Origin of the sequence: Streptomyces sp. NPDC050287 (assembly GCF_044459385.1) — a bacterium.
Taxonomy (GTDB): domain Bacteria; phylum Actinomycetota; class Actinomycetes; order Streptomycetales; family Streptomycetaceae; genus Streptomyces.
This window is the reverse complement of record NZ_JBITIY010000007.1, coordinates 200572-429141: the sequence shown is the minus strand read 5'-3', so window position 1 is coordinate 429141 and position 228570 is coordinate 200572. Positions and strand designations below refer to the sequence as shown.

Here is a 228570-nt window from a genome sequence, read left to right as displayed (position 1 = left end):
CATGTTCCTGCACGTTCAGGACCCTGGGGGGTGGAGATTTGGCAACGAATCGCACTAAAGGGACACATCTCCATGCGATGACGGAGTTGTGTGAGGAAGGCAGTCGCCTTTACGCCACGGCTCTGCGCGTCGGGCGTATCCCCCGTGCCGATGCCGAAGCCGCTCCGTGCCTGATGGAGTTCGCCCTCCTCCATCCTGATCCGGACGACCCGGACCTGCTGCGTCCGGTCCCTCCGGCGGTGGCGCTGGCCCAGCGGCTCAACCCCCTGGAACGCGAGATCACCGAGCGCCGGCGCAGGTCGGTGGAGCTCGCCAGTGCCTTCGAACCCTTCATGGCCCTCAGCACGCAGGTATCGACGACCAGCGACTCCCTCACGGTTCTGGAAGGCGGCGAACGGATCAACGCGGCGCTCAACATGGCCACGGACCAGTGCCGGTCGGAAATGCTCACGGTCCAGCCGAGCGACCGCATGTCCGAGGCCAGTCTGCTGCGCGGACTCGAACGCGACCGACCGCTGATCGAACGCGGAGTGCGGATCCGCACGCTGTACCAGCACACGGCCCGCTACAGCCAGGAGAAGCTGGCGTACGCTTCCCACCTCGCCGACGGCAAGGCCGAGTACCGCACCATCGACGAGCTGATGGATCGCCTGATCATCTGCGACGAGACCGTCGCCTTCATCCCCACCCGGGACGACCAGCAGGTCGCCCTCGAACTCCGGCACCCGGGCCTCGTGCGTTACCTGATCAAGGTCTTCGAGTACCTGTGGGACCGCGCCGTCCCCCTGAGCACCGGCGCCCCGTACGAAACCGCCCCCGACGGCATCACGGAGATCCAGCACTCCATCGCCAAGCTCCTGGTCGAGGGTCATGTCGACGAGGCCATAGCCCGCCGCCTCGGCATGAACGTCCGCACCTGCCGCGCCCACATCGCCAAGCTCGCCTCGGCACTGGGCAGCGGCAGCCGCGCCCAGCTCGGCTATCTCATCGCCCAGTCCGGAATCCTGAGGCAGGATCACTGACGGCGAGGGGAAGGGCAGTCGTGGCCCCGGCCAGACATGTGGAACACGGTGCGGAAGAGCTGTGTCCCGAGGGAGCGGCACTGTATGAGCGCGCGCTGCGCGAAGGCCACGTGGACGTCGAGGACGCGACCGGAGCGCCCTGCCTGATCGACTTCGGGCTGCTGCACCCCTCGGTCGAGGACCTGAGCCGGCTGGAACCTGTGACCCCTGCCACCGCTCTCCATCGGCTTCTGCGCGCCTCGGAGGAGCGCATCGCGCAGGCACGTCGGCACGAGGAGCGCCTGGCCGAGACGTTCGAGCCGCTCATGCGCATCGCCGGCCGTTCCCCGGCGACGGCCGACACCCCGTCGCTCAGGGTGCTGAGCGGCACCGAGCGCATCAACGGCGCCATCACCGAGGCGATGACCGAGGCGCGGCGGGAGGTCCTGTGCGTCCAGCCGCACACCGGACTCAACCCGCAGCGGGGCACCCCACAACAGGCGGCGGCCCTGGAGCGCGACCAGGGGCTGCTGGACCGGGGCGGACGCATCCGCACGCTCTACCAGCACACCACCCGGCACATGCTTCCGATCCTCGCGTACTACGAGCGGTTGCACGGCGACGCCGAGGCCCGCAGCCTCGACGAGGTCACCGACCGTCTCATCGTCATCGACCACACGGTGGCCTTCATCCCGGCCAACGAGGACGGCACGCTCGCGCTCGAGATCCGCCAGCCCGCGGTCATCTCGTACTTCGCCACCACCTTCGACCGCCTCTGGCGCCTCGCGACCCCCATGTACCCCCGGGCGGCCGAGCAGCCCGCCCGGGGCGGCGTCACCCACCGCCAGCGCGCCATCGCCGCTCTCCTGATCGAGGGGCACACGGACGCCGTCATCGCGGAGCGCCTCGGAATGAACGTCCGCACCGCCCGCGAGCACATCGCCAAGCTCGCCGCCCTGCTCGGCAGCGAGAGCCGGGCGCAGCTCGGCTATCTCATCGGGCGGTCCGGGATCCTCGATCAGGAAGAGTGAGGCGGGGGCGGGGGATCTCCCCCGCGTCGCCCGGCCGCGCCGGCCCGTCCAGCCCGACCTGGGCGATCCGGACCCCCAGTTGGGTACGGCTCGCCGCGCCCAGGGTCTCCGACAGCCGCGCGATGTGGGCCCGGCAGGTGCGGACGCTTATCCCCAGCCGTTCCGCGATCACCGCGTCCTGGTGGCCCTCCGCCAGCAGGGCCGCGATGGACTGCTCCCGGTGGGAAATGCCCTCGATGCCGGTGTCGGGCAGCGGGGCGGTCAGCGGGATCGCCAGGCGCCACAGCCGTTCGAAGACCGTGACCAGGTAGTCGACCAGCGCCGGGTGGCGCAGTTCCAGGGCGAGGGTGCGGTCCGCGTTGGCCGGGATGAAGGCGACCGTGCGGTCGAACAGGATGAGCCGTTCGATCACCTCGTCCAGGGTGCGGGCCTGGACCGCGCCGCCCATGAGTTCGAGGTAGTTGATCAGGCCCTGGCCGTGCCGGGCCACGTGCGTGTACAGGTCGCGCATCCGTACGCCCCGGCCCCGCAGGGCCAGCGCCCGGTGCAGGCCCTCGGTCAGTTCGTGTTCGGGGCGGATGCCGCCGGGCTGCACGGTGAGGACCTCGGTGGTGCACGCCTCGGTCGCCTCGTCCATCGCGGCCTGGATGCGGGAGAGGCCGTCCAGGACCCGGATCGCGCTGCCCTCCGCGGCGGCGGCCTGGGGCGTCGGGCCGCCGAGACGGGTGTACCACTCGAAGGCGGCGACCGCCGAGCCCACCCGGCGCTGGCTCGCGCTCACCTCGTCGTACAGGCCGCGCAGCAGCCGGGTCATGACCTCCTGGGGGGCCGTCGGCACCAGCCAGTCCATGTCGTCGGGGTCGGGGTGCAGCAGGGCCAGTTCCAGCAGGCAGGGGACCGCCTCGGCGTCGCCGCGGGGCACGCGGCCGCGCCGTACGGCCCGGGAATACACGCGATCCCCGGCGTCGCACAGCCGGTCGGCACCGTGTGGGTGCTCCTCCGTCCCGTGCCCGGCCATCGCCTCGTTCCACCCCCGGTTCCAGCGTCTTCCGCAGCGCGACTAGCAGCGCAACTATGCGCGGACCGGACCGGCTCCGCAACACGGCTCCCCGCGCCAGGGGCACCGAGAAACGTCCATACGACCTGTTATCTCCAGGCCTCGGGCGAACCCGTCACCAGGCTTTCGCCGCACCTCTCGCAGAGCCTCGGGCAAGCCCGTCACCAGGCCTTCGCCGAACCTCTCGCAGAGCCTCGGGCGAGCCCTTTGCCCGACTTTCGCCGGGCCATCTCCGCACTCTTCGCTGGACTTCTCCGCACCCCCTCGCCGGGCCATCTCCGCACCCCTCGCCGAACTTCTCCGCACCCCTCGCCGGGCCCTTTGCCAGGCCCCCCACAACAAGCCGGTGGCTGTCTCCGGTGCCCCCGAACCTCCCCCGTAACCCGCCCCGCCCGCCTGCCGGGGCCGGACTCCGGCAACCTCCACGGCTCCCCCGCAAGCCGGGCCCGTCCTCCGCACCCGGACCCCGCCGTTCCGCGCGTGAGCTGGCGGAAATGCCCGAGTGATCGCCACGTTACGAAGCGCACTTAACGTCAGGCCATGGCGGACATATTTGACGCATACGCGTTGGCCGACGCGTGGGACGAGATGTTTGAGCGGCCGGGTGAGGTCAGGACCGCCTATGAGCCGGTACTGACGGCGCTGCAGCCGATCGAGCCGAGTGAACTGCGCTTCCGGGCGGACCAGATGACCCGGGCGTTCACCGACCGGGGCGTGACCTACGCCTTCGCGGGCGAGGAACGGCCCTGGCCGCTGGACCTCGTGCCGAGGATCCTGGACGCCCTCGAATGGGATCTCATACAACGGGGGGTCAGCCAGAGAGTCAGGGCCCTGGAGGCCTATCTCGCCGACGCCTACGGACCCGCCCGTGCCTTCGAGGACGGGGTCGTGCCCTGGCGGCTGCTGCTCAACTCGCCCCACTTCCACCGCGCGGCCCACGGCGTCGAGCCGCCGGGCGGCGTCCGCATCCATGTCGCCGGCATCGATCTCGTCCGGGACGAGGCCGGGGACTTCCGGGTCCTGGAGGACAACGTGCGGGTGCCCAGCGGGGTCTCGTACGTCATCGAGAACCGGCGGGCGATGACCCGGGTGTTCCCCTCGCTCTTCGCCGAGCAGCACGTCCTGCCGGTCGACGGCTACTGTCACCGGCTGCTCGCCGCCCTGCGTGCCGCCGCGCCGGACGGCGCCCAGGATCCGCGGGTGGTCGTGCTGACGCCGGGGCCGAGCAACGCGGCCTACTTCGAACACGCCCTGCTGGCCCGGCTGATGGGGGTGCAACTGGTCGAGGGGCACGACCTGGTCTGCCGGGGCAACCGGGTGTGGATGCGCACCACCCGGGGCGAGGTGCCCGTCCATGTCGTATACCGGCGCCTCGACGACGACTTCCTCGATCCGCTGCACTTCCGCCCGGACTCGGTGATCGGCTGCCCCGGCATCATGGGCGCCGCCCTCGCGGGCAACGTCACCCTCGCGAACGCGGTCGGCAACGGCATCGCGGACGACAAGCTGCTGTACACGTACGTCCCGGACCTGATCCGCTACTACCTCTCCGAGGAACCGATTCTCCCCAACGTGGAGTCGTTCCGACCGGACGAGCCAGGTCAGCTGGAGGCGGTCCTCGACCAGATCGACCAGCTGGTCATCAAGCCCGTCGACGGGGCCGGCGGCCAGGGCATCGTCATCGGCCCGAAGGCCGACCGCGAGACCCTCGAACGCACCCGTGCGGCCGTCATCGCCGACCCCCGCGGCTTCATCGCCCAGCGCCCGGTCGCCCTGTCCACCTCGCCCACTCTCGCGGGGGAACGCATGGCACCGCGCCACATCGACCTGCGTCCCTTCGCCGTCAACGACGGCAACGAGGTGTGGGTGCTGCCGGGCGGCCTGACCCGGGTCGCCCTCCAGGAAGGCAACTTGATCGTCAACTCCAGCCAGGGCGGCGGCTCCAAGGACACCTGGGTGCTCGCCGAGGGACCCGCGCAGCGGCCCGCTCCGGTCAAGGCCGGCGCGCTGCCCGCGGTGGCCCCGCGCCAGCTGGGACCCGACGGCGTCCCCGCCGTCGTACAGGAAGGGGCGCAGCAGCAATGAGCGACGTGATTCTCTCCCGGATAGCCGAGGCCCTGACCTGGACCGGCCGGTATGTCGAGCGGGCGGACGCCACCGGCCGCATCCTCGACGCCTACCTGCACCGCATGCTGGAGGACCCCTGGCGCGACGAGGACGTGGCCTGCCGGTCGCTGTACGCGATCCTCGGCGTCGACGCGGGCGACGAGCCCGTCGACATGCAGCAGGTGCTGGACCAGCTGGCCTTCGACGCCCTTTCGACCGGCGCGATCGACGGCGCGCTGAGCGCCGCCCGGCTGAACGCGCGCAGCGCCCGTGAGGCGGTGTCGTCGGAGATGTGGGAGTGCCTCAACTCCACCTGGCACGCCCTCGCCGACCAGCGTCTCGCGGCCCGCCGTACGGGCCCCTACGGCTACCTCGAACTCGTACGCCGCCGCGCCGCCCTCTTCTTCGGGCTCGCGGACTCCACCATGAGCCGGGACGACAGCTGGCGTTTCGTCGTCCTGGGCCGCAGCCTGGAGCGGGTGGACATGACCGTACGGCTGCTGTCGGTACGGGTGCTGGACGCCGCCCACGCCCCCGACTGGCCGACGCTGCTCAGCGCGTCCGGCGCCGACGAGGCGTACGCGCGGGTGTACGGCGGCTTCGGCGACACCCCGCGGGTGGCCGAGTTCCTGCTCCTCGACCGCTACTTCCCGCGCTCGGCCCTGCACGCGCTGACCACCGCCGAGGAGTGCCTGGCCGCCCTCGGCCGGCCCCGCCAGGACCCGGCGCGCCGCCCGATCGGCCGGATGCGCACCCGCCTGGAGTACCTCGACTCGCAGGCCCTGGAGGACCAGCTGCCGGACCTCCTGCGGGACCTGCAGCAGTCCTGCATGGCGTCCGCCGAGGGAGTGGCGGAGCGGTTCTTCCCCTACCGGGGGCCCGTCGAGTGGGCCCAGGAAGGAGCCTGAGATGGCTCGTCGCCTCCGCATCCGGCACGTCACCCACGTCTCCTACGCCCAGGCCGCGGTCTCCTCGCACAACGAGGTCCGCATGACCCCGCTGACGCTGCCCCGCCAGACCACCCTGGACTCCCGGGTCACCGTCAGCCCGACGGCCACCACCTGGTCGTACTGGGACTACTGGGGCACCCAGGTCACCGGCTTCGACCTGATGGACCCGCACGCCGACCTCACGATCACCGCCTCCAGCCTGGTCGAGACCCACACCCCGGACCCGCTCCCGCAGACACCCGACTGGCCGGAAATCGCCGCCCACACCGCACGCTCCCGCCTGCTGGAGTTCGCGGGTGACACGCCCCGTACGAAGCTCTCCGCCGAACTGGTGGAGCGGGCGAGGGACGCGTCGGCCGGCCTCGACCCGCACGAGACCGCCGCCGTCGTGTCGGCCCTGGTCGCCGACCGGGTCTCCTACCTCCCCGGCTCCACCGGCGTGACCACCTCCGCCGCCGAGGCGTGGGAGCAGGGTGCGGGCGTCTGCCAGGACATCGCCCATGTCACCCTCGCCCTGCTGCGGGGCCTGGGCCTGCCGACCCGCTATGTCTCCGGCTACCTCCACCCCGAGCGGGAGGCGGAGCTGCACCGGCCGGTCGCCGGGCAGAGCCACGCGTGGGTCGAGTACTGGGCGGGCGACTGGTGCGGCTACGACCCCACCAACCGCACCCGCGCCGACGACTCCCACGTGGTCGTCGGCCGGGGCCGCGACTACGACGACGTCACCCCGCACAAGGGCATCTACCGGGGCGTGGCGGGCGGCCTTCCGGAGGTGACGGTGGAGTTCACGCGGGTGGCGTGAAACGAGTCGCAGAGAGCTGAACAGGACCTCCGTTTGCCTAAAGCCTTTAGGAAGATGCACTATGGCTTCAGGTAAACAGGAGGACGTTCATGGTGCGCGCAGGACTGACCGCCGAGCGGCTGACGCGGGCGGGGGCCGAACTGGCCGACGAGGTCGGGTTCGAACAGGTCACCGTCTCGGAGCTGGCCCGGCGGTTCGACGTCAGGGTCGCGAGCCTGTACTCGCACGTCCGCAACTCCGAGGACCTGAAGACCCGGATCGCCCTGCTCGCCCTGGAGGAGCTCGCCGACCGGGGCGCCGCCGCGCTGGCCGGACGGGCCGGCAAGGACGCCCTGACCGCGCTGGCCGACGTCTACCGCGACTACGCCCGCGAACACCCCGGGCGCTACGCGGCGACCCGCTTCCCGCTCAGCCCGCAGGCGGCCGCCGACAGCGCCGGCCCCAGGCACGCCCACATGACCCGGGCGATCCTGCGCGGCTACGACCTGACCGAGCCGGACCAGACCCACGCGGTCCGGCTGCTCGGCAGCGTCTTCCACGGCTACGTCAGCCTGGAACTGGCGGGCGGTTTCAGCCACAGCGCCCCGGACAGCCAGGAGAGCTGGACGCGGATCCTGGACGCCCTCGACTCCCTGCTACGGAACTGGCCCACCCCATGACCTGGATCACCACTGCCCTCACCGCGGACCTGCTGCGCGGCGCCCTCGACGTCGAGCGCACCGAGCACGGTCTGCTCCCCCACCGGCTGCCCGCCTGGGCCCGCGCCCAGTACGCCGACCCACAGCTGGCCATGGCCGAGTCCCAGCCCTCCGGCGTACGGCTGGCCTTCCGCACCCGGGCCACCGCCGTCGAGCTGGACACCCGCCCCACCAAGCGGGTCTACGTAGGCGCCCCGCCCCGCCCGGACGGCGTGTACGAGCTGCTCGTCGACGGCCGCCCGGCCGGCCGGGGCAGCGTGACCGGCGGCGACACCCTCACCATCGACATGACCGCCGGAACCGCCGAGCACCGGTCCGGCCCGCCCGGCACCCTCCTCTTCACCGGCCTGCCCCAGACCGACAAGACCGTCGAGATCTGGCTGCCGCACAACGAGACCACCGAACTTCTCGCCCTGCGCACCGACGCCCCCGTCGGACCCGCCCCCGACCCGGGCCGCCCGGTCTGGCTGCACCACGGCAGCTCAATCAGCCACGGCTCGGACGCGGCGGGCCCCACCACCACCTGGCCGGCGCTCGCCGCGCACCTGGGCGGGGTCGAGCTGATCAACCTGGGACTGGGCGGCAGCGCCCTGCTCGACCCGTTCACCGCCCGGACCCTGCGGGACACCCCGGCCGACCTGATCAGCGTCAAGATCGGCATCAACCTGGTCAACGCCGACCTGATGCGGCTGCGCGCCTTCACCCCGGCCGTCCACGGCTTCCTCGACACCATCCGCGAGGGGCACCCCAGCACCCCGCTGCTGGTCGTCTCGCCGATCCTGTGCCCCATCCACGAGGACACCCCCGGCCCCAGCGCCCCGGACTTCAGCTCCCTGAGCACCGGACAGCTGCGGTTCCAGGCGATGGGCGACCCGGCGGAACGGGCGAGCGGCAAGCTCACCCTCGGCGTCATCCGGGACGAACTGGCCCGGATCGTCACCCAGCGATCGGCCGACGACCCGAACCTGCACCACCTCGACGGCCGCGAGCTCTACGGCGAACGGGACCACGCCGAGCTGCCGCTGCCCGACAACCTGCACCCGGACGCCGCCACCCACCGCCGCATCGGCGAACGCTTCGCCGAACTGGCCTTCACGAAGGGCGCCTTCGCCGACAGCGCCAGGACTGCCGGGACTGCCACGCCGGGCACGTAACCGGCCGGCCCGGTCGGCTACTTCAGCTTCGCCGCCGCGCAGTCGCTCTTGAACTCGCTGGTGCAGATGTCGGACACCTTGTAGATGCCGTCCTCGATCACCGTGCTCCTGATGTTGCTCTTCGTCAGGGCGACCACGGGGACCAGTTGCGCCGGGATTCCCTTGTCCGTGGGGCTGTCGACGCTCTCCGAGGCGAGGGCCTCGAACTGGATGTCCTTGCCCTGGACCTTCGCCACGGCCATCTCGGCGGCGGACTCGGCCTCCTGCGGGTACGACTTGTACACGCTCATGTACTGCTCGCCCGTGAGGATCCGCTGCACGGCGTCCAGTTCGGCGTCCTGACCGGTGACCGGCGGCAGCTTGGTGACACCGGCCTCCTTCAGGGCCTTGATGACACCGCCGGCCATGCCGTCGTTGGCGGAGTAGACGCCGACGATGTTGTGCGCGCCGATCGCCGCGATGGCCTGCTTCATGTTGGCCTCGGCGTTCGCGGGCTTCCAGTCGACGGTGTCGTACGACCGGGAGATGATGACCTTGCCCTGAAGCTCGGAGAGCGCGCCCGCCTTGAACTGCTTGGCGTTGGGGTCGGTGGACGAGCCGTTCATCATGACGATCTTCGAGGACGTGTCGACGTCCGACCCCAGGGCCTCCATGAGGGAGCGGCCCTGGACCTCGCCGACCAGTTCGTTGTCGAAGGAGACGTACGCGTCGATCGGGCCCTCGGCGAGGCGGTCGTAGGCGATGACGGGGATGCCCGCGTCCTTCGCCTTCTTCACATCGCCGGCTATGGCGTGCGCGTCGACGGCGTCCAGAATGATGACGTCGACCTGGTCGTCGACCATCTTCTGCAGCTGCTGGGCCTGCGTCTTCGCGTTCGCGTTCGCGTTGGCGTAATCGACCTTGCCCTGCTTGTCGGTGAGTTCGGCGACCTTGGCCTCGATGCTCGGGCGGTCGAACTTGTCGTAGCGGGTGTTCGCCTTCTCCGGCAGCAGCAGCCCCACCGTGATGTCGTTCCCCTTGGTCGGGCTCGCCTCGCTGCTGCTTCCGGTCACTCCCAACGCCCCGCATGCACTCAGGGACAGCGTGAGGGAACCTGCGGCGACTGCGATACCGCTACGACGTGTACGGGTGTTCACTGCGCGTGCCTTCCGAACGAGGGTGCGTATCGCGACCCAGGTGAGGGCAGCAAACGCTGCCTTCACCGAGCCGTCAAGGAGCTATCACTTATTGAGATAGCAAAGTTAAAGGTGTGGTTCCTGTGAAGATATGGGTCATCCGGGGTGGAAGACAACGTCGGCAGACGGAGAAGGACAGCAAAGGGGCCCGGAGGATTCTCCGGGCCCCTTCACACGCTCCAGCCACGCCCACGTGTCCGTGGTCACGCGGTCACGCGGTCACGCGGTCACGCTGCGGTCAGTCCGAGGACTGCTGCCGCTTCGGCCGCCACACCACCAGCGCGCTGGTCTGCTGGACCTCCTGGTACGGGACCAGGTCGCGGCGGTACGAGGCGTGCACCGCCGCCTCGCGCTGCTGCATCGCGGCCGCCGCGCCGTCCAGGGCCGCCTGCAGCTCCGCGACGCGGGACTGGAGGGCGGCGACCTGGTTCTCCAGCTCGATGATCCGCTTGATGCCGGCCAGGTTGACGCCCTCGTCCTGCGACAACTGCTGCACCTGGCGCAGCAGTTCGATGTCGCGGGCCGAGTAGCGGCGGCCCCGGCCGGCGGTGCGGTCCGGGGAGACGAGGCCGAGGCGGTCGTACTGGCGCAGGGTCTGCGGGTGCAGGCCGGACAGCTGGGCCGCCACCGAGATGACGTAAACCGGGGTTTCCTCGGTCAGTTCATACGGGTTGCGTCGACGACCGTCCACCTGACTCATGCTCCCTTCGCGGCCTGGAACAGCTCCGCCCGCGGGTCCTCACCCGCGGTCGCCTCGCGATACACCTCAAGCGCGTCACGAGCCTTCCCCGTAACGTCCTTCGGGACACTCACCTCGACGGTGACCAACAGGTCGCCGCGGGTGCCGTCCTTGCGGACCGCGCCCTTCCCGCGGGCGCGCATGGTGCGGCCGTTGGGCGTGCCCGGCGGCAGCTTCAGCGTCACCGGCGGTCCGCCCAGGGTGGGCACCCTGACCTCGCCGCCGAGGGCCGCCTCGGCGAACGTGACCGGGACGGTCACCGTGAGGTTGTCGCCCTTGCGGCCGAAGACCGGGTGGGCGTCGACATGCACGGTGACGTACAGATCGCCCGCGGGACCGCCGCGTTCACCGGGCGCGCCCTTGCCGCGCAGGCGGATGCGCTGGCTGTCCATGACCCCCGCGGGGATGCGGACCTGCATGGTCCGCGAGGACTTGGCGCGTCCGCTGCCGTGGCAGACCTCGCAGGGGTCCTCGGCGATCAGGCCGCGGCCCTTGCAGTCCGGGCAGGGATCGGTCAGCGAGAAACCTCCGCCGGAACCCCGCGCCACCTGGCCGGTGCCGACGCAGGTCGGGCAGACCCGCGGGTTGCCGTTCTTGTCGCCGGTGCCCGAACAGGCCTTGCACGGCTGCTGACTTGACATGCGCAGCGGGACCGTCGCGCCCTCGATCGCCTCGGTGAAGCTGAGGGTGACCTCGGACTCGATGTCCTGGCCGCGCCTGGGCTGCGTACGCGTGCCCGTGCCCGCGCCGCCCCGGTTGAACAGGCCCCCGAAGACGTCACCGAGTCCGCCGCCGAAGCCGCCGGCTCCCCCGCCGCCCTGGGCGCCGCCTCCGAAGAGGTCGCCCAGGTCGAAGTTGAAGGAACCGCCGGCGCCCGGGCCCGGCCCGGGACGGAAGCCGCCGCTTCCGAACAGGGCGCGTGCCTCGTCGTACTCCTTGCGCTTCTTGGGGTCACCGAGGATGTCGTTGGCCTCGGAGATCTCCTTGAAGCGCTCCTCCGCCTTGACGTTTCCCTTGTTGGCGTCCGGGTGGAACTCGCGGGCGAGCTTCCGGTACGCCTTCTTGATCTCGGCCTCGGTGGCGTCCTTGGGGACGCCGAGGACCTTGTAGTAGTCCTTCTCGATGAAGTCCTTGGTGCTCATCCCCGACGCCCCTCCTTCCTTATCGGCCTTCTCGGTTCAAGCTCAGCCCTCGTCCGGGCCACCGCTCTCCTTGTCGTCGCCCTCTGTGTTCGCGTCCGTCCCCTCGGTCCCGTCTGCCTTGACGGTCTGGGCCCCCGGCTGCGGTTCGGCCACGGCCACCCGCGCGGGGCGGATGGTGCGCTCGCCGATCCGGTACCCGGGCTGCAGAATCGCCACGCACGTCGTCTCGGTGACGTCCGGCGCGTAGCTGTGCATCAGCGCCTCGTGGATCGTCGGGTCGAAGGGCTCGCCCTCCTTGCCGAACTGCTGCAGACCCATCTTGGCCGCGGTGGTCTCCAGCGACTCCGCGACGGACTTGAAGCCGCCGACGAGTTCGCCGTGCTCCCGGGCGCGGCCGATGTCGTCGAGCACGGGCAGGAGTTCGGTCAGGAGGTTCGCGATGGCGATCTCCTTGACCGCGATCCGGTCACGCTCGACCCGGCGGCGGTAGTTCTGGAACTCGGCCTGGAGCCGCTGGAGGTCCGCGGTGCGCTCCTCGAGCGCCTTGCGGGCCTGGTCCAGCTGGGCCGTCAGACCGGCGGTCTGTGCTGCTGCGTCCCCGGCCGGGGCCGCCCCCTCCTCCGCGGAGGGGGAGGCGGCCTGCGGCTCGGCGTCGTCGGGGGTGGCGCCGGAGGGGACGTCGGGCTTCTCTTCGAAGCCCGGGGTCTCCTCCGTCACGCGGCACCGTCCTTGCGCTCGTCGTCCACGATCTCGGCGTCCACGACGTCGTCGTCGGCCTTGGTGTCACCGGCGGCGGCACCCTCCTCGGAGGCGCCGCCGGCGGCCTGCCCGGCGTCGGCGTACATGGCCTGGCCGAGCTTCTGCGAGACCGCGGCGACCTTCTCGGTGGCCGTACGGATCTCAGCTGTGTCCTCGCCCTTGAGCGCGTCCTTCAGCTCGGTGACCGCGGCCTCGACCTCGGTCTTGATCTCGCCGGGGACCTTGTCCTCGTTGTCCTTGAGGAACTTCTCCGTCTGGTAGACGAGCTGCTCGCCCTGGTTGCGGGTCTCGGCGGCCTCGCGGCGGCGGTGGTCCTCCTCCGCGTACTGCTCGGCCTCCTGGCGCATCCGGTCGACCTCGTCCTTCGGCAGCGAGGAGCCGCCGGTGACGGTCATCTTCTGCTCCTTGCCCGTGCCGAGGTCCTTCGCGGTCACGTGCATGATGCCGTTGGCGTCGATGTCGAAGGACACCTCGATCTGCGGGACGCCGCGGGGCGCCGGCGGCAGACCGGTCAGCTCGAACATGCCGAGCTTCTTGTTGTACGCCGCGATCTCGCGCTCACCCTGGTAGACCTGGATCTGCACCGACGGCTGGTTGTCCTCGGCCGTGGTGAAGATCTCCGAACGCTTCGTCGGGATCGTGGTGTTGCGCTCGATCAGCTTGGTCATGATGCCGCCCTTGGTCTCGATACCGAGGGACAGCGGGGTCACGTCGAGGAGCAGGACGTCCTTGACCTCACCCTTGAGGACACCGGCCTGGAGCGAGGCGCCGATGGCGACGACCTCGTCCGGGTTCACACCCTTGTTGGCCTCCTTGCCGCCCGTCAGTTCCTTGACGATCTCGGCGACGGCGGGCATACGGGTGGAGCCACCGACGAGGACGACGTGGTCGATCTCGTTGATGGAGATGCCGGCGTCCTTGATGACGTTGTGGAACGGCGTCTTGCAGCGCTCCAGCAGGTCCGCGGTCAGCTGCTGGAACTGGGCGCGGGTGAGCTTCTCGTCCAGGTGCAGCGGGCCCTCGGCGGACGCCGTGATGTAGGGCAGGTTGATCGAGGTCTCGGTGGAGCTGGACAGCTCGATCTTGGCCTTCTCGGCCGCCTCACGCAGACGCTGCAGCGCCATCTTGTCCTTGGCCAGGTCCACGCCGTGACCGGACTTGAACTGCTGCACCAGGTAGTCGACGACACGCTGGTCCCAGTCGTCGCCACCGAGGTGGTTGTCGCCGTTGGTGGCCTTCACCTCGACGACGCCGTCGCCGATCTCCAGCAGGGACACGTCGAAGGTGCCGCCACCGAGGTCGAAGACGAGGATCGTCTGGTCGTCCTTGTCCAGGCCGTACGCGAGCGCCGCCGCGGTCGGCTCGTTGACGATGCGCAGGACGTTGAGACCGGCGATCTCGCCGGCTTCCTTCGTCGCCTGGCGCTCGGAGTCGTTGAAGTACGCCGGGACGGTGATGACCGCGTCCGTGACCTTCTCGCCCAGGTACGACTCGGCGTCCCGCTTGAGCTTCTGCAGGATGAACGCCGAGATCTGCTGCGGGTTGAAGGGCTTCCCGTCGAGCTCGATCTTCCAGTCGGTGCCCATGTGACGCTTCACCGACCGGATGGTCCGGTCCACGTTGGTCACCGCCTGCCGCTTGGCGACCTCGCCGACGAGCACCTCGCCGTTCTTGGCAAAGGCGACGACGGACGGCGTGGTCCTGGCACCCTCGGCGTTGGTGATGACGGTGGGCTCGCCGCCCTCCAGAACGCTGACGACGGAGTTAGTCGTGCCCAGGTCGATGCCGACCGCACGTGCCATGGTGATCTTCCTCCAGCTGACTTGAGTGGAACGGACTCAAGTGTGCATGACGCCCAGCCTTCGGTCAACAGACCTGAGTCAAGCAGACTCAAGTCTTATCCATCTCTTATACGCAAGGCCGCTCCGACCTGCACCGTTACCGGGTCTCCGCAGAACCGGACCAGGCTTCCCACGAGGTCGTCGATCTCGTGGGCGCACTCGGACAGCACCGCGGAGGACCTTCCCCGGGGGTCCGCGACGTCGTCCTCCTCCGCCGGGACCGGGGCCGCGTGCCCCCGGCGGGCGGCGGCGGCCGCGACCACCGCGGCGAAGTCGCCGGCGCCGTCCGGCCGCCGCCCGTCCCCGTCGGCTTCCCCGCCGGCGAGCCGCACGAACTCCTTCAGGGTGAAGCAGCGCCGCATCGCCGACGGCGCGAGGCGTACGGCCGCCTCGCGGTGCTCGCCGGCGAGCCCGAGCACCAGCGCCGATCCCAGGACGAGTGGGGCGGTGAGCGGGCGCGAGACGAAGCCGGACCCGTCGCCGCCCAGCCGCTCCAGCACCGCCCGGGTGGAGTCCTCCATGCCCGGGCACGGCCAGGCCTGCGTACCGGCGCTCTCCGGCCGCAGGGCCGAGCCGCGCGGCAACCGGGCGGCCAGCAGCCGCTCGGCGAGCGCCGAACGGTGCACGTTGCCGGTGCAGACGAACAGGACCCGCATCACCCCTCGCCGGCCCCGCCTGCTCCACCGGTCCCCGCGGCCATGGCCTCCTCGTCACGGGGCGCCGACGTCCGGGGAGCGGGCAGCTCACCGTAGCTCTGGTAGCCGTACCGGCCGCCCTTGGAGACCGCAGCCATGCTGAAGACGGTACCGAGGACGCGCACGCCCACCCGCTCCAGCGATTCCGCGGCGGCGCGCACCTGGTCGCGCCTGGTCCTGGCGGCACGGACGACGAGCAGCGTGCCCTGGGCGAGCGAGGCGAGACCCAGGGTGTCCGCGACCGGCAGCAGCGGCGCGGTGTCGACGATCACCACCTCGTACAGGTCCGCCAGCTCCTTCAGCACCTCCTCCATGCGCGCCGAGGCGAGCAGCTCGGTGGGGTTCGGCGGTACCGCGCCGCTGGCCAGCACCGACAGTCCGCCCGCGACCTCCTGCGTCACGTCGGCGATCCGGGCCTGCCCGATGAGCACGGTGGTCAGGCCGGCGTCCCGGACCAGACCGAAGGCCGGGGCCACGCACGGCCGGCGCAGGTCCGCGTCCACCAGGCAGGTGGCCACGCCCGCCTCGGCCAGCGAGAGGGCGAGGTTGATCGCGGTGTTGGTCTTGCCCTCACCCGGCACCGAACTCGTCACCACGATGATCCGTGGCGGGTCGTCGACCTGCGAGAACTGCAGGTTGGTGCGCAGCTTGCGGAAGGCCTCGGCGCGCCGGGAGTGCCCGTCGGCGGCGACGAGCGGCTGCTTGGGGGCGTTCTTGTCGTACGGGATGGTGGCGAGCCCCGGCAGTGCGGTGAACTCGGTCAGCGTCTCGACCGTCTTGAGCGTGGTGTCGAGCGTCTCGCGCAACGCGACGACGCCGGCGCCGAGCAGCAGGCCGGCGAGCACACCCGCGCCCAGGTTCAGCAGCGGCCGGGGCGAGACCGGGCCGGCGGGGGCGACGGCTTCCTGCGTGACACGCAGGGAGACGGGGGAGGTCTCCGCGCCGGTCCGGCTCTTGCGCTTGGAGCCGGGCAGGTGCTTGGGCGTCTCCAGCCGCTCGACGACCGAACTGAACCGCTCCGCCACCGCGTTGGCGATCCGCGCGGCACGCCGGGGCTCGACATCCCGGACAGTGATGTCGATGAGCACGGTGTTGAGGGGCGCCTGGGCGGTGATCCGGGACGCCAACTCCTCCGGCGTGGTGCGCAGCCCCAGCTCCTTCACCACGGGCACGGTCACCTGCCGGGTCGTCACGATCTCGGCGTACGACTGCACCCGCGCCTGGGAGAAGCTCTGGCCCAGGCTCAGCTGGGCGGTGTCCTGCCCGCTGCGGGTGGCCACGAAGAGCTGGGTTCTGGCCTCGTAGACGGCGGTGCTCAAACTCGTCGCGGTGAGCGCCGTCCCGACCGCGAGAACCAGGCTGACGGCGACGGTCGGCCAGCGTCGCGCGAGAGCTTTCAGGAAGCCGTGGAGATCCAAGCTGCACCCCTCATCGAACCGAGGGAACCACCCGGATTGGGATGTTCTGTTCCCTGTGGACGCAGCCGACCATAGGGACTCGCACGCACCGAGCGGGGGAGCCACCCTCATGCGGGGCCGTCGTGAGGACAACCGCTAGCCCATCCGGGGACTTCTTGGCCGTGTCACGCCGAAGGCAGTCCTATATCCCACTTTTTCCGTGTATCCAGATCTCGACGACGGCCGATCGCCTGGCCTGAACCGAGTGGAGGAGAGTGAACATGACGAGATCGCCCGGATGGCGAGGCGCGCTGGCATCGGCTGCCGTGCTCGTCGCCGCGCCGCTGGCAGGGGCGCAGACAGCCCACGCGCAGTCCGGGGGGCCGTACCCCCCGCCGTACCCGCCACCGCCCCATTGCCTGACGCTCAGCGCCACCACCGTGCACGCCGGAGGCCGACTGGGCTTCCACGGCACGGGCTTCGCTCCGCGGCAGCGTGTCGAGGCGGAGCTGAGGTCGTTCGCCGTGGTGCTGGGCACCTTCACGGCGGACCGGTACGGAGAGGTCACCGACACGGTGACCATCCCCCGGCGCACCCAGCCGGGGTTCCACCACTTCGAACTGATCGCCCGGCATCCCCACCGGAAGTGCGCCGTCGACATCAAGGTGCTGCACACGAAGGACCGGGCACTCCTGGCCGACCCCGTCAACACCACGACCAACACCACGACGTACGACGACAAGCAGCCCGAGCGCGCGGGCCTCGCGAACACGGGCAGTGGAAAGGCTCTGGCACTGGGCGGGGCCGCGGCGGGGCTGATCGCCGCAGGCGGTGGCACGATGCTCGCCGTGCGCCGCCGCCGCAGTTCATGACGGACCGGGACACCGGTACGGCACCCAGGCGTCCCGGCTTCGGCCGGGGCGCCGTCCGTTTGCCGGGGACGGGCCGCCTCGACCGGGCGCCCGTCCTTCGCCGTGCGCTCGTGTACGCCCTGCCCGCCGTCGCGGCGCTCGCACTGGCCGGCGCCGCCTGGATCGCGGTCACCGGATGGCTCGCCCGCACCGAACTGCTCGCGGCCCAGCAGGACCTCGACGCGCTGCGGCGGACCGTGACCACCGCACCGGCACTCGGCACGGCCGAGGAACAGCAGCGTGCGGTGCGGTCCGCGGCGGCCCACGCCGCGCGGGCCCACGGCCTCACCACAGGCCCGGCCTGGTACTGCGCCGCCCGGCTGCCCTTCGTCGGCGGCCCGCTGCGGACCGTGCGGGGTGCCGCGTCCGCGGCGGACCGCCTGTCCGCCGGTGTCCTGGCCCCACTGGTGCGCGCCCTGCCGGCACCGGACGGCGGCGACGGGATGTCCGGGGCGCTGGAGTCCTTGCGGCAACACGCGCCGGACGTAGTCCGGGCGGCAGATGTCGCCACCCGTGTACAGGCCGATGTGCACGGGCTGCCCCGGTCCACCTGGCTGCCGGCGGCCGACCGGGCCCGGGCCGGCCTCGCGCGGCAGATCGACCGTCTCACCCCAGCGATGACCGACGCCTCCGTGGCGGCCCGCGTCCTGCCGTCCCTCCTGGGCGACCAGGGGAAACGCCGCTACTTCCTCGCGTTCCAGAACACCGCCGAGGCACGCGGCACCGGAGGTGTCGCCGGCGCCTTCGCGGTGCTGCGGACCGACCGGGGCCATGTGTCGTTCGAGCGGTTCGGCAACAACACCGAGATGGCTGCGGCCCGGGCGAACATCGATCTGGGCGCCGAGTTCGCGGACCGCTACGCGGCCAGCGCTCCCACCCGCGTGTGGGCCAACTCCAACCTCAGCCCCCACTTCCCCGACGCCGCCCGCATCTGGGCCGCGGCGTGGCGCGACCACACCGGCGAGCGCGTGGACGGAGCGATCGCCCTCGACCCGGCCACGCTGGCCCGTTTCCTGCGAGTCACCGGCCCCGCCCGCATGGCCGACGGCACCCAACTCACCGCCGACAACATCCTGGACCTCACCGAGCGGGCCAGCTACGCACGGTACGACGACGTCACCCGGCGCAAGGCCTTCTTCGTCGACGCGGCCCGCGCCGTCGCCGCACCCCTGCTCGCCGCGTACGCCGACACGCGTCGGCTGCCCGCCCTGTTCGCCGCCGTCCACGAGGCCCAGCGCGACGGCCGGCTGCGGCTGTGGAGCGCCCACCCGCGGGAACAGCGGCTCTTGGAGACACGCCCCTACGCGGGCACACTCCCGGACACCCCGGGGCCCTTCGCGGGACTGGTGGTCAACAACGCGGCGGGCTCGAAGTTGGACTACTACCTGGACCGGAGCCTGGTCTGGGAGGCGAACGGCTGCGCCGACGGCGGGCGCGCGGTCACCGTGACGGCGACCCTGACCAACCGAGCCCCTTCCGCCGGCCTGCCCGGCTACGTCACGCTGCGGGAGGACCACCCGCCCTACCGCACCCGGCCGGGCGACAACCGGCTGCTGGTGTCGTACTACGCCGGAGCCGGAGCCGGCCTCACCGGCGCCACCGTGGACGGCCGCACCGCGCTGCTGGCATCCGGCACCGAACGCGGCCACCCCGTGTACACGCTCGATCTGGAACTGCCCGCGGGCACCAGCCGCACGCTGGTGCTGCACCTGTGGGAACCGCACGCGGACGGCAGGCCGGTCCTGCTGCGCCAGCCCCTGGTGACGCCCTTGCGGGCCACGCTGAAGCCGGGCAGCGCCTGCGGCACCCGAACGAATGGCACCGCACAGGGGCCTATCGGGTGACAGTTCGCCCCGGCGCGGCGTCGCACCCGGCTCGGCTCACAACGCCGTACACACTCGACCAGACCCTTTAATCCCACTTGGAGGGCGCATGTGGCTGTTCGGGGAGACCCTTCCCCAGCTACCGGCGGCACGGCAGCCGTGGACACGGGTCGTCGACGAACAGCCACCGGCCGGACGCGGCACCGGAAAACCCTTCTGGTACGCGCCGGCCGCCGTCCTCGGTGACGCGGTCGGCGCCCTCGTGCCGGCGTACCTGGCCTTCACTCCGACCGACAGCGCGAAGGCCGTGACCGTCGCGGTGGTGGCGGCCGTGGCCTGGCTGCTCGTGCGCGCCGCGCGGGACCGTTACGCCGCAGGCCGTCTCGGTGAGGGCGCCGCTCTGCGCGCCGCGCTGCACGACTGGCTGGTCATGGTCGGCATGCTCGCGGTGGTCCGGGCGGCGACGGGCGAGAACTCCCCGTTCCTCCTCGCGCTCACCGCGCTGTTGCCCTCCGCGCCGACGAGCGCGCTCGTGCACACGCTGATCCGCCGGCATCTGATCGCCCGGCGTCGCGACGGCCGGGCCGTGCACCGGGCCCTGGTGATCGGGGAGGCGGACGCCGTCGACAACCTGGTCGGGCACCTCGCGCGGCGGACCGAGCACGAGTTCGTCGTCGTCGGCGTGTGTCCGATCGGCGAGCAGGACCCGCAGTCGCTGGCCCCCGTCGCGGCCCGCCTGGACAGCTGCGAACCCCCGCGCCTGACGGCCGACTCGACCGCGGTGCTGGAGGCGGCCCGGCGGCTGGGCGTGGACGCGGTCCTCGTCGTACCGGGACCGCACCTGAACGGAACGCGCCTGCGCCGGCTGTCCTGGGCCCTGCACGGCGAAGGCCGCCGGCTCGTGGTCGTACCGGGCCTGACCGAGGTGTCCCGGCGCCGGGTGGACGTCTTCTCGGTGGCCGGACTCACCATGCTGAACGTCACCCCGCCCCTGCGGCGGGGGCTCGCCGCCGCGGTGAAGTCGGTGACCGACCGGGTGGGCGCGGCGCTGCTCATCGCGCTGCTCGTCCCCGTGTTCGCGGCCGTCGCCCTGGTCGTACGCCTGGACTCCCCGGGACCCGTCGTGCACCGGCAGACCCGTGTCGGACGCCGCGGGGCGCCGTTCACCATGCTCAAGTTCCGCACCATGGTCGTCGACGCCGAACGGCTGCGGCAGCAGCTGGCCGGCACCAACGAGCAGGACGGCCGGATGTTCAAGATCCGCCGTGATCCCCGCATCACCCGCGCCGGCCGCCTGCTGCGCCGCTGCTCCCTGGACGAACTGCCCCAGCTGTTCAACGTGGTGCGCGGGGACATGTCCCTGGTCGGCCCACGTCCGCCGCTGCCCGACGAGGTCGCCCGCTACAACGAGGTCGAACTGCGCAGACTCGCCGTCAAGCCGGGCCTCACCGGCCTGTGGCAGGTCAGCGGGCGCTCGAACCTTTCATGGGACGAGACGATCGCCCTGGACCTCGGATACGTGGACAACTGGTCGCCGTCGGTGGACCTCGGAGTGCTGCTGCGGACGGTGCGGGCCGTCATCGCGGGCACCGGAGCGTACTGAACCGCCGGTCAGGGATACCGGAGCGATGAGTACAACTGGACCGACCGCGCGTACAGCGGCTTCAGGCGGTGGCGCATGCGATCGGAGGTGAGTCTCTCAACGAAGCCGCACGCGGCGTTCAGGACAGCGCGCTGAGGGGTGACCGGCCCGAGCGCCGACATCATCGCACCGGCCCGCTCACGGAATTCGTCCTCCGGCGCCGTCCAGAACCAGGAACCGGGGTCGACCGCGGCCCCGTACATACGCTGAAAGCCCAAGTCCTTCTCATGGGTGAGGTTCCACCAGGTCAGGTCCAGGATGGTGGCACGGTCGGTCAGATAGCGCCGCCAAGGCGTGGTCGGAATGACGCGAGTGTGACTGCTCATCTCCGACACCGGCACCCCACGCAGCGCGTAGTTCATGAACTGCTCGTCCGTGGAGAGCCCCAGCTTGCCGTGTCGATGCCGTTCCAGGCTCCATCGCCAGGCCCGCTCAAGGCGTTCCAGCAACACACCGCCGTGCTGCTCCGGAATTACATAGAAGGATCCGCTGTACGGCTGATGCCTGCCGCACCTCTCACCGAGCTCCACGTGGATCTCGTCGCACAGATCCCAATACCAGTCCCACTCCTTCGCTTGCGGGCGCATCAGTTCCGGTTCGAACTGAGCCCCGACCCGGTCGCCGACGGCGAGGAGCATGTCGTGCAGTGGACGTACGCAGAGGATGTCCGGTTCGATGAAGACTTGGGTCCCCCCTCGTCCGTGCAGTGCCTCCATCGCGTCCAGGTGATAGAGCGAACTGACCCACCCCTTGCCGAATCCCTCCGGCGGGCGGTGCGAGAACGGTGCCAGCACGATCTCCACGCCGATACGGGCCAGTTGCCCCGCGTACGGCTCCGGCAACGGCTCCGTCGTGACAAGGACCAGCTCCACCTCCGGATTCCAGCGGCGAACGGAACCATAGGCCGACGCCATACAGCGGAAATACGCCAGAGCCGGCTCCTCACCCAGCCGACCGCGACACTGGGTGCTCTCAGCACGCGCCATCCGGACGAAGGCCATCGCCACCGTCACACGGCCCGTCGCGGAAACCGTCATCCTGCCTCATCTCATCGAGCGTCCTGGGCATTGCCGAGTTACTTGACGCCGTCGCAGGTCCGACGGCCGAAGAATCCCCTGTGAGGCACGGTGCTCAGCAGCATCCGGGCCGCTGCGACGGCCCACCCGCAGGCGAAGGCCAGGTCCTCGATTCCCGCAGCGGCCCGTGCCGGGTCACGCAGTACCCCGCTCCCCACGATCCGCGCCACCCCACGCGGCACCCTCGCCATGCGCCGCGCGGTGAGTCGCGGTCCCCATCCGCCTCGCAGCGTTCGCTCTGTGGCTGCGGAAGCGGCACCGTGACGGCACCAGCGTGCTACCAGCCCGCGCAGCGTCAACCGGTCGGCATCCTGCATCTCCGACACGGCGGCCGCGCCGATCCAGACCATGCGGGCACCACACGCGGCCAACTTCGAGAAAAACACGGTGTCCTCGCCACCGCATCTGTCGAACGCCTCCTCGAAGGACAGACCGGTCTTGCGGACCATGGCCATGCGCAACAGTGTGTTGTTCGACGCGGCGACACCGATCAACGGCCCGTCGGGCTGGGTCCATTCCGGGCGCAGGGTCCTGCCTCCGGCGAGCCAGCGAGGAGCGTCCGCCGACACCACGGCGCGAACCGGCCCCCACACCACGTCGGCACGGTGGGTGTTCGCGCCCTCCAGCAAAGCTCGCAACCAACCGACCGCGGGAATCTCGTCGTCGTCGATGAAGATCAGGGCATCCTGGTCGGCAGCGGCGTTCAGCGCCGCGTTGCGCACCTGGGCGAAGCCACGACGCGGCACGCGGCGGTAACGGACTCCGTGCCGCGCCGCGCAGTTCCTTACGCCGGAGTGCCCGTCGGCAGAGTTGTCAAGAAGCAGCACCTCGGCCGTGAACCCCGAGGAACGCACTTCGGCGGTTTGACGTACCAGTTCCGTCAGCAACGGGCCCAGCGGCCGGCGTCCCAGAGTCGGCAGGGCGATCAGAATCCTGTGCATGCGACGTCTCCGAAACAAGTTCCGCGTACAGGGCGTTCATACGCCGCGACCAGCCCTGCTCGGTGAAGTGATCGGCGTACGACTGACGGCAGCGCTCCCGTAGGCCCGGGAAAGTGACGCTCCCCTCCCGCAGCACCGGCGCGAGGGGTTCCTGCCACGTCATCACCAGGCCGGTACCCAGTTCTTTCACCGACTCGGCGGCTGACGACCCCTCGAACGCGATGACAGGCAGGCCCGCCGCCAGGGACTCGATGTAGACGAGCGGTACCGCGCCCTCGAAGACGCGGCTGGAGAAGACGAGACCTCGCCAGGACGGCAGTCGTCGGCGCAGTTCGCTGCGGTCGAGGCTGCGAAGGAACCTGACCGACGGGGGTGCGGCGGCCCGGCACTCGGCCATCAGCTCACCGTCGCCCACGATGTCGAGGGGCTCTTCAGCCGGCCAGCGGCGCAGCAGTTCCAGGATGCCCTTCTCAGCCGTGAGCCGGGCCACCGCCAGCCAGCGACCGTTGTCACCGGGTGCCGCCTCGTCGACCGAGGGGTCACCGACGAAGTTCGGGACCAGCCTCAGGCATTCCGCGGGCACACCGGCACGCCGGTAGGTCCGCTCGGCCAGGGAGGACAGGACCACGAGCCGGTCCGCACGCGCCAGCAACGGATCCGAAGCCGCACCCCGTCGCCCCGCCCAGGCGAGCGGCAGCGTCGCGGTGCGCGAACTCCGGTAGCAGCCGTGCCGAAGACTCGCCCAGCGTTCGCCGTCGAGGCAGCGGGTGCAGACCTGCCCCTCGCGGTACAGGGTCGCCGCTGCGCACATCGGCCGGTAGTTGTGCATGGTCGCGACGAGAGGACCGTCCCACCCACGCAGCCAGACCCGCCCGAAGTTGGGAAAGAGGTTGTGTACGTGCACGATGTCCGGGTCGTAGGCCCTGAGCCCGGCCAGGGGATGACGGCCACGGCCGGTCGCCACCCGTGCGGCGGCCCGCGGTGCGTACAGCGGGGCCTGGACCAGTTCGTCAGTGTGGGCGGCGAACAACCGAACCTCGTGGCCGGCCCGGCGAAGCGCCCTCACCTGGTCAAGCACAGCCTCGTTCTCGCCACTGGGTTGCCCCGACGCGTAGAAGCTGTGAACGACGGCGACCTTCATGACAGACCGGACCCGTCCACCAGTCGCGGTGGCCTCAACGCGATACGGGCCAGGTAGGCCGGGTTGTTGCGGAGATAGCGTCGCCACAGCCGACGAGGCTCTTTCAGCAGGCGGTACGACCACTCGAGACCGTGACGCTGCATCCAGCCCGGCGCCTCCGGTTTGAGACCCGCGTGGAAGTCGAAGGCGGCACCCACTCCGATCAGCGCTGATGCCTTCAGCCTGGCTCGATGCTGGGCCATCCAGCGCTCCTGTTTCGGTGTGGACAGACCGACCCAGACGAGGTCCGCCTCACTGTCGTTGATCCGGCGCACGACGCTCTCTTCCTCCTCCGGCGTGAGCGGCCGGAACGGAGGGGAGTAGCAGCCCGCGATGTCGAGCCCGTCGATGCGGCGTGACAGTTGCCGGGCGAGCATCTCGGGGACACCTTCGGCACCGCCGTACAGATACGAGGACCAGCCGCGCTGCGCGGCCCGCTCGAGTACCGACACCATCAAGTCGGCTCCCCGGACCTGTCGCATCCATGGGGCGCCCGCCCTGTGCCCGGCCCAGACCATCGGCATACCGTCGGGCACGGTCAGTCCCGAAGCATTGTGGATACGGCGCAGAGCGGGGTCGCGCTGAGCCTCCATGACCCCGTGCACACCCGTGACACACACGTAGGCGCGCTCACCGGTGTCGATCCACCGCTCGATCTCTCGCACGGCGGAATCCCGATCGACCGCACTGATGCCCACGCCCAGCACATCGACTCTCTCCAACGAGCCTGGTTCTCGCGTCAGCACTGGTGAGCTCTGCCTTCCAGCTGCGCCTTGGCCTGGTCGTAGATCCAGCGGTAGGTGGCCTCCAGCCCGTCGAGCAACGAGTGCGTCGGCTCCCAGCCGAGTTCCTTGCGGATGCGGGTGTTGTCACTGTTGCGGCCGCGCACTCCCAGGGCGCCTGGAACGTGGCGATGCCTCAGCTTGACCCCGGCGATCTGCTGGACGATCGAGTAGAGCTGGTTGATGGAGACGAGCGCGCCCGAGCCGACATTGATCGGCTCGGCGTGTTCGCTGCGTGTCAGGCGCACGGTACCCTCGACGCAGTCGTCGATGTAGGTGAAGCTGCGGGTCTGTTCGCCGTCGCCCCAGATCTCGATTTCCTGGCTGCCGGAGAGAACAGCGAGAGCGACCTTTCGGCAAGCGGCCGCCGGCGCTTTCTCGCGTCCGCCCGTCCAGGTTCCGTACGGGCCGTACACGTTGTGGTACCGGGCTACTCGGGTCGCCAGTCCGTGATCCTCTCTGAAATGGCGCGCCATCCGCTCGCTGAAGAGCTTTTCCCAGCCGTAGCCGTCCTCGGGCATGGCCGGGTACGCGTCCTCCTCACGCAGAGGACTCACATCGGTTTCCGTCTGCTTGTCCGCGGCGTACACACATGCAGACGAGGAATAGAAGTAGCGCCCGACTCCCGCCGCACGGGCGGCGAGTAGCATGTGCGTGCTGGACAGCACCGAAAGCATGCAGGCCGTCTTGTTGTTCTCGATGAAGCCCATGCCCCCCATATCGGCTGCGAGATGATAGACCTCTTCCGCCCCGCCGTCCATCACTCGTTGACAGCAGTCGATGAGCGACAGGTCGCCGACGATGTTCTCGGCATCCGCGTGGAGCTGATACCACTCATGAAACGGCTTGCGATCGACTGCCCGAACTGCCTTTCCTTCGGCAAGTAGACGCTTCACAAGGTGCCCACCGATGAAACCTCCGGCCCCGGTTACCACGACCACGTTCTCAGCCACGACTTGTGTCTCCCTGCCGCTCGCCAACTGTCTCAGTCAGCGCATACATTCTCGCAACGGCTTTGCATTCGAGACACGTGGGCCACGGCTCGCCGTGATCTCACCCTCATGGATGAGTGCCGCAGGCCGCTGACGGGTTCGCCGGTGCCGCGCTCGAAGAAATCTGTCTCTGCCGAGCAGGACACCACTCGCCCAGAAGAAAGGCGCCGCCCCGAAGGGCGACTCCAGCACCACTCCCAGCAATGCCACGACGAGAAGAGAGACCACCAGAAGGACACAGACAGACGTCAGTTCATCCGCCTCACGGGATCGCAGGGACCGGGCCACCGCCCCGAGGATGCTGCCCAGCAGGATCGTGATCAACGAAAGCCCCACCAAGCCCAGGCGCGCGAAACAGGTCAACAAGTAGTTGTGCGGAGAGCGCACCCCGATCCCTCTCCCGAGGGGCAGATCGGCATCGGACAAGCGCAGGAAGTCCGTTCCGAAGCCGACTCCGACCAACGTCCGGCGGGGATCGTCGAGTGTGTAACCGAGCACTCTGCGCCACGAGATGAGGCGTGCCCTTGTGGTTCCCTCGGCGCTGAGGGCCACCTCCTGGGACGTCGTCACACCGCCCGTCGTCGCCACGAAGCGCTGACCCGCGGAACTGCTGGGGAGCAGGAGCAGCACCCCGAGGACGACGGCACAGCCCAACAGCACGCTGCGTACCGGCCTGCGAGCAGCCGCCATCGGTCTGAGCACGAAAGCCGCAATGACGCACGTGAAACACGCCAGGAGCCCGGCTCGGGAATGCATCGAAAAGACCAGGAAGAACGCCACCCCGGCCACCACCACGTTCAGTCTCACCTTTCCTGTCCGCACCCGCAGGATCGACATTCCGATGAGGACACTCAGCATCGCGGCGTCGAAATCGGGCCGCAGGTCGAAGACCCTTGTCTCGCCGTCGAGTTGGGGCATGGCCGGGAAGGCGTCCCCTGCCAGCAATACCGCGCCCACCCACGCCAGGTGGACGAGGAGAGCACCGTAGAGGATCCGGACCGCGCGCTTCCTGGTTGCTTCACCGTCCCGTTGGTACGCGCCCGAGGACAAATACGCGGCACAGCCGTAAATGAACGGAGCGGCGTCACGGGCTGCTGTCCTCATGTCTGCGTTCGTACAGAGCAACCGGAAGGAGGCGAGAAGGACGACCAGCGCCAGCAGAACTCCTGGGCCGTAGGTTCGATCCCTCGCCCTCCTCGTCAGTGCGGAGATGATCCCGTGCAGCACCGCGGCGGCCAACAGGAGATCGCCGATGTAAGCGGGCCCGACGGGCACATGCGAAATCCACCGACCTCCGGCCATGAGAGTACCGACGGCCAGACTTCCGGGGAGCCACCGGGTTGCCGACTCCGTTTGCCCTTGATTCATGGCGTACATTGTGCGTGCCGGGAGGACGCTGTCATCATCCAACGCCGAAGAGCGTGTCGAGATGGATCACCATATTGAAGGACCGGGTTCCGGGGTCTCCCAGGATCCCTGACTGAATCGGCAGACATTTCCCTCCGATGCGTCACACCGAATGATGTTCCACGTTGATAACGTCTTCCGCATGCCCTGCCTCAGGAGGTGAAGTGGTTGTCCGTCGCATGGCAGTCGGGGCGTTGGCGGGGAATTCTGACCAGTGGCCTGGCCACGTCGGCCGCGCAGGGTGTTTCTCTGGTCGCCGGTCTGATCAGTGTTCCCGTCATCGCCCACCACGTCGATACGGCGGAGTTCGGACTTTGGCTGAACCTGACGACCGCTTCCCTGGCCGTACGGGGTGCCTTGGATTTCGGTCTCGGCTCAGCGGTGATGACGTTGGCCTCGGAGGCGCGTGGCAGGGGGGACGCCGGGGCTCTGCGCCGGGTGGTTGCCACCTCGCTGGTGGCGCTGGCCGCCACGGCGGTGCTGGTGCTCGTGTGCGGGGGCGCCGTGGTCTTCGCCCTCGACTGGGACCAGCTGTTGGGGATGGGGGGCTCCATTCCGGCGGCACGCGTACGCGTTCTGATGTTCGCGGTAGCCGTCGGCGTGGCGGTGAGCCTGCCGCTCATGGTTGCCCGCCGCGTTTATCTCGCCTTCCAGCATGGACACGTGGTGGCGCTGTACGCCTCCATGGCGGCGGTGGTGCAGACGCTGGGGCTTTGGGGGATGGCAGCGTTCACGCACGGTATCGAATGGTTCCTCGCTGTCTACATCGTGACCTCCGTCCTCGCGGACCTGGCCCTGACCTTCTTGTTGTTGGCGCGTCCCACTCACCTCCCGCGTCCCCGGCTCGGGGATGCCGACCGGCGCGCCGCGGGACGTCTGGGCACCGAGGGACTGCAGTTGCTGCTGCTGGGCGGCATCGGGATCGTTGCGTTCCAGACGGACACCTTCATCGTCGGGCACTATCTGGGCGTTGCCCGTGTCCCGGAATACGCCCTGCCGTTCAAGGCGTTCGTTCTCGTCCACGCCTTGTTGTCGATGTTCCTCACCCCCTTGTGGGCTGCCTATCGGGAGGCGTGGGCGCGCGGTGATCAGGCGTGGCTGCGGGCGGCCTACGTCAGGTCGCTCGTGACGACGGCGGTTGCCTCGACCCTGATCTCCGGTGCGCTGGCCATAGCCCTCCCCACGCTGCTGCACATGTGGTTGGGCACCGAGGCCGTTACTCCGTCCGCCGGCTTCCTCACCGCTCTGGCCTGCCTCTCCGTCGTCATGTGCACGTCCAGTACGGTGACCGTCTTCCTCCGAGGGGTCGGGGTGGTACGCCCCCAGCTCTGGCTCGGAGCCGCCATGGCCGTACTGAACATCGCGGTGTCCATCGCCGCGGTCTCACGTTTCGGCCTCGCCGGACCACTCTGGGCGACGGTGATCACACAGACCCTCGTGGTCTTCGTCCCGTCCCTCGTGTACGCACACCGGTGCATGAGGCCGCAGACAGCGCAGAAACCCGCCACAGGGGTTCTTCCCGTGTGCGCGCCCACAGCGACCAATGGCCACGCGGGTTCCGGATGAACCGTCCGCTGGGAAGGGGTACCACCGTGCGCAAACAGCGCCAGATCATCTACCTGGGGTGGCAGGGTTTCGACAACTTCGGCGACGACCTGATGCACCGGACATGGCAGGCGGCCCTCGCGGATCCGCTCGTCGTCGCCGTTCCCGCCGGACGACGGGGCTTCATTGCGGCGGCCCCCCGGTTCGCGGCGCACTGGGCGCGGCGGCCCCGGACGGAGAACGTCCTGCTGCTGGGCGGCGGTACGACGATCGGCTTCGCGGACTGGGCCAGGCGCACCCGCCTCGCCATGGCGTGTTTCGGGTCCCAGGCCCTGGTGATCGCCGGGGCGGGTGCCGCGGCCTCACACGACCGGTTCGCCCTGAGCCTGCAGGCCGCCGATTGGGCGGCGTGGCGCGGCATGCGCGATGTCGCCCTCTTGGGTGTCCGGGGACCGATCACTCAGGAAGAGTGCGCGCGGCACTGGCGGAAGACCGACGTCATCGGTGACCCGGCCCTCTTGTATCCGGTCTACGCCCCGTGGAGGCCGGCCCCCGTGCCCCGCACCGCACTCGGGGTGTGCCTCGGAGCGTCTCCCACCAGCCGGTTCGACATTCCGACGGTCGCGCAGGCCGTCACCGCGTACCGGGCTCGGCACCCGGACCAGGCCGTCCGGGTGCTGCAACTCTGTGACAGCGACGCACCGGTGGCCCGCGCACTGGCTTCCCGGCTGGAGGCACCTGTCATCGCGTACGACGGAAACGTGCCGGCGACGATGCGTGCCATCGCCGAGTGCTCGCTGCTGGTCTCGGAGCGGTTGCATGGTGTGGTGGCCGCCGCGGCCTGCGGCGTGCCGCCCCTCCCGCTGGCCTATGCGACCAAGTGCGACGACTTCTGGTTGAGCACGACCGGGCACTTGCCGACTCTCCGGCCAGAAGCGACCGTCGACCAGATCCTCGAGGGGATGGAGAAAGCGACCGACCCCCTGCACGCCGAGGCGGTGTCGCGGGAAGTGTGCACGCTGCAAGAGAAATTCAAGAGTGCTGTGGACCTCTTGCGTCAGTGGCAGGAGCACCGCATCGACACACAGGAACTGGTGAGACGTCAGTGATTCCTCCTATTCCTCTCCTTCCCTCTCGACTCCGCAGCTACCTGTACAGTCACGTGCGGAATTCACCGGAATCCGTCTGCGCGCGGCATTCAACGACGCAGTGGCTGAGCGACGCGATGGTACGGACGTTGAGCAGGGACTTCCGCAACCGCCCGGTGTCCGCAACCGCCGAGTCCCGATTCGGTGCCGTTTTCAACGTCAACACCCATGACATGATCCAGCGGTATCTCTATCTCTTCGGAATCTGGGAGCCACATCTCACCCACTGGATTCAGGGAAGGCTACGGCCGGGGGACACCTTCGTCGACGTGGGCGCCAACATCGGCTACTTCTCCGTGCTTGCTTCCCGTAAGGTCGGGGACTCGGGGCGAGTGGTCGCCATTGAGGCGTCCACCGAGTTCCATATGAGGCTCATGGAGAATCTGCGCGCCAACGAGTGCCGCAATGTCCGCAGCGTGAACAGCGCCGTCTCCCACACCACGCAAAAGCTGACCTTCTATCTCGAGCAGGCCACGAATCTCGGGGCGACAAGCATCGTCCGCCCGGCGCGATCGCCCGAGTCGCACTTCGAGATGACCGCCGAGCCCCTGCCGGCGATTCTGACCGACGACGAACTGGGCGACGCGCGGATCATCAAAATCGACGTCGAAGGCGCCGAGGCCTCCGTGGTCGAGGGGCTCAGGCCGGTGCTCGGACGGCTCCGGCCCGATGCGGAACTGGTGATCGAGGTGTGCCCGGATCGGCTGCGTGAGCAGGGGCGGCACGTCGACGAGATCATCGACCCGCTGCTGCACCACGGTTTCCATCTCTACCGGCTCGCCAACGACTACGGGCCCCACACCTATCCACGGGCCGTGCGCAGCCCCGTAGTGCCGTTGCGCTGGCGTGCCCCGGTCACGGACAACAGCGACCTGGTCTTCTCACGCGTGGACGCCGAGAGGCTGACGTAGCTCTGCCGGCCCCGTCCCCTTCCGTGCCGTGCCCTGCCCTGCCCTGCCCTGTGCATGACTGTCCCCCAGGCGATCGGATCGCCTGGGGGCGTTTTGCGTGGCCGGGAGACGCGGCGGCTCATCGCGCGTACTGTCAGGCGCTCAGTCTGCGAAGCTTCCTGACGACCCGGTTGGTGAGATGACTGGGCCGGAGCTCGTTGAAGTGCCTGATGCGGTCCAGCGACAGGTCTTCATCGCGGATCACCTGGTAAAGCATCCGCTTGTCAATCCTGTCTCCTTCACCGCTGGGCGAACGCAGGAACTCCCCGACGAGCACCGTCCGCACTCCGCTCTGCTTCAACCAGTCCTCGAAGGCGCGCTGTTCCGAGAAGTCCTCCCCTACGAACTCGTCGAAGAGGAGAACGCTGCCCGTCCGGAGCAACGGTGTGAGCCAATTCAACGCACACAGCGTCGACCCGTAGAGATCGGCATCGAGATGCGCGAACGACACGCAACGTACTCTGCGTGCGAGCTCTTCGGTGAGCGAGTCCTCGAAGTAGCCCTTGACGATCTCGACTCCGGGAATCCTGGGCGGCTTGCAGGCGAAGTGGCCGACGCCGAGCCGCTCGTACTTGTCCGTCAATCCCTCGAACGAGTCACAGGCATAGACCCTCTTCCGCGGGACGAACGGATTGAGGATCCTCGGGGTGTACTGGTCGAGAACCCGCCGGATGGTGCGAGTCGAGTCCCCCTGGTACACGCCGAACTCGACCACGTCTCCGCGGACCGGAAGCGACAGACGTACAGCCAACTCGAGGACGAGGTCGCGGGACGGGAGGTTGCACTTGCGCCGCAACGGCGCCCACTCCGCCGTGGCCCCGGTTTCCGCCGCCGACATTACAGATGCGTTGCTCATGGCTCAGTCCTTGGCGTCGTGTCCGTAGTCGAGAAGGGAGGCAGGGCGGGTGTCCTGCCACCATGCGATCGGCTTGCGCTTCGCCCTGCGGTACGCGGCCCGGTTGTAGACGTTCTGCCACGCATGGGCCTTCACCCCCAGATTCTTCAGCCTCAGGAGTTCGTAGAGCTGTAGTCCACGACCGCTCGGCGCATACGTTCCGACAGCCATGCGTCGTACGAGTTCGACGTCGGCCTCTGCCTCGGCAACAGGCTCCAGCAGGTCGGAGTGTCCGGGTACCGGAACGTGACCGAACATGCCGTCGTAGGCCTCTTTGGTGAAAGCGACGTCCCAGATGAGGTGGTAACGGAAGTCCTGGCCATGATTCATCGCCGAATGGATGCATCCGTTGTTGAAGAAGAAGACGGATCCCGCCTCGAAGTGGTGGATGTCTCCGTCGAGAGCCATCTCAGCACGTCGGCTGGTGACCAGGGGAAGGTGGAAGCGGCCACGGATCTGGATCCGGCCGTCGCCGGTCGGGAACACTACATGCTCCTCGTGGAGCGACAGCCCAGATTTTGCCCCCAAGCCGTTCAGCCGCATGTTGTAGGCATATGGAAACGCCTCGATGAATCGCGCCAGGTTCGGAAACCCTTGGGCGTAGTGGAAACGCTTCCCCTCCCGGGTGAAGAAGTGATCACTCGAAAAGTCGTCAAATTTCCCGCTGCGATTGAGCAGGGAATATTGGACGGCATTTCCGAATGGGCGTGTCCAGTTGGTGATGTGACGCTCTTCGGCTACGCGGGACGGCAGGTGCTGCTCCACCAGACGCTGAGCGTCCTCGACCACGGAGGAGAAGAAATCGGGGTTCACCCGGAACAGCCGTCGGCACTTGAGCCCGCCGCGATGGAAGTTTGCGTCCAGAATGGGGGCCATATCGTCCGGCACACTGGTTCGGCGCCGCTCTCCGGCGCTCACGATCGACATTGACTGAACCTCCTCAAGGGTACGGAATCCCCTCAGCGAGCAACTCGGCAGGGCAGCTCAGCGACGCAACTCGGCGACGCAGCCGAATGTGGTCGGGGGTGCCAGGCGCTCTCCGAAAGCCTGCAAGAGGCCCGACTGTGTGGACCAGTAGCGATGCATGTTCGTCCTGTGGAACCTGTCCGCAAACAGCCTGCGCAGTGCCTCTTCGTCGACGCCCTGGCGCACGACGTGGTACTCGACCATGTCGGCTGCTTTCGATTCGTCGTAGATTCCGCGCCTACGGCGGATCCGAGTTGCGGCACCGCTCCGGAGCCCTCCTTGCCCGACTCTCCAGAGCAAGTAGGCGTTTCGGTCGATACTCATCGAGATCTTCGACCTCCGGGGATACCAGAGCGGATCCTGAAAGGTCAGAAATGCGCCGCCGGGTGCGATGCGGTCGACGAGGCGCTCGACGGTGCCCAGGTAGTCGGGAATGTGATGGAGAACAGAAATCGCCACGACGGCGTCGAGCGTGGAACCGTCGAAAACTGCTGTTCCTTCGTGATCCTCTGTCACGGTGACCTGTGGATTGTGGCGGAAGCGACGTCTGAGGGCATCGGCGCTGGGTGCGCTCATTTCTGTCACCTCGACCTCCGCGCCCGTTGCCACCAAGTGATCTGTGAAAGTTCCGTGACCCGCCCCCAGCTCCAGAACACGGCAACGCCCGTTCCGGTCAAGAATTTCCCCCAGCACCCGGTGAATTTCACCCACAACCCGTTGGCGAATACTGTAGTGCCGAATGTGGGGAGATCCTTTGGCGTAGTCGTGACCGATATCATGAGCCTTTTCTTGGAGTTCCCCCATGGTGGGCTTCGCCACAGCCGAATTCATGGTCTGAATGTATCGCTTTTTGTGGCCGCGCCTGCGACTCCGGCGGGCCGGCCCGGCAGATTCACGCGGACAGCCCACCGATCGGGCGCCCACCGATCGGCCGCCCGCCGATTCCCCCTGAACGCTTCACGCCTTCGATGTCGGCATTCCCCGACATGACGGGCAGCTACGGCTGGACGGGAGGCCAGCCTGCCGCCGGGCCACCCGGACGCCGGGTCGGCAAGCCGGCGGCGGTACGCCCGGTCGCCAGACCTGCGGCAGTACGCCGGGTGCCGGACAGCCGGGTGCCGGGCACCCCGCCCTGCCGCCCGACCACGTGCACGCCCGTCGGGCGCCGCAACCCGTACACCGGAACCCTGAGCAGCCCCAGCACGACCGCCAGCGTCACGCCGGCCACCCACAGCGTTCCCGTCCGTGTGCCCCAGCCGATGTGCACGAGCACGCCGACGGACACCGCGCAGGAGGCGGCGGTGGCGATCAGAACGGTCGCGCCCAGGGGGGTGAGGCCGAGTCGCCGCAGCCGGTGGGCGAGGTGGTCCGGGCCGCCCCGCAGGAGGGGCCGTCCCGCCAGCCGCCGTGACAGCAGTACGAGGAGTACGTCCGCCGCGGCGACCGCCGTCAGCGCGAACATCACCTCCGCGCTGGAGGCCAGCCCGTACCCGGTGCGGGTGAGCACGGCCACCGCGGCGAGCAGGAACCCGGTGAACAGGGAGCCGCAGGAACCCATCCCCACGCGTGCGGGAGGCCAGTTGTGCATCAGGAACCCGGTCAGCGCCGCGGCCAGCACGCTCAGCAGCACGGCCGGCCCGTCCATCAGCTCGGCCGCCGCCACCACGCCCACCCCGAAGGCGGTCACCACACCCACGGTCCCGGCCAGCGCGTCCGCGTGGTCGAGCGCGCGGAACCCCAGGGCGACGAAGACGATCCACCCCACGGCCAACATCCCCCCGCCCGGCCCGAGTTCGCCGTACGGCACCACACAGGCAGCCGCCACGGCCGTACCGCCGACGAGGAACCGCGCCTTGACCCGCCGCACGTCGGCGACCAGTCCGAGCGCGGCGACGGCGGCCCCGGCCACCAGCAGTTCCTGGATCCCGTCCCCGAGCGGCGCGGCCCCGGTCCACTCCCCGGTAGCCACGACCAGACAGGTGGCGAGAACGACGGCCACACCCCCGCACAGCGGCACGACCCGCTGCCGCCGCCGGTCGACCACCCCGAGGCGCCGGGCCGGAACCCGGAGCAGGGCGGCGAGCGCGGCGGCGAGGAGCAGGGCGGCGAGGGCGGCGAGGATCCCGTAGAGCACGGGTCCAAATTAAGCCGGATGTAATGATTTGCCGTGAATAACACGAGCGATTCGGCGCGCCGTCGCCGTACGGCCACTGAGGTCTGCCTCAGTAGCACAGATCACCGCACCTCTGACTACAGTGCGGCACAGGATGCGGGTAGTCTCAGAGGACCGCATAAGTTACCGCTTAGTAATCTCGGGGAACCCCTTCGGGGAGTGACCCCCGACGAAACCCCTCGCAGGCCCGAGGAGCCCCGAAATGCAACTCGCCGCGATCATCGTGTCGCTGGTTCTGACCGTGGTCGGCGTCGCGCTGCTCGCACGCGCGATCGGCCAGTTCGTCCGGCACTTCAAGCTCGGCCAGCCCCTGCCCGCCGGTGCCCGGACCGACAACCCCTACCAGCGCAGTGTGACGCTGGTGAAGGAGTTCCTCGGTCACACCCGGATGAACCGGTGGGGCATCGTGGGCATCGCCCACTGGTTCGTGGCGATCGGCTTCCTGACGCTGCCGCCGACCATCATCACCGCCTACGGCCAGCTCTTCCAGGCCGACTGGACACTCCCGGTGATCGGCGGCTTCCTGCCGTACGAGCTGTACATCGAGTTCATCGCCGCGATGACCACTCTCGGCATCGCCACGCTGATGGTCATCCGCCTGCTGAACCTCCCCTCGCGGCCGGGCCGCAAGTCGCGGTTCGCGGGCTCCAAGATGGGCCAGGCGTACTTCGTCGAGTACGTCATCCTCACCATCGGCCTGGCGATCTACGTGCTGCGCGGCCTCGAGGGCGCCCTGCACCACGTGGACCACTACGAGGCCGCGTACTTCGCCTCGTATCCCCTGGTCCTGGCCTTCAAGGGGCTGAGCCTGGGCGTGCTGCAGAACCTGGTCTACCTGGCCGCCATGGTCAAGCTGGGCACCACCATGATCTGGATGATCACGGTGTCCCTGAACACCAACATGGGTGTGGCCTGGCACCGCTTCCTGGCGTTCCCGAACATCTGGTTCAAGCGCGAGAGCGACGGCGGTACGGCGCTGGGTGCCCTGCAGCCGATGACGTCCGGCGGCAAGCCGATCGACTTCACCGACCCCGGCGACGACGACGTCTTCGGCGTCTCCCAGGTCGAGCAGTTCTCCTGGAAGGGCCTGCTGGACTTCTCCACCTGCACCGAGTGCGGTCGCTGCCAGTCCCAGTGCCCGGCCTGGAACACCGGCAAGCCGCTCTCCCCCAAGCTGCTGATCATGTCCCTGCGCGACCACGCGCACGCCAAGGCGCCGTACCTGCTGGCCGGCGGCGGCAAGACGATGGAGGGCGAGGAGAAAGCGTCCGAGGAGCAGCTCGCCGGTGTGCCCGCTTCCGCTCTCGCGGAGGCTGAGCGCCCGCTGATCGGCACCGCCGAGGAGAACGGCGTCATCGACCCGGACGTCCTGTGGTCCTGCACCACCTGCGGCGCCTGCGTCGAGCAGTGCCCGGTGGACATCGAGCACGTCGACCACATCGTCGACATGCGCCGCTACCAGGTGATGATCGAGTCCGCGTTCCCGTCCGAGGCGGGCACGATGCTCAAGAACCTGGAGAAGAAGGGCAACCCCTGGGGCCTGGCCAAGAAGCAGCGCCTGGAGTGGACGAAGGAAGTCGACTTCGAGATCCCGGTCGTCGGCCGCGACATCGAGGACCTGTCCGAGGTCGAGTACCTGTACTGGGTCGGCTGCGCCGGCGCCCTGGAGGACCGCGCCAAGAAGACCACCAAGGCGTTCGCGGAACTCCTGCACATCGCGGGCGTCAAGTTCGCGATCATGGGCGGCGACGAGAAGTGCACGGGTGACTCGGCCCGCCGCCTCGGCAACGAGCCCCTGTTCCAGGAGCTCGGCATGGAGAACGTGGCCGCGCTCAACATGGCCTTCGGCGAGGACGACGAGGACGAGTCGACCAAGAAGCCGAAGTCGGCGAAGAAGATCGTCGCCACCTGCCCGCACTGCCTCAACACGATCGGCAACGAGTACCCGCAGCTCGGCGGCGACTACGAGGTCATCCACCACACCCAGCTGCTCCAGCACCTCGTCGACGAGGGCAAGCTGGTCCCGGTGACCCCGGTCGAGGGCATCATCACCTACCACGACCCCTGCTACCTGGGCCGCCACAACAAGATCTACACACCCCCGCGCGAGATCATCGCGGGCGTCCCCGGACTGCGCAACGAGGAGATGCACCGCCACAAGGAACGCGGCTTCTGCTGCGGAGCCGGCGGCGCGCGCATGTGGATGGAAGAGCGGATCGGCAAGCGCATCAACAACGAGCGCGTCGACGAAGCCCTGTCCCTCAACCCCGACATCGTCTCCACCGCCTGCCCGTTCTGCCTGGTCATGCTCACCGACTCGGTCAACGGCAAGAAGAACGACGGCAAGGCCAAGGAGTCCATCCAGGTCGTCGACGTCGCCCAGCTGCTGCTGGAGTCCGTCAGGACGCCGGTGGACGACGAGCCCCCGGCGGGTGCGGCGGACGCGGAGAGTGAGCCGGAGCCGCAGCCGGTGAAGTAGTCCTGGCTACGGCTGCTACGACGCCGCCCTCATGTCCTGCTCGGGCATGGGGGCGGCGTCGTACCCGAACCGACGCCCCTCACGCCCGTCGCGATCCGGACCGAGGCGGGCCGAGGCGGGCCGAGGTGCGTCAGTCGCGCTGGACCGCCGCCAGCGGATGTGCCCCCTACGGCACCCCCCTGAGCCCTAACTGAGCGCAGCCCCTCCCTCCCCTTAGGGGATGTCACAGCTCGGCAGCAAAGCCGGGACCGATCCCCCAGGCCCGGCCCGTCATTCACGTGGACCAGGTACGTTCGAAGGCGTGGCTGGATTCAGGATCGGACGCGGCGGCCGGGACAACCGGACCCCCCAAGCGCGACCGCAACAAACCCCGTACGGACAGCAGGCGCCGCAGGGACAGTCGTACGGCTACCCGCCGGCGCCGCAGCCCCACCCGCAACAGCAGCCGTACGGCGGCAGCGGCGGCGGTGGCAGCCCGTGGCCGCAGACGAACGGCGGCCAGGGCGGTTACGGCGGACCCGGGGGTTACGGCGGCCAGGGTGAACCGGAGTACTTCGGCGACGACCCGGCGTACACCCCCCAGGGCGGCCCGGACCCGTACGCGGCCGACCGCCCGGGTCACACCCAGGCGTTCTCGATCGACGAGGACCCGTACAGCCAGGGCGGCACCTACCGCGCGGGCTCGGCCCCGGCCGGCCCGATCGGTCCCCGCCTGCACTGGAAGGACCTGCTGAGGGGCATCTTCCTCGCCCCCAACCAGACGTTCCTGCAGATGCGGGACTACACGATGTGGGGCCCGGCCCTCATCGTGACCTTCCTCTACGGCCTGCTCGCGGTCTTCGGCTTCGACGGCGCCCGCCAGGACGCGATCAACGCGACACTCTCGAACGCGGTCCCCATCGTCCTGGTCACGGCGGTCGCGATGGTGCTGTCCTCCTTCGTCCTGGGCGTGGTCACCCACACCCTGGCCCGCCAGCTCGGCGGCGACGGCGCCTGGCAGCCGACGGTCGGTCTCTCGATGCTGATCATGTCGCTCACGGACGCACCCCGCCTCGTCGTCGCGATGTTCCTCGGCGGCGACGCCCCCTTCGTGCAGATCCTCGGCTGGGCCACCTGGCTCGTGGCCGGCGCCCTCCTGACCCTGATGGTCTCCAAGTCCCACGATCTGCCGTGGCCGAAGGCGCTCGGCGCCTCGGCCATCCAGCTGATCGCCCTGCTCTCGATCGTGAAGCTGGGGACGTTCTAGGAACGCGGGCCGTACGCGAGATGCCGTAGGCATGCCGTACGACGACGGTGGGCTCCCGGTCACGACCGGGAGCCCACCGTCATCCATGCCTGCCGAGAACGCCCTCAGGCGTCCAGAACCTGCCCCAGTGTGTGGGTCGACGGCGGACGGGCTGGGAGCTGCGGTGAGGGGCGGGTGGGGCAAGACTTCGGCTGCACCGTTGAAATAACGATGCATGTAGTCTCGGTTGCAATCAGTCATCTCTTGGCTTGGGGGAAGTAGCAATGAAGAAGGGCCCGTTCGTCGCCATGGCCGGCGCTACCGCAGCGCTTGGGACTGCACTTGGTTCCCTCGCGCTCCAGCTTCGCGCAGACGGCTACGAGCAGTACGTCGAATCGGTAGCCACGTTCAGCGTCCTGATGTACGTCACCTCGGTGCTGACAGTGGTGACATGGGTCCGTGACGGTCGGCCGCACGCTGACTGAAGTACGTCGGCGAGTTTGTGGTATCCCTCTGCTCTGACATCAACGCCTGACACCAACAAGCGCGAACAGCGGCGATCAATGGCGAAGCCCGGCGTACGTAGAGGCGGGACATAGCGCGGGTTCAGCCTCGATGGTGGAGTTATCTGATCGACTGATAGGGATGAGGCCGCAGCTTCAAATCCTGCGGGAAACGAAGATCCCCGGTCCACACGGTCCGGGGATCTTTGCGGAGCAACAGGTCAGAGTGCTTCCTTCGACGGAATGATCGGTTCGCCCGACCTACGTACTGGAGGCAGGACACTCCACGGGAAGTTGATCCACTGGTCCGTGCGCTTCCACACGTACTCGCACTTCACCAGCGACTGCGACTTCTCGTAGATCACGGCGCTGCGGACCTCGGCGACGGTGTCGAGGCAGAAGTCGCGCACCAGCTTGAGTGTCTTGCCGGTGTCGGCGACGTCGTCGGTGATCAGGATCTTCTTCTCGGAGAAGTCGATGACGTTGGGCACCGGCGCGAGCATGACGGGCATCTCGAGGGTGGTTCCGACGCCCGTGTAGAACTCGACGTTGACGAGGTGGATGTTCTTGCAGTCGAGGGCGTAGGCGAGCCCGCCGGCGACGAACACCCCGCCTCGGGCGATGGTGAGCACGATGTCCGGCTCGTACCCGTCGTCGGCGATGGTCTGCGCGAGCTCGCGGACGGCGGTGCCGAACGCCTCGTAGCTCAGGTTCTCCCGTATGTCGCTCATATCTCCGCCGTCCGGCCCGTCAGACCTGGGTCCGATGGAAGTTGAGGAAGGACCGGGAGGCGGTGGGCCCCCGCTGCCCCTGGTACCGCGACCCGTACCGCTCGCTCCCGTACGGGAACTCGGCGGGCGAGCTCAGCCGGAACATGCACAGCTGGCCGATCTTCATGCCGGGCCAGAGCTTGATGGGAAGCGTGGCGAGGTTGGACAGCTCCAGGGTGACGTGCCCGGAGAAGCCGGGGTCGATGAACCCGGCGGTGGAGTGGGTGACGAGCCCGAGCCGCCCGAGGGAGCTCTTCCCTTCGAGCCGCGAGGCGAGATCGTCGGGGAGGGTGATGACCTCGTAGGTGGAGGCGAGGACGAACTCCCCGGGGTGGAGGATGAACGGCTCGTCCCCCTCCGGCTCCACGAGCCGCGTCAGATCGGCCTGCTCGACGGAGGGGTCGATGTGGGGGTACCGGTGGTTCTCGAACACCCGGAAGTACCGGTCAAGCCGCACATCGACGCTGGACGGCTGCACCATGGATTCGTCGTAGGGATCGATCCGTACCCGTCCGGCGTCGATCTCGGCCCGGATGTCCTTGTCTGAGAGAAGCACGTCCCGAGGATACGCAAGGCGCGCGGACCGACCACAATCGGACGGCCCGCGCGCCTGGACGCTCCTGCTGTCAGCGGTACCACCGCTTCGGTGCCACCGCTCCGTACCACTGCTTCAGTACCGGCACCTCAGCGCTCAGCGCTAGCACGTCAGTGCTAGCGCTTCTCCAGGGCGACCGGCACCACACTGCGGAGCCGGGCACACCGTGGACACCTGAGGAGCCGACCGGGGCCGAGCCGCTCGGCCTGCTGCATCGGGAACGTAGCGGTACTGAACACGTGCCCATCGGCACATCGGACGACGGTGCGCTCCATCAAGTCCCAGAGTCCCTTCCCCAAGAGGCGCGTCCGGCTACTGCTTGCCTGACGACAAAAGCCACATTACGGGATGGATGGAACGGTCTTCCAGGCGGCACCCCAGTCCGGCCCGGACCCTCTCCCACCCCTCCACCGTACGCCCCAACTCCCGGGCCCCGCAGCCTCATCCCATCCCTGAAACGCACTCAGGCCCCACGGCTTCAGCACCGGGGGCCTGGCATGAGGTAAAGTGACCGTGCGTTCCGACACCGGTCCCGACCGGCGTCTTACGCGGGTGTAGTTTAATGGTAGAACATCAGCTTCCCAAGCTGAGAGCGCGAGTTCGATTCTCGTCACCCGCTCCAGAGAGAAACCCCAGGTCAGCGGCCTGGGGTTTGCGTTTTTTGGCCCTGGCTTCCGGCGTTTTTCACCACAGGGGTGCGCTCGAAGATTGGGCACGCGGAGGGCACGAACGCTTGGTTGGAACCGTCCCAACCTCGACAACCCTGCGATCCTGCGTTCCCGGGCGCCGCACCGGAGTACGTACGCCCAGGTCAGCAGGCATCCGTCAGAGTCCGACAGTTCATGGCGACGTATCACCGGACCATGCCCCATCAGGCAAGACCATGTGACGACAAGCGCTAGGCGGACGCCGGCACGAAGACCGTCTGGGAGGTCGCCGACTGGAAGTTGTCGTCAGCGTCGAAGACGGCCCGGTAGTAGCCGGCACCGCTCTCGTCGAGGTCCGCGGCGAAATCGTTGCCGCTGCCGCCCCAGGAAGCCTCGACCGTGGTGAGCGTCGACCAGTTCACGCCGTCGGGCGAGGACTGGATGTGCACGTTGATCCGGGCGGGCGTCCATCCGTCGGGAAAGTCGATCAGCCCCTCGGCGTGGACCTGCCCCGTGTCGGAGCGGGCGGCCGTGAACGCCGTGAACTTCGACGCCCGGTGCACGTGGACGACGTCGCTCGTACCGGTACCGGCCTGGAGGAACGGGTCGTCCGAGGTGTCCAGGGCGAACTGGAAGTAGCCACCCTGCCACGGCGTGTAGTCCATCGTGAAGGTGCCGTCGTCAGCGGTGGTGAAGCGACCCACGAGGTCGGTCTGCGCGTCGTCGGGGCCGAACAGGACGCCCCCGGAGTGCCCGGCCAGCGGCACCCAGCCGTCCGCGGTCTTTTGTTCGACCTTGACGCTCACCGTGACCGGCTGACCGAAGTCGACGTCGGTCGAACTCACCGTGGACGTGAACCGGGTGGGAATCTGGTCGACACCGATCTGTACCGGCTCGGACTCCCCGTACAGAACCGTCGGCGTGCCACCGTCCATGGCGAACACGGCCTGGACGGGCGCGGCGGTGTCGAGCCGCACCGAGGCGGTGAAGTGACCCCGGGCGTCGGTGGTCACAGTGGTCTGCGTCCAGTAGTCGACATTGATCTCGACCTGGCGTGCCGCGAGGGGCTTCACCTGACGGGTCGGCCAACGCCCGTACAGCGTCCCCTCGACCTGCACGTCACGGTGTTCCCGGTCGATGGCGGTGCGGTCGACGGTGAGCGCGCCGAACTGCGCCACGACGTAGTAGGCGAAGTCCCCCGCGGACTGCTGCAGCACGTGGCCGCCGTCGGCGTCCGTCACCTCCACGTCGATGCGGTAGGAGCCGAACTCGGGCAGCTTCAACGGCTTCTTGGTGCGCCAGTTGCCGTCCTGAAGGGTGCCGGAGAAGAGTCGGAAGTCCTTCGTCCCGATCTCAGCGACTTCGGTCTGCGAGCCGTACGAGACCAGGTGCGCCGTGATGCTCTTGATGTCGGCCGCGGATCGGGCATTGATCTGCAGGATCCCGAGGTCGTCCGACACGCTCCCCGCGTAGGTGACCTCCGGCTGGTCCGCGGCGTGCGCGGCTGTCACGCCTCCCATGCCGAGTGCGGCAGCCGCGACGGCCACCGTGACCCATCTGCGTACTCTCCACAACAACACTGTCGATCCCCACCCCTGACGCGTTCGAGACGGCGGGAGCCCTCTCCGGACCGCCCGCCCGGCCGTCCGTCTTTATACCGACCGCTCATCACGGACGTACAGCGATTACGTGGGAACGGGCGCGGGGCCTCAGCGGAACCGGTGCGCCCGGGCGGTGAGGACGTGGCTCCTCCCTGCGGTCTGCCCGGCCCGGACGCGGGTGTCCGTCTGCGGGCTCAGCGGACGTCGACGTAGTCGCCCGAGGCGGTGGCGGGTGCGGTGGTGTCAGGACGAGGATCCGGGGCGCGTCTCGCGGCCGGTGATACCGGCTTGTCCATGGCGGCTTCGGCGATGCCGACCAGCGCGCGAGCTGGTCCGCGAAGCTCGGCGGGCGATGGCAACCGCGACCGAAGACGCTGAAGTCGATGTCAGTGAGGTCGACGGCGACGAGTTCGGAGGGGGCGAGGCCGTGGTGTACGCACACACTCGACGTCACACACTGACCCGCCGCCACCGCGGCCGTGGTGCCTGCGTGGCGCCCGTCTCCTACCTCCCGCACCCCGCCACTCACCCGAATCTCCGCCGTCCCACACCTTGTTGGGGCGAGTTCGCCTGCATAGCATTTCCCGGCACGACAGGTTTTGAATCGTTTCAAGTCGGTCATTGTCCGGGGACGACACAGCGAGCGAGGAGCGCGCATGAGCCAGATCTGGAACCGAAGACTCTTCCTCAAAAGCACGACGGCAGGCGCGGGCGCCGGGTTCACCGCGTTCTCGGCCGGGCCTGCGGCGGCCGCCGGCGCACCGGCGCAGGGCCCGAAGGACGGCCGCACCGGGGCACTGCGGATCGAGCGCACCACCGTCGAGTACGCCGAGCGGCTCCTCGGCACCGATGTCGAGCGCCCCCGTCTCAGTTGGGAGTTGTCCGCGTCGGGGCGCGGCGCCCGGCAGAGCGCGTACCAGGTCCAGGTGGCCCTCGCCCCGCGGGAGCTTACGGACGGCACCGGGACGGCGGCCAAGCTGGTCTGGGACTCGGGGAAGGTGGCGTCCGACCACAGCGTGGGTGTCCCCTACGACGGGCCCCCGCCGCGCCCCCGTACCCGCTACCACTGGCGGGTACGGGCCTGGGACGGCGCCGGGCGCCCCTCCCGCTGGAGCGAGGTCAACTGGTGGGAGACAACGTTGTCGGCCGCCGACTGGCAGGCCCGCTGGATCGGCGCCGACGCTCCCGCGCAGCCTCCCGCCCTCTCCGGTGCCTCGTGGATCTGGTCACCGGGCGCCACCTCCTCCGACGCCCCCGCGGGACCGCGCTGGTTCCGGGCAGCACTGCGTCTGCCGGTCGACGGCACGCGGGTGCGGCGAGCCACCGTGGTCGCCACCGCCGACGACGACTTCACGCTCCATCTGGACGGCCGGCAGGTGCTGCACGCGCCGGAGCAGCAGGACGGCTGGCGCACCGGCCACGCGGCCGACGTCACCGAAATCGTCGAGGAGGCCCGCGCCGCCGGCCGCCCGGTGGTGCTCGCCGCCCTCGCCACCAACCGCCCCGGCGCCTCGGTGAACCCCGGCGGCCTGCTGGCCCGGCTGGTCGTCGAGACGGAGGACGGCGGCCCGCATGAACTGGTCACCGGCCCCGGCTGGCGCGTCTGCGAGACCGAACCCCAAAACGGGTGGCAGCGTCCGGAGTTCGACGAAACGGACTGGGCCGAAGCCGCGGTACTCGCTCCGTACGGGCAGGGGCCCTGGGGCAGTGGGGTGAGCGTCGCCGTGCCGGAGCAGCCCGCTCCGCTGCTGCGCCGCGGCTTCACCGTGCGGGGGCGGATCACCCGGGCCCGTCTCTACATCAGTGGACTCGCTTACTACGAGGCCGAGATCAACGGCCGCAGGGTCGGCCGGCAGGTGCTCGACCCAGGCTTCACGGACTACGACGAGACCGTGCTCTACGCCGTCCACGACGTCACCGGGCTGCTCCGGCGGGGCGAGAACGCCATCGGTGTCACCCTCGGCCGCGGCTTCTTCGGCATGACCACCCCCAATGTCTGGAACTGGCACACCCCGCCGTGGCACGGCGAGCCCCGGCTGCTGGCCCAGCTGGAGATCGACTACCCGGACGGCTCCCGCACCACCGTCGCCTCGGACGGCGAGTGGCGGATCACCGACGGGCCGACCCTGTCCAACTCGCTCTACGCCGGGGAGACGTACGACGCCGGCCGGGCACCGCACGGCTGGACCCGGCCCGGCTTCGACGACAGCGGCTGGCGGACGGCGGGTGTGCAGCAGGCCCCCCGGGGCGCGCTCAGGGCGCAGCCGCACGACCCGATCGAGATCGCCGGGACGGTACGGCCGGCGGAGATCTCCGAGCTCCGCGCCGGGGTGTACGTGGTGGACATGGGCCGCACCATGGCGGGCTGGACCCGCCTGACCGTCCGCGGCGCCGAGACGGGCACGGTCGTCCGCCTCGTCCACGGTGAGAAGCTGAAGGCCGACGGAAGTGTGCAGGCCGAGACCGGCCATGTCCCGGGCCGCTTCCAGACCGACGAGTACATCTGCGCGGGCGGTGGCGAGGACGAGGTCTGGGAGCCGAAGTTCTCGTACAAGGGCTTCCGTTACGTGGAGATCCACGGCCTGCCCGCACGCCCGGTCCCGGAGCAGGTGCTGGGGCGGCTGGTGCACACACGCGTCGAGGAGGTCAGCTCCTTCGGCTGCTCGGAGCCGTTCTACGAGTGGCTGGACGGTTCCATGCGCCGCACGGTCCTCAACAACCTGCACGGTATACCGACCGACACTCCCATGTACGAGAAGAACGGCTGGACCGGTGACGCCCAGGTCGGCACGCCGGTGATGACGTACGCCTTCGGGGTGCACCGCTTCCTGTCCAAGTGGCTGGGTGATCTGGCGGACAGCCAGAACGACGCGGGGCAGCTGCCGGTGATCGTGCCGAGCGGCGGCTGGGGCTACCAGGAGCTGGCTCCCTCCCCCGAATGGACGACCGTCCACCCGTTCGTCGTCCGTGAGCTGTACCGGGTGTACGGGGACGAGCGCGTGGCCCGTGAGCACTGGGCGACGCTGACCCGGTACCTGGACTGGGAGCTGTCCCGGCTGCGGGACGGGCTGGCGGTCACCGCGCTCGGCGACTGGGTGGCGCCCGGCTACGAGATTCCCCCTGAGGACACCCGGCTGACCGCGACCGCGTACCTTTACCGGGCGCTGCTGCACACCGTCGAACTGGGCGAACTGCTGGGTGACGGCGCGGTCGTCAAGCGGTACCGGGAGGCGGCCGAGAACCTGAGGACCGCGTTCAACGAGGCGTTCCTGAGCGCCGAGGGCCACTACCGGACGGCGAAGGACCCCGGGTACCGGCAGACGTCCAACGCGGTTCCGCTCGCCTTCGGTCTGGTACCGGCCGGCGCCCGCGCCTCCGTACTGGACAGTCTGGTGGCGGACATCGAGGCGCGCGGCAACCATCTGAACACCGGCTGCCTGGGCACGAGCGTGCTGCTGAAGGTGCTGTGCGCCCACGGCCGCCCGGACGTGGCCCACGCCGTCGCGACCCAGCGCACCTATCCGAGCTGGGGGTACTGGCAGGCCAACGGCGCCGACACCATGTGGGAGATGTGGCCGCTGGACTCCCGCTCCCGCGACCACTACTTCCTGGGCACGGTCGCGCAGTGGCTGTACGAGAACGTGGCCGGGCTGCGCCCCGGGGACGCCGGCTACCGCACCTTCTCCGTGCGCCCCGACGCCCGTACGGGAGTGAACTGGGCCCGCACGTCGATCCGTACGGTGCGCGGCGAGGCCGCCGTGTCCTGGTCGCGGCTGGGCCGGGAGCTGCGGCTCTCGGTGCGGGTGCCGGTGGGTTCGACGGCCGAGGTGCATGTACCGGGAAGGTCGCGCGACCGGGTGACCGCGCCGGAGGGCGCGGAGTTCCTGCGCGGCGACCCCGAGTTCGTCGTCTTCCGTGTCGGGCACGGGGAGTGGGCTTTTACCGGCCCGGCGTGACCGAGCCGATGACACCCCAGGACGGTCCCACCTTCGAGTCATCGCGAGCGAGAGCCTCGGCGGCGCGTCACTGGGCGCGGCAGGTGAACGGGCGCGGCCCGACCGGGCGCAGGGCCGCGGACCACCGGCCACCGAGCCCGCACCTGCGCCCTGCGCGAAGTGCTGCAGCCGCCGGGCTCGTCACCGCCTGCTCCGTCACCGACTGGGGTCCTTCTCCAGCACGCATGACGCCGCCGACCGCACGCAAGGCATCGCCGCCATCACCGGCCAGGAGCTGCCGCGTCAGAGCGGGAGGTCGTCGGGGAGTAGCCGGAACGCCTTGTAGCGGCCCAACGGGCGCACGGCCCGGAGGACCTGCCACCCCGAGGCGATCTTCACAGTGTCCCGAACGCCCCCTTCCCATGCACAGGGCAAGGCAAGGCAAAGCAACTGTTAAGATCCGGCCACTTGCCTGGGGGGCGACTGAACGTCAGATGTGCCGCGTGTTCACAACCTGCGGCCCGACGGCGCAGGCACGAGTCTCTCCAAGCTTTCACCCACCGTCACTGGAGAGGTCCCGCATGGGCAGACGTGCGCTCGTACGAGGCGCCACCGCCGCCGCCGTTTCCTTCACTCTCGCCGTCGGCCTCGGTTCGCTGACAGCCGGCAGCGCGTACGGCGAACCGGTCACCGGAGAGGTGGTCGTGCCGGCCACCACGGCCCTGGTTCCCCGGACGGGTCTGCTGAGCGCGGGGCCCTCGGGGTTCCTCCGCTATGAGGAGGGGCGTGGCCAGCTGTGGACGACGTACGACGGCGTCGACACGGTCGTCGACGCGTCGGGCACGGACGCGTACGGCGTCACGAGTGCCGGCGCGGGCTCGGACGTCGTGGCCCATTACGACAGCTCGGCCAGGACCGTGACGCTGCGGAACATGACGTCCGGTCAGGTGGCCACGGTCGCGCTGCCGGACGGGCACGCGTACTTCAGCACGCTCGGGTCGACGGTCGTCACCACGGCGGGAACCGGCACCGACGCCGTGTGGCATCTGCTGGACGCCCAGGAAGACGGCTCCGTCACCGACCGCACGGTGGATGGCGTCCCCTCCGGCGTCTACCTGTTGGCCGCCGCGGGGCTGGGCGACGCGCGCGGGCAGGTGGTGCGCTACCGCAAGGGCGACGACGAGGTCACCGGGTGGCTCGATATCGAGCAGGGGCGCTTCACCGCCCTGCCGTACACCGTGCAGTCGTGGCACTACCTGGTCGCACTCAGCACCACCCACCTGGTGTGGTTCTACGACGGCACCCTGCACGTCGCCTCCCGCCAGGACCCGACCGCCGCCGTGCGGACCGTGTCGGTCGGCGACATCGCGCAGGTGCTGGGCATGGTCGGCGACACGGTCATCGTCTCCCGGTACGACTCCTCCCTGGGCCGCTACGACACCAGCCGTGCGGTCTCGCGGGTCGAGGCCGTCCCTCTCGACGGCTCCGCCCCGCGGACGCTGCTGGCCAGGACGTCGCGGGAGGCCGTGGCGACCCCGGACGGCGGGCTCCTGGTCGCGGGCGGCGCCGACACGGACCACTGGGGCGTCTCCCTCATCGAGGCCGCAGGGGGCGGCGGGGTCACCGTGCGCCGGGTCGCGGACGCGTACCCCCGGCAGGCCGCTCACACGGTCTCCCAACTGACCCTCGCCCAGGGGCGGTTGACTACCGTGGAGCTGGACCCCGTGGGTGACTGGTCGTATCTCCACACCCGTGAGACCGGCGTGGCGGACGCTCCCACGGCGGGGGCACGTACCCCCCGCGGCCGTATAGCGCTGGAGGACTACTCCGAGGGCCGCCCGCGCCTGTTCGACACCGGTGACGGCCGGACCGTCATCTCGGGCTACGGCACGAGCGCCGCCCAGCAGCCCCGGCTGCTCGGCTCCACCCAGTCGCTGCCCGGCACCCGCGTCGACAGCTCCCGCAGCTACCAGACCGTGACCGCCGCAAGCGGCCGTTTCGCCGCTCTGACGAGGCCGTACGACAGCACCGGCACGGCGGAGACCCGGGTCGTCGACCTCGACACCGGGCACACGGTGTACACGACGACGGAGACCGTGCGGGCGCTGTGGGGCACCACCGTGTGGCTGAGTTCCGGCAACGACAGCGTGGTCCCCGTCGATCTGCTGACCGGGCGACAGGGCGACCCGGTGTGGTTCGGACGCGGCTGCCTGCTGAGCGGCTTCCAGGCGGTCGGCCGGTGGCTGTTGTGGAACTGCGTACTCGACTCCGAGGGGCAGGGTGTCTACGACACCGTCACCAAGCGGAACCTGACGCTCGTGTCGGGTGACAGCTGGGAGCAGGCGCGGCTCGGCGACGGCTTCGTCGCGGCCGTCGAGGACGGGGAGCTCAAGGTGATCGACGTGCGCGGCGCGGCGCCCGTGTCGCACACCGCGGGGAAGTTCGAGGGCAATGCCTGGGACGTCGACCCGTACACCGGCGTGATCGCTCAGCTCCGCTCCGACAACTCCATCCGCCTGACCTCCAGCGATGTCCCCGTCTCCGCTCTCGTCCAACGTGACGCCACCGTCGCCGCCTCGGTCGACGTCAAGGGCGGCGCCGCGCAGTGGAGCCCGAAGTGGTGGCTGAACAAGCCCGCGGCCTCCTGGAAGCTCGTGATCGGCGACAAGGCCGGTACGGCCGTCCGCACCCTCTCGGGCGGTCTGGCGCGCGGTGTGGTGAGCCCGGCGTGGAACGGCAAGGACGGCTCCGGCCGGCTGGTACCCAACGGCGCCTACACCTGGACGCTGACGGTCACCCCCGCGGACGGGCAGGGCGCGGCGCTGGCGAAGAAGGGGACGGTGAAGGTCACCGGCGCGGCAGCGGCGTGGCGGGACTTCGTCGGGTCGGACGGCTTCGGCGAGTTGGTGACGCTGAGCAGCTCGGGCGGGCTGACGTACCAGTACGGGACGGGCCAGGGAACGTTCACCGGGAAGCGGACGGGCTCCGGGTGGCCGACGACGGTGAAGGTCGTACCCTTCGGTGACCTGAGCGGTGACCGGTGCGACGACGTGCTCGTACGGTCCGACAGCGGCACGTTGCGCGCCTACCGGCCCGCGTGCGCTGCGGCGGTGACTCCGTCGACCGCGTACACCTCGCTGGGCACGGGCTGGAACCAGTACAACCTGCTCACCTCACCGGGAGACGTCAGCGGTGACGGGCGGGCGGATCTGATCGCCCGTCAGGCATCGACCGGGGACATCTACCTCTACAAGGCGACGAGCGCGGGGAAGCTCTCGGCGAGGGTGAAGATCCGGTCCGGGTGGACGGGTTACAAGAAGATCCTGGGCGCCGGCGACCTCAACGGCGACGGTTACGGCGATCTGCTGGCGCAGGACAAGTCGAACGAGCTGTGGCGCTACGACGGCACGGCCACGGGCCAGTTGAAGAACCGAGTGAAGGTCTTCGACGACTGGGGCTCTTCGTACAACGTGATCGTGGGCGTCGGCGACATCACCGGTGACGGCAGGGCCGACATTGTCTCCCGTGACACGTCCGGCACCCTGTGGCGCAACAACGGCAACGGCAAGGGCTCCTTCGGCGGCCGTACGAAGATCGCCACCGGTTGGCAGGGTTACAAGAGCCTGTTCTGAGCGGGCCTTCGCCGCTCCCCGTCCGACCCGGACGGGGAGCGGCCTGACCGCCGCCTGGGTTACTGCTGGGGCATGCCCGGCGGTACGGCTGCCGGGAGCGGCGGCGGCACGGGTCAGCCTCTGATGCGCTGCCGGATCCAGACGCCGACGGGCTTGAGGACGCTGGTGCCGGCGAACCGGCCGCGCGCGCAGGCGCCCTTCTTGAAGACGCCGCCGACGGCGCCGTCACCGATGCTCCAGTTCACCCAGCTGATCTTCTTCCTGGCCATCAGGTCGAGATACCGCTGCGACATGACGAAGTCGTTGCCGGATCCGTCCCACGACTGTGTGCCCCATTCCGTGACGAAAACGGGGAGCTTGGAGGAGGCGCGGTCAAGGGTCTTCAGGAAACTCTCCCGGTGCGCCGCCGCGTAGAAGTGGTATGTGTACATGATGTTGGAGGCGCGTACCGGGTGGGCGACGACCTCCTTTTCGCTGGCGTACTCGGACGCACCGAGCGTGGACCAGCCGCGAGTGCCGACAAGGATCACGCTGTCGGGAACCTGGGCCCGGATCACGGGGATGACTTTCTCGGCATATCTCTTGATCGCCGACCAGTTCGCTTGAAATACCTCGTTGACGATCTCGTACATCACATTGGTCCGGTGCCGATTCCGTGCGGCGATCTCCTTGAAGAAGGCCATCGCATTGCGGAGGTCGTTGTTCGGGTCGCCCGGGTCGACCCAGTGCCAGTCGACGATCACATACATACCGCGGGCACTCGCCATGGCGATCAATCGGTTCGCCCGATCTGTGAACTTCTCTGGATTTCCCGCGTACCCGTCCTTGTTCGCATACGTCGCGATGCGCAGGACGCTCGCGCCCCAGTCCCCGGCGAGCGCGTCCAACATGCCGTGGACCAGGCATTCCGGAAACCATTGAGTGCCACTTGTGCTCATGCCCCGCAGTTGGACCGGCATCCCCGCCCCGTCGCACAGATGCGTGCCGCAGACGCGGAGGTTGCCGTGCTTCTCGGCCGGGGTCATCGGCCGCACCCCGGCCTCCGTCCTCTCGCTGACCCCGACCGGAATTCTGGCATCGGAAACGATCCCGGCGACCTGGTCCCCCGCCAAGTTCACAGCAAGGAGACTGAGCTCGACGGCCATGACAATGACCAGTCCGGCAGCCTTGGGCAGAAGAGAGCGAGGCAGAAGGAAGCGAAACACATTGCGTTATGCATGAAAACTTACGCAATGTCAAAGCGCTTCGCGGAGGTGACGAGGCGTTCACCCTCATGGAGGTGGCGCGGTACGTCCCCGCCTTGCCGGCATCGGCCAACCGCGGTGCCGGCCCCGCCGCCCGGCCGTCGTGTCAGCCGATCGGCGCCGGCATGGGCTGGATGTCGTAGTGGAGGCGGATCGCGTCCCCGGTGGCGGGGTCGGTCAGTTCCACGGTCCAGCCGTCGGCGAACTGGTCGACGCCGGGGGCCATGGGAATGGTGCCGGAGATCAGAACGGTGCCGGGCGCCAGCGCGCCGCGCGAGTGCAGGACGTCGATCCAGTAGGCGGGGCTGAGGAGTTCGGCGAGGGTGCCGTGCTGGATCTCCGTCGGCGTGCCGCCGTGGGTGACCCAGGCGCGCAGGGTGAGGTCGTCGATCCGGGACTCCACGTCGGCCAGGCGCCAGGCGCGGCGGGCGAGGACGTCGGGGCCGGCGTTCTTGCTCCAGGCCACGCCGTGCACCTCCAGGTCGCGGTCGGTGTGGTCGCAGGCGGCGGTCAGCAGCAGCTCCCCGCCGTCCGCCACGACGAGCGCCCACTCCGCCTCGCCGGAGGTGTGCCCGTGCTGCGCGTGGACCCGGTCGGTCTGCTGGGCGAGGTAGGGGGAGACGGGGTAGAGGGCGGGCGTCACGGACGGGCCCGGCACGCCCAGCTCGGCGAGCTCCGCGACGTGTGCGGCGACGTCCTCCTGGCTGCGTCCGGCGTACCCGGCGTTGAGGACCTGGACGACGTCGACCTCGCGCGTCGATCCGTCGGGCAGTTCGAAGGTCAGCACGGACATGAGGGCACTCCCAGAGATCGGGGGACGGAACCGCGGCAGCGGTGCGACCCCGGCACGTAGTGGTACGTCCCGGTACGCCCGTGTTTCGCCGCGGTGAAGTTCTCGCGCGGGGCTTGCGCATACGACCTGTATACAAGAAGTATGCCGGAAGGTCGATGTCACCGAGCAAGGATGGGAACCATGCCCGACACCCCGAACGACGACGCGAAGGCGTTCGATCGGCACTCCGGCGTCCGCCGGGCCTTCGTCGCGAGCCTGACCGGCACGGCCCTGGAGTGGTACGACTTCGCCGTCTACTCCGCCGCGGCCGCCCTGGTCTTCGGTGACCTGTTCTTCCCCTCACAGGACCCGCTCACCGGCACACTCCTGGCGTTCTCCACCTATGCGGTCGGCTATGTGTCGCGCCCACTGGGCGGGTTCGTCTTCGGCCGCCTCGGTGATGTGATCGGCCGCAAGAAAGTGCTGATCGCCACACTGGTCCTCATCGGCGTGGCCACGTTCCTGATCGGCGTCCTGCCCGCGTACTCGACGGCCGGCGTGGCCGCCCCGATCGCCCTGGTCGTGCTGCGCTTCGCGCAGGGCGTCGGCGTCGGCGGCGAGTGGGGCGGCGCCGTACTGCTGTCCAGCGAGTTCGGGGACCCGCGCCGCCGTGGCTTCTACGCGTCCGCCGCCCAGGTCGGCCCGCCCGCCGGCAATCTGCTGGCCAACGGAGTCCTGGCCGCCCTCGGCGCGTTGCTGACCGAGGCGCAGTTCGAGTCGTGGGGCTGGCGCGTGGCCTTCCTCCTCTCCGGCGTTCTCGTCGCGTTCGGGCTGTGGATCCGGGCCCAACTCGAGGAGACCCCGGTGTTCCGGGCGATGCAGGCCGAGCACTCCCGGCCGGAGGCGCCCGTCCGCGAGGTGCTCACCACACAGCCGCGCGCCCTGCTCGCCGCGATCCTGTGCCGCATCGGCCCCGACGTGCTGTACGCCTTGTTCACCGTCTTCGTCCTCACGTACGCCACCGAGGAACTCGGAATGTCACGCGGCTCCGCCCTCGCGGCCGTGCTCATCGGCTCCTCGATCCAGGTCTTCCTCATGCCGCTGGCCGGCGCCCTCTCCGACCGGATCAACCGCCGTCTGCTGTACGGCTGTGCCGCGGTGGCCGCCGGTGTGTGGCCCTTCGTGTTCTTCCCGTTGATCGGCGGCGGCACCTGGCTGCCGCTCGCCACGGGGGTAGTCGTGGGCCTGGTGATCCACTGTTGTCTGTACGGTCCGCAGGCCGCCTTCATCGCCGAGCAGTTCGCGCCCCGGCTGCGCTACACCGGCTCGTCCCTGGCCTACACCCTGGCCGGGATCTTCGGCGGCGCCGTCGCCCCGCTGCTGTTCACCAGCCTGCTGAGCGCCTACGGCACCTGGACGCCGCTGGCCGTGTACATCGCTCTCGCCTCGGCCGTCTCCCTTGTCGGCGTCCTCCTGGGGCGCGGCCCCGAAGCCGCCGTCGACGAGGACGCCGCCCTCGCCGCGCCGAAGGCGCCGCACACGATGGACGCCACCCCCTCACGCTGACCGGGACGTTCGACGTTCGAAGGAGGACCGCACCATGCGGATCGCCCTGAGCCAGTTCACCACCGGCCCCGACCCCGAGAAGAACCTCCGGCTCGTCGAGGAGTGGACCCGGCGCGCAGCGGACGCCGGAGCCCGCGTCGTCGTCTTCCCGGAGGCGTCGATGGCCTGCTTCGGCACCCCACTGGCACCGCTCGCCGAGCCCCTGGACGGACCCTGGGCCGACGGCGTACGGCGGATCGCCCACGCCACCGGCACGGTTGTCGTGGCCGGCATGTTCACCCCGGCCACCGGGGGCCGGGTGGCCAACACCCTGCTCGCGACCGGGCCCGGGGTCGAGGCGTCGTACGACAAGATCCATCTCTACGACGCCTTCGGCTACCTCGAGTCCGACACCGTCGCCGCGGGCTCCGGTACGACGGTCGTCGACGTGGACGGCGTACGGCTGGGCCTGGCCACCTGCTACGACGTCCGTTTCCCGGAGCTGTTCCGGGCGCACGCCGACGCCGGGGCCGCCGCCACGCTGCTCGCCGCCTCGTGGGGCGCCGGGCCCGGCAAGCGTGAGCAGTGGGAGCTGCTGGTGCGGGCCCGTGCGCTGGACGCCACCGTGTGGCTCGCCGCCGTCGGCCAGGCCGATCCCGGCACCGGGCCGGGTCCTGCCCCGACGGGGATCGGGCACAGTCGTGTCGTCGGACCCGACGGGACCGTCCGGCACGCGCTGGGCGCCGAGCCCGAGCTGCTGGTGGCCGACCTGGACGTCGACGAGGTTCCCGCGGTCCGGCGGCGGATCTCCGTGCTGGCCAACAGGCGCCCGGAGGTGTGGCGATGAGCAAGCCCGAGCTGGAGTTCCACTTCCCCGACGGGCCGTGGCGGGCCCCGGCCGGCGCCGGCCCGGGCGTCGAGGAGCGCGTCCTGGCCGACGACCCCGAGCGCGGATCCCGTACGGCGCTCGTCCGCTGGGCGCCGGGTACCGACACCTCCGCACAAGGCGTGACCCGCCACGACTTCTGGGAGGAGGTCTACCTCGTCGAGGGAGCGTTGCACGACCTGACGCTCGGCCGGACCTTCACCGCGGGCATGTACGCGTGCCGCCCGCCCGGGATGCCGCACGGCCCGTGGACCTCCCGGGACGGCGTCACCATGATGGTGATCACCTACCCCGAACCCGGTCAGCGGTGATCGACGGGGATCGGAGGAGGCACCGGCGGGGCGCCGTCAGAGTCGGCGGTAACACCCGACGGGGCGCTGCCCGCGCGCCGGCGGCGCGCCCTCGGCTCGGTTCGGGGGCACGGGCGCGGAGCCAGGACGGGCCGAGACGGGGGACAGGAGCGAGACGCGGGACCGGGACGGGAGCGAGACGCGGGGCATCCCCTAGCCGGCGAGCAGTACCTTGAGTGTCGACTCCAGATGGTGGTCGATGGCGGCACACGCGGCCCGCACGTCACCGGCGGCCAGGGCGTCCAGGATGGCCTCGTGTTCCTCCAGCACCGCTTCCTGACGTCCCTGCTGGTTGAAGAGAGCGACCACTCCGGCACGGACCTGGCGGCTGCGCAGGCCGTCGTAGTGCCGGTCGAGGAGGGCGTTGCCGACGGCGGACACCAGGGCCGAGTGGAAGCAGTGGTCCACGGCGATGAACTCCCGGGCCTGGTCGGCACCGGTGAGCTCGCGCTGCCGTTCCAGCAGGGACCGCAGCCCCGCCACCGGCGCTCCGCCCGCGGAGACGAGCTGCTGGGCGGCGTACCGCTCGACGATGCCCCGCAGCTCCATGAGCTCGCGGATCTCCCGTCCCGTCAGGGGCGACACCCGGGCGCCCCGCTTGGGCACCAGCTCGACCAGGTCCTCGGCCGCGAGCTGCAGCAGCGCTTCCCGGATGGGCGTGCGGGAGACGCCGATACGGTCCGCGAGCTCCTGCTCCGACAGGAAGGCCCCCTGCATACCGGGATCCGTCAGCACCGTGTCCTTGAGATACGCGTACGCCTTCTCCCTACCGGACGTCACGGCAACCCCCAGCTCTCGCATACAGCTTGTATACAAATGACGCTACCATGCGCCTTCCGCCGGGAGCCTTCAAGAAAGTCAAGAGACGCACCTGCTCACATGGCCCGCGGGCTCAGGCGAGGGCGGCGGCCAGCAGGGCGAAGGCGCCGATGATGACGGCGACGCGGACGTAGTGGAAGCGGTCCCAGCGGTTCATCTGCTCCTTCCAGTCCTCGGGCCGGTTCTCGGGGGTCCACGTCTTGTTCCGGTTGTTGATCGGAACGAGCAGCAGGAGCGACATGATCACGCTGAGGAGCAGCAGCGCGCCGGCGGTGACGACGAGGCCGGTGCCCTGATGGTGCCGTCCGGCGATGGCCCAGACCGCGACGAGGACGAGCGAGCCGATGTACCAGACCGGCATCACGGCGCCGAGCATCCGGCCCCCGTGGGCGCGGCCGAGTTGGTCACTGTCACCGGGGAGTGCGTTGAGGATCGGGTTGATGACGAAGGCGACGGAGAACTCCACTCCCACCATCAGACCGACGACCACAGTGGTGAAGACCTCGAGCGTGTCGAGCATGATGACCCCCTGGGATCTAGTGCTGCTAGCTGTTGAGGCAACGCTAGCACTGCTGCCGATCGATTGTCTAGCAGTGCTAGGATCGAACCATGTCGGTACAGGAACGCAAGCAGCGCGAACGGGCGGAGCGCGAGCGCCTCATCGTGGCGACGGCCCGCGAACTCGCCGAGCAGCACGGCTGGGACGCGGTCACCACGCGCCGGCTCGCCGAGCGCATCGAGTACAGCCAGCCCGTCCTCTACAGCCACTTCCGCGGCAAGCGCGAGATCATCGGCGCCGTCGCCCTCGATGGCGCCGCCGAGCTGGCCGCGGCGCTGCGGGCCGCGACCGCCACCGCGGACGGCCCACGCGCCCGGGTCACCGCCCTCGCCCGCGGCTACCTCGACTTCGCCGAGCGCAACCCGGCGGTCTACGACGCCCTGTTCCAGCTCGACGGCGGCCTGGCGTACGCGCAGGACGACACCCCGGAACCTCTCAAGGACGCCTTCGCCGCCCTGCTGGAGTGCCTCGGCGAGGTCGCCGGGGACGGCGTCCACCCGGGGATGTTCACCGAGGTGTTCTGGGCGTCCCTGCACGGGATCGCGACCCTGACCCGGGCGGGACGGCTGCCGCCGGAGTACACCGAGCAGAGGGTGGAGCTGCTGGTGGACCGGCTCGCCATGGTCTGACACACCGTCCGGGCGGGCGGGCGCGATCAGCGAGCGCCTCCCCGATGCCCCCTGGCCGGCCGACGATGGTCCGCGCGTCGCCCGCTCAGCTCCCCTTAATGCTCATGCGGCCCGCGGCACCCCGGTACGATTCGCTCGCCGCTCGCACAACAGTGCGTATCAGGGCGCTGCATGCCGGCATCAAAACGGGAGGGATCACTTGACCATGTCCTTAGGCGCGAGACCCCGCGCGGTCCTCGCTTCTCTGGGAACCCTCGGCCTGGCGCTGGCCGCCGCCGCGTCGCCCGCGAGCGCGGCCGGCGGAACGCCCACCACACCGACTCAGCTGTTCAACGGCTACGAGCACTGCTCGACCGACGCGGACCGGCCCTCGTACCGCTGGGCCGGTGACGGCCTCGTGGTCGAGGGGATCCCCGGGATCACCGACACCACCGGCAACTCCCTGGTGGGCGTGCGGTATCAGGCCTGGCCGGTCACCGACCCGACGCGGATCACGACGGTCACCCGCGACCGCGTCACCCCCGGCGTCGAGGCCCCCGCCACCCTGCCCGCCAGTGCGCTCGCCGACGGGCAGACCTACGCGTGGCAGGCGCAGACGGTGGTCGGGGACGCGGTCTCGGACTGGTCGGCCCCCTGCTATGTCACGGCCGACAACACCCGCCCGGCGAATGCGCCCACCATCACTTCGCCGAACTACCCGCCGGACGTGTGGAACGAGGGCGGCGTGCCGGTCGAGTTCACGCTGAGCGCGGGCGGTGTCGACGACGTCGAGGGATTCGAGTTCTCCTGGCAGTCGGACCTGCCGGTCATCGGCACGAGCATCGGTGACCACGGCGTTCCGCAGCCCGTCGACCCGTACTCCGACACGAGGTACTTCAAGCGCGCCGACGCGCTCGGCGGTTCGGCCACGCTCAGCCTGGTCCCACCGACCGGCTCCGGACCGATGAGGCTGTGGGTGCGCAGCCTGGACCGGGCCTACAACGGGTCGGCAATCACCAGCTACACCTTCCGCGTCAACTCCGCGGCGCCCACTGTCACCCCGGCCGTCCCGCAACCCGAGTTCGGTGAGCCGACCGAGTTCACGCTCCGTCCCGACCCCGGACTCCAGGCGAAGAGCCCGGTCGAGAGCTACTCGGTGCGGACCGTCGGCGGTCAGGACGACAGGACTTTCGAGGTCACGGCGGGGCCGGACGGCACGGCGACCGTGACACTCGCGCTGGACGGCATCTACGGCGAGAACCTCCAGGTGACCAGCAGCAGCGCGAACGGCTGGGTCAGCGACAAGGCCTGGTGGGGCATCAGCTACGACACCACTCCCACCGTCGCTTCGGACACCTACCCCGAGAACGGTTCGGGCGGCGACGTCGGCGTCCCGGGCACCTTCACGTTCACGCCGAAGGTGAAGGACGTCGTGAGCTACACGTACACCTTCAACAACGGCGACCCGGAGGTCACGGTCCCCGCGGACGCCGGCCACAGCGCGAGCATCGACTGGACCCCGGCCGCGGAGGGCTGGTACGACCTCACGGTCCACGCGACGACCCGCTCCGGCATCCGACTGGCACCCTACGTCTACTCCTTCACCGTGGACTGAGTCACCGGACCCACCCAGAACCGGCATGCCCGGGTCCCATCGAAGCCGCCGGTGGGCCCGGGCCGCATCAGTTCGCCGGCGTGAGGATCAGCGCCTGTCCGTCGGCTCACCGTGCGCCGGGGCCCCGCAGTGACACCCCATCGCCCTCAGACACCGGTGCCCTCGTTCGTCCACAGGCTCTCCACCGCCCGCGAAGGGCCGCCCACCGCACGCACCCGCTCCATGGCCACCCGGACGAAGGCCCGTAGCCTGGCCGTCTCATGGCCGGTGGGCCAGACGAAGGCGTAGTCGATGCCCGGGGCGTCCGTGAACGGCTTGAAGACCAGGCCGGGACGGCTGTAGTAGTGCGCACCGGCGGCCGCCACCGGAGTCACTCCCTTGCCCGCGAGGACCAGGGAGAGCGCGTCCTCCCAGTGCGTCATGGCCTGCCCGTGCGGGATGGGCCGCCCCGACGGCGTCTGCCGCGGGAAGTGGTGGTCCAGCCACTGCGTAGGCACACTCCCGGCGACCGTCAGCAGCGTCGCCTCCGCCAGGTCCTCCACGCTCACCGACTCACGCCGCGCGAACGGGTGCGCGGACGACATCAGCAGCACCCTCGGCTGCGACACCAGCACCGGACCCAGCGTCAGATCAGGTTCGGCCAGCGGTGGTTCGGTGACCTGGAGCTCGACGTCCCCCGCGCGCAGCGGACCGTAGGGGTCGGAGATCTGCACCTGCCGTACCTGCACGTCCACATCCGGGTAGCGACGCCCGAACACCTCGGCGATGCTGTGCAGCAGATGGCCCGTGAAGGCGCCGGAGAAACCGATCCGCAGGGAGCCGGTGATCCCCCGGCCGGCCGCCATGGCCCTGGCGACGGCCGCCTCGACTCCCCGCCACGCGGGCGCGAGATCGTCCCTGAGCTGTTCCCCGATGGGCGTCAGGGTCACCTGACGGCTGGTGCGGTCGAACAGCTTGGCACCGATACGGCGCTCCAGCCGGGCGACGGTCTGACTGACCCGGCTCTGCGAGACACCCACGCGCTCGGCACTCCGCCCGAAGTGCAGTTCTTCCGCGAGGGTCAGGAAGACCTCGATCTCCTGGCGTTCCATGACCGGTTCTCCCACACCCCCGTAGTCACACGCTCCCGTACTCCCGCGACCCCGTACTCCCGCGACCTCGAACGATGAGTCCAGCGAATCGATCGTTGCACAGATCGTCCTTGTTGCGCAGACCCCCCGATTCGAAGCTGGAGCGGCCGGCGAGAGCATCAGGAAGGACCGTCATGGCCGTCACCGAATCGTCTCCCCCGACCCACCCCACACACCAGGTCGCCGCACCACCCCAGCCCGCCGCCGGCGGCGTCTTCGGGGCACGCGAGTGGCTGGTGCTGATCACCCTGTGCTGCGCCACCTTCATGTGCGGCCTGGACTTCTCCATCGTCACCGTCGCCCTGCCCGACATCGGCACCGCCCTCGGCTTCTCGTCGGCCGGCACCCTGCAGTGGGTGGCCACCGCCAGCCTGCTTCCGTCGGCGAGCCTGCTGCCCCTGTTCGCCCGGATCGCCGACCTGATCGGCCGCAAGCGGCTGTTCACCCTCGGCGTCGCGGTCTTCACCCTGTTCTCGCTCGGCGCCGCCCTCGCGAACAGCCCCGGCGCGCTGATCGCCACCCGCATCGGCCAGGGCACCGCCGCCGCGATGATCGCCCCGTCCGCCATCGCCCTGATGACCGGCTACTTCCAGGAGGGCCCCAAGCGCGCCCGCGCCCTGGGCCTCAACGGCGCCGTCATGTCGCTGGGCTTCGTGCTCGGCGCGCTCGGCGGCGGTGTCATCACCAACGGCTTCAGCTGGCGCTGGACCATGGTCGCGCTGTGCGTGATGGGCGCACTGGCGCTGGCCGGCGCGCTGGCCCTGCCGGCGATCCACGAGTCCGGCGCCGCCCGCAGGATGGACATCCCGGGCGCGATACTGGCCACACTCGGCCTGTTCGGCCTGGTCTACGGCGTCTCCACCGGCGGTGACGAGGGCTGGACCCGTCCCGCGGCGCTCGGCCCGATCGTCGGTGGCCTGGTGCTGCTGGCCGCGTTCCTGCTGGTCGAGCGGCGCCACCCGGAGCCGCTGGTGCCGCTGTCCGTGCTGAACCGGCCGTCCGTGAAGTGGTCGGGGCTGTTCGGTGTCATCACCTTCGGCATGTGCGCCGGTACGACCGTGCTGCTGAGCCTGTACATGCAGGATGTGCTGGGCTTCACCGCGCTGCAGGCCGGTCTGAGCTACCTCGGCGAGGGCGCGGCCGCGACCCTCGGCGGCATGTACGTCGCGAAGCTGCTGGGCCGGTTCGGCGGGGTGAAGGTGCTGGCCGCGGGCCTGCTCATCCAGGGCGTCGGCACGGTCGCCATGTTCGCCCTCCCCCAGGACGTGAACCTGGCCGCCCTGCTCGTCACCTCCTCCGTCATGGGACTCGGCCACGTCTTCAGCGTCGTCTCGTTCATCACCGTGATGACCACGGGCGTCAGCGAGGAGGACCAGGGTGTCGTCGGCGGTCTGTCGCAGCTGCCGCAGTACGTGGCCGCGATCGGTGTCTCGGGGCTGAGCGCGATCGCCGCGGCCCGCACCAACGCCCTGTCGTCGGCCACGCCGTCCCGCGCCGACATCCTGGGCGGGCTGCACGCGGGCATGGTCACGGCCGGTGTCGTCGCCCTCGCCGGTGCCCTGCTCGCCGGAGCCGTGCTGCGCGAGCGGACCACGGCCTAGGTGTGCTGTCCCGTGTCCGGCCTGCGGATCCGCCCGCCGGAACCGTCCGCGCCCCCGGCGCGGCCGTCCGCCGCCGCTCGGCGGACGGTCGCGCCGTTCCCGTATCCGGGCCGCGCCGGGCGCCTTCGCCGCCTGCGAGGAGAGCTTCCGTGAACGACAGCCGACTGCGCAGGCCCTCCGCCGTGCGTACCCTGCGCGTGCTTCACCCACCTCCACCCCGACCACATCGGCTGGGCCTGCGTCGACCCTCCCCTCACACCGAAGCGGGGACGCGGGATTCGCCAGTCGCAGGCTTTCCGCGCAGCAGCCAACCGGTGACTCCACTCAGCAGCAGCCCTCCGGTGGCCGGCACAGCCCCTCCCGCCGGAACCATGAGCACACTGTGCCCGCCTGCGAGGACGGCGCCGCCGAGCCAGCTGCCGAGGGTGATCCCGACGCAGAAGGCCGAATTGTTGACGGTCAGCGCCATCGCGGCCGACGTGGGTCCCGCGGAGGCGACGAGCTGGGAGTTGAGCGCCGGGATGGTGGCGAAGTAGGGGGCGCCCAGAACGCAGAACAGGACCGTCACCGCCCAGGCGTTGCCGGCGAGCAGGACGAGCAGGAGCAGAGCCGCGGCGGCGGTGCCCAGGGTTCCGAGCACGGCGGTGAGCAGATCCGCTCAGGCCTGGTGCACGGGCCACACCGCCATGGCCAACTCGGCCACCCGCTGCAGTTCCGCCGTGCTCGCCCCGTCCCGTGCCTGCTGGGACATCCCTTGAACAGCGGCCGCGAAGTAGACGGCCAGGGCGCGTGGTTCGACACCTTCGGGGAGCGTCCCGGCCTTCCTGGCGTCGGTCAGTCGCTCCTCGAAGTCGCGGACGTTCGCCGCCCTCCGTTCCCGCAGGTCCCGCTCGACATCAGCCGTCTGCGCCGAGTAGTTCGTCGCGGCCGTGATGACCAGACAGCCGGCCGGATGGTCCGGATCGGTGTACGACGTCGCCGCCTCGCGCAGCATCCTGGCGAACCCCGCACGGACGTCGCTCTCCTCCTCCAGGGCCCTGCCCATGAAGGCGCCGAAGGTTCCGCCGTACGCTCTGGTCACGGGCGGCAGCCGCGGCATCGGGCGCGCGACCGCCGAACGGCTCGGCAGGGAAGGCGCCCTCGTAGCCGTGCACTACGGACGCAACGCCGCCGCCGCCGAACGCCGTGCCGCCCGCCGCGCGGATCGCGACCTTGCCGTCGCGGACCGTGTCATGCCGAGGCGGCGATTGTCGTGGCTGCAGCCGACCAAGCACGTGGCCGCGACCCTTTTCCCGGACGACGACACCCCCGGTCCCGCCGACACCGGGTGAGCCGCACCGAAGGCATCGGCGACGTCGGAGCGGGCGGTGCCGGCCGCGTTCGCCGGTCAGGGCCGGGAGGTCCCCCGGCTGCCGCGGGCGATGTCGGCGGCGGACGACTTCCGCTTCTCCTCCTCCTGTCAGATCCATCTGGACCGCTGGTCGCACGGCCGCGTCGCGCTGGTGGGCGACTCGGGACACTGCGCCGCGCCCACCAGCGTCATGGGCACCTCGCAGGCACTGATCGGCGCCCGGATACCGGCCCGGCAGCCGGCCGATGCGGAGGGCGAGCACGAGAGCGCGTTCGCCGCGTACGAGGCCGAACCGCGGCCGTACGTCGCGCAGAATCAGGCCCAGGGCCGAGAAGGCGCGGCAGCGTTCGGCGGCCCGGTCGGCTGACCCCGCCCGGGTCCGGGCAAGAGGGAGCAGCCGCTCCCGGACTCCATGAAGCAGCCCCAGGCCAGTGACCTGGGGCTGCTCTTCTTCTGATGGCCGCGGCCGGTGTCCGTCTGCATCGTCACCACCGGTAGGCCCCCTTTCCGTCCATCCATCCCGTCGCCACCTTGCCAATGGCCGCTCTCATCATGAGAGTTCACTTGCATGACGGGTCGCCACCCCCTAACCTCCTTCGTGAGAGCTGACTCTCACGAAGGAGATGGACGATGACCGAGGTTTCCGTGGTCGGCCCCGACGGCGGCGAGACGATCCGCCTGGGACCGGCACAGATCCGCATCCTCGAGGACGGCAGCACCACCGGGCACCGTCTCGGCATGGGCGAGATCACCCTCGCCCCGCACGCCGAAGGACCCCCGCAGCACCGTCACGCCCAGCACGACGAGGGCTTCTACGTGGTCTCCGGCACCGTGCACTTCACCGTCGGGGACAGGACCCACGTCGCGCCGGCCGGCACCCTCGCGATGATCCCGCCCGGTGCCCCGCACACCTTCGCCAACCTCGGCGACGAACCGGCGGTCATGCTCAACACGTTCACGCCCGACCTGTACGTGCAGTACTTCCGCGACCTGCGGGACATGATCGCCGGCGGCCAGGAGCTGACCCCGCAGGCGACCGTCCAGGTGATGGGCCGGTACGCCACCGTACCGGCGACCGACTACGCGTGACGGCCCGCGTCGACAACCCCCGCCGCCAGTAACCGACTTGGAGACTTCCATGACCAGCACCGTCCGCACCATCACCCTCAGCCTCGACTCCGGCGACATCGACCTGAGCTTCACCGTCGACGAGCGGGGAGACGGTCACCCCGTCCTGCTCCTGCACGGCGGCGGCGGTCCGCAGACCGTCACGGGGTTCGCCGGGCTCCTCGCCGAGCAGCGGCCGGCCCGGGTCATCACCCCCGTCCACCCCGGCTTCGGCGGCACCGCCCGGCCCGACTGGCTGACCGATGTGTCCACCCTCGCCCAGGTCTACGTACGACTGCTGGACGAACTCGGCCTGCGGGGCGTCACCGTCGTCGGCAACTCCATCGGCGGCTGGATCGCCGCCGAGATCGCCCTGCTCGGCAGTGACCGGATCAGCGGCGTCGTCCTCGTCGACGCCGCCGGCATCCAGGTTCCCGGCCACCCGGTCGCCGACCCCTTCACCCTGACGCCCGCCGAGCTGTCCGCTCTCTCCTTCCACGACGTCGAGAAGTTCCGCATCGACCCCAGCACGTTCTCCGACGAGCAGCGCGCCGTCGCGGCCGCCAACCGGGCCGCGCTGGAGGTCTACTCGGGCCCGCACGCCATGGCCGACCCCACTCTGCGCGAGCGCCTGGCCAAGGTGACGTCACCGGCCCTCGTCGTGTGGGGTGAGAGCGACCGGGTCGTCGACACCGAGTACGGACGTGCGTACGCCGCCGCCGTCCCCGGCGCCGGGTTCGAGGTCCTGCCCCGCACCGGTCACATGCCCCAGATCGAGTCTCCCGGTCAACTGCTCCCCGTGGTCTGGGACTTCGCTGTCACGCACACGTCCCGTCGGCCCACCGACTGAGCGCGGGAGCCCATATGCCCGATCCCGTACGGGGGCGGCGCGCTCCCGTCCTGGCCGTCTGCTGCCTGAGTGTGCTGATGGTCAGTCTCGACGTCACCATCCTCAACGTCGCGCTCCCCTCGATGCAGCGGTCCCTGAACTCGTCCGTCTCCGGCCTGCAGTGGACGCTCGACGCGTACACCATCGTCCTGGCCTCACTGCTGACCCTGGCCGGTGCCACCGCCGACCGCGTCGGACGGCGGCGCGTCTTCCAGCTCGGTCTCGTGCTGTTCACCGGTGGGTCGGCCCTGTGCAGTCTGGCGCCCACGACGGGATGGCTGGTCGTCTTCCGTGTGGTGCAGGCGATGGGCGGCAGCATGCTCACCCCCGTCGCCATGGCCATCCTCGCCAACACCTTCACCGCACCACGGGAGCGCGCCCGGGCCATCGGCGTCTGGGGCGGAGTGGTCGGCCTGAGCATGGCGGCCGGGCCGGTTCTGGGCGGGCTCCTGGTGGAGTCGGCCGGCTGGCGGTCGGTGTTCTGGCTGAACGTACCGATCGGGCTGGCCGCGCTGACGCTCGCCGCGCTGTTCGTCCCGGAGTCCCGCGCGCCGACGGCCCGACGCGCCGACCCCGTGGGCCAGTTGCTGGTGATCGTCCTGCTCGGCGCGCTGACGTACGCCATCATCGAGGCACCCGGCGAGGGCTGGACCGCGCCGCCGATCGTGGTCTGCCTGATCGTGGCGGCTTGCGCGCTGGCCGCCTTCGTACCGTACGAGAACCGGCGCGCCGAACCGCTGATCGAGCCGCGGCTCTTCCGCAGCGCGCCGTTCAGCGGGGCCACCGCCACAGCGGTCTTCGCCTTCGGCGCGCTCGGCGGCTTCCTGTTCGCCAACGCCCTCTACCTGCAACGGGAGGTGGGGCTGAGCGCCCTGGACACCGGGCTGCATCTGCTGCCGATGGCGGCGCTGTCCCTGGTGTGCCCGCCGCTGTCCGGGCGGATCGTGGGCAGCCGCGGTCCGCGGATTCCCCTGCTGCTCGCGGGGGCCGGCATCGCCGCCAGCGGTGTACTGGCCGTCGCCGTCACCCGCACCGCCCACCCCTCGGACCTCCTGCTGTACGTCACGTACGCGCTGTTCGGGCTCGGCTTCGGCTTCGTCAACGCGCCGATCACCTACACGGCGGTGTCCGGCATGCCGCGCGCCCAGGCCGGCGTCGCCGCCGCGGTGGCCGCGACCAGCCGTCAGGTCGGATCCTCCCTCGGCATCGCGGTGGTCGGCGCCGCGGTCGCCTCCGGCGCGCGGCCCACGGCCTGGTGGATCATCACGGGATGCGGGGCGGCCATCCTGGTACTGGGCACCGTCACCTCCGGCCGCTGGGCCGCCGCCACCGCGGAACGCGTCGCCGCCCAGCTCAACCCCGACCCGCCGCGCGCGACGGCGGACAGCACCGGGTGACCCGCCACCGGTCCCCTCGCCCAACCCCCGGGTCGGCGGCTGGTGTTCGGGTGTGTCCCGTCCACTTCGGGAGCGGTGTCCCCTCAAGAAGTTTCCGGCTCAAGGCAACCCTTTGCGTGGCCTGTGACCACAAGGAGTCGGATCCGGCCAGTCCGGCCGGATCCGGTTTTCCTCCGGTGAACGGCACGCAAGGAGCACACCTCCCCCATGAAGAACCCCCCGAACGGCGGGAGCCGCGGGCGTCACCGCCGTCGCTGGACCGCGACCGGTCTGCTGCTCGGCGTGCCCGCCATCGTCGTGCCGTACTTCCTGTTCACGCAGCAGGACTCGCAGGCCGCGACCGTCGACGGCAACGCCTACTACCGGCTGGTTTCCGTACGCAGCGGCAAGGTGATGGACGTCAACGCCTTCTCCACCGCGGACGGCACCCGCATCCAGCAGTGGACCGACCAGAACACCGCCAACCAGCAGTGGAAGCTGAGACCCACCGGGGACGGCTACTACGAGCTGGTGAACCGCAACAGCGGCAAGGTGCTGGGCATCGCGGGCGGTTCGGCCGCCCGGGCGGCCGCCGCCGAGCAGCAGACCGACAGCTCCTCCGCCTCCCAGGAGTGGCGGATCGACGACGTGAGCGGGTCCGACGCCGTCACCTTCACCTCGCGCAGGAGCGGCCAGGTCCTGGACGTCTCCGGAGGGTCCACCGCCGACGGCGCGGCAGTCATCCAGTATCCCGGCAGGGGCGGCACCAACCAGCAGTGGAAGCTGGTGAAAACGGCCGGGACCCAGGTGACCGGGACCGGCGGGACGCAGACCACGGCCGCGGCCGGACCGTATGTGTGGAACAACGCCCAGGTGGTGGGCGGCGGTTACGTCGACGGGCTGGTGTTCAACCCGAGCGAGAAGGGCCTGCTGTACGCGCGCACCGACATGGGCGGCGCCTACCGCTGGGACGTCGCGGCCGAGCAATGGGTCCCGCTGACCGACCGGTTCGGCGAGAAGGACTGGAATCTGCTGGGCATCGACTCGCTGGCCACCGACCCCGTCGACCCCGACCGGCTCTACATCGGGGCGGGCACCTACACCAACGACTGGGCGGGCAACGCCGAGTTGCTGCGCTCCACGGACCGGGGCCGCACCTTCAAGCGCACCGCTCTGCCGTTCAAGCTGGGCGGCAACGAGGACGGCCGTGGGGCGGGCGAACGGCTCGTGATCGACCCCGCGCACCACGACACCCTGCTGCTGGGCACCAGGAAGAACGGCCTGTGGCGCAGCACCGACTACGGCGTGACATGGAGCCAGGTCTCCTCGTTCCCGGTCAAGGACGGGGCGAGCAGCGGCGCGGGCATCTCCTTCGTGACGTACGGCCCGGCCGGAAGCAAGACGGTCTATGTCGGCGTCGCCGACAAGTCCCGCTCCCTCTACCGCTCCACCGACGGCGGAAGCACCTGGCAGGCCGTCTCCGGGCAGCCCACCGGCCAGATGCCGCAGCACGGCGTGCTCTCCGGTGACGGCTCGCTGTACCTGACGTACACCAACGCCCTCGGACCCAACGGCGTAACTGCGGGCTCGGTGTGGAAGTACACGCCGGCCGGCGGGGCGTGGAAGAACGTCTCGCCGTCCCAGGGCAGTTACGGGTTCTCCGGGCTGGCCGTCGACCCGCAGCACCCGTCGACGGTGATGGTCACGACCCTCGACCGCTGGTGGCCCCAGGACGAGCTGTACCGGAGCACCGACGGCGGCGCGAACTGGAAGGCACTGGCCGACAAGTCGGAGCGGGACGCCTCCGCCGCTCCTTACGTCGGTACCGGCATCGGGCACTGGATGACCGCCCTGGCCATCGACCCCTTCGCCTCCGGGCACGTGCTGTATGGCACCGGCAGCGGCATCTGGGGCAGCAAGGACGCGAACGCCTCCGACAGCGGCGGCACCAGTCACTGGACCGTGGCGGCCCGAGGGCTGGAGGAGACCGCGGTGCAGGACGCGGTCGCCCCGCCCGGCGGTGCCACCGTCATCTCCTCCATGGGTGACCTGGGCGGTTTCCGCTACAGCTCCTCCAGCTCCCTGACCAAGGTGCCCGCCGGGCGGCTGAAGAACCCGATGATGGTCACCAGCACCGACATCGATTTCGCCCAGTCCAACCCCTCGGCGATGGTCCGCGTCGGCCGTGGCGGCGCGCAGGACGGCGCCTTCTCCACCGACGGCGGCAGCAGCTGGAACGGCTTCAAGTCGGAGCCGGTGGGCAGCGCCGACAGCGGCCATGTCGCGCTCGCGGCGGACGGTTCCGCCATCGTCTGGACCGAGGACGGCCAGGCCCCGTACCGCTCGACCGACAAGGGGACGAGCTGGTCGCGGGTCGGCGGCCTGGGCACCGGCGCGGTTGTCGTCGCCGACCGCTCCTCGGCCAGGACCTTCTACTCACTGGCCGGCGGCACTCTTTACGCCGGCACCGACGGCGGCGCGACCTTCACCGCCCGCGCCACCGGCCTGCCCGCCGGCCGGCTCACGGCCGTCCCCGGCATCGCCGGGGACCTGTGGATCGCCGGCGGCGCCAAGGGGCTGCTGCACTCCACCGACGGCGGCCGCACCTTCACCACGCTCACCACGGTGAAGTCCGCCTCCGCCCTCGGCTTCGGCAAGGCCGCGCCGGGCGCCGCCTACCAGGCCCTGTACCTGATCGGCACCGTCAAGGACGTCACCGGCGTCTTCCGCTCCACCGACAAGGGCGCCACCTGGCTCCGCGTCAACGACGACGCCCACCAGTGGGGCAGCATCGGCGGCACCGGCGTCATCACCGGCGACCCCGACACCTATGGCCGCGTCTATGTCGGCACCAACGGACGCGGTCTCCAGTACGGCGACCCGTCCTGACCCGAACGCCCGAGCGGGGCCGCGGGCACAACGGCCTGCGGCCCCGCCATGGCGAGGGGCCGGCAGCAGTGAACAGCACCGCCCGTTCGTCACGAAGTCGCGGAGGGCAGTACGGCCAGCAGCGCCGAGGAGGGGGCGATGGCGCCGAAGACCCCGCCCTGCATGGTGACCATGTGGAGCGCGGCGGCGTAGTTGGCGGGATCCGTGGCGCCGGTGCAGTCGGTCAGCAGCAGACACTCGTAACCGCGGTCGTTGGCCTCGCGCATGGTGGTGTGCACGCACACATCGGTGGTGATCCCGGTGAGGATGATGTTGCTTATGCCGTGCGTGCGCAGCAGCAGGTCCAGGTCGGTGGCGTAGAAGGCGCCCTTTCCGGGCTTGTCGACGACGAGTTCGCCGTCCAGCGGCGCGACCTCGGGCACGATCTGCCATCCCGGTTCGCCGCGGACCAGGATGCGGCCGCACGGGCCCGCGGTACCGATGCCGGCGCCGATGCGCTGTGAGCGCCAGAGTTTGTTCGGCGGACAGTCGCTGAGGTCCGGCCGGTGACCTTCGCGGGTGTGGATGACGAGCATGCCCGCCGCCCGCGCCGCCGCGAGGACCTCGGCGGTGGGCTTCAGCCCGGACCGGGTCAGCTCCAGGTCGTAGCCCATGGCGTCGACGTAACCCCCGGGACCGCAGAAGTCGACCTGCCAGTCGATGCAGATCAGCGCGGTGTCGGCGGCGCGGAAGGTGCTGTCGTACGGCCATGCGTAGGGCTCGGCCGCGACCGGACCGAACTCAGCGGTGTCGGGAAGGGCGGTACCGCTCATGAGGTGAACTCCTTGTCATCCGTGCTGGAGGTGTCGCCGTGGGCCTGGCGAAGGGCGGTGACGACGTCGGCGGCACGTCCGACGCCACCGAAGATGCCGCCGGACATCAGCACCGACGAGATCGCGCCACGCGCCGTGCCCGGGTCCAGGGCGACGACCAGATCGGTCGCCAGCAGGCATTCGTAACCGCGGTCGTTCGCCGAGCGCAGCGTGCTGTGGACCGACGTCTCGAGCCACCAGCCGGCGAGCAGCAACTGGTCGCGGCCGTCGGCGCGCAGCCGGCTGTCGAGCGGAGTCCCGTGGAAGCCGTCCCACCCGAGCGGGCTGACGACCAGGTCCGGCGACCACGGGCTCACCGCCCTTGTGGTGCCGGCCGCGGCATCGGCCGGTTTTGACAGCCGCCGGGCCAGCGGAGGGCGGGTGCGGATCTCGGCCACCGTGACACCGAGCCCGCGCAGCGCGGCCGCGGACGCCTCGATCGCACCGGTCGCCCCCTCCAGCCCGGCCGGCCCGGCCGGCCCGGCCGACCCCACCGGGTCGCCGGAGTCAGGTGCCTCGCGGCGCCCTCCGGCCGGCCCCCCGGCCGGCCGGTCGGGGGCCGTGACGACGAGCAGGGCGAGACGCGAAGGCTCAAGGCGTCCGCACCACGGCCACGGATAGGGCCTTGTTCCCGCTACGTGCCGCGGGCTGTGGCTCATGACTTCGGCAGACTGCCGACGACACCCTTGACCAGACAGTCGATGCTGTTGATCTGGTCGTACGTCGGGACCTCCCCCTTCTTGAAGAGCAGGCTGCCGTCCTGGCACTGGACGGGGCCCTTGAACACGGAGGTGTCCGGCTGCTGGAGCGCCTGCTGCGCGGACTTGATCTTGCTCTGCAGGTCGGACGGCACCGAGGTACCGAACGAGGCCAGGGTCAGCGGATTGTTCTTCTGCGCGAAGGTGCCCACCCAGTTGGCGTTGTACTTGCCGCCCTTGAAGGTTCCGTCGAGCGCGCTCTTGGTGATCGCCTCGTACACCGGGGCCCAGTCCCAGGTGGAACCGGTGAGCCAGCCGTCCGGGTCGAGGGACTTGGCGTCGTAGTGGTACCCGACCACCTTCTTGCCGGCGGCCTTGGCGGCCTGGATCACGGTGGTCTGGCAGTCCTGGTGCTGTGTCAGTACGTCGACACCCTGCGAGATGAGGGCGCTGGCCGCTTCCTTCTGCTTGAGCGGGTCGCACCAATTCGACGTGTTGACCAGGTACGTCTTCGCCTTCGGGTTCACCTGCTGGGCACCGAGTTCGAAGGCGTCGATGTTGGCGATGGTCTGGCTGATCGGGAAGGCGTAGACGTAGCCGAGCTTGCCGGTCTTGGTGGTTCCGCCCGCCGCCATGCCGCCGAGGGAGACGGGTTCGAAGGCCTCGCCCCAGTAGGTGCCGAAGTTCGCGGGGAACGTCCCCTTCTCGAAGCCGCCCTGGTGCACGACCACGACGCCCGGGTGCGCCTTGGCGAACTTCTCGGCGTACGGGAAGTAGCCGTAGCTGGTGGCGAAGATGACCTTGGCGCCCTTGTCCACCATCGACTGCATGGCCTGGGTCACCGAGTTGCTCTCCGGGACGTTGTCGGCGGTGACCACCTGCACGTCCGGCAGGCTCTTGGCCAGCTTCTGACTGCCCGCGTACACGGCCTGGTTGTAGCCGTAGTCGCCGCGCGAGCCGACCATGACGAAGCCGACGACGGTCTTCTTGGAACCGCTGCTCACGGACGGGGCGGTGTTGGAGCAGGCGGTGGCGGACAGCAGGGCGGCGACGGCGACGGCCGTGAGGGCGGCCGGACGCGGGGTCAGTCTTCGTGCGGGCATGGGAGTCCTTTCCGGGGACGGGAAGCAGGTAGGGCGGATGACCGAGGTGTTCACCGGCCGGGTACGGCGTCGGCGCGGGGTCCGGGGGCCGTTCCGGGAAAAGGGCAACCATCCGAGAGCAAGATCGGATACAGATCCGGAAGCGCGGCTGGATGTGCGGGTGGATACGCGGATGGATACGCGGCTGGATATGTGGCTGTATATGCGGCTGGATCCAGTGCGAGGAACGTAGGGGGGCGTCATTGCTTCCAGGCGCTCACCCCGTTAACTGCCCGTTTCCGGACCTGCACAGGGGTGTGGTCGGGGACGGACGGCGGCCCGGCTACGCGGTGCGGTTGAGCGCCCGGGCAAGTTCCTCCGGTGCGTCGGCCCTGCCGCGTCGGGCGAAGGCGGCGAGCGCGAGGAGAGTGACCAGGTACGGGAGGGCGTCGAGCAGGTACTGGTTCACGCTCACCCCGTGGGCCTGCAGCACGGACGCGGCAGCGAGTACGACGCCGAAGAGGTACGCCCCGAACAGCACCCGCACCGGCCGCCAGGACGCGAAGAGCACGACCGCGACCGCCACGAAGCCGTAACCGCTCGTCATGTCGTCGAACCAGTTGCCGACGTAGGCGACGGACAGTTGCGCGCCACCGAGACCGCCCAGGGCACCGCCCACGACGACGGCCGCACTCTGCACGAGCCGGGGCCGTCCACCGGCCGCGGCCACGACCTCCGGCCGTTCTCCGGTCGCGCGCAGAACCAGCCCCGCCCGCGTGCGGTGGAACACCAGCCACGTCACCGCCGTGAGGACGTAGCCGACGTAGACGAGCGGACTGTGGTCGAACAGGACCGGCCCGATCCAGGGGATCGAGGAGAGGCCGGGTACGGCGGTCTTCTGCAGCGGGGTGACGGCCGCGCTGATGTAGTCGGTGCCGAACACGGAGGTCAGGCCGAGCGCGAGGAACCACAGCAGCAGTCCGCTGGCCAGCTGGTCGGCCCGGCGCCCGACCACGAGCCAGGCGTGCAGCGAGGCGGCGACACCGCCGAGGATCACTCCCGCCGCGACCCCGGCCCACGGACTTCCGGTGTGGAGTGCCACCGCGAAGGACCCGAGCGCACCGGCCAGCATGCAGCCCTCCATGCCCAGGTTGACGACGCCTGCCCGCTCGCCGACGAGTTCTCCGATGGCGGGCAGCAGGATCGCGGTCCCGCCCTCGATCCCGCCGATGAGTGTCTCTTCGATGCCGTTCACGGACCCTGCCTCCTGTACTTGGCGATGACGAGCGGCACCGCCACGACGAGCGCGAGCAGCACGTTGACGATGGCCCCGTCGAGTCCGTCGGTGATCTGCAGCCCGTTGCCGCTGAGGGCGATGGCGCTGAACAACGCCGCCGCGCCGACGGCCTTCACCGGGTGGCCGCGGCCCAGGAAACTCGCGAGGAAGGCGACGTACCCGAAGCCGAGGGTGATGTCCGGACGCAGCATCGTCTCCACGCCGGCCAGGTTGAGCGCACCGCCGAGTCCCGCGAAGGCTCCGCCGACCAGCATCGACGACAGCAGGAGACGATCGACGCGCAGCCCGCTGCGGCGGGCGGCCTCCTGGTTCCCGCCCACCGCACGCAGCCTGAACCCCCAGGCGGTGCGTTGCAGCAGGAACCAGGCGACGGCGACCGCCGCCACCGCGATGAGGACTCCGATGCCCAGCTGGCTGCCGGACATCCTCGGCAGCTCGGCGGCGTGGGGCAGGGGGCGGCTCTGCGGCTGGCCCGAGCCGTTCGGGTCCTTCCACGGCTGGTAGATCAGATACAGCATCAGGTCGGCGGCCACGAAGTTGAGCAGGAGCGTCGTGACGGCCTCGCTCGCGCCGAGCCGGGTCCGCAGGACGCCGGACAGGCCCGCCCACAGCGCTCCCGCCGCGGCCCCGGCCCCGCACATCGCCAGCCAGCTGACCGGTCCCGGCACCCGCGCCCCGATGGTGACGCCCACGCCGGTGGCCGCCACGGCACCGACGATCAGCTGGCCCTCACCGCCGACGTTGACCAGGCCCGCCCGCGCGGGGACGGCGACCGCGAGGGCGGCCAGCGCGATCGGCACCGCGCGCACCAGCGACTGTTCGAGCGTGCCGCGGTCGACGAGGGTGAGGAGGGTGGTCCGGTACACGCTGAGGGGGTCCGCTCCCTTCCCCGCGGCCACCAGGCCGAAGACCGCCACCGAGACGGCGTAACCCGCGAGGAGCAACAGTCCGTAGCGGGTGACCCGGAACCTGCGCGGCAGCGAGGGCGTGGCGGATCCCGTGGCGCTCACGCGGCCTCCTCCACGGACTCGTGGGCGTGGCCGGTCATCAGACGGCCCAGGTGCTGCCGGTCCGTGTCCGCCCCGGCGACGACGCCGGCCACCCGCCCGTGGGCCAGGACGGCGATCCGGTCGGAGAGATGCAGCAGTTCGTCGAGGTCCTCACTGATCAGGACGACGGCGGTGCCGGCGTCCCTGGCCCGCAACAGCAACCGTCGGGTGGTCTCGGTCGTGAGCACGTCGAGACCGCGGGTGGGATACGAGACGACCAGCAACCGGGCCGGGGAGCCCAGCGCCAGGGTGAGCATCACCCGCTGGACGTTGCCGCCGGAGAGCTGGTCGAGGCGCCGGGACGGGTCGGCGATGGAGAGCCCCACCTCGTCGTCCGCCGCACGCAGCCACCGCGCCGCGGAACGCGCGTCGAAGCCGCCTTTCGTTGTGGCGTGCGACCACAGTGCCGCGTGCTCCGCGATGGTCAGGCCGGGCACCACGAACTCCCGTGTCGCGTCGCCGACGACGGGGACCACACCGAGGGCGCGGCACTCCCCCGGGCTCAGACCATTGATCCGCCGCCCGTCGAGGAGGACTTCCCCGCCGTCGGGGGAGGAGGCGCCGGTGATCAGATCGGCCAGTTCACGCTGGCCGTTGCCGGCGACACCGGCCACGCCGAGGATCTCGCCGGCCAGGACCGTCAGGTCGGCGCCGCGCAGTCCGTGCCCGCCGCCGTCCGCGGCCAGCCGCGCCCCGCGCAGTTCGAGGACCGTCCCGCCGCGGGCGGTGTCGTCGTTGGCGTTGCGCGCGCTCTCCACGTTCTCGCCGACCATCGCGGTGACCAGGTCGGCGTCCCCGATCGAGGAGGCGTGAATGCCGTCGACGACCATTTTCCCCGCGCGGAGCACGGTGACACGGTCGGCGATGGCCCGTACCTCGCGCATCTTGTGGGAGATCAGCACGATGCCGACCCCTTCGGCACGCAGGGTGCGCAGGACCGTGAACAGGCCGTCGACCTCGGCCGGTGTGAGCACGCTCGTGGGCTCGTCCAGGATGAGGATGCGGGCGCCCGCCAGCAGGACCTTGATCAGTTCCACCCGCTGCCACTCACCGATGGAGAGGTCCGCGACCCGCGCGGCAGGGTCGACGGCCAGTCCGTAGCGCCCCGCCGCGTCGGCGATCCTCCGGCACACGTCCTTCCGCCGGAGGAACACCCCGCCGCCGACGTGCAGGGCGATGTTCTCCCAGACCGTGAGGGCCGGTACGAGGCGCAGGTCCTGGAAGACCATGCCGATGCCGAGATCCCTGGCGGCGGCGGACGAACCGACCTCGACGGGGGAGCCGTCCCGCAGGATCTGGCCGCTGTCCGGGCGCTGCACCCCGTAGAGGATCTTCATCAGGGTGCTCTTGCCGGCCCCGTTCTCGCCGAGCAGTGCGTGCACCTCACCCGGATTCACCGTCAGGTGCACCCGGTCGTTGGCGACGAGGGAACCGAACGTCTTGGTGACTGCCCGTACCTCGATGAGGGGTACGGCACGGGCGGTGCCGCTGTCGAGCGTCTTCGCGCCGGTGATCGGGGGTCCGGTCATCTGATGCCTCCGCGGTTGAGGGTCATCTGGGTGAGGGCGTAGGCCGCGCGTTCCTCGACGACGTCCAGGGATTCGCCGACGTGGCCGCTGAGGTTCAGCGCCGCGTCCTCGAGTCGTCCGGCGAGGACGGCTTCGACGACGTCGAGATGCTGGCTGATGGTCAATTCGATGCGCTCCTCGGTGAGGTAGTCGTACATCCGCACCGGACGGATCCGGGCGTTCACGGACTCAAGGGTCTGGGTGAGCATGTCGTTGCCGGCCGAACGCAGCAGCGTGATGTGGAAGTCCTCGTCCATGACCACGAAGTCGGCACTCGGCTCGGGACGGTCGTGCCACATCTCCCGCCACTCGTCCCGCAGGGGCTCCAGGAGGGCGGGGTCGTGGGTGACGGCGGGGGACTCCAGGGCCCGGGCGACGCCCCGCAGCTCCAGGGTGGTGCGCAGCTCGTACAGGTCGCGCAGACCCGCCAGGTCGGGTATCGCGGCGTAGTAGGCGCCGTCCATGCGACGGACCAGCCCGTCGGAGAGCAGGCGTCGCATCGCCTCGCGCACCGGAGTGCGGGACACGCCCAGCTCCGCGGCGATGCGGTCCTCGACGAGCCGTGTGTGCAGGGGGAACTCGCCCATCATCAGGCGCGACCGCAGTTCCCCGTACACCTCCGCCGGAGGCACCCGCCGCCGCTGCTCGTCCCGTCCGGGCTTGCCACCGGCTGGATCCACTGATGTATAACGTGCTGCATTCACACTGCGGAAAGTAGGAGTGTCGCGTTGCCGCACCAGCCTCCGCGGGTTACGCCGCCATTGCCGTCAGCTCACCCGGTCGTCCTCATCCACGGCGCGGCGACCACCGCGCGCGTCTGGGACGAGGTGGCCGGAGACCTCGCCGCCCTGCCCCTCGTCGCGCCGGACCGGGCGTCGACCGGCTCCCTCGACGCCGAGGTGGAGGCGCTCACCGGTCTGTGTGCCGGAGCGGTCGTGGCGGGGGTCAGCGGCGGCGCGACCCTGGGACTCGAGCTGGCCGCGCGAGGTGTCGCGTTCCGGGCCGCCGTCCTGCACGAGCCGGCCGTGGGCTCGCTGCTCCCCGGCCTCCTCGCCCCGGTGATCGACGCGTACGCCGCAGCGGGGGTCCCCGGCTTCGGCCGTGCCCTCTACGGGCCGCGCTGGTCGCCCGACGATGCCGGCCCCGACCAGGAAGCCGTCGGCCGCGACCTCGACATGTTCCGCCGCTTCGAGCCCAGGGCGCCCGCTCCCGGCGCGGGCCCCGTCCTGATCACCGTGGGCGAGCACTCGCCGCCCGCCCGCCACGAGGCCGCCCGCGCCCTGGCGCAGAACTTCGGCTACCCGGTGGAGATCGTCCCCGGAACTGGGCACGCCGCGCACCTCGAGGCCCCGCGGGCGTTCGCCGCGATCATCCGCAGACTCGCCCTCGACCCACAGCACCGGCCGAGCTGACGAGTCCACGGCATCTCGTAGCCGGACACGTCGGCAGCCGGTGGACGCCCTCGCCCACATGTCCGCACCCTCGCAGCCCCACGGGCCGTGCGCCGCTACCTGGCCAGTTGGTTGACGATCCCTGTGAACAAGGGCGGCACCGCCTCGCACGCCGGTACCAGGAGGGCTCGCGGGCGTTGCCGGGCGGTGCTGAGAATGAGGCTTCGCGTCAGCCATCGGCCCCCAGGTCACTTCCACGGCGGAGGTCCACGGACGGACGTACCAGTGGCGGCGGACACCGAAGCGGCGGGGGCCGGTCTGGTGCACGGGGATGCCGAGATGGCGCCGCAGGGGCGAGTGCAGGCCGTCGGCGGCGACGAGCCAGCGGGCGCGCAGCCCGCCTGCCATGACCGAGACGGCGTCCTGTTCCAGGGTGGTGACCCGGCGGTGCAGCAGTTCCGCGCCGGCCGCCTTGGCAGCCGTGGCCAGAACGTCGTGCAACTCGGTGCGGCGCACGCCCAGTCCGCTGCCCCGGGTGAACGGCGCGTGGGCGCGACGGCCGGCCAGGTCGAGGTAGTCGATGCCGGTCAGGACGGCCCCGTCGGGGTGGACACCGAGGGCGCGCAGCCGGTCCACGCCGACGGGCATGATGCCTTCGCCGCACGCCTTGTCCACCGCGCCGGTCCGCTGCTCGCACACCGTCACCGACAGCCCGGCCCGTGCCGCGTGCAGAGCCGAGGCGAGTCCGGCCGGACCGCCGCCCACGATCAGTACGTCCGTGTCGTACGACACTGGGGTGCTCCTCGTTCGAACGCGGTTGCCGGTTCCGTCGGACTCTGCGTCAAGCGGCCAGTTTCAGTGCCTTGTTCTCCACCCGCAGCCGCACGGTGAGCAGCGCCGCGTTGGCGGTGGTGAACAGCAGCGCGGTCACCCAGGTCGCCGACTTCGAGGGGCAGGACGGCGACCACGAACTCGACGTCGTGGCCGGGCAACCGCGCCCGGCGGCCAAGAGCACGGGGATCAACCGCGCTTTCGGCTTCGCCGGTCGGAACGCGGTCCTGCTGCTCACCGCGGGACAGCCCCACAAGATGCTCCGAGGGGACGAGAGCTGAGTGTCGACAGGTCAGACGACGTCATCCCGCGGCGGCTGGGGGCCGAACGCGCCCGGTCCACGGGTGAGGACGATCCGTACCGCCCTACCGCCGCAGGCGGCCGGCCCGCTGGGCAGCGGGCCGAGCGCCGACGTGGGTGCCGCGCCGGGAGCCGTAGGGCCCGCTGCGCGCACCGGTGGACGCCTGCCGAAACAGCGGAGACCGCGCAGGGAGCGGCACCCAGTCGGTGCCGCACTTCGACAAGCCGGGCGGAGTCGGTCCGGGCCGTCACCCGGGCCAGGGCACCCGCAGGCCGTCGGCGCGCGTCGTCGGGTTGGCGAGCGAGGCGGAACGCGAGGATCCCCCGTCCCGCCCGGCCGGCCGCACCCTACTTGTCGTTGGGGGTGATCTCCCAGGTGGTGTTGTCGCCGTGCTGCTGGGTCCAGAACAGCCGCCAGCCGCCGCAGAACAGCGTCGGTACCTTGGCACCGAGGATGCCGTCCGCGCCCGGGTCGCCGTCGGAGACGTGGATGCCGGTGATCTCGTTGTCACCGTCGTTCTGGATGCCGCCGTTCACCGAGGACAGCATGTTGTCCAGGGTCGCCGAGGGGTCGCGGCCCTCGCCCAGAAAGCGCACCGGCTGTGCGCCGAGCGAGTAGTCGGTATTCGTGGCGAAGACGTACCCGGAGTCCAGGGCGCCCCGCTGGGTGTGGACGGTGTCGCTGGCGTCCTCGACGAAGGCGACATGCGTGCGGTCGAGGAAGGTGACGTTGTCGATCCCGGTGTGCGCCTCGTCGCCGGTGTAGAAGACGCTGAGCTTGCCGTCGTCGGAGCGCGGGTCGCTCTGCGTGAGCTTGTACAGGGTGCCCCAGCCGCCGTAGCCGTCATTGGCCGTGCTGGTGGTGTTGGTGTCGCCGGTGGCGTCGAAGTAGAACTCGCGGAAGTCCGTACCGGGGCGGAACTGGCCGTTCTCCGGACGCTTGAACGGGGTCGCCTTGGCCGCCTTCGCCAGGGCGTTGGCGTCGAACGCCTTGCCACTGGTGTCGGACTTGGTGTCGTGGATCGTCACCCAGTGGGTGCTCAGGGCCGGACCGTAGTTGGTCAGGTCCTTCTCGTCGTCGGTGAACGCTCCGCCGGTGGGATGCGCGCTGTCGACGCCCTGGTACGCGACGGGCGAACCGCTGCGGCGGGAGACCACCTGCAGCGCCTGGAGCCTGCCGCCCTTGGTGAGGTCGTGCTTGTCGTAGGGGATCAGCCGGTAGACGAAGCTGTTGGGGACCTTCGTCTTGGTGGCGACCGTTGCTCCGCCGGTGTCCTCGATCATCCACAGGTTGCCGGCGGAGTCGTTCTGGATGCCCTCGTAGCCGGCCCGTCCGGTGACGGAGGAGATGTCCTGGACCTGCGAGTTGATGTCCGGGGTGGCCTGGAACACGGCGCCCTCGGCGCCCTCCTCGGAGGTGAACAGCAGCCGCTTGGCCCAGGGGTCCCAGGTGGAGCCGTCGATGGCGGGAAGGCCCGTGCCGTCGGCCTGCTTGGTGGCCAGCAGCGTCACCCGGTGCGCCTGGTCGGCGTCGAGGTTGACGCGGGTGATGTACCCGGCCTCGCCGCCCTCGTGGCCCTGGAAGAGGAAGTGCGTGCCGTACGGGTACGACGGGTCGGCGCCGTGCAGACCGTGCAGCTTCAGGTAGGTGTTCTTGTCGGGCTCGGTCTTGCTTGCCTCGATCTTCACGCCCGGAGCCTGCTTGATGCCGGGGTCGGGCAGCAGCGTGCCGTCGCCGAGGTATCCGTAGTACGGGACCTGGTCGGTCGGGTTGTCCAGCTTCAGGGAGCCCTGCGCGACGGGGTGCTCGGTGAGCCCGGGCGACAGGACGTTCGATGCGGTCACGCCGCGCGTGTCGGTGACAGCCGGCACCGACGACCAGGCGGCCACGCCGCCGCTGGCGTCGGCGGCACCGGGGGACAGTGCGAGGCCGACACCGATCACACTCGTCGCCACCGCTGTTGCGACAACGCTGCTGCGTCTCTTCTTGGCCATGTGCGATCACCTTCCAGATGAGCGAGAACACATAGTCAAGGCACAGCCGCCGACCCAGGGTGGCTGGATTGGTGTCAGTTCGATTGATGATCCGTGAACATTGCGCGGTGTTGCCCGATAAGGAAGGTCTGATCCCGGCCAACAGGAACGCTTCGACGGCGACTTCGTCGCCGAGGCGACCGTGACTCGACGGCACCCTCCTCGTTCGGCGCCTTCGTCGACGACCTCGCCGGCGCCCTCACCGACTCCCAGGCCTGACCGACGCGGACGGGTCGTCGACCGCTCTCAAGCCGCGTCACGCGCGTCCGGCCCCCGACCGGCAGGTGTGACGCGGCCCCCGGCGTGTCCCATGGACTCGCCGGGGGCCGTTCAGCGACGGTCCGGCCGTCAGCCGAAGAGGTTGTACTGCTGCCAGCCGGTGCCGATCGTCACCGGGGTGCCGAAGATGTCGGACGTGGCCTTGCCCGTACCCGGGTACAGGTAGAGCGTGCCGGCCGCGGTGCGGGCGACGAGGTCGGCCCTGCCGTCCCCGGTGATGTCGCCGACGGCGTCGAAGGCGTTGTACTGGCCCCACGTACGGACCTGGATCCGGGCGCCGAACGCCCCCGAACCGGACTTGCCGGTGCCCGGGTAGAGGTAGACGTAGGAGTTGCTGCTGCTGCGGGCGATCAGGTCGGCCTTGCCGTCCCCGGTGAAGTCGCCGTGGCCGAGCAGCACGTTGTACTGGTTCCAGCCGCTGCCGACCGCGGCCGGCGAGCCGAAGGAGCCGTTGCCCAGGCCCGGGTAGATGTAGAGGATCCCGCTCGCCGTCACCGACAGCAGGTCGGGCAGGGCGTCGCCGGTGACATCGCCGGGTGCGACGGTCTTCGTACGGGTGGACCAGTTGCCGAAGGCCAGGGTGGTGGCCCAGCTGTCGCTCGCCGGGATGTAGTGCCGCCAGTAGACGGCGCCGGTGGAGGCGCGGCGGATGATCTGGTCCTGGTAGCCGTCCCGGTTGAGGTCGGTCTGGAGGACGACGTTCTTGTCGCTGTAGGTGCCCCAGGAGATCCGCGTGGCGAAGGACGTGCCCTTGGAGTCGTACTCGAAGCCGGTGTTGTCGGACGCGCGGCGCGTGAACAGGTCGGCCCTGGCGTCACCGCTCAGGTTGGTGTCGTCGATACGCGGGTAGGTCGCGCCGACGAACGCGTTCACCTTCGTGAAGACGCTGTACGCGCCGGAGGCCACGCAGTCCTCGACGCCCCAGGAGACCACGCCGACGATCTTGCCGCCGACGATCAGCGGCCCGCCCGAATCGCCGTTGCAGGCGGTGACGGTGCCGCTGTCCGAGCCGGTGGCCGGGGTGCCCGCGCAGACCATGTGGCCCGCGACGAAGTCGGTCCCGTAGGTGCTGGAGCAGGTGGCGTCCGAGACCATGGGCAGGGTCGCGGTGCGCAGCGTCTGCGATATGTCGTCGCTGGTGGAGCTGGTGCGGCCCCAGCCGTACAGGGTGGCGTCGGTGCCCGCCGTGTAGGAGGCGGTGTCGTTCGACGTGGTGATGTTGATGGGCTTGGCGCTGACCGGGTTCGGCAGCGTCAGGACCGCGATGTCGTTGTCGATCGTGGTCGTGTTGAACGACGGGTGGTTCCACTGCCGCCATACGCCGGTGGCGGTGCCGCCGTGCCAGTCGACCGAGCCGTCGCTGTTGTCGGTGGGCAGTTGGGCGGTGCCGGTGACGATGACGCCGTTGGCGTACCAGTCGTAGCCCTTGACGCAGTGCGCGGCGGTGAGGATCTTCGTCGGCGACACGACCGAGCCACCGCAGAAGAAGCCGATGTCGTCCGTGGTGTCGGTGGTGCCCTTGTCGTCGTAGTACCAGAGCTGCGCCATCCACGGAGCCTTGGCGATCGTGGTCTCCGTGCCACCGATGATCTTCGGGTCGACGGTGGACGGGGAGGAGGCCGAGGACGTGGCGCTCGGCGTCGCGGTGGTCGCGGACCTCTTGGACCGCGTCTGCGAGGCCCGGTCGGTCCGCAGCGCGCCCTTCACACGGGCCGTCAGCTGGGCCTGTGAATGGACTGTCGCCCTCGCCGCCGAGGGAGCGGCGGCGGGAGCGGGGGAAGCGTGGGCGGACGCCACGGTGAGGGCGCCGGCGAGGGCGGCGGCAAGCGCCACGGCGGCAGGAACGACTCTCCGCGCCCGTCGCCTGCGTCTTACGCCCCCGTTGGCCCTGTGGGCAGAGAACACTCAGGTCTCCCGTAGGTGAGAAAGGGTTTTCTCGCACACGGACAGGGAGAGAGCCGCCGTCCGACGGCAGCTCGCGGATATCGCCCACTGGTCCGGGACCAACACGGTCCCGAAAGCCTGTTCCCCACCCGGCGGACGGCCGATCGTACGGCCGATCAGGAACTGACCCCGCGACCGGCCAGGAAACGCACGCGGAACGATCGCACAAGAATTCGCAAAGTCGCCGGAGTCGGCGAAGTCGCGCCGCGGTGGCCGCGATGACGAGGCCCACCGCCGGGGCGCTGCCGCGCTCCCCGGTTTCATTGAAACCGTTCAATGCCGCCGCACCCACCTCGCGTGGCGACCCCGGTCCGGAGCGATCCTCTGGTGGCCCTGTCAGGAAAACAGTTGCACGACGATTGACCCGGGCCTCACCCGGCTCTACGTTACCCACGCCTCTCGAATCTGAATCGATTCATCCATTTCCCTGCGAGTGAGGAGTCGTTAGTGATCAGCAGGAGGAACATTCTCGCGGGCGCAGTCGCCACGGTCGCGGCAACGACCGTGGACGGCGTACCGGCGATGGCCGCGCCGCCGTCCAGACAGGTTCCGGCACAGGGCAACGGGCCGCGCGTCACGGCGCCGACCGTGGAGTACGTCCAGCACCCCCTCGGGATCGATGCGCAACGCCCCCGGCTGAGCTGGCCGTTGGTCTCGGACAAGGCGGGTGTGCGCCAGAGCGCCTATCAGGTCCGCGTTGCCACCACCGCCTCGGGCCTGCGTCATCCGGACGTCTGGGACAGCGGGAAGGTCACGTCCGGCGAGTCCGTCCTCGTGCCCTACCGAGGCCCTTCACTCAAGCCGAGGACGCGCTACCACTGGTCGGTACGGGTGTGGGACGCCGACGGGCGGGTCTCCGGGTGGAGCGCGCCCTCGTGGTGGGAGACCGGCCTCATGGACGCCGGACAGTGGAGCGCCGACTGGATCTCCGCACCGGCGAGCCTCACGGACGCGCCGTCCTTCGAAGGGGGTTCCTGGATCTGGTTCCCCGAGGGCGATCCGACGAACAGCGTTCCGGCGGCCACCCGTTGGTTCCGCGGTGCCGCCGGACTGCCCGACGGAATCACGGCGGCGACGCTCGCCATCACCGCGGACAACGTGTACGCCGTCTCCGTCAACGGCGTCGAGGTGGCCCGCACCGACCTCGCCACGGACAACGACGGCTGGCGCCGCCCGGCCGTGATCGACGTACTGGACCAGGTACGGGGTGGTGACAACGTTATCGCCGTCTCCGTGACCAACGCGACCGAGGGCCCGGCCGGACTCATCGCCGCCCTCGTCGTGCGGACCGCCTCCGGTGAGCGGAAGGTGTTCACCGACGGCTCATGGAAGGCCACGAACCAGCAACCCCCCGCCGACTGGCGCGAGTCCGGCTTCGACGACGGGGGCTGGCCGGCGGCCAGGGTGGCTGCCGCGTGGGGTGGCGGACCGTGGGGAAGGGTCGTCCCGGTGTCGTACGCCGTCACCCAGCTCCGGCACGAGTTCCGGCTCCCGCGCAGGAAGGTGTCCCGCGCGCGCCTGTACGCCACGGCGCTCGGTCTGTACGAGGCCCACCTCAACGGCAACCGGGTGGGCCGCGACCAGCTCGCTCCCGGCTGGACGGACTACCGCACCCGCGTCCAGTACCAGACGTACGACGTCACCACGCTGCTGCGGCCCGGCGCCAACGCCATCGGGGCGTACCTGGCACCCGGCTGGTACGCGGGCAACGTGGGCATGTTCGGTCCCGGCCAGTACGGTCAACACCCGGCGCTTCTCGCGCAGTTGGAGGTGGAGTACACGGACGGGACCAGCGAGCGCATCGTCTCGGGCACCGACTGGCGGGCCGCCGCCGGGCCGATCGTCGCCGCCGACCTGCTGAACGGTGAGACGTACGACGCGCGCAAGGAGACCCCCGGCTGGACCTCACCCGGCTTCGACGACACTCGCTGGCTCGGCGTACGCGGCGAGGGCGGCGCCGGGGACTTCGGTCCCGGTCTGATCGTCGCGCAGGTGGACGGTCCGGTACGCGTGGAGCGGGAGCTGACACCGCAGAAGGTGACCCAGCCCAAGCCGGGCGTCCATGTGTTCGACCTGGGCCAGAACATGGTCGGCTCGGTGCGGCTGCGGGTGTCGGGCGACGCGGGAACGACCGTCCGGCTCCGGCACGCCGAGGTGCTCAACCCCGACGGCACCGTCTACACCGCCAACCTGCGGAGCGCGGCGGCGACCGACACGTACACCCTCAAGGGGCAGGGCGAGGAGGTCTACGAGCCGCGCTTCACCTTCCACGGGTTCCGCTACGTCGAGGTGACCGGATTCCCCGGCACCCCCTCGGCGAAGGCCGTCACCGGCCGCGTCATGCACACCTCCGCCCCCTTCACCCTCGACTTCGAGACCGACGTACCGATGCTCAACCAGCTGCACCACAACATCACGTGGGGGCAGCGCGGCAACTTCCTCTCCGTGCCGACGGACACGCCCGCGCGCGACGAGCGGCTCGGCTGGACGGGGGACATCAACGTCTTCGCGCCCACGGCCGCGTACACGATGGAGTCGGCGCGCTTCCTGTCCAAGTGGCTGGTCGACCTGCGGGACTCCCGGACCGCCGAGGGCTCCTTCACGGACGTGGCGCCGGTGGTCGGCACGCTCGGCGACGGCACCGCCGGCTGGGGCGACGCGGGTGTCACGGTCCCCTGGGCCCTCTACCGGGCATACGGCGACCGCCAGGTCCTGGAGGACGCCTGGCCGTCGGTCCAGGCCTGGCTGACGTACCTGGAGCGGAACAGCGACCGGCTGCTGCGCCCGGCGCAGGGATACGGCGACTGGCTGAACATCGACGACGAGACCCCCAAGGACGTCGTCGCCACCGCGTACTTCGCGCACAGCGCCGACCTCGCGGCCCGGATGGCCGGGGAACTCGGCAAGGACGCCGCTCCGTACCGCGATCTCTTCGCACGGGTACGAGCGGCCTTCCAGAACGCGTACCTCGCCTCCGACGGCCGTATCAAGGGCGATACGCAGACGGCCTACGTCCTGGCGCTGTCGATGAACCTGCTGCCGGACGCGTCGCGGAAGGCGGCGGCCGACCGGCTCGTCGCTCTCATCGAGGCCAGGGACTGGCACCTGTCGACCGGTTTCCTCGGCACTCCCCGGCTGCTGCCCGTCCTGACCGACACGGGCCACACCGACGTCGCCTACCGCCTGCTGCGGCAACGCTCGTTCCCCAGCTGGGGCTACCAGATCGACCGGGGCGCCACCACGATGTGGGAACGCTGGGACTCCATCCGGCCCGACGGGAGCTTCCAGGACACGGCCATGAACTCCTTCAACCACTATGCCTACGGCTCGGTGGGCGAATGGATGTACACGAACATCGCCGGCATCTCGGCGGGCGGCCCGGGCTACCGCGAGATCCTCATCCGCCCCCGTCCGGGCGGAGGCGTCACCACCGCCCGCGCCACGTTCACCTCGGTCTACGGCCCCGTCTCCACGCAATGGCGGCAGCAGGCCGGCCACTTCACGCTGACCTGCGTGGTGCCGCCCAACACGACCGCCGAGGTATGGGTCCCGGCATCCGCCCCGAAGGCGGTCACCCACTCCGGCGGGACGTTCCTGCGCCAGGAGGACGGCTGCGCGGTCTACCGGGTCGGCTCCGGCACACACGAGTTCACCGCCTGACGATCAGCCGGATTCGCCCCCGGACAGGGAACCTGCGGGTCCGACCGGCGGCGGACGTCGCCACGCGTTCTGGCCGGGCCGCCGATTCGGTGAACTGGCTGGTGCCGAGGAGTTCGTCGATGTGGCCGCCGAGCTAGTGCCGTGGCAGGCAACGTTCGCCCCGTCGCGACGCCCGGCACGCACTCTCGCCGCACCGGCCGAAAGCCCAAGTACGTCCAGTACGAGGGCTTCCGGCCGGCACGCCGAGAGCACGCACCGGACGCCGCTCCTTCACGGGCAAACGTTGCCTGCCACGGCACTAGGACCGGTGCTGTCCGGGGGGTTCGGCGGCTGCGCGGGCGTCGCCGCCGGCGCGGACGGCGCGCACCCGCCGCCTCGGCCCGTCAGCTGTACTCGGGCTGCCACATGGCGTCCTGGATCTGCTGGACAACGTCGTCGAGGCGGGCCCGGGCCACGCCCTCCTCGGCCGCGCGGCGGACGACGGCCGCCGCGACCACGGCCGACGAGGTGCGCAGGTTCTCCACCTCCGGCAGCAGGGCGGCGCCGGGCTCCGACAGGTCGGCGAGGCCGGCGACGGCTTCCGCCGCGGCCTGGAGCATGCCGTCGGTGATCCGCTCGGCGCCGGCCACCACGGCGCCCAGCCCGAGGCCGGGGTACAGGAGGGCGTTGTTGGCCTGGCCGATGACGTACGTGGTGCCGTCCAGCTCCACCGGAGCAACCGGGATGCCGACGGCGACCAGGGCCTTGCCGCCGGTCCACCGCAGGACGTCCGCCGGTATGGCCTCGATCTTCTCCGTGGGGTTGGACAGCGGCAGGACGACCGGCCGGTCCACGTCGCGGGCCATGGAACGCACCACGTCCTCGGTGAAGGCCCCGTGCTGGGTGGAGGTTCCCACCAGCACGGTCGGGTGCACGTGGTCCACCACGCTGTGCAGGTCCACCGGCCGGTCGTCGGGCCAGTCGTCGTCGGGCCGCGCGTACGGCTGCTGGTAGTCGCGCAGTTGCTCGGTGGACTGCCGCAGCAGGCCCTGGCGGTCCACGCACCAGATACGGCGGGTGGCCTCCTCGCGGCCCAGTCCGTCGCGGACCATGGCGTCGCGCAGCTGGTCGGCGATGCCCACGCCCGCCGTCCCGGCGCCGAAGACCACGACCCGCTGGTCGCGCATGGGTGTGCCGGTGACCCGTACCGCGTTCATGACGCAGGCCAGCGTGATCGCTCCGGTGCCCTGCATGTCGTCGTTGAAGGTGCGGATCTTCTCGCCGTACCGCTCAAGGATGCGGCGGCCGTTGCCGGGGCCGAAGTCCTCCCAGTGCAGCAGCGCGCGCGGGAACAGCTCGGTGACCGCCTCCACGAAGTCGGCGACGAACGCGTCGTACGCCTCGCCGCGCACCCTGTTGTGCCGGTTGCCGACGTACAGCGGGTCGTTGAGCAGCGCCTGGTTCCCGGTGCCGACGTCGAGCATCACCGCAACGGAGCGCCCCGGGTGGATGCCCGCGGCGGCGGTGTAGACGGCCAGCTTGCCGACCGAGATCTGCATGCCGCCGACGCCCCAGTCGCCGATGCCGAGGAGTTGCTCCGCGTCGGTCGCCACCACCAGGTCGACGTCGTCGGGGCCGAGGCCGAGCGCCTCGAAGGCGGGGCGGATGTCCTTTGGCCGGTCGACGGAGAGATAGACCCCGCGCGGTCGCCGGTATTCGTGGCTGTACCGCTTGATCGCCTCCCCCACGGTCGGGTCGTACACGATCGGCAGCAGCTCGGTGAGGTGGTCGGTGAGCAGCCGGAAGTAGAGCACCTCGTTGCGGTCGTGGAGCTGCTCCAGGTACACGTTCTTCGCCAGGTCGTCCGGCTGCGCCCGCAGTTGCTCCCAGGCGCGGCGGGCCTGGAGTTCCAGGGACAGCACCGCGGGCGGCAGCGTTCCGACCAGGCCGTGTCGCTCCCGCTCCTCCTGCGTGAAGGCGACGCCCTTGTTGCTCAGCGGGTCCGCGAGCAGCGCGCGCCCGCCCGGTTTCCCGCGGCCGGTGTGACTCTTCCCCCTCGCCTGGTGGTTTTCCTGCGCACGGTTTCGGGGCGGGGTCATCGGCTCTCCTCGCGTCGCGCCACTGCCGTAGGGGCTCGTTTCCTGCCGGGCGCGCCGGGTACCCCGGTCGGCACGACAAGCGCACCGGCGCCCGAAGCCTTTGCCGCTCTTTGGCGTGGCCCTTCGTTCGGGTACGACGGCACCACCGCCTCCCAGCCGGTGCGGCGATCCCCGCGATGAAAGAAAGAGAAAGAGGGGGATTTCCCCATGCACAAGCCCGCCCAGCAGCAACAGCCTCCGGGTTCCGAGACGGACCTGCGGCCCCGGGCCGACCACGGTGAGCACAGCTACCGCGGATCGGGCCGACTGGCCGGGAAGAAGGCCGTCATCACCGGTGGTGACAGCGGCATCGGCAAGGCCGTCGCGATCGCCTACGCCCGCGAGGGCGCCGATGTCCTCCTCTCGCACCTGGACGAGGAGGCGGACGACGCCCGCGACACGGCGCGCTGGGTGGAGGAGGCCGGCCGCGAGGCGGTTCTGGCGCCCGGTGACCTGAGTGATCCCGCCCACTGCCGGGAGGTGGTGGCGCGGGCCGTCGAGGCGTTCGGCCGCATCGACGTCCTGGTCAGCAACGCGGCGTTCCAGATGTTCCGCGCGTCGATCGAGGAGGTCCCGGACGAGGAGTGGGACCACACGCTGGCGACCAACCTCAGCGCCATGTTCCACCTCTGCAAGGCGGCGGTGCCGCACATGAAGCCGGGTGCGTCGGTCATCGCGTCCAGCTCGGTGAACTCCGACACGCCGCCGCCGGGCCTGCTGGCGTACAACGCGACGAAGGCGGGCCTGGCCAACATGGTCGGCTCGCTGTCCCAGTCGCTCGCCGAGCGGGGCATCCGGGTCAACAGCGTCGCCCCGGGGCCCATCTGGACGCCGCTGATCCCCGCCACGATGCCGCCCGAGCAGGTCGAGGACTTCGGCAGCCAGACCCCGCTGGGACGGGCCGGGCAGCCGGCCGAACTCGCCCCCGTGTACGTCATGCTCGCCTCGGACGAGGCCGCGTACGTCTCGGGTGCGCGCATCGCCGTCACCGGCGGTCAGCCGATCCTCTGACACCCCATCCCCTGACACCCCGCCAGAAAGCACGTCACCAGAAAGCACGTCAGCAGAACCAGGAGCGACCGTGGACTGGTATCCCCTGCGGCTGACCACCCCGGTCAAGCAGCACCTCTTCGGCGGCCGGGCGATCGCCGAACGGCTGGGCCGTACCGGTCTGCCCGACGGTCCGGTCGCCGAGACCTGGGAGGTCAGCGATGTGGACGGCGAGGGTGCGCGCGTCACGGACGGCTCGCTGGCCGGCCGGCCGCTGCGCCGGCTCGTCGAGGACCACCCCGACGAACTCGTGGGATGCGGCTGGCGCGGCCCTCACTTCCCGGTGCTGACCAAGTTCATCGACGGCACCGGCGCCCTCCCGGTCCATCTGCACGCCGACGACGAGACCGCACGCCGGCTGGAGGGCGAGCCCCACGGCAAGACCGAGGCGTGGCACATCCTCGACGCGGCCCCGGGAGCCACCGCCCTGGTGGGGGTGAAGGCCGGTGTGGACCGGGACACGCTGCACCGGGCCCTGCTCGCCCAGGACTTCGACGCGGTCATGCGCCGGCTTCCGGCACGGGCCGGGCAGACCGTCTACGTACCCGGCGGCACCCCGCACAGTTTCGGCCCCGGCACCCTGGTCTACGAGATCGAGCAGACCTCCGACATCCAGCAGCACGCCATGCGCCGGCGCATGGAGGACGGCTCGGAACTGGGCGACGAGGAGTGGCACACCAACCTCGGTCGGCTCCTCGACGAGTGGCGTCCCGGTCCACGCCCCGAGTTCCACTCCGGCCTGAGCGTCCAGGTCGACGACGGGGTGGAGCGGACTGTGCTGTGCGCCGGCCCGTACTTCGCCCTGGAGCGGTGGCGGGCGGGCAGCACGGCCCCGCTGGTGCACGACTTCTCCTCCGCACTGGTCGTCAGCAACGCCGGTGCGCCGGTCACCGTGGAGTCCGGGGGCCGGTTCGAGCGGCTCGGACGCGCCCGGAGCCTGCTGTTGCCGGCCGCGCTGGGCCGCGTACGGATCCAGGGGCCCGCCGACGTCCTCCTCGGCTACCTGCCCGACCTGGACCGGGACATCCGCACACCGCTGCTCGCGGCGGGGCACGGGGCCGCCGCCGTGGCCGCGCTCGGTGAGGGTCTCACCGGCCCACTCACGTAGAAGGAGATCCATGAGCACCGTCACCACCAGCGACGGCGTCACCATCCACTACGAGGACAAGGGCACCGGCCCACCCCTCGTCCTGCTCCACGGCTGGGGCTTCAGCGGCCGCTTCTTCACCCGCAACGTGGACGCCCTCGCCGAACACGCCCGCGTCATCACCGTCGATCTGCGCGGTCACGGCGACTCCGGCACCCCCCGCCACGGCTACCGGGTGTCGAGGCTTGCCAAAGACCTGTTCGACCTCCTCGAAGAACTCGACCTGCGTGAGGTCACCGTCCTGGGCTGGTCACTGGGCTGCCCGGTCATCTGGAGCTATCTGGAACTGTTCGGCGGCCATCGCCTGGCGCGCGCGATCTACGTCCAGCAGTCCCCCCGCCAGTACTACGCGGCGGACTGGAAGCACGCACACGCCACCTGCTACGACGAACCCTCCCTGGCCGCCCTGCAGACCCAGCTCACCTGCGACCCGCCGGCCTTCGACGAGGACCAGATCCGTACTGTCCTCGCCACCGAACCCACCGCCGCGGAGCGGGAGTTGCTGCTGGCGGAGATGGCCAAGTCGCCCCCGTACGCACGCAGCGCGCTGATGGCCGACCACACCCGCCACGACTGGCGCGACCTGCTGCCCACGATCCGGCTGCCCAGCCTGGTCCTGGTGGCACGTCAGGACAGCGTGTTCCCCTGGCAGGGCCCCGCATGGGTCGGCCAGGCGCTCCCGGATGCCCGGACCGTCTTCTTCGAGCACAGCGGCCACGCACTGTTCTTCGACGAGCCGGAGAAGTTCCACCGGTCGGTCACCGGCTTCCTGGCCGACGGGTCCGGCAACGTGCCGGCGCGTCCCGGGGGCCCGGAGGGCGAGGGGGCGGGTGGGTCGGTGGGGCGTCGGTCCGAGGCGGACGCCGGCGGGCGGGTACCGGGGATCGCTCCGTAGCCCACCTGTTCCCCCCCCGGCCGGGCCGGGCGTACCTCCGCTTCAGGTGCGCCCGGGTCGGCCAGGCTGTCGGCGAGGAACGCCGCGCGGTTGGGCACGGCGAAGCCGGCGCGGCGGATGCCGGTGTCGACGACGAAGAGCGGGACCACCCGTTCCGCGTCCCGCACAGCGGCCTGGAGGACCGGATTGTCGTACACCCGCAGGTCCGCGGTGAACAGGGCGATGGAGACGGAGAGGGGGACGGAGGCGGAGACGGAGGCACGCACGGTTCCCTGAGCCCCTCAGCGCGTCCGGGCCGGTTCGTCGACGCCCGCTTCGGCCGCGGCGGCGATGTTGCGGACCATGCCGCCGAAGACCGCGCCGTGGAAGGGGGCCACGCCCCGCCAGTAGGCGTGCCCGGCCAGGCCGTGCGGATGGAACAACGCCCGCTGCCGGTACACCGTGCGCCCCTGCGGATCCCGGTCGACGGCCATCTCCAGCCACGCCAGCCCCGGCAGCCGCATCTCCGCGCGCAGCCGGAGCAGCCGGCCCGGCTCGATCTCCTCCACCCGCCAGAAGTCCAGGCTGTCGCCGACGCGCAGCCGGTTCGCGTCCCGGCGGCCCCGGCGCAGGCCGACTCCGCCCACCAGGGTGTCCAGCCTGCCTCGCAGGGACCAGGCCAGCGGCGAGGAGTACCAGCCGTTCTCGCCGCCGATCGCCTCCACCACCCGCCACAGCGCCTGCGGCGACGCCGCGACCGTACGCTCGCGGTGATCCGTGTAGAGGCTCCCGCCCGCCCAGTCGGGGTCGGTCGGCAGCGGGTCGCTGGGGGCCCGGGGAGTCGAGGCCGAGGACCACCTGGTGGCCACGTCCGCGTCCTGCACGCGCCTCAGCGCCAGCCGGATCGCCCGGTCGAGGGTGACCGGTCCCTCCGGCGGGTCCGGCACGTACCGGACGATGTCCCGCTCCGCGCAGACCACCTCGTGCTTCAGCGACTCGACCAGCGGGCGCGCGAGAGCGCCCGGCACCGGGGTCACCAGACCGACCCAGAGGCTGGACAGCCGGGGGGTCAGCAGCGGAACGGGCACGATGACCCGCTTCGGCAGCCCGGCGACGACGGCGTACCGCCGCATCATCTCCTCGTAGGTGACGACATCCGGCCCGCCGATGTCGAAGGCCCGGTTCACGTCGTACGGCAACCGCGCGCACCCCACGAGGAAGCGGAGCACGTCGCGGACGGCGATCGGCTGGATACGGGTGCGCACCCAGCTCGGGGTCACCATCACGGGAAGCCGCTCGGTCAGATATCGCAGCATCTCGAACGAGGCCGAACCCGACCCGATGATCACGGCTGCCCGCAGGACGGCCGTCGGCACGCCCGAGGCCAGGAGGATCCGGCCCACTTCGGCACGGGACCGCAGATGGGGTGACAGCGCCTGCTCGGGCACTCCGGAAGGGCTCAGCCCGCCGAGATAGACGATCCGCCGGACCCCGGCGGCCCGCGCCGCCTCACCGAAGATCCTGGCCGCGCGCCGGTCGGTCTCCTCGAACCCGCGCCCGGTACCCAGCGAGTGCACCAGGTAGTACGCGACGTCCATTCCCTCCATCGCCGCGCGGACAGATTCCTCGTCCGTCGCGTCCCCGCGCACCACCTCCGCCTGCCCGGCCCACGGGTGGTCCCGCAGCTTGCCGGGCGAGCGGGCCAGGCAGCGCACCGGGTGGCCTGCGGCCAGCAGCTCGGGGACCAGTCGGCCGCCGAGGTAGCCGGTGGCGCCGGTTACCAGGCAGTGGAGTGGGCGGGTGTTGTCAGTCATGCCGGTCGAGTGCGCCTTGTTCGGCGACGGCCGGCGGACCGGGCTGCAGGAAACGCCATGGCTCTCGTGTCTTCCCGGGACGCGCCCCGCTGAGGGGCTCTTTCGCTCTCCCCCTCACCCCATGCTTCGGGCGGTGGGCGAGCACCGCAACCTCGGCGATCCCCAGGTGCCGTGAGCGGTCAGATGGCGGCTGATCGTGGCCCGCGACACGCGCAGGTGGTGGTACTGCCGCAGATGCCAGGCGATCGTCTCCGGCCCGGCGCTCAGGCCCTGTTCGGCCAAGTCCTTGCGGATGCGGACGATCAGCTCTGATCGTGCTCGCATCGATCGCGGTCGGTGAGCTCTTGGGACGCCGGGATCGCGGCTCGAACGCCACATGAGACCTATGTGAGTCCGGCCTTGTCACACGCGGACCGGAGTGCCGGGGTACAGATCTGGTCGATCGTGTACATGCCATCCTTGACGAGAGTGTCCTTGATGTCGCCGACGGTCACCGGGACTGGATCGAGCAGCACAGTCGGGATGTCCCTCGTGGAGGCGTTGTCGACCCTCGTATCGGCGAGGTCGTCGAGCTTCTCGCCGCGTGCCAGGGCGACGGCCATGGTGGCGGCGGCGTCGGCCTCCGGCTTGAACGGCTTGTAGACGGTCATGTACTGCTCGCCGCCGACGATACGCCGCACGCCCACGAGCTCGGCGTCCTGGCCGGTGATGGGCGGTAGTGGCGTGATGCCGGCGACCTTGAAGGCGGAGATCACACCGCCGGCGAGGTGATCGTTGGCGGCCAGCACGCCATCGATGTTCTCCCCTCCCAGGGCTGCGATGGCTGCGGACATGTTGGTGTGCGCGGTCCCCGCCCGCCAGTCCATGTTGTCGTACGACCGGGCGATCTTCGTGCTGCCCCGGAGGACGGACAGCGCGCCCCTTTTGAACCACCCTGCATTGGGATCGGTCGTGGGGCCGTTCATCATGACGATCTTCCTGTTCTGCGCACGGGCGCCCATGGCCCTCAGGAGCGCTTCGCCCTGAGCCCTGCCGACCTGCGCACCGTCGAAGGTGACGTAACCCGAAACCGGGCCTTCGGCGAGCCGGTCGTAGGCGACGACCGGGACGCCCTGCTCGTGCGCAGCCTCGACCGAGGAGCGCTCCGCCTTGGGGTCGACGGCCATGAGTATCAGTACATCGACCCCCTTGGTGAGCATGGAGTCGATCTGCTGCTGCTGGACCGTGACATCGTCCTCCGCGTCGGCGGACTGCACCCGGCAGTCCGGGCACAGCTCCTTCAGTTTCTTCTCGATCAAGGGCTTGTCGAACTGCCCGGTGCGAGAGGCCGCCCCAGCCGCCGGGAGCAGTACGCCGACAGTGACGCTGCCCCTCTCGGATCTGACGTCGCCGCCTCCACAGCCCCCCAGGGCCAATGCCAGCACCAAGCTCACGGCGATGGTCATGTTCCGCACACGGGTCTTCGCGTCGCTCTTCACGTCACAGACCTCTCCCGCCCACCACCGGGCTCGGCCGCAGAACGATCGGCTCGCGCGGTGGCACGACGATTGCGCTGCGCACCTTCTCGACTCCGCTGTCCGGCGCGGTCCCGACGACGCCGACATCGCCGCGATGAGAATGACGCCCCGGCAGCCGTTACCTCGCAGACCACGATCAGCGGCTCGCCGATGCATACGGTGGCCGACTGCTCACGCCCACCGCGAGCGGTCGGGCCGGGTGGAGGCGCAGGGGACTGCGGCTCCCACAGGCGATCACGCGATCTGGGTGTGATCCCGTTCGCCCTCGGCATTGACGACTGCTTCCTGGACATGTCCGGTGCTGCTCCATGACCCTGCGTTCAGCGGTCCGTCGCCCTTACCCGCGGCATGCGACGAGAGCGGCGAGCGAGTACCGCCAGGTTCGTACCGCATGCCTCTGGACTGCGTGACGGGCCTCCGCGCTCGCTAATGCCCATGCTCCACCCTCACCCGTAGCAGGGCGAGACAGACGGCTCACCTACCCCCTTTCGGACGAGCCGGTCGGCATGCACACCGTGTGGCTGATCGGTCAGGCAGGGGGCCGGCGAGCTGATGGTGTGCCTGCTCCTGCGAGTCCGAGCTGTGCGCAGGCCAGCAGGGCCACCTCCGTGTCCAGTCGGTTCGCGGTGAGTGGGTGGCCGAGGATTTCCTCGGCCTTGCGTACGCGGTAGTGGACGGTGTTCTTGTGGACGTGCATGCGTGCGGCGGCGTCGGTGAAGCTGCCTTGGGCGTCCAGGAACACCTGCACGGTCTCGCGCAGGCGGAGCGTGGCGTCGTCGTCGCGCATGAGGCCGCCGAGGACGCGTCCTGCCCACGCTCTGACGTCGGCGAGGTGATCGACGAGGAGGCCGGCGAGCGCGACCTGGGAGTGGAGGACCAGCGCGCGGTGCGAACCGGCCGCGGTGACGGCGACCGTGCGGGCCCGCTGCGCGTCGCGGAGGGTCTGCCGGAAGCCGAAGAGTCCGGGGGACGGGTCGTCGCCGACGGCGATCCGGAGTGCCGGGTGCTTGCCCAGTTCGTGTTCGAGCAGGGGGATGTCGAGGGTCGGTTCGACCGTGGATGAGATCCAGGCCCAGTGTGTTCGCTCGTCCGCCGAGACCGTCAGTGGGGCCTTGCCGGTGGCCGCGGACAACATGGCCGCGCCGGCCCGCAGTCGGGCCGCGTCCGGGTCGGGTGAACCGGGCTGAGTCCAGATGATCGCGGCGAGGTGCCAGCCGCGCAGGGACGTCGACAGCATCTTCTCGGCCGAGGCGAGGTCGAGCCCCTCGGTGTCGAGCACGGCGCGGACCTGGGCAGCGCGGGCCGCGTCGGAACGGGCGTCCCACCGGCTGCGTTCGTCCTCGTAGATGGCGATAAGGCCCTCGATGACCTGGTCGATGTATCTGTTCGTCAGTCGCGCGATCTGGCTGGTCGTGGCCAGGGCGGCGTCGGTGGGCAGGTCGAGACGGCCGAGGGTGGTCATGGTCCGCTGGACGAACATGTGCTCGCCGAGGCGGTAGGCGCGCAGCAGCGCCTCCAGGGACAGGCCGTGCTGGGCGAAGCGCCGGGCGTACTCCGCCGCGGCGGGTGGGACGGTGATGTCGTCGAGGGAGATGTTCAGCGACAGCATGTCGACGATCGCTGCCAGGTTCGACGCGGTGCTGGCGACCATCAGCCGTCGTACGGCGTCGTCGTGGCGGAACTCGGGGATGACGTCGACGAACATCGAGGTCATCTCGGCGGTGAGGTTCTCGAGATCGGCCTGGGTGCGCCTGGCGACGTCCCGCACGTTCACGTCGACGTTGACATGGGCAGCGCTCATGGCCGGACCGTACCGGAGACGTCCGCCTTCCGCTTTGTGACGGCGGCACAAACAGGTGGGTTCGAGCTGGGGCGCGAGCCCATGGCCGGACGCGTATCCCCTGCCTACCTTTCAGTTATTGCGTTGGTCTATTGCCTTCGTCACGGCGCGACTCAATGGTGAGGAAATCGTGCAGCACATCGCCGAATTGCCGGACGTCCGGGCCGGCCGGAATCCCACCGGACCCTGTGTCGCGGATGATCGCGAGCAGCTGGACAACGACGCTTTTCTGAAACGTGTCCGGTCTGCGGCCGGTGTTCTCCGCGTCCACGGAATCGGTGTCGGCGATGTGGTCGCGGTCGCCTTGGCGAACCGTCTGGAACTCGTCGTCATCATGTTCGCGGCATGGCGGCTGGGCGCCGCGGTCACGCCGGTGAATCCCGGGCTGACCGATGCCGAGGCCCGCCATCAGATCGAGGATTCCGGAGCCAAGGTGGTGATCACCGACGCCCGCGCCATGGGAACCCTGGACGTGGCCGCGTTCGCCGGCGCCGCTGCCCAGTCCCCGGACGTGGTCTCCCTCACCTCCGACGCCCTCGCCCTGATCATCTACACGAGCGGGACCACCGGCCGCCCGAAGGGCGTCATGCTCGACCACGCCAACATCGCCGCGATGTGCCGGATGATCGTCGACGGCATCGGTCTGGACGAGACCGATCACAGCCTGCTGGTTCTGCCGTTGTTCCACGTCAACGGGATCGTGGTGAGCGTGCTGTCGCCCCTGCTGGCCGGCGGGCGGGCGACGATCGCCGAGCGCTTCCGGGCGTCGGCGTTCTTCGCCTCGGTCGAGGCCGCGCGGCCGACGTACTTCTCGGCGGTACCGGCGATCTACGCCATGCTCGTCTCACTGCCGGACGACGTACGCCCGGACACCTCGTCGTTGCGCCGGGCGATCTGCGGGGCCGCGCCGATGCCCGCCGAGCTGATCGCCCGCTTCGAGAACCGGTTCGGGGTGCCGGTCGTCGAGGGCTACGGACTGTCCGAGGGCACCTGCGCGTCGACGCTGAACCCGCCCGCCGGGCCGCGGAAGCCGGGGACGGTCGGGCTCCCGCTGCCGGGGCAGACGGTCGCCGTGATGGACGCCGAGGGCCATCTCCTCGATGCCGGGTCGGTGGGCGAGGTGGTGGTACGTGGCCCGAATGTCATGCGCGGCTATCTCGGCCTGCCGGACGAGACGGCCAGGACCGTCGTCGACGGCTGGTTGCACACCGGCGACGTCGGGCGCTTCGACACGGACGGCTTCCTCGTTCTGGTCGACCGGATCAAGGACATGATCATCCGAGGCGGAGAGAACATCTACCCCAAGGAGATCGAGAACGTCCTGCACACCCACCCGGCGGTGCTGGAAGCGGCCGTGGTCGGCGCGCCCGAACCGGTACTCGGTGAGGTGCCGGTCGCGTACGTCACGCTGCTGCCGGGTACCGCCACCACGGCTGAGGAGCTCGTCGACCACTGCCGCGGCTCGCTCGCCCGCGTCAAGGTACCGGTGTCGGTCCAGGTCACCGAGTCGCTGCCGAAGAATCCGGTGGGGAAGATCGACAAACCCCGACTGCGCTCATTCACCGTGACCTCGTAAGGCAATCACCTCACATCACCCGGACGTTTTTATGTGCGTTTCCGGTTTGGATCGGCACGCCCGAAAAGCGGTACGAGAAAGGCGAGAACAATGGGGTTCACAACAGGCGACTTCCCGCCGGTCGACCAGGAAACATTCCTGGACAAGCCTCTTCAGGAACGCATGAGAACGTTGGCCCTGCACTGGGTGGAGTACGGTTTCGGCTCGCCGAAGATGATCCCGGCGACGTACGTGGTCAAGGTCCTCTTCCTGTACGTCCTCGCCGGTACGGCCCTGGTGACCTGGACCTCGGGCGCCGGACCGTTCTGGGACGTCGCCCACTGGTGGGACCAGCCGGGCGTCTACCAGAAGCTCGTCCTGTGGACGGTCTTCCTGGAGGCGCTGGGCGTGGCCGGCTCCTGGGGCCCGATCGCCGGCAAGTTCAAGCCGATGACCGGCGGCATACTGTTCTGGGCCCGGCCCGGCACCATCCGGCTGCGTCCCTGGAAGCGGGTGCCGTTCACCGACGGGGACCGCCGTACGGTGGCCGATGTCGTCCTCTACCTGGCCTTCCTGGCGTCCCTGCTGACAGCGGTCGCGGTGCCCACCGACGGACTGGTGCGCCCGGCCATGCTGATCGCGCCGATCGTGCTGTACGTCACTTGCGGCCTACGGGACAAGACGGTCTTCCTGGCCGCCCGAGGCGAGCAGTACCTGCCCGCGCTGGTTCTGTTCACCGTCCTGCCCCTCACCGACATGATCATCGCGGCGAAGCTGCTGATCTGCACGGTGTGGATCGGCGCAGGGGTGTCGAAGTTCGGGCTTCACTTCACCAACGTGGTGTCGCCGATGGTCTCCAACAGCCCCTGTGTCCCGTCGAAGCGGATCAAGCGGCTCCACTACCGCGACTTCCCCCACGACATCCGCCCGTCGAAGGTCGCCACCCTCATGGCGCACGCCGGTGGCACCACCGTGGAGATCATCACTCCGCTGGTGCTGCTCTTCTCCGCGAACCACTGGCTGACCGTCGCCGGCGTGGCGTTGATGGTCGTCTTCCACCTCTTCATCGTCTCGACGTTCCCGCTGGCGGTGCCGCTGGAGTGGAACATCCTGTTCGCGTACTTCTCGGTCTTCCTGTTCCTCGGCTTCCCGGCCCAGGACGGCTACGGCGTCGGCGACATGTCCTCGCCATGGCTGACCGCCGGGATCGCCGCCGCGCTTCTGCTCTTCCCCGTACTGGGCAATCTGCGCCCGGACCTGGTGTCGTTCCTGCCCTCGATGCGCCAGTACGCGGGCAACTGGGCCTCCGCGCTGTGGGTCTTCGCGCCGGGCGCGGAGCAGAAGCTGAACTCGCTGCCACACCGCCCGACCACCAACCAGGTCGACCAGCTCCAGGCGATGGGTTACCCGCCGGCGGTCGCCGAGATCACCATGCAGCAGACGATCGCCTGGCGGTCGATGCACAGCCAGGGCCGCGGCCTGTTCTCCGTCCTCATGAAGAACCTTCCCGACCTCGACCGACGGACCGTGCGCGAAGCCGAGTTCGCGTGCAACTCGCTGATCGGGTTCAACTTCGGCGACGGCCACCTGCACAACCTCGACCTCGTCAACGCCGTGCAGTCCCGGGTCGGGTTCGCCCCGGGCGAGTGGATCGTCGTATGGGTGGAGTCGCAGGCCATTCACCGCACGGTGCAGCACTACCAGGTGATCGACGCCGCGCTCGGGGTCATCGAGCGGGGTACGTGGAAGGTCGCAGACGCGGTCAAGGAGCAGCCGTGGCTGCCGAACGGCCCGATCCCGCTCGACGTGACCTGGACCCGCCGGCAGTCGTCGCCGGTGGTGGGGCAGGGCACGGTGGAAAGCTTGGCGACATGAGTACGGCAACCGTGGTCGGCGCCGGCCCCAACGGGCTGGCCGCCGCCGTCGCCCTGGCCCGGGAGGGCGTACAGGTCACCGTCCTCGAGGCGGCCGACGAGATCGGGGGCGGCACCCGCTCCGGTGAGGCGATCCTTCCCGGGCTGCTGCACGACCACTGCTCGGCCATCCACCCGATGGCCGTCGGCTCACCGTTCCTGCGCGAGCTGGGCCTGGAGCGGTACGGGTTGCGTTGGGCGCTGCCGGAGATCGACTGCGTACATCCCCTGGACAGCGGCACAGCAGGGGTGCTGCACCGCTCGGTCACCGAGACCGCGGTCGGTCTCGGCGGCGACGGCCGACGCTGGCGATGGCTGTTCGACGGCCCGTCGGCGGCATACGACACCATCGGCGCCGACATCCTCGGCCCGCTGCTCCGCATCCCACGGCACCCCGTCCGACTCGCCCGTTTCGGCGTCCCCGCGCTGGCGCCCGCGTCGCTGCTGGCGAAGGCGTTCGCGACCGAGGAGGCGCGGGCACTGTGGGGCGGGGTGGCGGCACACGCCTTCCACCCTCTCGACCGGCCACTGAGTGCCGCCATCGGACTCGGCATCCTCACCGCGGGGCACCGGCACGGCTGGGCCGTGGCCGTCGGCGGATCAGGCCGCATCACCGACGCCATGGCCGCGCTGCTGACCGACCTCGGCGGGAAGATCGAGACGGGGGTGCGGGTGCGGTCGGCCTCCGAACTGCCGCCCACGGACGTGACCCTCTGGGATGTGGCGCCCACCGCACTGGCCGACATCCTGGGTGACCGGCTGCCGCCCCGGGTCGCCCGTGCCTACCGGCGGTTCCGGTACGGCCCGGGGGCGTTCAAGGTCGACTTCGCGGTCGAGGGCGGCGTGCCCTGGACCGCCGAAGCGGCGCGGCGGGCCGGCACGGTGCACGTCGGCGGCGCGTACGCCGAGATCGCGGCCACGGAGCGGGACATCCACGCCGGACGAATGCCCGAACGGCCGTTCGTCCTGGTCGGCCAGCAGTATCTGGCCGATCCCCCGCGGTCGGCCGGCGACGTGCACCCGGTGTGGACCTACGCCCACGTACCGGCCGACTGGTCCGGCGACGCCACAGGAGCGATCACCGCCCAGATCGAGCGGTTCGCCCCGGGATTCCGGGACCGGATCGTCGGCACCGTGGTGCGGACCACCCCCGGATTCGCCGCGTACAACCCGAACTACGTCAGCGGCAACATCATGACCGGCGCCAAGGACGTCCCCCAGCTGCTGTTCGGCCCGCGGCCCACCCTGCACCCGTACGACACCGGTCTGCCCGGCCACTACCTGTGCTCCGCGGCCACTCCGCCCGGCCCCGGCGCACACGGAATGTGCGGAGCCCACGCCGCCGCACGAGCTCTGCGCCACCTCCAGGGCAGACCTGGGGCCCATGACGCCGAGGCGGAGAGCGGCACCGGGGGGTGAAGAGGCCGCAGCATGTACAGGCCGCCGTGCGGACAGGCGCAGCTCCGTACGGTTCTGACCTTGCACCTTTGCAGGCACCGCGTCGGCTGTCACGATCAGGCCGTGGCCGACCTTTCGAAGATCGCAAGTCGCTTGGACGCCTTCATGGACCTGACGGGCCCAGTGATCGGCGTCATGCTGCTGGCGGCAGGCATCGAGACGTACCGCACCGGTGGATCCATGGGCTGGCCCATCGCGGGAGCTGTCCTGCTTGTGATCAATCTCCGGGTGGCCTGGCGCCGCCTCGCCAAGCGCCGGAAACCGACCTCCAGCCGTAACGACGCCACGCAACCGCCGGCTTCTGACATCCGCGGCTGACACCAACGACGCCGGACGGGGGCGCACACCAGAACCGTTGCCCGGCCGTCGTATCAGTGGACGGCCGCGGCCGGAGCGGTCTCGGATCGAACTCCCAGGCCCCGGACCGATCATGGTCCGGGGCCTTCGACATTCCCCACGCCGTGTCGTGCGGCTACGGGAGCCTTCGTGTGCACCGGCCGTCAGTAGCGGTGGCCCGGCCAGTGCGGATCCGTCCAGCGGTCCTCACCGGTGAGTCCGAGCAGCCGTGGGAGGCCGACGGCTGCAAACTTCCTCGCCCGAGGACACCGGCGTCCGTATCGTCGTGCGCGGAAAGAGTGCGGGCGGCAGTGGGGGCGGGGGACCGTGAGCAGGAGGCGCTACGTCGCCCGGGGTGTTCCGGGTGGTTACAGGGTCTGGGACAACCGGGGGCGTCGATGGTGGGGGGATCTCTACGAGCTCTGTCCTGACGATCTTTTGACCGAGCTCAACGGGGAGGCCGACAGCGAGCGGATCACTTCGCTGCTGAAGCGGTACAGAGCGCAGAAGCGGTGAGCGGCGCCGCTGGCGGTCGCACGACAAGCGTCCCTCGTCCAGCGGGAACAGCGGGTCAGTGAGCCCGGTCAGTGGGCCCGGTCAGTGGGCCGGCGCAGGCGTCGTCTTCTTGCGGGCGCGGTACGCGGCTGCCTTGATCTTGTTGCCGCAGGACTCCATTCCGCACCACTGCCGGCGCATGCCCCGCGAACGGTCGATGTAGGTGCGGGTGCACTCCGGGTTGCCGCACTCCTTGAGCAGGGGCACGTCCGGCCCGCTCAGGAGCTCGATGGCGTGGCGCGCCACCATGGAAAGGGCTTCTTCCGGTGTCGCCTGCGTCCACCGCCCCGACGGGGTCAGCTGCGGCACCGCCGGCGCCTTGCGTGCCGCGTTGTTGACCACGGTCAGGGCCGCCCCGTCGTACTCCTCCCTCAGCCGGCCGGCGGTGACCAGCTGGTAAATGGCTTCCCGCACGGCCGTCGCCTCCTCGACGTCGGCCTGCCGGCCGGGGGAGACCGCGTCGACGATGCCGGACTCCACGTACCATGCGTTCAGCCTGTCCGGCGTCGCGAGCATCTCGAAGCGCACCGAACGGCGCGCTCGGAGTGTGGCGGCGAAGTCGAGTGCCGGGTCTCCGCATACGAAGGCATGGTCGAGGTTCATGTCACCATTCTGACGGGTGATGTTGCCGGTGGGCAAGATTCGTCATCCCGCTCCCTCTCCTTCAGAGGCCCAGGTCTGCGGCGAGGCAGGAGAAGGACGTCCACGCACGCTCTGGGTCGTAGGCGTACCGCGTCGGGTCGTTCGGAGTGGCCTTGTGTTCCTCGACCATGTCCTCGTAGCGGATGCGCTCGGGCAACGTGCCGAACCGCGCTTGGCGTGCGGACGCGGTGACGTCCGTGGTGTTCCTGTTTTCCATGGTCGTACTCCGTTCAGACTCGGGGAGCAATGCAGTCACCTGTCGAAAAGGTGACCGATGAGGCGTCGACGCGATCAGAATCCGTCCACGTCGATGACGGCCTGGGCGAAGGCGGTGGGTGCCTCCTGCGGGAGGTTGTGGCCGATCCCCTTCAGGGTGCGGTGCTCGTACTTGCCCGTGAACCTGTCCCGGTACGAGGTGCCGCCGCCCGGAGCCGTGAAGGGGTCGCGCTCCGGGTCGAGGGTGATGGTGGGCACCTCGATGAACGGGCGGTCGGCGAGCCGCTTCTCGAGTCCGTCGTAGCGGCGCTCGCCGTCGGCGAGGCTCAGCCGCCAGCGGTAGTTGTGGATGACGACGGCGCCGTAGTCGGGGTTGTCGAAGGCCGCCGCGGTGCGCTCGAAGGTGGCGTCGTCGAAGTCCCACGTCGGGGAGACGGTGTCCCAGACGAACCTGGTCAGGTCGTGGCGCCGGGTCTTGTCCTCCATGGCGAGCCGGCCCCGTTCGGTGGCGAAGTAGTACTGGTACCACCAGGTGTGCTCGGCCTGCGCGGCGATCGGATCGAGGTTGGCCTTGCGGTTGGTGATGAGGTAACCGCTCACCGACACCAGGGCCTTGCAGCGCTCGGGCCACAGGGCGGCGACGATGTCGGCGGTGCGTGAACCCCAGTCGAAGCCGGCCAGTACGGCCTTCTCGATCTTCAGCGCGTCCATCAGGGCGATGACGTCGAGGGCGATGGCCGACTGCTGGGCATTGCGGAACGTCCGGTCGGAGAGGAACCGTGTCGTGCCGTGGCCGCGCAGGTAGGGGACGATCACCCGGTAGCCCTCCTGGGCCAGCAGCGGGGCGACGTCGACGTAGCTGTGGATGTCGTACGGCCAGCCGTGCAGGCAGATGACCGCGGGACGGTGCGCGGGGCCGAGTTCGGCGTAACCGATGTCCAGCAGGCCGGCCCTGATCTGCTTCAGCCGCGGAAAGCCGGCGTGCACGCCGGGGGTGACCGTGGGGGCGTTCGGCGCCGCGGACGAGGTGGTCCGGGAGGCAGCGGATGCGCTCTCCAAATCCGTCCCGCCGCCCTGACGACCCTGCAGACCGGCCAGTGAAACGGCGGCCGTGCCCGTGCCCAGCCCCAGGACCTTTCCGAAGCCACGCCTGTTGATCATGTGAGTCCCCTCCATGTGATCACACGTGCCGACCTGTGTGATGACTGACTGTGGCACGCCCTGACGTCACCGGTCAAGCAGGTGACGTGCCCCCTTTTCCATCTGCTCGACTTTCGAACTAGGGCGGTAACTACGGGCATTACGGCATTCAGTCAGTCTTCCTGAAGCCTGCCTCATCACCCTCTCCACCAGTGATGAGCCCTCTCACCAGAAGCATGGTTTCCGGCGGACCGGACCTGTGCGTTCCCGTGTGCATCAGGGAAGCGGTGGTGCTCCCGGAAAAAAATCCGAGCCGATGACAACCTCCCGACCGCGTGCACCCGTTCCTTGGGCATGAAGTACTTCTCACCGCGCACCGCGCCGGTGCCGGGCGGGGGTGGCCGGTGATCCGGGCCTCGGTCGGACAGGACACCTCTGCCGCCGACGGCGGCGGCGTGAGCGGCATGGGCGGCGTCGGAGACATCGGAGGCGAAGTCAGCTTCGACTTCGACGACTTCGCGCGCAGTCGTCAGGCACATCTGCGCTGGACGGCCTGCGCCAGGACCGGATCCTTAACGAGGCATTCGAGAGCGCTGACCCCCTCAAGCTGATGCGGCTGTTCGGCATCACCGAGCAGACGGCCATGCGCTATGTCGGCGCCGCCCACCCCGAGCGCACCGCCAAGCTACCCAAGTGAAGCCCTCGGCCCCGCGCCGGTCGCACCCTCGGGGGAGGTGCCAAGAAGGCGGCCCCGCCGCCCCCTGCGCCAGCCGCCGAGCTCACCCGCAAGCAGTACGCCACCCCACGGCGAAGGCCGTCCCGCTGCAAGCGAGCGCAGGTTCAGCCCGCTCCTTCGACCGTCCCCGTCGAGGCATCGGCGCAGGACCGGATCGAGGCGGTGCCCGAGGTGGCGCAGCCCTCGGCCCAGCCGACTGCCGAGGCGCGGGGCGGCCCTGTGCCGGAGCCAGTCGCCAGCCATCAGGTTCGCCCGGACGTCGTGGCCACCGAGGTGGGGATGGAGTCCGCTGGGGCATGGACGAGCCGGAGCTGCAGCTGATCGCCGCGTCCTGGACCTCGCAGGCGACAGGCCGGAGACGTGGGCCCTGGACATAACTGGCGGCGAGCCCAACCTGCTGATCGCGTTGCTGGCCGCTCACGGCCAACGGAACGGGAGGTGGTCAGCCGACGGAACGTTATTCCGCCGTCGTGGCGCTCCGCGCGGCAGCGGTTTCTTCCGCTGCGACGGCCAGACCGACTCCAACGCGGCCTTGACCAGCACCACCATCCCTGACGCCCACCGCCGGGCCCACTCCAGGGCCCCGGCCCGACGGCTACCCGGACATCTCCGGCAAGGACTGCTGCTCCACGGAGCTGATGGCCACCGCATCGGCATCAGCAAGGACGAGTACTTCGTGGGCTCGTGGACGAGGGCATCGACATCGATGACCAGGCCCACACCGGCTACTGCCTGAAGCCCACGGACGAGATGTACGCCATCGACTCCGACGACCGAAATCACAGTTGGTCGATCGTCCAAGACGCCGGTTAGCATGGAACGAGCATTTCACTCTTGATGAAACGGTGGACCGAATGTCTCGCATGGCAGCGAAGGATCGACGGGAAGAACTCATCGCCGCGGCGTTCCGCGTCATGGTCCGCGACGGAGTCGTCAAGACCACGACACGCGCTGTCGTCAACGAGGCGAAGATGCCGCTGGGCGTTTTCCACTACTGCTTCAACTCACGTGAGGAGCTCCTCCAGGAAGTCATCACCCGCATCACGGACAGCGGCGTGGCCAAGGCCCGGAACGTGTTCGAGGGAGAGGGCGACCTCGGCGCACGCATCGCCGGGAGCCTCTACGCCTTCTGGGAGGGAGTTGAGCTCAGCCCGGGAGAGCATCAGGTGGGGTACGAACTCACTCACTACGCGTTGCGCCAGGAGGGCTTTGAGGATCTGGCCCGCCGGCAGTACGAGCATTACCTGGAAGTCCATGAGCAGCTCCTCGCTGAAGCCGCCGAGAGCGCGGGCATCAAGTGGACGGTGCCCCTTCCCGTTCTGGCCCGCTACCTCAACGCGGTGCTGGACGGTGTCACGCTGTGCTGGCTGGCCGACCGTAACAGCGAGAACACCCGCGAGGTGCTCCGCCTGACCGGCGAGCACCTCATGAGCCTCGCCGCCAAGGACGCGTGAGGTGAGTCGCCGGTGAGCGCACGCTCACCGGCACTGGCCGCCCCCTCGTCGCATGGCGGCCACACCAAAAAGTCGGGTGGGTGCGGCGGATACGGCCGCCGCACCCACCCGACTTGGCTTCCTAGGATCAGCGCGTCATGTCAGTCGAACAGGCCGGGCTGTTCCGCGGTGATCTGGTCCCACAGGGGGCGGAACTGGAACCAGCCCGGGAGGGGGCCGGAGATCTGGTCCCTCACCATCCGCGCCGTTTCCGCATCGATGAGCTTCGGTTCACCCGCGGCCATGGCCAGCAGCTGCGCCTGGCAGGAGCGTTCCATGGTGATGAAGTACCAGGCCGCCTCGGCGACGGAGGCCCCGACCGTGAGCAGCCCGTGGTTCTGCAGAACGACGGCCTTTCCCTTGCCCAGCGCCACACCGATCCGTCGGCCTTCCTCGGTGTCGTTCACCACTCCGCGGTAGTCGGAGTAGATGCCGTGGTCCTCGAAGAAGGCACAGGCGTCCTGGGTGATCGGCTCGAGCGGGACGCCGAGGCTGGAGAAGGCCTTGCCGTGCAGGGAGTGGGTGTGTGCGGCCGCGACCGCATCCGGCCTGGCCCGGTGCACCTCGGAGTGGATACAGAACGCGGCGTTGTTGACCGGGCGCTTGCCCTCCAGGAGCTTGCCGTCATGGTCGACGAGGATCAGGTCGGAGACGCGGATCTGGCTGAACGACATCCCGAAGGGGTTGACCCAGAAGGCCAAGGGGTTCTCCGGATCGCGGGCCGTGATGTGTCCGGCCACGCCCTCGGAGAAGCCGAAGCGGGCGAACAGGCGGAAGGCGGCCGCGAGTTCCTGCTTGCGGACCTGACGCTCCTCCTCCATGCTCAGGTTCTGCTGGGGCAGCGGCAGGGTGACGCCCTCGGGCATGGCGCCGACGGACATGTGCGGGGCGGCGGCTGTCGTGGTCATCGGGATCTGGCCTTTCGTGATCTGGTGGGCGATGGCGCGGTTACTTGCTCCGGCGGCGCAGGCGGTTGCCGTACATGAGGTCCACCAGGCGCAGGATGGACCGGTAGGCCGAGGGGTCGAACGGGATCATGTGAAGGTCGCGGCGGGTCGGGAAGCGGTTCACGCTGACGGCCTGGAGCCTGGTGTACTTGCGGATTCCTTCGGCGCCGTGCCGTACGCCGAGGCCCGACTCCTTCCAGCCGCCCATGGGCAGGCCGAAGGCCATGTAGTTGGTCTGGGCGTCGTTGATGGTGACGCAGCCTGCCTCGAGACGCTCCGCGAGGTGTCGGGCACGCTTCATGTTCGAGCTGATGATGGAGGCCTGCAGGCCGTAGGTGCTGTCGTTGACGAGCCGGACGGCCTCCTCGGCACTTACGACCTTCATCACGGGCAGCGTGGGTCCGAAGGTCTCCTCACGCATGCATTTCATGGTGTGGTCGACGTCGACGAGCAGCGTTGGTTCGAAGAACCGGCCCGGGCCGGAGGCGGCGTGGCCCCCCACGAGGACGCGCGCTCCTCGGCTCACGGCGTCCTTGACGTGGTCCTCGACGATCGACATCTGAGGCGGGAAGGTCATGGCGCCCACATCGGTGCTGCCCAGCCCTGCCGGCCTGCCGGAGGTGACCTCCTCGAACCGCTGGCGCAGCCTGGCGACGAACGCGTCGTACACCGGCTCCTCGACATAGACGCGCTCCACCGAGGTGCACATCTGCCCCCCGTTGCACAGAGCACCGTGCAGCGTGACGTTCACCGCCCGCTCCAGCGAGGCATCGGCCAGCACGATCAGAGCGTCCTTGCCGCCGAGTTCGAGTGAGCACGGGACGAGCCGCTCGCCCGCCCGCGCGGCGACGGCCCGGCCGGTCTTCGTGGACCCGGTGAACATCACGAAGTCGGCGGCGTCGACCAGGGCCTGGCCGGTGGCGCCGGCGCCGGTCACGACCTGGAAGACGTCCTTGGGCCAGCCGCACTCACGGGTCATCTTCTCCATGAGCAGCGCGGTCAGCGGCGTGTACTCGGAAGGTTTGAGGACGACCGCGTTGCCGGCGGCCAGGGCCGGGATGGCGTCACCGAAGGAGTTGATCAACGGGTTGTTCCAGGGGCCGATGACTCCGACGACACCGAGGGGGACCCGCCGGGTGTACATGCTGCGCCCGAGCACGAACGGCGAGAGCGAGCGGATCTTCGTGTCGGCGAGGTGGCGCCGTGCTCGCTTGGCCCAGTAGGCGAAGGCGCTGACGCAGTAGACGATCTCGACGATCGCGTCCTCTTCCGCCTTGCCGTTCTCCGCGACGATGGAGTCGATGATCTCCTGCCGGTGAGTCAGCAGCCACCGACGACCGCGTGTAAAGAATTCCGCACGGCTTCGGGCGCTCAGTTCAGCCCAGCCCGGCTGCGCCCGCCGGGCTCGTGCGACCGCTTGCGCCACCTCCTGCGCCGACGCGTCTGCGACGTGGCCGACCAATGCTCCGGTGGCCGGGTTGTCCACTGCGATGTGTGCGTCCGCCCGGGCGCCGTCGGGCGTGAGCGATCGAGTCTGAGCCACGGAAAAACTCCTGCCGGAACGTTGACTTCGGTTTGCCCAGAATGAGACGGTCACCCGTGCAAGTCAAGCGTCTTGTACAGATGACCAACTTGTTGTGCGGCAGAGACACCACGCCCAAGGCCCGTCACCAAGGAGCGGCTGGAATGAAACGGACGACATCAGTCGCGTTGAGCGGCTTCGGCGTTCCCGAGTCACTGCGCTGGCATCAGGGAGCCCTGTGGTTCTCCGACCTGGCACACGGCACGGTGCACCGCTGGGACGGCACGGGAGAGGCCGAGACGGTCCTCAAGGTTCCCGGCCGGGCCGGCGGACTCGGCTGGCTTCCGGACGGGCGCATGCTCGTCGCCTCCATGGACGGAGGCGTCGTGTACCGACTGGAAGCAGACGGCGAGCTCGTCGAGCACGCGGATCTGCGGCACCTTGTCGGCGGCCCGGTCAACGACATGCTCGTCGACCCGCACGGGCGTGCATACGTGGGCAACTTCGGCTTTGACTATCACGCGTTCGCCCGCGAGCACGCGAACGCCATGCTCTACGCGCCGCCCGGCCCGACGAAGGCGCCGATCGCGTGCCTGGCTGCGGACGGGACCCTGCTCGGGGTGACCGAGCCGGTGCTCTTCCCCAACGGATGCGTCCTGACGGCCGACGGCACCACCATGGTGGCGGCCGAAACCCTGGCCATGCGGCTCACCGCCTTCCCCGTGCTCCCCGACGGCACACTCGGGGAGCCGCGCCCCTGGGCCCCGCTGATCTCACCGTTCCTGTGGCATGCGGTGAACCATCCGGGGCTTCTCGGCCGGATCGCCCGAAGGATCTCGGCACTCTTGGACCACCCGGCCATCGCCAAGCGCTCCGCCTCACCGATCGCCCCCGACGGCATCGCCTGGCACAGCGACGGCGAGACGATGTGGATCGCGAACGCACTGCGCGGCGAATGTGTGCGCGTGGCCGAGGGCGGCCGCGTCCTCGACCGGGTCACGACGAGCCAGAACACCCTGAGCTGCCTGGTCGCAGGTCAAGACGGGCGCACCCTGTTCGCCGCGACCGTGCCGACCGACGATCCCGTCCGTGCCGCAGAGCTGAACGGTGGCCGCATCGAGATGCTCCGGCTGTGAATCCCCGAGTAACAACCGAGGACAATCTCGTATCGGACAGTTGACTTGGACATACGACCAGGAGACTCTGTTGGCCATGAGCGAAGTGTCTGAAAACAGCCGGGTCCTTCTCGTCACCGGCGCAGCCTCCGGCATCGGGGCCGCGATCGCGCAGCTGGCGGTCGCACGCGGTCACCGCGTGATGCTGTCCGATGTCAACGAGCAGGCCGTACGGGCCAGGGCGCTCAGTCTGGGCAGCCGGGCCGCCGGCTGTGTCCTGGACATCCGGAATCCGGCGGCTTGGATCAAGGCCTTCGAAGCAACGGAGGCCGCGTTCGGAGCCGTCGACGTGCTGGTCAACAACGCCGGCATCACCCACACCGGTCACGCAAGTGACCTCGGCCCCCAACAGCACCGCGACATCCTGGAGGTCAACCTGCTCGGCGCCATCACCGGCACCTGCACGGCGATCGAGCGGATGACCGTGCAGGGCCGCGGCCACATCATCACCGTCTGCAGCATGACGTCGTTCCTCCCGCTGCCCGGATACGCGACGTACTGCGGCTCGAAGCACGGGCTGCGGGCCTTCCATCACAGCGTGGCCCTGGAGGAACGCGACGGGCCACTGGACTTCACGATCATTCATCCTCCGTCCACGCGCACGGACATGCTTGAGCAGGAACTGGCCGACCCCGCTTGCGCCATCTCCTTCGCCGAGAAGTCCTACGCACCGGAGGAGATCGCCAAGACCGTCGTCGACGCGATCGTCTCCAAGCCGGTCGAGGTGGTGTTCCCTCCCCTGGGCGGACGTGTCCAGCGGATCGCCGGCGTCTTCCCCCGCCTGATGCGGTGGGTGATCCCGCTCGCCGAGGCCAAGGGAAGAAAGCAACGAGAGCGGATCATCGCCCCCACGGGCCGCCGCCGGTCCGATGCGGCGCGGCCTTCGGACCGCTCGACCGTCTGACGCGGTTCCCGGCCGCCGCTTACCGGGCCGGTCCACTGAACTACCGAGAAAGGGTGCGGATGTGAGCGCACATGTGGCGTCCTGGCCGGACGTGAAATCGGCCACCTCCGCCATGGCCGGTTTCAGCGAGGTCCGGATGGCCCAACTGGAGCGGGCCACCCAGCACTTGGATCCGCCGTTCGCCGTGGTGGACCTCGATGCCTTCGACGCCAACGCCGGCGATCTGGTGCACCGCGCGGGCGGCCGCGCCACGATCCGCCTGGCCAGCAAGTCGGTCCGCAGCCGCGACCTGATCCAGCGCGTCCTCCGGCGCCAGGGCTACCGGGGCATTCTCGCCTTTACCCTGCCCGAAGCCCTGTGGCTGGCCGAGGACCACGAGGACGTGGTCATCGGCTACCCGACCGCGGACCGCACCGCGTTGCAGCAGCTGGCCAAGGACGAGCGGGCGGCCTCACGCATCACCCTCATGATCGACTCCGTCGCCCAGCTGGACTTCACCGACGAGGCCGTCGGTGCCGCCCGCCCCCCTCTGCGGCTGTGCATCGATCTGGACGCCTCCCTGGAACTGGCCGGCGGGCGCATCCACCTGGGCCCCTACCGCTCTCCCGTGCACACCCCGCACCAGGCCGTCACGCTTGCCCGGGCGATCCAGAGCCGTCAGGGGTTCCACCTGGCCGGGGTCATGTCCTACGAAGGACAGATCGCCGGCATGGGTGACAACCAGCCCGGATCCCCTCTCAAGCGCGCTGCACTCCGTGCCATGCAGCGTCTGTCGGCACGTGAACTGGCCGACCGGCGCGCCGCCGTGATCGCCGCAGTCGAGACCGTCGCCCCGCTGGAGTTCGTCAACGGCGGCGGCACCGGCTCCGTGGAGCAGACCTCGGCCGAGCACGTCATCACCGAGATCGGCGCGGGTTCGGGCCTGTACGGACCGGGGTTGTTCGACTTCTACCGACGCTTCCGTCCCCGGCCCGCCGCCTACTTCGTCATGTCGGTCGTACGCCGTCCCACGGACAAGATCGCCACCGTACTCGGGGGCGGTTGGGTCGCCTCCGGCCCGCCCGGCCGCGACCGTCTGCCCACTCTCAGCTGGCCCCGGGGCCTGCGGATGAATCCGCTGGAAGGAGCGGGGGAAGTGCAGACACCGGTGCTCGGTCCGGCAGCTCACGGGCTGCGCCTCGGCGACCACGTGTGGTTCCGGCACGCCAAAGCCGGCGAACTGTGCGAGCGGGTGAACACCCTCCACCTGGTGTCCGGCAGCGAAATCGTCGGCCAGGCCCCCACGTACCGGGGTGAAGGGCACGCCTTCCTCTGACCCATCTCCTCTATCCGCGGCCCACCTTCTTCCGGAGGCCCGATGCTCCCCGACTTCAACTCACCCGCTCCTGCCCTTGCAAGCCCCCTCGGCCAGGCAACCGCCCAAGGACCGGCCGCGCCCGTCTCGCGCCGCTGGACCAGTCTGTACGGCCTGGTGTGGTTCGGCTTCTGGATGGCAAACCTCGTCCCCCTCCAGCTGCTGCTCCCCCAGCAGCTGGAAGCGATCGATCCGGCCTCTAAGGTCTACGACTTCGCCATCGTCAACGGTGTCTCCGGGCTGGTCGCACTCGTCGCCCTGCCCCTGTGCGGCGCCCTGTGCGACCGTTCCCGCAGCCGTTTCGGCCGGCGCAGACTCTGGCTCACGGCGGGCGCTGTCGCCTTCGCCGTCGGGCTGATCGTCACCGGCGCGCAGACCACCGTGACCGGTGTGGTCGTGGCGTGGGCGGCCAGCATGATCGGTCTCAGCGCAGCCACCGCCGGGCTCACCGCCATCATCGCCGACCGCGTTCCCGAAGACCAACGCGGCATGATCTCCAGCGCCATCTACGGTCCCCAGGCCCTCGGCGTGGTCGTCGGCATCGCCCTCGTGTCGGCTTTCGGACTCTCCCCCATGTCCGGGTTCGCCGTCATCGCGGTCCTGCTGATCGTCTGCCTGGTGCCGTTCCTGGCCGCCCATCGCGACATCGCCTTCAACGCCGAGGCACCGCTCAGCATCGGGGAACTGCTCGCATCGATGGGCAGCTCGCTCAGGAACCGGGAATTCGCCTGGGCCTTCGGCGGACGGCTCCTGGTGAATCTGGCGAACTCGCTGGGCACGTGTTACACGCTCTACTTCCTCACCGACGATCTCAAAGTCACCGATCCGGCCGGCAGCCTGCTGGTCTGCACCGTTCTGTATCTCCTGGCCGGCCTTGTGGCCACCGCGGCCGCCGGTGTGCTGTCCGACCGCCTCGGCCGACGACGGATCTTCGTCGCCCTGGCGGCGCTGCTCCAGGCTGCTTCCGGCTTCCTGCTGGCGAGCGCCCCGAGCCTCACCGTCATGATGGTGGCATCCGCTCTCATGGGCGGCGGCTTCGGTGCGTACATGGCCGTCGACCAGGCTCTGATCACACAAGTGCTCCCCGACGCCGAGAGTCGGGCCAAGGACCTCGGCATCATGAACATCGGCTCGGTCGTTCCCCCGGCGATCGCCCCGTTGATCGCCGGAGCGATCATCAGTTCGGAACACGGCTACCCGCTTCTCTTCGCGCTCGTGGGTGCGGCCGCCGCCGTCGGAGCGCTCCTTGTGTACCGCATCCGTTCCGTCCGCTAGATACGCGCGTGGCACCACCGCCCAGCTCACCGAGGAGGAGTAGGACGTGGCAACGACCCGCTACGGCGCGCACACGGGCAAGAACCGCGCGAACAGGAGTGTGTGGCGGAACTGGGCCGGGAACGTCACGGCCCGCCCAGTGAGGGACGTCGCACCCGCCTCGGTCGATGAGCTCTGCGCCGTTGTGCGCGAGGCGGCCGAGGACGGCCTGCCGGTGAAGCCCGTCGGCAGCGGCCACTCGTTCACCGCCGCTGCCGCGACCGAGGGCGTGCTGATACGGCCTGACCGCCTGACCGGCATTCGCGCCATCGACCGGGAGGCCGGAACCGTGACCGTGGAAGCGGGCACACGGCTCAGGGACCTGAACGTCGCCCTGGCCCGGGAAGGCCTGTCACTCACCAACATGGGCGACATCATGGAGCAGACCGTCGCCGGCGCGACCAGTGCGGGCACCCATGGCACGGGCCGCAGTTCGGCAGCGATCGCGGCCCAGATACGCGGCCTTGAACTGGTGACGGCGGACGGCTCGTTGCTCACGTGCTCCGAGAAGGAGAACCCGGACGTGTTCGCCGCTGCACGCATCGGGCTGGGCGCGCTCGGGGCTGTCAGTGCCATCACGTTCGCCGTGGAACCACTGTTCCTTCTCACCGCGCACGACGAACCGATGACGTTCGACACGGTCACCGCGACCTTCGACGAACTCCACGCGGCCAACGATCACTTCGAATTCTACTGGTTCCCGCACACCGGAAACTGCAACACCCTGCGAAACAACCGCAGCACAGGTCCGCTCGCCCCGATGGGCCGGTTCAGAGGCTGGTTCGAGGACGAGTTTCTCTCCAACGGTGTTTTCCAGGCAGCCAACTCGCTGGGGCGGGCCGTGCCCGCCGCCGTCCCGGCCATAGCGAGGGTGTCGAGCCGGGCTCTTTCCGCCCGCACCTACACGGACATCCCGTACAAGGTCTTCACATCCCCCCGCCGGGTGAAGATGATCGAGATGGAGTACGCCCTCCCGCGCGAGGCACTGATCGACGCCCTGCGCGAGTTGAAGGCCATGGTTGACCGTTCGGATCTGCGGATCAGCTTTCCCGTCGAAGTGCGTACGGCACCCGCGGACGACATCACCCTCTCCACGGCGTGGGGCCGTGAGAGCGGGTACATCGCCGTCCACACCTACCGGGGCATGCCCTTCCGTGAGTACTTCGCCGCAGCGGAGCGCATCTTCACCGCGCACGGCGGACGCCCGCACTGGGGCAAGCTGCACACACGTGACGCCGACTACTTCGCGGCGGCGTATCCGCGCTTCGGTGAATTCGCCGCACTGCGTGACCGCCTCGATCCGGATCGGCGCTTCGGCAACGCATACCTTCGACGAGTCCTGGGCGACTGACCCGGCCCTGTCCACAGCTCATTACAGAAAGGTGGTAGTTAAACCCATGTCCTCCACACAGCTGACTTCGGTGGCAGATCTTCCCGCCATTGAGGACTTCATCACATTCGACAATTTCTCACGCAACTTCGTGGAAGCGGCATGGGAGTTGCGGGGCCGAGAAGGAACCGACTTTCTCCGGGGCCCGATGAACAGTCTCGTCGTGCTCCGTAACAAAGACGCCAGAACGCTTGCGGCGAATCCGGCGTTGGGCAACGTGCCCGCGGACATCGTCTTGTGGATGGCCACCGAAGCGGATCTCGGCTCCGGGCCCGTGACCAAACCGGATCCCGAACAGACCGAAGGGTACGGCAGGTTCCTGCAGAACCAGGTGTTCACCTCCAACCCTCCGCTGCATCAGCCGTACCGTAATCTCCTGGTCCGGCAACTGATGCCCCGGAACATCCTCCGTTTCGCTCCCGCCGCCGCACGCCTCGCACAGGAACTTGTCGAGGAGTGCGCCGGGCGCGACCGGACCGACTTCTCCCGGGAGTTCGCCGGGCGGTTCGTCACCCGCTTCTGGGCCGAGCAACTCGGGCTGAGCAGGGTCCAGGCGGCGCACGTCCAGCACCTCATGGAGGAGATGAGCCTGACATTCCTGCTCACCCGCACGCCCGAGCAGTCGCAGCGCCTGTTCTCTGCTGCGGCGACGTACATGGACGTGGTCGGAGAAGCCGTTCGGAAGGCCTGGTCGGACGGAGGCAACGCGCTTCTCGACGACATGGCGGCCGAACTCACCACGATCGACATGGAGGGCAAGCCGGAGGACATCGGCTCGTTGGTGGCCTCGAACTTCTTCGACGGCTTCCACACGATCGGTGTGGCGATCGAGAACGTGGTCTTCCGGATGCTGAGCGACGGGACGGCCCTGGAACAGGTCCGTGCCGACCCGGCGTTGGTCACCAGTGCCTTCTACGAGGGCACACGTCTGGAGTCCCCGCTGATGCTCAGTCAGCGACTGACGCTGCAGGACGTCGAGTACAACGGCGTCTCCGTCCCCGCCGGCACACCGGTCGTCATGATGTGGGCCGCGGCCAATCGCGATCCCGAGGTCTTCGACGACCCCGACAGCTACCGGCTGACCCGGCAGATCCAGCACGGCGCGACCTTCGGCGGCGGTGCCCATCTGTGCCCAGGCAGGAACGTGGCCCGGATGCTCACTGAGATCGCCGTGACCGCGCTGACCGCGCCCGATGTCGATATCGCACTGGTCGGGGACGATCACGAATGGGCGGCCCACTCCCTGATGCGGCAGCTGACGGCGTTGCCGGTCACCATCCGACGGGTGCACCGGTGAAGACCGTCGTCATCGTCGGTGCGGGACAGGCCGGCTCGGAACTGGCCGTGGCACTGCGGCAGAACGGTTTCAGCGACCGGATCCTGCTCGTCGGGGCCGAACCCCACCTGCCCTACCAGCGCCCGCCGCTGTCCAAGGCGTTCCTGCACGGCAAAGTCGATCAGGTGGCACTGCGGATTCGCGCCCTGGACGCCTACACCAACGCCGGCATCGAGGTCGAACTCGACACTGCCGCGGTCGGGATTGACCGCCGGACACGATCCGTCGCCTTGGCCGACGGGCGCACGCTGCGCTACGACAAGCTGGCTCTCACCACCGGTGGCAGTCCGCGTCCTCTCCGATTCGGCTCCGGCCACGTCCCAGGCAGGACTCTGCATCACCTCGACGACGCGATCGCGCTGCGGCAGGAACTGCAGTCCGGTGGCACCCTACTGATCGTCGGTGGCGGATTCATCGGCCTGGAGACGGCGGCCGCCGCGACCGACATGGGGATCGCGGTGACGCTCGTAGAGGCCCAGCCGCGAGTCCTGGCCCGGACGTGCCCACCGGCCGTCTCCGCCTTCGTCGAACGCGAGCACCGCAATCACGGTGTCGATCTGCGCACAGGCGTGTCCGTGCGCAGCGTCGCCCGGCGCGACGGAGCCCTCCTTGCGGAGCTCAGCGATGACACCGTGGTCAGAGCCGACCTGATCCTGACTGGCGTGGGGATCGCTCCGAACGACACCCTCGCCGCCACCGCGGGACTGGCCGTCGATGACGGTGTCCTGGTCGACGCCGTGGCCCGGACCGCGGACCCCGACATCGTCGCCGCGGGCGACTGCACGCGACAGTGGCACGGTTTCCTCGGCCGCAGCGTACGCCTCGAATCCGTTCAGAACGCTACTGACCAGGCCAGAATCGCGGCCCGGACCTTGTGCGGAAAGCCGACCGAGCGTTTTACGGCGCCCTGGTTCTGGTCCGATCAGTACGACCACAAGATCCAGATGGCCGGCCTGCCGCAGACCGGCGACACAGATGTCGTCCGCGGCGACCCGTCATCGAACTCCTTCAGCGTGGTGTATCTGCGCAACGGCATCATCACCGGCCTGCACGCGGTCAACCGGCCGCGGGATTTCACGGCCGCCCGGCAACTCGTCACGGCGCGGGCCGCCATGACCGGGGATGAAGCCGCCTCCGAAGACCTCCCGCTGTCCGAACTGATGAAGCGACACCAATCCACCGCAGAAAGGCGTGCCTGACGTGCCAGTGATCAGATTCATCGAGGCCGACGGAACACCGCACCCCGTGGAGGCCGCCATCGGCCAGAGCCTCAAGCAAGCGGCACTCGACCATCTCGTGCCCGGCATCATCGGCGACTGCGGCGGCTGCGCTTCCTGCGGAACCTGTCACGCCTACATCGACGAAAAGTACCTGCCGCTCCTCACTCCGGCTGACGAAAACGAGGAGATGATCCTCGAGGGGGTACCGGCGTCACGCACCTCCAACAGCCGGCTCACCTGCCAAATCCCTGTGACAGCCGACATGGCCGGGATGGAAGTACACATTCCTGACACTCAGTTCTAAGCGACGGGTCATGTCTCGAGTGCCAGGGTGGCTCGGCCGGCTCGGTGCCGGGCTGACCGAGCTGAGTAAGCAGCTCGACGAGCGGCACGCCGACGTCGACCAGGAGAGTCGAGAGTCACAGGGCGAGCAAAAAGACGACACGGCCCCCGAAGGGTCCGGCGCGTACGAGCCCTCATCCCCTGCAGGCACGGACGAACCCGCCCCCGTTCCTGTCCCCAACCAGGGGACAACGCGCGGGTTCAGCGGTTGGCCCCTGCAAGAATCCGCGAACACGTGCGCTTCCGTTAGACACCGCGTGAAGATCGCGGCGGGCCGGCAGGGGTACAGGGCCGTGTCGTGCGAGTTCGTATCAGGGGCAGTCGTACGTGAAGTGCGTGGTCAGCGTGCGGTGGGTGGGCGAGAGGAGGCGTAGTTCGGCCTGTGCCGTGTAGTGGCCCTTGCCCTGGAAGGTCCACAGCAGGTGCAGACGTGCGTGTGCCTGGCCCCGGACCACCGCCTCGCGCAGGACGCCCGAGGCGGTGCCGTCGCTTCGGGTCCAGCGGTAGGAGAGGGTGCCCGGCCGGCTGTTCGTGGTGACGAGGGCGACGATGTCCGCGGTGTCGTCGCATCCCAGGACCGTCGGCCGGGCCGTGACCGCCACCGTGCGTACCGCGACGGACGGCCCGAGGCGCTGCCAGGCGAGGAAGGCGAGGACGCAGATCAGCACGAGCGCGGGCAGAGCGTGTCTTCGCAGGCGCCGGCGCGGGGGCGCGAGGGGCGGCGGCACCGCGGGCGGCGTTCGGTGAGTTCGGTGCGCGACGGCCGCCGTCACCCCCGGACCGAAACGCAGCACGGTGCCTTCGGCACGGTCGGGCGGTGTCGGAGGAGTCTGCGTCGGCGTCGAGGCCGGTACCGAGGTCGGTATGGAAGTCAGCGTCGGCGTCGGCAGGATCTCCGTGGGGGGCGGTCCGACGAGGGTGGTGTCCGGCTCGGGACCCCGGATCCAGTGGCTGGCCAGCACCGTGGCGCTGTACTCGGCGTCGGCGGGGTCGAGCGGCTGGGTGGGTTCGACGTCGTCGGCGGAGTTGGGGGTGCGGTCGTCCTGAGCGGTCATCGCAGGCCACATCCTCTGGTCAGGAGCTGCTGCGAGGCGCCGCCGTCGGCGGAGGCCGGCGTGGTCGTGGCCTGCACCGTCCAGTAACAGCCGGTGCCCTGGAAGGTGTGGTCGACGGTGAGCGTGTACTGGGTGGCGCCGCTGCGCTCGAACGTCTGGGACGCGCCGTCCGGGGTGCCGGCCAGCTGTACCCCGGTGTCGCTCGTGGACCACGAGACGGTGACGGAGATCGGCCCGGTGCCGTCCGTGGTGATGTCGATCGTGGCCGAGGCGGTCGTCGGACCCGTCTGCCGGAAGCTCGACACCGCGACGTCCTTCACGGCGGGCGGGGCCGGCGAGGTGGGAGCAGTGGTCGTCGGTGTCGCGTCGGTGGCCGTCGCGGCGGGAGTCGTCGTCTCCGGGGCCGAGGGTGTGGTGGTGGCGGCGGCGGTGGACGTCGTGGACTCGCCGGTGGCGGCCGTCGCCGGGTCCGAGGGCGACATGCCGGTTGACGCAGTGGACGTCGGGGGCGGTGCGGAGGAGTGGGCCGGCGCGGTCCCGTCGGCGGGCCCTCCCGGCGTCACGCCGGGCCGGGCACTGGTGGTGGCCAGGGCCTGGGCCGCCTCCTGCGGATCCGCTCCCGGAGGGTGCTGGACGCCGTAGGACAGGATGGCGGCCAGGAGTACGGCCGCACCGGCCACCAGCATTCCGGGCCGGCTGGGACGCCATGAGCGCCACCGGCCGAGACCGGGTTCAGGGCCCAGGACCGTACGTGCCGTGTCCGTCGTGGTGCGCGGGGTGTCGCGGGACGAGGGCAGCAGCAGCGGCAGCAGGGCGACCAGCGCGGCGAGGCGGCCCCGACCGCGTTCCTCCCAGCCGGGGCCGTAGGCGGCGCCGGCGACCGCCTCCAGTTCCGTGACGAACGCCGCGGCGTGTGCGGGCCGTTCCCGCGGGTCCTTGGCCAGACCGCGCCGGACCAGGTCCCGCACCGACTCGGGGACCTCCTCGGCGGGGACGGGCGAGTCGACGTGCTGGAGGGCGAGTTGGGCGAGATTGTCACCCGGGTACGGCTTGTGGCCCGTAAGGCACTCGAAGAACGTGGCCGTGGCCGCGTACACGTCCGCGGCGGGGGAGGCGGGGGCGCCGGTCCACTGTTCCGGAGCCATGTAGGCGGGGGTTCCGGCCACGCCGACCTTGGTGCCGGCGTCCACCGCGATCCCGAAGTCGACCAGCTTGGACGTTCCGTCCGGTACGACCAGGACGTTCGCCGGTTTGTAGTCGCGGTGCACGACGCCGATGCGGTGCGCGTCGTCCAGACCGAGCAACGATCCCTTGAGGAGCACGAGTGCGGCCTCGGGGTCGAGCGGGCCCTGACCGGACAGCAGGGCCCGCAACGAGACACCGTCCACCAGCTCCATCACGATGGCGGCGCCGTCCGGGCTCTCGACGTACTCGTACAACCCGGTGACGTACGGGCTCTCCAGTCCGCCGAGCAGCCGCGCCTCCGCCCTGAACTCACGGACGAAGCCCGGTCGGGTGCGCAGTGCCTCGCTGAGGTACTTCACCGCGACCGGGACGCCGGTCTCCTCGTGCACGGCCAGGACGACCCGCCCGCTCGCGCCTGATCCGAGTTCGAGCGACTCGGTGTATCCGGGCACTGCCCATGTGTTCATTCCAGCCCCCAAGGCCGGCCGCGCGTGCTGCCGGGAACTCACCGGTCCCGGAGCTTCGGCCACGCGCCCAAAGACATACTTTCAGCCACTTCGGTTGCGGTGGGGGCTCTTTGGCTCATTTCAGGCGGACGGATTCACGACCACCTTCGCCGAGTTGTTCTTGGTCTTCGGGTCGAAGGTGACGGACGTGTCCGAGTGGGGGTGGACGACGACGCGGCCCGTCGCGTCGGGGACGACCCGGTCCACGCGCAGCCGGAACGGGAAGCTGACCTTCAGGTCCGGCTTGGCCCACATCGGCAGAGTGCAGGCGTAGTGGCCGATCGCCGGGTCGTCGCCGGAGGTCCAGGCGGTGTCGCAGGTGGCGGGCACGGACGTGGCGGAGGTGCCCGGCGGGAGGTAGTAGTCGATCACGGCGACCGGGTCGCCGGAGCCGACGTTGGCGACCCAGGCCGGGCCGCGGTTGACGAAGCGGAAGCCGGCGGTGACGGTGTCGCCGGCCGCGCCGCTCACCTCGGTGCCGTGCACGGCGAAGTCGGCGGTGTTGTCGGCGTCGATGTGCCAGGCGCGGCCGTTGTCCGAGCTGTCGAGGTCGGTGGCGTCACCGCCGGGCTCGACCTCGTAGTCGAACCGCTCGAACAGCGCGTGGCCGGTGACGGCGAGCCGCAGCGGCTCGGGCAGTTCCACGGTGGCGCCGGGCGCGACGTCGCTGTCGAAGGCGCAGGTCACGTACGTCATGGGCGTGTACGCGCCGCCGTCGTCCGGCCCGGTGTAGGTGCACTGCGGGTAGCGGGTGGCGACGTCGAGGCCGTACGTCGCCCACATCTTCACGCTGAAGCCGTGGGCGGTCTCGTTGCCGGTGTTGGTGACGGAGAACGGCACGGTGAGGCTGGTGCCGGGCGCGACGCCGGTGACGTCCTGCGGGGCGCCGATGCCGAGGTCCGGGCCGGAGGCGACGGTGACGGAGGTCTCCGCGGAACCCTCCGGGGCGACGAGCGTGCCGTCGGGTCCGCCGGTGGCCTCGGCGGAGTACTCGATCGCACCCCGCGCTCCCACGGCCGCGCCCGCGGCGGCCCGCAGTCTCAGCTCCACCTGCGCGCTGTAGCGGACCGGCACGTCCCCGGTGTCGCACACGGCGACGGTGCCGGCGTCGTCCGGTGTGCAGTTGTCGGGCCAGGCCACCTCGGCGATCCCGGCGAGCCCGGAGACGTCGACGGTCAGCCGTCCGCCGGTCACGGTGAAGCTGTCGTTGTCGTGGGTCAGACCGAGCGCCAGCGATCTGTACTGCGCCGCACCGCCGCCGTCCGGAGCGGCGGTCACCGCCTGGTCGTACGGCGCCTGGATCCACAGGTGATCGCTCTGCGGCTCGTCGTCGGCGAAGGCGACCTGGCTCCCGAGACCGCCGGCGACGACCAGCGCCCCCACGGCCGCGGCACATGTCCCGCGGCGCAGCACACGCCCGACGGAGACAGAACTCATGACATCCCCCAGATGGGACAGAAGAGACCCCGGCACAACGACCAGCGCCGGGCACGAGTTGGACGGCCTGCCGGGACGGAAGGTTGTAGGTGAGGGGGGCCGGGGGGCGTGGTTCTTACCGACCTCTTGATCAATCCGCTTCTCGATCGATCACGAACGGGCGGGGCGCCCCCGTGCTGAGGGGGGCGCCCTGTGCGCGGTGTGCCTCAGGCCGGCGTCCTGACGGTCGCGGCTGCCCGGTCCGGTTCCCGTACGACGCGGCGGCGTCGGGTCGGGATGCCGAGGGTCGGGTTGGCCACGGCCCAGGCGGCGCCCTTGCAGATCACTTCCTTGTAGACGGCGGCGAGCCGGCCGGTCAGGGCCGCCCGGACGGCGCGGTCGTCGGCGGTGACGTACTGGATCAGGCCTTCCCTGCGGCCCAGCGAGATGCACTGGTTGAAGTAGCGGAGCGTCACGTTCGGCAGCTTCCCGCCGGTCAGGCGGGCCGCGATGGCGTCGGCGGCCTGCCATGCCATGGGAGTGCCGGAGGCGCACGACATCCGCAGCGGCTTGTCGCCGGGGCCCATCGCCATGCCCGCGTCGCCGATGGCGTACACGTCCGGGTGCGAGACCGAGCGCATGGTCCCGTCGACCACGATCTGACCTGTCGCGGTGACGTCCAGGGTGGTGGCCCGCGCGATCGGGTGGACGGCGAAGCCCGTGGTCCACACGGTGACGGCGGCCGGGACGGACGTGCCGTCGGCGACGGTGACGTGGTCGGCCGCGACACCCGTGACGGCGGCGTGCTCGTGCACGGTGATGCCGAGACGGCCGAAGACCTGCCGCAGGTGCCGGCGGCCCTTGGTCGAGAGCCAGTCACCCAGGTCACCGCGGGCGGCGAGGGCGACGTCGAGGTCCGGGCGGGCCTCGGCGATCTCGGTCGCGGCCTCCACGCCGGTGAGGCCGCCGCCGACGACGACCACGGGCGCTCCGGCGTCCAGGCGGGCCAGGCGCTCGCGCAGCCGCAGCGCTCCGGCGCGACCGGCGATCTCGTAGGCGTACTCGTTGGTGCCGGGGACGCCCTGGCTGTTCCAGCCGCTGCCGAGGGCGTACACGAGGGTGTCGTACGACAGTTCCTCCTCCCGCTCCTCCGCGCCGCTCGCGGCGACGACAGTGACGGTGACGGTCCTGCGGTCCACGTCGACACCGGTGACCTTGGCGAGCTTCACCTCGACGCCGGTGCCCGCGAACATCTCGCTGAGGGGCCGGGACTTGAGGTTCTGGCCGACCGCGAGCTGGTGCATGCGGACGCGTTCGACGAAGTCGGGCTCGGCGTTGACGAGGGTGATGGCGGCGTCTTCGGGGCGCAGTCGCCTGGCGAGGCGCCCGGCGGCGGCGGCTCCGGTGTATCCGGCTCCGAGGACGACGATACGGTGCTGCATTCCCGTACTCCTGTCTTGAGCGTGTCTCGAGCGGGTTCGCCACCTGAACCGGGCGGCCCGCCGATTCCTGACAGGAACGCGGTGTGAAGCACCTCACATCAGGGGGAGAAGAGGGTGACCAGGGGTTCGCCGTGGTCGGCGGCCGCCCACCGCTGGGTCGCGCGTTCGAGCTTGTCGGGGTTGACCTGGTTGCGGAAGGCGGCGATGCCCTCCGGGGTGATCTCCAGGCACATGACGCCGATGACCCGGCCGTCGACGACCGCCACCAGGGCGGGCTCCCCGTTGGCGGTCGTGGCGTAGACCTCGGCCGAGCCGCCGGCCAGGTCCCGCTTGGCCTTGCTGGGTTTGAACAGGCCCCGCATGAACTTGGCGACCGCGAGGGCACCCTCGAACGCCTTGGCGCGGGCCGGGACCTTCCCGCCGCCGTCGCCGATCGCGACGGCGTCCTGGGTGAGCAGCCGCACCAGCGGCTCGGTCCGGCCGGTGGCGGCGGCCGCGAGAAACTCGTCGATGACCCGCCGGGCGGCGGCCTCGTCGATCTCGGTACGGGCCTTGCCCTCCGCGACGTGCTTCTTGGCACGGTGGAAGATCTGCTGGCCGGCGGCCTCGCTGATGTCGAGGATCTCGGCGATCTCCCGGTGCGGGTAGCCGAACGCCTCCCGCAGCACGTACACCGCCCGCTCGTTCGGGGACAGGCGCTCCAGCAGGGCGAGGACCGCGTACGACACCGATTCGCGCTGTTCGGCGGTGTCGGCCGGACCGAGCATCGGATCCCCGTCGAGCAGCGGCTCGGGCAGCCACTGGCCCACATAGGTCTCACGCCGCGCGCGGGCCGAGGTGAGCTGGTTGAGGCACAGGTTGGTGAGCACCTTCGTCAGCCACGCCTCGGGGACCTCGATACGGTCGACCTCGGCGCCCTGCCAGCGCAGGAACGTCTCCTGTACGGCGTCCTCGGCCTCGCTCGCGGAGCCGAGGAGACGGTAGGCGATCGCCTCCAGACGGGGCCTGGCCGCCTCGAACCGGTCCACGTCGTTCATGGTCAGGGCCATGGGCCGGATCCTAACTCGCGTGGTGGGCGAAGGCTGCGGGGTTTCGGGGCTGTGCTCGGGGGCGCCGGCTCTCCGGCTCTCCGGCTCAGGCGAACGTACGGACGACTTCCTGGACCCGAGCCACGGTGTCGCCGTACGCCCCGAAGTGGGCCAGCACACTGAGGTGTTCGCGCAGGTGCAGCAGGGGCATGCGGTCCCGCCAGCCGTCGGCCAAGGGGGAGACCTCCTCGTAGGCGCGGAAGAAGCGGTCCGGCGGTGGGTCGCAGCCGTACGTCATGCTGAGGTCGGACTCGGCCCAGGTCCAGCACACCGCGGGGTCGATGAACACGGGCTCGCCGGCCCGGCCCGCGACGACGTTGCCGCGCCAGAGGTCACCGTGGTTGAGCACGCTCGGGGCCGCCGGGACGAGCTGCGGAAGGCGCTCGCAGATCCGCTCCAGGCCCGACAGGTCGGCCGGTTCGAGGGCGCCGCGCACCTTGGGCTCGCGCAGGTAACGGCGGATCCTGCGCTCGGCGAAGAACTCGTGTCCGTCGTCCGTCCAGCCGTTCTCCTGGGGAAGCAGGCCCAGCCATCCGTCGGCGTCCCAGCCGAACCGGTCACCGCGCACCGAGTGCAGTCGGGCGACGGCCCGGCCCGCCGACTCCCAGAACGCGTCGGACTCCTCGCACGCGTCGCACGCGTCCGTGTCGGGCCGTGGCAGCAGCGCCTCCATGAGGACGTGCTGCGCACTCACCTCGAACACCCGGGGAGTCCGGATGCCCGCCCGCTCCCGGAGCACCCTCAGGCCGGCCGCCTCCAGCGGGAACAGAGTGGCCGGCGCGCGGACGGAGCCCTTGAGGACGTACGCCGTCCCGTCGGCGAGGGTCAGCCGCCACACGTCGTTCACCGCGCCGCCGGAAAGCGGCTCGGCGTCGACCACGTCCGGGATGAGCGCGCTGGGCAGGCTCTTCCACTGTGCGTTCACGGGGTCGGCTCCGGCAGCTTCCGCCCGCTGCCCGCTGCCGCTTTCCGGCTGGCCGCGAGCAACACCCGCCCCCGCATTACCAGTTCAGGCTCGTGCTCGGCGAACCGCGTCCATGGCATGGGCCCACCGTACTGGTGCCCGAACGCGCGACCGGACGCCCTGAACTGTGCGGGAAAAGCCCTGGCGGGCCCTGGCGCCCTCGGACGACCATGAGCCGCATGGATGACCAACCAGCACGATGGACTCGGGCCACCGTCTACCCCGACATGTGGACCGACCCGGACGACGACCCCCGCAACAGCGAAGGTGCCGGCCCGGACGGAGAGCTTCCGACGCTGCGGGACTACCTGACCAGCTACCGCATGACCCTGCGGATGAAGTGCGAGGGCCTGGACGCGGAGCAACTGGCCCGTCGGTCGGTTCCGCCGTCGACGATGTCGCTGCTCGGTCTGGTTCGGCACCTCGCCGAGGTGGAACGGGACTGGCGCAACTGGATCACCGACGGTGATCCGCTGCCGAAGCTCTACGGCAAGCGCGACGCGGACTTCGACGGAGCCGTCGCCGAACAGGCCGAGGTCGACGCCGCGTACGCCGACCTGGAGCGCGAGCAGGCCGCGACCGACGCCGCGCTGGCCGAGCACCCGGATCTGGGCGAGCGTCTGGGGAAGGACGGGATCTCGGTCCGGGAACTGCTGGTGCACAGGATCGAGGAGTACGCCCGGCACTGCGGGCACGCCGACCTGTTGCGCGAGTGCGTGGACGGGAGGGTGGGCCAGTAACGACCCTTCCCTTACTGCCCTTACTGCCCTTACTGCCCCTACTGCCCTGAGCGGATCGCATCGTCGTCCACCGGCGGCACCGTGGCGCCGGTGTGACGGACGACACAGAGATCCGGAGCGGCGGGCGGACAGGCCTGGGTGTGGAACATTCCCTGCGAGCCCGCATACGGGCCGGTGACCCGGAGGCCTTCGCCGAGTTGTTCGGTGCGCATGCCCGGGCCGTGTACAGCCATGCCGCCCGGATCACCGGAAGCCAGGGTGCCGCGGAGGACGTGGTGTCCCTGACCTTTCTGGAGGCGTGGCGGCTGCGGGAGCGGCTGAGACCCGACGGTGCGCCCCCTGAACAGGGCGGCCAGGAGGGTGACGGGCTGCGGCCCTGGCTCTACGGCATCGCCACCAACGTCCTGCGCAACACCCGCCGCGCCGCCCGCAGGCACCGTGCCGCGCTGGCTCGGCTGCCCGGGCCGGCGGCGGATCGCGAGACCGTACCCGACTTCGCCGACGGGCTCGTCGGCCGTATGGAGGACGCCGAACGGTTGTCCGCCGCCCGGGCCGCGCTCGGCCGACTGCGTGGACCCGAGCGTGAGGTGTTCGCCCTGTGTGTCTGGTCGGGGATGAGTTACGCGGCTGCGGGCGAGGCGCTCGGTGTGCCGGCCAGCACCGTACGGTCGCGGCTTTCACGGGCCCGCGTACGGCTGCGACGGCTGGCACAGGAGGAGTTGTCCCGGCGGGGGGCGGGCTCCACTGGCTCCACCGGGTCCACGAGGTCCACGGGCTCCAAGGGGACGTCGGTATCCCCGAGTTCGCCGGATTGGGTGAGACGCCATCCCGATGACGGACAGGTACCGGACGCCGCACGGCCGACACAGGAGAAGCACCGATGAACCCCGAAGAGCGCGAAGAACTGGCTCGGCTGGTGCCCGGCCCGGGTGATCCGGTTCTGCCGAGTGACCGCTACGACCTGCTGAAGGACCATCTGATGCGCGAACTCACCCGGCCCGCGGCGCGACCGGCCGGCTTCCGCCGCCGGTTCGCCGTGATCGGCGTACCCCTTGCCGCCACCGTCGCCACCGCCGTGATCATCACCGGCCTCGGCATCGGTCGGCAGGAGACCCTCACCACCGACCCGAAGGCCGCCGATCTCCTCAACCGCATCGCCACGGTCGCCGCCGCACAGCGGGCCGTGCCGGTGCGCGACGACCAGTACGTCTACATCCGCACCCAGGGATCCATGAAGTTCTCGGAGGACGACGTCCGGATCCTTCGCGACGCGCGCTGGACCGCCGTCGACGGCAAGCGTCCGGGACTCAGCCGGATCACGGTGCTGGTGGGCCCGCCGTTCCGGGAGCGGGATCCGTTCGCCTCGTACTCCAAGGGCACCCATGACAGGCGGCTGAACGCCGACCCGAATGTCACCAGTTTCCGTGAGCTGGAGGCCCTGCCCACCGATCCCGACGCGCTGCTCGCGGAGATCTACGCCGGCTCGAAGGGCGAGGGGGACCAGACCCGGCAGAGCGCGGCGCTGGAGACGATCGGCGGCATGCTCGCCGACGCCACGCTGCTCCCGGAGTTGGATGCCGCGCTCTACCGCGCCGCGGCGAAGATCCCGGGCGTCTCGGTCGTCGACAACGCCAAGGACTTCGCCGGCCGTCCCGGCATCGGACTGACCTTCAAGAACGGCAACCGGGACAACCAGGCCGACAAGGACGGCGAGGTCGATGAGGACGAGGTGTGGGTCTTCGACAAGAAGACCCTCACCTACCTCGGTTCGGACAAGGAAGCTCTGCTCGACACCGGTATCGCCGACGCATTGGGCAAGCAGCCCGGCGACTGAACAGCGCCACGCTGACGCGTGCGCCCGCGCCGCCGGCCCCCCGCTACCGCCGGCGCAGCGCGCGGGCGCACCAGCCGATGACCGTGGCGTTGACCAGCGCCCCGAAAACGACGGCGACGACGAACATCGCGACACCGTCCGGCAGTGCCAGGAGCACCAGGCTGGCCGGGGCGGTGGCGAGCAGCGGGATGACACCCGCCATCGACTCGTCCGAGCTGTCGGCGAGGGTCACCACGAGCGCCCACCCGAGCAGGACAGCACAGACCGCGAGGTAGACGAGCGCGACGACGTCACCGAGGGCGCGGCGCAGACGCCGGGGAAAGGGTCGGCCGGATTCGGTACCGGTCACGGCTGGACTCCTCTGGCAGGTGATCGTGACGGTCAGAGATGCGTGCCGGGCGGGTTCGGCCGGGTGAGGCCGAGGTCGTAGGCGAGGATCGTCGCCTGGACGCGGTCGCGCAGCCCGAGCTTGCGCAGGAGCGCGTTCACATGGGACTTCACGGTGCCGACGGCGACGCCGAGTTCCTCGGCGATCTCCGCGTTGTTGAGCCCGGACGCGACCAGGGCGAGGACGTTGCGCTGGCTTCCGGTCAGGGTGCCCAGCTCGCGCGGACCGCTTCCGTCCCTGGATCCCGCGCCCGCGCCCGCGCCGGAGGCGTAGTGGCCGATGAGCCGGCGGGTGGCGGACGGGGCGAGCACGCTCTCGCCGGAGGCCACCACCCGGATGCCGTGCAGCAGTTCGTCGGCGTGCACGTCCTTGAGCAGGAAGCCGGAGGCTCCGGCGCGCAGCGCGTCGAAGACGTACGCGTCGAGGTCGAAGGTGGTCAGCACCAGGACCCGCGGCGCGTCCTCGCGCCCCGTGATGATCCGGGTGGCGGCGATGCCGTCCAGTTCGGGCATCCGTACGTCCATCACGACCACGTCGGGGGCCAGCTCCGCGGCGAGACGCACCGCTTGGGCCCCGTCGGCGGCCTCGCCGACGACCGTCATGTCCTCCTCGGCGTCGATCACGGCGGCGAATCCCGCCCGTACGATGCCCTGGTCGTCGACGACCAGCACCCTGAGGCTCATCGTTCCCTCTCCTCGTCCCTCGGCTCCGAAGCCGCGGCCGGCGCCAGTGGCAGCCGGAGGCCGACCGTGCCGGGCGGGCCGGTGGTCAGGGTGCCGCCGAGCGGGGCGATCCGTGCCGTCAGCCGCTCCCGTACGGCGGGACCGGCGGCGCGCGGCACTCCGGTGGCCGTGAGGGTCAACGTATCGTCGTCCGCGTCGAGTTCGAGTACGGCGGGCTCCTCGCCGCCGGCCGCGAGGACCGTTTCGGCGGCGTGGTAGGCGGCCAGGTCCACGGCCGTGGGCAGGTGCTCCGGTACCCGGCCGGTGAGCCGTATCTCCACGTCGCGGCCGGTGGCCCGGCACTGGTGGGCGAGCAGGTCCAGGGCCTGGACGGTGGGCTGCGGCCGGAGCCGGGGCCCCGGATCGTCCTGCCGGACCGTGTCGAGCAGGGCGCGCATCGCGGCCAGGGCCTCGCGGGCGCGTTCGGCGACGGCGTCGAGCCGGCCCGCCTCGGCCTCCGCGACCATGTCGGCGGTGCGGGACAGCACGGTGGTCTCCAGCCCGGCGGCGATCCGGCGGCGTTCGGCCCACGCGTCGCGGACCGCCTCCTCCGTCCAGACGGCCAGGCGTTCCTCCCGCGCGTCCCGGACGGCCAGGTCGCGCCGTCCGCGCCGGGCCCCGGCCCAGCGGGCCGCGCCGACCGCCAGGCCGGCCCCGGCCGTCGCCCCGGCGGCGACCGCCCAGCCGGGGACCGTCGTACCCCGGTCGAGTACGGCGACCGTCGCGGCGACCGCGTGCACGGCCACGGCGGCGACCGGGGCCACGACGGTACGGAGGGCCGGCCCCGTCGGTCGCCGGCCGCTCCCCCGCCGGGGATCACTTCCGTCAGCCGTCCTGGCCGCGTCCACGGCCAGCGCCGCGCACGTGGCGAGCGTGCTCAGTGCGGGCGGCAGGACGACCGGCCCGGTGTAGTCGCCCACGGCCATGGCCACCGGCCACAGCGGGGCCAGCCCCAGCAGGACCCCGTACGCGGTGCGCGGTGCCCGGCGCAGCCACAGCAGCGCGACGGCCTGGGCCGCGGCCAGCAGCGCGAAGAGCAGGCCCGCGGACACCCGTGATCCGCTCGGCGCGGTCTCCGGCCGGATGACCAGGACCGGGAGCAGCGGCTGCAGGACGAGACCGACGGCGGCCGTCACCTGCGCCAGGCGGTAGCCACGCGGGACGGACTGTTCCACGGGGGCGGCGGTCCGGCCGGGCAGGACCGCGCTCACCTCCCAACCGCCGTCCGCCGTCGGGCCGGTGGTCAACGTGCCGCCCGCTTCCCGGGCCCGGGACCGCAGGAAGCCCTGGCCGCGTCCGCCGCCGAGGCCCGCACCGTGCGCCGGCGCACCGGCAGGCGGGGCCGCGCTGGTGACCACGACGTCCGTGCGGGTGTCGCCGTACCGGCACAGCACCGTCGTATGCGCACCGGGGGCGTACCGGGCCACGTTGGTCAGCGCCTCGCGCACGATGCCGTACGCCGCGTCGGCGACGGCGCCGTCCGGCAGGGCGTCGATCTCGCAGTCCACCCGCTGGTCCAGGCGGCGGAATCCCGCGACCAGATCCAGCAACCGGTCCTCGGGCGACGGCAGTTCCTCGCGCGAGGGCGCGGGCGCCCGTACCGCGCCGAGGGCCCGGGTGACCTCCTGGCCCGTCTCGACCGCGAACTCCAGCGCCTGCCCCGCCAGTTCTGGACGCCGGTCTCGCAGTCCGAGGGCCGCGCCCACCGTGACCACCACGGCCGTCAGATGATGGGCGCTGACATCGTGCAACTCCCGCTCCATACGGCGCCGTTCGACCGCCGGGAGCCGGTGACGCTCGGTCTCCGCCCGCTTCAGCAGCTGCTCGGCCGCCCGTCGCGTCCGACGGGTCCGCCGTACGAGGAGACCGGCGCCGCACGCGACGGCGTACAGCACAGCGGTCAGGACCAGGTCGAGTCCGTCGCGGTCGCTCAGGCCGTGCAGGCTGATGCCCTGGAGGAGCTGCCAGGCGGCCAGGGCCACCACGCACAACACCGCGGTGAAGGTGTCCCGTTCGGCCGCCACGGTGAACAGGGCCAGCGCGACCCCCGCGGTCCCCAGTACCGCCATCGCCCCGACGGGCAACGGCCCGGCACCCAGCGCACATGCGGCGGCGACCACGGCGAGGGCGGTCACCGGGCGGGTACGGCGCAGCACGAGGGCGGCCGCCACCGGTCCGGCGACCAGGGCGGCCACGAGCAGCGCGGACGCGGCCGGTACGGCCCCGCGCACCAGCTCCGCCCCGGGCCAGACCACGGCCTGCGCGCAGATCAGCAGGAGCGGGAGCAGCCGGTCGTCGGTGTGGTTCCCGGCGAACGTCATGACGGATTTCGTCACGGAGTCGGTGATGGATCTTGTGGCTGTTCTCGCGGCTGTTCTCGTGGCTGTTCTCGTGGCTGTTCTCGTCGCGGATTTCATAACGGACCAAGGCTATGGCCGCAGGTGACCGGCCCGACTCCGGCTGAAGGGGGACGTTGTTCTCTTACCTGGGTTATAGGTCCCCCGCTCATGGGCCGCACCATCTCTGAGGCCGTGCCGGAAGCGACGGCCCGCGGGCACGAGCGAGGTGGACGTCCGCGAGCCTTCTCTACCTCCGGTTCGACGCGGTAATCGTCCCGCGGCCCGAGGACCTGCCGGGTGCCCGGTCATAGGCTCGACCACATCGAGAAAGCAGCCGAACGCCGCTTCCACCAGCAGTTGTTCAGCGCTTTCCGGATATCCACTCCATCACGATCCAGGGGGATCTCCCATGTCCAAGCACACCCTCACGGCCTCGCTCGTCGGCATTGTCGCCCTCGGCGGACTGACCGCCGGCGGAATCGCCATCGCGTCGGCCGCCACGGAACTCACCGTGGAGAACAGCTCGGTTCGCTATGCCGCCCCGTCGGGCGGCACGGCCGGCTCGCTCACCTTCACCGCGGACGTGAGTGACGACTCCGGCGTCCGTGGACTCAAGGTCATCGCGTGGCCGGCGAGTTCGAAGCTCGAGCCGACCGAGGCGGAGCTGCGGCAGGTGGAGAGCGCCTCGTGCCGGAGCACCTCCGACGAGACGTCCCGCTGCACCTACACGGTGAAGGTCACGAAGGAGGAGGTGGCCAAGGGTCCCAAGGGCGCCTGGTACGTCTCCGTGCTGGCGACGGCCAAGGACGGGGACACGAAGGTCGTGTCCCGCGCGGCCACCTTCGACGTCAAGCGCTGAACAGCCACCATCCCGAGGGCCGCCTGAACTCAGGCGGCCCCCTCCGGCTGGCAGTGCGGGCACCACAGCGTGGTGCGGCTGGACAGGCGGGCGTGGCGCAGGGGGCTGTGGCAGCGGGGGCAGGTGGGGGTGGGATCGTCGCGGTGGCCGGTGAGCCAGCTGGGGCGCGGGGGGACGCGGCCGGCGGTGACCGCGGAGCGCAGAGTGCGGCGCATGTGGGTGTACAGGCGGTGGCGTTCGCGCTCGGACAGGTCGTTCGCGTGGCAGGCGGGGTTCAGACGGGCGCGCCACAGGATCTCGTCGGCGAGCAGATTGCCGAGGCCGGCCAGGACGGACTGGTCGGTGAGGACTGCCTTGACACGGCCTCGGTGGGCCGAGAGCGCTGCCTCGAACTCCTCGCGGTCCACCGTCAGCGCGTCGGGGCCCTGCCGGTCCAGCAGCCGTGCGACGGCCGCGTCGTCCGCCGCCAGCCACAGACCGCGCAGCTTGCGCTGGTCGCGGTAGCGGAGCTGGCGGTCGTCGCCCACGGCGAACAGGACGCGGTCGTGGGGGTCGAGTTCGTCGTCGGGGCGACCGCAGACCAGTCGACCGGTCATGCCGAAGTGCAACAGGACCGTCGGGCCCGCGACACCTTCGTCGGTGGGGCCGGCGTCGGTCGGAACACCGTCGCTCGGGGCATCCCCGGTGCGGGCGTCCTCCGTGCGGGCGTCCTCCGTGCGGGCGTCCTCCGTGCGGGCGTCCTCCGTGCGGGCGTCCCCGGTGGGGGCGAGCAGCCACTTCCCGAGCCGCTCAGGTCTGCCGAACCGCCGGCCCTCCAGCGCCGCGCGCAGCCGCCGGGCGCTCACGCCGTGCAGGACGCCGCTGTCGCGTACGTCCACGCGTCGGATGACCTCGCCCTGCGCACAGGACGCGAACACCTTCCGGAATCCCTCGACGTCCGGCAGCTCAGGCATGGTGCTCCTCCTCCGTCCTCCGCTGTCTCCCTCTGCCCTCCTGTGTCTCCCGCTGTCCCCCTCTGTCTCCTTCTTGCTCCCTCTTTTCCTCCCGCAGCCACTCAAGGACATGGTCGCTCCCCGCGCGCCCGGGCGCAGCTCCCCCGCTGCCGCGCCCGCCGCCCGCCGCCCGCCGCCCGCCGCATCACTGCGCCCGGACCGCCTCGGCGGGAGGCATCCGCAGGGCCTGCCGAGTCGGCAGCTCGATGGTGAGGAACGCCGTGACGGTGACCGTGAGGGCGAGGGCCGGGAGGAGCCACGGCGGGCCGGCGGGCCAGGGGTGGCCGAGGAAGCCCTGGCCGAGGAGGGCGAGGGGCAGGGCGGACAGGAGGAGGGCGGTGACGAGGGCGGTGCCGGCGGTGACCGCGGCCTCGCGGCGCATCATCGCGCGGACCTGTCGCGGTGTGGTGCCGTTGAGGCGCAGGGCGGCCAGCTCGATCCTGCGCTGGGCGGTGGCGGCGACGAGCTTGTTGGCGATGCTCAGCAGCAGGTAGACGAGCAGTACGACGACGGTGGCCAGGTTGATCCACACCTCGGGCGGGGCGTCCTTCAGGCCTTCGGTGGATGCGGGCTTCGCCTCTTCGAGGGCCAGGCCGGGACGGGACGCGGCGAGGGCGGCCAGCGCCCGGTCGGCCGCCGCCGTGCCGTCCGTACGGATCAGGATGCTCTGGTCGAGCCCCGTGGTGGTGTGGCCGGCCGCCAGGTCGTGGGAGAGGACCACCGTGCCGAAGCCGAGGCCGCGGTCGTACACGGCGACCACGGTGGCGTCGACGCGGGCGCCGTCGCCGAGGACGAGCGCGATGTGACGGCCCACTCCCGCGGCGCGCGTGCGGGCGACGTCGCTGCTCACGGCGACGGTGGCGCCGGTGAGGCCCTTCAGGCCGCCGTCCCGTACGTCGAGGTCGAGGACGCCCCGCGCGTCCGGCGTGAGGATCATCGCGGAGTCGGCCTCCGACACGGGGTCGCCGAACTGCTCGTAGGTCCACACGACCGTGGTGCTGCCGACGGGAGCCGCCGACCGTACGCCCGGCGTGTTCCGTACGGCGGTCAGGGTGCCGTCGGGCAGTCCGCCGAGGGCGGGTGCGCTCAGACGCTGCTGGGCGAGGGTGCCGGTGCGGGTGTCCTGGGTGGTGGCGGCCAGCACGGTGGTCTGGGTGAGGGTGTACGTCAGGACGAACACGACCGCCATGGCCAGGGTGCTGACGATGCCCGCGTTGCGCAGGGCGTAGGCGCGGACGTTGGACATCGCCAGCCAGGTCGGCGCGGAGGATCCGGAGCGGGTGCGCCGGGACGCGGCGGCGCCGATGGCCCGGACGAGGGCGGGACCGACGAGGGCCAGGCCGATCGCGCCGACGATGCCGGCCATGGAGGTGGCGGTGGCGCCGAGGACGGTACGGGAGAAGAGCGGGACGACCGACATGGTGGTCGCCGCGACGATGACCAGTACCCCGGACCGGGTACGGGCCTTCGACGGGTTGCGGGGTTCGCTGCGCGACTCGGCGACCGCCTCCGTCGCCGGCATGCGCGAGGTCCGCCAGGCCGCGCCCCGCGCCGCGAGCTGCACGGCCGCGGCGGTGAGGAGGAGTGTCGCGGCGGCGGGCAAGGGGCTGATGGTGAGGGGGAGTTCGGGCGGCACGACACCCCGGTCCGCCAGCATCCGGCGGAACTGTCCGGCCAGCAGATAGCCCACGCCCACGCCGGGCACGAGTGCCACGGCCGCGATGACGGAGGCCTGCGTCGCGGCGAGCCGCCGTATCTGGCGGGGCGTCGCGCCGACCGCCCGCATCAGCGCCAGGTCGCGGCGCTGCCCGCCGATCGACACGGCCAGCGCGCTCGCCATGACGAAGCCGGTGATCAGCAGGATCACCCCGGCCAGGGAGCCGGCGAGCAGGATCAGGAGGGAGCGGCTCGCGCCGGCGCCGGGCGAGACGAGGTCGCCGCGATCGGCACCGGTGACCGTCTCCAGTCCGGTGCCCTTCAGCTTCGTACGGACCTCGGCGGCGACCTTCTCGCCGGCGCCGGGCGCGGTGCGCAGGCCGATCAGGTCGACGGTTCCGGCGCGTGCGCCGCTTCCCGCACCGCTCTCGCGGCCGGACAGTCGTACGGCCGTCTCGTCGGCGAACAGCACACCGGCGTCCGGCGCGTCGACCAGCGCCGAGACGCGGTACCCGGCGGCGGGCCGGCCGGCCGCGACGACCTGGACCCGCTCGCCCACCGTCACCCCCGCCGCGGCGGCGGTGGCACTGTCCACGGCGATCTCGCCCGGACCGGTGGGTGCACCGCCCTCGACCTTCGGGTCCTTCAGCAGGCGGGCCGAGGACCATCCGTGCCCGGCGGACGCGGGGTCGGCGGCCGTTACCACCCGGCCCCGGGCGTCGACGAGGGCGGCGGGGAAGCCGATGTCGCCGACCGTGGCCTCGACGCCCGGCAGCGCGGACAGCTCGGTGACCAGACGGGCCGGGACGGTACGGCGCTCCGGGAGCGCGATCGGCAGGTCGCCGCTGGGGTGGAACTCCTGGTCGGCGGCGACCACGACGTCCGCGCCGGCGAGCCGGCCGGCCGGCAGATGGGAACGCAGGCCGGACTCGGCCAGGACACCGGTACCGGTGATCAGGGCGGCACCGCCGAGGACCGCGCAGGCCACGGCGATCAGCGCGGTGATCCGGTGCCCGGCCATACGTATCGCCAGATGCAGCATGATCGGTTACCTCTTTCCCAGTGCGACGAGACGGTCGGCCAGTTGGGGCGCCGTCGGGGTGTCCAGGGCATCGACCACCCGCCCGTCGGCCATCACCAGCACCCGGTGCGCCCGGGCCGCGGCGGCCGGGTCGTGGGTGACCATCACCACCGTCTGGTGCAGGTCGGCCACGAGGTCCCGCAGCAGGTCCAGGACCTCGTGGGCGCTGCGCAGGTCCAGCGCGCCGGTCGGCTCGTCGGCGAACACGACGGCCGGTCTGGCCACCAGGGCCCGTACGACGGCGGCCCGTTGCTGCTGTCCGCCGGAGAGTTCGGCGGGGCGGTGGGTGAGCCGGTCGGCGAGACCGACCCGCTGGACGAGCGTGCGCAGCCAGTCGTGGTCCGGGGCGCGGCCGGCCAGGCGCAGCGGCAGCGTGATGTTGTCCTCGATGCTGAGGGAAGGGATCAGGTTGTAGGCCTGGAACACGAACCCGACCCGTTCCCGGCGCAGTTCGGTACGGCGGGTCTCGTTCAGGCCGCTGATCTCCTGGCCGTCGATCAGGATGCTCCCGGACGTCGGGGAGTCCAGTCCGGCGGCACAGTGCATCAGCGTGCTCTTGCCGGAGCCCGACGGGCCCATCACGGCGAGGAACGTGCCGCGTTCCACGGTCAGCGACACATCGTCGAGGGCGCGTACGCCGGCCGCGTACTCCTTGCTCACCCGGCTCAGGGTGATCGCGGCGGTCATCGACGGCCCCGCAGAGCGCGCACCGCGAGGGTTCCGCCGCACAGCACGGTGACCATGCCGCAGACCAGGTGCACCCAGGTGTCGGCGCCGGAGTAGGAGGCCGCCATGTTGGCGACCGCGCTGATCACGACCACGGACCAGAGCAGGGTGCGGGCGACTTCTCCCCGGGTGAGGCGGTCGGGGGCGGCGGGCGTGTACGTGCTGGAGCCGGTGCTCCCGCTCGTCCCCGTCCTCGTGTTCATGTCCGTGTGGGCCATGGGGTTTCTCCGGTGGTCGGTGCCGTTCTCGCTGTCGTCACCGACGCTATGGATCAGCACCCCCTCGGGCCGATCCCGCAGCCCGCCCGGTTCGAGGTACAGCAGGCTGTACTTCCCGGCCCCGGAGCCCACCGTGAACCGCCGTTCGGCATAAGGTCGTTCGCGACCGAGGGAGGGTGGGATGACAACTCACCAGGACACGACCGCCGCCGAGGGCGTGAGCCCCAAGGACGTCGTCGTACGCGCCCTGAGCGCCGCGGGTACCGCGATCGGACAGCTCGCCTCCGGACTCAGTACGGCCCTGCTCGCGCTGCTGGTGCTGCTGTGGGCAGCCGTCGCCGCCGTGACGAGCCTGGTCGGGGTGGGGCTGCTCGTGGCGCCCGTCGTGCTGCGCGCGCTGCACTCCCTGGCCGGGAAGGAACGTACCCGGCTGGCCCGCTGGGGCCCGGAGGTCGTCGCCCCGGAACCTCCGCCGACCCGGCTGCGGCTCGCCCTCGTCGACCCCACCATCCGACGGGAACTGCGCTGGCTGGTCCGGCACGCGACCCTCGGGCTGCTGCTGGCGCTGCTCGGTGTCCTGCTGCCGATCTTCGCCGTCCGCGACACCGCCTTCCCGCTGTACTGGCGGTTCGCCCCCACGGACGCGACCGCCACGTCCATCGGCTTCGGTACCGCGCACTCCTGGCCCGACGCCCTCGCCGTGTCCCTCCTGGGTCTGAGCTGGATCATCATCATCTTCGGGCTCGCCCCCGGTATGGCCCGCCTCCAGAGCCGGCCCGGACAGCAGCTTCTCGCGGCCGGTCCGGACGTCGATCTCTCCCTGCGGGTCGCGGAGCTGACGGCCACCCGGGCCGCCGCGCTGGACGCCCACGCGGTCGAACTGCGCCGCATCGAGCGGTCGTTGCACGACGGCACGCAGAATCGCATCGTCAGTGTCACCGTCCTGCTCGGCGCGGCCCGCCGCATGGTCGCCCGCGACCCGGCCGGCGCCGACGAACTCCTCGAACGCGCCCAGTCCGCCGCCGAACAGGCCCTCGCCGAGCTGCGTACGGTCTCCCGGAGCATCCTGCCGCCGGTCCTGGACGACCGGGGGCTGGCCGGCGCGCTCTCGGGGCTGGCGGCCGAGAGCGCGGTGCCCTGCACGATCGACGTCGACGTACCCGAACGCTGCGCCGCCGCCGTGGAGGCGACCGCCTACTTCGTCGTCGCCGAGGCGCTGACCAACATCGCCAAGCACAGCGGGGCCCACAACGCCACCGTCACCGCCCTCAGCCGCGGCGGCCGACTGCGGCTGCGCGTCGAGGACGACGGCCGGGGCGGCGCCGACGAGGACGGCGGCTCCGGTCTCACCGGCATCCGGCGCCGGATCGCGGCGCTCGACGGTAGCCTCACCCTGGCCAGCCCGCCCGGCGGCCCGACAACCCTCGAAGTGGATCTCCCCTGTGGATCGTGACCTGCGAACGGACGGTGACCGGCGGATGGACCGCGCCCCGAGCACGGACGGTGACCGGCAGCTGGACCGCGCCCCGAAGACGGACGGTGACCTGCGGATCGTCATAGCCGAGGACGACCCCTTGCTGCGCGAGGGCCTCGCCCTGCTGCTGCGTGCCGAGGGCCTCGACGTGGTGGCCACCGCCGGTACCGCCGACGGGGTGCTGGACGCCATCGACGCGCACGAACCGGACGTCGCCATCCTCGACGTACGGATGCCGCCGACCCACACCGACGAGGGGATCGTCGCGGCGGTCGAGGCGCGGCGCCGACGGCCCGGCCTCGCCGTCCTCGTCCTGTCCGCCTACGTCGAGCAGAGCTTCGCCACCGAGCTGCTCGGCGGCGGCGTGAGCGGCCTCGGCTATCTGCTCAAGGAACGCGTCGGACGGGTCGAGGAGTTCCTGGACGCCCTGCACCGGGTGGCGGACGGCGGCACCGCCATCGACCCCGAGGTCGTGGCCCAGCTGTTCACCCGCTCCCGCCAGGACCCCCGCCTGGAACGGCTCAGCCCCCGCGAACGGGACGTACTCGCCCTGATGGCCGAGGGATTGGGCAACTCGGCCATCGCCGAACGGCTCGTCGTCACCGAGGGCGCCGTCCACAAGCACATCCGCAGCATCTTCGCCAAGCTCGACCTGTCCCCCGCGGACCAGGTGGACCGGCGGGTGGCCGCGGTCCTGCGGTACCTGGAGGACGTACGCCGCCTGGCGTGAGCCGCGACGACGACGCGCGTGGTACAGCAGGCTGTACGCCGGACCGGCCAGCTGGCCTCATAGTGGGCCGGGCTGCTTCCTCCTACGTTGGTGATCACACCGAGAACGCACTGCGGTCCACCAACTCTCCGGGAGAAAAGCCCATGATGACGTTCCGTCAGCTCGCCTCCGCCGCCGCGCTGGCCGCCCTCGGCCTCGGCCTCATGACGCCCGCCGCGAGCGCCGCGGAACCGAAGCGGACCACGCTCCAGGCGGGTGTGGACGCCATCCAGAAGACCGGCCCCGTCGGTGTCCTCGCGCAGTCGTCGGGCCCGCGCGGCAAGCGGTACGCGAGTGCCGGAGTGGCCGACCGGACCACCGGGGAAGCGGTGAACGCCCGCGACCGGTTCCGGATCGCCAGCACCACCAAGGCGTTCGTCGCCACGGTGATGCTGCAACTGGTCGGCGAGGGACGGGTGTCGCTGGACGACACCGTCGAGAAGTGGCTGCCGGGAGTGGTGTCCGGCAACGGCAACGACGGCGCCAGGATCACCGTACGGCAGCTGCTGAACCACACCAGCGGGCTGTACAACTACACCGGGGACTTCCCCGAGATCGCCAGTGTGGACGGGTTCCAGGCCGACCGGTACACCACCTGGACCGATGAGCAGCTGGTCGGCATCGCGACGCGGCACGCGCCGGACTTCGCACCCGGCACCAAGTGGTCGTACTCCAACACCAACTACATCCTGGCCGGAATGATCATCGAGAAGGCCTCGGGCAGGAGCTGGCAGCAGGAAGTGACCCGGCGCGTCATCCGTCCGCTGGGACTGCGCGACACCCTCGCCCCCGACACGTACTCCCACATCCCCGGCCCGCACCTGCGCGGCTACTCCAGTTTCGGCGAATCCCGCCCGGCGATCGACATCACCGACCTCAACCCGACGGCCGCGGGCGCGGCCGGCGCCATGATCAGCACCACCGGCGACCTGAGCCGCTTCTTCTCGGCGCTGCTGGGCGGCCGGCTGCTGCGCCCGGCTCAGCTGGCCGAGATGAAGACGACCGTACGGGCCGCCGAACTGGACCCCGTCTGGCCCGGCGCCCGCTACGGCCTGGGCCTGATGGAGATCCCGCTGTCCTGCGGCGGCGTCTACTACAGCCACGCCGGAGACCTGCCCGGCTACTCCACCCGGGACGGCGTCAGCCCCGACGGCCGCCGCGTGGTCGTCGTCGAGTCGACCGGCGACGGGGCATCCGACCTCTCCACGGAGCAGGCGGAGAGCGACCTGATCCAGGGCGAACTGTGCGCCCCGGGGAGGAAGTAGGGCGTCGTCCCGCCAAGGCAGGACGCCCGCGCGACACAGCCGGCCCCGCGGCGGCACCGGAGCATCGGTGCCGCCGCGGGGCCGGTTGCGTTTGTTCCTGTCCGTCGGCCACGGCTGTGGCAAAGGCGAGGGAGCACGAGGAAGGAGTCGACGCCCGCCTCAGCCTTTGACGGCGGAGCTGGCCACGCCCTGGACGAACCAGCGTTGGAAGAAGGCGAAGACGATCAGGACGGGCAGGACGAGGAGGACGCCGAAGGCGAGGATCTGGCCCCAGTCCGGTGGCTGTTGGTCCTGGAAGACGCTCATTTCCAGGGGGAGGGGGCGGACGGAGGGGTCGGAGACCATCAGGACCGGCCAGAGGAAGGAGCCCCACTGGGTGAGGAAGGTGAGGATCGCGACGGACGCGAACACCGGCTTCGACATCGGCACGATGATCGCGAAGAAGGTGCGCCAGGGGCCCGCGCCGTCCAGGCGGGCCGCTTCCTCGATGCTCGGTGGGACGGAGCGGAAGAACGTGTGGAACTGGTAGATCGAGAAGGCGTTGGCGACGAAGGGGATCGCCTGGACGTAGATGGTGTTGCGCTGGTCGTTGAACATGTAGAACAGCGGCACGGCCACCGACTCGAACGGGACCAGCATCAGCAGCAGGACGAGGGTGAAGACGGCTTCCCGGCCGCGCCACTTCAGCCGTGACATGCCGTAGGCGGCCATCGAGTTGACGAAGAGGCCGCCGGTCACGACCACGAACGCGACCAGCAGTGAGATGCCCATGAAGCGCCAGAAGTGCCCGGTGCTGTCGGAGTCGAGGGCGTCGAGGACGTGGGCGTAGTTGTCGAAGGACAGGTGGGTGGGCAGGAACCCGGTCAGACCGTTCAGTACTTCGTCGGAGGGCTTGAGGCTGCCGAGGAGGAGGTACAGGACGGGCAGGACGAAGAGGAAGGCCAGCACGCTGAGGACGGTGTAGTCGACGACGTGGCGCAGGCGGCGCTGTGGCGCGCGGGTGGCGGTCGTGGTCGTGGCCATGGTGGGGGTCAGTCCTCGTTGTCGGGCCGGACGACGCGGCGCTGGATGAGGGTCAGGGCGACGACGATCAGGAAGAAGACGACGGTGATCGCGGACGCCTGGCCGATGTTGTTCTGGTCGAAGGCGGTGGTGACGGCCTGGTACATGACGGTGCGGGTGGCGTCCTCGTCGAGTCCGCCGCCGTGGATGAGGACGTAGACCTGGTCGAAGACGCGGAAGGACAGCACCGAGGTGAGCATGGCGACGAAGACCAGGGTGCCGCGGATGCCGGGCAGGGTGACGTGCCGGAACTGCTGCCACGCGGTGGCGCGGTCGAGTTCGGCGGCCTCGTAGAGCTCACCGGGGATCTGCTGGAGGCCGGCCAGCAGGATGACCATCTGGAAGCCGACGCCCTGCCAGACGGACAGCACGATCACGGAGGCCATGGCGGTGGCGGTGTCGCCGAGCCAGTCGAAGGCGCCCCAGTTGCCGAAGCTGACCGCGTGCAGTGCGGAGTTGAGCAGGCCCTGGTCGCTGCGGGCGAGGATGAGCCGCCAGATGACGGCGACCAGGGTCATCGGGAAGACGACCGGCATGAAGAACAGCGACCGGAACAGGCCGATGGCTTTGAGCTTGCGGTTGAGGAGGATCGCCAGCGCCAGCGCGAGACCGGTCTGGAGGGGGACGACGACTACGGCGAAGGTCAGGTTGTTCAGCAGGGCGCGCAGGAACGGACCCGACAGGTCCGGGTCGGTGAACAGCCGCCGGTACTGCTCCAGGCCGAAGAACGACGGGGCCAGGGGCGAGCCGAGGCGCACGTTGTAGAAGGAGAGGACGACGGCGTAGCCGAACGGGACGCCGACGAAGGCGAGGAGCCCGGCGACGGCGGGGGTGGACATGAGCAGTCCGTGCAGCCAGTCGCGGTTCCTGGGGCCGGAACGCACCGGCCGGGAGGGCTGTGCGGAGGTCACGGGCGGGGCTTCGTCACTGCCGGAGGGCACGGCGGGCGCGGGTTCCACGGTCTTCACGAGGGGTCCTGTTCCCGGTCGGGGCGGGCGCGTCGAAGCATGCGGCTGCGCGTCGACGCGGGCCCGTCCCTGGCCGAAGGTTCCTACGGGATCTTGTAGCCGGCGTTGTCGGAGAAGTCCTGGTCGATGGCGCGGGAGGCCTTGGCCAGGGCGTTCTTCGGGTCGGCGCCGCCGTAGACCGAGTTCAGGGCGTCGCTGAACTTGGCGGTGACTGTGGGGTATCCGGCGGTGATGGGGCGGGTCACGGCGACGCAGGACTTGGTGATGTCGCTGTCGCCGCAGGGCTTGGCCAACTGGTCGGCGAACAGCTGGAGCGGGCCGCCCTGCTTGTAGAGGGGGCTCTTGGCGAGGGCGCTCCTGGTGGCGGGCGGGGCACCGTTGGCCGTCGTCATCGCGGTGACGTTGGTGTCGTCGAGGAGGTAGTCGAGGAAGGCGCCGGCGGCCTTGCCGTTCTTGGAGCCGGCGCCTATGCCCCAGGCCCACGATCCCTGCCCGGTCTTGGGGCCGTTGCCGAAGTCGGGCAGCGGCAGGACGACGAGGTCGTCGCCGAGGGCCTTGCTGTAGGCGGGGTACATCCAGTGGCCGACCCAGCTCAGCGCGACGCGGCTCTTGGCGAAGGCGTTGCCGTCGGTGTTGGGGTCCGTGTAGGACTTCCAGGACTGGAAGGTCTTCATGGCCGAGACCACGGCCGGGGTGTCGAGGGCGCCTGCCGCCTTGCCGTTCTCGAGCAGGGAGCCACCGGCCGACCAGACGATCGGGGCGAAGCCGTAGGTGCCCCACTCGTTGGCGTAGCCGCTGTTCTCCTGCAGGTCGAGGACCTTGCCGTCGGAGTCCTTGGGCTTGAGCGCCTTGAGCGCGGCCGTGAACTGCGTGGCCGTCCAGTCGTCGGACAGGCCCGTCGGGTACTTCACCCCGGCCGCGTCCAGCAGCTTCTTGTTGCCGTAGACGCCGAGCCCGGAGTCGTACATGCCCAGGCCGTAGTGCTTGCCGTCCAACTCGCCCTGCGCCTTGCCGGCCGGCGTGGCGTTGTCCATGGTCTTGGCGGAGACGTAGGAGTCGATCGGGGCGAGCTTCTTGTTGTAGACGAAGTTCGCCATGGTCGGGCCGTCGAACTCCATCACGTCCGGCAGCTTGGAGGCGTCGGTGGCGGTGATGGTCTTGGTGTAGTCGTTGCCGGGGATCAGCTTCAACTCGACCTTGATCTTGCTCTGGGAGGAGTTGAAGGACTTCACCGCTTGCTGCAGGGCACCGTCCTCGCTGGCCTGCCCCTGGTGGGCCCAGACGCTGATGGTGCCCTTGCCGCTGCCGGCCGCCGCGGACGCGTCGCCGCCGCCGCTGCCGCCGCCGCAGCCGGCCAGCGCCGCCAGGGGCAGGGTGAGCGCGAGGCCCGTACAGGCCGTCCGGCGGTGCCTTCTGCTGGTGGAGCTCATGGTTGTGCCTCCGTACGGTGCGAGGATTTCGAGATGCGCTGGTGCTGTGCGGCGTGGGGCCTGGGATTTGGGGGCCTGGGATTTGGGGGCCTGACGGGCGTAGGCGTGACGGGCGTGGGCTGACGGGCGTGGAGGAGTTACTGAGGTCCGCGCGGGCGCGGCGGGGCGGTGGTCTCACGCAGGACGAGACGGATGGGCATCTGCACATGCCCCGGCTGCTCGGTCCCCGGCTCGTCGAGTTGCCGCAGCAGCAGCCGGGCGGCCTCGGCGCCCTGCCCGGCGACCGGCTGGGCGACGGTCGTCAACCCGATCACGTCGGCGAGTTCGTGATCGTCGAAGCCGACGACGGACACGTCGTCCGGCACCTTCAGCCGGTGCCGCCGCAGGGCGCGCAGCGCCCCCATGGCCATCTCGTCGGACTGGGCGAACACGGCCGTCGGCGGCCGGGAGGCGGCCAGCAACTCGGTCATGGCCCGCTCGCCGCCCTCGACGGTGTAGTCGCCGTCCGCCTCCAGGGCCGGATCGTGTTCGATCCCGGCATCGGCGAGCACGTCCAGGTAGGCCCGGCGGCGCTGGACGGGCGTGGTCCAGTGCTGCGGCCCGCTGGACCCGCTGATCATGCCGATCCGGCGATGGCCGAGGTTCACCAGATGCCGTACGGCGCTCTGAGTGCCGGCCCGGTCGTCGATGCCGACCACGGTGAAGCCGGGCCGGGCGTCGCCGACCGTACTGGCCAGCGGCACCCCCAGGGAGCGCAGGGCGGCCGACTCCTCCTCGTCGGGAATGAGCAGCGACAGCACCGCGTCCACCCGCTTGCGCGCCGGCATCCTGGTGAAGAAACGCTTGCGGGCCTCCGGCGAGCCCAGGTTGTACAGCAGGACGTCATACCCGGCACCGCTGAACACGTGCTCGGCGGCGTCCAGCACGGTGCCGAAGAACCAGCGGCCCACGTACGGGACGAGGACGCCGATGGTGTGAGTGCGGCCGCTGGCCAGGCTGGAGGCGGAGCGGGAGGCGGTGTAGCCGAGCCGGTCGGCGACGGCCTTGATCTGGTCCCGCACCTCGTCGGAGACGCCCGGCCGGCCGCGCAGGGCGCGGGACACGGTGGACGCGGAGACGCCTGCGGCGCGGGCGACGTCGTTGATGCTGGCCGTCACGGGACGGTTCCTCCCGTCGGTTTCACGTCGGTGTGATCTGTGGGTGACGTGACCGTAAACCCGGACCCCCCGTTGCGCAAGCGTTTGCGTTGAGTTCTACTTGGGTCGATTCTTCAGTGAGGCCTTTGACGCCACTGGTCAGCGCACGCGTTTGAGCGCTACGAGCCGACAGGAACTGTGCATGCGATACGCCCCGCCCGGCCTCTGCGTGAACGACTTCGCCCTGCTGCGCGACGACGACGGCAGCTACGCGGTGCTGCACCTGCAGGGCCCCTGGACGGCCGAGTTCGACCATCTGCGGATGGAGACCTCCTACGGGCGGGCCACCTCCACCGACCTGGTCGGCTGGAAGCCCGCGGGCACCGCCTTCGGCAACGGCCTGCCCGGCCGCTTCGACCAGCAGGCCGTGTGGACCATGCACCCCGTCCGCCACGGCACCGGCATGGCGATGTTCTACACGGGCGTGAGCGGGCTCACCCCCGAGGGCTCGCCGCTGCAGTCGGTCGGCCTGGCGTACTCCGAGCGCACCGACGGCACCGGCTGGCGCCGCCACGGCACCGGGCCCGTCGTCGAGGCCGACGCCCGCTGGTACCGCACCGGCGAACGCATGGGCTGGCGCGACCCGTTCGTCGTCCGCGACGACGAGTCGGACGGCTGGGTCATGGTCGTCTGCGCCGCCGACGCCGCCCTGCCCGTCGAGGTCAGCGGCTGCGTCGCCTGGGCCACCTCCGACGACCTGGAGCACTGGACGGTCCACCCGCCCCTCATCTCACCGGGGAACGTGGACGAGCTGGAGTGCCCGGTCCTGGAACGCCTCGACGACGGCAGCTGGCTGCTGTTGGGTTCGATCGGTGCGACACGCGGCTTCGAGGCATGGACGGCACCGCGGCTGAGGGGGCCGTGGACCCACCGCGGTCCACTGGGCCCCACCGGCGCGTACGCCCCCCGGATCATCGCCGCCCCCGACGGCTCCCGTGTCGTCCTGCACACCACACCCCGCCGTGTCGGCCTCACCGACTCCGGCGAACGCTGCCGCGGCATGCTCGCCCAGCCCAAGTCACTCGTCATCACGGCGGGTTCGGCGCCCCGCCTGCAGTGGTGGCCGGGCCTGGACACCTGGCTGGAGGAGGAGACCCGGCAGCCGGCGCCGCACGCGGTCGGCGATCTCGACGTCGCCGGGCGTGTCGAGATCACCCTGCGGACCGGCGACGACGGCCGCCCCGCCCTGGGCGTCGGATGCGACGGCAAGAACCTCTGGATCACCGGCCCCGCCGGCGCACCTCTGGGCGAGACGCTCCTGGCCGAGCCCGCCACCACCCTGCGCATCCTCACCATCGGTGAGTACGTCGAGGTCTACGCCGACGACGTCTTCGTCCTGACCACCCTGTGCTACTCGGGACACCCCGTCGCCTGGACGGCGGTCGAGGACGGACGTACCCGCACCGTCCCGGTCCGCCCGGTACGCCTGCCCGACCCCGGCCGTGACGACGCCTCAGCCGTCTGGCCCGGACCGGCTTCGAAGTGAAAGGCCCAACCATGGACTCCACTCCCGCCGGACTTCCCTTCCCCGACGGCTTCCTGTGGGGGGCCTCCACCGCCGCCCACCAGATCGAGGGCAACAACCTGGGCAGCGACTGGTGGCATCGGGAACACGAGGAGGACAGCACCCTCCCTGAACCCAGCGGCGACGCCTGCGACAGCTACCACCGCTGGCGCGAGGACATGGACCTGCTCGCCCGACTGGGCTTCACCGACTACCGGTTCAGCATCGAATGGGCCCGCATCGAACCCGCCCCCGGCCACTTCTCCAAGGCGGAGATCGCCCACTACCGCCGCATGGTCGAGGGCGCCCTCGAACGAGGCCTGCGCCCCATGGTCACCCTCCACCACTTCACCGTGCCGCGCTGGTTCGCCGAGCGGGGCGGCTGGACCGCCGAGGACGCGACCGACCTGTTCGAGCGCTACGTACGGGCGACCGCGCCGATCATCGCCACCGGTGTCCGGCACGTGTGCACGATCAACGAGCCCAACATGATCGCCCTCGCGGTCGCCTTCCGGGAACGGGGCACCGAGGTGGCACCCGTCGCCGGCATCCCGCTCCTCGACGAGCCGACCACTCAGGCGCTCATCCGGGCCCACCACCGGGCGCGGGCGGCCGTGAAGTCGATCTCCCCGGACATCCAGGTCGGCTGGTCCGTCGCCAACCAGGTCTACCAGGCCCTCCCCGGCGCCGAAGCCGTCGCCGCCGCCTACAGCCACCCCCGCGAGGACATCTTCATCGAGGCCGCCCGCGACGACGACTGGATCGGCGTCCAGTCCTACACGCGAACCAGGATCAGCGTCGACGGCCCCATCCCCGCCCCGGACGACGCCGAACTCACCCTCACCGGCTGGGAGTACTACCCCGAGGCCGTCGGCCACGCCCTGCGCCACACCGCCGCCCTCATCGGCACCGTCCCGCTGATCGTCACGGAGAACGGCATCGCCACCGCCGACGACCACCGCCGCGTCGACTACTACACCGGCGCCCTCCGCGCCGTGGCCGCAGCCCTGGAAGACGGCCTCGACATCCGCGGCTACCTGGCCTGGAGCGCCCTCGACAACTACGAGTGGGGCTCCTACACGCCCACCTTCGGCCTCATCGCCGTAGACCCCGACACCTTCGAACGCACACCGAAGCCATCCGCGGCCTGGCTCGGCGGCCTCGCCCGAACCCGCCTCCTTCCCCGCGCCACCCCCTGAAACCGCGACAGCCGGTGTCCACCGGCTCCTGGCTCCGTGCCGCCCCCACCACCGGAGCGCAGGGGGAACTCGCCGAGGAACTGTGGGACCGGTCCGCCGTCAGCCGGAATCCCCGGACCGGCCGGAATCCCCGCCGTCCCCCGGCCCGTCGATGGCCTGTTCCGCCCAGATCGTCTTGCCCTTGGCGGTCGGGCGGGTGCCCCAGCGTTCGGTGAGGTGGGCGACCAGGAGCAGGCCGCGGCCGCCCTCGTCGTAGGTGCGGGCGCGGCGCATGTGGGGGGCCGTGTTGCTGGCGTCGGAGACCTCGCAGATGAGGTTCCGGTCGCGGATGAGGCGCAGTTGGATGGGGGGCTCGGCGTGCCGGATGGCGTTGGTGACCAGTTCGCTGACGATCAGTTCGGTGACGAAGGCGATGTCGGTCAGGCCCCAGACGGCGAGCTGGTCGACCGCGTTCTTGCGGGTCTGGGCGACGACGGCGGGGTCCGGGGGAACGGTCCAGGTGGCGACCCGGTCCGCGTCGAGGGCCCGGGTGCAGGCGACGAGCAGTGCCACGTCGTCCACGGGCCGTCCGGGCAGTGTGGCCGCGAGCACCGCGTCGCACAGGTGCTCCAGGGAGGCGGCGGGCCGGGTGAGGGCCTGGCGCAGGCGGGAGACACCGGCGTCGATGTCGGTGCCGGTGTCGCGGGACTCGACCAGGCCGTCGGTGTAGAGGGCGAGCAGACTGCCCTGAGGGAGTTCCGTCTCGACCGACTCGAAGGGCAGCCCACCGAGCCCCAGCGGGGGTCCCGCGGGCAGGTCGAGCAGTTCGACGGTCCCGTCCGGGCTCACCAGCATCGGCAGCGGATGCCCGGCCCGGGCGAGCACGCACCGGCGGGACACGGGGTCGTAGACGGCGTACAGGCAGGTGGCGCCGACGTCTCCCCCGGTCTGCCCGTTCCCGGCGACACTCCGGCCAGGGCCCTCCGCCTCGGCGGCCAGCCGGCCGACCAGGTCGTCGAGGTGGGTGAGCAGTTCGTCGGGCGGCAGATCGATGTCGGCGAGGGTACGGACGGCGGTACGCAGCCGTCCCATGGTCGCGGAGGCGTGGATGCCGTGGCCCACCACATCACCCACGACAAGGGCCACCCTGGCCCCGGACAGCGGGATCACGTCGAACCAGTCGCCGCCCACCCCGGCCCGGGCACCGGCGGGCAGGTAGCGGGTCGCGACCTCCACCGCGTCCTGCTCGGGCAGCCGCTGCGGCAGCAGGCTGCGTTGCAGGGTGACCGCGGTGCCGCGTTCGCGGGTGTAGCGGCGGGCGTTGTCGATGCAGACGGCCGCCCTGGACGCCAGCTCCTCGGCCAGCACCAGATCGTCCTCCTGGAAGGCGTCGGCGTGCCGGTGGCGGATGAAGACGGTGACTCCCAGGGTGGTGCCGCGGGCAGACAGGGGCACGGTCATCAACGAGTGGATACCGAAATCGCGGACCCGAGCGGACCGCAGCGGGTCCTGTGCCACCCACTCGGCCATCACGGGATCGGTCACCTGGTACAGCGCGGCGCGCCCCGCCCGCAGGCTCCGCACATGCGGCGACTCTCCCGGGTACTCGTCCACCTCGCCGGGGACGATGACAGCCTCGGGGATGCCCGGCAGCACGGACTGGTGGGCGACGCGCCGCAGGGCCAGGGGACGGCCCTGCGACCGCGCTCCCGGGTACTGCTCCCCGGCCTCCACCACGGCTTCGGCGCTCTCGTCGTCCAGCGAGGTCAGCAGGTCGACGCTGATGAAGTCGGCGAGTTCCGGGACCGCGACGTCCGCGAGTTCCTGCGCGGTCCGGGTCACGTCGAGGGTGCTGCCGATACGCCGGCCGGACTCGGCGATCAGCTGGAGGCGTTTGCGGGCCCAGTGCTGCTCGGTGATGTCGTGCGCGGACAGACCGACACCCCGGGTGCGGCCGGCCCCGTCCCGCAGCGGGGCCACGAAGACCGACCAGGCGTGCTCACGGGTCTCCCCGGGGGCCCGCACAGAGTTCTCGCGGTACTGCGTCTCACCGCTCTCCAGTGCCCGCAGCATGTCCTGCTCGGCCCGCTCGCCCGCCTCGTTGTCCACGATCTCCGCTACCCGCAGTCCGCGCATGTCCCCCTCGGCGAGGGCCACCGACCGCTCCATGTCGGCGTTGGCCCGCCGCAGCCGGAGGGTGGTGTCGTACAGGGCGAGCGCACAGCACGGCGACTGCGCGAAACCCCACCTCACCAGGTCCTCGTCGAGCGCCTGGATCTCCTGGCCGGCCAGCGGAGCCAGCACCAGCCACGACCCGCCGCCGCCTGCGCAGTCTCCGTCCGGCGCCGGACGGTGGTGTGCCAGCACGCGGGCGTCCACACGGTGGCCGTCCCGGTGCCTGAGAGCGAGCGTTCCGTGCCATCTCGGCAGCCGGGCGAAGGGCGGGAGCTCCGCCGCCGCGGGCTCCTCGGCGAGCAGTACCGCGGCCGGACGGCCCAGGATCCGCGCAGCCGGGTACCCGAGCAGCCGTTGCGCACCGTCACTCCACGCCGTCACCCGGCCGCGCTCGTCGACAGTGGCCCGCGCGGTGAGCGTCTCCCGGACGACGTCCTCGACGGCACTCGCGCGCCGGCCGCCACCGACCCTGCCGCCGCGTCGCTCCATGGTCGCTCATCTCGCTCTCGCCGGGTACTCTCCCGCGTTCACTTCGTACGCCATGACATTCGGCCTATTTTTTTCCAGTATTCCGCAGGAAACGGTGATCCTGTAACGAATACCGAGAAAAGCAGATTTCCGATCGCGCGGAAGGAAGAGGACTGGCCCGCACACCCGGACGGTGACCCGGTAGTGCTCGGTGAGGGTCTCGCCGGGCGACAGGGTGCGCCGGGCGGTCGTGAGGTCGGTGAACAGCGTGCCGGTCCGGGTGCCGGGCCGCACCTCCTCCCGGCAGCCGTCGGCGGTGCGGCGCTCGACCTCGACATCGGGCGGCGCCAGGGCCGGGCCCGCGTCCGGCGACTCCACCAGGAGCCGCGGGGCGACCGCGGGATCCGCCGATGAGTCATTGCGATAGGTCAGCGTGACCTTGTGCTTCCTTCGGATTCACTCAGGGGAGGACTGGGGATTGCCGAGGGACAGCAGGAGCGGGGTCCGGGGCGGATGGAGAGCCCCGGCTGAATTCACCCGGGGCAGGACACTCGCGCGGCCTGGAAGGCCGTCGACGCCGGTCGGATCGGCCGAATGACCGAGGCGGACGGCCCCTGTTGACGTCCCGACGGCCGAACGGCCGAAGCGCACAACAGGCGAACAACGTTCCCGCCACCACCGTTTCAGAATTCCATCGCACTGTTCGTGGAAATTTCGTGGATACCACCCGGTAGATCGCCGTGGGATCGCTTTTCAGCCATACCGGACTGCTAACTTCCGCTGCACCGGCGGGGGGAACCATCGAAGCCGGTACCAGAACTTGACAAGTGAATCTGGACGGAATGCCTTGCGTACTTCTCGTAAAGACCGACCGGGAAGGCACCGCTGGCGGGTGCCGAAAAGCCGACGCGGCCGGGTGGCCGGTGCCGGCGCGATATCCGTGCTGGCGCTGGCCCTCGTCGCCCCGCTGGCGTCGGCGGCCCTGACCGGCCCCTCCGACCCGGCCCCCGCGGCACCGCCGGACCGGGTCACCGACACCTCCCGACTGCCGTCCGGCTGGCGGCAGTCCGACGACCGTGTCGTCACGTACGACGGCGACGGCACCGGACTGCACGTCCTGGTCGCCGACGCCGCGCACGCCTACGCCTGGCACACCGCGGCCACCCTGTCCGAGCCGGGGATCGACACCGACCAGTGGATCGGGCAGAGCTGTGTGACCGCGTCGGGCGACCGCGCCGTCGTGGTCTACGCGCCCCGGCAGGCCGTCAACGACCAACAGGGCTTCCAGCAGGGCGGCTTCGCGGCCGTGGTCGATCTGGTGCACGGCACGGTGACCAAACTGCCCGAACTGGTCTCCCTCGCGTACTTCAACCCCGGCTGCGGCGACGGCGAACAGGCCGTGCTGTCCCGGCCGCAGGGCGACGGCACGCACCTGATGACCGTCGACGCGCGGCAGGGAAAGGTGACCCGGCAGCAGACCGTTCCGGGGCAGCTGACCTCCGCCGTGCCCTTCGGGGCCGGTATCGCGGCGGCCACCGGGCAGTCGGTGGTCTCGGTGGACCGCCAGGGAGACGTCCGCACCCTGGCCCGTACCGCCGAGACGCCGTTCCGGCTGGTGCCGGACGCGCACGGCGGGCTCGCCTACCAGGTGCCGGACGCCGGGAAGAACGTACAGGTCCGCCGGGTCGCGCAGGACGGCTCCGACCGGCTGCTCGGCGCCGGCGCCCTCGGCTCGCTCGCCGTGCGCGGCACCGGCGGCCGGGTCTTCGTCACCGGCAAGGACGCCCAGGAGGACATCCCGGGCTCCGCCCTGCCGAAGAGCTGGAAGCTCCTCGACGTCCCGGCCTCGGCCGAGGTCTCCACCACCGGCGCCCTCGCCCTGACCGGTGTCGGCACCGGCGCCGAGGCGGCCGGCCGCAGGACCGTTGACGTGGCTCCCGCCCCCGGCACCCGGACCGACACCGCACCGCCCGTCGGCATCGCCGCCGTGGCCCCGGGAACCGGTGCGACCTTCGACTTCCGGGTGAAGCCCGAAGCACCCGACGCGGGGAAGGCGGCGCGGGGCGCCGAGCAGTCCCCGGCCCTGGCCGGGGCCACAGCCGTGGGCGCTCATGGCCGGTCGGCCGGTATGAAGCTGGACAGCGTCGGTGACGACCCCGCGCACACCACCACCGACCCCGACCGGGCCTGTGCCATCTCCCGCAACGACCCCGGGCTCCAGGCGCTCCAGCCCTCACCGGCGCAGGTCGAGTGGGCGACCGACCTCGCCGTCCAGGGCGAGCTCAACGTCCGCCGCCGGGCCGGATGGAACGGCACCGACCTCGCGTCGTACACCCCGCAGGGGCTGTTCCCGCCCGTCGCGCTCAAGGGCGGCGGCCGGGTGCCCGCGCAGATCATGCTCGGCGTGCTGTCGCAGGAGAGCAATCTGATCCAGGCCAGTTCCCGGGCGGGGGCCGGCGAGAGCGGCAACTTCATCCAGGGCGGCTACTACGGCAACGCCGGCAGCGTCCACACCGTCAACTGGTCCGCCGTCGACTGCGGTTATGGCATCAGCCAGGTGACCAGCGGAATGGCCCGCTCGGACACCACGTACACCGCCGAGCAGCAGCAGGCGATCACCGTGGACTACGCGGCCAACATCGCGGCCGGCGCGCAGATCCTCCAGGACAAGTGGAACCAGCTGTACGGGCACGGCATCCTGGCCAACGGCGGCGACGCCCGGTACCTGGAGAACTGGTGGTTCGCGCTGTGGGCGTACAACAGCGGCTTCAACGAGCCGGCCGCCTCCGACGCCGCCGCCCCTTGGGGCCTGGGCTGGTTCAACAACCCGGCCAACGGGCTCTACCCGGCGGACCGGAAGATGTTCCTGTCGTCCGGCCCGGACGACGCCCGCAACCCCAACCTGTGGACCTACCCGGAGCGGGTCCTGGGCTGGGCGGCGTACTCCCAGCAGAAGACCGACCCGGCGACCGGCGTGTCCAAGCCGGCCTTCGCGGTGGGCAGTTGGCCCACCGGCAAGGCGTCGGACGCCCAGCCGCCGCACGACGCGTTCTGCTCCCCCGCCGGCAACGAGTGCGACACCTCCAAGCCCCGCAAGGTCGAGGGGTCGAGCCAGCCCGCGGGGCCCTGCCAGCGGGACGACTTCAAGTGCTGGTGGCACCAGCCGTCCAGCTGGACGGACTGCACCGCCACCTGCGGCACCGAGGTGCTGACGTACGGCGTGAACGACCCCGAGCCGTCCGTCACCTCGTCGCGCCCGGCGTCCTGCGCCTCCACCCTGCCCCCGGACGCGCTGATCGTGGACGACGTACCGAACACGGTGAAGTTCCGGGTGGGCGGCGCCCGTCCGTGCGCCGGCAAGAAGAACTGGACCAGCCGGGGCACGCTGTCGTTCACCTTCGGCTCGGCGCAGCAGAACGGCGCCACCGTGTACCCGTCGAAGATCGACTTCCATCAGCTGGGTGCGGGCTTCGGCGGTCACTTCTGGTTCACCCACACCCGGGTGCCGAGCTTCACCGACTCGGTCGTCACCGGCACCTGGACGCCGGACCGGTCGATCAGGGGCTGGGCGCGGGTCATGGTCCATCTGCCCGACCACGAGGCGAACACCGCGCAGGCGACCTACCGCATCGACCTCGGTGACGGCACCGTCCTGGACAAGACGATCTCCCAGGACACCGGCGGCAAGAACACCTGGGTCTCCCTGGGGTCCTACGAGTTCCACGGCACCCCGAGCGTCTCGCTGAGCTCGGACACCGCGGACGGCACCGGCGACGCCTCGATCGCCTGGGACGCCCTGGCCTTCGAGCCCCAGCCCGGCAAGCCCTCGGACGCGGTCACCGCGTCCCCGTCTCCTTCGCCGTCCTCGTCTCCTTCGCCGTCCTCGTCTCCTTCGCCGTCCTCGTCTCCTTCGCCGTCCTCGTCTCCGTCTCCGTCTCCGGCGGGGTGAACGCACGGCGGGATTCCTGACCCCCCGCTCACCCGAGACCGACCGGCCCCACCGCGTGTTCCCCGCGCGGTGGGGCCGTCTCCGTTTCGGACGCCTCCGTTGCGGCCACCCGTCTCCTGACACCGTCCGGGCCCGCACCGGTGCCGGACGGGTGCCGCAGTCCCACGACGATGACCGGTGGACCGCAGACAGGGAGCAGGACATGATCCGTCCAGCCGACATCCGCGAGTGGCGCAACCATGACGTGGTCGACCCCAAGGGCCACAAGATCGGCATGCTGGAGGCGGTCTACGTGGACACGGCGACCGACGAACCCGCCGTGGCCACCGTCCGCACCGGACTGCCCACCCGGCACCGGCTGATCTTCGTCCCGCTCGACGACGCCGTCCTGGGCCCCGGCTATGTGAAGGTCTCCCACGACCGGGCAGAGGTGAAGAATGCCCCTTCCATCGGCACGGACGACGTCCTGCCCGCCGACCAGGAGGAGCCGATCTTCCAGCACTACGGCATGGAGTACCGGCAGGGCGTCGGCGGCGAACGCCGGCTCGCCCGCCGCTGACCCCGAGGCCGCGGCACCCGGAGGTGGTTCGCAATGGTGGTGGCCTTCCTGTTGATCGTTCTGCTCGCGGTCGCCCTCGGCATCATCGGCGTGGCGGTGCACGGTCTGGGCTATCTCCTCGCCGTCGGCATCGTGCTGTTCATCGCCGATGTGGCCTTCATCACGGTACGAGGGGGCCGGCGTCTTCACCGGAGGCCCCTCCGCTGACGCTGACCAGCAAGGCGGCACCCGGCCCGCGGACGCTGCGGTCCGGGCGAGGCAATATCTGTGCCGCCGACATGAGAAATCGACGCGACGCGCGATGAGTATTCCCGGAACGGCCGCCGGATCGGAAATTGCCGAACCGACGCGGCCGATCACCCCGTGCTACTGTCGATCTCAGTTGCAGTTGTGGTGGCCAGAAGGTTTTTTCCGACGGGCTGATCATCGCGGCGACCGGGGTTCGCACACGGCGCACTCCGAAACCGTACCGAAGGAGATTGACATGGCTACCGGAACCGTGAAGTGGTTCAACGCTGAAAAGGGCTTCGGCTTCATCGAGCAGGACGGCGGCGGCGCCGACGTCTTCGCCCACTACTCGAACATCTCCGCCTCTGGCTTCCGCGAGCTGCTGGAAGGCCAGAAGGTGAGCTTCGACATCGCTCAGGGCCAGAAGGGCCCGACGGCCGAGAACATTGTTCCCGCCTGATCCGGCCACTGACGCCTGATTCGCAGCTGGGGCCCGCACCTTGGGGTGCGGGCCCCAGCTCGCTGCATTCCAGAAAAACCCGGAGAAACTCCGCGGATCCACGCGATTCTCCGAGCATATCCGGGGGATTCTTTACCCGATATTCACCGCTCTCGGCGTTTGAAACGCCAGGGTCACGGCTCGTTCTTGCGATTCTCTGCGCCGCTCATTCACCGCGGGAATTCCTTGATACGTGCCATATCAAGGAAGGTTCCGCATGAACCGCGCACGAACGAACGACCGATACGCCCGTAAGCGCACCGGGTCCCAGGGCTCCGGTTCCGGCTCCGGCTTCGGAAAGGGCGGCGGCTACTCCGGCGCCCCGCGCCGCTCCCGAGGCCAGGGCAGTGGCCGGCCGGTCGCCCTCCAGGGGGAGTTCGCCCCGCCGAAGACCATCACGCCCGCCCTGCCCGCCGTCGAGTCGTTCGCCGAACTCGACATGCCGGAGCGGCTGCTGGGCGCCCTCGGCCACGAGGGCGTGACCGTGCCGTTCCCGATCCAGGCGGCGACCCTGCCGAACTCCCTGGCCGGACGGGACGTACTCGGCCGCGGCCGCACCGGCTCCGGCAAGACCCTCGCCTTCGGCCTCGCGATGCTGGCCCGCACGGTGGGCCGGCGCGCGGAGCCGCGCCAGCCGCTGGCTCTCGTCCTCGTCCCCACCCGTGAGTTGGCCCAGCAGGTCACCGACGCGCTGACCCCGTACGCCCGTTCCGTGGGTCTGCGCATGGCCACCGTCGTCGGCGGTATGTCGATCGGCCGGCAGGCCGGGGCGCTGCGGGCCGGCGCGGAGGTCGTCGTGGCGACGCCGGGACGACTCAAGGACCTCATCGACCGCGGCGACTGCCGCCTGGACGACGTCACCATCACCGTCCTCGACGAGGCCGACCAGATGGCCGACATGGGCTTCATGCCCCAGGTGACCGCCCTGCTCGACCAGGTGCGCACGGGGGGCCAGCGGATGCTCTTCTCGGCCACCCTGGACCGCAACGTGGACCTGCTGGTCCGCCGCTACCTGACCGACCCCGTGGTGCACTCCGTCGACCCGTCCGCGGGCGCGGTCACCACGATGGACCACCACGTGCTCCACGTGCACGGCACCGACAAGCAGCGCACCACCACCGAGATCGCCGCCCGCGACGGCCGGGTGATCATGTTCCTGGACACCAAGCACGCGGTGGACAAGCTGACCAAGCACCTGCTGAACAACGGCGTCCGCGCGGCCGGCCTGCACGGCGGCAAGTCCCAGCCGCAGCGCACCCGCACCCTGGCCCAGTTCAAGGACGGCCATGTGACCGTGCTGGTGGCCACCAACGTCGCGGCCCGCGGCATCCACGTCGACAACCTCGACCTGGTCGTCAACGTGGACCCGCCGACCGACCCCAAGGACTATCTGCACCGCGGCGGCCGTACGGCCCGGGCCGGCGAGTCCGGCACCGTGGTCACCCTGGTGACGCCCGAGCAGCGCCGCGACATGAGCCGGCTGATGGCCTCCGCCGGTGTCACCGCGGTGACCACTCCGGTCCGTTCGGGCGAGGCGGAATTGACCCGCATCACGGGCGCCCAGGCACCGTCCGGTGTCCCGGTCGTCATCTCGGCACCGGTGGTCGCGAACGAACGCTCCCGCCGCGGCACGCGCTCCTCGTCGTCCCGGGGACGCCGTCGTTCGCAGGACGGCGGCACGGGCGAGGCCGGGCGTCGTTCCGGGTCCACCGGGGAGGCCGGGCGTCGCAGCGGCGGTGCCGGTGAGGGCGGGCGCCGGAGTGGCTCCACGAGTGAGACCGCTCGGCGCGGCGCCGCCGCGACCGAGGCCGGGCGCCGGAGCGCGGCACGACGCAGGTCCAGCTTCGACTCGGCCGCCTGAGCGGGCAGTACCCCTGTCCCCTCGGCGTCCCGTCCGCCGCTCCCCTCTCCCCTCCCCCTGTGAGGCACTATGCGTTGCGTCATCGCCCGGTACCCGTTCGAACTCACCAAGAACGGAGTGCTGGCCTCGATGAAGGGTGTTCGGCCCGAGCTCGTCACGGGTGACTCCGTGACCATCGGCCGCCGCCGCTACCCCGTCAAGCAGGTGGGCCGGGTTCTCACCGGCCAGGACCCGCGCGACTTCACCAGCGGTGAGGTCACCCGGGCCATGGCCCGCCTCGGCTTCACCTGCCACGAGGCCCAGGCGGCCGTGCCCGTACCGGTGCTGACACCGCTTCAGACGGCGTCGGCACTGCTCGGCAGCCCCGCGGCCTCCGAGGCCGTGTAGCCGAGCAGCCGACACTCCATACCCGTGAGGGCCCTGCCGACGCGCGTCGGCAGGGCCCTCACGGCGTTTCACCGGTCGGTCAGGATGGGGCAGGGGCCGGATCAGTGGCCCGGATCAGTGGTCGGAGTAGCTGAAGTCGCCCACGGTCCAGGCGCTGACGTCCGCGATCGCGACCCGGTACATGCCGCCCGTCTCGGGGATCGCCGTGGTTCCCTGCAGGATGCGGGCGAGATGGAAGTGCAGATGCGTGGGCGGCTCGCCGGTGTCGGGCCCGCGTTCGGTCGCTCCGGTGGTGAAGACGTCGGAGAACGGGCCGAGACGGTCCGAGTCCTTGAGGACCTCCGACACACGCTCCCGCCACACGGCTTCGGGGGCCAGTCGTCCGGTGATCACGGCGCCGCCGACGACCACGGTCAGCGACATCTGGTTGCTGTGCTCTGACTCCACCATGGTGGAGATGGCGACGAGCAGCTCGTCAGGGTTCGGCATGAGAGCCGATTCTATTCGGCAGCTCCTCCGGACCCATAGGGATTGCCCGCCATCGGGCCGCCCCATCGCACCCCAGCGCACCGCCAGCCTCCGGGCGGCAGAAATCCTCGCCCACATGCGGAGCGAAATCTGTCTTTGTCAGAGTAGACATTGGTCGGCGCGACAGGTAGCGTTTCTCTCGTAGACACGGTCCAGCGAGACCTGGCAGACACGAACTGCCGGGTAGCAGAAGAAGAAGTTCGCAGGTCAACCCAGTAGGAACTCAGGTAAGAACGGAGGAGCAGACGCCATCAGGATCGCCCGGACCGAGTTGTTGGGCCCGGGTACCGCAAGACCCCGGATTGGAAGGTGGTCCCCGGTCACGCAGCCGCGATCCCCGCACCCCCGCCCCACCCCCGGGCCGGGCAGCGGAAACAGAAGGTCGGCCGAGCAGTAGGGCCGGCAGATGGTGTTCAATTTCCTCGGGGCCCTGGTGCCGTACGGTGCCAGGGCCCCTCGACGCGTTGCTCAACGAGGTGACATGACAGCAGATACTCCGCTCAGCGGTCGTCTGGACGACGACGACTACCCCGCCTACACGATGGGCCGGGCCGCCGAGATGCTCGGCACCACCCCCGGGTTCCTCCGGGCCATCGGGGAGGCCCGCCTGATCACTCCACTGCGTTCGGAGGGCGGCCACCGCCGCTACTCCCGTTACCAGCTGCGGATCGCCGCGCGTGCCCGCGAACTCGTCGACAAGGGCACCCCGATCGAGGCCGCCTGCCGCATCGTCATCCTCGAGGACCAGCTCGAGGAAGCCCAGCGCATCAACGCCGAGTACCGCCGGGCCGCCCAGAAGGCCTCGGGCTCGGCCGACGCCGGCGCCACCGCGGGCTGACCTCGGCCTGTCCGCCGGCCGGCCCAGGGCCCGCCTGTCCGTCGGCTGCGCGCGCCGCGCGCAGCGCTCAGGACCGCGCCCGGGCCGCCCGTACGAACGCCGTGATCAGGGCCGGGTCCTTGACGCCCCGGCTCTGCTCCACCCCGCTGGACACGTCGACCCCCCAGGGGCGGGCGGCGGCCACCGCGTCGCCGACGTTGTCCGGGGTGAGGCCTCCCGCTAGCAGCCACTTCTCCCCGGGGGCGGCCGGCGTCCTGCCGGACCAGTCCCAGGCGATACCGGAGCCGGGGACGGGCGCGTCGAGGAGGAGCAGGTCCTCGCCCAGCTCTCCGCAGCGCGGAACCCGCTCCCCGAAGGCCGTGGCGCGGATCAGGGTCCAGCCGCCCGTCGCGAGGTCGTCGTAGTAACCGCGGTCCTCCGGCCCGTGCAGCTGTACGGCCCGGACGCCCGCGTCGGTGGCCAGGGACCGCACGTCGTGCAGGGGCTCCGCGCGGAAGACGCCGACGGTCAGGACGTGCTCCGGAATCCGCCGGCTCAGCCGGGCGGCCGCGGCGGCGTCGATCCGGCGCGGGCTCTCGGAGAAGACGAACCCGACGGCGTCGGCGCCCGCCTCCACGGCCGTGTCGACGTCCCGCTCGGTCTTGAGGCCACAGATCTTGACGAACAGGGAGCTACTCACGAGGCCACCGTACTGGGGGCTCGCAGACCGCAGTGCCGGGGCCTGGAGACCGCCGTACCAGGGCTCGGAGGCCACCGCGCACCACGGCCACCGTGCTGCGGCTCACTTGAGGCCGATCGCCTCGCAGTCCGCCGCGTACTTCTGGGTGCAGATGTCCTTGACGGTGTAGACGCCGTCCTGGATCACGGTCGACTTGATGTTGTCCCGGGTGAGCGCGACGACCTGCACCAGCTGCGACGGGATGTTCTTCTCCGTCGGGCTGTCGACCGTGTCGGGGGTCAGCGCCTCGAACTCGAGCGAGCGGCCCTGGATCTTGGCCACCGCCATCTGCGCGGCGTTGTCCGCCTCCAGCAGGAACGACTTGTAGACGGTCATGTACTGCTCGCCCGAGACGATCCGCTGCACCGCCGCGAGATCCGCGTCCTGCCCCGTCACCGGCGGGATCTTCGTCGCGCCGGCCTCCTTCAGCGCCTCGATGACGGCGCCGGCCATGCCGTCGTTGGCCGAGTAGACGGCGGCGATGTTGCTCAGGCCGATGGACTGGATCGCCTTCTTCATGTTGGCCTTGGCGACCTCGGGCAGCCACTCCCTGGTGTCGTACTGCTGGGCTATGATCACGCGCCCCTGCAGCTCGCTGAGCGCGCCCGTCTTGAAGCGGGCGGTGTTGGGGTCGGCGACCGAGCCGTTCATCATGACGATCTTACTGGTCGCGGCCTTCTCGCCGAGGGCGTCCACGATCGCGCGGCCCTGCACCTCGCCGACGAGTTCGTTGTCGTGCGAGACGTAGGCGTCGATCGGGCCCTGGGCGAGCCTGTCGTACGCGATGACGGGGATACCGGCGTCCTTGGCCTTCTCGACGGCCGGGGCGATGGCCTTGGCGTCCACCGCGTCCACCAGGATCACGTCCACCTTCTTGTCGACCATCTGGTCCATCTGGACGCTCTGCTTGGACTCGCTCGCCTCAGCGTTGGCGTAGAGGACCTTGCCCTTGCCGCCGGTGAGGGAGGCGACCCGCTTCTTGATGAGGGGGTAGTCGAACTTCTCGAAGCGTTTCGTCTCCTTGTCGGGGAGCAGGAGGCCCACCGTGATGTCGTTGCCCTTCTTCGGGGCCGAGGTGCTGCTGCTGCCACCGATGCCGTCGACCACACCGCACGCGGTGAGCACAAGAGCAGAAGTGGAGGCGGTCAGAACCATCGTGAAGCGACGGGCAACGACACTATGGGCGGGGGAAACGTTCACAACAGGTGCCTTCCGGGGCGAGAGAGCAGCCTGGCGACCAGGTGGCTGAAAGCCAACGCGGTAGCGGCACGACCGTCAAGGCCTCAGCTCAACGAGATCGCAACGAGCCCCAACAGACCGTCCTGACCGGCCCGTTGGAGGCCCAATCACGATGAGAATGTGAACCTGCTGTGGCGAAATCGTGGGCTCTGCCAGGGACTTCCGACGGCTGGCGGTAGGCGGTAGGCGGTCGGCGGTCGGCGGTCGGCGGTCGGCGGTCGGCGGTCGGCGGTCGGCGGGGCCATCGTCACGGTGTCGGGGCGGGTTCGCCCGGGCCGAACGGGGTGTCGCGGTGCTGCGCGATCGAAGCCACCGTGTACAGGAGCGGGGCGCCCGCGCGCACGGCGGTCCGCAGCCGCGGTGCGAGCCAGTCGGGCCTCCGCGCGGCCGGCCCCAGTACGGCGGCCAGGCCCATCGCCAGGACGGCCGCGGGACGCCACAGGCCGCAGCCGGCGTCCGGCGCGATCGCCGGGCAGCGCGGCGCCCGAAGGACGCGGGCCGGGTCAGCCGAGGGTCGGGAAGGACGCCGAGCGGGTGGCGGGGGACTCCGGCGGCGTGGCGTGGCAGGTGAAGCCGAGGCGGGTGAGGGCCCGGGTCACCTCGAAGGCGGTGAAGTCGCGGCGGTCCTGGCGGGTGATGATCTCGCCCACCTGCTTGACGGGGAACACCTTGCGCCCGATGACCACGCAGGCCCCGGTGGTGGGCTCCGGCCGGACGCCCTCCATCTGTGTCTCCACCTCGGACTTGATCAGGTCGAAGGGGTAACGGGCGATCACGCAGCGCATGGGTGCCTCACCAAGGGTGTAGTGGACGGCAGAAATGCCTTCGGGGCCGGTGTCGGTCAACGCCGGCCGGGACGGTGCCCGGCCGTGACCGTGGTCCGCGGACGGTGGTCGGCGGGATTGTGCTCGGGGAGCGGGGTCAGCGGGTGCTGTGGGGAACGGCCGGCGCGTATCCGCGGGCGTCGTTCACGCGGGACACGCCCGGCATCCGGTCGCGCATGGCGGTGTCGGCGGGGGAAACACGCGTAAACAAACGGGGCCCGCACCCAAGGTGCGGGCCCCGTCTCGCCGAAGCGCGCGAGCGAATCGCGGAAAATCAGGCAGGGACGATGTTCTCGGCCTGCGGGCCCTTCTGGCCCTGCGTGACGTCGAACGTCACCTTCTGGCCTTCCTGCAGCTCACGGAAGCCCTGGGTGGCGATGTTCGAGTAGTGGGCGAAGACGTCGGCGCCGCCGCCGTCCTGCTCGATGAAGCCGAAGCCCTTTTCCGCGTTGAACCACTTCACGGTACCGGTGGCCATGTCATATCTCCTGAAGGCAGTGCTGGGGACCCACACTGCGTGGGCCCTCCTCATCGCTGCGATGATCACCTGCCCGGAAAAACCGGCAGCAAAATGGCAACCACAACTGCAACTGCGGTCGAGCCTAGCACGAGACCTCCCGAAACAAATCGGAGGCGAGAAGGCGACTCGGCGGGCGAGTCGGCGGCGAGTTGGCGGGTGACTCCGCGAGGAATACAGGTGCGTGAATTACGTAAAACCCTGCCTGGATTCATCGAGGAATTCTTTTCCATCGCTGCCCGCAATTCTGCTCCGGCGGGGTCAGGTTTTCACTCTCCGCGCCGGGCGACTGAGGGCCCCTGAGCCGGGTGGCGCAGTTCCTCGTTGTCCCGCAGGGCGTCCTCCAGTTGGTCCTCCAGGCCGATGATCCGGCAGGCGGCCTCGACCGGCGTGCCCTGGTCGACCAGCTCACGGGCCCGGGCGGCCAGCCGCAACTGGTGGCGCGAGTAGCGGCGGTGACCGCCGTCCGACCTGGTGGGGGCGATCAGCCGGGCCTCGCCGAGGGCCCGCAGAAAGCCGGGCGAGGCACCGATCAGCTCGGCGGCCCGGCCCATGGTGTACGCCGGGTAGTGGTCGTCGTCGAGCCGGTCGCCACCGAACGGCTGCTCTTGTGAGGGCATGTGCGCCTTCCCGCGGGTCGCCGGAGCACGGCCCGCCCAGGTCTGGTTACCGCACGAGAACTCTAGTCGCCCCGACGGAATGTCTGCCGTGGCGAACACAGATGTTCAGCGGATGTACGTGGCTGTTCAGCGGATGTACGCCGCCCGCGCCGCACCCGCCGACCGGCCCACCGCTGTACTGTCCGTCCGGTCAGGCACCCGGAGGTACCGTGGACGGACCGGGAGCATGCGGCAGAACGTGGAGATGGGTGACCGTCATGCACTTGAGCCCCGACCGCTCCGGCGGCACGGACAGAGCTGAGAGAGGCGACAGGGCCGGCGGCACGGACGGCGCCGGGGGCGCACCCGACATTCCGCCCCTGTCCTCACCTGTATCCGCCTCCGTGTCCACGCCGGTGCGGACGGAAGCAGACGCCCATGTCGCCGCGGACGACCTGTCCGCACCCGAGGGCGAGGGGCTGGCGGAAGTGCGCGTCATCGCGGCGGACCCGGACGTCGCCCAACGGGTCGCGCTGCTGCTCCGCGAGGGCTTCCACTGCGACGAACCGCGCAGCTACCCCGCGGGTCCGGACGGACACGGCACGCTCCTCCACCTGACGGTGGACACCACGCGCGGCCCCGACGAGCCCCCTGCCGCCTCCCCCTGGCTGATCAGCAGCCGGTCCCAGGGCTCCCGCGCCCACACGGACGAGCCGGGCTGAGCCTGCCTTCCCCGGCTACTCGCCCACGTGGCCGAGTTCGATGTCGTGGCCGTCGGCGCCCCGGCCGGTGAGGGTCAGCGCGGTGGCGACGGGCGGGTAGCCGGAGGTGATGAGGGTGTACTCGCCGCTGTCGAGGTCGGTGAAGGCGTACGCCCCGTCGCTGCCGGTGGTGGCGGTGCCGATGACGTTGCCGGCCGCGTCGACCAGGGTGACGCGGGCGTCGGCCAGCGGACCGTGCGACGCCTTCACGACGCCCTGGAGCTGGGCTCCGGCGTCCAGGTCGACCTCGATCCGGGTCACCCCGGTGCCGCCGACCTCGACGGGCAGGGCGCGGGGGCGGTGTCCGGCGGCGTTGACGGCGAGGGTGAGGGGTCCGGGGACGAGGTCGGTGAAGGTGAACTCACCGTGTTCGCCGGTGGTGCCGGTGGCCAGGAGGCCGCCGCGGATGTCGGTGACGATGACCATGGCGTCCTTGACCGGGCTGCCGGTGTGGGCGGCACGGACGGTGCCGGTCAGGCCGCTGGTGCCGGACAGGAGGACGTCGTACGGCAGCGGTTCACCGTTCACGACGACGGTGGAGGCCCGGGGCTGGAAGCCGTCCGCGGCGGCGATCAGCACATAGGGGCCGCTGCCGGGGGCGTCCAGGGAGTACGAACCGTCGGCGTGGGTGACCGCCCGGTCCAACTGCCGTCCGCCCAGCGAGATCAGCGTGACCGCGGCCTGCGTCACCGGCGCCGACCGCGCACCCCGTACGAACCCGTGCACCGCGGCCCCGCCGCTGGCGAGCTGCTCCGGTTCTGGCTCCGGCTTCAGCTCCGGTGACGGAGGCGTGGCCGTGGCGGTCGGTGCCGTGACCGTGGCCGTGGCATTCGGAGCCGGTGCCGGTGCCCTGGCCCCGGTACGCAGCGGGACCTCCTTGATGAAGGCGCAGAAGACGAGCGCGACCAGGGCGAAGGGGGCGCCGCACAGGAAGATGTCGGCGATGCCGTGGCCGTAGGCGCTCTCCACGACGGTGCGCAGGGGGCCCGGCAGGTGGGCGACGTCGGGGATGCTGTCGGAGGTGCTCGACCCGGACAGCGCGGCGGAGTCCTTCGGGTCGAGGCCGGTCAGTCCGTCGGTGACGTAGTGGGTGATGCGGTGGGCGAGGACCGCGCCCAGTGCCGAGGTGCCCAGGGTGCCGCCCAGGGAACGGGAGAAGGCGACCGTGGAGCTGGCGGCGCCCAGGTCGGCCACCTCCACCTGGTTCTGGGTGGCCAGCACCAGGTTCTGCATCATCATGCCGACGCCGAGGCCGAGCAGGGCCATGTAGATGCCGACGTGCCAGTACGCGGTGTCGTACCGGATGGTGCCGAGCAGCCCCAGGCCCGCGGTCAGCAGGACTCCGCCGGCCAGCAGCCAGACCTTCCAGCGGCCGGTGCGGGTGATGATCCGGCCGGAGAGGGTGGAGGCGCCGGCGAGGCCGAGGATCATCGGGAGGGTCATGACGCCGGACATGGTCGGCGACTTGCCGCGGGCCAGCTGGAAGTACTGGCTGAAGTAGATGATGCCGACATACATCGCGACGCCGACGAAGAGCGAGGCGAGGGACGTCAGGGCGATGGTGCGGTTGCGGAACAGGCGCAGCGGGATGATCGGTTCGCGGGCCCTGGTCTCGGTGACCAGGAAGGCGACGAGCAGCGCGGCGGTGCCGCCGGTCATCGTGTACGTCTGCCAGGACAGCCAGGCGTACTTGTCGCCCGCGAAGGTGACCCAGAGCAGCAGCAGACAGACGCCGGAGGTGATGAAGAAGGCGCCGGCCCAGTCGACCTTGGCCTCGCGGCGGACCACGGGCAGGTGCAGGGTGCGCTGGAGCACGATCAGGGCGACGACGGCGAACGGGACGCCGATGTAGAAGATCCAGCGCCAGCCGAGCCAGCTGGTGTCGGTGATGACCCCGCCGATCAGCGGTCCGCCGACCATGGCGGTGGCGAAGGTGGCGCCGAGGTAGCCGCTGTAGCGGCCGCGCTCGCGGGGCGGGACCATCGCGGCGAGGACGATCTGGGCGAGCGAGGTCAGGCCGCCCATGCCGAGCCCCTGGACCGCGCGGCAGGCGATGAGCATGCCGGGGCTGTGCGACAGTCCGGCCACCGCCGAGGCGCACACGAAGAGCACCAGCGCGAACTGCACCAGCAGTTTCTTGGAGAACAGGTCGGCGAGCTTGCCCCACAGCGGCACGGACGCGGTCATCGTCAGCAGGGACGCCGTCACGACCCAGGTGTAGGCGCTCTGGCCGCCGCCGAGGTCGCCGATGATCCGGGGCAGGGCGTTGGAGACGATCGTGGATGACAGGATCGCCACGAACATGCCGAGCAGCAGCCCGGTCATCGCCTCCATGATCTGGCGGTGCGTCATGGGAGTCCCGTCGGGCACGGTGCCCCCGGCGGCTCCCGGACCGGGCCGATGCCCTTCCGCGTCACCCTGGGCCCGCGGATCGGCCGGTGTGGACGTCGCCATGGAGTTCCTTTTCTTTCCACGCTCCCGTTGCTCAGCCCAGAGTGGTTTCCGTTGGTTGCTGCAGGCAAGTGGATCGGGGGCGGTTGGCCTCCAAGACTTGGCAAATTGGCACCGGGGCGGCAGGCCCGCAGGACGCGCCCGGTCTCTACGCCGGCACCGTCGCGGTCATCCGCTCAAGCTGCGCCGCCGTGACCGCCCGTACGACGAGGACCGCCGCCACCGCCGCGCCCACGATCGCCGCGTCGGAGGCGAGCAGCATCCATACGTCGGTGTAGGCGCGGACGATGAGCTCGTCCGTGTCGTCGGCGGACAGGAGGCCCACACCGCTGAGCATGCCGATCAGCCACAGGCCCCACCACCAGTTGACCGAGCTCGGGAGGGGCTTGCCGGGGGCGCTGCGGCGGTGGATGTCGACGACGAGGCCGCGGGGGATCCACAGGTTGGCGAGGGGAAGGACCCAGCCGAGGTACATCCAGATCCAGGAGTGGCGGGGCCGTTCGCCGGAGAGGGCGCGGGCGTTGTCCCGTACCCGCCACAGCCAGGACAGGAACAGCAGCGCGCAGAGGACGGCGACGCCCCCGCTCAGGGCGTTGACGATGTGGTAGCCGTCCTCCAGCGAGGTCGGCGGCCGGTGCCGGCCGCCGCCCTGGTCGGGCGGCCCGGACGCGGGCTGCCCGGCCATCGCGAGGCGGATCTCCCAGGCCGCCCGGACCAGCCAGGCGACCCCGGCGAGGGCGAGACCCGCGACGGCACAGCGGGCATCCCACCGGACGGGGCGCAGGGCGGAGGGGTCGGCGGGGGTGGGCGTGTGCGGGGCAGGCGGGGCCGACTGGGCCAGTTGATCGTTCACCAGGTCATGGTGGGGGACGGCCGCCGAGGGATGCCATGACGAAACCGCTTCTGCATTGTCACAGTCATGCCATACGCGGTCACGGTCCCGCCGTACTCGGCGGCGGCCACCGGCCGGCCACCGGTCACAGGGCCCGGTTCAGCAGGTCGAGCAGGGCGCTCCAGTGGCGGTCGGTCGCCTCGGCGCCGTACATCGCGGTGTCCGCCTGGGTGAAGCCGTGGGGGGCGCCGGGATACACCTCGCTGCGGTGGCGGACGCCCGCCGCGGTGAGAGCCTTCTCCAACCGGTCGATCTGTTCGGCGGGGTTGGCGGAGTCCTGGTCGGCGTGGCCGAAGTACAGCTCGGCGGTGATCCGGTCGGCGAGCAGGTGGGGGCTGTCCGGCGCGTCGGTCGCGAGGCGGGCCCCGTGGAACCCGGCCGCGGCGGCGACCCTGCCGGGATACGTGCCCGCGGTGCGCAGGGCGAGGCCCGCGCCCATGCAGTAGCCGGTGACGCCCGCCGGGCCGTCCACGGTCAGCGGGGACGCGGACAGCCAGTCCAGGTAGGCGGCGGCATCGCTCATCGAGCCCTCGGGGGTGAGGGTGCGCGCGGCCGGGCCCAGGGCCTGGATGATCTCCGGCCGCTCGGCCGGGTCGATGAACTCGGGCAGTTCCACGACGGGGGCGCGGCCGTACCGGTAGAAGACGTTCGGCACCAGGACCGTGTACCCGGCCGAGGCGAGCCGGTCCGCCATCGACCGCAGATGCGGGCGGAGCCCGAAGGCGTCCATGAAGAACAGCACGGCGGGATGTGGGGAGCCGTCGTCGGGGTGGGCCAGATAGGCGTCGGCGACGCCGTCCGGGGTGGGGATCTCGACGGGAGCTCCGAGCACGTCGGTCATGGGATGCCTCTCGCGCGACGCGACGTTCACGCGTCTTGATCTCACATATGACACTGAGCGTCACGTTAGCGAGCGAGTGACAGCACTGCAAGCAAAGGTCCGGCGGAGACTACGATCGCAGGGTGACCGGAGCAGCCCGAACCCGACCGCGTGCGCATACCAGGGACGTCGCCCGGGCCGCCGTACGAGCCGAACTGGCCCAGGTGGCCTTCGAGTTGTTCCGCCGGGACGGCTTCGACAAGGTCACCCTGGACGACCTGGCAGCGGCGGCGGGGGTCTCCCGGAGCACGTTCCTGCGCTACTTCGGCACCAAGGAGGACGCCGTCCTCGCCGCGTACGACGGCCACGACCGCCGGACCGCCGACGCCCTGCGCGCCCGCCCTGCCGACGAGGACGACTGGACCGCGCTGCGCCGGGCCCTGGGCACCCTCATCGACCGCTACCACCAGGACCCGGCCGGCTCCCTGGCCACCACCCGGCTGGTCCAGGAGACCCCGGCCCTGTACGCCCGGCACCTGGAGAAGCAGCACGGCTGGCGCCCCGCCCTGGCCGAGGCCCTCGCCGAACGGGCGGGCACGCCGGGGGAGGTGACCCTCGGGCACACGGTCCGCGCCGCCGCCGCGCTGGACTGCCTGAACGTGGCCCTGGACCACTGGACAGCCTCCGACGGCCGGCTGGACCTGGTCGACCTGCTGGACGAGGCGTTCGCCGCGCTCACCGGCGCGTGAACCCAGCCGTAGCCGGGCTGTCGGCAGCCCCTCGCGGCTCCTCCTGACTCCGCCCGGGTCCTCCTTACTCCCGGCCCCCTGGCTCACCGGCTCGCCCGCCCCCTGGCTCCCCCTGCCCCCTGAGCCGGCCTGTGACCGAGGCCACACAAAGCCGCCGCTTTTCGGCCATACTCGAAGGATGAGTACAGCGACGTTTGTACTAGCGGCCACGTCGAGCGACGTACTCAACGTGATCGCCGCCTTTGCCGGTGGCCTCTTCATCGCAGGCCTGCTGGTGTGGGCCGTGCGACTGGGCATGAAGGTCATGGATCAGGAGCTCCCGCACCCCCGGCCCGAGGAACAGCCGAGGCTGCCCGAGACCGGCCCCGTCCGGGAGATGCGGGAGATACGCGAGCCGGACGAGATTCCGGGGCCCGTGGACGAGCCGGAACGGCTCATGCCGTACCAGCTCCACGCCTCCGGGACCCGACGGGGAAAGGACCAGGTCCGAAAGCGCTGGCTGCCGGGTTCCAGCGGTTCGTTCGGCAGTGGCGGCATCGGTCACGTCTGAGGCCGGCCGCCCGCCGGCCGGTACACGGCGAGCGCCCAGATCACGAAGATGTTCACGGCGATCATGATGAGCGACCAGATCGGCGCGTACGGCAGGAACAGGAACTGGGCGATCAGGCTCAGCGACGCCAGGAAGATACCGGTCACCCGGGCCCAAGCGGCGCCCATCAGGATTCCCACGCCGGTGAGCGCGGCCACCGCGCCCAGGACGACCAGGATGATGCCCCAGCCGGTGAGGTTGATCTTGTAGACGTAGTCGCCGAGGGTGGTCCAGACGTCGTCCTTCGCGAGTGCGGAGATGCCCTGGAAGATCGCCAGGATGCCGTTGACCAGCATCAGGACACCGGCGAGGACGACCCCGCCCCTGGCCCAGGCGGACTCCGTGGGCGTCGACGCGTAGCCGTAGTCCTCCCACGTGGGCCTGGTCTGCTCGCCCGTCCGCTGCTGTCCCCCACCCGTCTGCGGCTGTCCTCCAGCCGTCGGCTGCTGTCCTCCACCCGTGGGCGGCTGTGTCGCGTGCGGCTGCTGGGTCATGGCCGGACCCCATTTCTGTCGAGGCGGTGGGCGGGGTACGCCGTCCGCCGGTGTCTTCTGCTCTGGCCCGCGCTGTCCTCGCGCCGGTGTCCTGCGCTTCGACCATCGGGCGCGGCAGCCGCCCCCGCCAGGGGGACAGGGCCGTACGGGTGACACCCGGCATGCGCCCGCCCGCGCACCGGCCTTCACCGGCAGGCAACGTGAACCGGGCGGCGCGGTGCGGGGGAAGGTGGGGAGCTGGACGACGTGACGAGACCGGGGTCGACTGACCGGTCACCTGGTGACCGGTCCACTGGCTGACCAGCCCTGTCGGTCCGGTCAGGCCATCCAGAAGAAGACGGCGGTCATCCGCTTCTCCGCCAGCGTGCGGCCGAAGTAACCGGTGGCGCTGTGCACGAGGTTGGCGTTGTAGAGGAGGAGGCGGTTGTACTTGTGCGGCACACGTACGTCCTCCTCGAAGGCGTCCGGCGCGACGAACCGGGTACCGAGCGCGTCGACGAGGTTGTTGTGCGGGGCCTGTACGACATTGCCGCCGAGCCGTCCGCCGGGCAGGGCCTGCCGGTAGAAACTGGTCCCGCAATCCTTGGGCACGCCCGGATTGAGATACAGGACGGCGGCGTACCGGCACAGCGAGCGCGAGTCGGTGTGCGGCCGGGGTGTGCTCTCCCCCTCCCCCACGACCTGCACGCAGTTGTGGTTGAGGGTCCCTCCGCCAGGGGCCTCCTGCACCCACAGCTTCCCGGCCCCGGTCGCCTTGCGCACCGCCCGCTCCACCCGCGCCAGTTGCCCGGGGTCGAGCCCCGGCATCGCTCGCAGCCCCGGCCAGGCCTCCGGCTTGTGCGGATACCCCTGGACCCAGTCGTCCTTGCCGAGACAGCCGTCCCGTACGGCGTCGACGTCCGGCAGTACGTCGTCGATCACCCAGTAGTCGCGGCCCTTGGTGGGCTTGCGGTAGGGGAGGAGGGGAAGCGTGCCGGCAGCCCTCGCCGGTACCTGCGCGCGCCGCTGTGACATGGACATGCAGCGAATCTAGGCCCGGGGCGCGTCAGGACTCTCCCGCGATTTCCTCCGGAAGTCCCCGCGAGCCGGTCAACGTTCGGTCAACGGGGAGGGGCGCCTACCGGAGCCGGCCTCGGCCGCCGACCCGAGACTTTGCCAAATCAAAAGGTTTCTTGACCGCCCCCTTCCGTACTCCTGTCCGTCAGGCCCGCAAACCGGCGGGCCCTCGACCGGGCAGGAGGCATGGTGCGCTTTTCGCGGAACGCGATGGGAACTCTGTTCGTGGGCGGTGCCCTCACGCTGACCCTGGGGGCGCTCGCCTACCCGTCGATGCTCGGTCTCAGCACCGTATCCAGCGCCCAGGACAGAGTCATCGCCCAGACGCAGTGGGGGCCGTTGACCGAGCAGGACCGGGACTTCGTGGTCAAGGTGCGCGCGGCGGGACTGTGGGAGTACCCGGTGGGGCAGATGGGGCTGAACAAGGGGACTTCCAAGGCCGTACTGACGGCTTCCGAGCACCTGGTCGACGGACACGCCGGGCTGGACGACGCCTGCCGGAAGATCGCACCGATGCTCAACGTCACGCTGCCCAACGTGGCCAGCCCGCAGCAGGTCGGCTTCGTCAACCAGCTCAACTCGGACCCGAAGGGCACCCAGTTCGACTCGGACTTCGCCAACATCCTGCGGGTGACGCACGGTTCGATCTTCAACACGATCGCGAAGATCCGGTCCACGACGAAGAACAGCATGGTGCGGCTGCTGGCCGACAAGGCCAACGTCACCGTCCTGGACCACATGACGGTCATGGAGAAGACCGGCCTGGTCAACTTCGACCAGGCCCTCTTCACCCAGACCACCCCGCCGAAGCTGCCCAGCGACCAGCTGACGCCGCCCGCGCCGCAGGCCGGCGAGCCGATGGTCGTGCTCACCCCGCCGGCGAACAGCACGGAGACCCCGCTGGCGATCCCGTCCAACCCGTCGGCGGGCTGAGGCCCGGCGCTCCCTGGCGGTTCACCGGCCGGTTCCGGCCACCTCTACGCGAGCCACACCGTGGTGTCCGGCCCGAGCAGCGCACCCCCGTCCGCCAGGGGTGCGCTGCTCAGCAGCACATCCCCGGGCGGCAGCGGTACGGCCGCGCCGGACATGTTCGTGACGCAGCGCCAGCCGTCGTGGCGGGCGAAGTCCACCACCCCGGGCGGGCTGTCGTCCGCCCAGGTCAGCGACTCCCCCTCCTGCAGCTTGCGGCGCAGGCGCAGGGCCGTGCGGTAGAACTCCAGGGTCGAGCCCTCGGCCCCGTCCTGCGCCTCGACGGCGTACCGCGCGAAGCTCTCCGGCTGCGGCAGCCAGGCGCCGGCCGCCCCGAAGCCGTACGACGGTCCCGTCGTCGTCCACGGCAGCGGTACCCGGCATCCGTCGCGGCCCTTGCGGACGCGGCCCGTCTGTTCCCAGATCGGGTCCTGCAGCACCTCGACGGGCAGGTCGGCCACCTCGGGCAGGCCGAGTTCCTCGCCCTGGTAGACGTACGAGGATCCGGGCAGCGCCAGCATCAGCAGCGTGGCCGCCCGGGCCCGCCGCAGGCCCGCCGTCTCGTCGATCGCGGGGGCGTGACCGCCGGACAGGAGCCAGGCGTTGGAGTCGGTGCCGGGCGGGAGCATCAGGCGGGAGGCGTGGCGGACGACGTCGTGGTTGGACAGGACCCAGGTGGCGGAGGCGCCGGCCGTCCGGGCGGTGGCCAGGGAGTCGGTGATGACCTCGCGGAGGGCGTCCGCGTCCCAATCCGCCTGGAGGTATTCGAAGTTGAAGGCCTGGCCGAGTTCGTCCGGGCGGGCGTACAGCGCGCGGCGGGCACCGGGGACCCAGGCCTCGGCGACGGCCATGCGGGGCGGACGGTAGGCGTCGAGGATCTTGCGCCAGTCGCGGTAGATCTCATGGACCTCGTCGCGGTCGTAGAAGGGGTGGGTGCCGGGCGGGAAGCCGGGGAGCGCGTCCTCCGCGCTGAGTTCGGGGGCGCCGAGGTCCCGGAGGGGTTCGCTGAGGTCCTTGGCCAGGGCGTGGGCGACGTCGACGCGGAAGCCGTCGACACCCCGGTCGGACCAGAAGCGCAGGGTGGTGCGGAAGTCGGCGCGGACCTCCTCGTTGGCCCAGTCGAGGTCGGGCTGCTGGGGGGCGAACAGGTGGAGGTACCACTGCCCGTCCGGGACCCGCTGCCAGGCGCTGCCGCCGAAGACGGACTGCCAGTCGGTGGGCGGGAGTTCGCCGTGCGCGCCCCGGCCGTCGCGGAAGACGTACCGGTCGCGGGCCGGGGAGCCGGGGCCGGCGGCCAGGGCCTCCTGGAACCAGGCATGCTGGTGGGAGGTGTGGTTGGGGACCAGGTCGACGATCACCTTCAGGCCCAGGCGGTGGGCCTCGGCGGCCATCACCTCGAAGTCGTCGAGGGTGCCCAGGCGCGGGTCGACGTCCCGGTAGTCGGCGACGTCGTAGCCGCCGTCGGCGAGTTCGGAGGGGTAGAAGGGGCTGAGCCACAGGGCGTCGACACCGAGGGCGGCGAGGTGATTCAGCCGCCGGGTGACGCCCTTCAGGTCCCCGAGGCCGTCGCCGTCGGCGTCGGCGAAGCTGCGGGGGTAGATCTGGTACACGACGGCCTGCCGCCACCAGTTGGGGTCCTTGGAGGAGAGGTCGGGGGAGGAGGGGTCGGGTCGGTGGGGAACGGGGTCGGTCACGCGGTCTCCCTCGGGGCGGCGTCGGACAGCACTCAGGTACCTGTCCCCATTGTCGGGAAAGCGAACTCGAACGCTGTCCGGAGCACTTCATTCCTTGTGTGGCGGAATTGTGTTGACGGCTCGAAGTGCCTCTGAATTGCCGCAGGTTGACAGCTTGCGAAGGGCGATCCACGATGTGCGAACACCCGTGACTCATGTGACCAATGAGTCAAGTGTTTCTCAGTTCTCTTACCCCGATGGGATCCGCATGTCCATAGCCAGACGTGTCACCGCGCGCCGCCTGCTGGGGACGGGGGCCGCGGCGCTCGTCCTCTGCGCCGCCTCCGCGACCACCGCTTCCAGCGCCTGGGCGACCGGCACTCCCGGTGGCGACGGCTGGAAGTCCGGCGGCGCCTACAAGCCCGGCACCGGCCCGGGCACGGAGACCGGAACCGACCGCTGCCAGTTCTCCCTGGACGGCACCGGCTTCTTCGACTCGGTCAAGGTCGACGACCAGACGCTGAAGCCCACCGACGACGGCAAGGTCCACATCAAGGTCCGCACCGCCGGTGACGCCACCACCTGCACCGCCTCCCTCGCCTCGTACCTCGCCCACGGCTCCACCTTCAACACCTCCGGCGAGCAGGTCTTCGTCGACTTCGACACGGTGACCGTGAAGCCGGGTCAGACCGAGTCCCTCGACATCGCGGTGCCGGACGCGGGCTGCTTCGCGCAGGTCGACCTCTACCGGGGCGCGGTCAAGTTCGACGGCAGGCTCGACGCCAAGGACGGTTTCGTCCACGGCGACGTGCCCATCGGCCCGGACCGTCCGGTCATCAAGGACAAGCTGATCGCGGGCTGGAACGGCGGTACGAAGGACTGCGCGACGACCCCGCCGCCGCAGACGCCGTCCACCCCGGCGCCGACCCCGTCGACTCCCGAGTCCACGGAGCCGTCCAAGCCGGCCGAGGAGACGACGCCGCCGGCCACCGAGGCCCCGACTCCGACTCCGCCGGCCTCGACGGACACCCCGACCCCGTCGGCCTCCGAGTCCACCACCGCCCCGGCCACCGTGCCGAACGGCGGCGGCGACGACCTCGCGGAGACCGGCGCCAACAGCGCCACGGGCCCGATCGCGATCGGCGCGGCGGTGCTGCTGGCGGGCGGCGCGGGCATGGTCGTGCTGACGCGACGCCGGAAGGCGACGCGCTCGTAGCCACACGGTGGTAGCCACGAGCCCGTAGTCATGCGGTCGTAGTCGCGCGCCCGTAGTCATGCGGCGACAGGCGCACGCGGTCGGTACGCGGTGGTGGTCGAGAGGTCGTAGCCGGGCTCGCCTCTCGACCACCACCGCGTCGCGTTGCGTTGCGGAAGGCGTCTCAGCCGTCCGCCGCGCAGTGCTTGAGCAGCGCGGCGATGTCCGCGTCCACCACCCGGTAGCGCACGATCCGGCCCTCCTTCTCGCCCTCCACGACCCCGGCCGCCCGCAGCAGCCTGAGCGCCTGCGACACCGCCGGGTCGTTCATCCCGGTCGCGATCGCCAGGTCGGACACGGCCAGGGGCCCCGTCCGGTGCAACGCCAGCAGCAGCGCCAGCCGCTTCGGGTCGGCGAGCAGCGAGAATCGGTCGGACCAGGCACGGACATGGCCGGGTTCACCGATCGCGGCGATGGCGTCGCACACCCGGTGCCCGTCTATGGTGCGGCGGTCCGCTCGGTCCGCCGGAACGAGATGCATGGCGCCATCCTCGCAGGCGGGATTCTGTGATCTTCGATACCTGCCCAGATATGCAGCTATGCAGGAAACCCCTTACGCCCCTACGGTGGACCCGCCGTGGTGCTCGGGAAGTCGGTGGGAAACCGACGCGGCCCTCGCCACTGTGATCGGGGAGTTCGAGCACCGCCGTCCCGCCAGGGACAGCCACTGGCCGCCGCGAGGGGGCCGGGAAGGCAGGGGCGCGAACGTACGACCCTCCCCCACTCTCGGCTTCGCTCGAGTGGGAGGTACCCCCAAGCCAGGAGACCGGCCACGGCATCTCACGAGTTGATCCACGAGGTGCTGGAGCGTGACCGAATGACCCTGCCCGACCCTGCCCGGACGTCCGTCCCCGCCCCGGCGTCCGTCCCCGCCCCGGCGTCCTTCAAGTGGCGCCGGGAGGACACCCTCAGGACCGCGGGCCTGATGGCGGTGATCCTCGCCCTGCACGTCGTCGCCTTCGGAATCCTGTTCCTCCTCGTCGTCCCCGCCCACTACGAGGTCGGCAACAAGGCCTTCGGCATCGGACTCGGCATCACCGCCTACACCCTCGGTATGCGGCACGCCTTCGACGCCGACCACATCGCCGCGATCGACAACACCACCCGCAAGCTGATGGCCGACGGCAAGCGCCCGGTGTCGGTGGGCTTCTGGTTCGCCCTCGGCCACTCCAGCGTGGTGGTGGTCCTCGCCCTGCTGATCGCGGGCGGCACCCAGCTCGCCGGCAAGGTCATGAACGAGGACTCCGGCACCCACCAGGTGCTCGGCTTCCTCGGTACGACGATCTCCGGCGCGTTCCTCTACCTCATCGCCGCCCTCAATCTGGTCGCCCTGCTGGGCATCCTGAAGGTGTTCAAGGCGATGCGGGCGGGGTCGTACGACGAGCGGGAGCTCGAACAGCACCTGGACTCCCGCGGGTTCATGAACCGCGTCCTCGGCCGCCTCACCAGGTCCATCAGCCGCCCCGGCCAGATGTACCCGCTGGGCTTCCTGTTCGGCCTCGGCTTCGACACGGCCACCGAGGTCACGCTGATGGTGATGGCGGGCTCGGGCGCGGCGGCCGGCCTGCCCTGGTACGCGATCCTCTCCCTGCCCCTCCTCTTCGCCGCCGGCATGAGCCTGTTCGACACCCTCGACGGCACATTCATGAACTTCGCCTACCAGTGGGCGTTCTCCAACCCGGTCCGCAAGGTCTTCTACAACCTCACGATCACCGGCCTGTCCATCGCCGTCGCCTTCTTCATCGGCACCATCGAGCTGGTCGGCGTCCTCCACGACAAACTCGCCCTCGGTGACGCGGTCACCACCTGGATCGCCGACATCAACCTCGACAGCGTCGGCTACGTCATCGTCGGCCTGTTCGTGGTGGTGTGGGCGGCGGCCATCACGTACTGGCGCCTGGCGAAGGTGGAACAGCGGTGGACGATACGCCCGGCCGCCGACACACGCTGACGCCGACGGCAGCGGTCCGGAGGCTTCGCTGGTCGCACCCGCATCTCAAGATGCAGCAGGACAGACCCGAGTGCACGATGAGGAAAGTGCACTCTCTGGAGGTGATTGAGAATGCGACGAGCATTCGCCACCGCAGCAGCCGTGCTTCTCCCCCTCGGCCTTGCAGGAGGCCCGGCCGTGGCGGCACCACAAAGCACTCCATCGTCTGCGACCGCCACAGTGACCAGCACCCAGTCCGCCTACAACCCGGAACTCCCAGCGATCCGAGGGCCGCAGGACGTATGCGGCATCACCAAGCACCGGCCGCCACTTCAGCGCGGATCGTCCGGGTCAGCCGTCCGGCAAGCGCAGTGCTATCTGAATCAGGCCATAGACGCCGGCCTGCGCGAGACCGGGTTCTTCGGCCGGGCCACTCGTCGCGCGACGATAGCCTTCCAGCAGTGCGCCCGAATCTTCGACGACGGACGCGGCCGCATCGGGTCCCAGACCTGGTCGTTCCTCACGCTCTGGGCCAACTCCCCTGGCCGCCCCTTCTGCTGACCGCTCCGGGGCTCCGGGGCTGACTTCCCCGTCGGAGGGTCAGACACCCTCCACCGCCGTCAGCCACAGCTTCACGTAGCGCTCCACGTCGACGCCCAACGCCACGTCGAGCAAGGGCTGTTCGCGGGTTCCCTCGTGGATCTCGGACTCGCCGGGGACGGGGCGCCGGTCGACGACAGTCTGGCCCCGGGCGGCGCCCGGGGCCAGACTCACCTCCACAGGCAGGAGTTCGGTGGTGATGCCCTCCGGGTCGACGACGGCGCACACCGCGCCCGCGTCGCCGAGGCCGCCCATGGGGGTGGGGTCCCCTGAGGTGGCGGGGTCGCGGTGGGCGAGGAGTTCGCCGGCCATGCGGAGGCTGGGTTCCGTACTGGCGCGCAGGCGTTGGACGTCGGCGGCCGGGACGAGGACCCGCTGGAAGACATCGAGCCCGTACATGGTGATCGGTACCCCCGCCGTGAGCAGGATCGCCGCCGCCTCCGGGTCGTGCCAGACGTTGAACTCCGCGACCGGCGTGGCGTTTCCGGTCGCCACCGCGCCGCCCATGAACACGATCCGCTCGATGTTCCGCACCACCTCGGGATGCGTGCGCAGGAGCAGGGCGATGTTCGTCAGGGGCGCGGTGGGGATGAGGGTGACCGGGCGCGGGGAGGCGAGGATCTCGCGGCGCAGCAGCGTCACCGCGTCCACGTCGACCGGCCGGCGGGTCGGCGCGGGCAGCCCCAGGTCGCCCATCCCGTCCTGCCCGTGCACGTGCCGTGCCGTGCGGACCGGCTCGATCAGCGGGCGTTCGGCGCCCCGGGCGACCGGGATGTCACCGGCGCCGGCCTGCTCCAGCACGGTCAGGGTGTTGCGGACCACCCCGTCCACATCGGTGTTCCCGGCCACGCAGGTCACCGCGCGCAGGTCGAGCGCGGGGTGCCGTACGGCGAACAGCAGGGCCAGGGCGTCGTCGACACCGGTGTCGCAGTCGATGATCACCGGGATGGGCTGACCGGTCACGGCAGGGTTCCTCTCCGAGGGCAACGGGTTCCGAGAGTCGTGCAACCGACCTTACGCAGCGGCCCACAGTTCGGCGCCGCGATCACCGGCGCGGGCTGCGATCCGGTCCAGCAACTCCCCTACGGGTACGGCCCCGGGACGCCGCCCGTCCCGCAGCCGTACGGCCACCGGACCGGCGTCCGCCTCCCGCTGCCCGACCACCGCCTGGTACGGCACGAGCCGCGCCGCGCGGATCCTGGCCCCGAGGGTGCCGTCACTTCACGGCCGAGGCGGCGGTGGTCGTACACCGCGTCGGCCGGCGGATGCCGAGGTGCGGGCGACGGGTTTGCGCGCGGTGGGAGCGGCGGACGCCGTCGGCGGGGACACGGCCTCACCCGGACGGCTCCGCTCGCTGGTGGAGGGACAGGGGCGGTGGTGCCGTAGGAGGGCGTACTCGATCTTGGATGTCGCCCAAGGAGGCACCCCCGATGAATCCAGCCCCGGCCCGTGTCCTCCGTGTCTGCGTTCTCACCTTGGGTGGTCTGCTCGTCACCGCCGCCTGTTCCGTGCTCAGTACGCCGCCCACCGCCGAGAAGCCCGACTACGCTCCGGCGACCACCCCGCCCGGGACCTCCGCCCCGTCGCCCGCCGCCCTCACCCAGGCGCAGGCGCAGGCCGCGCTGGTCACGGAGGCCGACCTCGGGGAACCCTGGACGCCGACGCAGGGAACCGCGATCTGGCACGACGGGCTGCTGAAGGCGACGACCGAGCTGCCCGACTGCCGGCGGCTGCTGGACACCCTGTACGCCGAGGAACCTTTCGGGGCTGACGCCCGCCCCCGGGCCGTGATCAGCCTCGACGACGTCTGGAACGAGGCCCAGCTGCGCTACCAGATCGTCACCCGGAACCCGGCCGACGTGGACCACGCCATCGCCTGGCTGCGGACCCTGCCGCGGAAGTGCGCGCGGTTCACGGCGACCACCGCCCGGGGCGACCGACTGGACGTGCAGGTCACCGACGCGGCCCTGCCGGCCGTGGGAGACGCCCGGCAGGGCCTGCGGGTCACCCTGACGGGCGCGACGCTGAACGACGAGCCGGTCCTGCTCACCCTGGACACCGCCGTCGTCCGGGTCGGCGACGACGCGATCGGCCTCTCCCACGGCGGCCTCGGCGACATCGAGCCCGACGTCACGCAGACGGCCGCACAGCTGGGGGCACAGCGGCTGGCGGACATCCGCAAGCAGGGCCGGACGCAGATCTGAACCGGCCGGTCCGACCGCACGCCGACCGCGGTGCCTCCCGGAAAGGGGCCTAGGCCTGGTGCGGGACTCCGCCCAGCAGTTCGTCCGGGCCGAGGGTGCGTTCCGCCAGGGCGCGGGCGACCGCTGTCAGGGAGAGCCGTTCCCCGGCCGCGTACTGGCGCAGCAGGTCGAGCGCCTCGGTGAAGGAGACACCGGCGTGCTCGGACAGGATCCCCTTGGCCAGTTCGACGGTCGCCTTCGCGGACACGGCGGACTGGAGGGAGGTGAGCAGATCGTGCGGGCGTTTGGCCTCGGCGGGCCAGTGGGTCAGCGTGAGCGCGGCGACGTCGCTCATGCCCTGGGCCACCGCGAGGTCGTCGGCCGGCAGGGCGTCGCTGTGCCGGTTGGCGAGGGACACCGCGCCGATCGCCTGGCCTTCCAGCCGCAGCGGCAGCACGTGCACGGAGACGTAACCGGCCTTCAGGGCGTGAGCCGTGTAGTCGGGCCAGCGGACGCCCTCGCGCAGATCGTCGGCGGTGACGGGTTCGCCGGTGCGGAAGCAGTCGACGGACGGTCCCTGCTCCTGCTGCACCTGGAACACGTCCAGCCGGCCGAGGTCGTCGGCGGAGGCCGTCATGGCGCGCAGGGCGCCCCGCGCGTCGGCCATCATCACGCCGACCGCGTCCACGGCCAGCAGGCCCGTGCAGTGCTCGGTGAGCCGGGTGAACAGATCCAGCGGATCGAAGTGGGCGCCCAGCGTGTCGGCGAGGTCGACGAAGGCGCGGATGAGCCGCAGTTCCCGGTTCATCAGAGCCTCCTCACACCGTTACGACGCCGGTTCCCCGGTGGTCGTGACGGAGAGTTCCTAGTCACGGTCGAACCTCTTCCTGTGCGAGACCACATCGCGCGCCACCTCCAGGGCGGTGCGGTTGTGCGCGAAGGCGTGGGCGCGCAACCGGGCCAGCGCCTCTTCCGAGGCGACACCGAGCTGCACCATGATCATGCCGATGGCCTGGTAGACCTCGTCGTGATCGGTGGCCAAACCGCTCAACCAGGGTTCTTCTTCTCCACGTCCATTCTCCTCCCCCTGGGGCAATGCCATCAGTGCCACCGTCATGACAGCGGCCACCAACTGCGCGGTACGCAGTTCGCGGGTGGTGAGCTCGCCGGGAGTGGCGCGGTAGAGGTCGAGCGTACCCACGCACACGGCGTCGTTCCCGAGGGGCACCGAGTACACGGCCTGCACCCCGGCGGCCGTCGCCTGCTGGGCGAAGACGGGCCAGCGGCGGGCGTCCCGGCCGGCCGTGAGGTCGCAGGCGAGGACCGGGGCGCCGGTCGCGGCGGCGTACATGCAGGGGCCGTCACCCAGGGTGGCCTGGACCTCCGACAGATGGGCGGCCTGGTCGCTGCTCGCGCTGAGCTGGACGGGTATGCCGTCGCTGCGCAGGGACACGCTCGCGCCGATCACCGGCAACAGCTTGACCGCCACCATGCACAGCCGCCCGGGGATCTCCACGGGCCGGGCACCCCGCACCCCCTCGGCGATCACGTCGGCGGCCCGCACCCGCTCATGTCGCCGTTCGTCGCCGGCGTCGCGGCCGGACAGCCGGGAGTCGCCGCCACCGGGAGCACCGTACGGACCGGAGTGGTCGCCGTGGGCGCCGTCTCGGTCGTCCCTGGGCCGCACGGCCACCGCCTCCTCAGATAAGCGCGGCCATTATCGTCCATGGTTCCCCGCGGCGAGCCCATCCGGAGCGGGGTCACGTCTCCTCGCGTGCCCGCGCGGGGGGCGCAGGCCGAATACCCTGCGTCGTCCGGCCGAAACGCGCTCGCACGGTCACCGCGGTCACCGCCGAAGGAGAACTCACGGGGCCACAGCGGGCGTACGGAGGGCGGTTCCCCGTCGGCCTTCCTCACAGAGGCGGCTGCGCGGGTGCGGGTCCGAGGGTGGTGGTGCCGGGGGCCGTACGGTGTCCCAGTCCGGTCCGGTACGCGTCCAGCGCGGCCTCCACCCGGCCGGTGCGGCGCAGCAGGTCCCCCAGCAGCCGGCACAGGTCGGCCAGGTCACCGGCGGCGCCCGCACGTTCCAGCAGGCTGAGCGCGCGGACGTAGTGCTCCTCGGCGGCTTCGGTGTCCCGGGCGTCCTCGGCGATGATGCCGAGGAGGCGGTGGGCGGCGGCGGAGTGCAGGGCGCCGCGTTCGGGGCTGAAGTCGCTGAGCACGTCGTGCAGCAGGGCGGCGGCCTCCTCGGACTTGCCGCGCCGGTGCAGCACGTCGGCGAGCTCCACGGCGGCCTGGCTGGAGTAGAGGGCGGCGCGGGTGGCGGCGAGCATGGTGAGCGCCTGCCTCAACTCGTCTTCCGCGCGCTCGAGTTGGCCGTTCTGCGCGTACACGTAGCCGCGCATCCAGTGACAGTTGGCGAGTTCGGTGCGCAGCTGCAGCTGCCGGTACAGCTCGGCCGCCTTGGCCAGCGAGGCGTCGGCCTCGGCGACCCGGCCCTCGGCGATCAGGGTACGGGCGACGGAACGGTGCATCCGGGCGACCAGGGCGGGATCGCCGGCCTGTGGGGCGAGGGCGAGGGCGAACTCGGCGGCCTGGGCGGCGCGGGCATGGGCGCCCATGTCCATGTACGGGCCGATGACGCTGGCGTAGAGGAGGAGCAGGGCGTCCGGGTCGTGCAGGCCGCCGCGGTTGAGCTCGTCGATCGTGGACTCCAGCAGATAGACGGAGTACCGGAGTTCACCCGCCAGATAGTGGGAGACGGCACGACCGCGCAGGGCCGGGACGCGGACCGGCAGCGGCACGTCGCCGAACGCCTCCTCCGCCCGCTCGAAGTAGCGGCGTCCCTCCTCCAACTTGCCGGTTTCCAGGGCGCATTCGCCCAGGCCCAGCAGGGCCGCCGCGACCACCTCGGCGAGGTGGAGCTGCTCGGCTTCGGCGAGCAGGAGGGCGTACTGCTCGGCCGCGGCCTCCGCCTCGCCGGTGGCGAGGGTGCGGTGGGCCTCGGTGAGCCTGAGGCGCAGATCGGTGACGAGGTGGGCCGGGCGGCCGGTCGCCAGCTCGTCGAAGCCGACACCGAGCCGGCCGGACAGGTGCCGCAGCGCGTCGTCGGAGGGGCGGACCCGGCCGGCCTCCAGGGTGGAGATGTACGCCGGCGTGTAGACGGGCTCCGCCAACTGCTTCTGGGTCAACCCGCGTTCGACGCGCAGTTGCTGCACCCTGCGCCCGATCGTCACCGGGTCGTCGCGCTCCGACATCGCCCAACTCCCCTTGTGCCTCTTGCCGTTCTACTCCGTCAGCCCCTAGGTTAAACGGCGTATTAAGCGTGCTTAAGCTGTTCCCGAGTTGTCCTGAACTGTCGTTGCTGCGAGGTCGCCGTGCTCGAACGCCCCAGCACCACCGAGCGTTACACGCGAGGCTTGGCCGCCGCCGTGATCGCCGTCGCCGCCCTGGTTCTGGCGGCGAACGTGGGTCCGGCGAGAGCGGTGGAGCCCACGCCGGTCCAGGGACAGCATGCCGCGCGACTCACGGACGGCGCCGCTGCTTCGGATATTCGGGTGACCGTGGGTCTGCGCCCGTAGGTCTGTGACCGTGGGTCCGTGCCCGTAGGTCTGTGCCGCAGGCCTGCGCCCAGGCCTTCCGGGTTTCGCCCCGGTCGGCGCACCCTAACTCTGCGTCTGCAACTGGCGCAGTTGCCGGTGCACGTTCTCCAGGGCTCCCTGGCGCTGCCCCGGCACCCGGCCGCGCAGCTCGGCGAGCGCGGTGCCGAGTTCCCGTGCGGGCGTCACGTCACGGATCTGGGACCACTGGTGGTGGGCGCGGTCGACGGCCGCCTCCACCGCGGGCGAGTCCGGTGCCTGCCCCGCGGTCAGCCGCGCCCCGGCCACCGCCAGCCACGTCCGGCAACTGCGCACCGGGTCCCCCGCGAACATCGCCAGGTCCGCCCGCACCTCGGCCCAGTGCAGCGCCTGCTCGGACCCGGCCCCGTGCGCCCGTACGGCGGCCTGCTCGTGCTCGGCGGCGAGCGCGTCGGCGTCGGCGTGCCGGCCGTCCTGGACGGCGGCGGTGATGTAGGCGTGGGGGTCGTCGGGGGCGGGGGGAACGGGGCGGGGGGCGGGGGGAACAGGGCGGTGGGCGGGGGGAACAGGGCGGGGATCCGCTTGCCGGACCACCACGGTCCCTGCGCGGTTCCCGTCAGCCGACCTCGGCGCGTCCGGCCCTTGAGGACGAGGCGGTTCAGGCCGATGCGGGGGTCTGGCGGCGGAGCCCCCAGGGGCGGCGGCCGTCCCCACCCCGGGCACCGTCAGCACCAGGTCCCCGTACCCGTCACTCCCCAGCCGCGCCAGCGCCTGCTGATGGAGTTCCCCGAGGTCGGGCCGCCGCCCGCTGCGCAGAATCGTGGCGATCGTCTTCATGTACGCCGGCACGGCCACCGCCCGCCGGGAGGACGGCGGCGGCGCGATCCGGCCGTACACCGCGATGCCCCGGCCGGAGTCCAGCGGGTTGGCGCGCAGCCACGACCATGTCTCCGCGTCCGCGTGCAGGTCGAGGAGCAGGGTCGTCGACCCGGGTGAGCGCAGCCGGAGTTCCTCGCGGACCCAGTGCCAGGGGAAGGCGGTGTAGCGGACGGTGGAAGGGGTGGTGCGGGCAAGGGCGAGGTGGGGCAGGTGCTGGCGGCGGTCCAGTGTGAGCTGGCCGGTGATGAACACGGTCAGCGGGCCCGGGGCCGTCGCGGCGGCCCGTAGCCGGGTGAGGACGGCCTGCGGTTCAAGGGGGTCGGCGAGCTCGACGACGTTCGCCGTGTCGGTCCCCGACAGCACCGCGGGCGGCACGGCCGCCAGGACGGGAAGCACGGACGCCGCGTCCACCAGACAGCCCTTGCCCACCGGTGAGGCGGCGAGCAGCAGCACGGTTCCGGGCATCGGTCCCTCTCCATCCCCCGTCGATCACGTACGTCAGCACCGTAACCGCTGCGGCTGCAAAGCAGGACCTCAGGACTGCGAACGTCCCTTTCGGGGGGTCTCGTCGTGATCGTCGTCCGTGTCAGCCCGCCGTACCGCGAACACCGTGGTGTCGTCGGCCAGTCGGCCGCCGCAGTGGCGCGGGGTGCCGTCGCGGACCAGGGCGACCAGGCGGTGCGGGTCGGCGGCGGCGGGGTCGGCGGCGAGCCGCTCGGCCGGCCGGCCGAGCGTGCCCCGGCGGACGGCCGGGCCGTCGGCCGGGACCACCCGGCCGGGCCCGCCGTCATTCCCGGCCCTCATGCGCCTCAGCGAACCACGGCACCGGGACGTCCGCATCCGCACCGGGCCGGCCCGGACAGGCCGCTCCACCGACTTGCCAACGCCTGTCCCCAGGTGTGCTCTGGAAGGCGGGGCGAGGAGAGAGAGGAGCGCTCTCATGGCTCATGCGGCACCCACCTCCCGCGGAATGCGCGCGGCGCGACGGAGGGCCATGGCCCGGCAGGTCAGGCCGGTCCGCACACCCGACGTGTTCGACGAGCGGGTCCACCGGATCGCCAGGCTCGCGATCCCGGTCGTCCTCGGCCTCGTCTACGGCTACTGGGCGGCGGCCAACCGGCGCGGCGGCGGCCCCCTCACCGGCTGGAACGTCCTGTTCGGCTGCGTCACCGCGATCGCGTTCATCGTGCTGTGCATCGCCGTGGCGACGTTCGCCCCGCTGCTCCAGCGCGAACTGCACTCGGCCGTGAAGTCCGCGTTCGCCGGCGCGGCCGTCGGCTTCCTCTACAGCCAGACCGGCGAGAGCGTGCTCCGGTCCACCGCCCTGGGCCTGGCGGTCGCGGTGGCCGTCTTCGGCGTGTTCTTCTACCGCTACTACACACGCGAGGACGCGGAGGGCAACCGCATCCGCTGACCGCCTGGGCCGACCGCCGCCACGGACAACGGCACGACAGCACGTGGGCCCCGGCGCGTTCGCCGGGGCCCACGTGCTGTCGCCCTCCACCCCTCGCTCAGTCGTCCCAGAACTCGTCCCCACTCGGGTCGCTCGGGTCGGCGTCGCGCCAGTGGCCGTCCCTCCACCGCGGACCGTGGTCCGCGCAGGTCGGCACCGAGCGTCCGCCCGTGTCGATGAACGCGGCGCTCGCCCAGCCGTGGGGGCCGGCCAACCGGTACCAGTTCGGATTGCCGTTGACGTGCTGGCCACGGACCACGCACGTGACACGGACCCGGCTGCCCGGCGGGAGCCGGTCGACGACGGCGGAGCGCGTGGTGGGCGCCTCCCGCACGTTGAGGGCGGCACGGGAGACGACGGTGCCCCGGATCGGAGAACGGCCGAGTCGGCCGTCCCCGTCCCCGTCGTGGCCGTCGCCGTGTCCGTCGGCATAGGTCGGTGAGGTCGGTGAATTCGGCAGGGTCGCGGCTGCCGCGCCGGTGCCCGCCGCGCCGGCGACGAACGTGCCGCCGGTGAGCAGGATCGCGGCCAGGGTCCGCAGGGCCGGAGTGGTGCGCATGAATCGGCCTCCTCTCCTCAGGACCAGGAAACACCCGTTCAGGTGAACCCTCCACCGGAGAGCGGACTCCCCAGTTCCGCCAAGGGCTCCGGCCCGTTCCAGGGATCTGACACCCCGTTGCCCGGTACGCCCGTTTGCAGTCATCCCGCTCGCGCGTCCCGCCCGCGGCGACTTGCCTGGAAACCGCCGCGTCCGGCGGAGGCCTGACCCGGCTCGGGAAGGAGTACGAGGTGCTCGATGTCGCCGGTTTCTGGCTGCCCGTCACGGCGGCCGTTCTCGCGGTCGCAGGGACCGTCGTCGCGGCGTGCCGTCGCCGCGCGGTCACCGCGACCGCCCTCGGCACCGCACTCGGCGGCGCCCTCCTCGGCCTCATCGTCGCGATCGGCCGCCTGCTCACCCTCGCCGACCTGTCCGACCCGGCCCGCCGGCCCGCCGCCGGCACCACCTACGACGCCCTCACGGTCACCCTGCGCACGGTCTCCTGGATGCTCGTCACCTTCGGTCTGACAGTGGCCCTGGCCTGCTGGCTCACCGGCCGTTACGGCCACCTTGTGCCACGTCGGCGAGCGTCAGCGGTGCCCGTCGCAGACCAGGTTCAGGGACCGACGCGAGCCCGAGTCTGACCGCGTCCGGTGTGCGGCTGGGGTCCACGACGACGTCGGGACCCGGCGTGACGGCGATCCCGTGCGCCGCCGCGGCGGCCGTGAAGGTGTCGGCGCGCCGGGGCGCGGGCAACTCCCGCCAAGCGCAGGGACGTCGGCCCGGCTCGAGCCGTCCGGCGGTGATGTCGTCGGCGAGCCGGTCGGCGATGCGCCGGCAGTCGTTCACGGAGAGTTCCCAGGATCGCACCGAGGGCAAATAGCTTGTTGCACCGAGGAGTTGGGGCGATCTAGGGTCCTCCACATGACCCTTTTCCCGGCGTTCCTCGCATACGAGGACAAAGGCGCTGACGCTGCCCGCGCTCCCCTGGTCCTGGTCCACGGCCACCCCTTCGACCACACCATGTGGGCCCCGCAGATCGCGGAGTTCTCCGCCACCCGCCGGGTGATCGCCCCGGACCTGCGCGGCTACGGCGCCTCCCGCACGGCCCCGGGAACCACCGGAGCGAGCGGAACCCCCGCGGCCCCCGCCCCCGGCGTCACCGACTTCGCGCAGTTCGCCCAGGACATCGGTGCGCTGCTGGACGACCTGAAGGTGGACACCTTCGTCCTCGCCGGTCTCTCCATGGGCGGCCAGATCGCGATGGACGGCTACCGCCAGTTCGGCGACCGGGTCCGCGGCCTGGTCCTCGCGGACACCTTCCCGGCGGCGGAGACCCCCGAGGGCGTGACCTTCCGCAACACGCTCGCGGACCGCCTCCTCGCCGAGGGCATGCGGGGATACGCCGACGAGGTCCTGGACAAGATGGTGGCCCCGTCCGCCGCCGCCGGGGTCAGGGCCCACGTCCACCGCATGATGACCTCCGCGCCCCCCGAGGGCGCCGCCGCGGGCCTGCGCGCCCGGGCCGGCCGTCCCGACTACCGCGAGCTGCTGACCCGGGTCACGGCCCCCGCGCTGGTCGTCGTAGGCGCCGACGACACGTACACCCCGGTCTCCGACGCCGAGGCCATGCACGCGGCCCTCCCCGACTCCACGCTCCGGGTGATCGAGGGCGCCGCCCACCTGCCGAACCTGGAGCGGGCGGCGGAGTTCAACGAGGCGCTACGGGAATTCCTGGCGCGGGTGGACGGCGCCTCGTAACCTCGGGACGGTGGACAAGCGGCGGGGGCGGCTACTCGGCATCTGGGCGTCCGCTCTGCTGTTCGCCGGCGTCAGCGTGGTCGTCGGATGCCGGCTCGCCGACACCGACGGCATCACCCCCGTCCCCCAGCTCCTCGCCTTCCTGCCCTGGCTGCTCGCACCCGCCGGCCTGGGCCTGGCGCTCGCGCTGCTGGCCCGGTGGTGGACCGGGATGGTGTGGGCGGTCGTCGTCCTGGGGCTGCTGGCGTGGTACATCGAGCCGTACGGCAAGACCACCTCCCCCGGCGGCCGGCCGCTCGCCACGTTCCGCGTCCTGACCTCGAACGTCGAGTTCGGGCAGGCCGCCGCCGGCCTCGTCATGGCCGTCCGCCACGAGCAGCCGGACATCGTCTTCGTGGAGGAGTGCGAGTACAGCTGCGCCGCGACACTCGAGCGCGACCTCGGCGCCGGCTACCCGCACCGGCGGGCCGTGGTGGCGGGCGGCTCGGAAGGCTCCGTCATCCTCAGCCGCTTCCCGCTCCGGCCCACCGACGGCCTGCCCGGCACGATGGCCATGCCCGGCGCCTTCGCCGACGTGGACGGGAGCCCCGTACGCCTCCAACTCGCGCACCCCATGCCCCCGCTGCCCGGCCAACTCGGCGTCTGGCGGCGTGAACTGGGTGAGCTGCGTGACTTCGCCGCCGCCCACGCGGACACCCCCACCGTCCTGGCCGGCGACTTCAACGCCTCCCAGGACCACGCGGCCTTCCGCCGCATACTCGACACCGGCCTGCGCGACGGTGCCCGCCTCGCCGGAGCCGGCCGCACCCCCACCTGGCCGGCCCGCACCACCCCCACCCTGGGCGCGCAGATCGACCACGTCCTGGTGTCCCGGCAGTTCTCCGCCCGCGACGCCCGCTTCCTCGACCTGGCCGACACCGACCACCGGGCGCTGCTCGTGGACATCACGCTGCACCGGCGGGAATGACGGGGGCAAAGGGAGGGGAGGCGGTACGAAGACCGCCTCCCCTCCGACTCCGGGCCTCCGGCTGAGAGGCTCAGACGCCGATGTCCTCGCCGTCGGCGCGCCAGACGGCCACGACGGCCGGGCGGACGATCTTCCCGGGCCCGTCGGGCCAGGCACTGGCGGGCTTCTCGACGCTGGCGCCGCTGATCTCGCCCGGGTGCTGTACGGCGACCAGCACCCGCCGGTCCTGGACGATCGGGCCGCAGGTCTCGGCGCCGATCGGCATGGTCAGGAACTGCTTGAGTTCACCGCGCCGCTCTCCCTTCGTGGCCACGCCGAAGAGGCCGTCGTGGTAACCGAGCTGGGCGCCGTCGGTGGAGATCCACAGGTTGCCGTGCGGGTCGAAGGCCACGTTGTCCGGGCAGGAGATCGGGCTGACCCTGTCCTTCGGGAACCCGGCGAAGTAGGTCGCGGGGTCGTTCGGGTCGCCCGCCACCAGGAACAGCGTCCAGGCGAACGTGGTGCTGTCGGCCCGGTTCCAGCGCTCGGTGAGCTCCAGGATGTGCCCGTGCTTGTTGGCGCCTCGCGGGTTCGCCTCGTCGGTCGGGGCGTTCGTACCGACACCGCGGTTGGTGTTGTTCGTCAGGGCGACGTACACCTTGCCGGTGTGCGGGTTGGGCTCGATGTCCTCGGGCCGGTCCATCTTGGTGGCGCCGACCTTGTCCCCGGCGAGCCGCGTGAAGACGAGGACCTCCTCTACGGTCATGCCCTCGACATGCGAGACGGCACCCTTGCCGGTGGCCGTGACGAGCGGTATCCACGCACCGCTGCCGTCGAACTCCCCGTCGGCGGGCAGCTTGCCGGTCCCGTCGATCTCCATGGCGGGGGAGTCACCCGTGAGCCTGGCGACGTACAGCGTCCCCTCGTCGAGCAGCGAGAGATTGTGCTCCCGCACGGCACGGGAGGTCCCGTGCTTCATCCGCTTGCTGCCGACGAACTTGTAGAAGTAGTCGAACCGCTCGTCGTCACCGGAGTAGACGACCGGCCGCCCGTCGGGGGTGAGCCGGACGGTCGCACCCTCGTGCTTGAACCGGCCGAGGGCGGTGTGCTTGCGGGGGGTGGAGTGGGGGTCGTACGGGTCGAACTCGACGACGTACCCGAAGCGGTGTGCCTCGTTGGGCTCCTGGGCGACGTCGAACCGCTTGTCGAACCGCTCCCACTTGCGCTCGCTGGCGCCGGTCCCGATCCCGTACCGCTTGTCGGTCGCCCGGCCGCCGCCCGCGAAGTACTGGTTGAAGTTCTCCTCGCCGTGCAGGGTCGTCCCCCAGGGGGTGGTCCCGCCGGAGCAGTTGTTGAGGGTGCCGAGGACCTTGCGCCCGGTCGGGTCGGCGGACGTCCTCAGCAGCGCGGACCCGGCGGCGGGCCCGGTGAGCCGGAACTCGGTGGTGGCGGTGACCCGCCGGTTGAGCGGATGCCGGGACACGGCGGTCAGCTTCCCGCTCTCGCGATCCTCCTCCACGACGACGGCGGACAGCCCGTGGGCGGCCCAGGCGATCTCCACCTGCTCACGGGTGGGGGCGGCGGCGTCGTAGCCGCGGAACATGAGCACCTCGTCGGTGTACTCGTGGTTGGCGACGAGGATCCGCCGGCCGCGCTCGCCCGGCAGCGGGAGCAGGGCCAGGAAGTCGTTGTTGTACCCGAACTGACCGGCCTGGGCGGCGGCGGACTGCTTCTCCGGGTCGAACGCGGGCGCACCGCGCAGGATGGGCTCGCCCCAGCGGACGACGACGTTCTGCCGGTACCCGTCCGGAACGGTCACCGTGTCGGCGGTGTTCGGCGCGACGGCGGCGAACCGCAGCCCCCGGGCGGCCCTGGACGTCGTACGGCTGCGGACGGTGGTGTTCTCGGCCGCGGCGACCGGCGAGGCGAGGCCGGTCCCCGCGGCACCGGCCACGGTGACGACGGCGGCGGCCCGCATCATCGAGCGGCGGCTGAGCGCACCGGCGATGACGTCACCGACGTACTCGTTGGCGGAGGTGTTGGGCGCCGGGTGGAAACAGGCGTCACCACACCGGAACCGACAGGTCAGGGCGGAACGCCCACCGGGATGCGGCTCGGAAGACCCGAACGACCCGCACGACCCCGACGAGGCGCTGATCAACGGCAACTGCGTGCGCATTTTTACGATCACCTTGCTTCCCCTTGAATCCGGCTTGACGGACGGTAGGGGAACGTTTGCGCGGGAACGGGGCCTGTCGGTGAACCGTGAGTGAACCCGGGGTGCATGGGGGCCGGTGTACTGCGGCCGGATGTCGACCTTGACGTCCGGGACGGCACATGGCCTGCCCCTGCCCAAGATCACCCCCTGGGGCCGCTAACCTTACGTGTCCGTCCTGGCCAGGGATTGACGGGCTTCAACTCACGCGAAGGGTTGCGCACATGGGCATTCTCACTCTCCTGCGGAATGCGTTGGGCAGGTCACGCAAGGGGCGTACCGCCGAGGCAGAGGGTGTGGAACAGACTCCTTCGCAGGCGACGGAACAGACCTCCTCGCAGGTACCGGAGCAGGCATCTGGGCAGGTGACGGAGGCGAAGGTGCCGTCCCCGGCAACCGAGCCGACCCCGGAACCGACGCCGCCGCCGACAGCGACGACACCTCCGGCCCAGGTCCCGGAGCCCCGCACCTCCACCCTCTCCACCAAGGACGAGCACGACCTGGTCGCCGCCGCCTTCGACAAGGTGACGGTCCCGAACCAGATGCCTCTGGGAGAGCAGCGGGAACCGGTCACTGAACCGGCCACCGAGGAGCGGGGGGCTGAGGCCGCGCCGGTGAACTCCGAGCCGGTGGCTGAGGAGCGGGTGGCTGAAGAGCCGGTGGCCGAGGCCGCGCCGGTGGCCGAGGAGCCGAAGGCCGAGGCCGCGCCGGTGAGCTCCGAACCGGTGGTCTCTGAGCCGGCGGCTGAGGAGCCGGTGACGTCGGAGCCGGAGAAGCCGGCGGCTGAGGAGCCGGTGACGTCGGAGCCGGAGCCGGAGAAGCCGGTGGCTGAGGAGGCAGTGGCTGAAGCTGGGCCGGTGGCTTCCGAGCCGGTGGCCGAGGAGCCGAAGGCAGAGGAGCCGGAACCGGAACCGGCGAAGCCGACCGAGGAAGAGCCGACCGCCGAGGAGCCCACAAAGGCAGCCCCGACGGTCGAGCCGGAGCCCGAGCCACTTACGGCTACGGAGACCACGCCCGAACCGGTGACCGAGGCCGCCGCAGAGGCAACCCCCGAACCCGCAGCCGCAGCCGCAGCCGCAGCCGCCGACGGCGAGGACACCCCACAGGGGCCACCCGCAGCCGACGACGAAAGCAGCACGGGTGGTGCGGGTGGGAACACCCCGTCCGAAGGCGAAGCCGAGGACACCGAGGCAGCCCAGCAGCCGCAGGCAACCGTCCCCGCAACCCTGCGCACCGCCTACAACGCCGCCGCGACCGCCCTCGAAAAGGCCGACCTCGCAAACGCCCGCGCGAAGATCTACCTCGTGCTGGACCGCTCCGCGAGCATGCGCGGGTACTACAAGGACGGCTCCGCCCAGGCCCTCGCCGAGCAGACCCTCGCCCTGGCGGCGCACCTGGACCCCGAGGCCCCGGCGGCCAAGGTCCACGTCGTCTTCTTCTCCACGGAAGTGGACGGCACCGGCGAGCTCACCCTCACCGACCACGAGAACAAGATCGACGAGCTGCACGCCGGCCTCGGCCGGATGGGCCGTACCAGCTACCACGCCGCGGTCGAGGCGGTCGTCACCCACCACGACAAGCACGCCCCCGGCACCCCCGCCCTGGTCGTCTTCCAGACGGACGGCGCCCCCGACGCGAAGACCCCCGCCACCCAGTCCCTCACCGAGGCCGCGAAGACCCACCCCTCCGTCTTCTTCTCCTTCGTCGCCTTCGGTGAGCACGACAACAAGGCCTTCGACTACCTCCGCAAGCTGAAGACCGACAACACGTCCTTCTTCCACGCCGGCCCCACCCCCCGCGAGCTCACGGACACCGAGCTCTACGAGGGCGTACTGGCCACCTGGCGCCCGTAGCGCCTGAAGGCCCCGCGGCCACCCCGCGCCCCCTCACGCCGCCCGCTTCCCACCCCGTAAAACGGGAGGCGGGCGGCGTACCTGTGTCGGCTACGATTTCAAGGTTCCGTACATAGCAACCTGGGAGCAGCCCCCGATGGCTCGACACCTCATCACCAGCGCCCTTCCGTACATCAACGGAATCAAGCACCTGGGCAACATGGTGGGGTCCATGCTCCCGGCGGACGTCTACGCCCGGTACCTCCGCCAGCGCGGCCACGACGTGCTCTACATCTGCGCGACGGACGAGCACGGCACCCCGGCCGAGCTGGCGGCGAAGGAGCAGGGACTCCCCGTGGCCGAGTTCTGCGCGCAGGCGCACGACGCCCAGAAGGCGGTCTACGACGGCTTCGCACTCGCCTTCGACTACTTCGGCCGGAGTTCCTCCCCCCAGAACGTGGAGATCACCCAGCACTTCGCCCGCCGCCTCAACGAGAACGGCTTCATCGAAGAGCGCGCGATCCGCCAGGTCTACTCGCCCACCGACGGCCGCTTCCTCCCGGACCGCTATGTCGAGGGCACCTGCCCGCACTGCGGCTACGACAAGGCCCGCGGCGACCAGTGCGAGAACTGCACCCGCGTCCTGGACCCGACCGACCTGATCAACCCGCGCTCGGCGATCTCCGGTTCCACCGACCTGGAGGTCCGCGAGACGAAGCACCTCTTCCTCCTCCAGTCGAAGCTCCAGCACGAGGTGGAGGAGTGGGTGGCCGCCCACGAGCAGGAGTGGCCGCAGCTGGCCGCCTCCATCGCCCGCAAGTGGCTGACCGAGGGCCTGCACGACCGCGCGATCACCCGTGACCTGGACTGGGGCGTGCCGGTTCCGGCGGACACCTGGCCGGAGCTGGCGGCCGAGGGCAAGGTCTTCTACGTCTGGTTCGACGCCCCGATCGAGTACATCGGCGCGACGAAGGAGTGGTCGGACGCGGCGCCCGCCGGCGAGACGCGCGACTGGAAGTCCTGGTGGTACGAGGCGGACACCGGCGAGAACCCGGTCCGCTACACCGAGTTCATGGCCAAGGACAACGTCCCCTTCCACACGGTGATGTTCCCGGCCACCGAGCTGGGCGTGCGCGAGCCCTGGAAGAAGGTCGACTACGTCAAGGCCTTCAACTGGCTGACGTACTACGGCGGAAAGTTCTCCACGTCCCAGAAGCGCGGCGTCTTCACCGACCAGGCCCTGGACGTCCTGCCCGCCGACTACTGGCGCTACTTCCTGATCGCCAACGCCCCCGAGTCCGACGACTCGTCCTTCACGTGGGAGCACTTCACGGCGACGGTCAACAAGGACCTCGCCGACACCCTCGGCAACTTCGTCAACCGCGTCCTGTCCTTCTCCCGCAAGCGCTTCGGCGACGAGGTCCCGGCGGGCGGCGAGCCCGGCGAGGCGGAGACGAAGCTGGGCGGGCAGATCGCCGAGCTCCTCGCGGAGTACGAGTCCCAGATGGAGGCCCTCCAGTTCCGCAAGGCCGCGGCCGCCCTGCGTGCGCTGTGGTCCGCGGGCAACTCCTACCTGGAGGAGAAGGCCCCCTGGCTGGCGATCAAGACGGACAAGGACGCCGCCGCGCTCACCCTCCGTACGGCGATGAACCTGATCCACCTGTACGCGGTGGTCTCGGAACCCCTCATCCCGAGCGTGTCCGCAGCCATGCGCGCGGCCTTCACCCTCCCCGACAACACAGCGACCTGGATCACGCCGGACGAGGCGAAGTCCCTCACCGCGCTCCCCGCCGGTGTCCCCTTCACGGTCCCGCCGGTCCTCTTCGCCAAGCTGACGGACGACGACCTGGCGGCGTACAAGGAGCGCTTCGGCGGCGAGGAGGGCTGACGCCATGGACGACATGGACGACGTGAAGGCGTACTACGTCACGACGCCGATCTACTACGTCAACGACGCCCCTCACCTGGGCCACGCCTACACGACCGTCGCCGCGGACGTGCTCGCCCGCTGGCACCGCCAGCGCGGTGAGCGGGTCTGGTTCCTCACCGGCACGGACGAGCACGGCCAGAAGGTCCTGCGCGCCGCCGAGGCCAACGGGGTGCCCCCGCAGGAGTGGGCGGACAAGCTCGTCGACGAGTCCTGGCGGCCCCTGTGGGAACACCTGGAGATCTCCAACGACGACTTCCTCCGCACCACCCAAAAACGCCACACGGACCGCGTCCAGGAGTTCGTCCAGGGCTTGCACGACAAGGGCGACATCTACAAGGGCGGCTACGAGGGCCCGTACTGCGTGCACTGCGAGGAGTACAAGCTCCCCGGTGAACTCATCGACGGCGAGGGTGAGTTCGCGGGCCAGAAACTCTGCGCGATCCACCGCAGGCCGGTCGAGATCCTCAGCGAGGAGAACTACTTCTTCAAGCTGAGCGAATACGGCGACAGGCTCCTCGCCCACTACGCCGCCCACCCCGGCTTCATCCAGCCCGAGTCGGCGCGCAACGAGGTCGTGAACTTCGTCCGCCAGGGCCTGCGCGACCTCTCCATCTCCCGCTCGACCTTCGCCTGGGGCGTACAGGTCCCCTGGGACCCGCAGCACGTGATCTACGTGTGGTTCGACGCGCTGCTCAACTACGCGACAGCGGTCGGCTACAACGAGAACCAGGAGAAGTTCGAGGCCGCCTTCCCGGCCGACGTCCACCTGGTCGGCAAGGACATCCTCCGCTTCCACGCGGTGATCTGGCCGGCGATGCTCATGGCGCAGGGCCTTCCCCTCCCCGGCAAGGTCGCCGCGAACGGCTGGCTGTTGGTCGGCGGCGAGAAGATGTCCAAGTCCAACCTCACCGGCATCAAGCCGCAGGACCTCACCTCCCACTTCGGCGTCGACGCCTACCGCTGGTACTTCCTGCGCGCCATCGCCTTCGGCCAGGACGGCTCCTTCTCGTGGGAGGACTTCACCGCCCGCTACACCAGCGAACTGGCCAACGACTACGGCAACCTGGCTTCCCGCGTGGCGGCGATGGTCGGCAGGTACTTCGACGGCACCCTGCCGGAGGCGACGGCGGACGGCGAGGCGGAGCAGGCCATCCGGGAGGGCCTGATGAAGGCGGTCACGGAGTCCGACCACCGCATCGGCGACGCCCTCGACTTCCAGGGCGGCATCCTGGCCGTCTTCGACTTCGTCAAGCAGGTCAACGGCTACCTCACGGAACAGGAACCGTGGAAGGTCGCCAAGGACGACTCGCCCGAGGCTCGGGCCCGCCTGGCGACGATTCTCTACACGGCCGCGGAGTCCCTCCGCGCGGTGGCCGTACTCCTCAACCCGGTGATGCCGGAGACCTCGCAGAAACTCTGGGACTCCCTCGGCGCGGAGGCGTCCCTGGGCGCCCTGGCCGACCAGCGGGTCCAGGAGGCGGCCGACTGGGGCAAGCTGCCGGCCGGCTCCACGGTCACCAAGGGCGCGGTGCTCTTCCCCCGCCTGGAGGAGAAGCCGACGGCCTGACGGGACGGACACCCCGCCTCGCCCACCGCAAGCTGCTTACTTCTCCTTGACCGACTTCAAAAGCGCGACCAGAGCGTCACGGGTGACGGGGAGTATTCGGGTCGGGTCGTCGCTCTCGCGGAGGAGCAACGAAGACTCTCCGCAGGCGAGTTCGACACACTCGTCACCGTCGCCACCCCCGGAGAAGGACGACTTCTGCCACTGGATCACGCTCACAGCTCCTTCGCCAGGCCGTGGATGAAGTCCCGCGACCGCGCCGGGTCGAGCGAGGCCGACTCCACCTTACGGAACAGCGTTCGAAACCTGGCCAGTTGGGACGCAGCATCCAAGAAGGGTCCGCCGTGCGGGGCATCCCGTTTGGCTGTGTCCAGCTGTGGCACGGGGCCACCCGCGTACAGCATGGAAGTATTGGCCCCGGCGAAGCCGTCCACGTCGAAGGGGATCACCCGGACCGCGACGTTCGGGCGCTCGGACTGACGGAGAATTTCCTCCAGTTGGGCTCGCGCTGTCTGCCGGTCGGCCACGCGTGTCCGCAGCACTCCCTCATGGACGACCGCCTCGTACTCGACCGCGTCGTCCCGTTCGACGGCGACGCGTCGGTGCATCCGGTGCGCGACCCTCGGCTCCAGCTCGCTCGCGGGCAGCTCCGGAACCATGTAGGCGAACACGGCCCGGGCGTACGCCTCGGTCTGCAGCAGCCCCGGCACGTGCGCAGTGGAGATCACCCAGGCACTTGAGGCACTGGCCGGCGCCCTGCGGACAACGGACCCGGAGACCGCCCAGTACTTCGGCGGCCTGGTGGAAATCGGCCTGGGAGACACTCCGGCCCGACAGACATGGAGAAAGCTGATGGGTTTCACCAACTACTTCCCCGGCCGGGGCACCCTCCTGGAGGAGACGTACCTCGAAGGCGAAGCCAAAGGCGAAGCCAAAGGCGAGGCCAAGGGCGAAGCCAGGGGCGAGGCCAAGGCCATCCTTCGTTTCCTGGAGGGGCGCGGCATCTCCGTCCCGGAGGACGCCCGGAACCGCATCACCAACTGCACCGACCTGGACGTCCTCAACCGGTGGTTGGACCGGACCCCGCACGCGGAGTGTGTCCACGACCTCTTCGCCGAGGACGCGGGAGACTCCCCCGACCGGACCACCGCCTGAACCGCGAGGAGATGTTCGTCGCGGAACAGGCGAACGGCACGTAGAGCTGTGCGCCCCGGGAGAAGGGGCCCGGGAGAATTCCCGGGCCCCTTCCTCTTGCCTGTTGGGGAACCGCGTGCCGTCGGTGCTGCGCAGGTGAGGCCTTGAGAGGGCTTGGTCGAACTTCCCGCCATGGAGCCTGTTGCACCTGTGGCCGAAGCGGACACGTAAGGGCAGACGCAACGGAAGGAAGCCATGCCCATCGATACCGAGGCCCAGTTCACGGACGTGTACCGGGCTCACTACGAGGACGTGCTCCGGTTCGTGCGCCGGCGTGCCCACCCGATGAATGTCGACGACATCGTCGCAGAGACCTTCCTCACCGCGTGGCGCCGACGGCGGGACCTTCCCAAGGAGCCTCGGCCGTGGCTGTTCGGCACGGCCCGCAAGGTGATGCTGAACGCGAACCGGGGCATGCGCCGGTACTCCGCGCTCGCGGTGCGCATCCAGGAGGCCGGAGAGGGCGGTGCGCGCGCTGTGACGGTCGATCCGGCCGCCTTCGTGGACAGCAGGATGGACCTGGCCGCCGCCTGGCGCTCCCTGGCCGCCGCCGATCAGGAGGTTCTCGCCCTGCACATCTGGGAGGAGCTCTCCACGAAGGACGCGGCGGCGGTTCTCGGCTGCACCCGGGCCGCCTACGCCATGCGTCTGACCCGGGCCAGGCGCCGGCTGGCCGGTCTGCTCGGCACCTCGGCCGCCGCCTCACCCGCCCTCGCCACCTCCCACTGACAGGAGACCCCTCACATGAACGACAACGACCTGCTCTCCCGCCTCGCCGAACTCGACGCCGCTCCCCGCACCGAGCCGACTGCCGCCGAGACCGACCGCGAGGAGACGCTGCTCAGGCGGATTCTCGACGACACCGGACGGCCCGCGCGCCGTGCCGGCGCTGCCTTCCGCCGCCCGCTCGTGCGCCGGGTGGGCTTCACCCTGGCTGGTGCGCTCGCGGTCGGCGGGGCCTTCAGCGCCGTGACCGGCGGTCAGCCCGGCACGGGTGGCGCCGGACCGTTGTCCGCGGCGGAACTGGCCAGTTGGACGGGTACGCCCAAGGGACTGAACACCGCCCAGGGCAAGGGCTCCGGCGCCGCCCGCCACTGCCTGGACTCGACGAAGCGCATGGCCACCGTCATCGGCACCGGCACCGGCACCCCGCAGGTCAGCAACGCCGACATCCGTGGCGACGTGGCCTCCATGGTCATCACACGGTCGGGCCAAGCGGCTTACTGCCTGGCCGGTTCGGACGGCTCGGGGGTCGCCATGACCATCTCCCCGGTGGGCGCGCTGCCCGCCCGCGGGATCGCCCTGGACAACTACGGGGCCCGGGGGAACGGCGACGAGGAGTTCAACTACGTGGTCGGCACGGCCGGCACGGACGTCAAGAAGGTCGTGGTGAACGATCACGGCAAGACAGCCCAGGCCACGCTCCAGGGCGGCCGCTGGACCGCTTGGTGGCCCGACGGCCAGCCGGAGGGTCTGCTCACCGGCACATTCACCGTCACCTTCACGGACGGGTCGACCCATACGGTCACCGCGAAGTCGCTGACCGACAGGAACTGAGACCGCGGGCGTACGCGCCCTCACCTGCGTACACGGGACGTCCTCTACGCCCGGCGCTGCGGCCCGCCCCCACCGCATCCGCGCGGACGTCGACGTCCAGGAGGTGCCGCTGTCAGGCGAAGGCGGCACCCCGTCAATGGCAACGCCCGCACCGTGACGACCTCACCGCCCAACGGCGCGAACGCGCCCGGATCCGCGGCGAGAAGGGCATCCGCTGGGGCGGACGCCCCCTCGGCACGGCAGCTTGATCAACCCGGCGGCCTCCCCAGCCACGGCATCAGGTGAGGCGTGGGGCGACCTCGTCTGCGACCCACTCCATGGCCTTTCCGACGTGCTCAGCCGCGACAGGCAGCCAGAGGGTGCAGGCGGTGAGTCCTGCCTCGGCGAGCCGCCCGAGGTCGTCGGCGACGCTCGCCGCGGTGGGCGCAGCACCGCCGAGTGGTCGTCCCGGTGGCGAAACCACCTCGGGAATGCCGGGCGGAGTCAGGAAGGCGGCTGAAGCGAGCGTCAGGCGGTCAGCGTTCCCCGTGTCGCCGGCGAGGTCATGCAGGCGTCGCCGGATGTCGCTGACCTCCGCGGCGTCGGCGCCGGTGCCGTACCAGCCGTCGCCGAACCGCAGCACACGGCGCAGGGCGGCGTCGCTGTGCCCGCCGACCCACACGGGCGGACCGCCGGCGGTGACCGGAGGCACTCCCAAGCGCGCCTCGTGCAGTGTCGTGTACGGCCCGTCGAAGTCTGCGGGGCGTCGGGTCCAGAGTGCCTTGGCGGCGGCGAGGTGGTCGTCGGTGCGTGCCCCGCGTTCACGGGCGGGTACGCCGACGGCGGTGAACTCGTCAGGGTTCCAGCCGGTGCCGACGCCCAGGATCAAGCGGCCTCCGGATACGACGTCCAGGGTGGCCGCCTGGTTGGCGAGCACCAGCGCGGGATAGTACGGAGCGACGAGTACGGACGTCAGCAGCCGCAGGCGCGTCGTCGCCCCTGCGACGGCCGCCAGCAGAACAATCGGGTCGGTGTCGAGGCCGAAACCGCTGTCCAGGAGGCGGTTGCCGACCGCAACATGATCGAAGCCCAAATCTTCGGCCTGGCGTGCGGCACGGAGCACGCTGGCTCCGTCGTCGAGCGGCCAGCGCGGCTGAAGGGAGACGCCGAGGCGCAGCAGGGGCATGAGTTTGCCTTCCGGTGGCAGTCCACTGTCGACACGGCGATCACCCGACCTCCCTGTCGTCACACCCAACCACCCCCGCACAGCCCATATTTCATCCAAGGATGCAGCAGATCACCCATCACGACGTATCTGGGCGACGCGTACAGGCCCACGGCGATCGACCGCCGGGCGTACGAGCCGTCCCGGCAGAGCCGGGCCCCGCCACACGATGTCGCCGCACGGGGCCCGGGACACCTCCCGGGCCCCCCGCCCCGCTAGGAGAGGGTCCCGGCCCCCGTCGACGTCCCCAGCGACACCGGCAGGTTCTTCGCCGACGTCTCCAGGCCCGCCGTGAGCGTCGGCGTCCAGTTGACGGTCGTCTTCAGCTTCTTGGAGTTCGCGGCGTTGTACGCGGCCACCAGGTCCGTCGTCGTGCCGTTGACCAGGTTGCCGCCGCCCGCGACCGACCCCGTACCGTCGCCGCTGAGCAGCTTGGCGACCTTGCCGCCGGACGGCACCGTCCAGTGGTTGTTCTCGGCGACGACCTGTGCCTTGGCGCGGGAGTTGATGCTGTACTGCGGGGCGTAGCCGTTGACGGTCGTGACGTCGTAGACGTTGTTGTAGATGTGGATCTGGCCGATCCGGGCCAGCGGCGCGCGCTGCACGATGCCCTTCCACACGTTGTGGTGGATGGAGACCCGCAGCTTGCCGACGCTGTCGGTGTCGCTGCTGCCGATCAGCATCGTCTTGTCGTGGTTGGTGAACTGGTTGCGGGAGACGGTCACCAGGTCGGAGCCCTTGGTGATGTCGAGAGCGCCGTCGTGGATCTGGTACTCGCGGCCGTAGTACTTCGGGTTGGCGCTGTCGAAGTGGGGCGCGTCGGTGAACGTGTTGTGGTCCGCCCAGACGTGGGTCGCGCCGCGCAGGGTGACGGAGTCGTAGTTGGAGTTCCAGTTGCCGTCGTCGCCGTCGGTCGGGTCCCACTGCGGGAAGCAGTCCTCGGTCGCGGCGAAGGTCAGGTTGCGGACGATGACGTTGTCCACGTTCTGGATCTGGAGCATGCCGCCCAAGATGCCCGCCTTGGTGCCGGGGGCGCCCACGATCGTCGTGTTGGCCGGCACCTTGAAGACGACGTTCTTCGCCTGCTTGGCCTGGGCCGCGGCGCGGGCCGTCTCCTGCGTGCCGGAGGGCAGCTTGGACCGGCCGTAGGTGGCGGGGTCGAACGCCTTCAGGTAGGCGGACAGCGAGTAGCCGGTGCCCGCCGCGTAGTCCGCGCACGTCAGCTTCTTGCCCGAGTCGTCGGTGTTGGCGTCGATCGTGCCCGTGACCTTGATGATCCGCGGGGTGGTGTCGGAGGCCGAGCCCAGCGCCTTCACCAGCTGTGCGCGCGTGCTGACGGTGAAGGTGTGCGCGGTGTCTGCCTTCGTACCGCCGGTGGTGCCGGTGCCGGAGGAGGCCCAGCCGTCCTTCGCGGCGAGCGTCTGGTGGAACAGGTCGACGGTTCCCGCGTTCGCGTTCATCACGAATAACGAAACGCCGAGGCCGGCGGTCGCGACGGCGGCTGTGGACACGACGAGGGTGCGCCGCTTGCGGAGGGACCGGCGGTGGGAGCGGATGGCCACGGGGGGAGATCCTTACGGGTGGGTGGAACGTACTGTCATCCCGTCAGTGACCGCAGGATCGGGAAGGGTTGCCGCCTCGATCACATCTCCCGCCCCTCTGTGCACAGTTACTTCACAAAGGGACTCGCGGCGCGTACAACTCTTCAGGCTCATCAGAGGTCGTCTATGCGCCCGCACGTATGCCCCGGAGAGGAACTCATGTCCCGGTCCCCTCACAAGCGCTCCCGACGTCCCGGCGTCCTGGGCGTCACCGCCGTCGCGGCCGCCTTGGCCGGTGGTCTGCTCATCGCCCTGCCCGGCGGAGCCAGTGCCGCCGCGTCGGGTCTCGCCGACGACTTCAACGGTGACGGCTACCGCGATCTGGCGACCGCCGCCCCGGGTGCTGTCGCGGGCGGGAAGGCGAAGGCGGGCGCCGTGGTCGTCACCTACGGCTCGTCGAGCGGTATCAGCGCCGCGCGCCACAAGACCACATCGCAGAGTTCCTCCGGCGTGCCGGGCGCCTCGGAGACCTCCGACCGCTTCGGCACCGAACTCGCGCACGGCGACCTCAACAGGGACGGCTACGGCGATCTCGTCGTGGGCACCCCGCAGGAGGACGTCAGCGGCGATGTCGACGGGGGATCGGTCACGATCCTGTGGGGCGGCTCGTCCGGCCTGTCGGGCGGCACGACGATCAGCGACCCGAACGCGTCCGGCCACGACCGGTTCGGCCAGTCCCTCGCGGTCGGCGACTTCACCGGTGACGGGAAGGCCGATCTGGCGGTCGGTTCCACCGGCAAGGACGTGTGGATCTTCAAGGGCGGCTTCACCAGGTCCGGCGGCGCGGCCGGCAAGCTGCGCTTCGACGCGACGCGGATCGACTCTGGCGCGTACCCCGACGGCGCCGTCCAGCTGGCCGCCGGGGACTTCGACAACGACGGGCCGGACGACGTGGTGGTGGGGTCCTCCGCGGGCAACTTCGTCTACCGGGGCGCCTCGACCGGGCCCACGCTGCAGACAGAGGCGGGCCCGGGGTACGCGGGCGCGCTCACCGTGGCCGACTTCGACCGCGACGGGCACGACGACCTGGTCGTCGGCACCGACTTCGCCGGCGTCCTGGACCAGACGGCGAAGGGCGGCTACGTCACCGTGTTCTACGGCGGTGCGGCGGGCGTCGAGACCACGCGCAGCGCCGTCTTCAGCCAGGACACCGCGGGTGTGCCGGGAGCGGACGAGTCCGACGACCTGTTCGGTGGCACCCTCGCCGCGGGCGACGTCAACGGTGACCGCTACCCGGACCTCGCCGTCGGCGCGAGCTTCGAGACCATCGGCTCCGCCGACCAGACCGGCAGCGTCTGGGTGCTGCGCGGCGGCGCCTCCGGCCTGACGGGGACCGGCGCCCAGTCCTTCAACCAGGGCACCGCGGGTGTTCCGGGGGCCAACGAGTCGTCGGACATGTTCGGCGATGCCATCCACCTCGCCGACCACAACAAGGACGGCCGCGCCGATCTGTCGGTGGGCGCCGGCGGCGAGAACAGCGACGACGGCGCCGTGTGGGTCCTGCGGGGCTCCACCGGAGGCGTCACGGCCACCGGCGCGGTGAACTTCGGTGTGGGGTCCGTGGGCATCGGGAAGTCGGGGGACGACCCGATGTTCGGGGATGCCATGTCGGGCTCCTGAGCACGCAGACAGAGAGCCGGAAGAGGTGGCGCGAGAGGATTCCGGCGCCACACCAGTACAGACGAGCCGATCGAGTGGGGGACCCACATGGGCATGTTCGGAAACGCGCACACCGTCGACCCGGGCCAGGCGCAGCAGGACTACGCGCGGCTGCTGGGCGCCGGTGAGCAGGTGCAGGCCGCGTACCAACTGGTGCGTGACGTCATCCTGTTCACCGACCGCCGGCTGATCCTGGTCGACAAGCAGGGCATCACCGGCAAGAAGGTCGAGTACCACTCCGTCCCCTACCGCAGCATCACCCACTTCGCCGTGGAGACCGCGGGCACCTTCGACCTCGACGCCGAGCTGAAGATCTGGGTCTCGGGCAACTCGGTGCCGATCGAGAAGACCTTCACCAAGGGCGTCGACATCTACGAGGTGCAGGCGATCCTGACGCAGTTCGTGGCGAGGTAGCCATCACGAACTCGCGTCACGGAAACCACACGGCCCGGGCAGTGGCGCCCGGGCGGTCCGAAACGGCGGTCAACGCACCGGAGCGGCATGGGCGTCAGTGGCCGCCCTCGGAATCCGCGTGTGACGTCGGCGCACCGCGGGTGCGTCTGAGACAGAGGGGCTCACTCACATGAACAGCGGTATGTCCAGGGGCGGTTGGAGACCGGCCGCCGTCCTGCTCGCCGGACTGATGGGGGCCTCGCTGCTGGTCGCCTCCCCCGCGGCGGCCGTGCACGGAGCCGTGCCGGGCGACTTCAACGGTGACGGCTACCGCGACGCCGTGCTGCCCGCGCCGGGCGCGAACGTGTCCGGCAAGGAGTCGGCGGGAGCTGTGGTCGTGCTGTACGGGTCGGCCGCCGGGCTGTCGGCGACCCGGCGCAGGACCATCACGCAGAACACCGCGGGCGTACCGGGCACGGCCGAGGCGTACGACCGCTTCGGCGCGTCCACGGCGACGGCCGACCTGAACCGGGACGGATACGCCGACCTGGTGGTGTCGTCGCCGAACGAGGACACCGCGAAGGGCACCGACGCCGGTGCGGTCACGGTGCTGTGGGGCAGCAGGAACGGGCTGACCAGCGGCACGGACCTGCCGACGCCGGCCAGGGCTTCCGACGATCCCACGTACTACGGCCTCGATGTCGTCGCGCTCAGCACCGGCCCCGGCGAGAAGACCCGTGTCGCGGTCGCCGGATACGACGGAACCGTGTTCTTCAGCGGGCCGTTCAGCCGGACGGGCACCTTCGGTTCCGTCACGTACAACCGGGAGACTCCCTCCGCCGAGTCCGTCGCCCTCGGCGACTTCGACGGCAACGCCGTCCCCGAGCCGACCGTCGTCACCACGCGGCTGCATGGCCTGAGCGGCGGCCAGGTGTACGCGAACCCGGCCATCGGAGAGGAACTCCAGCAGGGCAACGGCCTGATCGCCGCCACCGGCGACCTCAATGGCGACGGGTACGCCGATCTCGTGGCCGGCGACCCCGACGATCCCGAGGTCGCGGGCGTCGACGGCACGTTGGGCGGTCGCGTCCTGGTCTGGTACGGCTCGAAACGCGGCATCGAGACCGACTCGAAGCCCGAGCAGATCACGCAGAACACCGCCGGGATACCAGGCGCCAGCGAGAAGGACGACAACTTCGGCGGCGCGCTGGCCGTGGCCGACCTGAACCGGGACGGCCTCGGCGACATCGTGGTCGGCTCACCGTACGAGGACCTCGCCAAGGCCGACGCGGGCCAGGTGACCGTCGTCCCGGGCCGCCGTTCGGGGGCGCTCGGCACCGGCGCGTACTCCTTCTCGCAGGACACCGCGGGCGTCCCGGGCGCCTCCGAGGCCTACGACTCTTTCGGCGCGACCGTCTCGGCCGGTGACATCAACAAGGACGGAAAGCCCGAGCTGTTCGTCGGCGCGCCCGGCGAGAACAACTACACCGGGGCCGTCTGGATGTTCCCCGGCGCCGGCTCCCGCCCCACGGCCACCGGCAGCCGCCTGTTCACGGCATCCTCGGTCGGCCTCACCCAACGGGACAGCACGTACCTCGGCGGCAACGGCCTGCTCTGGGTCATCTGACGGTCGCCCCCGTCCGGTCACTGCGTGGTCAGGGCGCCCGGGGTGGTCGCCCCGGGCGCCTTCCAGTGTTTCCAGTGTTCAGGAGACGACCGGCCGCGCGCCCGGCTCCGGGGTCGCGCGGACCGCCACCCCGGAGCCCCCGTCGCCCACCCTCTTCGGCTACCTCAAGGGTGAAGTAGAGGAGCACACCGGGGAAGAAGCCCGCCTCCGCGACGCCGAGCAGGAAGTGCTGGGCATAGAACGCATACAGACCACTGCACACCACCCACCGACCCGGTCGACGATCCTCGATCCGGACGACGATCAGGTGCCGTCGTGCGTCTCGTCCGGCGCGACGCCCATCGTGATGGAGCCGAGGACGCCCTTGGCAATGTGCTTCTTGTCGTACTTCAGCTTGAGGAGACCGCCCGCGATGCCGCTCTGGTCATAGATGTGGTCCTCGGTGAGCGTGGTGCGCTCGGTGGTGCTGGTTGAGTACGGCTCCACCTCGGCGGAGGCCAGCACGGACTCCTCGTCGAAGAAGAACTGCCCGGTGTGGCAGGTGTGCCCGCCCTCGTAGCCGGCGTCGGTCCACTTGCCGTCCACATGGACCTTGGTGTGGATGTGGACGGTACGGCCCCGGTACCAGCCCGGGAAGATCGTCCTGAAGGTGACCCGGCCCTGTTTGTCGGTGCGCCAGGTGCCCCGCAGATAGCGCTCGTCGTCGGTGGGCTCCTCATGCCCTCCACCGCCGGTCCCGCCGGGCGGACCCGACGGCGGCTCACCTGTCGGAGTGCCGGTGGGCGTGCCCGAGGGGGCGCCAGTCGGGGGCGTACCGCCTCCGCCTCCGCCTCCGCCTCCGCCTCCGGTCGACAGGCTCTCGTACCCCGAGTAGATGCCCAGCGCGTCGCAGTGCCAGATGTCGACGGCCGCGTTCCTGATCGGCTTGCAGGTGTCGGAGTCGATCACCTTGAGGGTGAGGGTGAGCGGGATGCCCTCCTTGTTCTCGGTGATGTCCTGGCGGAGCTTGTCGGCGTCGATGTAGTAGGGGCCTTCGGTGGTCTCCGAGGTGAGCTGGTAGCACGTCTCCGCCGCACTCGACGTACTCGACGCCGTGCCCGACGGCCCGGTGGTCGCCGTCGACTCGCTCGCGGACGCCGTCATGGCGAGTCCACCGCCGACACCCACCGCCGCCATCACGGCGCCGCCCGCCATGATGACCTTGCGACGCGTCAGGTCCTGCTCGTGCTCGGGCCCATGGGCCTTCTCGTTTTCCGTCATGAGCCGGAAAGTTAGGTAAGAAGCCTGTCCAGGACCTGGGAGAGACCTGTGGTTTTCCGAGCCCATGCGAAAAGGCCCGAAACCGACGTCGCTTTCGGGCCTCTTCAGCAAGGACTACGGCTGCACGGCTACTTCGGCTGCGGCTTGCGCACCGTCAGGTGCAGTTCCCTCAGCCGGGTCTCGTCCAGCTCCGTCGGCGCGCCCATCATCAGGTCCTGGGCGTTGCCGTTGAGCGGGAAGGCGATCGTCTCGCGGATGTTGGGCTCGTCGGCCAGCAGCATCACGATGCGGTCGACGCCGGGGGCGATGCCGCCGTGCGGCGGGGCGCCGAAGCGGAACGCGCGGAGCATGCCGGCGAACTCGCGCTCGACGGTCTCCTCGTCGTAACCCGCGATCCCGAACGCCTTGAGCATGATGTCCGGCTCGTGGTTCCGGATCGCGCCGGAGGACAGCTCGACGCCGTTGCAGACGATGTCGTACTGCCAGGCCAGGATGTCGAGCGGGTCCTGGCCCTCCAGGGCCTCCATACCGCCCTGCGGCATCGAGAACGGGTTGTGCGAGAAGTCGATCTTCCCGGTCTCCTCGTCCTTCTCGAACATCGGGAAGTCGACGATCCAGCAGAACCGGAAGACGTTCTCCTCGAAGTGCCCGGCACGCTTGGCGGCCTCGACCCGCACCGCGCCCATGATCTTCGAGACCTCGTCGAACTCGCCCGCACCGAAGAACACCGCGTGACCGGCGGCCAGGGACAGCCGCTTGGTCAGCTCGGCGACGTTCCCCTCGGTGAGGAACTTCGCGATCGGGCCGGAGAGGGAGCCGTCCTCGGCGACACGGACCCAGGCCAGGCCCTTGGCGCCCTGCGAGACGGCGTAGTCACCGAGCTGGTCGAAGAACTTGCGGGGCTGAGACGAGACGTCCGGCACGGCCAGCGCGCGCACGTGCTTGCCGGCGAAGGCCTTGAACTCGGAGCCCTCGAAGACGTCGGTGATGTCGACGAGTTCCAGCTTGGCGCGCAGGTCCGGCTTGTCCGAGCCGTACTTCAGCATCGCCTCACGGAACGGGATCCGCGGGAAGGGCGAAGTGACGTGACGGCCGCCCCCGAACTCCTCGAACAGCTCGGTCATGAGCTGCTCGATCGGCTGGAAGACGTCCTCCTGCTCGACGAAACTCATCTCGACGTCGAGCTGGTAGAACTCGCCCGGCGAACGGTCGGCGCGGGCGTCCTCGTCGCGGAAGCAGGGCGCGATCTGGAAGTAGCGGTCGAAGCCGGAGATCATCAGCAGCTGCTTGAACTGCTGCGGGGCCTGCGGGAGTGCGTAGAACTTGCCCGCGTGGATGCGGGACGGGACGACGAAGTCACGGGCGCCCTCCGGGGAGGTCGCCGTCAGGATCGGCGTGGCCATCTCGTTGAAGCCGAGCGTGACCATCTTGTGCCGGATCGCCGAGATGACCGCCGTACGCAGCATGATGTTGCGGTGCATGCGCTCGCGGCGCAGGTCCAGGAAGCGGTACTCCAGGCGCCGCTCCTCGTTGACGCCGTCCTCGGTGTTGATGGTGAAGGGGAGCGGCTGGGCGGCGCCGAGCAGCTCGACCTCTCCGACCTCGACCTCGACCTCACCGGTGGGCAGGTCCGGGTTCACGTTCTCGGTGCCCCGGGAGACGACCTTGCCGTCGACGCGGACCGTCGACTCCTTGGTCAGCTTGTCGAGGGCCTCGTACGCGGGCGTGCCGGGACGGGCGACGAGCTGCGTGATGCCGTAGTGGTCGCGCAGATCGATGAAGAGGATGCCGCCCAGGTCGCGCCGATTGTGCAGCCAGCCACTCAGCCGGACGTCGGTGCCGACGTCAGAGGCGCGGAGCTCGCCGCAGGTGTGGGACCTGTACCGATGCATCGTCGTTCATCCAGCCTTCGCAGATCGGGGTCTGTTCCACGCGTTGTTTCACGTGAAACCCTCCCCAGCGTACCGGCCACCCCACGCCGGGCTCCCCACCATTAAGGGCCAGCGATCAGTCATCCGTCACGGGAGCGATCCGTCGTCCGACACGGGAGTGATCAGTCATCCATCACGCGCCGGTGATCGGTCATTGAGAACCGGCGATCTCGGTGATCGGTGGCACTCTCCGTCCTCGTCTTCATAAAGTAGGTCAATGCGCACTGGTGAGCCCCTGCCCGCCGTGGGGCAGGTTCTCGCCGCCCTCGCGACCGGTCTGTGGCGTTGGGACAACACTGCGGGGCTCGTCATGCTGGACGCCGAGGCCGCCCGGCTGGTCGACATGCCCGCCGAGCCGGCGACTCTCACGGAGGCCGGGATCCGCGCCCGCTTCCACCCCGTCGACTGGAACGAGATCGACGGCATCGTCCAGCTCGCCGTCGCCGAGGGAACCCTCGCCGAGGCCCGGCTGCGAGTCATGGACGAGCACGGCCATGTCATCCGTACGATCCGCAGCCGCTCCAAGCCGATCATCGACCCCGCCACCGGGGATTTCGAGCTGATCGGCACCTTCCAGGAGGTCACCGAGCCGCCTCCGGGCGCCGCCGCGCGCAGCCCGATCACCGGCGACTGGCGCCGCTCCCGCGAGGCGTTCCTGCTGGACGCGGGCCGCGCGCTGGCCGAGGCCCGGTCCACGACGGAGGTCCTGCGGGTCGCGGCCGGTCTGTCCATGCCGGGCTTCTCCCCGGACGGTCTGGCCGTCTTCGGTCTGGAGGGCGACCGCCTGACGATCATCGGCCACCACGGCCACCAGCCCGGCGACGAGAGCCCCTTTCTGCAGATGGCCCTCGCCACGGACTACCCGGCCGCCGAGGTGGTCCGCACCGGCCGCGCGGTCTACCTGTCCTCCCCCGAGGACTACAAGTCCCGCTACCCCGTCACCTGGCCGCTCGCCGAGCGCTTCGGCCGCCAGTCCTGGGCGTTCCTGCCGCTGACGGTCGCCGGCCGCACGATGGGCGCGTGGATGGCGGCCTTCGCCTACCCCGTGGCCTTCACCCCGGACGAGCGCTCGGTCCTGACGACGGTGGCCCGCATGCTCGCGCAGGCCCTGTCCCGGGCAGGCATCGCCGAGTCGGAACGGGAGCTCACGGACGGCCTCCAGCGCTCCATGCTCCCCACCCTCGGCCCTCAGATACCGGGCATGAGCCTCGCCGCGCGCTACGTCCCCACCGGCGGCGGCCTCCAGGTCGGCGGCGACTGGTACGACATGATCCCCCTGCCCGGGGGCACCTCGCGGACGGAGCCCGGGGAAGGCCGCTTCGCCCTGGTCATCGGCGACGTCCAGGGCCACGACGTGCGGGCGGCGGGTCTGATGGGCCAGCTCCGGATCGCGCTCAGGGCCTACGCCTCGGAGGGCCACCGCCCCGACGCCGTCCTCTCCCGCGCGTCCCGCTTTCTGCACGGCATGACCTACGGCGACCCGGATGCCGCCGACCTCCGCTTCGCGACCTGCCTCTACGTGGAGGCCGACCCCACCACCGGCATTCTGGACATCGCCCGCGCCGGCCACCCCGACCCGGCGATCCGGATGGCGGACGGCACGGTCCTCACCCGCCCCACGGCCGGCGGACTCCCGCTGGGCATCGACCCGGACGCCGACTACCCCACCACCCGGATCACCCTGGAACCCGGCGAGACCCTGCTGATGTGCACCGACGGCCTGATCGAGACCGGCGGCCACGACATGGAGACCGGCTGGAAACGCATCCGCGCGATCCTCGAGGACCACGAAGGCGACCTCGAGGAACTCGCCGACGCCCTGGTCCAGGCCGTGCACGGCCCCACCTCCCACCACACCACCGGCCCCCTGGCCGACCGCCGCGAGGACGACATAGCCGTACTCCTGCTCAGCCGGCAGGGCGAGGACCACGGCTCCGGCGACCCCGTGGTCATACGGCCGACGGTCCGCCGCACGATGCTGTCGGTGGCCCAGGCGGAACCGGAACGCGTGGCGGTGGCCCGGCAGCAGCTGAGGGAGCTGCTGCACGACTGGAGGTCCCCGGACCAGGTCGACTCGGCGGTCCTGCTGCTGTCCGAGATGCTGACCAACGTCCTCGTCCACACCGACGCCGACGCGCTGCTCCTGGCCGAGGTGCGCGGCGGACTCACCGGTCCCGGCGGACGCCGGATGCGCGTGGAGGTCACCGACACCAGCGACGACCTCCCGCACAGGCGCAGGCCCGGCGAACTCGCCTCCTCGGGCCGCGGCCTGATGCTGATCGAAATGCTCGCGGACGTCTGGGGGGTGGATCCGCGGGGCGAGGGCAAGAGCATCTGGTTCGAGCTGTACGAGGCGGTGGACTAGCCGGCGCTGCGAGGCGGTGGACGGGGAGACTGCGCCGTCCCCGAACAACGGCCCCGCAGTTCGTGCAGGATCCCGAAGGCGGCGGCGGTCAGCGGCACAGCGAGCAGCATCCCCAGCACACCGGCGACGGACGCCCCGGCCGTGATGGCGACCATCACCACCGCGGGATGCATCTGCACGGTCCGGCTCTGGATCAACGGCTGCAGCACATGCCCCTCCAGCACCTGCACCGCGAGCACCACCCCGAGCACCCACAGCGCGATCACGAACCCCCGGTCGGCGAGCGCGACCAGCACGGCGACGGCGCCGGAGAGGAAGGCCCCGAGGTAGGGGATGTACGCGCCGACGAAGACCAGCGCACCCAGCCCCACGGCCCCCGGTACACGCAGCACGAGCAGCCCCACGGTGATGCAGGTGGCGTCGATGAGGGCGATGAGTGTGGTCCCCCGCATGAATCCCTCGACAGCCTCGAAGGCCCGCCGCGCCATGGCCTCGACGAGGTCACCGCTCGCACGCGGGGCGACGGACCGCAGGGTCTCGGCGGCCCGGTCGGAGTCCCGCAGAAAGAAGAAGACGAGCAGCAGGGCGAGCACGGCCATCGCGATCGTCTCGCCGACGACACTGACCCCGCTGATCAAACCCGAGGCGGCGGTCCCCCCGAACTTGCCGAGCAGTTTCCTCGCGTTGGAGGCCAGGTCGTCCAACGAGTTCCCGGCCGACCCGAAGTGATCGGCGAGCCCCTGCGCCGCGTCCTTGAGGGAGGCGAGGATCTCGTCTCCCGTGTCGATGAGCGCGGCCACCACGATGTACACGGCCCCACCGACGACGGCGACCACCGCGACACAGGTGAGCCCGGCCGCGAGAGACCGATTGACCCCGGCCTTCACCAGCCGCCGGTGAAAGGGCCCGAGCAACGCGGTCCCGAGCAACGCGAGCAGCACGGGCACGACGGCGGTACGGAACTCCGCACAGAGCCGGATCCCGACGTAGAGGACCCCTGCGACGAGCAGCAGGACAGCACACCACGCACCGAGCCGCCGGACGGGCTCGGGAAGGAGCGGTTGCGGTGCGGGCACCCTCCCATCTGGCCATATGTCAGGTGGAGGTGTCGCGGTGGGGCGGCCGAACGGGGGCGTCGGGGTGCAGGATCGATACGTCTGCCCACTTTCGGATGAACGTCCTTGCGCTGGACGTAAGTTGCACCCACTTGTGCCTACTTTCCAAGGCGGAGGTGATGCTCGGCGTACGAGCAGAAGAGGCCGTGCCGAGACTGTGCTCCAGAAGCACACTCTCGGCATCCCCGCAGGTCGCGAGTGGCGACGAGACATGAACCTGGTCAACCTCAGACGATCGCCCGCAGTCAGAGCGCGATCGGCCGCGGTCAAGAAACGATCGCCGAGGCGCTCCAGGACATCGCCCGGTCCCTCAGGCGCCACCGCCCGGAACCGAATCTGACGCCCCAGCAACTCCTCGCCACCTGGAAGGCGAAGAACCTCGTCTTCACCGAGGACATCCACGCCGTGGCCGCGTACCTGGCGCCTGCGCTCGTTCAGGGGGAGGCCAGTTACCGCATGGAGGAGATCGCCACTCGTACGGGGCTCTCCGTCGCCCGCGTCCACGACTGCCTCCGCACGCTGCTGAAGCGCGGCTGCATGCGGCAGACGGGCTGCGCCGCCGACGGAGCGCCCATCTACGTGCTGCCGTAACGCCGCCGCTGCCGTAACGCCGCCCGACAGAACAGGCCCGAAGCCGCAATCCAAGCTTGCGGCTTCGGGCCTCGTCGTACCGTATCGGCCTTCTCAGCCCCTACAGGCCACCTTCGGTCATTCCGTGCACGGCGGGGATCGTCCCCAGCCGCCCCTTCTGGAAGTCGTCGAACGCCTGCTGGAGTTCGTCACGCGTGTTCATCACGAACGGGCCGTAGTGGGCCATCGGCTCACGGATCGGCTGTCCGCCCAGGAGGACGACCTCGAGGTCCGGGGTGTGGGAGTCCTGCTTCTCGTCCGCGCGGACGGTCAGGGAGGAACCCGCACCGAAGACGGCGGTCTGGCCCAGCTTGATCGGGCGCCGCTCCACGCCCACCGCGCCCTTGCCCGCGAGCACGTACGCGAGGCCGTTGAAGTCCTCACGCCACGGCAGGGTGAGCTCCGCGCCCGGCGCCAGGGTGGCGTGGATCATCGTGATCGGCGTATGCGTGATGCCGGGGCCGTCGTGGCCGTCCAGCTCACCGGCGATGACGCGCAGGAGAGCACCGCCGTCGGGGGTGGTCAGCAGCTGGACGTTGCCGCCGCGGATGTCCTGGTAGCGCGGGGCCATCATCTTGTCCTTGGCCGGAAGGTTCACCCACAGCTGCAGGCCGTGGAAGAGACCGCCGGACATGACCAGGGACTCCGGCGGGGCCTCGATGTGCAGCAGTCCGGAGCCGGCCGTCATCCACTGGGTGTCGCCGTTGGTGATGGTGCCGCCACCGCCCTGGCTGTCCTGGTGGTCGAAGATGCCGTCGATGATGTAGGTGACGGTCTCGAAGCCTCGGTGCGGGTGCCAGGGGGTGCCCTTCGGCTCTCCCGGCGCGTACTCCACCTCTCCCATCTGGTCCATCATGATGAACGGGTCCAGGTGGCGGTAGTTGATCCCGGCGAACGCCCGGCGCACCGGGAAGCCCTCGCCCTCGTAACCGCTGGGCGCGGTCGTGACGGTGAGTACGGGACGGGCCACCGCGTCGGCGGGTGCGGCGACTCGCGGCAGCGTCAACGGGTTCTCGACGGTCACTGCAGGCATATCGGGACCTCCTTGTGCTCCGAGTTTAGTTGAGCGTTGAACTTTCTGCCACCCCTAACGAGGAAACCCAGGCGGGCATTCCCACCGGCCCGGCGAGACACCGGTGAGGCACCGCTGAAGCACCGAAGGCGGCAGACGCGGACAGCGCCGGAGGCCGGTGCCCCGCACGGGGCACCGGCCTCCGACCACCACTCAACCAGGCTCAGACGATCAACCCGGCCTCGTCGACCGACTTCGCGTCCGACTTCGCGTCCGGCTTCGCATCCGGGTGCACCTCCGACCTCACCTGCGGCTGCACATCTGGCTGCCCCTCCGGCCGGCCAGCGACCTCCGCCCCGTCGCCCGACCCACGCTTGCCGTCCCGCATCACCAGCGTCGCCAGCACCGCCGCCACCAGCACCCCGATCGCGCTGACCGTGAAGGTCGTCGACATCGAGGCGGTGAACGCCTCCCGGGCCGCCCGGACCAGACCGCGGTCACCGTTCGCGACCGTCAGCGCCCCGCCGATCGAGTGCCTGGCCTCCTCCGGCGCCCCCGCCGGCATCTCGGCGGCGAAGCCGCTCGACAGCAGCGAGCCGAGGATCGCGATGCCCAGGGCCGTACCGGCCTGCTGGATGGTGTCGTTCAGAGCCGAGCCGACGCCCGCCTTGTCCGCGGGGATGGTGGCCATCAGCGCGCCCACCGCGGCCGGCATCGCAAGCCCCGCGCCGAGGCCGAGCAGCCCGAGGGCGATCGCCGGGACCGTGAAGCCGGAGTCGGCGTCCACCGTGGTCAGCAGGGCGAAGCAGGCGACCATCACCAGCATCCCGGCGAGGATGACGTACCGGTTGCCGTGGGCCGCGGCCAGCTTGACGCCCACCCCGTTGCCGAGCAGCGCGGCCACCGCCAGCGGCAGGAACGCCAGGCCCGCCTCGACGGCTGAGTAGCCGAGCACGAACTGCAGGTACTGGGTGAGGACCAGCAGCAGACCGCCGTTGCCGATCTGGACCAGGGCGAGGGACAGCGAACCGCCGCTGAAGTTGCGGTGCTTGAAGAGGACCAGCGGGACCATCGGGGTCTTGGTGACGTTCTCCCAGATCACGAAGCCGGCCAGGGACACGACCGCCACCGCCAGTGTGATCGACGAGCGCCCGCCGAAGGCACCGTGCTGCGGGAGCTCGATGATCCACCAGACCAGGGCCGTCATCCCGGCCGCCGACAGCACCGCGCCCAGCGGGTCCGCCTTCTGCCAGGGCGCCTTCGACTCGGGCATCAGGGTCACCCCGGCGAGCAGGGCGACTGCGACGACGGGCACGTTGACGAAGAAGATCGCCTGCCAGGAGAAGTGGTCGATCAGTACGCCGCCCAGGACGGGGCTGCCGACCAGCCCGAGCATGGACACCGAGCTCCAGGCCGCCATCGCCCGGCCGCGTTCCTCCTCGTCGAAGACGGTGATGAGGATCGAGAGGGTGGAGGGCATGATCAGCGCTCCGCCGACCCCCATCGCGACGCGTACGGCGATCACCTCGCCGGGACTGGTGCAGAAGGACGCGGCCAGCGAGGCCGCCCCGAACACCAGCAGCCCGATCAGCATCACCTTCCGCCGGCCGAAGCGGTCCCCCAGGCTGCCGGAGGTGAGCAGCAGGCCCGCGAAGACCAGGATGTAGGAGTCGAGGATCCACTGGGTGTCCTGGGCGCTCGCCCCGATGTCCTCGGTCATCGCGGGTACCGCGACGGTCAGGGCCATGCTGTCGACCACCAGGACCAGCGTGCTCAGGCAGAGCACGACGAGGATCCACCAACGACGTGGGGCGCGGGCTTCCGTGCCGGCTTCCATAGCGGTTTCCTTCCAACCCGGTGCGAACGCCGTTCGTTCGACGCGAACACTGTACGCATCGTGGAACAGTGTTCGCAAGCCTCAATCACTGTACGCTCGGCGCGAACGATGTACGCAGCGGAGGAGAGCCGAGCCGTGGCAGCCAAGGCGACACAGCAGAACCCGATCCCGTCCGTGTGGGCCCGTCCCCGGCCCGCGTCGGACCAGCCGTCCCTCAGCCGCACCACGATCGTCCGGGAGGCGATCGCCATGCTGGACGCCGAGGGCATCGAGGCGTTGAGCATGCGCAAGCTGGGGGCCCGCCTGAACGCCGGCGCGGCCTCGCTCTACCGGCACGTGGCCACCAAGGACGAGCTGCTGGAGCTCGCGGTCGACGAGGTCGCCGCCGAGCTCCACGTACCGTCCGCCGGGAGCGGGGACTGGCGGGCCGCCGTCACCGAGGCCGCCCGCTCCTTCCGCGCGGCGGCGCTACGGCACCCCTGGCTGCCCTCGGTCCTCGGCCAGGTGGGCCTCGTCTACCTCGGCCCGCACCTGATGTCCTTCTCCGAGCGGCTGGCCGGCCTGTTCACGGAGGCGGGCCTGGCCGAGCCGTCAGGGGCGATGGACACCGTCCTGTCGTACGTCATCGGGATGAGCACCACCGAGGCGGCCTGGCTGAGCACCGTGGCCCGCTCCGGCGCGAGCGAGGCGGACTTCGTCGCCCGCCTGCTGCCGGCCGCCCAGGAGAGCGCCGCCGGTCCCGGCCTGCCCGCCGGTCCCCGCGAGGACATCACCGCCGCGGCCGCGGACCCGGCGGGGCTGCGGGAGCAGAAATTCGCCTACGGCCTCGAAGTCGTCCTCGACGGGCTGGCCCTACGGGTGACCGGGTGACCGGGTGGCTGGGTGGCTGGGTAACCGGGGGGCCGGGGGGGCCGGGGGACCGTCCAGCCGTACACCTGGCGGTCTAGCCGTACATCCGGCGCATCGCGAACTCGACCATCTGCTCGACGGCCTTCGCGTCGAACACCATCCGGTGCTCGCCCTCCATGTCGAGGACGAAGCCGTAGCCGGTCGGGAGCAGGTCGATCACCTCGGCGCCGGTGATCACGAAGTACTTGGACTCCTTGCCCGCGTACCGCCGCAGTTCCTTGAGCGAGGTGAACATGGGGATCACCGGCTGCTGGGTGTTGTGCAGGGCGAGGAAGCCGGGGTTGTCGCCGCGCGGGCAGTACACCTTGGACGTCGCGAAGACTTGCTGGAAGTCCTCGGCGGTGATCTGCCCGGTGGTGAAGGCGCGCACCGCGTCGGCGAGCGAGGGCGGGGACGGCTCCGGGTACAGCGGCTGCTGCTGCCCGTAGCCGCCGGACATGGGCTGCTGCGGCGGGGCGTACTGCTGCTGAGCGCCGACGTTCTGGTCGTAGCCGTACATGGGCGCAAGAGTACCGAGAGCGGCCGGGCGCGCGGGATGCAGCACGGTAATCGCCGCCCGGTCCGGACGATGCCGGTGTGCCCCGTCACAGATGACCCATGGGGGTTGCTTCTTATTACCGACGGGTAGCATCATCGGGAGCTACTTGTTGGTACGTGAAACCACGTGCATCACGTGAACTAGGTGCGAGGAGTTCGTGCCTCGCCGATCCGCTACGGAGCCGTCGCCATGGGGCACTACAAGTCGAATCTCCGCGACATCGAGTTCAACCTCTTCGAGGTCCTCGGGCGCGACAAGCTGTACGGGACCGGTCCGTTCGCGGAGATGGACACGGACACCGCCAAGAGCATTCTCGAGGAGCTGACCCGGCTCTCGGAGAACGAGCTGGCGGAGTCCTTCGCCGATGCCGACCGCAACCCGCCGGTCTTCGACCCGGAGACCAACACCGCACCGGTACCCGCGTCCTTCAGGAAGAGCTACCAGGCCTTCATGGACTCGGAGTACTGGCGCCTCGGCCTGCCCGAGGAGATCGGCGGCACCACCGCGCCCCGCTCCCTGATCTGGGCGTACGCGGAACTGATCCTCGGCGCCAACCCGGCCGTGTGGATGTATTCCTCCGGCCCGGCCTTCGCGGGCATCCTCTTCGACGAGGGCAACGACGTGCAGAAGCACATCGCGAGCATCGCCGTCGAGAAGCAGTGGGGTTCCACCATGGTGCTCACCGAGCCGGACGCCGGCTCGGACGTCGGCGCCGGCCGCACCAAGGCCGTCCAGCAGGAGGACGGCTCCTGGCACATCGAGGGCGTGAAGCGGTTCATCACGTCCGGTGAGCACGACATGTCGGAGAACATCCTCCACTACGTGCTGGCGCGGCCGGAGGGTGCCGGTCCCGGCACCAAGGGGCTCTCCCTCTTCCTCGTGCCCAAGTACCTCTTCGACTTCGAGACCGGCGAGCTGGGCGAGCGCAACGGCGTCTACGCCACCAACGTCGAGCACAAGATGGGCCTGAAGGCCTCCAACACCTGCGAGATGACCTTCGGCGACCGCCACCCCGCCAAGGGCTGGCTGATCGGCGACAAGCACGACGGCATCCGCCAGATGTTCCGCATCATCGAGTTCGCCCGCATGATGGTCGGCACGAAGGCGATCTCCACGCTGTCGACGGGCTACCTGAACGCGCTGGAGTACGCCAAGGAGCGCGTCCAGGGGCCGGACCTGGCCAACTTCATGGACAAGACCGCGCCCAAGGTCACCATCACCCACCACCCCGACGTACGTCGCTCGCTGATCACTCAGAAGGCGTACGCGGAGGGCATGCGCGCCCTGGTGATGTACACCGCGGCCGTCCAGGACGAGATCCAGGTCAAGGAGGCGAACGGCGAGGACGCCTCCACCGAGAACGCCCTCAACGACCTGCTCCTGCCGATCGTGAAGGGCTACGGCTCCGAGAAGGCGTACGAGCTGCTCGCCCAGTCCCTGCAGACCTTCGGCGGCTCCGGATTCCTCCAGGAGTACCCGATCGAGCAGTACATCCGGGACTCCAAGATCGACACCCTGTACGAGGGCACCACGGCGATCCAGGGCCAGGACTTCTTCTTCCGGAAGATCGTCCGCAACCAGGGCGCGGCCCTCAACTCCCTCGCCGAGGACATCAAGAAGTTCCTGGCGCTCGGCACCGGCGGCGAGGAGCTGGCCGGCGCCCGCGAGCACCTCGCCAAGGCCGCCGTCGAGCTGGAGGCCCTGGTCGGTCTGATGCTGACCGACCTCGCGGCCACCGAGCAGGATGTCAAGAACATCTACAAGGTCGGCCTGAACACCACCCGTCTGCTGATGGCCTCCGGTGACGTCGTCGTCGGCTATCTGCTGCTGAAGGGCGCCGCGATCGCCGCCGAGAAGCTGGAGACCGCCTCCGCCAAGGACAAGGCGTTCTACACCGGCAAGATCACCGCGGCGAAGTTCTTCGCGGCCAACGTCCTGCCCGGCGTGACCCTGGCCCGCAAGGTCGCCGAGGGTGTCGAGCTGGACCTGATGGAGCTGGACGAGGCCGCCTTCTAGGCGTTCCGAACACCGCCCACCTCCACAGCACAGCCGATACGAAGGCCCGCTTCCAGCTATGGGGAGCGGGTCTTCGTCCGTCGTTAAGGTGAACCCATGAGCGCACCCTCCCGCTTCGACCGCGGACTCACCGATGACCTGATGTCCTTCCTGGCCGCGAGCCCGTCGCCGTACCACGCGGTGGCGAACGTCGCCGCGCGGCTGGAAAAGGCCGGTTTCCGACAGGTCGCGGAGACGGACGCCTGGGACGGGACGAGCGGTGGCAAGTACGTACTGCGAGGCGGGGCGATCGTGGCCTGGTACGTCCCCGAGGGCGCCGCGCCGCACACGCCGTTCCGGATCGTCGGCGCCCACACCGACTCCCCCAACCTGCGGATCAAGCCGCGGCCCGACACCGGGGCGCACGGCTGGCGGCAGGTGGCCGTGGAGATCTACGGCGGACCGCTGCTCAACTCGTGGCTGGACCGCGACCTCGGCCTGGCGGGACGGCTGTCGCTGCGGGACGGCTCGACGCGGCTGGTGAACGTCGACCGGCCGCTGCTGCGGGTGCCCCAACTCGCCATCCACCTCGACCGTTCCGTGTCGGCGGAGGGCCTCAAGCTGGACAAGCAGCGGCATCTGCAGCCGATCTGGGGCCTGGGCAACGACGTGCGCGACGGTGACCTGATCTCCTTCCTGGCCCAGGAGAGCGGACTCGGCGCGGGCGAGGTGACCGGCTGGGACCTGATGACGCACTCCGTGGAGCCGCCGGCCTACCTGGGCCGTGACAACGAACTCGTCGCCGGACCGCGCATGGACAACCTGCTGTCGGTGCACGCGGGGGTGACGGCACTGACGGCGGTCTGCGGCGCTGACCTGCCCTACATCCCCGTACTGGCCGCCTTCGACCACGAGGAGAACGGGTCGCAGTCGGACACCGGCGCGGACGGGCCGCTGCTCGGCGGGGTGCTGGAGCGGTCGGTGTTCGCGCGCGGAGGGGCGTACGAGGACCGGGCGCGTGCCTTCGCGGGCACCATCTGTCTGTCCTCCGACACCGGTCACGCCGTCCACCCCAACTACGCGGAGCGGCACGACCCGACGCACCACCCGCGGGTCAACGGCGGCCCGATCCTCAAGGTCAACGTCAACAACCGCTACGCCACGGACGGTTCGGGCCGAGCGGTGTTCGCCGCCGCCTGCGAGAAGGCGGACGTGCCCTTCCAGTCCTTCGTGTCCAACAACTCGATGCCCTGCGGGACGACGATCGGCCCGATCACCGCGGCCCGGCACGGCATCCAGACGGTCGACATCGGCGTGGCGATCCTGTCGATGCACAGCGCCCGGGAGTTGTGCGGCGCGGACGACCCGCACCTGCTCGCCAACGCTCTGGTGGCGTTCCTGCGGGGATAGCGGCGTTCCGGAACGGGATCGGCGCGGCGGGGGGTTGACACAGCTTGACGGCTGACACAGCTTGACGGCTGACGCGGCCTGAGGGTTGACGCGGCCTGAGGGCTGACGCGGCCTGACGGCTGACACGGCCTGAGGGCTGACGCGGCCTGACGGCTGACACGGCCTGAGGGCTGACGCGGCCTGCGGGCTGATGCGGCATGGGGGTTGACAGCCGGGGTACCCGCTGTCTCGGACCGGAACGACCGGACCGGACAGGGAGGCAACAGCCATGGGCCTCGGCGGATGCATCATCCTCATCGCCGTGGGAGCCATCCTCACGTTCGCGACCGACTGGGACATGCAGGGGGTCAATCTCGACCTCGTCGGCATCATCCTGATGGTCGTCGGGCTGATCGGTGTCAGTACGTTCAGCAGCATCGCCCGGCGCCGGCGGGTCGTCATGCCACCCTCGACGCCGGTCGTCGAAGAGGAACGGCGCACCACCCGCAGGGACGGCTACAGCGACGGCTACGGCGTCTGACATCTCGACACATGGAAGGCTTAACCCCCCATTCAGGGCACATGCACTGCAGCGGCACAGGACCCCCGGCGCGGCATGCACAGGGCAAGCACCGACAACCTTGAGCATTCCGTGACCCGGGGTGCCTTGTGCGCTTGTGTGAATATCGTAAAGACTTGGGAGTCCTGAGGCTCCGGGAGACGCAGTGCCGGGCCGTTCCACCTGCACCCCGGGGGCTTCACGTGCTCGACCTCGTTGCCCCTGCGGCGACCGCCCCGGCACGCGATCCGTACCGACGCCACCCGGGCCGGCACGCGGCCCGCCGCGCCCACGCCGCCCCCGAGGCACCCGGCCCCGTGCCGCGGCTCGCGGCACTGATTCCGGCCCACAACGAGCAGGACCGCATCGCGGCCGCCATCCAGGGCCTGTGGAACCAGAGCCGGCCCCCGGACCTCGTCGTGGTCGTCGCCGACAACTGCACGGACGACACCGCCGCGACAGCCATGGCCCACGGCGCGCAGGTCTTCGCCACCCACGGCAACACCCACAAGAAGGCCGGCGCCCTCAACCAGGCCATCGCCTGGATCCTGCCCCACCTGGACGACCGGGACCTGCTGCTGGTGCAGGACGCCGACACCGTCCTCGACCCGTCGTTCGCCGAGACCGCCCTGGCCACCTTCAACCGCAAGGTCGGCGCCGTCGGCGGCGTCTTCTACGGCGAGCAGGGCGGCGGCTTCCTCGGCCTGCTCCAGCGCATGGAGTTCCACCGCTACGCGTGGGAACTCGACCGCACCGGCGGTAAGGCCCAGGTCCTCACCGGCACCGGCACGATGTTCCGCGCCCGGGTGCTGCGCGAGGTGCGCACCGCCCGCCGCGCCGGAGTGATCGGCGGCGGCACGAGCTACTACAGCCTCGCCTCGCTCACCGAGGACGACGAGATGACCAAGGCCGTCAAGACCCTCGGCTACCGCACCATGTCACCGGCCGGCTGCGCGGTCACCACCGAGGTCATGCCCACCCTGGGCAAGCTGTGGCACCAGCGGCTGCGCTGGCAGCGCGGCGCCCTGGAGAACCTGCGCGACTACGGCTGGACCCGGGTCACCGCCCGCTACTTCGCCCAGCAGTTCCTCATGGGCTTCGGCGCGCTGTCCTTCCTGGTCTACCTGACCTTCATGATCACGTACACGACGCTGTACGGCTGGCCCGGCTTCTCGCCGTTCTGGACCGCCATCGGCCTGATCTTCATGGTCGAGAAGACCGTCTCGGTGCGCCACGCCGGCCCCCGGGCCGTCCTGGTCGCGGCGCTGATGATCCCCGAGATGCTCTACGACCTGTTCCAGCACGCCGTCTACTTCTCCTCCCTGTGGGGCCTGCTGCGCCGCAGCGAGGAGAAGTGGGTGGCCACGTAAGGCCACCGCGCACGGCCCACCCCCGAACCGCCCCCCACGCACCAACCCCTCCTTAGGAGACGCACGATGTACGGAAGAGTGATCGGCGCCGGTACCACCGGCGCGGGCGGCGCCACCCTGGCCGCCACCGGCCTGTGGCTGAACAGCATGGCGCTGATGGTCACGGCCACCACCCTGCTGGCCGCGGGCCTGGCCCTGTACAAGCTGGCCCCGCGCCCGCGCCGCCGCTGACGGCGACGCCCACGGGACGTCGCCGAAGCCCGCGAGCACCAACGCCTGCCGGTCCGCCGCACCCTGGGTGAGGCGGGCCGGGACGCGGTCCTGGCTCAAGCCTGCCACCCGGCACTGACAGTCAGCTCAGTCGGTGGCCGGTGGTCGCGTCCACATGGGCCGGTATCTCGTCGTGGCGGTCGCCGACCGTGAGCGTGCCGGTGGGTTCGAGGAGGAGGATCTCGGTCGGCCGCAGGGCGTAGGGCTTGTGTTCGGTGCCGCGCGGGACCGTGTGCACGGACCCCTTGGGGAGGACGACCGTGCGTTCGCCGTCCGGCTCCCGCAGACAGATGTGCAGTTCGCCCTCCAGGACCAGGAAGAACTCGTCGGTGTGGTCGTGCACGTGCCACACGTGCTCGCCCTCCACCTTCGCGACCCGGACGTCGTAGTCGTTGACGGTGGTGACGATGCGGGGGCTCCACCGCTCGGTGAAAGAGGCGAGGGCGTCGGACAGCGAGACGGGTTCCGCGGACGGCGCGGCGGGTTCCGCGGACGGCGAGATGGGTTCCATGGGGCCATCTTGCGGGGTGCCCGGTGCACCGTACGAGTGCTAGAAATCGCACATGGCGCAAGGATCCTCTCAACCGCACACCGTGGTCCTGCTCGTGGACGAGAACTCCAATCCGTTCGAAATGAGCTGTGCCATCGAGGTGTTCGGGCTGCCCCGGCCCGAGCTGGACCGGGAGCTGTACGACTTCCGGCTGTGCGCCGCCGGCCCCGCGACCCGGATGCGGGACGGTTTCTTCACCCTCACCGGGGTCGCCGGGCTGGACGCGGCGGAGGCGGCGGACACCCTGATCGTGCCGAACCGGCCCGACACCGACGCCCCTCGCGACCCGCTCGTCCTGGACGTCGTGCGCCGAGCGCACGCGCGGGGCACCCGGCTCATCGGCTTCTGCTCCGGCGCGTTCACGATCGCGGAAGCCGGACTGCTGGACGGGCGCCGCGCCGCCTGTCACTGGATGTGGGCGGAGTCCTTCCGGGCGCGGTTCCCGCGCGTGCGGCTCGAGCCCGACGTGCTGTTCGTCGACGACGGCGACATCCTCACGGCGTCCGGGAGCGCCTCGGCGCTCGACCTCGGCCTGCATGTCGTACGGCGGGACCATGGCGCCGAAGTCGCCAACCACGTCTCCCGGCGGCTCGTCTTCGCCGCGCACCGGGACGGCGGGCAGCGCCAGTTCGTGGAACGGCCGGTGCCCCACGTGCCCGACGAGTCGCTCGGCCCGCTGCTCGCGTGGGCGCAGGAGCGGCTGGGGGAGCCACTGACGGTGGCGGACCTGGCGGCGCGGGCGGCGGTGTCGCCGGCCACCCTGCACCGGCGCTTCCGTGCCCAGCTGGGCACGACCCCGTTGGCCTGGCTGACGGGGGAGCGGGTGGCGCTGGCCTGCCGGCTGATCGAGCGGGGAGAGGAGCGGCTCGACGTGGTGGCGGCGAAGAGCGGGCTGGGCACGGCCGCGAACCTCCGCGCGCGCGTGCGCCACGTCACCGGACTCAGCCCGTCGGCCTACCGGCGGCGTTTCGGACACCGCCAGGGACGCGGTGAGGGTATGAGGACGGTATGAGATTCCTCGTGCGCGACCGGCTCCTCGGCTTCGGTGACGACTACTGGATCGAGGACGACCACGGCAACAAGGTCTTCCTCGTCGACGGCAAGGCCATGCGGCTGCGGGACACCTTCGAGCTGAAGGACACCCAGGGGCGCGTCCTCGTCGACATCCACCAGAAGATGTTCGCCCTCAGGGACACCATGGTGATCGAGCGGGACGGCGAACCCGTCGCCCGCGTCAAGCGCAAACGGCTGTCCCTGCTGCGCAACCACTACCGGGTGGCGCTGGCGGACGGCGGCACGGAACTCGATGTCAGCGGCAAGATCCTCGACCGCGAGTTCGCCGTCGAGTACGACGGTGAGCTGCTCGCCGTCATCTCCCGCCGTTGGCTGCACGTGCGTGAGACGTACGGGGTCGACGTCGTACGGGACGACGCGGACCCGGCGCTGCTGATCGCGGTGGCGGTGTGTGTGATCCACCTGGCGGAGAAGGAGCGGGAGGACGGTCAGGAGGGCCGGGAGGACTGACGCCTGCGCGGTGTGGTGATCCCGAGCACCCGGTCCTTCAGGGCCGGGAACAGCTCGCGCGTCGTCGCCACGTTCCCGGGGTCGAAGTCGACCGTGAGGACTTCCTGGTCGGCGCCCGCCTCCGCCAGGATCCGGCCCCACGGATCGACCACGATCGAGTGACCCGCTTGCGGAACCCGGGCGTGTGTCCCGGCCGTTCCACACGCGAGCACGAACGCCTGGTTCTCGATCGCCCGCGCCTGAGCCAGCAGCGTCCAGTGCGCCCGGCGGCGCTCCGGCCAGCCCGCGGGGACGATCAGGGTCTCGGCGCCGGCGTCGACGAGACCGCGGAAGAGTTCGGGGAAACGGAGGTCGTAACAGGTGGCGAGACCCAGCGTCGTATCGGGCAGCCGGACCGTCACCAGGTCCTCGCCCGCGCTCATCAGCACGGCCTCGCCCTTGTCGAAGCCGAAGCGGTGGATCTTGCGGTAGGCGGCGGCCAGGTCGCCGGAGGGTGAGAAGACGAGGGAGGTGTTGTAGAGGGGTCCGTCAGGGTCACGTTCCGGAATCGATCCCGCGTGCAGCCACACTCCCGCGTCGCTCGCCGCCTTGGCCATGGCCTCGTAGGTCGGCCCGTCGAGCGGTTCGGCCTCGCTCCCGAACTCCTCGAACGCGAAGGCACCAGTGGTCCACAGTTCGGGCAGGACGACGAGGTCGGACCCGGCCTGCTCCCGCACCAGCGCGGCCACGCGCCGTCGGCGGGACTCGACCGATTCGCCCTCGTCCACGGCGATCTGGATCAGTGAGGCGCGCACACTACCACCGTCCTGGCATTCGAGCCGTCCACACGGGCCTACGATCGTCACACGAAAGCACTGCCGGGGTGCCTCAGAGCAGCGTAACTTAGCGTCCCAAGACACCCGCCGACAGCCACCTCCCGCAGGCAACGCCGCCGCCACAACCACCCGAGTACCGACCGCCGAGGGGTCCCGTTCCGTGAGTCTGCATCCCACTCTCCAGCCCTACGCCGACGCCTGGACCCACTCCATCGAAGCGATATCCGAGCTCGTGCTGCCCCTTGTGGAGGGCGAGTGGAACCGGCGCACCCCCTGCCCCGGCTGGTCGGTGCGGGACGTGGTCTCCCACGTCATCGGCCTGGACTGCGAGATGCTCGGCGACCCGCGCCCCATCCACACGCTCCCGCGCGACCTGTACCACGTCACCAACGACAACCAGCGCTACATGGAGATGCAGGTCGACGTCCGCCGCCACCACACGGCGCCCGAGATGACCTCCGAGCTGGAGTACGTGATCATCCGGCGCAACCGCCAGCTGCGCAACGACTCGCGCGACCCGGGCACCAAGGTGCGCGGCCCCCTGAGCACCGAGATCACCCTCGAAGAGGCCATGCGCTCCCACGCGTTCAACGTGTGGGTCCACGAACAGGACCTGCGCACCGCCCTCGGCCGCCCCGGCAACCTGGACTCCCCCGGCGCGCACGTCGCCCGTGACGTGCTGCTCGCCGCGCTCCCGGAGATCGTCGCGGTCAAGGCCGACGCCCCGCGCAGCTCGGCCGTCGTCTTCGACGTGCACGGTCCCCTCGAGTTCCTGCGTACGATCCGCGTCGACATCCAGGGCCGCGGCACTCTCGAATCCACCCCGGCCCTCGGCCCGGCCGCCTCGCTCAGCCTCGACTGGGAGACGTACGTCCGCCTGGCCTGCGGCCGCGTCACGCCGGAGGCGGTGACGGACCGGGTGAAGGCGGAGGGAGATCCGACGTTGACGGGGGCGATCCTGAGGAACTTCAGCGTCACTCTTTGACGGGAGCTCGCGGCGCCGGTCGAGTCATCTCAGCCCGTCCGGCGATTGAGGACGAGGCCGTTCAGGCCGAAGCGGGGGGTCTGGGGGCGGCAGCCCCCAGGGACTCCCACCCCCCAGGGGCGGCACAGCCCCCAGAGACTCCCACCCCCCAGGGGCGCCAACCCACAGACGCCCACCCCGGCACAGGGCGCCGTCACGCAGGGACGTGCACCGTCTCCACCCGACTGGCCACCAGCCGCTCCCGCTCCCGCCGGGCCGCCCGCTTCCGCAACCGCAGCACCTGGCTGACTCCGAGCGCCTGCAGCACGAACACCGAGGAGAACGCGACCCGGTAGTCGTCCCCGGTCGCATCGAGCAGCACGCCGATCGCGAAGAGTGTCGTCATCGAGGCGACAAATCCCCCCATGTTCGTTATCCCGGACGCCGTCCCCTGCCGCTCGGGCGGATTCGCCGGCCGCGCGAAGTCGAAGCCGAGCATCGACGCCGGTCCGCAGGACCCCAGCACCGTGCACAGCACCACCAGCAGCCACATCGGCGCATGGTCACCGGGATACACCAGCGTGGCCGCCCAGGTCAGCGCCGTTGTCCCCACGGTGCCCAGTGCCAGCGGAAGCCGCGCCCCGTGATGCCGGGCGACGATCTGGCCGTACACCAGTCCGATCAGCATGTTCGACAGCACGACCAGGGTGAGCAACTCACCCGCCACCGCCCGCGACAGCCCCTGCGCCTCGACCAGGAACGGCAGCCCCCACAGCAGCAGGAACACCATCGCCGGGAACTGGGTCGTGAAGTGCACCCACAGCCCCAGCCGGGTCCCCGGCTCCCTCCAGGACGCGGCGATCTGGCGCCGTACATAAGCGGCCCCGTGGTGCGGGAAGGGCTCCGGCTCGTGTCCCTCCGGGTGGTCCTTGAGGAACAGCAGCACCAGCACCACGACGACGGCACCCGCGATCGCGCTGCCCGCGAAGGCCGCCGTCCAGCCGAGGCCGTGCAGCAGCCGGGCCAGCACCAGCGTGGAGACCAGGTTGCCCGCCATGCCGATCAGGCCCGCGAGCTGCGCGACCATGGGGCTGCGGCGGGCCGGGAACCAGCGGGTGCCGAGCCGCAGTACGGCGATGAAGGTCATCGCGTCCCCGCAGCCCAGCAGTGCGCGCGAGGCGAGGGCCATGCCGTACGACGACGAGAACGCGAACCCGAGCTGTCCGGCCGTGAACAGCACCGCGCCCAGGCTCAGCACCTTCTTCGTGCCGAGCCGGTCCACCAGCAGGCCCACCGGTATCTGCATGCCCGCGTACACGAGGAGTTGGAGGATGGAGAAGGTGGACAGCGCGGAGGCGCCCACGTGGAAGCGGTCGGCGGCGTCGAGGCCGGCGACCCCGAGGGACGTACGGAAGATGACGGCGACGAAGTAGACGGAGACGCCGACGCCCCAGACGGCCATCGCGCGCCGGCCGCCGGGCGGATCGCCCGGCAGCGAGCCCGAGGGACCTGAGGAACCTGAGGAACCTGAGGAGGACGAGGAGGAGGAGCCGGAGGAAGCCGCGGAGCTGCTCACCGGACCTCACCCCGGGCCAGGTGCGAGAACCAGCCGACGTGCCGGTGGACGACCTCGACCGCGGCCTCCGGATCCCCGGAGCGCAGCGCTTGAAGGATCTCCCCGTGTTCGACGAGGTTCTTGGCGATCCGCTCGGGGTGGGAGTGCAGCACCGCGACACCCATC

At 70.5% G+C, this 228570-nt stretch carries 199 protein-coding genes, 1 tRNA gene, 6 pseudogenes and 1 riboswitch (1 of these 207 only partly in view); of the genes and pseudogenes, 100 read left to right on the top strand and 106 right to left on the bottom strand.

The genetic code is table 11. The annotated features are described in order from the left end of the window. Nucleotides 1–77 precede the first annotated feature (77 nt). Nucleotides 78–1022: a helix-turn-helix transcriptional regulator gene (locus ACIBK3_RS27100; RefSeq protein WP_399369612.1), complete on the top strand. Its 945-nt coding sequence runs from the start codon at nt 78–80 to the stop codon at nt 1020–1022. Between the two features lie 20 nt (nt 1023–1042). Continuing rightward, nucleotides 1043–2032, top strand: coding sequence for a helix-turn-helix transcriptional regulator (locus tag ACIBK3_RS27095; RefSeq protein ID WP_399369610.1), 990 nt, complete (start codon nt 1043–1045; stop codon nt 2030–2032). On the opposite strand, the gene ACIBK3_RS27090 is transcribed toward ACIBK3_RS27095, so the two are convergent. After that, nucleotides 1995–3050 (bottom strand): LuxR C-terminal-related transcriptional regulator, encoded by a 1056-nt coding sequence (locus tag ACIBK3_RS27090; protein ID WP_399369608.1) that lies wholly within the window; start codon nt 3048–3050, stop codon nt 1995–1997. The two genes, ACIBK3_RS27095 and ACIBK3_RS27090, sit on opposite strands and share 38 nt — an antisense overlap. Nucleotides 3051–3629: 579 nt before the next feature. Between ACIBK3_RS27090 and ACIBK3_RS27085 the strand changes: the two genes are divergently transcribed. The 5 genes from ACIBK3_RS27085 to ACIBK3_RS27065 all read left to right on the top strand — a co-directional run bounded on the left by ACIBK3_RS27085 (nt 3630) and on the right by ACIBK3_RS27065 (nt 8799). Further along, entirely contained in the window at nt 3630–5174 is a 1545-nt protein-coding gene (locus tag ACIBK3_RS27085) for a circularly permuted type 2 ATP-grasp protein (protein WP_399369606.1), read from the top strand. After that, a complete protein-coding gene (locus ACIBK3_RS27080; RefSeq protein WP_399369604.1) occupies nt 5171–6103 on the top strand; it encodes an alpha-E domain-containing protein in 933 nt (310 codons plus the stop codon). Before ACIBK3_RS27085 ends, ACIBK3_RS27080 begins: the two co-directional genes overlap by 4 nt. 1 nt (nt 6104) lies before the next feature. Then, nucleotides 6105–6947 (top strand): transglutaminase domain-containing protein, encoded by an 843-nt coding sequence (locus ACIBK3_RS27075; protein WP_399369602.1) that lies wholly within the window; start codon nt 6105–6107, stop codon nt 6945–6947. An 89-nt stretch (nt 6948–7036) separates the two neighbouring features. Continuing rightward, the gene (locus ACIBK3_RS27070) at nt 7037–7606 is read left to right on the top strand and encodes a TetR/AcrR family transcriptional regulator (RefSeq protein WP_399369600.1); all 570 of its coding nucleotides are present in this window, start codon (nt 7037–7039) and stop codon (nt 7604–7606) included. Beyond that, complete coding sequence (locus ACIBK3_RS27065; protein WP_399369598.1) at nt 7603–8799, top strand: GDSL-type esterase/lipase family protein; 1197 nt, start codon at nt 7603–7605, stop codon at nt 8797–8799. The genes ACIBK3_RS27070 and ACIBK3_RS27065 overlap by 4 nt, the downstream gene beginning before the upstream one ends. 17 nt (nt 8800–8816) lie before the next feature. Here ACIBK3_RS27065 and ACIBK3_RS27060 read toward each other — a convergent pair whose 3' ends face one another. From ACIBK3_RS27060 to ACIBK3_RS27030, 7 genes are all read right to left on the bottom strand, one after another. Next, complete coding sequence (locus tag ACIBK3_RS27060) at nt 8817–9935, bottom strand: sugar ABC transporter substrate-binding protein (protein ID WP_399369597.1); 1119 nt, start codon at nt 9933–9935, stop codon at nt 8817–8819. Between the two features lie 277 nt (nt 9936–10212). Beyond that, the gene (locus ACIBK3_RS27055; protein ID WP_399370006.1) at nt 10213–10665 is read right to left on the bottom strand and encodes a heat shock protein transcriptional repressor HspR; all 453 of its coding nucleotides are present in this window, start codon (nt 10663–10665) and stop codon (nt 10213–10215) included. A gap of 5 nt (nt 10666–10670) precedes the next feature. Beyond that, nucleotides 10671–11855 carry a molecular chaperone DnaJ gene (gene dnaJ / locus ACIBK3_RS27050; RefSeq protein ID WP_399369595.1) on the bottom strand — a complete coding sequence of 395 codons (1185 nt, stop codon included), beginning with the start codon at nt 11853–11855 and terminating at the stop codon, nt 10671–10673. 42 nt (nt 11856–11897) lie between these two features. Further along, nucleotides 11898–12572 (bottom strand): nucleotide exchange factor GrpE, encoded by a 675-nt coding sequence (gene grpE / locus ACIBK3_RS27045; RefSeq protein WP_399369593.1) that lies wholly within the window; start codon nt 12570–12572, stop codon nt 11898–11900. Then, complete coding sequence (dnaK, locus tag ACIBK3_RS27040) at nt 12569–14416, bottom strand: molecular chaperone DnaK (RefSeq protein ID WP_399369591.1); 1848 nt, start codon at nt 14414–14416, stop codon at nt 12569–12571. Before dnaK ends, grpE begins: the two co-directional genes overlap by 4 nt. 95 nt (nt 14417–14511) lie before the next feature. Then, a complete protein-coding gene (locus tag ACIBK3_RS27035) occupies nt 14512–15111 on the bottom strand; it encodes a low molecular weight phosphatase family protein (RefSeq protein WP_399369589.1) in 600 nt (199 codons plus the stop codon). Continuing rightward, on the bottom strand, nt 15111–16568 hold the full coding sequence (locus ACIBK3_RS27030) for a polysaccharide biosynthesis tyrosine autokinase (RefSeq protein WP_399369587.1): 1458 nt from the start codon (nt 16566–16568) through the stop codon (nt 15111–15113). The genes ACIBK3_RS27035 and ACIBK3_RS27030 overlap by 1 nt, the downstream gene beginning before the upstream one ends. 260 nt (nt 16569–16828) lie before the next feature. Here ACIBK3_RS27030 and ACIBK3_RS27025 point away from each other — a divergent pair, with 260 nt between their 5' ends. The 3 genes from ACIBK3_RS27025 (at nt 16829) to ACIBK3_RS27015 (ending at nt 20884) form a co-directional block, all read left to right on the top strand. Then, nucleotides 16829–17419, top strand: a complete 591-nt coding sequence (locus ACIBK3_RS27025) for a hypothetical protein (protein ID WP_399369585.1) — start codon at nt 16829–16831, stop codon at nt 17417–17419. Beyond that, nucleotides 17416–19302: a DUF4012 domain-containing protein gene (locus ACIBK3_RS27020; protein WP_399369583.1), complete on the top strand. Its 1887-nt coding sequence runs from the start codon at nt 17416–17418 to the stop codon at nt 19300–19302. Before ACIBK3_RS27025 ends, ACIBK3_RS27020 begins: the two co-directional genes overlap by 4 nt. A gap of 88 nt (nt 19303–19390) precedes the next feature. Continuing rightward, nucleotides 19391–20884, top strand: a complete 1494-nt coding sequence (locus tag ACIBK3_RS27015; protein ID WP_399369581.1) for a sugar transferase — start codon at nt 19391–19393, stop codon at nt 20882–20884. An 8-nt stretch (nt 20885–20892) separates the two neighbouring features. Here ACIBK3_RS27015 and ACIBK3_RS27010 read toward each other — a convergent pair whose 3' ends face one another. From ACIBK3_RS27010 to ACIBK3_RS26985, 6 genes are all read right to left on the bottom strand, one after another. Then, nucleotides 20893–21960, bottom strand: coding sequence for a hypothetical protein (locus ACIBK3_RS27010; RefSeq protein WP_399369579.1), 1068 nt, complete (start codon nt 21958–21960; stop codon nt 20893–20895). A gap of 38 nt (nt 21961–21998) precedes the next feature. Continuing rightward, nucleotides 21999–22886, bottom strand: a complete 888-nt coding sequence (locus ACIBK3_RS27005) for a glycosyltransferase (protein ID WP_399369577.1) — start codon at nt 22884–22886, stop codon at nt 21999–22001. Next, nucleotides 22813–24168, bottom strand: coding sequence for a glycosyltransferase family 4 protein (locus ACIBK3_RS27000; RefSeq protein ID WP_399369576.1), 1356 nt, complete (start codon nt 24166–24168; stop codon nt 22813–22815). Before ACIBK3_RS27000 ends, ACIBK3_RS27005 begins: the two co-directional genes overlap by 74 nt. Continuing rightward, complete coding sequence (locus tag ACIBK3_RS26995) at nt 24078–24785, bottom strand: WecB/TagA/CpsF family glycosyltransferase (RefSeq protein ID WP_399369574.1); 708 nt, start codon at nt 24783–24785, stop codon at nt 24078–24080. The genes ACIBK3_RS27000 and ACIBK3_RS26995 overlap by 91 nt, the downstream gene beginning before the upstream one ends. A gap of 74 nt (nt 24786–24859) precedes the next feature. Continuing rightward, nucleotides 24860–25855: an NAD-dependent epimerase/dehydratase family protein gene (locus ACIBK3_RS26990; RefSeq protein WP_399369572.1), complete on the bottom strand. Its 996-nt coding sequence runs from the start codon at nt 25853–25855 to the stop codon at nt 24860–24862. A gap of 36 nt (nt 25856–25891) precedes the next feature. Further along, entirely contained in the window at nt 25892–27169 is a 1278-nt protein-coding gene (locus tag ACIBK3_RS26985; RefSeq protein WP_399369571.1) for an O-antigen ligase family protein, read from the bottom strand. Nucleotides 27170–27469: 300 nt separating this feature from the next. Here ACIBK3_RS26985 and ACIBK3_RS26980 point away from each other — a divergent pair, with 300 nt between their 5' ends. The 3 genes from ACIBK3_RS26980 (at nt 27470) to ACIBK3_RS26970 (ending at nt 30905) form a co-directional block, all read left to right on the top strand. Further along, nucleotides 27470–28867, top strand: a complete 1398-nt coding sequence (locus ACIBK3_RS26980) for a lipopolysaccharide biosynthesis protein (protein WP_399369569.1) — start codon at nt 27470–27472, stop codon at nt 28865–28867. Between the two features lie 26 nt (nt 28868–28893). Continuing rightward, on the top strand, nt 28894–29955 hold the full coding sequence (locus tag ACIBK3_RS26975) for a polysaccharide pyruvyl transferase family protein (RefSeq protein ID WP_399369567.1): 1062 nt from the start codon (nt 28894–28896) through the stop codon (nt 29953–29955). 128 nt (nt 29956–30083) lie between these two features. After that, on the top strand, nt 30084–30905 hold the full coding sequence (locus ACIBK3_RS26970; RefSeq protein ID WP_399369565.1) for an FkbM family methyltransferase: 822 nt from the start codon (nt 30084–30086) through the stop codon (nt 30903–30905). A gap of 133 nt (nt 30906–31038) precedes the next feature. Here the strand turns inward: ACIBK3_RS26970 and ACIBK3_RS26965 are convergent, their stop codons facing one another. The 4 genes from ACIBK3_RS26965 to ACIBK3_RS26950 all read right to left on the bottom strand — a co-directional run bounded on the left by ACIBK3_RS26965 (nt 31039) and on the right by ACIBK3_RS26950 (nt 34939). Further along, nucleotides 31039–31800, bottom strand: coding sequence for a TylF/MycF/NovP-related O-methyltransferase (locus ACIBK3_RS26965; RefSeq protein WP_399369563.1), 762 nt, complete (start codon nt 31798–31800; stop codon nt 31039–31041). Between the two features lie 3 nt (nt 31801–31803). Next, a complete protein-coding gene (locus ACIBK3_RS26960) occupies nt 31804–32766 on the bottom strand; it encodes an aspartyl/asparaginyl beta-hydroxylase domain-containing protein (RefSeq protein ID WP_399369561.1) in 963 nt (320 codons plus the stop codon). Between the two features lie 57 nt (nt 32767–32823). Next, nucleotides 32824–33636: a class I SAM-dependent methyltransferase gene (locus ACIBK3_RS26955; protein WP_399369560.1), complete on the bottom strand. Its 813-nt coding sequence runs from the start codon at nt 33634–33636 to the stop codon at nt 32824–32826. 166 nt (nt 33637–33802) lie between these two features. Beyond that, nucleotides 33803–34939: an MraY family glycosyltransferase gene (locus tag ACIBK3_RS26950; protein WP_399369558.1), complete on the bottom strand. Its 1137-nt coding sequence runs from the start codon at nt 34937–34939 to the stop codon at nt 33803–33805. Nucleotides 34940–35180: 241 nt separating this feature from the next. Between ACIBK3_RS26950 and ACIBK3_RS26945 the strand changes: the two genes are divergently transcribed. The 3 genes from ACIBK3_RS26945 to ACIBK3_RS26935 all read left to right on the top strand — a co-directional run bounded on the left by ACIBK3_RS26945 (nt 35181) and on the right by ACIBK3_RS26935 (nt 39167). Continuing rightward, nucleotides 35181–37457: a (Fe-S)-binding protein gene (locus ACIBK3_RS26945; protein ID WP_399369556.1), complete on the top strand. Its 2277-nt coding sequence runs from the start codon at nt 35181–35183 to the stop codon at nt 37455–37457. A gap of 220 nt (nt 37458–37677) precedes the next feature. Next, on the top strand, nt 37678–38703 hold the full coding sequence (locus tag ACIBK3_RS26940; RefSeq protein WP_399369554.1) for a Yip1 family protein: 1026 nt from the start codon (nt 37678–37680) through the stop codon (nt 38701–38703). 263 nt (nt 38704–38966) lie between these two features. Further along, entirely contained in the window at nt 38967–39167 is a 201-nt protein-coding gene (locus ACIBK3_RS26935) for an SCO3870 family protein (RefSeq protein ID WP_399369552.1), read from the top strand. A 239-nt stretch (nt 39168–39406) separates the two neighbouring features. On the opposite strand, the gene ACIBK3_RS26930 is transcribed toward ACIBK3_RS26935, so the two are convergent. After that, a complete protein-coding gene (locus ACIBK3_RS26930; protein WP_399369551.1) occupies nt 39407–39916 on the bottom strand; it encodes a phosphoribosyltransferase in 510 nt (169 codons plus the stop codon). 19 nt (nt 39917–39935) lie between these two features. Continuing rightward, nucleotides 39936–40511 carry a dCTP deaminase gene (gene dcd, locus ACIBK3_RS26925; protein WP_399369549.1) on the bottom strand — a complete coding sequence of 192 codons (576 nt, stop codon included), beginning with the start codon at nt 40509–40511 and terminating at the stop codon, nt 39936–39938. A 587-nt stretch (nt 40512–41098) separates the two neighbouring features. Between dcd and ACIBK3_RS26920 the strand changes: the two genes are divergently transcribed. Then, nucleotides 41099–41172 (top strand) — tRNA-Gly (locus ACIBK3_RS26920). Nucleotides 41173–41448: 276 nt separating this feature from the next. Here ACIBK3_RS26920 and ACIBK3_RS26915 read toward each other — a convergent pair. Further along, nucleotides 41449–42717, bottom strand: coding sequence for a hypothetical protein (locus ACIBK3_RS26915; protein ID WP_399369547.1), 1269 nt, complete (start codon nt 42715–42717; stop codon nt 41449–41451). 737 nt (nt 42718–43454) lie between these two features. On the opposite strand from ACIBK3_RS26915, the gene ACIBK3_RS26910 reads away from it, so the two are divergent. Together ACIBK3_RS26910 and ACIBK3_RS26905 are read left to right on the top strand one after the other, a co-directional pair. Next, nucleotides 43455–46754, top strand: a complete 3300-nt coding sequence (locus ACIBK3_RS26910; protein WP_399369545.1) for a family 78 glycoside hydrolase catalytic domain — start codon at nt 43455–43457, stop codon at nt 46752–46754. A gap of 560 nt (nt 46755–47314) precedes the next feature. Continuing rightward, nucleotides 47315–50365, top strand: coding sequence for an FG-GAP-like repeat-containing protein (locus tag ACIBK3_RS26905; RefSeq protein ID WP_399369543.1), 3051 nt, complete (start codon nt 47315–47317; stop codon nt 50363–50365). A 113-nt stretch (nt 50366–50478) separates the two neighbouring features. Here ACIBK3_RS26905 and ACIBK3_RS26900 read toward each other — a convergent pair whose 3' ends face one another. Then, nucleotides 50479–51390, bottom strand: coding sequence for a glycoside hydrolase family 5 protein (locus tag ACIBK3_RS26900; protein ID WP_399369541.1), 912 nt, complete (start codon nt 51388–51390; stop codon nt 50479–50481). A 325-nt stretch (nt 51391–51715) separates the two neighbouring features. Beyond that, on the bottom strand, nt 51716–52402 hold the full coding sequence (locus tag ACIBK3_RS26895; protein ID WP_399369539.1) for a DUF2848 domain-containing protein: 687 nt from the start codon (nt 52400–52402) through the stop codon (nt 51716–51718). A gap of 180 nt (nt 52403–52582) precedes the next feature. On the opposite strand from ACIBK3_RS26895, the gene ACIBK3_RS26890 reads away from it, so the two are divergent. From ACIBK3_RS26890 to ACIBK3_RS26880, 3 genes are read left to right on the top strand one after another with little or no spacing between them, the layout of a single operon-like run. After that, nucleotides 52583–53947, top strand: a complete 1365-nt coding sequence (locus tag ACIBK3_RS26890) for an MFS transporter (protein ID WP_399369537.1) — start codon at nt 52583–52585, stop codon at nt 53945–53947. A gap of 34 nt (nt 53948–53981) precedes the next feature. After that, entirely contained in the window at nt 53982–54773 is a 792-nt protein-coding gene (locus tag ACIBK3_RS26885) for a carbon-nitrogen hydrolase family protein (protein ID WP_399369535.1), read from the top strand. Beyond that, nucleotides 54770–55123: a cupin domain-containing protein gene (locus ACIBK3_RS26880; protein WP_399369533.1), complete on the top strand. Its 354-nt coding sequence runs from the start codon at nt 54770–54772 to the stop codon at nt 55121–55123. Before ACIBK3_RS26885 ends, ACIBK3_RS26880 begins: the two co-directional genes overlap by 4 nt. Nucleotides 55124–55315: 192 nt before the next feature. Here ACIBK3_RS26880 and ACIBK3_RS26875 read toward each other — a convergent pair whose 3' ends face one another. Beyond that, the gene (locus ACIBK3_RS26875; RefSeq protein WP_399369532.1) at nt 55316–55942 is read right to left on the bottom strand and encodes a GntR family transcriptional regulator; all 627 of its coding nucleotides are present in this window, start codon (nt 55940–55942) and stop codon (nt 55316–55318) included. A gap of 112 nt (nt 55943–56054) precedes the next feature. Further along, on the bottom strand, nt 56055–56501 hold the full coding sequence (locus ACIBK3_RS26870; protein WP_399369530.1) for an anthrone oxygenase family protein: 447 nt from the start codon (nt 56499–56501) through the stop codon (nt 56055–56057). Nucleotides 56502–56590: 89 nt separating this feature from the next. Between ACIBK3_RS26870 and ACIBK3_RS26865 the strand changes: the two genes are divergently transcribed. Together ACIBK3_RS26865 and ACIBK3_RS26860 are read left to right on the top strand one after the other, a co-directional pair. Then, complete coding sequence (locus ACIBK3_RS26865) at nt 56591–57169, top strand: TetR/AcrR family transcriptional regulator (RefSeq protein ID WP_399369528.1); 579 nt, start codon at nt 56591–56593, stop codon at nt 57167–57169. A 205-nt stretch (nt 57170–57374) separates the two neighbouring features. Then, nucleotides 57375–58763, top strand: a complete 1389-nt coding sequence (locus ACIBK3_RS26860; RefSeq protein ID WP_399370004.1) for a hypothetical protein — start codon at nt 57375–57377, stop codon at nt 58761–58763. Between the two features lie 146 nt (nt 58764–58909). Here the strand turns inward: ACIBK3_RS26860 and ACIBK3_RS26855 are convergent, their stop codons facing one another. Then, a complete protein-coding gene (locus ACIBK3_RS26855; protein WP_399369526.1) occupies nt 58910–59854 on the bottom strand; it encodes a LysR family transcriptional regulator in 945 nt (314 codons plus the stop codon). Nucleotides 59855–60027: 173 nt separating this feature from the next. Here ACIBK3_RS26855 and ACIBK3_RS26850 point away from each other — a divergent pair, with 173 nt between their 5' ends. Continuing rightward, on the top strand, nt 60028–61494 hold the full coding sequence (locus tag ACIBK3_RS26850) for an MFS transporter (RefSeq protein WP_399369524.1): 1467 nt from the start codon (nt 60028–60030) through the stop codon (nt 61492–61494). 253 nt (nt 61495–61747) lie between these two features. On the opposite strand, the gene ACIBK3_RS26845 is transcribed toward ACIBK3_RS26850, so the two are convergent. Together ACIBK3_RS26845 and ACIBK3_RS26840 are read right to left on the bottom strand one after the other, a co-directional pair. Beyond that, nucleotides 61748–62134: a hypothetical protein gene (locus ACIBK3_RS26845; RefSeq protein WP_399369523.1), complete on the bottom strand. Its 387-nt coding sequence runs from the start codon at nt 62132–62134 to the stop codon at nt 61748–61750. Nucleotides 62135–62152: 18 nt separating this feature from the next. Continuing rightward, nucleotides 62153–62539 carry a TetR family transcriptional regulator C-terminal domain-containing protein gene (locus tag ACIBK3_RS26840; protein WP_399369521.1) on the bottom strand — a complete coding sequence of 129 codons (387 nt, stop codon included), beginning with the start codon at nt 62537–62539 and terminating at the stop codon, nt 62153–62155. Here ACIBK3_RS26840 and ACIBK3_RS26835 point away from each other — a divergent pair. From ACIBK3_RS26835 to ACIBK3_RS26810, 6 genes and pseudogenes are all read left to right on the top strand, one after another. Further along, nucleotides 62538–62687 (top strand): annotated as a pseudogene (locus ACIBK3_RS26835) (SDR family NAD(P)-dependent oxidoreductase); the annotation flags it as partial. The gene ACIBK3_RS26840 and the pseudogene ACIBK3_RS26835 sit on opposite strands and share 2 nt — an antisense overlap. 174 nt (nt 62688–62861) lie before the next feature. After that, nucleotides 62862–63212 (top strand): hypothetical protein, encoded by a 351-nt coding sequence (locus ACIBK3_RS26830; protein WP_399369519.1) that lies wholly within the window; start codon nt 62862–62864, stop codon nt 63210–63212. A gap of 263 nt (nt 63213–63475) precedes the next feature. Next, nucleotides 63476–63934, top strand: a complete 459-nt coding sequence (locus ACIBK3_RS26825) for a cupin domain-containing protein (RefSeq protein WP_399369517.1) — start codon at nt 63476–63478, stop codon at nt 63932–63934. A gap of 49 nt (nt 63935–63983) precedes the next feature. Continuing rightward, nucleotides 63984–64802, top strand: coding sequence for an alpha/beta fold hydrolase (locus tag ACIBK3_RS26820; protein ID WP_399369515.1), 819 nt, complete (start codon nt 63984–63986; stop codon nt 64800–64802). Between the two features lie 14 nt (nt 64803–64816). Continuing rightward, nucleotides 64817–66238 carry a DHA2 family efflux MFS transporter permease subunit gene (locus tag ACIBK3_RS26815; RefSeq protein WP_399369513.1) on the top strand — a complete coding sequence of 474 codons (1422 nt, stop codon included), beginning with the start codon at nt 64817–64819 and terminating at the stop codon, nt 66236–66238. A gap of 207 nt (nt 66239–66445) precedes the next feature. Further along, nucleotides 66446–69106: an RICIN domain-containing protein gene (locus ACIBK3_RS26810; RefSeq protein WP_399369511.1), complete on the top strand. Its 2661-nt coding sequence runs from the start codon at nt 66446–66448 to the stop codon at nt 69104–69106. An 89-nt stretch (nt 69107–69195) separates the two neighbouring features. On the opposite strand, the gene ACIBK3_RS26805 is transcribed toward ACIBK3_RS26810, so the two are convergent. The 7 genes from ACIBK3_RS26805 to ACIBK3_RS26775 form a co-directional block, all read right to left on the bottom strand. Beyond that, complete coding sequence (locus ACIBK3_RS26805) at nt 69196–69918, bottom strand: cysteine hydrolase family protein (protein WP_399369509.1); 723 nt, start codon at nt 69916–69918, stop codon at nt 69196–69198. Beyond that, on the bottom strand, nt 69915–70616 hold the full coding sequence (locus ACIBK3_RS26800) for an isochorismatase family protein (protein ID WP_399369508.1): 702 nt from the start codon (nt 70614–70616) through the stop codon (nt 69915–69917). The genes ACIBK3_RS26805 and ACIBK3_RS26800 overlap by 4 nt, the downstream gene beginning before the upstream one ends. Then, the gene (locus tag ACIBK3_RS26795; RefSeq protein WP_399369506.1) at nt 70613–71758 is read right to left on the bottom strand and encodes a BMP family ABC transporter substrate-binding protein; all 1146 of its coding nucleotides are present in this window, start codon (nt 71756–71758) and stop codon (nt 70613–70615) included. Before ACIBK3_RS26795 ends, ACIBK3_RS26800 begins: the two co-directional genes overlap by 4 nt. 322 nt (nt 71759–72080) lie before the next feature. After that, nucleotides 72081–72992, bottom strand: a complete 912-nt coding sequence (locus ACIBK3_RS26790) for an ABC transporter permease (protein WP_399369504.1) — start codon at nt 72990–72992, stop codon at nt 72081–72083. Next, nucleotides 72989–74044, bottom strand: a complete 1056-nt coding sequence (locus ACIBK3_RS26785; protein WP_399369502.1) for an ABC transporter permease — start codon at nt 74042–74044, stop codon at nt 72989–72991. The genes ACIBK3_RS26790 and ACIBK3_RS26785 overlap by 4 nt, the downstream gene beginning before the upstream one ends. Continuing rightward, nucleotides 74041–75612, bottom strand: coding sequence for an ABC transporter ATP-binding protein (locus ACIBK3_RS26780; protein ID WP_399369500.1), 1572 nt, complete (start codon nt 75610–75612; stop codon nt 74041–74043). The genes ACIBK3_RS26785 and ACIBK3_RS26780 overlap by 4 nt, the downstream gene beginning before the upstream one ends. Further along, nucleotides 75609–76331: a GntR family transcriptional regulator gene (locus ACIBK3_RS26775; protein WP_399369498.1), complete on the bottom strand. Its 723-nt coding sequence runs from the start codon at nt 76329–76331 to the stop codon at nt 75609–75611. The genes ACIBK3_RS26780 and ACIBK3_RS26775 overlap by 4 nt, the downstream gene beginning before the upstream one ends. Before the next feature lie 81 nt (nt 76332–76412). Here ACIBK3_RS26775 and ACIBK3_RS26770 point away from each other — a divergent pair, with 81 nt between their 5' ends. After that, complete coding sequence (locus ACIBK3_RS26770; RefSeq protein WP_399369496.1) at nt 76413–77063, top strand: alpha/beta fold hydrolase; 651 nt, start codon at nt 76413–76415, stop codon at nt 77061–77063. 300 nt (nt 77064–77363) lie between these two features. Here ACIBK3_RS26770 and ACIBK3_RS26765 read toward each other — a convergent pair. After that, a pseudogene (locus tag ACIBK3_RS26765) lies at nt 77364–77834 on the bottom strand (NAD(P)/FAD-dependent oxidoreductase); the annotation flags it as partial. Between the two features lie 71 nt (nt 77835–77905). On the opposite strand from ACIBK3_RS26765, the gene ACIBK3_RS26760 reads away from it, so the two are divergent. Then, complete coding sequence (locus tag ACIBK3_RS26760) at nt 77906–78154, top strand: hypothetical protein (RefSeq protein WP_399369494.1); 249 nt, start codon at nt 77906–77908, stop codon at nt 78152–78154. A gap of 367 nt (nt 78155–78521) precedes the next feature. On the opposite strand, the gene ACIBK3_RS26755 is transcribed toward ACIBK3_RS26760, so the two are convergent. Next, nucleotides 78522–80168: a hypothetical protein gene (locus ACIBK3_RS26755; protein ID WP_399369493.1), complete on the bottom strand. Its 1647-nt coding sequence runs from the start codon at nt 80166–80168 to the stop codon at nt 78522–78524. Nucleotides 80169–80555: 387 nt separating this feature from the next. Next, complete coding sequence (locus ACIBK3_RS26750) at nt 80556–82319, bottom strand: trypsin-like serine protease (RefSeq protein ID WP_399369491.1); 1764 nt, start codon at nt 82317–82319, stop codon at nt 80556–80558. Between the two features lie 558 nt (nt 82320–82877). On the opposite strand from ACIBK3_RS26750, the gene ACIBK3_RS26745 reads away from it, so the two are divergent. Further along, nucleotides 82878–86090 (top strand): alpha-L-rhamnosidase, encoded by a 3213-nt coding sequence (locus ACIBK3_RS26745; protein ID WP_399369489.1) that lies wholly within the window; start codon nt 82878–82880, stop codon nt 86088–86090. A 383-nt stretch (nt 86091–86473) separates the two neighbouring features. Here ACIBK3_RS26745 and ACIBK3_RS26740 read toward each other — a convergent pair whose 3' ends face one another. Beyond that, a complete protein-coding gene (locus tag ACIBK3_RS26740; protein WP_399369487.1) occupies nt 86474–88168 on the bottom strand; it encodes an NAD-dependent malic enzyme in 1695 nt (564 codons plus the stop codon). 207 nt (nt 88169–88375) lie between these two features. On the opposite strand from ACIBK3_RS26740, the gene ACIBK3_RS26735 reads away from it, so the two are divergent. From ACIBK3_RS26735 to ACIBK3_RS26725, 3 genes are all read left to right on the top strand, one after another. After that, the gene (locus ACIBK3_RS26735; RefSeq protein ID WP_399369485.1) at nt 88376–89218 is read left to right on the top strand and encodes an SDR family oxidoreductase; all 843 of its coding nucleotides are present in this window, start codon (nt 88376–88378) and stop codon (nt 89216–89218) included. A 70-nt stretch (nt 89219–89288) separates the two neighbouring features. Then, nucleotides 89289–90365, top strand: coding sequence for a class I mannose-6-phosphate isomerase (locus tag ACIBK3_RS26730; RefSeq protein ID WP_399369483.1), 1077 nt, complete (start codon nt 89289–89291; stop codon nt 90363–90365). A gap of 10 nt (nt 90366–90375) precedes the next feature. Then, complete coding sequence (locus tag ACIBK3_RS26725) at nt 90376–91299, top strand: alpha/beta fold hydrolase (protein WP_399369481.1); 924 nt, start codon at nt 90376–90378, stop codon at nt 91297–91299. 68 nt (nt 91300–91367) lie between these two features. On the opposite strand, the pseudogene ACIBK3_RS26720 reads toward ACIBK3_RS26725, so the two are convergent. The 5 genes and pseudogenes from ACIBK3_RS26720 to ACIBK3_RS26700 all read right to left on the bottom strand — a co-directional run. Next, a pseudogene (locus ACIBK3_RS26720) lies at nt 91368–91565 on the bottom strand (deoxyribodipyrimidine photo-lyase); the annotation flags it as partial. Nucleotides 91566–91580: 15 nt separating this feature from the next. After that, a complete protein-coding gene (locus tag ACIBK3_RS26715) occupies nt 91581–93092 on the bottom strand; it encodes an SDR family oxidoreductase (protein ID WP_399369479.1) in 1512 nt (503 codons plus the stop codon). A gap of 114 nt (nt 93093–93206) precedes the next feature. Further along, nucleotides 93207–93416 (bottom strand): hypothetical protein, encoded by a 210-nt coding sequence (locus ACIBK3_RS26710; protein WP_399369477.1) that lies wholly within the window; start codon nt 93414–93416, stop codon nt 93207–93209. 59 nt (nt 93417–93475) lie between these two features. After that, nucleotides 93476–94537, bottom strand: a complete 1062-nt coding sequence (locus ACIBK3_RS26705; protein ID WP_399370002.1) for a sugar ABC transporter substrate-binding protein — start codon at nt 94535–94537, stop codon at nt 93476–93478. A gap of 601 nt (nt 94538–95138) precedes the next feature. Continuing rightward, a complete protein-coding gene (locus ACIBK3_RS26700; protein WP_399369475.1) occupies nt 95139–96410 on the bottom strand; it encodes a helix-turn-helix domain-containing protein in 1272 nt (423 codons plus the stop codon). A 55-nt stretch (nt 96411–96465) separates the two neighbouring features. Between ACIBK3_RS26700 and ACIBK3_RS26695 the strand changes: the two genes are divergently transcribed. From ACIBK3_RS26695 to ACIBK3_RS26675, 5 genes are all read left to right on the top strand, one after another. Then, nucleotides 96466–98025, top strand: a complete 1560-nt coding sequence (locus tag ACIBK3_RS26695; RefSeq protein ID WP_399369473.1) for a class I adenylate-forming enzyme family protein — start codon at nt 96466–96468, stop codon at nt 98023–98025. Nucleotides 98026–98115: 90 nt separating this feature from the next. Further along, nucleotides 98116–99879 (top strand): DUF3556 domain-containing protein, encoded by a 1764-nt coding sequence (locus ACIBK3_RS26690; RefSeq protein WP_399369471.1) that lies wholly within the window; start codon nt 98116–98118, stop codon nt 99877–99879. Further along, on the top strand, nt 99876–101336 hold the full coding sequence (locus tag ACIBK3_RS26685) for a phytoene desaturase family protein (protein ID WP_399369469.1): 1461 nt from the start codon (nt 99876–99878) through the stop codon (nt 101334–101336). Before ACIBK3_RS26690 ends, ACIBK3_RS26685 begins: the two co-directional genes overlap by 4 nt. A gap of 102 nt (nt 101337–101438) precedes the next feature. After that, entirely contained in the window at nt 101439–101693 is a 255-nt protein-coding gene (locus tag ACIBK3_RS26680; RefSeq protein ID WP_399369467.1) for a hypothetical protein, read from the top strand. 345 nt (nt 101694–102038) lie between these two features. Beyond that, complete coding sequence (locus tag ACIBK3_RS26675; protein ID WP_399369465.1) at nt 102039–102227, top strand: hypothetical protein; 189 nt, start codon at nt 102039–102041, stop codon at nt 102225–102227. 81 nt (nt 102228–102308) lie between these two features. Here ACIBK3_RS26675 and ACIBK3_RS26670 read toward each other — a convergent pair whose 3' ends face one another. From ACIBK3_RS26670 to ACIBK3_RS26660, 3 genes are all read right to left on the bottom strand, one after another. After that, nucleotides 102309–102869 (bottom strand): CGNR zinc finger domain-containing protein, encoded by a 561-nt coding sequence (locus ACIBK3_RS26670; protein ID WP_399369463.1) that lies wholly within the window; start codon nt 102867–102869, stop codon nt 102309–102311. A 61-nt stretch (nt 102870–102930) separates the two neighbouring features. Next, nucleotides 102931–103125 carry a hypothetical protein gene (locus ACIBK3_RS26665; RefSeq protein ID WP_399369461.1) on the bottom strand — a complete coding sequence of 65 codons (195 nt, stop codon included), beginning with the start codon at nt 103123–103125 and terminating at the stop codon, nt 102931–102933. A gap of 74 nt (nt 103126–103199) precedes the next feature. Continuing rightward, the gene (locus ACIBK3_RS26660) at nt 103200–104285 is read right to left on the bottom strand and encodes an alpha/beta fold hydrolase (protein ID WP_399369459.1); all 1086 of its coding nucleotides are present in this window, start codon (nt 104283–104285) and stop codon (nt 103200–103202) included. 1399 nt (nt 104286–105684) lie between these two features. Between ACIBK3_RS26660 and ACIBK3_RS26655 the strand changes: the two genes are divergently transcribed. Continuing rightward, nucleotides 105685–105813, top strand: a complete 129-nt coding sequence (locus tag ACIBK3_RS26655; protein ID WP_328641866.1) for a hypothetical protein — start codon at nt 105685–105687, stop codon at nt 105811–105813. 50 nt (nt 105814–105863) lie between these two features. Beyond that, nucleotides 105864–106454 carry a TetR/AcrR family transcriptional regulator gene (locus ACIBK3_RS26650; protein ID WP_399369457.1) on the top strand — a complete coding sequence of 197 codons (591 nt, stop codon included), beginning with the start codon at nt 105864–105866 and terminating at the stop codon, nt 106452–106454. 140 nt (nt 106455–106594) lie between these two features. Here ACIBK3_RS26650 and ACIBK3_RS26645 read toward each other — a convergent pair whose 3' ends face one another. Beyond that, nucleotides 106595–107401, bottom strand: coding sequence for a class II aldolase/adducin family protein (locus ACIBK3_RS26645; RefSeq protein ID WP_399369456.1), 807 nt, complete (start codon nt 107399–107401; stop codon nt 106595–106597). A 40-nt stretch (nt 107402–107441) separates the two neighbouring features. Then, nucleotides 107442–108983, bottom strand: a complete 1542-nt coding sequence (locus ACIBK3_RS26640; protein WP_399369454.1) for an aldehyde dehydrogenase family protein — start codon at nt 108981–108983, stop codon at nt 107442–107444. A 143-nt stretch (nt 108984–109126) separates the two neighbouring features. Here ACIBK3_RS26640 and ACIBK3_RS26635 point away from each other — a divergent pair, with 143 nt between their 5' ends. The 8 genes from ACIBK3_RS26635 to ACIBK3_RS26600 all read left to right on the top strand — a co-directional run bounded on the left by ACIBK3_RS26635 (nt 109127) and on the right by ACIBK3_RS26600 (nt 117959). Then, nucleotides 109127–110098 carry an SMP-30/gluconolactonase/LRE family protein gene (locus ACIBK3_RS26635; RefSeq protein ID WP_399369452.1) on the top strand — a complete coding sequence of 324 codons (972 nt, stop codon included), beginning with the start codon at nt 109127–109129 and terminating at the stop codon, nt 110096–110098. Nucleotides 110099–110174: 76 nt separating this feature from the next. Continuing rightward, nucleotides 110175–111041: an SDR family NAD(P)-dependent oxidoreductase gene (locus ACIBK3_RS26630; RefSeq protein WP_399369450.1), complete on the top strand. Its 867-nt coding sequence runs from the start codon at nt 110175–110177 to the stop codon at nt 111039–111041. A 112-nt stretch (nt 111042–111153) separates the two neighbouring features. Then, nucleotides 111154–112356: an amino acid deaminase/aldolase gene (locus tag ACIBK3_RS26625; protein WP_399370000.1), complete on the top strand. Its 1203-nt coding sequence runs from the start codon at nt 111154–111156 to the stop codon at nt 112354–112356. A 42-nt stretch (nt 112357–112398) separates the two neighbouring features. Then, complete coding sequence (locus ACIBK3_RS26620; RefSeq protein ID WP_399369448.1) at nt 112399–113670, top strand: MFS transporter; 1272 nt, start codon at nt 112399–112401, stop codon at nt 113668–113670. A gap of 46 nt (nt 113671–113716) precedes the next feature. Continuing rightward, complete coding sequence (locus tag ACIBK3_RS26615) at nt 113717–115060, top strand: D-arabinono-1,4-lactone oxidase (protein ID WP_399369447.1); 1344 nt, start codon at nt 113717–113719, stop codon at nt 115058–115060. Next, nucleotides 114996–116396: a cytochrome P450 gene (locus ACIBK3_RS26610; protein ID WP_399369445.1), complete on the top strand. Its 1401-nt coding sequence runs from the start codon at nt 114996–114998 to the stop codon at nt 116394–116396. Before ACIBK3_RS26615 ends, ACIBK3_RS26610 begins: the two co-directional genes overlap by 65 nt. Beyond that, nucleotides 116393–117634, top strand: a complete 1242-nt coding sequence (locus tag ACIBK3_RS26605; protein WP_399369443.1) for an NAD(P)/FAD-dependent oxidoreductase — start codon at nt 116393–116395, stop codon at nt 117632–117634. Before ACIBK3_RS26610 ends, ACIBK3_RS26605 begins: the two co-directional genes overlap by 4 nt. 1 nt (nt 117635) lies before the next feature. Next, a complete protein-coding gene (locus ACIBK3_RS26600; protein ID WP_399369441.1) occupies nt 117636–117959 on the top strand; it encodes a 2Fe-2S iron-sulfur cluster-binding protein in 324 nt (107 codons plus the stop codon). Nucleotides 117960–118308: 349 nt separating this feature from the next. Here ACIBK3_RS26600 and ACIBK3_RS26595 read toward each other — a convergent pair whose 3' ends face one another. The 6 genes from ACIBK3_RS26595 to ACIBK3_RS26570 form a co-directional block, all read right to left on the bottom strand. Continuing rightward, on the bottom strand, nt 118309–119052 hold the full coding sequence (locus ACIBK3_RS26595) for a hypothetical protein (protein WP_399369439.1): 744 nt from the start codon (nt 119050–119052) through the stop codon (nt 118309–118311). Next, nucleotides 119049–120704, bottom strand: coding sequence for a serine/threonine-protein kinase (locus ACIBK3_RS26590; RefSeq protein WP_399369437.1), 1656 nt, complete (start codon nt 120702–120704; stop codon nt 119049–119051). Before ACIBK3_RS26590 ends, ACIBK3_RS26595 begins: the two co-directional genes overlap by 4 nt. A 120-nt stretch (nt 120705–120824) precedes the next feature. Continuing rightward, nucleotides 120825–122180: a hypothetical protein gene (locus ACIBK3_RS26585; RefSeq protein WP_399369435.1), complete on the bottom strand. Its 1356-nt coding sequence runs from the start codon at nt 122178–122180 to the stop codon at nt 120825–120827. Nucleotides 122181–122386: 206 nt separating this feature from the next. Beyond that, entirely contained in the window at nt 122387–123601 is a 1215-nt protein-coding gene (locus ACIBK3_RS26580) for an NAD(P)/FAD-dependent oxidoreductase (RefSeq protein ID WP_399369433.1), read from the bottom strand. A 98-nt stretch (nt 123602–123699) separates the two neighbouring features. Further along, nucleotides 123700–124650: an RNA polymerase sigma-70 factor gene (locus ACIBK3_RS26575; protein WP_399369431.1), complete on the bottom strand. Its 951-nt coding sequence runs from the start codon at nt 124648–124650 to the stop codon at nt 123700–123702. An 85-nt stretch (nt 124651–124735) separates the two neighbouring features. Then, nucleotides 124736–125614, bottom strand: a complete 879-nt coding sequence (locus ACIBK3_RS26570; RefSeq protein ID WP_399369429.1) for a fructosamine kinase family protein — start codon at nt 125612–125614, stop codon at nt 124736–124738. 209 nt (nt 125615–125823) lie between these two features. Between ACIBK3_RS26570 and ACIBK3_RS26565 the strand changes: the two genes are divergently transcribed. The 3 genes from ACIBK3_RS26565 to ACIBK3_RS26555 all read left to right on the top strand — a co-directional run bounded on the left by ACIBK3_RS26565 (nt 125824) and on the right by ACIBK3_RS26555 (nt 128227). Continuing rightward, the gene (locus ACIBK3_RS26565) at nt 125824–126393 is read left to right on the top strand and encodes a DinB family protein (RefSeq protein WP_399369427.1); all 570 of its coding nucleotides are present in this window, start codon (nt 125824–125826) and stop codon (nt 126391–126393) included. A 140-nt stretch (nt 126394–126533) separates the two neighbouring features. Beyond that, on the top strand, nt 126534–127277 hold the full coding sequence (locus ACIBK3_RS26560) for an RNA polymerase sigma factor (protein WP_399369425.1): 744 nt from the start codon (nt 126534–126536) through the stop codon (nt 127275–127277). Next, nucleotides 127274–128227, top strand: a complete 954-nt coding sequence (locus ACIBK3_RS26555) for a CU044_5270 family protein (protein WP_399369423.1) — start codon at nt 127274–127276, stop codon at nt 128225–128227. Before ACIBK3_RS26560 ends, ACIBK3_RS26555 begins: the two co-directional genes overlap by 4 nt. A gap of 43 nt (nt 128228–128270) precedes the next feature. On the opposite strand, the gene ACIBK3_RS26550 is transcribed toward ACIBK3_RS26555, so the two are convergent. The 3 genes from ACIBK3_RS26550 to ACIBK3_RS26540 are packed head-to-tail and all read right to left on the bottom strand — an operon-like array spanning nt 128271 to nt 131658. Further along, on the bottom strand, nt 128271–128576 hold the full coding sequence (locus tag ACIBK3_RS26550) for an SCO4225 family membrane protein (RefSeq protein WP_399369421.1): 306 nt from the start codon (nt 128574–128576) through the stop codon (nt 128271–128273). A 32-nt stretch (nt 128577–128608) separates the two neighbouring features. Next, the gene (locus ACIBK3_RS26545) at nt 128609–129298 is read right to left on the bottom strand and encodes a response regulator (protein WP_399369419.1); all 690 of its coding nucleotides are present in this window, start codon (nt 129296–129298) and stop codon (nt 128609–128611) included. After that, nucleotides 129295–131658 carry a histidine kinase gene (locus ACIBK3_RS26540; RefSeq protein ID WP_399369999.1) on the bottom strand — a complete coding sequence of 788 codons (2364 nt, stop codon included), beginning with the start codon at nt 131656–131658 and terminating at the stop codon, nt 129295–129297. Before ACIBK3_RS26540 ends, ACIBK3_RS26545 begins: the two co-directional genes overlap by 4 nt. A 427-nt stretch (nt 131659–132085) precedes the next feature. Between ACIBK3_RS26540 and ACIBK3_RS26535 the strand changes: the two genes are divergently transcribed. After that, nucleotides 132086–132535 (top strand): DUF5707 domain-containing protein, encoded by a 450-nt coding sequence (locus tag ACIBK3_RS26535; RefSeq protein ID WP_399369417.1) that lies wholly within the window; start codon nt 132086–132088, stop codon nt 132533–132535. Nucleotides 132536–132564: 29 nt separating this feature from the next. On the opposite strand, the gene ACIBK3_RS26530 is transcribed toward ACIBK3_RS26535, so the two are convergent. From ACIBK3_RS26530 to ACIBK3_RS26515, 4 genes are all read right to left on the bottom strand, one after another. Beyond that, a complete protein-coding gene (locus ACIBK3_RS26530) occupies nt 132565–133488 on the bottom strand; it encodes an Fpg/Nei family DNA glycosylase (protein WP_399369416.1) in 924 nt (307 codons plus the stop codon). Between the two features lie 184 nt (nt 133489–133672). Beyond that, nucleotides 133673–136225 (bottom strand): FtsX-like permease family protein, encoded by a 2553-nt coding sequence (locus tag ACIBK3_RS26525; RefSeq protein WP_399369414.1) that lies wholly within the window; start codon nt 136223–136225, stop codon nt 133673–133675. 6 nt (nt 136226–136231) lie between these two features. Then, the gene (locus ACIBK3_RS26520) at nt 136232–136951 is read right to left on the bottom strand and encodes an ABC transporter ATP-binding protein (protein WP_399369413.1); all 720 of its coding nucleotides are present in this window, start codon (nt 136949–136951) and stop codon (nt 136232–136234) included. Further along, nucleotides 136948–137208, bottom strand: a complete 261-nt coding sequence (locus ACIBK3_RS26515; RefSeq protein ID WP_399369411.1) for a hypothetical protein — start codon at nt 137206–137208, stop codon at nt 136948–136950. The genes ACIBK3_RS26520 and ACIBK3_RS26515 overlap by 4 nt, the downstream gene beginning before the upstream one ends. A 181-nt stretch (nt 137209–137389) precedes the next feature. Here ACIBK3_RS26515 and ACIBK3_RS26510 point away from each other — a divergent pair, with 181 nt between their 5' ends. From ACIBK3_RS26510 to ACIBK3_RS26500, 3 genes are all read left to right on the top strand, one after another. Further along, entirely contained in the window at nt 137390–138661 is a 1272-nt protein-coding gene (locus ACIBK3_RS26510) for a sensor histidine kinase (RefSeq protein WP_399369409.1), read from the top strand. A 91-nt stretch (nt 138662–138752) separates the two neighbouring features. Continuing rightward, nucleotides 138753–139412: a response regulator transcription factor gene (locus ACIBK3_RS26505; protein ID WP_399369997.1), complete on the top strand. Its 660-nt coding sequence runs from the start codon at nt 138753–138755 to the stop codon at nt 139410–139412. Nucleotides 139413–139555: 143 nt separating this feature from the next. Next, nucleotides 139556–140716 carry a serine hydrolase domain-containing protein gene (locus tag ACIBK3_RS26500; RefSeq protein WP_399369407.1) on the top strand — a complete coding sequence of 387 codons (1161 nt, stop codon included), beginning with the start codon at nt 139556–139558 and terminating at the stop codon, nt 140714–140716. Nucleotides 140717–140875: 159 nt separating this feature from the next. Here ACIBK3_RS26500 and ACIBK3_RS26495 read toward each other — a convergent pair whose 3' ends face one another. The 4 genes from ACIBK3_RS26495 to ACIBK3_RS26480 all read right to left on the bottom strand — a co-directional run bounded on the left by ACIBK3_RS26495 (nt 140876) and on the right by ACIBK3_RS26480 (nt 145333). After that, nucleotides 140876–141739, bottom strand: coding sequence for a carbohydrate ABC transporter permease (locus ACIBK3_RS26495; RefSeq protein ID WP_399369405.1), 864 nt, complete (start codon nt 141737–141739; stop codon nt 140876–140878). An 8-nt stretch (nt 141740–141747) separates the two neighbouring features. Continuing rightward, nucleotides 141748–142746, bottom strand: coding sequence for a carbohydrate ABC transporter permease (locus tag ACIBK3_RS26490; RefSeq protein WP_399369403.1), 999 nt, complete (start codon nt 142744–142746; stop codon nt 141748–141750). Nucleotides 142747–142829: 83 nt separating this feature from the next. Further along, nucleotides 142830–144176, bottom strand: a complete 1347-nt coding sequence (locus tag ACIBK3_RS26485; RefSeq protein ID WP_399369401.1) for an ABC transporter substrate-binding protein — start codon at nt 144174–144176, stop codon at nt 142830–142832. Between the two features lie 137 nt (nt 144177–144313). Beyond that, the gene (locus ACIBK3_RS26480; RefSeq protein WP_399369399.1) at nt 144314–145333 is read right to left on the bottom strand and encodes a LacI family DNA-binding transcriptional regulator; all 1020 of its coding nucleotides are present in this window, start codon (nt 145331–145333) and stop codon (nt 144314–144316) included. A 181-nt stretch (nt 145334–145514) separates the two neighbouring features. On the opposite strand from ACIBK3_RS26480, the gene ACIBK3_RS26475 reads away from it, so the two are divergent. Together ACIBK3_RS26475 and ACIBK3_RS26470 are read left to right on the top strand one after the other, a co-directional pair. Further along, a complete protein-coding gene (locus tag ACIBK3_RS26475) occupies nt 145515–146858 on the top strand; it encodes a mucin-1 (protein WP_399369397.1) in 1344 nt (447 codons plus the stop codon). A gap of 11 nt (nt 146859–146869) precedes the next feature. Next, nucleotides 146870–148075, top strand: a complete 1206-nt coding sequence (locus ACIBK3_RS26470) for a glycoside hydrolase family 1 protein (protein WP_399369395.1) — start codon at nt 146870–146872, stop codon at nt 148073–148075. 99 nt (nt 148076–148174) lie between these two features. Here ACIBK3_RS26470 and ACIBK3_RS26465 read toward each other — a convergent pair whose 3' ends face one another. Next, a complete protein-coding gene (locus ACIBK3_RS26465; protein ID WP_399369393.1) occupies nt 148175–150718 on the bottom strand; it encodes a SpoIIE family protein phosphatase in 2544 nt (847 codons plus the stop codon). A gap of 6 nt (nt 150719–150724) precedes the next feature. After that, nucleotides 150725–151075 carry a hypothetical protein gene (locus tag ACIBK3_RS26460; RefSeq protein WP_399369391.1) on the bottom strand — a complete coding sequence of 117 codons (351 nt, stop codon included), beginning with the start codon at nt 151073–151075 and terminating at the stop codon, nt 150725–150727. Between the two features lie 514 nt (nt 151076–151589). Here ACIBK3_RS26460 and ACIBK3_RS26455 point away from each other — a divergent pair. From ACIBK3_RS26455 to ACIBK3_RS26430, 6 genes are all read left to right on the top strand, one after another. After that, nucleotides 151590–154646 (top strand): transglycosylase SLT domain-containing protein, encoded by a 3057-nt coding sequence (locus ACIBK3_RS26455; RefSeq protein ID WP_399369389.1) that lies wholly within the window; start codon nt 151590–151592, stop codon nt 154644–154646. 202 nt (nt 154647–154848) lie between these two features. Next, nucleotides 154849–155205: a PRC-barrel domain-containing protein gene (locus ACIBK3_RS26450; RefSeq protein ID WP_399369387.1), complete on the top strand. Its 357-nt coding sequence runs from the start codon at nt 154849–154851 to the stop codon at nt 155203–155205. A 33-nt stretch (nt 155206–155238) separates the two neighbouring features. Next, complete coding sequence (locus tag ACIBK3_RS26445; RefSeq protein WP_399369385.1) at nt 155239–155412, top strand: hypothetical protein; 174 nt, start codon at nt 155239–155241, stop codon at nt 155410–155412. A gap of 277 nt (nt 155413–155689) precedes the next feature. After that, nucleotides 155690–155893 (top strand): cold-shock protein, encoded by a 204-nt coding sequence (locus ACIBK3_RS26440; RefSeq protein ID WP_030680625.1) that lies wholly within the window; start codon nt 155690–155692, stop codon nt 155891–155893. Between the two features lie 256 nt (nt 155894–156149). Next, complete coding sequence (locus ACIBK3_RS26435) at nt 156150–157793, top strand: DEAD/DEAH box helicase (RefSeq protein WP_399369383.1); 1644 nt, start codon at nt 156150–156152, stop codon at nt 157791–157793. Nucleotides 157794–157862: 69 nt separating this feature from the next. Continuing rightward, a complete protein-coding gene (locus tag ACIBK3_RS26430; RefSeq protein WP_399369381.1) occupies nt 157863–158180 on the top strand; it encodes an SCO5918 family protein in 318 nt (105 codons plus the stop codon). 114 nt (nt 158181–158294) lie between these two features. On the opposite strand, the gene ACIBK3_RS26425 is transcribed toward ACIBK3_RS26430, so the two are convergent. Beyond that, nucleotides 158295–158669 (bottom strand): hypothetical protein, encoded by a 375-nt coding sequence (locus tag ACIBK3_RS26425; protein ID WP_399369379.1) that lies wholly within the window; start codon nt 158667–158669, stop codon nt 158295–158297. A 520-nt stretch (nt 158670–159189) separates the two neighbouring features. On the opposite strand from ACIBK3_RS26425, the gene ACIBK3_RS26420 reads away from it, so the two are divergent. Next, nucleotides 159190–159546, top strand: a complete 357-nt coding sequence (locus ACIBK3_RS26420) for a MerR family transcriptional regulator (RefSeq protein WP_030680633.1) — start codon at nt 159190–159192, stop codon at nt 159544–159546. 67 nt (nt 159547–159613) lie between these two features. Here ACIBK3_RS26420 and ACIBK3_RS26415 read toward each other — a convergent pair whose 3' ends face one another. From ACIBK3_RS26415 to ACIBK3_RS26390, 6 genes are all read right to left on the bottom strand, one after another. Next, on the bottom strand, nt 159614–160225 hold the full coding sequence (locus ACIBK3_RS26415; protein ID WP_399369377.1) for a phosphoribosylanthranilate isomerase: 612 nt from the start codon (nt 160223–160225) through the stop codon (nt 159614–159616). A gap of 102 nt (nt 160226–160327) precedes the next feature. Beyond that, nucleotides 160328–161419, bottom strand: a complete 1092-nt coding sequence (locus ACIBK3_RS26410; protein ID WP_399369375.1) for a sugar ABC transporter substrate-binding protein — start codon at nt 161417–161419, stop codon at nt 160328–160330. Nucleotides 161420–161750: 331 nt separating this feature from the next. After that, a complete protein-coding gene (locus ACIBK3_RS26405) occupies nt 161751–161918 on the bottom strand; it encodes a hypothetical protein (RefSeq protein WP_399369373.1) in 168 nt (55 codons plus the stop codon). Between the two features lie 88 nt (nt 161919–162006). After that, the gene (locus ACIBK3_RS26400; RefSeq protein ID WP_399369996.1) at nt 162007–162288 is read right to left on the bottom strand and encodes an SCO5918 family protein; all 282 of its coding nucleotides are present in this window, start codon (nt 162286–162288) and stop codon (nt 162007–162009) included. A 313-nt stretch (nt 162289–162601) separates the two neighbouring features. After that, entirely contained in the window at nt 162602–162805 is a 204-nt protein-coding gene (locus ACIBK3_RS26395; protein ID WP_010986199.1) for a cold-shock protein, read from the bottom strand. Nucleotides 162806–163113: 308 nt separating this feature from the next. Then, nucleotides 163114–163464, bottom strand: a complete 351-nt coding sequence (locus ACIBK3_RS26390; protein WP_399369371.1) for a MerR family transcriptional regulator — start codon at nt 163462–163464, stop codon at nt 163114–163116. A gap of 383 nt (nt 163465–163847) precedes the next feature. On the opposite strand from ACIBK3_RS26390, the gene ACIBK3_RS26385 reads away from it, so the two are divergent. Next, complete coding sequence (locus ACIBK3_RS26385; RefSeq protein WP_399369369.1) at nt 163848–164165, top strand: hypothetical protein; 318 nt, start codon at nt 163848–163850, stop codon at nt 164163–164165. Between the two features lie 15 nt (nt 164166–164180). On the opposite strand, the gene ACIBK3_RS26380 is transcribed toward ACIBK3_RS26385, so the two are convergent. From ACIBK3_RS26380 to ACIBK3_RS26370, 3 genes are all read right to left on the bottom strand, one after another. After that, a complete protein-coding gene (locus tag ACIBK3_RS26380) occupies nt 164181–166658 on the bottom strand; it encodes an MFS transporter (RefSeq protein ID WP_399369367.1) in 2478 nt (825 codons plus the stop codon). 145 nt (nt 166659–166803) lie between these two features. Further along, entirely contained in the window at nt 166804–167508 is a 705-nt protein-coding gene (locus ACIBK3_RS26375) for a DUF4328 domain-containing protein (RefSeq protein WP_399369365.1), read from the bottom strand. Nucleotides 167509–167632: 124 nt separating this feature from the next. Then, the gene (locus ACIBK3_RS26370) at nt 167633–168388 is read right to left on the bottom strand and encodes a dienelactone hydrolase family protein (RefSeq protein ID WP_399369363.1); all 756 of its coding nucleotides are present in this window, start codon (nt 168386–168388) and stop codon (nt 167633–167635) included. A gap of 122 nt (nt 168389–168510) precedes the next feature. On the opposite strand from ACIBK3_RS26370, the gene ACIBK3_RS26365 reads away from it, so the two are divergent. After that, complete coding sequence (locus ACIBK3_RS26365; protein WP_399369361.1) at nt 168511–169116, top strand: TetR family transcriptional regulator; 606 nt, start codon at nt 168511–168513, stop codon at nt 169114–169116. 178 nt (nt 169117–169294) lie between these two features. Continuing rightward, nucleotides 169295–169666: a DUF6479 family protein gene (locus ACIBK3_RS26360; RefSeq protein ID WP_399369359.1), complete on the top strand. Its 372-nt coding sequence runs from the start codon at nt 169295–169297 to the stop codon at nt 169664–169666. On the opposite strand, the gene ACIBK3_RS26355 is transcribed toward ACIBK3_RS26360, so the two are convergent. Further along, entirely contained in the window at nt 169657–170199 is a 543-nt protein-coding gene (locus ACIBK3_RS26355; RefSeq protein WP_399369357.1) for a hypothetical protein, read from the bottom strand. The two genes, ACIBK3_RS26360 and ACIBK3_RS26355, sit on opposite strands and share 10 nt — an antisense overlap. Before the next feature lie 318 nt (nt 170200–170517). Continuing rightward, complete coding sequence (locus ACIBK3_RS26350) at nt 170518–171219, bottom strand: DUF6445 family protein (protein WP_399369355.1); 702 nt, start codon at nt 171217–171219, stop codon at nt 170518–170520. Nucleotides 171220–171465: 246 nt separating this feature from the next. On the opposite strand from ACIBK3_RS26350, the gene ACIBK3_RS26345 reads away from it, so the two are divergent. Then, nucleotides 171466–172188, top strand: a complete 723-nt coding sequence (locus ACIBK3_RS26345; RefSeq protein WP_399369353.1) for a DUF4142 domain-containing protein — start codon at nt 171466–171468, stop codon at nt 172186–172188. 44 nt (nt 172189–172232) lie between these two features. On the opposite strand, the gene ACIBK3_RS26340 is transcribed toward ACIBK3_RS26345, so the two are convergent. Further along, entirely contained in the window at nt 172233–173918 is a 1686-nt protein-coding gene (locus ACIBK3_RS26340) for a glycoside hydrolase family 13 protein (protein ID WP_399369351.1), read from the bottom strand. Nucleotides 173919–174165: 247 nt separating this feature from the next. On the opposite strand from ACIBK3_RS26340, the gene ACIBK3_RS26335 reads away from it, so the two are divergent. After that, nucleotides 174166–175113, top strand: a complete 948-nt coding sequence (locus ACIBK3_RS26335; protein WP_399369349.1) for an LAETG motif-containing sortase-dependent surface protein — start codon at nt 174166–174168, stop codon at nt 175111–175113. Nucleotides 175114–175276: 163 nt separating this feature from the next. Here the strand turns inward: ACIBK3_RS26335 and ACIBK3_RS26330 are convergent, their stop codons facing one another. Then, the gene (locus ACIBK3_RS26330) at nt 175277–175633 is read right to left on the bottom strand and encodes an ArsR/SmtB family transcription factor (protein WP_399369347.1); all 357 of its coding nucleotides are present in this window, start codon (nt 175631–175633) and stop codon (nt 175277–175279) included. Nucleotides 175634–175713: 80 nt separating this feature from the next. Next, a riboswitch (cobalamin riboswitch) is annotated at nt 175714–175942 on the top strand. A 27-nt stretch (nt 175943–175969) separates the two neighbouring features. Here ACIBK3_RS26330 and ACIBK3_RS26325 point away from each other — a divergent pair. Further along, nucleotides 175970–177103: a HoxN/HupN/NixA family nickel/cobalt transporter gene (locus tag ACIBK3_RS26325; protein WP_399369345.1), complete on the top strand. Its 1134-nt coding sequence runs from the start codon at nt 175970–175972 to the stop codon at nt 177101–177103. Between the two features lie 219 nt (nt 177104–177322). Beyond that, on the top strand, nt 177323–177643 hold the full coding sequence (locus ACIBK3_RS26320; RefSeq protein ID WP_399369343.1) for a peptidoglycan-binding protein: 321 nt from the start codon (nt 177323–177325) through the stop codon (nt 177641–177643). Between the two features lie 39 nt (nt 177644–177682). On the opposite strand, the gene ACIBK3_RS26315 is transcribed toward ACIBK3_RS26320, so the two are convergent. Both ACIBK3_RS26315 and ACIBK3_RS26310 read right to left on the bottom strand, forming a co-directional pair. After that, nucleotides 177683–178645: a nucleoside hydrolase gene (locus ACIBK3_RS26315; RefSeq protein WP_399369341.1), complete on the bottom strand. Its 963-nt coding sequence runs from the start codon at nt 178643–178645 to the stop codon at nt 177683–177685. Nucleotides 178646–178696: 51 nt separating this feature from the next. Further along, nucleotides 178697–178900, bottom strand: a pseudogene (locus tag ACIBK3_RS26310) (His/Gly/Thr/Pro-type tRNA ligase C-terminal domain-containing protein); the annotation flags it as partial. A 212-nt stretch (nt 178901–179112) separates the two neighbouring features. Here ACIBK3_RS26310 and ACIBK3_RS26305 point away from each other — a divergent pair. Further along, a complete protein-coding gene (locus ACIBK3_RS26305; RefSeq protein WP_399369339.1) occupies nt 179113–179886 on the top strand; it encodes a hypothetical protein in 774 nt (257 codons plus the stop codon). Nucleotides 179887–179935: 49 nt separating this feature from the next. Here ACIBK3_RS26305 and ACIBK3_RS26300 read toward each other — a convergent pair whose 3' ends face one another. The 5 genes and pseudogenes from ACIBK3_RS26300 to ACIBK3_RS26280 all read right to left on the bottom strand — a co-directional run. After that, nucleotides 179936–180673: a GAF and ANTAR domain-containing protein gene (locus tag ACIBK3_RS26300; protein WP_399369337.1), complete on the bottom strand. Its 738-nt coding sequence runs from the start codon at nt 180671–180673 to the stop codon at nt 179936–179938. Between the two features lie 57 nt (nt 180674–180730). Next, nucleotides 180731–181558, bottom strand: coding sequence for a GAF and ANTAR domain-containing protein (locus ACIBK3_RS26295; protein WP_399369335.1), 828 nt, complete (start codon nt 181556–181558; stop codon nt 180731–180733). A gap of 220 nt (nt 181559–181778) precedes the next feature. After that, on the bottom strand, nt 181779–183122 hold the full coding sequence (locus ACIBK3_RS26290; protein WP_399369334.1) for a tetratricopeptide repeat protein: 1344 nt from the start codon (nt 183120–183122) through the stop codon (nt 181779–181781). A 408-nt stretch (nt 183123–183530) separates the two neighbouring features. Then, nucleotides 183531–184787: a hypothetical protein gene (locus tag ACIBK3_RS26285; RefSeq protein ID WP_399369332.1), complete on the bottom strand. Its 1257-nt coding sequence runs from the start codon at nt 184785–184787 to the stop codon at nt 183531–183533. Nucleotides 184788–184856: 69 nt separating this feature from the next. Beyond that, nucleotides 184857–185042 (bottom strand): annotated as a pseudogene (locus ACIBK3_RS26280) (serine/threonine-protein phosphatase); the annotation flags it as partial. Nucleotides 185043–185262: 220 nt separating this feature from the next. On the opposite strand from ACIBK3_RS26280, the gene ACIBK3_RS26275 reads away from it, so the two are divergent. After that, entirely contained in the window at nt 185263–185736 is a 474-nt protein-coding gene (locus ACIBK3_RS26275; RefSeq protein ID WP_399369331.1) for a hypothetical protein, read from the top strand. 97 nt (nt 185737–185833) lie between these two features. Here ACIBK3_RS26275 and ACIBK3_RS26270 read toward each other — a convergent pair whose 3' ends face one another. Then, nucleotides 185834–186334, bottom strand: a complete 501-nt coding sequence (locus tag ACIBK3_RS26270) for an SH3 domain-containing protein (RefSeq protein WP_399369329.1) — start codon at nt 186332–186334, stop codon at nt 185834–185836. Nucleotides 186335–186564: 230 nt separating this feature from the next. Here ACIBK3_RS26270 and ACIBK3_RS26265 point away from each other — a divergent pair, with 230 nt between their 5' ends. Beyond that, a complete protein-coding gene (locus tag ACIBK3_RS26265; protein ID WP_399369327.1) occupies nt 186565–186957 on the top strand; it encodes a hypothetical protein in 393 nt (130 codons plus the stop codon). Here the strand turns inward: ACIBK3_RS26265 and ACIBK3_RS26260 are convergent. Next, a pseudogene (locus ACIBK3_RS26260) lies at nt 186863–187081 on the bottom strand (PLP-dependent aminotransferase family protein); the annotation flags it as partial. The gene ACIBK3_RS26265 and the pseudogene ACIBK3_RS26260 sit on opposite strands and share 95 nt — an antisense overlap. A 156-nt stretch (nt 187082–187237) precedes the next feature. Here ACIBK3_RS26260 and ACIBK3_RS26255 point away from each other — a divergent pair. Both ACIBK3_RS26255 and ACIBK3_RS26250 read left to right on the top strand, forming a co-directional pair. Continuing rightward, nucleotides 187238–188074 (top strand): alpha/beta fold hydrolase, encoded by an 837-nt coding sequence (locus tag ACIBK3_RS26255; RefSeq protein WP_399369325.1) that lies wholly within the window; start codon nt 187238–187240, stop codon nt 188072–188074. A 10-nt stretch (nt 188075–188084) separates the two neighbouring features. Continuing rightward, nucleotides 188085–189041 (top strand): endonuclease/exonuclease/phosphatase family protein, encoded by a 957-nt coding sequence (locus ACIBK3_RS26250; protein WP_399369324.1) that lies wholly within the window; start codon nt 188085–188087, stop codon nt 189039–189041. Nucleotides 189042–189111: 70 nt separating this feature from the next. Here the strand turns inward: ACIBK3_RS26250 and ACIBK3_RS26245 are convergent, their stop codons facing one another. Further along, nucleotides 189112–191199, bottom strand: a complete 2088-nt coding sequence (locus tag ACIBK3_RS26245; RefSeq protein ID WP_399369322.1) for a PhoX family protein — start codon at nt 191197–191199, stop codon at nt 189112–189114. Between the two features lie 260 nt (nt 191200–191459). Between ACIBK3_RS26245 and ACIBK3_RS26240 the strand changes: the two genes are divergently transcribed. The 3 genes from ACIBK3_RS26240 to metG (ACIBK3_RS26230) all read left to right on the top strand — a co-directional run bounded on the left by ACIBK3_RS26240 (nt 191460) and on the right by metG (ACIBK3_RS26230) (nt 196564). Next, nucleotides 191460–193088 (top strand): VWA domain-containing protein, encoded by a 1629-nt coding sequence (locus ACIBK3_RS26240; protein WP_399369320.1) that lies wholly within the window; start codon nt 191460–191462, stop codon nt 193086–193088. Nucleotides 193089–193224: 136 nt separating this feature from the next. Continuing rightward, on the top strand, nt 193225–194955 hold the full coding sequence (metG, locus tag ACIBK3_RS26235; protein WP_399369318.1) for a methionine--tRNA ligase: 1731 nt from the start codon (nt 193225–193227) through the stop codon (nt 194953–194955). 4 nt (nt 194956–194959) lie between these two features. Continuing rightward, nucleotides 194960–196564, top strand: a complete 1605-nt coding sequence (metG, locus tag ACIBK3_RS26230) for a methionine--tRNA ligase (RefSeq protein ID WP_399369316.1) — start codon at nt 194960–194962, stop codon at nt 196562–196564. Nucleotides 196565–196600: 36 nt separating this feature from the next. Here the strand turns inward: metG (ACIBK3_RS26230) and ACIBK3_RS26225 are convergent, their stop codons facing one another. Next, nucleotides 196601–196774 (bottom strand): DUF397 domain-containing protein, encoded by a 174-nt coding sequence (locus ACIBK3_RS26225; protein ID WP_399369314.1) that lies wholly within the window; start codon nt 196772–196774, stop codon nt 196601–196603. A gap of 2 nt (nt 196775–196776) precedes the next feature. Further along, nucleotides 196777–197289 carry a DUF5753 domain-containing protein gene (locus tag ACIBK3_RS26220; RefSeq protein WP_399369312.1) on the bottom strand — a complete coding sequence of 171 codons (513 nt, stop codon included), beginning with the start codon at nt 197287–197289 and terminating at the stop codon, nt 196777–196779. Between ACIBK3_RS26220 and ACIBK3_RS26215 the strand changes: the two genes are divergently transcribed. The 3 genes from ACIBK3_RS26215 (at nt 197279) to ACIBK3_RS26205 (ending at nt 199312) form a co-directional block, all read left to right on the top strand. Beyond that, nucleotides 197279–197716, top strand: coding sequence for a hypothetical protein (locus ACIBK3_RS26215; protein WP_399369310.1), 438 nt, complete (start codon nt 197279–197281; stop codon nt 197714–197716). The genes ACIBK3_RS26220 and ACIBK3_RS26215 overlap by 11 nt on opposite strands. Nucleotides 197717–197950: 234 nt before the next feature. Further along, a complete protein-coding gene (locus ACIBK3_RS26210) occupies nt 197951–198484 on the top strand; it encodes an RNA polymerase sigma factor (RefSeq protein ID WP_399369308.1) in 534 nt (177 codons plus the stop codon). A gap of 15 nt (nt 198485–198499) precedes the next feature. Further along, the gene (locus ACIBK3_RS26205) at nt 198500–199312 is read left to right on the top strand and encodes a hypothetical protein (protein WP_399369306.1); all 813 of its coding nucleotides are present in this window, start codon (nt 198500–198502) and stop codon (nt 199310–199312) included. 277 nt (nt 199313–199589) lie between these two features. On the opposite strand, the gene ACIBK3_RS26200 is transcribed toward ACIBK3_RS26205, so the two are convergent. Together ACIBK3_RS26200 and ACIBK3_RS26195 are read right to left on the bottom strand one after the other, a co-directional pair. Next, nucleotides 199590–200477 (bottom strand): TIGR03619 family F420-dependent LLM class oxidoreductase, encoded by an 888-nt coding sequence (locus ACIBK3_RS26200; RefSeq protein WP_399369304.1) that lies wholly within the window; start codon nt 200475–200477, stop codon nt 199590–199592. Between the two features lie 254 nt (nt 200478–200731). After that, nucleotides 200732–202078: a polysaccharide lyase family 1 protein gene (locus ACIBK3_RS26195; RefSeq protein WP_399369302.1), complete on the bottom strand. Its 1347-nt coding sequence runs from the start codon at nt 202076–202078 to the stop codon at nt 200732–200734. A 198-nt stretch (nt 202079–202276) separates the two neighbouring features. Here ACIBK3_RS26195 and ACIBK3_RS26190 point away from each other — a divergent pair, with 198 nt between their 5' ends. From ACIBK3_RS26190 to ACIBK3_RS26180, 3 genes are all read left to right on the top strand, one after another. Then, a complete protein-coding gene (locus ACIBK3_RS26190) occupies nt 202277–203737 on the top strand; it encodes an FG-GAP-like repeat-containing protein (RefSeq protein WP_399369300.1) in 1461 nt (486 codons plus the stop codon). A gap of 87 nt (nt 203738–203824) precedes the next feature. Beyond that, complete coding sequence (locus ACIBK3_RS26185) at nt 203825–204190, top strand: PH domain-containing protein (protein WP_030665591.1); 366 nt, start codon at nt 203825–203827, stop codon at nt 204188–204190. Nucleotides 204191–204359: 169 nt separating this feature from the next. Next, complete coding sequence (locus ACIBK3_RS26180; RefSeq protein WP_399369298.1) at nt 204360–205796, top strand: FG-GAP repeat protein; 1437 nt, start codon at nt 204360–204362, stop codon at nt 205794–205796. Between the two features lie 303 nt (nt 205797–206099). On the opposite strand, the gene ACIBK3_RS26175 is transcribed toward ACIBK3_RS26180, so the two are convergent. Both ACIBK3_RS26175 and aspS read right to left on the bottom strand, forming a co-directional pair. Beyond that, on the bottom strand, nt 206100–207056 hold the full coding sequence (locus ACIBK3_RS26175; protein WP_399369296.1) for an intradiol ring-cleavage dioxygenase: 957 nt from the start codon (nt 207054–207056) through the stop codon (nt 206100–206102). Nucleotides 207057–207184: 128 nt separating this feature from the next. Next, a complete protein-coding gene (aspS, locus tag ACIBK3_RS26170; protein WP_399369294.1) occupies nt 207185–208948 on the bottom strand; it encodes an aspartate--tRNA ligase in 1764 nt (587 codons plus the stop codon). A gap of 256 nt (nt 208949–209204) precedes the next feature. Between aspS and ACIBK3_RS26165 the strand changes: the two genes are divergently transcribed. Beyond that, nucleotides 209205–211352 (top strand): SpoIIE family protein phosphatase, encoded by a 2148-nt coding sequence (locus ACIBK3_RS26165; RefSeq protein WP_399369292.1) that lies wholly within the window; start codon nt 209205–209207, stop codon nt 211350–211352. On the opposite strand, the gene ACIBK3_RS26160 is transcribed toward ACIBK3_RS26165, so the two are convergent. Next, nucleotides 211349–212428, bottom strand: a complete 1080-nt coding sequence (locus ACIBK3_RS26160; protein WP_399369290.1) for an AI-2E family transporter — start codon at nt 212426–212428, stop codon at nt 211349–211351. The two genes, ACIBK3_RS26165 and ACIBK3_RS26160, sit on opposite strands and share 4 nt — an antisense overlap. Nucleotides 212429–212665: 237 nt before the next feature. Between ACIBK3_RS26160 and ACIBK3_RS26155 the strand changes: the two genes are divergently transcribed. After that, nucleotides 212666–213058 (top strand): helix-turn-helix domain-containing protein, encoded by a 393-nt coding sequence (locus ACIBK3_RS26155; RefSeq protein ID WP_399369288.1) that lies wholly within the window; start codon nt 212666–212668, stop codon nt 213056–213058. A gap of 100 nt (nt 213059–213158) precedes the next feature. On the opposite strand, the gene ACIBK3_RS26150 is transcribed toward ACIBK3_RS26155, so the two are convergent. After that, nucleotides 213159–214130, bottom strand: coding sequence for a pirin family protein (locus tag ACIBK3_RS26150; RefSeq protein WP_399369286.1), 972 nt, complete (start codon nt 214128–214130; stop codon nt 213159–213161). 202 nt (nt 214131–214332) lie between these two features. Next, a complete protein-coding gene (locus ACIBK3_RS26145; protein ID WP_399369284.1) occupies nt 214333–215946 on the bottom strand; it encodes an MFS transporter in 1614 nt (537 codons plus the stop codon). 135 nt (nt 215947–216081) lie between these two features. Here ACIBK3_RS26145 and ACIBK3_RS26140 point away from each other — a divergent pair, with 135 nt between their 5' ends. Then, nucleotides 216082–216816 (top strand): TetR/AcrR family transcriptional regulator, encoded by a 735-nt coding sequence (locus ACIBK3_RS26140; RefSeq protein WP_399369282.1) that lies wholly within the window; start codon nt 216082–216084, stop codon nt 216814–216816. Between the two features lie 73 nt (nt 216817–216889). On the opposite strand, the gene ACIBK3_RS26135 is transcribed toward ACIBK3_RS26140, so the two are convergent. Next, nucleotides 216890–217354 carry an SseB family protein gene (locus ACIBK3_RS26135; RefSeq protein WP_399369280.1) on the bottom strand — a complete coding sequence of 155 codons (465 nt, stop codon included), beginning with the start codon at nt 217352–217354 and terminating at the stop codon, nt 216890–216892. A 228-nt stretch (nt 217355–217582) separates the two neighbouring features. On the opposite strand from ACIBK3_RS26135, the gene ACIBK3_RS26130 reads away from it, so the two are divergent. The 5 genes from ACIBK3_RS26130 to ACIBK3_RS26110 all read left to right on the top strand — a co-directional run bounded on the left by ACIBK3_RS26130 (nt 217583) and on the right by ACIBK3_RS26110 (nt 222937). Then, the gene (locus ACIBK3_RS26130; RefSeq protein WP_399369994.1) at nt 217583–219409 is read left to right on the top strand and encodes an acyl-CoA dehydrogenase; all 1827 of its coding nucleotides are present in this window, start codon (nt 217583–217585) and stop codon (nt 219407–219409) included. Nucleotides 219410–219505: 96 nt separating this feature from the next. Continuing rightward, the gene (locus ACIBK3_RS26125; RefSeq protein ID WP_399369278.1) at nt 219506–220798 is read left to right on the top strand and encodes a M18 family aminopeptidase; all 1293 of its coding nucleotides are present in this window, start codon (nt 219506–219508) and stop codon (nt 220796–220798) included. Nucleotides 220799–221066: 268 nt separating this feature from the next. Then, the gene (locus tag ACIBK3_RS26120; RefSeq protein WP_030665629.1) at nt 221067–221318 is read left to right on the top strand and encodes a DUF6458 family protein; all 252 of its coding nucleotides are present in this window, start codon (nt 221067–221069) and stop codon (nt 221316–221318) included. Nucleotides 221319–221653: 335 nt separating this feature from the next. Beyond that, nucleotides 221654–222706, top strand: a complete 1053-nt coding sequence (locus ACIBK3_RS26115) for a glycosyltransferase (RefSeq protein ID WP_399369992.1) — start codon at nt 221654–221656, stop codon at nt 222704–222706. Nucleotides 222707–222772: 66 nt separating this feature from the next. Next, entirely contained in the window at nt 222773–222937 is a 165-nt protein-coding gene (locus ACIBK3_RS26110) for a hypothetical protein (RefSeq protein WP_399369276.1), read from the top strand. A 121-nt stretch (nt 222938–223058) separates the two neighbouring features. On the opposite strand, the gene ACIBK3_RS26105 is transcribed toward ACIBK3_RS26110, so the two are convergent. Next, the gene (locus ACIBK3_RS26105) at nt 223059–223487 is read right to left on the bottom strand and encodes a cupin domain-containing protein (RefSeq protein WP_399369274.1); all 429 of its coding nucleotides are present in this window, start codon (nt 223485–223487) and stop codon (nt 223059–223061) included. A gap of 52 nt (nt 223488–223539) precedes the next feature. Between ACIBK3_RS26105 and ACIBK3_RS26100 the strand changes: the two genes are divergently transcribed. Continuing rightward, nucleotides 223540–224538, top strand: a complete 999-nt coding sequence (locus ACIBK3_RS26100; protein WP_399369272.1) for a GlxA family transcriptional regulator — start codon at nt 223540–223542, stop codon at nt 224536–224538. Further along, nucleotides 224535–225050 (top strand): LURP-one-related/scramblase family protein, encoded by a 516-nt coding sequence (locus tag ACIBK3_RS26095; protein WP_399369270.1) that lies wholly within the window; start codon nt 224535–224537, stop codon nt 225048–225050. Before ACIBK3_RS26100 ends, ACIBK3_RS26095 begins: the two co-directional genes overlap by 4 nt. On the opposite strand, the gene ACIBK3_RS26090 is transcribed toward ACIBK3_RS26095, so the two are convergent. Beyond that, on the bottom strand, nt 225029–225844 hold the full coding sequence (locus tag ACIBK3_RS26090) for a carbon-nitrogen family hydrolase (RefSeq protein ID WP_399369268.1): 816 nt from the start codon (nt 225842–225844) through the stop codon (nt 225029–225031). The genes ACIBK3_RS26095 and ACIBK3_RS26090 overlap by 22 nt on opposite strands. Nucleotides 225845–226025: 181 nt before the next feature. Between ACIBK3_RS26090 and ACIBK3_RS26085 the strand changes: the two genes are divergently transcribed. Continuing rightward, nucleotides 226026–226850 (top strand): maleylpyruvate isomerase family mycothiol-dependent enzyme, encoded by an 825-nt coding sequence (locus ACIBK3_RS26085; protein WP_399369266.1) that lies wholly within the window; start codon nt 226026–226028, stop codon nt 226848–226850. 193 nt (nt 226851–227043) lie between these two features. Here the strand turns inward: ACIBK3_RS26085 and ACIBK3_RS26080 are convergent, their stop codons facing one another. Beyond that, nucleotides 227044–228291, bottom strand: coding sequence for a nitrate/nitrite transporter (locus tag ACIBK3_RS26080; RefSeq protein ID WP_399369990.1), 1248 nt, complete (start codon nt 228289–228291; stop codon nt 227044–227046). A gap of 110 nt (nt 228292–228401) precedes the next feature. Beyond that, nucleotides 228402–228570 carry the 3' end of a GntR family transcriptional regulator gene (locus tag ACIBK3_RS26075; protein WP_399369265.1) on the bottom strand. 482 nt of this gene lie beyond the right edge of the window, so 169 of the gene's 651 nt are visible here — the last part of the coding sequence; the start codon falls outside the window, past its right edge — the gene reads right to left on this strand; it ends in the stop codon at nt 228402–228404.

Excerpts from the sequence above, each read along its gene's own strand:
- ACIBK3_RS27100 (WP_399369612.1), top strand. The coding sequence starts at position 78 with ATGACGGAGTTGTGTGAGGAAGGCAGTCGCCTTTACGCCACGGCTCTG.
- ACIBK3_RS27090 (WP_399369608.1), bottom strand. The coding sequence starts at position 3,050 with ATGGCCGGGCACGGGACGGAGGAGCACCCACACGGTGCCGACCGGCTG.
- ACIBK3_RS27085 (WP_399369606.1), top strand. The coding sequence starts at position 3,630 with ATGGCGGACATATTTGACGCATACGCGTTGGCCGACGCGTGGGACGAG.
- ACIBK3_RS27080 (WP_399369604.1), top strand. The coding sequence starts at position 5,171 with ATGAGCGACGTGATTCTCTCCCGGATAGCCGAGGCCCTGACCTGGACC.
- ACIBK3_RS27075 (WP_399369602.1), top strand. The coding sequence starts at position 6,105 with ATGGCTCGTCGCCTCCGCATCCGGCACGTCACCCACGTCTCCTACGCC.
- ACIBK3_RS27070 (WP_399369600.1), top strand. The coding sequence starts at position 7,037 with ATGGTGCGCGCAGGACTGACCGCCGAGCGGCTGACGCGGGCGGGGGCC.
- ACIBK3_RS27065 (WP_399369598.1), top strand. The coding sequence starts at position 7,603 with ATGACCTGGATCACCACTGCCCTCACCGCGGACCTGCTGCGCGGCGCC.
- dnaJ (WP_399369595.1), bottom strand. The coding sequence starts at position 11,855 with ATGAGCACCAAGGACTTCATCGAGAAGGACTACTACAAGGTCCTCGGC.
- dnaK (WP_399369591.1), bottom strand. The coding sequence starts at position 14,416 with ATGGCACGTGCGGTCGGCATCGACCTGGGCACGACTAACTCCGTCGTC.
- ACIBK3_RS27035 (WP_399369589.1), bottom strand. The coding sequence starts at position 15,111 with ATGCGGGTCCTGTTCGTCTGCACCGGCAACGTGCACCGTTCGGCGCTC.
- ACIBK3_RS27025 (WP_399369585.1), top strand. The coding sequence starts at position 16,829 with ATGACGAGATCGCCCGGATGGCGAGGCGCGCTGGCATCGGCTGCCGTG.
- ACIBK3_RS27020 (WP_399369583.1), top strand. The coding sequence starts at position 17,416 with ATGACGGACCGGGACACCGGTACGGCACCCAGGCGTCCCGGCTTCGGC.
- ACIBK3_RS27015 (WP_399369581.1), top strand. The coding sequence starts at position 19,391 with ATGTGGCTGTTCGGGGAGACCCTTCCCCAGCTACCGGCGGCACGGCAG.
- ACIBK3_RS27010 (WP_399369579.1), bottom strand. The coding sequence starts at position 21,960 with ATGACGGTTTCCGCGACGGGCCGTGTGACGGTGGCGATGGCCTTCGTC.
- ACIBK3_RS26965 (WP_399369563.1), bottom strand. The coding sequence starts at position 31,800 with ATGAGCAACGCATCTGTAATGTCGGCGGCGGAAACCGGGGCCACGGCG.
- ACIBK3_RS26960 (WP_399369561.1), bottom strand. The coding sequence starts at position 32,766 with ATGTCGATCGTGAGCGCCGGAGAGCGGCGCCGAACCAGTGTGCCGGAC.
- ACIBK3_RS26955 (WP_399369560.1), bottom strand. The coding sequence starts at position 33,636 with ATGAATTCGGCTGTGGCGAAGCCCACCATGGGGGAACTCCAAGAAAAG.
- ACIBK3_RS26945 (WP_399369556.1), top strand. The coding sequence starts at position 35,181 with ATGCAACTCGCCGCGATCATCGTGTCGCTGGTTCTGACCGTGGTCGGC.
- ACIBK3_RS26940 (WP_399369554.1), top strand. The coding sequence starts at position 37,678 with ATGTCACAGCTCGGCAGCAAAGCCGGGACCGATCCCCCAGGCCCGGCC.
- ACIBK3_RS26935 (WP_399369552.1), top strand. The coding sequence starts at position 38,967 with ATGAAGAAGGGCCCGTTCGTCGCCATGGCCGGCGCTACCGCAGCGCTT.
- ACIBK3_RS26930 (WP_399369551.1), bottom strand. The coding sequence starts at position 39,916 with ATGAGCGACATACGGGAGAACCTGAGCTACGAGGCGTTCGGCACCGCC.
- ACIBK3_RS26915 (WP_399369547.1), bottom strand. The coding sequence starts at position 42,717 with ATGGGAGGCGTGACAGCCGCGCACGCCGCGGACCAGCCGGAGGTCACC.
- ACIBK3_RS26910 (WP_399369545.1), top strand. The coding sequence starts at position 43,455 with ATGAGCCAGATCTGGAACCGAAGACTCTTCCTCAAAAGCACGACGGCA.
- ACIBK3_RS26905 (WP_399369543.1), top strand. The coding sequence starts at position 47,315 with ATGGGCAGACGTGCGCTCGTACGAGGCGCCACCGCCGCCGCCGTTTCC.
- ACIBK3_RS26900 (WP_399369541.1), bottom strand. The coding sequence starts at position 51,390 with ATGACCCCGGCCGAGAAGCACGGCAACCTCCGCGTCTGCGGCACGCAT.
- ACIBK3_RS26895 (WP_399369539.1), bottom strand. The coding sequence starts at position 52,402 with ATGTCCGTGCTGACCTTCGAACTGCCCGACGGATCGACGCGCGAGGTC.
- ACIBK3_RS26890 (WP_399369537.1), top strand. The coding sequence starts at position 52,583 with ATGCCCGACACCCCGAACGACGACGCGAAGGCGTTCGATCGGCACTCC.
- ACIBK3_RS26885 (WP_399369535.1), top strand. The coding sequence starts at position 53,982 with ATGCGGATCGCCCTGAGCCAGTTCACCACCGGCCCCGACCCCGAGAAG.
- ACIBK3_RS26880 (WP_399369533.1), top strand. The coding sequence starts at position 54,770 with ATGAGCAAGCCCGAGCTGGAGTTCCACTTCCCCGACGGGCCGTGGCGG.
- ACIBK3_RS26870 (WP_399369530.1), bottom strand. The coding sequence starts at position 56,501 with ATGCTCGACACGCTCGAGGTCTTCACCACTGTGGTCGTCGGTCTGATG.
- ACIBK3_RS26865 (WP_399369528.1), top strand. The coding sequence starts at position 56,591 with ATGTCGGTACAGGAACGCAAGCAGCGCGAACGGGCGGAGCGCGAGCGC.
- ACIBK3_RS26860 (WP_399370004.1), top strand. The coding sequence starts at position 57,375 with ATGTCCTTAGGCGCGAGACCCCGCGCGGTCCTCGCTTCTCTGGGAACC.
- ACIBK3_RS26855 (WP_399369526.1), bottom strand. The coding sequence starts at position 59,854 with ATGGAACGCCAGGAGATCGAGGTCTTCCTGACCCTCGCGGAAGAACTG.
- ACIBK3_RS26850 (WP_399369524.1), top strand. The coding sequence starts at position 60,028 with ATGGCCGTCACCGAATCGTCTCCCCCGACCCACCCCACACACCAGGTC.
- ACIBK3_RS26840 (WP_399369521.1), bottom strand. The coding sequence starts at position 62,539 with ATGGGCAGGGCCCTGGAGGAGGAGAGCGACGTCCGTGCGGGGTTCGCC.
- ACIBK3_RS26825 (WP_399369517.1), top strand. The coding sequence starts at position 63,476 with ATGACCGAGGTTTCCGTGGTCGGCCCCGACGGCGGCGAGACGATCCGC.
- ACIBK3_RS26820 (WP_399369515.1), top strand. The coding sequence starts at position 63,984 with ATGACCAGCACCGTCCGCACCATCACCCTCAGCCTCGACTCCGGCGAC.
- ACIBK3_RS26815 (WP_399369513.1), top strand. The coding sequence starts at position 64,817 with ATGCCCGATCCCGTACGGGGGCGGCGCGCTCCCGTCCTGGCCGTCTGC.
- ACIBK3_RS26810 (WP_399369511.1), top strand. The coding sequence starts at position 66,446 with ATGAAGAACCCCCCGAACGGCGGGAGCCGCGGGCGTCACCGCCGTCGC.
- ACIBK3_RS26805 (WP_399369509.1), bottom strand. The coding sequence starts at position 69,918 with ATGAGCGGTACCGCCCTTCCCGACACCGCTGAGTTCGGTCCGGTCGCG.
- ACIBK3_RS26800 (WP_399369508.1), bottom strand. The coding sequence starts at position 70,616 with ATGAGCCACAGCCCGCGGCACGTAGCGGGAACAAGGCCCTATCCGTGG.
- ACIBK3_RS26795 (WP_399369506.1), bottom strand. The coding sequence starts at position 71,758 with ATGCCCGCACGAAGACTGACCCCGCGTCCGGCCGCCCTCACGGCCGTC.
- ACIBK3_RS26780 (WP_399369500.1), bottom strand. The coding sequence starts at position 75,612 with ATGACCGGACCCCCGATCACCGGCGCGAAGACGCTCGACAGCGGCACC.
- ACIBK3_RS26755 (WP_399369493.1), bottom strand. The coding sequence starts at position 80,168 with ATGGCCAAGAAGAGACGCAGCAGCGTTGTCGCAACAGCGGTGGCGACG.
- ACIBK3_RS26740 (WP_399369487.1), bottom strand. The coding sequence starts at position 88,168 with ATGACCCCGCCCCGAAACCGTGCGCAGGAAAACCACCAGGCGAGGGGG.
- ACIBK3_RS26735 (WP_399369485.1), top strand. The coding sequence starts at position 88,376 with ATGCACAAGCCCGCCCAGCAGCAACAGCCTCCGGGTTCCGAGACGGAC.
- ACIBK3_RS26725 (WP_399369481.1), top strand. The coding sequence starts at position 90,376 with ATGAGCACCGTCACCACCAGCGACGGCGTCACCATCCACTACGAGGAC.
- ACIBK3_RS26715 (WP_399369479.1), bottom strand. The coding sequence starts at position 93,092 with ATGACTGACAACACCCGCCCACTCCACTGCCTGGTAACCGGCGCCACC.
- ACIBK3_RS26710 (WP_399369477.1), bottom strand. The coding sequence starts at position 93,416 with ATGCGAGCACGATCAGAGCTGATCGTCCGCATCCGCAAGGACTTGGCC.
- ACIBK3_RS26705 (WP_399370002.1), bottom strand. The coding sequence starts at position 94,537 with ATGACCATCGCCGTGAGCTTGGTGCTGGCATTGGCCCTGGGGGGCTGT.
- ACIBK3_RS26700 (WP_399369475.1), bottom strand. The coding sequence starts at position 96,410 with ATGAGCGCTGCCCATGTCAACGTCGACGTGAACGTGCGGGACGTCGCC.
- ACIBK3_RS26690 (WP_399369471.1), top strand. The coding sequence starts at position 98,116 with ATGGGGTTCACAACAGGCGACTTCCCGCCGGTCGACCAGGAAACATTC.
- ACIBK3_RS26685 (WP_399369469.1), top strand. The coding sequence starts at position 99,876 with ATGAGTACGGCAACCGTGGTCGGCGCCGGCCCCAACGGGCTGGCCGCC.
- ACIBK3_RS26670 (WP_399369463.1), bottom strand. The coding sequence starts at position 102,869 with ATGAACCTCGACCATGCCTTCGTATGCGGAGACCCGGCACTCGACTTC.
- ACIBK3_RS26665 (WP_399369461.1), bottom strand. The coding sequence starts at position 103,125 with ATGGAAAACAGGAACACCACGGACGTCACCGCGTCCGCACGCCAAGCG.
- ACIBK3_RS26660 (WP_399369459.1), bottom strand. The coding sequence starts at position 104,285 with ATGATCAACAGGCGTGGCTTCGGAAAGGTCCTGGGGCTGGGCACGGGC.
- ACIBK3_RS26650 (WP_399369457.1), top strand. The coding sequence starts at position 105,864 with ATGGCAGCGAAGGATCGACGGGAAGAACTCATCGCCGCGGCGTTCCGC.
- ACIBK3_RS26645 (WP_399369456.1), bottom strand. The coding sequence starts at position 107,401 with ATGACCACGACAGCCGCCGCCCCGCACATGTCCGTCGGCGCCATGCCC.
- ACIBK3_RS26635 (WP_399369452.1), top strand. The coding sequence starts at position 109,127 with ATGAAACGGACGACATCAGTCGCGTTGAGCGGCTTCGGCGTTCCCGAG.
- ACIBK3_RS26630 (WP_399369450.1), top strand. The coding sequence starts at position 110,175 with ATGAGCGAAGTGTCTGAAAACAGCCGGGTCCTTCTCGTCACCGGCGCA.
- ACIBK3_RS26625 (WP_399370000.1), top strand. The coding sequence starts at position 111,154 with ATGGCCGGTTTCAGCGAGGTCCGGATGGCCCAACTGGAGCGGGCCACC.
- ACIBK3_RS26620 (WP_399369448.1), top strand. The coding sequence starts at position 112,399 with ATGCTCCCCGACTTCAACTCACCCGCTCCTGCCCTTGCAAGCCCCCTC.
- ACIBK3_RS26595 (WP_399369439.1), bottom strand. The coding sequence starts at position 119,052 with ATGACCGCTCAGGACGACCGCACCCCCAACTCCGCCGACGACGTCGAA.
- ACIBK3_RS26590 (WP_399369437.1), bottom strand. The coding sequence starts at position 120,704 with ATGAACACATGGGCAGTGCCCGGATACACCGAGTCGCTCGAACTCGGA.
- ACIBK3_RS26585 (WP_399369435.1), bottom strand. The coding sequence starts at position 122,180 with ATGAGTTCTGTCTCCGTCGGGCGTGTGCTGCGCCGCGGGACATGTGCC.
- ACIBK3_RS26580 (WP_399369433.1), bottom strand. The coding sequence starts at position 123,601 with ATGCAGCACCGTATCGTCGTCCTCGGAGCCGGATACACCGGAGCCGCC.
- ACIBK3_RS26575 (WP_399369431.1), bottom strand. The coding sequence starts at position 124,650 with ATGGCCCTGACCATGAACGACGTGGACCGGTTCGAGGCGGCCAGGCCC.
- ACIBK3_RS26565 (WP_399369427.1), top strand. The coding sequence starts at position 125,824 with ATGAGCCGCATGGATGACCAACCAGCACGATGGACTCGGGCCACCGTC.
- ACIBK3_RS26555 (WP_399369423.1), top strand. The coding sequence starts at position 127,274 with ATGAACCCCGAAGAGCGCGAAGAACTGGCTCGGCTGGTGCCCGGCCCG.
- ACIBK3_RS26545 (WP_399369419.1), bottom strand. The coding sequence starts at position 129,298 with ATGAGCCTCAGGGTGCTGGTCGTCGACGACCAGGGCATCGTACGGGCG.
- ACIBK3_RS26540 (WP_399369999.1), bottom strand. The coding sequence starts at position 131,658 with ATGACGTTCGCCGGGAACCACACCGACGACCGGCTGCTCCCGCTCCTG.
- ACIBK3_RS26535 (WP_399369417.1), top strand. The coding sequence starts at position 132,086 with ATGTCCAAGCACACCCTCACGGCCTCGCTCGTCGGCATTGTCGCCCTC.
- ACIBK3_RS26530 (WP_399369416.1), bottom strand. The coding sequence starts at position 133,488 with ATGCCTGAGCTGCCGGACGTCGAGGGATTCCGGAAGGTGTTCGCGTCC.
- ACIBK3_RS26525 (WP_399369414.1), bottom strand. The coding sequence starts at position 136,225 with ATGCTGCATCTGGCGATACGTATGGCCGGGCACCGGATCACCGCGCTG.
- ACIBK3_RS26520 (WP_399369413.1), bottom strand. The coding sequence starts at position 136,951 with ATGACCGCCGCGATCACCCTGAGCCGGGTGAGCAAGGAGTACGCGGCC.
- ACIBK3_RS26515 (WP_399369411.1), bottom strand. The coding sequence starts at position 137,208 with ATGGCCCACACGGACATGAACACGAGGACGGGGACGAGCGGGAGCACC.
- ACIBK3_RS26510 (WP_399369409.1), top strand. The coding sequence starts at position 137,390 with ATGACAACTCACCAGGACACGACCGCCGCCGAGGGCGTGAGCCCCAAG.
- ACIBK3_RS26500 (WP_399369407.1), top strand. The coding sequence starts at position 139,556 with ATGATGACGTTCCGTCAGCTCGCCTCCGCCGCCGCGCTGGCCGCCCTC.
- ACIBK3_RS26495 (WP_399369405.1), bottom strand. The coding sequence starts at position 141,739 with ATGGCCACGACCACGACCGCCACCCGCGCGCCACAGCGCCGCCTGCGC.
- ACIBK3_RS26485 (WP_399369401.1), bottom strand. The coding sequence starts at position 144,176 with ATGAGCTCCACCAGCAGAAGGCACCGCCGGACGGCCTGTACGGGCCTC.
- ACIBK3_RS26475 (WP_399369397.1), top strand. The coding sequence starts at position 145,515 with ATGCGATACGCCCCGCCCGGCCTCTGCGTGAACGACTTCGCCCTGCTG.
- ACIBK3_RS26470 (WP_399369395.1), top strand. The coding sequence starts at position 146,870 with ATGGACTCCACTCCCGCCGGACTTCCCTTCCCCGACGGCTTCCTGTGG.
- ACIBK3_RS26465 (WP_399369393.1), bottom strand. The coding sequence starts at position 150,718 with ATGGAGCGACGCGGCGGCAGGGTCGGTGGCGGCCGGCGCGCGAGTGCC.
- ACIBK3_RS26450 (WP_399369387.1), top strand. The coding sequence starts at position 154,849 with ATGATCCGTCCAGCCGACATCCGCGAGTGGCGCAACCATGACGTGGTC.
- ACIBK3_RS26445 (WP_399369385.1), top strand. The coding sequence starts at position 155,239 with ATGGTGGTGGCCTTCCTGTTGATCGTTCTGCTCGCGGTCGCCCTCGGC.
- ACIBK3_RS26440 (WP_030680625.1), top strand. The coding sequence starts at position 155,690 with ATGGCTACCGGAACCGTGAAGTGGTTCAACGCTGAAAAGGGCTTCGGC.
- ACIBK3_RS26435 (WP_399369383.1), top strand. The coding sequence starts at position 156,150 with ATGAACCGCGCACGAACGAACGACCGATACGCCCGTAAGCGCACCGGG.
- ACIBK3_RS26430 (WP_399369381.1), top strand. The coding sequence starts at position 157,863 with ATGCGTTGCGTCATCGCCCGGTACCCGTTCGAACTCACCAAGAACGGA.
- ACIBK3_RS26425 (WP_399369379.1), bottom strand. The coding sequence starts at position 158,669 with ATGCCGAACCCTGACGAGCTGCTCGTCGCCATCTCCACCATGGTGGAG.
- ACIBK3_RS26420 (WP_030680633.1), top strand. The coding sequence starts at position 159,190 with ATGACAGCAGATACTCCGCTCAGCGGTCGTCTGGACGACGACGACTAC.
- ACIBK3_RS26410 (WP_399369375.1), bottom strand. The coding sequence starts at position 161,419 with ATGGTTCTGACCGCCTCCACTTCTGCTCTTGTGCTCACCGCGTGCGGT.
- ACIBK3_RS26405 (WP_399369373.1), bottom strand. The coding sequence starts at position 161,918 with ATGGGCCTGGCCGCCGTACTGGGGCCGGCCGCGCGGAGGCCCGACTGG.
- ACIBK3_RS26400 (WP_399369996.1), bottom strand. The coding sequence starts at position 162,288 with ATGCGCTGCGTGATCGCCCGTTACCCCTTCGACCTGATCAAGTCCGAG.
- ACIBK3_RS26395 (WP_010986199.1), bottom strand. The coding sequence starts at position 162,805 with ATGGCCACCGGTACCGTGAAGTGGTTCAACGCGGAAAAGGGCTTCGGC.
- ACIBK3_RS26390 (WP_399369371.1), bottom strand. The coding sequence starts at position 163,464 with ATGCCCTCACAAGAGCAGCCGTTCGGTGGCGACCGGCTCGACGACGAC.
- ACIBK3_RS26380 (WP_399369367.1), bottom strand. The coding sequence starts at position 166,658 with ATGGCGACGTCCACACCGGCCGATCCGCGGGCCCAGGGTGACGCGGAA.
- ACIBK3_RS26370 (WP_399369363.1), bottom strand. The coding sequence starts at position 168,388 with ATGACCGACGTGCTCGGAGCTCCCGTCGAGATCCCCACCCCGGACGGC.
- ACIBK3_RS26360 (WP_399369359.1), top strand. The coding sequence starts at position 169,295 with ATGAGTACAGCGACGTTTGTACTAGCGGCCACGTCGAGCGACGTACTC.
- ACIBK3_RS26355 (WP_399369357.1), bottom strand. The coding sequence starts at position 170,199 with ATGACCCAGCAGCCGCACGCGACACAGCCGCCCACGGGTGGAGGACAG.
- ACIBK3_RS26350 (WP_399369355.1), bottom strand. The coding sequence starts at position 171,219 with ATGTCCATGTCACAGCGGCGCGCGCAGGTACCGGCGAGGGCTGCCGGC.
- ACIBK3_RS26345 (WP_399369353.1), top strand. The coding sequence starts at position 171,466 with ATGGGAACTCTGTTCGTGGGCGGTGCCCTCACGCTGACCCTGGGGGCG.
- ACIBK3_RS26335 (WP_399369349.1), top strand. The coding sequence starts at position 174,166 with ATGTCCATAGCCAGACGTGTCACCGCGCGCCGCCTGCTGGGGACGGGG.
- ACIBK3_RS26330 (WP_399369347.1), bottom strand. The coding sequence starts at position 175,633 with ATGCATCTCGTTCCGGCGGACCGAGCGGACCGCCGCACCATAGACGGG.
- ACIBK3_RS26325 (WP_399369345.1), top strand. The coding sequence starts at position 175,970 with ATGACCCTGCCCGACCCTGCCCGGACGTCCGTCCCCGCCCCGGCGTCC.
- ACIBK3_RS26305 (WP_399369339.1), top strand. The coding sequence starts at position 179,113 with ATGAATCCAGCCCCGGCCCGTGTCCTCCGTGTCTGCGTTCTCACCTTG.
- ACIBK3_RS26300 (WP_399369337.1), bottom strand. The coding sequence starts at position 180,673 with ATGAACCGGGAACTGCGGCTCATCCGCGCCTTCGTCGACCTCGCCGAC.
- ACIBK3_RS26290 (WP_399369334.1), bottom strand. The coding sequence starts at position 183,122 with ATGTCGGAGCGCGACGACCCGGTGACGATCGGGCGCAGGGTGCAGCAA.
- ACIBK3_RS26285 (WP_399369332.1), bottom strand. The coding sequence starts at position 184,787 with ATGCCCGGAACCGTGCTGCTGCTCGCCGCCTCACCGGTGGGCAAGGGC.
- ACIBK3_RS26275 (WP_399369331.1), top strand. The coding sequence starts at position 185,263 with ATGGCTCATGCGGCACCCACCTCCCGCGGAATGCGCGCGGCGCGACGG.
- ACIBK3_RS26270 (WP_399369329.1), bottom strand. The coding sequence starts at position 186,334 with ATGCGCACCACTCCGGCCCTGCGGACCCTGGCCGCGATCCTGCTCACC.
- ACIBK3_RS26255 (WP_399369325.1), top strand. The coding sequence starts at position 187,238 with ATGACCCTTTTCCCGGCGTTCCTCGCATACGAGGACAAAGGCGCTGAC.
- ACIBK3_RS26245 (WP_399369322.1), bottom strand. The coding sequence starts at position 191,199 with ATGCGCACGCAGTTGCCGTTGATCAGCGCCTCGTCGGGGTCGTGCGGG.
- ACIBK3_RS26240 (WP_399369320.1), top strand. The coding sequence starts at position 191,460 with ATGGGCATTCTCACTCTCCTGCGGAATGCGTTGGGCAGGTCACGCAAG.
- metG (WP_399369318.1), top strand. The coding sequence starts at position 193,225 with ATGGCTCGACACCTCATCACCAGCGCCCTTCCGTACATCAACGGAATC.
- metG (WP_399369316.1), top strand. The coding sequence starts at position 194,960 with ATGGACGACATGGACGACGTGAAGGCGTACTACGTCACGACGCCGATC.
- ACIBK3_RS26210 (WP_399369308.1), top strand. The coding sequence starts at position 197,951 with ATGCCCATCGATACCGAGGCCCAGTTCACGGACGTGTACCGGGCTCAC.
- ACIBK3_RS26205 (WP_399369306.1), top strand. The coding sequence starts at position 198,500 with ATGAACGACAACGACCTGCTCTCCCGCCTCGCCGAACTCGACGCCGCT.
- ACIBK3_RS26200 (WP_399369304.1), bottom strand. The coding sequence starts at position 200,477 with ATGCCCCTGCTGCGCCTCGGCGTCTCCCTTCAGCCGCGCTGGCCGCTC.
- ACIBK3_RS26190 (WP_399369300.1), top strand. The coding sequence starts at position 202,277 with ATGTCCCGGTCCCCTCACAAGCGCTCCCGACGTCCCGGCGTCCTGGGC.
- ACIBK3_RS26185 (WP_030665591.1), top strand. The coding sequence starts at position 203,825 with ATGGGCATGTTCGGAAACGCGCACACCGTCGACCCGGGCCAGGCGCAG.
- ACIBK3_RS26180 (WP_399369298.1), top strand. The coding sequence starts at position 204,360 with ATGAACAGCGGTATGTCCAGGGGCGGTTGGAGACCGGCCGCCGTCCTG.
- ACIBK3_RS26175 (WP_399369296.1), bottom strand. The coding sequence starts at position 207,056 with ATGACGGAAAACGAGAAGGCCCATGGGCCCGAGCACGAGCAGGACCTG.
- aspS (WP_399369294.1), bottom strand. The coding sequence starts at position 208,948 with ATGCATCGGTACAGGTCCCACACCTGCGGCGAGCTCCGCGCCTCTGAC.
- ACIBK3_RS26165 (WP_399369292.1), top strand. The coding sequence starts at position 209,205 with ATGCGCACTGGTGAGCCCCTGCCCGCCGTGGGGCAGGTTCTCGCCGCC.
- ACIBK3_RS26150 (WP_399369286.1), bottom strand. The coding sequence starts at position 214,130 with ATGCCTGCAGTGACCGTCGAGAACCCGTTGACGCTGCCGCGAGTCGCC.
- ACIBK3_RS26145 (WP_399369284.1), bottom strand. The coding sequence starts at position 215,946 with ATGGAAGCCGGCACGGAAGCCCGCGCCCCACGTCGTTGGTGGATCCTC.
- ACIBK3_RS26135 (WP_399369280.1), bottom strand. The coding sequence starts at position 217,354 with ATGTACGGCTACGACCAGAACGTCGGCGCTCAGCAGCAGTACGCCCCG.
- ACIBK3_RS26130 (WP_399369994.1), top strand. The coding sequence starts at position 217,583 with ATGGGGCACTACAAGTCGAATCTCCGCGACATCGAGTTCAACCTCTTC.
- ACIBK3_RS26125 (WP_399369278.1), top strand. The coding sequence starts at position 219,506 with ATGAGCGCACCCTCCCGCTTCGACCGCGGACTCACCGATGACCTGATG.
- ACIBK3_RS26120 (WP_030665629.1), top strand. The coding sequence starts at position 221,067 with ATGGGCCTCGGCGGATGCATCATCCTCATCGCCGTGGGAGCCATCCTC.
- ACIBK3_RS26110 (WP_399369276.1), top strand. The coding sequence starts at position 222,773 with ATGTACGGAAGAGTGATCGGCGCCGGTACCACCGGCGCGGGCGGCGCC.
- ACIBK3_RS26105 (WP_399369274.1), bottom strand. The coding sequence starts at position 223,487 with ATGGAACCCATCTCGCCGTCCGCGGAACCCGCCGCGCCGTCCGCGGAA.
- ACIBK3_RS26100 (WP_399369272.1), top strand. The coding sequence starts at position 223,540 with ATGGCGCAAGGATCCTCTCAACCGCACACCGTGGTCCTGCTCGTGGAC.
- ACIBK3_RS26095 (WP_399369270.1), top strand. The coding sequence starts at position 224,535 with ATGAGATTCCTCGTGCGCGACCGGCTCCTCGGCTTCGGTGACGACTAC.
- ACIBK3_RS26080 (WP_399369990.1), bottom strand. The coding sequence starts at position 228,291 with ATGGCCGTCTGGGGCGTCGGCGTCTCCGTCTACTTCGTCGCCGTCATC.